Origin of the sequence: Variovorax sp. TBS-050B (genome assembly GCF_029893635.1) — a bacterium.
Taxonomy (GTDB): Bacteria; Pseudomonadota; Gammaproteobacteria; order Burkholderiales; family Burkholderiaceae_C; genus Variovorax.
The window spans coordinates 334,037-559,507 of sequence record NZ_JARXYR010000002.1 but is presented as its reverse complement, the minus strand read 5'-3'; the positions used below and the strand labels follow the sequence as shown (position 1 = coordinate 559,507).

Here is a 225,471-nt window from a genome sequence, read left to right as displayed (position 1 = left end):
CGCCGCGCGCGGTCATCTCGCCCATGAGGATCTCGTAGAACAGTTCGGCAGTCAGTGCGGACGGCTGCGCCACCGCGGGTTCCGCGGCCGCCTTGGCTGCGGTCGGCGACGGCGAGGGCCGGGTGCCGGGACGGGCCGGCGAGGTGCGCGAAGGCGCGGGTCGCTCGATGACGGGTGCCGGGCTCTGAGGTGCCGCGGGATCGGAGCTTTGCGCCTGCACGGCACAGGCCAGCAGGGCGAGAGACGCGGCCGCCGCGAGGCGGTGTCGGCGGAGCGATGGAATCATCGAACCATAATAATCCAAGCCTTTGAACGGGCCCCGTCGTGGGGCTTCGCGCCGCCGGAGTTTGTCCTTGCATGCCTGAGCTTCCCGAAGTCGAAGTCACCCGGCGCGGTTTTGCCGAGCGCATCGCGGGTGCGCGCGTCGATGCGGTGCGCGTCGGCAAACCCTTGCGTTGGGCCCTGATGATCGAGCCCGGGGCCCTGGTCGGGCGCCGCGTGCGCGAGGTGCGGCGGCGCGGCAAGTACCTGCTGATCGACCTGGACCGCGGCCTGCTGCTGCTGCACCTCGGCATGTCGGGCAGCCTGCGCTTCGACGCGGCGCTGCCTGCGCCGGGGGTGCACGATCACTTCGACCTGGTCACGGACCGCGGCACGCTGCGGCTCAACGATCCCCGCCGCTTCGGCGCGGTGGTCTACGTGGAGGACGAGGCCGCCCCATGGGCGGTCAAGCTGCTCGGCGGCCTCGGCATGGAGCCGCTGGGCGATGGCTTCGACCTCGATGCCTTCCATGCGGGGCTGCGCAAGCGTCGGACCGCGGTGAAGCAGGTGCTGCTCGCCGGCGACGTGGTGGTGGGCGTGGGCAACATCTATGCCTCCGAAGCGCTGTTCCAGGCCGGCATCCGCCCGACCTTGTCGGCGGCGCGCATCAGCCGGGCGAGGGCGGCCCGGCTTCATGCGGCGGTCCGCGAGATCCTCGCGCGCGCGGTCGACAAGGGCGGCAGCACGCTGCGCGACTTCTCCAACGTGGACGGGCAGAACGGCTACTTCCAGCTCGAAGCCACGGTCTACGGCCGGGCCGGCGAACCCTGTCGGGTTTGCGCAACGCCGATCAGGCAACTGCGCCAAGGGCAGCGTTCCACTTACTATTGTCCGAAGTGCCAGAAATAGGGTCCGGGCGGCGCCGCCGCAAGACCCTGCGGGCGGCGCTTCGGAACCCGCGATGCTATATTTGTAAATAAATTTTTACATTTTTCCCTTGAGCCGCTCTTTCAACCAACAACTCGACCAGCACGGCGCCTGGCGGAGCAATTTCGCGCATCGCCTTCAGTGGCTGTCCCGCTGGTTGAACGAGAACGAGCTGCTCGACCAGGCCGTGGCCGAGCGCCTGCGCGGGCTCGAACTGCAAATTCGCACCAGCAAGGTGATGGTGGCCTTCGTGGCGGAGTTCTCGCGCGGCAAGTCCGAGCTCATCAACGCGATCTTCTTCGCGGGCTACGGGCGGCGCATCATGCCGGCGAGCGCCGGGCGCACCACGATGTGCCCGACGGAGCTCGGCTACGACCCCGCGGTGTCGCCGAAGCTGCGGCTGCTGCCGATCGAGACCCGCCTGGAACCGCATTCGCTCACGCACTGGCGCGAGAAGCCGATCCGCTGGACCGAGATCGCGATCGACGTCGGCAACGCCGACCAGCTGGCCCAGGCCATGGGCAAGGTGGCCGAGGTGCGCTGGGTCACCAAGGACGAGGCGCGTGCGCTCGGCTTCTGGAACGACGAGACGCCCGACGACAACCCGGTGCAGGATGCCGAAGGCCACGTGGAGATTCCGCGCTGGCGCCACGCCATCCTGAACATGCCGCATCCCCTGCTCGAGCAGGGGCTGGTGATCCTCGACACGCCGGGCCTGAACGCGATCGGCGCCGAGCCCGAGCTCACCGTGAGCCTGATTCCGCAGGCGCATGCGGTGGTCTTCATCCTCGGCGCGGAGACCGGCGTGACCCGCTCCGATCTGACGATCTGGCGCGAGCACCTCGTCACCGAGAGCGAAGGCAGCGACACGCGCTTCGTGGTGCTCAACAAGATCGACACCATGTGGGACTCGCTGAGCACGCCCGCGCAGATCGAACTCCAGATCGAGCGTCAGCGCGAGGTGGCGGCCAGGTTCCTCGAGGTGCCGCTGGTACAGGTGCTGCCGGTCTCGGCACAGAAGGGCCTGCAGGCCAAGATCCAGCGCGACCCGCGCCTGCTCGAGGCGAGCCGCCTGCCGGCGCTCGAGACCTTGCTGGCCGAGGGTGTCCTGGCCAGGCGCGAGACGATGCTGCGGCTCGCCGTCGACGCGGGCATGGCGGCCCTGCGCATCGAAGCCGAGCGCATCCTGAAGGTGCGGCAGCGCGATCTTTCCGAGCAGGCGCTCGAACTGCAGGGCCTGCGCGGCAAGAACGTCTCGGTCATCCGCCACATGCGTGCGCGCATCGACCAGGAGCAGGCCGAGTTCGAGGGCAGCAACACGCGCATCCTCGCGTTGCGCTCGGTACAGGGCAAGCTGCTGCGCGAGGTGTACGCGGTGCTCGGCCGCACCGCGCTCAAGGCCGACATGGTGCGGCTCTCGGCCGCGCTCAGGCGCCCCGGCGTCAAGCTCAACGTGCGCAAGGTCTACGGCGAGACCTTCGATTCGCTGCGCAACAACCTGCGCGAGGTGCAGGCGACCACGGCCGAGATCCAGTCGATGCTGCACGCCACCTTCCGCCAGCTCAATGCGGAGCAGGGCTTCACGCTGCAGGCGCCCGCCGAGCCCGACCTGTCGGGTTTCGAGCAGGAGCTGAGCCAGATCGAGCGCAGCCACATCCACTACCTGGGCGTGGGCAACCTGCTGAAGCTCGCGCAGGCCGATTTCTGCGACAAGCTGGTGCGTGCGCTCGCGAGCCGGCTGCGGCTCGTCAATGAGGCGGCCATGACCGAGGTGGAGCGCTGGAGCAAGGGCGCGAGCGCGCAGATCGATGCGCAGCTCAAGGAGCGCCGCCGCAATTTCAGGAAGCGCATCGAGGCGATCGAGCGCATCCAGAGTGCGGCCGGCAACCTCGACGAGCGGCTGCTCGAACTTGCCGCGCAGGAAAGCAGCCTGGCCGAGCTGCAGCTGCGGCTGCACGAATTCACCTCGATGATCACCCAGCAGGGAAGGCCCGCCGCCGCGGCGGGCGCCCCGGTCGGCGAACTGCGTGCGGCCTGATCGCGCGGGGGTGGCCGGCGGTGCGGTGCCGGCGCAGCCGTTGCCGGCCGATTTCGCCGCGCGCATCGTGGACTGGCAGCGCAGCCACGGTCGCAGCGAGCTTCCCTGGCAGAACACGCGCGATCCCTACCGCGTCTGGCTGTCGGAGGTGATGCTCCAGCAGACGCAGGTGTCGACGGTGCTCGGCTATTTCGCGCGCTTTCTCGAACGCTTTCCGAGCGTGCGCCACCTGGCCGCGGGCACCGAGGACGAGGTCTTCGGCCTCTGGAGCGGCCTGGGCTACTACAGCCGTGCGCGCAACATGCACCGCTGCGCCCAGGAGGTGGTGGCGCGGTTCGGCGGCGAGTTTCCGCGCACCGCCGCCGAGCTGATGACGCTGCCCGGCATCGGCCGCTCCACCGCCGCGGCGATCGCCGCCTTCTGCTTCGGGGAGCGGGTCGCGATCCTGGACGGCAACGTCAAGCGGGTGCTGACCCGCGTGCTCGGCTTCGGCGGCGATCTTTCGTCGTCGGCGCAGGAGCGCGCGCTCTGGGACCTGGCCACGCAGCTGCTTCCGCCGGCGGCGCAGAAGGAGGCCATCGCGGGCTACACGCAGGGGCTGATGGATCTCGGCGCCACGGTCTGCCTGCCGCGCAAGCCGAGCTGCATGATCTGCCCGGTGAACGGCAGCTGCGTTGCGCTGCGCGAAGGCCAGCCCGAGCGCTACCCCGTCAAGACCCGCAAGCTCAAGCGCAGTGCGCAGGCGCTGTGGCTGCTGCTCGCGCGCGACGCACAGGGCCGCGTGTGGCTGGAGAAGCGGCCGCCGAAGGGCATCTGGGCCGGGCTCTATTGCCTTCCGGTCTTCGAAAGCCGCGAAGAACTGCTCGCCGCGCTGCCGCGCACCGCGGCCGCCGTTGCGCAGGACCTGCCGGCCTTCGTGCACGTGCTCACGCACAGGGACCTGCATCTCCACCCGGTGCTGCTGCAGGGTGTCCAGCCCGAGGGCGAGGCCGCGCGGTGGGTGGATGCCGGCGCATGGGCCGGGCTGGGGTTGCCGGCGCCGGTGCGCAAGCTGCTGCTGGAAGCGGCGCCCGCCTAGACCGCGTCGAGTTCGCGGTGGCGCTTGAGCGCGCCCCAGCGCGTGCCGAAGGCGCGCGCGAGCTGCTCGACCAGGAACACCGACCGGTGCTGCCCGCCCGTGCAGCCGATGGCCACGGTCACGTAGCTGCGATGGTCGCGGGCCATCGCGTCGAGCCAGCGCGAGAGGAACTGCTCGATGTCCTCGTACATGCGCGCCACGTCCTCGTGCTCGCGCAGCCATTCGATCACCGGCGTGTCGCGCCCCGTGAGCGGGCGCAGCGTGGGAACGTAGTGCGGATTGGGCAGCATGCGCACGTCGAACACGAAATCGGCGTCCAGCGGCACGCCGCGCTTGAAGGCGAAGGACTCGAACACCAGCGTCAGCGCGTTCTGCGGCGCCGAGATCAATGCCTTGATGTAGCTCTGCAGCTGGGCCGGCCGGATCAGGCTGGTGTCGATCACGTCGGCACCGTCGCGCAGGTCGGCCAGCAGCTCGCGTTCGAGTTCGATCGCCTGCATCAGCACGCGCTGCTGCTCGGGGGCGTCCGTGCGGCCTTCCTGGCGCGAGAGCGGATGGCGCCTTCGGGTTTCCGAATAGCGGCGCAGCAGCGCGTCGGTGGTCGCGTCGAGGAACAGCGAGCGCAGCGCGACGCCGTCCTGCCGCAGGGTCTCGAGCTGCTGCGGAACGGTCGGCAGCGACACGCCGCTGCGCACGTCCATCGCGATCGCCACGCGCGTGGCCTCCTGCTCGTGCTGCAGCGCGATGAACGGCATCAGCAGTTCGGGCGGCAGGTTGTCCACGCAGTAGTAGCCCGCGTCTTCGAGCGCATGCAGCGCGACCGACTTGCCCGACCCTGACATGCCGGTGATGAGCACCAGGTCGAGCTTCATTGCAGCGCGGCCGAGGTCTTGTGGCCCAGCATCTCGCGGGCATGCGCGAGCGAGGTCTGCGAGACCTTCTCCCCGCCGAGCATGCGGGCGATCTCGCGGGCGCGGCTGTCGTCGTCGAGCCGCGAGACGCCGCTTTCGGTGCGCGGGCCTTCCGCGCCGGCGCCCGCGGTCTGGCGCTTGGCCACCACCAGATGGTGGTCGGCGCAGGCGGCCACCTGCGGCAGGTGGGTCACGGCCAGCACCTGGCGGTCGCGCCCGAGCTGCTTCATGAGGCGGCCCACGGTTTCGGCCACCGCCCCGCCCACGCCGGCATCGACCTCGTCGAAGATCAGCGTCTGCGCGCCGCCGAGCTGGCTGGTCGTGACCGCGATGGCCAGCGCGATGCGCGAGAGCTCGCCGCCCGACGCCACCTTGCCGATCGGCCGCGGCGTGCTGCCCGGATGGCCGCTCACGAGAAAGGCCACGTCCTCGAGGCCCGAGCGTCCGGGCTGCGCCAGCGGCTGCAGTTCGACCTCGAAGCGGCCGCCCTGCATGCCCAGGCCCTGCATCGCCTGCGTGACGGCTTCCGACAGGCGGGGCGCCGCCTGCTTGCGCGCCTTGGCGAGCGCCTTGGCCTCCTTCAGATAGGCCTGCTGCGCGCTCTGCTCGGCGTGCTCCAGGCCCTCGAGGTCGCTTTGCGCATCGAGCGCCTGCAGTTCGGCCTGCCAGCCTGCGAGCAGCGCCGGCAGATCCTCGGGCGTGCGCTTGTAGCGGCGCGCGAGCGACATCCAGAGGCCCATGCGCTCGTCGAGTTCGGCCAGCCGCTGCGGATCGACCTCGGCGTTGCGCAGGTAGCCGTGCAGCGAGTGGGCGGCATCGGAGGCCTGCGCCACGCTCGAGGCCAGCACCTCGCCGAGCGCGCGGAACTCGGGCTCGATGTGCGCGCAGTTCTGCAGCAGCGTCACCGCGCGCGAGAGCGCGGCGAGGGCGCCGTTGTCGTCGTCCTCGAGCGCCTGGCTGGCGCCCTGCGCCGCATCGATGAGCGACTGCGCGTTGGAGATGCGCGCATGGCTGGCCGACAGCTCTTCCCACTCGTCCTCGGCCGGCGCCAGCTTCGCCAGTTCGGCGATCTGCCACTGCAGGCGTTCGCGTTCGCGCTGCAGCGAGTCCTGCGCCGAGCGGGCATGGTCGAGCGCCGACAGCGCCTGCCGCCAGGCCTGCCAGGCCGCGTCGAGCGTGTCGGTGCGCACGCCGGCGTAGGCGTCGAGCAGGCCGCGCACCGCGTCGGGCCGCGTCAGGCTCTGCCAGGCGTGCTGGCCGTGGATGTCGAGCAGCCGGTCGCCGAGTTCGCGCAGTTGCGTGGCGGTGGCCGGCGCGCCGTTGATCCAGCCGCGGCTGCGGCCCTGCAGGTCGACCGTGCGCCGCAGCAGCAGGGCGTCGCCGGATTCGAACCCGCCTTCGTCGAGCCAGGCGTCGAAGGCCGGGTCGGCGTCGAATTCCGCGCTCACGTCGAGCCGCTCGGCGCCTTCGCGCACCGCGCCCGCGTCGGCGCGGTTGCCGAGCGCGAGTTGAAGCGCGTCGATCAGGATCGACTTGCCGGCCCCGGTTTCACCCGTCAGGACCGTGAAGCCGCCCGACAGGTCGAGTTCGAGTGATCGCACGATCACGAAGTCGCGCAGTGCGATGCGTCGCAGCGCCATTCAGGAGCCCCCTTCGTTCCAGTGAAGTTTCTTGCGCAGCGTGTCGAAATAGCTCCAGCCGCGCGGGTGCAGGAAGCGCACCCGGTAATCGGAGCGGCGTACCACCACGCGGTCGCCGATGGCGAGCGAGGCCAGCGACTGCATGTCGAAATTCGCGCTCGCGTCGCGCCCGGCCACCAGTTCGATCACGATCTCGTCGGCGTCCGGCAGCAGCACCGGGCGGTTCGACAGCGTGTGCGGCGCGATCGGCACCAGCACCCAGCCCGGCACCGCTGGATGCAGCAGCGGACCGCCGGCCGAGAGCGCATAGGCGGTCGACCCGGTGGGCGAGGCGATGATCAGCCCGTCGGCGCGCTGGTTGGCCACGAAGTGGCGGCCCACAGACACGCGCAGTTCCACCATGCCCGAGGTGGCGCCGCGGTTGACCACCACGTCGTTCATCGCCAGCGCCTCGAACACCGAGGCGCCGTCGCGCATCACGTGCGCATGCATGAGGCTGCGGTGGTCTTCCTCGTACTCGCCGGCCAGCATCGGGATCAGCGTGGACTGGTAGTTGTCCAGCGGGATGTCGGTGATGAAGCCGAGCCGGCCGCGGTTGATGCCGATCAGCGGAATGCCGTAGCACGCGAGCTGCCGGCCGATGCCGAGCATGGTGCCGTCGCCGCCGACCACCAGGCCGAGGTCGCAGCGCTGGCCGATCTCCTCGACGCTCAGCGGCTCGTAGCGGCCGCCGACCGGTGCGTTCGACGGGGCTTCCTCGGCCGCCGACTTCTCGACGAACACCGTGCACCCTTGCGATTCGAGGAAAGCGCCGATATCTTCCATCACGCCATCGCGGGCGTCGGCCTGCGCCCTGGCGCCCGAAGCCTGGTACTTGCCGATCAAAGCGACGTGACGAAAGCGGGAAGTCATCTACAAATTACAACACTAAAATCTTGCAATGCTGGACGACCGTGCCAAGTTGCTCCTCAAGACGCTCGTAGAGCGCTACATCGCCGAAGGCCAACCCGTCGGCTCGCGGACTCTGTCGCGTGCGCCGGGGCTCGACCTCTCTCCGGCGACCATCCGGAACGTGATGTCCGACCTCGAGGCGCTGGGGCTGATCGCCAGCCCGCATACCTCGGCCGGGCGCGTGCCCACGGCGCGCGGCTACCGGCTTTTCGTCGACACCATGCTCACCGCCCAGCGCGAGCAGGTGAACGCACCGAGCCTCGCCCCCGACCAGCCGCAGAAGGTGATCGCCAACGCCGCGAGCCTGCTGTCGAACCTCTCGCAGTTCGTCGGCGTGGTCATGGCGCCGCGGCGCGCGTCGGTGTTCAAGCAGATCGAATTCCTGCGGCTTTCCGAGCGTCGGCTGCTGGTGATCATCGTGTCGCCCGACGGCGACGTGCAGAACCGCGTGATCGTGCCCGAGGCCGACTACTCGCAGTCGCAGCTCGTCGAAGCCTCGAACTACATCAACACCCACTACGCGGGCCTGACCATCGAGCAGGTCCGCGACCGCCTCCAGTCCGAGGTCGAGAAGCTGCGCGGCGAGATCGCGGCGCTGATGCAGGCGGCCGTCAAGGTCAGCTCCGAGGTGCTCACCGAAGCCCAGGAAGACGACGTCGTGATCTCGGGCGAGCGCAACCTGCTCTCGGTGTCCGACTTCTCGAGCGACATGGGCCAGCTGCGCCGAGCCTTCGAACTGTTCGAGCAGAAGGCGCAGCTGATGCGGCTGCTCGACGTGTCGAGCAAGGCCGAGGGCGTGCGCATCTTCATCGGCGGCGAAAGCCAGGTGGTGCCGATCGAGGAGCTCTCCATCGTCAGCGCCAATTACGAGGTGGACGGGCAGGTCGTGGGCACGCTGGGCGTCATCGGGCCGACGCGCATGCCCTACGAGCGCATGATCCAGATCGTGGACATCACCTCGCGGCTGGTCAGCAACGCGCTGAGCCACCGCAAATAGCAGCGCCACGCCGCGTGCCGGCGAGGCACCGGGCGCGAATAGAATCGTGGCCTCTCTCGTGGGCCGTTAGCTCAGTTGGTTAGAGCAGCGGACTCATAATCCGTTGGTCGCTGGTTCAAGCCCAGCACGGCCTACCAACCGCATCTTTTTGCGTCGCTCCGCGGGGAGCCCAAAAACGCATGCTATACTTGCAAGCTGTGCGGCTGTAGCTCAGTTGGATAGAGTACTTGGCTACGAACCAAGGGGTCGTGGGTTCGAATCCTGCCAGCCGCACCACTCTTCGTAAAAATCCAGGACGTGAAAACGTCCTGGATTTTTTTTGCCCGAACGGTTTCTGCGGGGGCGCGATGCGCCTCCTGAGGCAAGTCAGAAGAGGAACGACAGTTGCGGGTCCGCCCTCGGGGCCCCTTCATCGCTGGACGCCGAGCTGCCGATCGCGGTCGCAAACCAGCGGAAGGTGTTGGTCCGCTGGCGGCCGCGGCCCGTGGTGCGCACGAACAGGTAGCCCGAGGTCGCATTGCCCAGCGAATCCACTGGAATGCCGGCCGCCCTGAGCGCGGCGATCTCGGCGGCCGGGCTCGTGCTGTACGGCAACTGCAACGTGATCGTCGCGGTGTGGATGATGTGATTGAGCATTGCTTTCCGCAAAGAATCGATGAGGCCCGAAGCTTTACCGTTGTCCCACTCAGCAGTGGGGGTGCAAGGCACGCCAAGAATGTGAACTTTTTCACGAAGTCGTGAAAATGTTAATGATTTACGGCGCCAGTAACCATTAGTCCGGATGGCATAGGCGGCCGGCAACGGCAGCGCGTCGCGGCGCTACAGTGCATTCAGCTCTCTCCCGCAACCACAAGGCAACCATGGGCGTTCACGCGAAGCGGCTGGCATTTCTTCGACTCCTCCTCTGCGTGGCCGCGGGCCATGCCTCGGCGGGAACGATCACCTGTGTTCCGGCCGCGCCGGGAAGTGGTGCGGCGGCCGCGTTCAACCCGATCCGGAAGATCTCGATCGACGAGCACGCGCGCACCGTCAACATGGACATCGTCCGCGCCCGCACGAAGGACACGGAAACGATGGGCAAGATGCGCGGAGAACTGCTGAGCATGGACGAGAACCAGTCCGGCGAGCCGATCTACGTGTTCAACGCCATTCCGGCGGCCGGCACTGAGGTCATGAGCCTCTACCGGTTGTTCAAGGCAAGCGAGTGGCGACTGATCAGCGCAGGCGTGACATTCATCAGCAAGGTGCCCGCCTTGCGCAGCGTCGAACCGGCCACGGTGTTCGACTGCAAGCGCTCGGACATGGGTTGAGACAATCGAAGCACGGCCCGCGACGGCGTTGCGGACCGGTTTTTTGAATCCAGAGGTCATGCCTTGAGCAAAGCATTCACGAAGGAAACCGACACCGAGAGCGACGAGGACGGCGGCGACGGCGCCATGCCTGCGTTGCCGAGCGGCAGCAAGAACTACATCACGCCGGCGGGCTACGCCAGGCTGCGCGATGAACTGCTCCATCTCATGGACGAGGAACGCCCCAAGGTGGTGGAGGCGGTGCACTGGGCCGCGAAGAACGGCGACCGTTCCGAGAACGGCGACTACCTCTACGGCAAGAAGCGCCTGCGCGAGATCGACCGGCGCATCCGCTTTCTCTCGAAGCGGCTCGAGATCGCCGAAGTGACCGATCCCACGGTGCACCATGGCAGCGACCAGGTGTTCTTCGGCGCGACGGTGCGCTACGTGGACGAGACCGGCGACGAGCGCAGCGTGACGATCCTCGGCATCGACGAGGCGGACAGCGCGCAATCGCAGGTCAGCTGGATTTCGCCGATCGCCCGTGCCTTGCTCAAGGCGCGCGAGGGCGACGTGGTGAAGCTCGTCACGCCGGGCGGCGCACACGAGATCGAGCTGCTGTCGGTCAGCTACCCCGCGCCCGGCGCGGCGCCTTAGCGAGGGCAGTCGGTCAGGGCGAGGGCACGGTCCGCGCGGCCGTCAGCACCGAGGCGGTGCGCCGCGCCGCGCGCAGCACGGCGTCGAGGTGCGACCGGTCGCGCACGGCGATCACGAAGCGCAGATCGGTCGAATCCTGCGGCGTCTCGTCGGCCATTTCGACGTGCGTGATGTCGGCTTCGGCGTCCGCCAGCGTGGCCGCGACGCGCGCGAGCACGCCTTTGTCATTGCGCACGGTGATGACCACGGCGGTTTCGAAGGGGCGCGTCGGCTCGTCGGCCCATTCCACGGCGAAGAAGCGTTCGCTGTCCTTGTGCCGCAGCCGCTGCCCGACGCCGCAGGCCTCGGTGTGCACCACCAGGCCTTCGCCGTGACCCAGGTAGCCGACGATCTCGTCGCCCGGGATCGGCCGGCAGCACAGCGCGAAGCGCACCGACGAGTTCTCGCTGCCGTCGAGCGTCACCGCGCCCTGCGAAATGGTTTCGTGCGAGATGAAGCGCTCCCGGCTCAGCAGCAGCGCATCGGGCCGCTCGCCGAGTTCGGACAGCATGGCCACGAGCCGCTTGGCGACGATGCTCGCGATCCGCTTGCCCAGGCCGATGTCGGTCAGCAGTTCGGAGCGGGTGCGGTTGCCCGTGAAGCGCAGCAGCTTCTCCCACAGCGGCTGGTGCTCGGCGTCGTCGGCCGGCAGCTTGCTCAGGCCCTCGGCGCGCAGCGCCTGCGCCAGCAGCTTTTCGCCCAGGCCTTCGGATTCGGCATGCGCGAGCGTCTTCAGATAGTGGCGGATCTTCGAACGCGCGCGCCCGGTGCGCACGAAACCGAGCCAGGCGGGGTTGGGCGTCGACACCGGCGCGGTGATGACCTCGACCACGTCGCCGTTCTTGAGCTCGGTGCGAAGCGGCACCTGGTCGCCGTTGATGCGCGCCGCCGAGGTGTGGTCGCCGATGTTGCTGTGGATCGCGTAGGCGAAGTCGACCACCGTGGCGCCGCGCGGCAGCGCGAGGATCTGGCTCTTGGGCGTGAAGACGTAGACCGCGTCGGGGAACAGGTCGACCTTGACGTGGTCCCAGAACTCGGCGGCGTCGCGGGTCTCGTCCTGGATGTCGAGCAGCGACTGCAGCCACTTGGTGCCCAGCCGGTCGTTGCTGGCCGCGTTCGGCTCGGCGGCCTTGTAGAGCCAGTGCGCGGCGACGCCCGATTCGGCCACCACGTGCATGGCCTCGGTGCGCAGCTGGAATTCGACGTTCACGCCGGCCGGCCCGACCAGCGTGGTGTGCAGCGACTGGTAGCCGTTGAGCTTGGCGATCGCGATGTGGTCCTTGAACTTGCCCGGCAGCGGCTTGTACATCTGGTGCAGGATGCCCAGGCCGGTGTAGCAGGCGATCACGTTCGGCACGATCAGCCGGAAGCCGTAGATGTCGGTCACCTGCGCGAAGCTCAGGTGCTTTTCTTCCATCTTGCGGTAGATGGAGTAGAGCGTTTTCTCGCGTCCGGCGATGCGCACCGTCATGTTCGCGTTGGCGAAGGCGGTCTCGACCTCGCGCTGCACCTTCTGGATCAGGTCGCGCCGGCGTCCGCGCGCCTTGGCGACCGCCTTCGACAGGGTGGCATAGCGCCAGGGCTTCAGGTGGCGGAACGAGAGCTCCTGGAGCTCGCGGTAGGTCTGGTTCAGGCCGAGCCGGTGCGCGATCGGAGCATAGATCTCGAGCGTCTCGCGCGAGATCCGGGCCCATTTTTCGCGCGGCGCATCGGCCAGCGTCCGCATGTTGTGGGTGCGGTCGGCCAGCTTGACCAGGATCACCCGCACGTCGCGCGCCATGGCCAGCAGCATCTTGCGGAAGGATTCCGCCTGGTTTTCCTCACGGGTGTTGAACTGCAGCTTGTCCAGCTTGGTGAGCCCGTCGACCAGTTCGGCCACCGGCGCGCCGAAGCGCTCGATCAGCTCCGGCTTGGTGACGCCGCAGTCCTCGATGGCGTCGTGCAGCAGGGCGGCCATGAGCGCCTGGGCGTCAAGCTTCCATTCGGCGCACTGCGCCGCCACGGCGATGGGGTGGGTGATGTAGGGCTCGCCGCTGTTGCGCAGTTGGCCCAGGTGGGCCTCGTCGGCGAAGCGGTAGGCGCGGCGGACCAGTTCGGTGTCCTCGGCGCTCAGGTAGTCGAGCCGGGCGGTCAGCGCGGCAAAGCTCGCGGCAGCCGCGTTCAACGCCGCCGGACTCGGCTTCGGCGTGCCCGACGGGGCATGGGACTGGCTTTTGGCGACCGCGCTCATGCCTATCACTTTAGCGTGACCGCCGTAAGGGCGCGTCCAGGCGTAAAAAAAGCACCGCCAAGCGGTGCCTTTCGTTGCAGGGCTGCGTCAGATCAGCCCGGCACTTTCTTGAGCATCTCGAGGCCGATCTTGCCTTCGGCGATCTCGCGCAGGGCGGTCACGGCGGGCTTGTTCTTGCTCTCGATCTTGGGCGCGTGACCCTGGCTCAGCATGCGCGCACGGTAGGTGGCGGCCAGAACCAGCTGGAAACGGTTGGGGATCTGCGTCAGGCAGTCTTCGACGGTGATGCGGGCCATGGTGGGATCTTTCGGTCGGTGAGCAGACAGGAAATCAGGGGATGTTCAGTGCGGCGAATGTGTCGGCACGTGCGCGGCGCTGTGCAGAGTACCGAAGCCGCTGCGCGTGGACGATCGCCTTGAGATCGAAAAGCGCGCGCTCAAATAACTCGTTGATTATAACGAAGTCGAATTCTCCCGCCCGGGCCATCTCTTCGGCGGCATTGCGCAGGCGCAGCTCGATCACGGCGGCACTGTCCTCGCCGCGGCGTTCGAGCCGCGAGCGCAGTTCCTCCCAGCTCGGCGGGAGGATGAAGATCATCACCGCATTGGCAAAGGTCTGGCGGATCTGCAGTGCGCCCTGGAAATCGATCTCGAGGATCACGTCCGCGCCCTGCGCGATCCGTTCCTCGATCGCCTTCTTGGAGGTGCCGTAGCGGTGGCCGTGCACATGGGCCCACTCCACGAAGCCGTCGGCCGCGACCATGGCGTCGAACTCCACCGGGGAGACGAAGAAGTACTCGCGGCCGTGCTTTTCCTGGCCGCGCGGCGACCGGGTGGTGTGCGAGACCGAGGGCTGGACGGCCGAATCCAGCTCCATGAGCGCCTTGACCAGGCTCGATTTGCCGGCACCGCTCGGCGCCGCCACCACAAAGATGTTGCCTGGGTAGTCCATGGGCTCGTTCATTCGATGTTCTGTACCTGTTCGCGCATCTGCTCGATCAGCACCTTCATGTCCACGCCGATGCGGGTGAGTTCCAGCGCCGCCGACTTCGAGCCCAGTGTATTGGCCTCACGGTGCAGCTCCTGGATCAGGAAATCGAGCCGCTTGCCGATCTCGCCGCCTTTCTTGAGCAGCCGCTCGATCTCGTCGAGGTGCGACTTCAGCCGGGTGAGCTCTTCCGCCACGTCGATCCGGATCGCGAACGCGGTCGCCTCGGTCAGCGCCCGGTCCTGGGCGGCCTCCGGCAGCGTGCCGCCGGTCAGGCCCATGGCCTCCTGCCAGCGCTCCAGGAAGCGTGCGCGCTGCTGCTCGACCAGTTGCGGAACCAGCGGGCCGGCCTGCTCGACCAGCGTGCGCAGCTGCGCCACGTGCGCTTCAAGCATCTTGGCAAGGCGCGCGCCCTCGCGCTGGCGGGCGGACATCAGCGCCTCGAGCGCCTTGCCGGCCACATCGAGCAGGTCGCTGCCCCAGTCGCCGCGCGCGGCGCTTTCGCCGCCCCGCGAGCCGCAGCACGTCGGCCACGCTCAGTTCGCGTGCGCCCGGCAGCCAGGCCCGGATGCCGTCCTGCACCCCGTTCAGCCGCTGCAGCAGCTTGACCGAGGGTTCGACGATGCCCGACTGGGTACTGCTCTCGATGGCGGCGCGCACTTCGACCTTGCCGCGCTTGAGCTTGCCCGTGAGGAGCTCGCGCAGGGCGGTTTCGTGCTGGCGCAGTTCTTCGGGCAGCTTGAAGCTGAGGTCGAGGAAGCGGCTGTTGACCGAGCGGATTTCGACCCCGAGGCGGCCCGCGGCGGCAGGCCCCGCTTCGGCTCCGGAGTGGCTGCCGGCGGGGCCGTTCTGGCCGCTGGCATAGCCGGTCATGCTGTAAACTGGCATTGCGCCTCTCTGTGGTTTTTGCTTGCATGCACCGAGGCGTCGGCCCGGCGTTCGCTTGCCGCACCATCGCCTTCGGGCGAAACTCCCGGATTATGTCAAAGGTCAAGCCTTCGCCCCTGCCGCCCGATACGGTCATTGGCGGTTACCGCATCGTTCGCCGGCTTTCCGCGGGTGGGTTTGGCGTCGTCTACCTCGCCATCGACCCGAGCGGGCAGCAGGTCGCCATCAAGGAATACCTGCCTTCCTCGCTCGCCACGCGCGGCCCCGGCGAACTCACGCCCGAGGTGCCGCCGGAGAAGCTCTCGCTCTACCGGCTGGGCCTGAAGAGCTTCTTCGAGGAAGGGCGCTCGCTCGCGCAGATCTCACACGCGTCGGTGGTCAGCGTGCTCAATTTCTTCCGCGAGAACGAAACCGTCTACATGGTGATGAACTACCTGGAGGGCGCGACCCTGCAGGACTTCGTCGTCACCGCGCGCGACCTCAAGCGGCCCAAGGTGTTCCGCGAATCGACCATCCGCTCGCTGTTCGACGAGATCCTGCGCGGGCTGCGCATCGTGCACCAGTACAAGATGCTGCACCTCGACATCAAGCCGGCCAACATCTTCGTGACCGACGAGGACCGCGCGGTGCTGATCGACTTCGGCGCCGCGCGCGAGGTGCTGAGCAAGGAAGGCATCTTCATCCGCCCGATGTACACGCCCGGCTTCGCCGCGCCCGAGATGTACCGGCGCGACTCCTCCATGGGCCCGTGGACCGACATCTACGCCATCGGCGCCTGCATCTACGCGTGCATGCAGGGCTATCCGCCCAACGACGCGCCGCGGCGCATCGAAAAGGACCGGCTCAGCCTTTCGCTGTCGCGCCTGCGCGGCGTGTATTCGGACAACCTCATCGAGGTGGTCGAGTGGTGCATGTCGCTCGATCCGCTCTCGCGGCCGCAGTCGGTCTTCGCGCTCCAGAAGGAACTGAGCCGCGAAGGCGAGCGGCGCTACACCAAGCTCACCGTCGGCGAGAAGGTGCGGCTTTCGCTCGACAACATCCGCTCCTTCGACAAGAAAGCCCTGCCCAAGGCGGCGGCACCCACGACGCGTCCCGCATGAAATTCTCGGTATTCCAGGTCATGCCGGAAGGGCGGCCGCCTCAAGAACGAAGACCGCATGGGCTATTGCTACACGCGGGAGTCGGGCCTCTTCGTGCTCGCCGACGGCATGGGCGGCCACCCAGAAGGCGAGGTCGCGGCGCAGCTCGCGCTGCAGACCATCGCGGCGCTCTACCAGCGCGAGGCCCGGCCGATGGTCAAGGACCCGAAGGCCTTCCTCGCCGAATCGGCCATGACGGCGCACCAGCAGATCATGCGGTACGCCAGCCAGAAGGCCATGCTCGACACCCCGCGCACCACCGTGGTCGCGGCCCTGCTGCAGAACTCGTCGGCCATCTGGATGCACTGCGGCGACTCGCGCCTGTACGTGGTGCGCGACGGCCGCCTGCTCACGCGCACGCGCGACCATTCGCATGCGGAGCGCCCGCGCCCGAGCGGCTCCGACGCGCCCGTCAACCGCAACCTGCTGCTCACCTGCCTCGGCTCGCCGACCACGCCGCTGTTCGACATCTCGGCCCCGCTGCAACTGCAGCGCGGCGACCGCATCATGCTGTGCTCCGACGGCGTCTGGGGCGTGCTCGACGATGCCGTGATCGTGCACACCCTCTCGTCCGACAAGCCAGTGTCCGACGCCGCCCCCGACCTCGCCGAAATGGCGCTGCGCAAGGGCGGCGCCCACAGCGACAACGTCACGCTGATCGCGCTCGAGTGGGAGATGCCCGACAAGACCGCGGGCGAAGAGCGCGCGGTGTCCACCGACTCCATCAGCGACGGCGTCTTCGCCTCCACCATCCAGGCCGGCATGCCCGCGGACGGCGAACTCGACGACCTCGACGAAGACGCCATCGAGCGTTCGATCGCCGAGATCAACGAAGCCATCCGCCGCTCGGCCGCCAAGAAGATCTGATCGCGCGCCGTCCGCGCCATCCGGCGCGGCGGCCTGTTTCCCAACACTCACTCACCCCCATCCATGACTGCTTTCACACGAAGCGCCGGCCGCGCCGCCGACCAGCTGCGCCCGGTGCGCATCACCCGCGGCTTCACCATCCACGCCGAGGGCTCCGTGCTCATCGAATTCGGCCAGACGCGCGTGCTGTGCACCGCCTCCGTCGAAGAGCGCGTGCCGCCGCACAAGCGCGGCAGCGGCGAAGGCTGGGTCACGGCGGAATACGGCATGCTGCCGCGCGCCACCCACACCCGCAGCGACCGCGAGGCCGCCCGCGGCAAGCAGAGCGGCCGCACGCAGGAGATCCAGCGCCTCATCGGCCGTTCCATGCGCGCCGTGTTCGACCTGGCCGCCCTCGGCGAGCGCACCATCCATCTCGACTGCGACGTGCTCCAGGCCGACGGCGGCACCCGCACAGCGGCCATCACCGGCGCCTTCGTCGCGGCGCAGGACGCCGTCAACAAGCTGCTCGCGGCCGGCACCCTGGCCGCCTCGCCGATCCGCGGCCACGTGGCCGCGATCTCGGTCGGCATCGTCGCCGGCACGCCGCTGCTCGACCTCGAATACACCGAGGATTCCGCCTGCGACACCGACATGAACGTCGTCATGACCGGCGCCGGCCATTTCGTCGAAGTGCAGGGCACCGCCGAAGGTGCCGCCTTCTCGCGCGACGAAATGAACATCCTGCTCGGCCTGGCCGAGAAGGGCATCGGCGAACTGATCGAGATGCAGAAGCAGGCACTGCTTTCGAAGTGACCCCATGGCGATGAAACTGGTCCTGGCCTCGAACAACGCCGGCAAGCTTGCCGAGCTGCAGCAGCTCTTCGCCGAACTGGCCGTGACGCTGGTGCCCCAGTCGACGCTCGGCGTGGGCGAGGCCGAGGAGCCCTTCCGCACCTTCGTCGAGAACGCGCTCGCCAAGGCGCGCCATGCCAGCGCCGCCACCGGCCTGCCCGCCATCGCCGACGACGCCGGGCTCTGCGTCGATGCCTTCGGCGGCCTGCCGGGCGTCGACACCGCCTACTACGCCACCCAGTTCGGCTATGCCAAGGGCGACGCGAACAACGTCAAGGCGCTGCTCGAGCAGCTCGACGGCGTGGTCAACCGCCGCGCCGCGCTCGTGAGCACGCTGGTCGCGTTGCGCGGCCATGACGACCCCGAACCGCTGATCGCCGTCGGTCGCGTCGTCGGCGAGATCGCGCGCGCGCCCATCGGCGACAACGGCTTCGGCTTCGATCCGGTCATGTACCTGCCGGGCTTCGGCAAGACCTTCGCCCAGCTGCCGCCCGACGTGAAGAACGCGAACAGCCACCGCGGCCAGGCCGCCCGCGCCATGCTGGCGCTGATGCGCGAACGCTGGTTCTGATCGGTCGGTCGATCAACCAATCAATCGATGGCTTCCAACACCGTGCTTCCGATCCAGCCCGCGGCGCCCGCCGGCGCGCCGCAGGCCAACGACGTGCTGCACTGGATGCGGCCCGGCCCGCTGCAGCTCGCGGCGCTGCCGCCGCTTTCGCTCTACATCCACCTGCCGTGGTGCCTGCGCAAGTGCCCGTACTGCGACTTCAACTCGCACGAATGGCGAGCCGCGAGCGAGGCCGAAGTCGAGTGCATGCCCGAAGCCGCCTACATCGACGCGCTGGTGGCCGATCTGGACGCCGCGCTGCCGCTCATCTGGGGCCGCACCGTCCACACCATCTTCATCGGCGGCGGCACGCCGAGCCTGTTCTCGCCGCAGGCCATCGACCGTCTGCTCGGCGACGTGCGCGCGCGCCTCAAGCTCGCGCCCGACTGCGAGATCACGCTCGAGGCCAACCCCGGCACTTTCGAACGCAACCGCTTCCGCGCCTACCGCTCGGCCGGCGTCACGCGGCTGTCGGTGGGCGTGCAGAGCTTCGACGACGCGCACCTGAAGGCGCTCGGCCGCGTGCACGACCGCGCCCAGGCCATCGCCGCCGCCGAAGAGGCCGCGAGCGCCTTCGACACCTTCAACCTCGACCTGATGTACGCGCTGCCGGGCCAGACGCTCGAGGGCCTCGATGCCGACCTGTCGCAGGCCCTGGCGCTCGCGCCGCCGCATCTGTCGGTCTATCACCTCACGATCGAGCCCAACACCTGGTTCGCCAAGTTCCCGCCCGTGCTGCCCGAGGACGACATCGCCTACGCCATGCTCGACCGCATCACCGAGCGCACCGCCGCGACCGGCATGGCGCGCTACGAGGTCTCGGCCTATGCGCGCAGCGGCCACACCTGCACGCACAACCTCAACTATTGGCAGTTCGGCGACTACCTCGGCATCGGCGCCGGCGCGCACAGCAAGCTCAGCTTCGCCCACCGCATCGTGCGCCAGGTGCGCTTTCGCGAACCGCGCCTCTACATGGAGAACGCCCGCGCCGGCGCCGCCGTCTCGCAAAGCGACGAGGTCGCGCTCGCCGACCTGCCATTCGAGTTCATGCTCAATGCCTTGCGGCTCAAGGAAGGCTTCACGCTGATGCAGTTCAGCGAGCGCACGGGGCTGGCGATGACGAGCATCCAGAAGGGGCTCGAAGAAGCCGAGCGCAAGGGACTGGTTGCGCGGGGACCTGCATCGCGTGTGGCCGACGGAGCGGGGGCTCGATTTCTTGAGCGATCTGCAGTCGCTGTTTCTGCCCGACGGGGACTGATCGGCCGGTCGGGCGGCCGGCGTAAAATCGCGGGCTCCGGAGAGTTGGGTGAGTGGTTTAAACCAGCAGTCTTGAAAACTGCCGACGTGAAAGCGTCCGTGAGTTCGAATCTCACACTCTCCGCCAGCTATCGATGTCTCCGACTCGACTGGACGTCGACCAGACGTTCGCATCTTCGGCTTCAGGAACTAATAGTGCAGCGGTGATCCCGTTCCGGCGGATCCGTTCTAGGTACTGCGCCAGGCGTCAGAATCAGGGAATTGGACGAATGCCTCTCCAGCGAGTCGCTAGCACTTGAGGTCGAAGTAGCGCTTGCGCGCTTGGTACAGGTCTACATCCTTCCTCGCCTTTGACGCACCGGTCTCGCGTTGCGTCGCTGCCTCCAGTTCGGGCAAGCGGGCGTCCAGTTGTCGGCACTCCCCTTGATCGCGTGCTGGAAGCTGGACTCTCCGGCGCAGCACGTCCATCTCGTCGCGTGACTTTCCTGTAAGCGGCCGCAGCGCGTCGTCGAATGCGTGGTTGAGTTCCGTGCGTTGCACGTCACGGCCCTTCCGCGACTTACCCGACATCTGATCGATGCCCTGGTTCGGCGTAGCGTCGATCACCTTCGCGCCGACGCACGGCGAGTCCGAATAGCTGACCTTGCCTGCGGTCTCGCATCGATACACAGGCGGCGCTGCCGACCCGGAGAGAGCGGCCAGCAGCAGGGGAAGAGTGAGCAGAACGCGCATGGGGAAGGGGGCTTGTGCTTTGCCCGATTCTTACCTAGAGTGGCAAGCGCTCGGGCACCCTCGCCCGACCGCCCCAGCGCTACGCTGGGGCATCGCCGGAAGGTCGAGCCGCCGGCGCCCGCTCTGAGCCCAAGGCCATCGGGGACCCAACTTTCACTTTGGAGTCCCGTGTGCCCAGCACTCTCATATCTTCTCGTACTTCAGCCTTCATCCGTCAAGGAGGCCTCTGTTGCTACTGCAACGAGCCGATGTGGCTCGCCGAGCCTGCCGCCTTCGCTGCACGGTATGGCCTCACACGGCGGCAGACAGAGACCCACCGCTGTACCGCGGAACACTTGCACGCTCGCCGCGATGGTGGACGCGATAGCCGCGAGAACATCGCAGCCGCTTGTGCGCTATGCAATCACCGCCGACATGCGCAGCGCACCATCACGCCTGACTCTGCTGCATATCGGCGTCTCGTGCTGGCGAGGATGCGCTGCGGTAGGTGGCGTCCGTGGCGGGTTCGGACGGTGGACCATCCTGGCTCGTGATGTGGCGGTCGCGCGCCAAGCCAATCTCTGAACCTCAAACTCAGGACCGCGCCCGATCCTCCTTCGGAACAGTAGAGGCATTCGCCGCCTCCGCCCCCACCTGCCGCAACGGCAACGCCGGCGCATCGCCGTCCTTGCCCACACCCGCATAGATCGTCATGTGCGGGAACGGAATCTCCACGCCCTGCGCGTCGAACGCCGCCTTCACGCGCCGCAGGAACTCGCGCCGCACGGTCCATTGCTGCAGCGGCGCGACCTTGAAGCGGCAGCGCAGCACGACGGCGCTGTCGTCGAGCTTCTCGACGCCGGCGATCTCGAGATCGGCGAGGATCCTGGCCGCGTGCGCGGGATCGGCGCGCAGTTGTTCGCCGACCTGGGCCATGAGGCGCATGACCTCGTCGACGTTCTCGCGGTACGACACGCCGATGTCCATCACGGCATGCGCGAACGAGCGCGACATGTTCGTCACGGTGGTGATGAGGCCGTTGGGTATGAAGTGCACGTTGCCGTCATAGTCGCGCAGCCGCACGTGCCGCAGCGTGATGTCTTCGACCGAGCCGCCGATGTCGGCGATCTTGACGACGTCGCCGGTGCGGATCTGGTCTTCGAAGAGGATGAAGAAGCCGGTGAAGTAGTCCTTCACGAGGCTCTGCGCGCCGAAGCCGATGGCAAGGCCCACCACGCCGGCGGCGCCGAGCACCGGCGCGAGCGAGACACCGACCTCGCCCAGCACCAGCATGACGGCGACGGCGCCGATCACCAGTGCGATGAGATAGCGCACGACGCGCGCCAGGGTCTCGGCGCGGCGGGCGCCGTCGGCGTCGCCGATGCGGCTCTCGACGCGCAGCCGGATCGCACGCACGGCGCGCTGCAGCAGCGCGATCGACGCCCATGCGACGGCAAGGATGAAGACGATGCGAAGGCCTGCGAGTGCGGGGCCGCTCCAGCGCTCCCAATCGATGTTGCGGATGTAGTTCATTCCTGGTCCGGGTTTATTTGACAGTCGCCTCTCGAGGCGCGGATCGCGCGGCAGGGAGCGCGCGACGACGGCAAGGCCCGCCGCAGCTTCTCTTCTGTGGCGAACGCTTGAAGGTGGAGTCGCAGCAGTGGCGAGAGTTGCATGGCCGGCGTGGATCGCCTGCGACGTTCAACCTGACGACACGATCAGATTCGTTACTGAATTTCTCGCAGACGCTGCGATGACACGTCCATGGCGTCAGCGAACACGCCGCGTCGCAGGCACCCCGGAATACACCACGCCCCGCGGTTTTCCTCTACAGCCGCCACCTGCCGTGGGCCACGATGGATTGAGGCCCTTGGTGGTCAATTGCGCGTGCTCCGACGGCAATGTAGGACTTTCCCTCGATCGTTCCTGTTGTCCAGATGTGAATTGCGCACAGCTTGTTGCGAGCCGAAGCAGTCCGGATTCGGGTTTGGCCTTACCTTGATATTGCGCCGCAACATGCGGACGAAGGCCGCTCGTTCAAAGCGGCCGCTCAACTCTTCATTCATCGAAGTCGCGTCGCTTTTGGCGGCGTCGTTGTTTTCGTCGTTGCACGAGAGGTGGCTATGTTTGTCTCGAAACCGAAATCGGTTCCCTTCCTTCACCGCCAGCGGCACGCCGCAGGCGCCCTCGACCGTCGCTTGGCAGGCCGCACATCCGCCGCGGCCGCCACGGCCACAGGTCGTCGGCGCCGGCAGACCGGGGCCTTCGTGCCCAAGCTCGCGGCCTATGCGCTGCTGGCCTTCGTGCTGTGGCTGATGATCGCCACGCTCGTGCAGCCGCTGCTGTCGTCCAAGGCGACGCGGGCGGTGCTGCAGGCGCCGGTGACGCTGATCACCTCGCCGATCAACGGCGTGGTGGCGCAGATGGCGGTGCATCCGCGCGATGCGGTGACGCCGGGCACGCAGGTGGCCACGGTGCGCAACCCGACGGTGAGCCAGGAGATCCTCACGCAGCTGCGCTCGCAGCATCTCGCGCTGCAGGCGCAATTGGCGCAGCTCGCCAACCAGTACAAGGCCGACAACCAGGAGATGCGCTCGGTCGGCCAGCAGGCCAACGTCCACCGCGAGGCCTCGCTGGCGCAGGCCTGGGAGTCGTGGCAGATCGCGCAGCGTCAGCGCGACGTGGCGCACAGCGTGGTCGAGGAACAGGAGAACAAGGTCCGCACCAACCAGGCGCTGCTGGAGCAGGGCGCGATCAGCGAGCAGGTGATGAACGCCTCGATCGCACAGCTCAACACCGCGCGCGCCAACGCGGCGGTGGCGGAGCAGGCGTTCACCGGGCAGGTGCAGACGGTGGCGAGCGCCGGTCAGGGCGCCTTCGTGGGCACCAGCGGCAACAACCTGTTCCAGACGCTGTCGAGCCGCCGCGAGGCGCTGCGCAACAGCGTGGGGCGTGCGCAGCAGGACGGCGCCGCGATCTTCCAGCAGCTCAAGCAGGTGCGCCAGCTCGAGGAAGAGGAGCGCCAGCGCGTGGAGAAGCTGTCTTCCTACGAGATCAAGGCCACGCAGGCCGGGCAGGTGCACACGGTGCTCGCGCCCGAGGGCGCCTACGTCACGGCCGGCGCCTCGCTGGTGCGCGTGACCGACTGCAGCCGGCTTGGCGTGGTGGCGGTGTTTCCGGCGCGCGTCGCCAAGCGGCTCGGCATCGGCTCGCTGCTCGACGTGAAGCTCGACGACAAGAGCGACCGTGTGCTGCCCGCGCGCGTGGAGCAGCTGCTGCCCGAGGCCTCCGAGGCGCTGCAGAGCACCTACAGCGTGCCCTTCCCCTATGCCGAACAGGGCTCGGTCTACGCGGTGGCACGGCTCGAAGGCCAGCCGGCGCCGCAGGCCCCGGCCGACGGCGGTACCAACCTGTGCGCGCCCGGCAAGGTGGTCTCGGCCACGCTCAAGTCCTGATCGCGCGAGGAACCCGCGATGCCGAGCCCCGCCATTCCCCGCACGACGATGCGCCGTCGCGCGGCCGCCTCGGTGGCCGCGATGACCGCGATCGCCGCCGCGTCGGCCCTGGCGCAGCCGGTGGCGGCGGCGCCACCGCCGTCGGCCACGCAGCAGAAGCTCGCGCAGCAGAGCTGCGAGGGCCTGCGCCGCGCGGTCGCCGAAGAGCAGAAGGGTTCGGCCTCGGGCCCGCTGTTCCTCACGAGTTACCGGCTTGCCGACGCCAGGCAGGGCCCGCCGCTCGAGCCCGCGCTCTCGGGCGTGGCCTTCACCTACGACAACGCGCTCGCGGGCATCGCACTGCTGGCTTGCGGCGACAAGGCATCGGCGCGTCGGATCGGCGATGCGGTGGTGCGCGCGATGGAGCGCGACCCTGCGATGCCCGACGGCCGCATCCGCAACGCCTACCGCGCGGGCCCGATGAACGAGGACAAGGCCGCGCTGCCGGGTCGCTGGGACGCCGCCAAGAACCAGTGGATCGCCGACGCCTACCAGGTGAGCACCGCCACCGGCAACGTGGCCTGGGCGGCGCTGCTGCTGCTGAACCTGTACGAGGCCGACCGCTCGCCGGCCTACCTTGCGTCCGCACGCAGGCTGCTGGGCTGGATCGAGCAGCGCACGCGCGCGCGCAATGCGCCCGATGGCTACAACGGCGGCTGGTATGGATGGGACAACGCGCAGCGCGCGCAGACCTGGAAGTCGACCGAGCACAACATCGACATCGCCATGGCCGCCGCCTGGGCCGCGCGCGCGGCCGGTGCACAGGGCGAGGCCGAGCGCCAGCAGGCGCGCGTGGCGCTCGACTTCGTGAACCGCATGTGGAGCGCGCAGGAGCAGCGCTTCTTCATCGGCACCAAGGAAGACGGCGCGACCGTCTCCACCGACGGATCGGGCCTCGATGCGCAGCTCTGGCCGCTGCTCGCGGCACCCGAGGGCTCGTGCGCCTGGGCGCGCGGGCTGCAATGGGTCGACCGGCACCATCGCTCGGGCGAGGGCTACGGCTTCTCGCGCAATCCCGACGGCATCTGGACCGAGGGCAGCGCGCAGGCCGCCGCCACGCTGGTCGCGCGCAAGGGCGCCGCGCCCGAGGCGCTGTGGCAGCTGCTCGCGGCGCAGCGCGCCGACAACGGCCTGTACTACGCCACACCGAGCGCGCGCATCTCCACCGGCCTCGCCATCGGACCCGATTCGACCGGCGCCGATTTCTTCTACTACCGCTGGCCGCACCTGGGCGCGACCGCCTGGGTCGCACTGGCCGCCACGGGTTTCAACCCCTTCACCGGCAAGACCGCCGCAGCAGGAGCCAATTCATCATGTCCAGCCTGATCGCCACGCCGGAGTTCCAGCTCAACGCACTCGTTGCGGGGCTGTCGCTCCTTCTGATGACCTGGGGGCGGATCGATCGCATTTCCCACCGCGCCGTGTTCGGCGGACTGACCGCGCTGCTGCTCGCGCGCTATGCCGTCTGGCGCGTGGTCGCCACCATGCCGCCGTCGGACCTCGGCTTCGAGACGCTGTTCGCATGGGTCTTCCTCTTCTTCGAGATGACGGCCGTGGTCTACACGCTGATGTCCATCCACATGCTGCTGCGCTGCCGCGACAACCGGCCGCTGGCCGACCGCGGCGAAGCGATGCTGCGCGGCCGCGGGGACCACGTGCCCGCGGTGGACGTGTTCATCTGCACCTACAACGAAGAGCTCGCGGTGCTCGAGAAGACCATCATCGCCGCGCAGGCCATCGACTATCCGAGGCTCAAGGTGTGGGTGCTCGACGACACGCGGCGCGACTGGCTGCGCGACTACTGCGAGCGCAAGGGCGTGCACTATGCGCGGCGGCCCGACAACAGCCATGCCAAGGCGGGCAACCTCAACAACGGGCTCAAGCTCTCGGCGGAGGTGACGAACGCGCCGTACATCCTGGTGCTCGATGCCGACTTCGCGCCGCAGCGGCAGATCGTCTACCGCATGCTGGGCCTGTTTGCCGACCGCCGCGTCGGCCTGGTGCAGACGCCGCAGTTCTACTACAACGCCGATCCGATCCAGCACAACCTGCGCGCCACCGACAGCTGGGTCGACGAGCAGCGCGTGTTCTTCGACGTGCTGCAGCCCGCGAAGGACGCGGTGGATTCCGCCTTCTGCGTCGGCACCTCGTTCATCGTGCGGCGCGACCTGATCACGGCCGCCGGCGGCTTTCCGGTGGGCAGCGTCTGCGAGGACATCCACACCACCTACCTGCTGCTGCGCCACGGCCACATCACGCGCTGGCTCGGCGAGCGGCTCTCGAACGGGCTGTCGGCCGAAAGCATCATCGACTACATCAACCAGCGCAGCCGCTGGTGCCTGGGCACGGTGCAGCTCGCGCTGCTGCCCGACGGGCCGCTGCGCGGCCGCGGCTACAGCCTGTCGGCGCGGCTGCACTTCCTGCACGGCCTGCTGCACTGGCTCGGCAAGCCGTTCATGGCGCTGGTCATGCTCGCGCCCGCGCTCTACTGGTATGCGGGCGTGTCGGTGTTCCATGCGACGCCGCAGGCCTTCGCGGCCTACGGGCTGCCGCCGCTCGTCATGTTCTGGGCCTACAGCTACTGGATCAGCGGGCGGCGCTGCCTGCCGATCTTCAGCGAGGTGAGCCAGCTGGTGGCGGCCATGGCGGTGTCGAGCACGCTGGCCAGCGCGATGCTGCGGCCCTTCGGACGGCCGTTCAAGGTCACGGCCAAGGGGCTCGACCGGACCAAGACGGTGGTGCACTGGAAGCTGGTCGCGATGTTCGGCGGGCTGCTGGTGGCGCTGCAGCTCGGCGGTGCCTCGGTGGCGCTCAGCGGCGAGGCGCTCACGCCCGGCGACGAGCTCAACCTCGTGTGGACCGGCATCGCGCTCGTGCTCTGCCTGGCCGCGCTGATGGCCTGCGTCGACCTGCCGCGGCCCGAGCATGAAGAACGCTTTCCGTGGCGCGCGCGCACGCGGGTGCGCACCGCGGCGGGCGAGGGCGAATCGCGCTTCGTCAACATCGCGGCCGACGGCGCGCTGCTCGAAGCCCGCGCACCGCTGAAGCGGCTGCGCGTGGGGCAGCCGCTCGAGGTCTACATCGAGCCCGTGGGATGGCTGCAGGCCCGGCTCGCGGGCAGGAGCGCGGCCGGTGCCGACCTGCGCTTCGCCGCCACCGAGGCGCAGCGCGAGCAGCTGGTGAGCCATGTCTTCAACGTGCCGCCGAGCCATGTGGCGGTGCAGGTGCGGCCGTGGCGCGCCGCCTCGGCGCTGCTGGCGAGTGCCGGCTTCGGCGCGCCCGGGGCGGGCTTCGTGCGGCTGTCGCTGCGGCTGTGCCTGCTGGTGCTGGCGACCTGCGTGGTGCTGGCGGTGAGCGGCTGCAACATGACGCCGCCGCTCAAGCAGCCCGACCTCACCATGCCCGCGCAGTGGCCGGCCGGCACCACGGTGCCGAACGCCGAGCCGGTGGACTGGCGCAGCTTCGTGCAGGACGACGAGCTGCGCGGCCTGATCGAGACCGCGCTGGCGCAGAACCGCGACCTGCGCGTCTATGCCGCCAAGGCGCGCGAGGCGCGCGCGGTGTATGCGGGCACGCGCGCATCGCTGTTCCCGGCCTTCGGCCTGTCGAGCCATGCGCAGCGCGCGAAGACCACGCCGCAGGGTTCGCTCAGCCCGCTCGGCAACGTGCCGTCGGACGGCCGCGTCTCGAACAGCTTCGACATCCAGGCCGGGCGTGATGTCGTACGAACTCGACTTCTTCGGCCGCCAGGCGAGCACCGCGCAGCAGGGCGGCGCGCTGGCCGAGGCCGGCGACAAGGATTTCGCGGCCGCGCGCATGAACCTCGTGGGCGAGGTGTCGAATGCCTACCTCACGCTGCGTGCCGACCGTGCGCTGCTGGCGCTGGCCGATGCCAACGAATCGGGACTCGCGGCCAATGCCGACATGATCGGCCGCGCCAAGGCCGTGGGCGGCGCCGCGCAGCTCGACGTGTACCGCGCGCAGTCGCTGCTGCAGAACGCCCGCGTGCGGCAGGAGGAATACCGCATGCGCGTCGCGCAGGATCTGCAGTGGCTTCAGGTGCTGGTCGGCCAGCCGGTGTCGCCCGAGACCGGCAGCGCGCGGCGCTGGCCCGAGTGGTCGACCGCCAGGGTGGCGGCCGGACTGCCCGCGAGCCTGCTGCAGCGGCGCCCCGACCTGCTGGCCGCCTACGCGCGCGTCGAGGCGGCCAATTCGGGCGTGGGCGCGGCCAAGGCCGCGATGTTCCCGACCATCTCGCTGACGGCGCTCGCGGGCGGCGTGAGCGGCGAGCTGTCGTCGCTGCTCAGCAGCGGCAACAGGAGCTGGGCCGGCGTGCTGGGCGTGTCGCTGCCGATCTTCGACTGGGGGCGCCGCTCCGCCAACATCACGGCCAACGAGGAGCGCCTGGCAGCCGCGATGGCGTCGTACGAATCCGCGGCGCAGGTGGCGCTGCGCGAGACCGCCAACGCGCTGATTGCCGACGACCACCTGCGCCCGCAGCTTGCGGCGCAGCAGTCGCGCGTGGAGGCTCTGGAGAAGGTGGCCGGCATCGCCCGCACGCGGTTCCGCAGCGGGCTGGAGGACTACTTTGCCAGCCAGGACGCGCAGCGCGAGCTCTATGCCGAGCAGCAGCAGCTGATCGAGCTGCAGCTCAAGCAGGCGGTCAACATGGTCAACCTCTACAAGGCGCTGGGCGGTGGCTGGGGCAGCGCGGCATAGGGCGCCGCCCCGGAGGAAGACGAGGTCAGCCGGCGGTGTTGACGGCGTCCTTCAGCGCCTTGCCCGCGGTGAACTTGGGACTCTTGCTGGCCTTGATGGTGATCGGCTCGCCGGTCGAGGGATTGCGGCCGGTGCGCTCGGCGCGGCTCGCCACCGCGAAGGTGCCGAAGCCCACGATCTGCACGGTCTCGCCGCGCGCCAGGGCGCGCGAGAGGTGCTCGAGCGCCGATTCGAAGGCGCGGCCCGCGTCGGCCTTGCTGAGGTTGGTGTCTTGTGCGATGGCGGCGATGAGTTCGGTCTTGTTCAAGGCGGATGTCCTTTCAGTGGATGGATGGGAATGTCTGGCGTCGGTCGATCGCACCCTGGACGCCGCCGTGCGGCGGGCCGGGTTGGATGCAAATTCATGAACGAATCGGCAGCGTTGCATCTTAGTTTTCGCTGCATGCGCAAACCCGCTCCGGGCATGAAACATTTCAAAGAGAAATGTGATGAATCTGCTTGCTTTTGCGGGATTTCACCGGACGCCTCGTGCGTCCACAATATTCGCCATCGTTTCCACCAGAAGGAGTCCGCATGAAAAGAACAGCCGCCCTCATGATCTTCGCGTTCGCCGCATCGCTGCTCGCGAGCGCCTGCGTCTACAACGTCGACCCGGGGCCCGGCCGCGGCAACTTCTGCCCGCCGGGCCAGGCCAAGAAAGGCAACTGCTGACGGCGCGACGGCGCCGCGAAGGCCGCTTCAGAGAATGGAGCGGAAGGTGCCGCCCTCCACGCGCACTGCCGCACCGTTGGAGGCCGCGCCCAGCGGGCTGGCCAGAAGCGCGACCATGGCCGCGATCTCGTCGGCCTCGATCATGCGCGCGATCAGAGAACTGGGCCGGTAGGTCTGGAAGAAGTGCGCTTCGATGTCGGCGTCGCTCATGCCCGGGCGCGGCGCGGTCTGCCGCAGGTATTCGACGATGCCTTCGGAGCGCGTGGCCGAAGGCAGCACGCTGTTGACCGTGACCCCGGTGCCCTTGGTCAGCTCGGCCATGCCGCGCGAGACGGCGAGCTGCGCCGACTTGCTGACGCCGTAGTGCACCATGTCCGGCGGCGTGAAGGCGCCCACCTCGCTCGACATGAAGATCACGCGGCCCCAGTTCTTCTGCAGCATGCGCGGGAAGTAGTGCCGCGAGAGGCGCACGCCCGACATCACGTTGACCTCGAACATCCGGAACCATTCCTCGTCGCCGATTTCGGCGAAGGGCCGGGCCTGGTACATGCCGAGGTTGTTGACGAGGATGTCTGTGTCGGGCTGCGCGGCGATCAGCGCGGCCGCGCCGCTCGCGCTGGCCTGGTCGGCGAGCACCGTGCGCACCCGGCTGCCGTGTGCCGCGCCGGCGATCTCCGCGGCGGCGGCATCGAGTCTGTCCTGATGGCGGCCGCTGATCGTGACCGCCACGCCTTCGCGCGCGAGCGTTCGAGCGATGGCCAGGCCGATGCCGGCCGTGGCGCCGGTGACGATGGCCGTCTTGCCCTGGAGTTGCAGATCCATGATGTCGTCTATTCCTTGATCGTCGAGCGCCGAAGGTGTGCGGGAGCGGGCGGGATGGCGCCGTTCATTGCAGGAGGTCGCGCATCGCGGCGCCGACGCCTGCCGCCGACTGCGGGTTCTGGCCCGTGACGAGCCGACCGTCGACCACCACCTTCGGCGTCCAGTCGGGCGCGGGATGGTGGCGCGCGCCGCGCTGCACCAGCGTGCTTGCGAGCAGGAAGGGCACCACCTGCTCGAGCTTCACGGCGCGCTCCTCGTCGTCGGTGAACGCGCTGAGGTTCCTGCCGGCCACGAGGTATTCGCCGTTGCCGAGCTTCACGTTCACCAGCGCCGCAGGGCCGTGGCACACCGCGCCGACCACGCCGCCCGCTTCGTGGATCTCGCGCGTCACGCGTTGCACGTCGGGGCTGGTCGGAAAGTCCCACATCGCACCGTGGCCGCCGGCGAAGAAGATCGCCGCGTAGTTCGCGCTGTCGACCTCGCCGAGCGGCCGCGTGTGGCGCAGCGCCTCGCGGAAGGCGGGGTCGTTCCAGTAGCGGGCGTTGACCGGGTCATCGAGGTCGAGGCCGTCGACCGGCGGCTCGCCCCCGGTAATGGACGCCAGTTCCCAGGGAATGCCGCCCGCCTCGAGTTCGGCGAGCGGATGGGTCAGCTCGCCGAGATAGAAGCCGGTCGGCTCGCCGGTCGAGCCCTTGGTGCCGTGGCTGGTGAGCACCAGCAGAACAGGTTTGCGAGGAGAGGTGGATGTCATCGTTCGGTCCTTGTGGGAGAAGAAGCAGGAGGAAAAGAGAATTCGGAGAGTCCGATGGCCTCACTGTATTGATGGCTGCCGCAGCGATAAACTGCGCGCCCGGGAAAACATTTGTTCTTCAGAAGACAGGATGAGTCGCCGATTCGATCACCTCGGTGATGTGGAAACCTTCGTCACCGTGGTCGAGAAAGGCTCGCTGACCGCGGGCGCGGTGGCGCTGGGCACCACGCCGTCGGTGCTGAGCCGCGCGATCACGCGCCTGGAGGGCCGGCTCGGCGTGCAGCTGCTGCGGCGCACGACGCGGCGCCTGAGCCTCACCGAGCAGGGACGGCTGTACCTCGAGCAGTCGCGCGCCGCCTTCGCACTCATCGACGATGCCGAACGCGCCATGCAGGGCCAGGGCGACGAGCTCGCGGGCAGCGTGCGGCTGAGCGTGCCCACCACCTACGGCCACCACCGGTTGCCGGTGCTGCTGCGGCGCTTCACGGCGCGCCATCCACAGGTGCGCATCGAGCTCGGCATCAGCAACCGCAACGTGGATCTCGTGGCCGAGGGCTACGACCTCGCGATCCGGCTCGGCGCGCTGCCCGACAGCGGCCTGGTCGCGCGCAGGCTCGAGGACGCGCCGCTGTGCCTGATCGCAGCGCCGGACTACGTCTCGCGCGAAGGCGCGCCGGCCGCCGTCGACGAACTCGCGCGGCATCGCTGCCTGCCTTTCGTGATGCCGAGCACCGGACGGGTCTCGCCGTGGCTGCTGCGCAGTGCCGACGGGCGCGATCTCGACTGGCTGCCACAGGGCCATGTGCAGGTCTCCGACGACGTGCTCGGCGCGGTGTCGCTTGCGCTCGCCGGCCTGGGCATCTGTCAGACCTACGATTTCATCGCGCGCGATCTGGTGGCCGCCGGCAGAGCGGTCGAGTTGCTGCCGCAGGCGCGCGGGCGCACGCGGCCGTTTTCGCTGATCTATGCGCCGCACCGGCGGCTCTCGGCCGCGTCGCGCGGGTTGATCGATTCGCTCGTGGCCGACGCGGCGGCCGAGGCGGTTCAGGCGCTGCCTGGCGCGTTCCGGGCGGCACCCGGACCGTAGTCGGCGTCGGCGTCGGCGGCCGCAAGCGCTTGCGGCGCGCCGGGCGCTGCTGCCGTCATGCTGCGGCGAGCATGCCGCGTTTCTCGATGAACGCCACCACCTCGGCCACGCCCGCGTGGGTCTTGAGGTTGGTCATCACGTAGGGCCGGTCGCGGCGCATGCGCCGCGTGTCCTGCTCCATCACGTCGAGGTTCGCGCCGACGTGCGGCGCGAGGTCGGTCTTGTTGATCACGAAGAGGTCGCTCTTGGTGATGCCCGGGCCGCCCTTGCGCGGAATCTTCTCGCCGGCCGCGACGTCGATCACGTAGATCGTGAGGTCCGACAGTTCGGGACTGAAGGTGGCGGCGAGGTTGTCGCCGCCCGATTCGACGAACACCACGTCGGCATCGGGAAAGTCCTCGAGCATGCGGTCGATGGCTTCGAGGTTGATCGAGGCGTCCTCGCGGATCGCGGTGTGCGGGCAGCCGCCGGTCTCCACGCCCATGATGCGCTCGGCGGGCAGCGCGCCGGCCACGGTGAGCAGGCGCTGGTCTTCCTTGGTGTAGATGTCGTTGGTGATGGCGACGAGGTCGTACTTGTCGCGCATCGCCTTGCAGAGCATCTCGAGCAGCGTGGTCTTGCCGGAGCCGACGGGGCCGCCGATGCCCACGCGCAGCGGCGGCAGTTTCTTGGTGCGGCGGGGAATGTGGTGCAGGGCGGAGGTCATGGTTCGATGGGTCCGGTTCAGCTTCGAAAGAGGCGGGAATACTGTGTTTCGTGGCGCGCCGAGAGCACGGCGAGCAGCGGCGCGAAAGCCTGGCGCTCGTCGTCGGCCAGCGCCATGGCGCGCGCCACGGCCGCGGGCATCTCCTGCGCGAGCCGGCCGAGAATGCGCTGGCCCGCGCTCTGGCCGAGCGGCACGGCCTTGACGGCGGCAGCGACCATGTTCTCGGCCCAGCCGAAGGCGAAGGCGAGGCAGCCGTCGTGCACCGAGGCGGTGGTGCGGCTGACCGCGAAGGCGAAGGCCACGGGGTAGCTGGGGGGCAGGTCCGCGAACACTTCGGCGGTGTCGGCATGGTGCAGCTTGAGCCATTCGACGAAGGAGCGGCCCATCTGCTCGGTCTGCAGGAAGAACTCGGCCGATTCGCGCGTGTGCAGCACCCAGTCGTTGAGCGTGCGGATGCGCGGCGCATCGTTCGCACGCCAGGCGGCGATGGCCTGTGCGACGAGCGCAAGATCGCCGCGCGCGAAGCTCAGATGCAACTGGTCGGACAGCCACTCAGCAGCCTTCGGTTCGGTGTCGATGCCGGCCCATTCGACCGCAGCCTCGATGCCTTCGGAGTACGAGAAGCCGCCGACCGGCAGGGCGGGGGAGGCTAGCCAGATGAGCTGCAGGAGGCTCGAGGCTGGGGAGGCGGTTGGGGGGGCTTGCATATCGGGGTTCGATTTACGGTGCGCTGTTCTTCAGGGCGTGTGCACAGGCCACCGGGTACTCCCCTCCGCGAATGTCCCCCGCCTTCGGCTCCTCCTTTATTTCGCTGCGGGGAGCACCCGGTGCCCTGTGCACAGGGCACGCAGCTGGTTTGCGGCTGATCAACCAGTGCTCTGATCGGTCCCGCCGATGGTGGGCTTCCCGCAGCGAAATAAAGGAGGAGGCCGCAGGCCGGGGGACATTCGCGGAGCAGGGTACCCCATCGACGGGATCGCACCCCGAACCGCACATCACCAAAACACACCCATCCATCTCAATGCGAATGATCGTGATGCCCATGCGAGTGGTCGTGCGCATCGAGCAGTTCCGGCGCAAGCACCAGCGGCTTCGAACCGCTCCCATGGGAGTGGCCGTGGTCATGGTCATGCGCGTGGTCATGTCCATGGCCGTGGGAATGCGCATGCGATCCATACGCGCCGCCCTCGGGCTCGAAGGGCTCTTCCACCGCCGCCACGATCAGGTGCATCGAACGCAGCATGTCCGCAAGCACATGGTCGGGTTCGATCTTGAGGTGGTCGGGCTTGAGCTCGATCGGCACATGCCGATTGCCCAGGTGATAGGCCGCACGCGTCAGATCGAACGGCGTACCGTGCGCGCTGCAGTGCGTGATGCGCAGCACCGGCTGCGGCGCCGCGATCACGCGGACCAGCGAACCGTCCTCCGCCACCAGCACGTCCCCGCCACGCACGGCGGTGCCGCGCGGCAGGAACACGCCGATGCGGCGACCCTGCGAATCGGTGGCGTCGAAGCGGCTCTTCTGGCGGACGTCCCAGTCGAGTTCGATGGTGGCCGCGCGCTTGAGCAGCACGGGCGCGAGGCCGCGGCCCTGGGGCATGAGTTTGTTGGCGGTGAGCATGGGCTTGTGAACTTCGATGGTTTGGCTAATATAACGTCCGTTATAACTTGTGCAGAACTGAAGCATGTCCGCGCTCAAACTGACCCAAATCGGCAACTCGGTGGGCGTCATCCTGCCCAAGGAGATGCTGGCGAAGATGAACCTCGGCAAGGGCGACACCGTCTACCTGTCGGAGGCCGCTTCGGGCGGCTACTTGCTCTCGCCCTACGACGCGGATTTTGCGCGCCAGATGGAAGCAGCACGTCGTGTGATGAAGAAGCGGCGCAACGTGCTGCGAGAACTGGCGAAGTGACTGCTGCGAACGACAACTGGGTCTGGTTGAGCGTACGGCTCGTTCTGGCCACCCACGAAGAGCAGTTGGCGGAGCATGGCGGTCCCGCCGGGGTACGCGATCATGGGATGCTGGAATCGGCGCTGGCGCGGCCGCAGCATCGGGCGCTGTACGGTTCACCGGACGCTGCCGATCTCGCGGCCAGCTATGCCTTCGGGTTGGCGCGCAATCATCCGTTCGTGGACGGCAACAAGCGTGCCGCGTTTGTCGCACTGGAAGTCTTTCTCGATCTCAACGGCTGGACGCTCACGGCTACCGACGAGGACTGCGTGACCACCACGCTGGCGCTCGCCGCGGGTGAACTGGGCGAAGAGGAACTCGCCGATTGGATTCGCGCGCACCTGATGCGTTGCTGACAATCAGCCATCGTCAGAGCAGCCGCGTCATGAAGCAGCTGGTGGGATCGGGTCCATAGTCGCCAAACGGCCCGCAGGGTTCGAATCCGTGTTTTGCGTACAGCCCCCGTGCTGGCGCGAAGAAGAGCTGGTTGCCCGTTTCCAGGCTCAAGCGTTCGAACCCTTGAGCACGTGCCTCATCGAGCACGTGAGCGAGCATCCGTTGGGCAAAGCCCTGGCCCCGCACCGATTCAGCCGTCCGCATGGATTTCAGTTCGGCATGTGCAGCGTCGAGCCGCTTCAGCGCTGCCATCGCCACCAGCGCTTCGCCGCTGCCGCTTGTGATCCAGCCGGACCAGAATCGAACCCCGGGACGGCGCAGTTCCGACAGATCGAGTGCGAAAACGCTTTCAGGCGGCGAGACCCGATGCATGTCGGCCAAGTGCTGAGCGAGGAAAGCCGCGATGCGCGGATCCTCGAGCGCGTCCAGGCGGATCCGGAGTTCCACGGCGGGCTCAGAACAGAAAATACCGCTGCGCCATCGGCAGCAGCTTCGCCGGTTCGCAGGTCAGCAACTGCCCGTCGGCGCGCACCGCATAGGTCTGCGCGTCGATCTCCATCTTCGGCGTGTAGCCGTTGTGGATCAGGTCCTTCTTGCGCACGTTGCGGATGTTCTTCACCGCACTCAGTGGCTTGGCAAGGCCGTAGCGCTCGCCGATGCCCGCGGCCAGGCCGGCCTGCGAGACGAAGGTGAGCGAACTGCGGGCGAGCGAGCCGCCGTAGCTGCCGAACATGGGGCGGTAGTGCACCGGCTGCGGCGTGGGGATCGATGCGTTCGGGTCGCCCATCGCGGCCATCGCGATGGTGCCGCCCTTAACGACGGTGAAGGGCTTCACGCCGAAGAAGGCCGGTTTCCAGATCACGAGGTCGGCCCACTTGCCGACCTCGATCGAGCCCACCTCGTGCGCGATGCCATGCGCGATGGCGGGGTTGATCGTGTACTTGGCGACGTAGCGCTTGGCGCGGAAGTTGTCGTTGCGCGCGCTGTCCTCGGGCAGGGCGCCGCGCTGCAGCTTCATCTTGTGCGCGGTCTGCCAGGTGCGCAGCACCACCTCGCCGACGCGGCCCATGGCCTGGCTGTCGCTGCTCATCATGCTGATCGCGCCCAGGTCGTGCAGCACGTCTTCCGCGGCGATGGTCTCCTTGCGGATGCGCGATTCGGCGAAAGCCAGGTCCTCGGCGATGCCGGCGTCGAGGTGGTGGCAGACCATGAGCATGTCGACGTGCTCGTCGAGCGTGTTCACGGTGTAGGGCATCGTGGGGTTGGTGGAGGAGGGCAGGAAGTTCGCCTCGCCCACCACGCGCAGGATGTCGGGCGCATGGCCGCCGCCCGCGCCTTCGGTGTGGAAGGCGCAGATCGCGCGGCCGCCGACGGCCGCGATGGTGTTCTCGACGAAGCCCGATTCGTTGAGCGTGTCGCTGTGGATCGCCACCTGCGTGTCGGTTTCGTCGGCCACGCCGAGGCAGTTGCTGATCGCCGACGGCGTGGTGCCCCAGTCCTCGTGCAGCTTGAGGCCGATCACGCCGGCCTCGATCTGCTCGTGCAGCGCGCCGGGCAGGCTGGCGTTGCCCTTGCCGAGGAAGCCCAGGTTCATCGGGAAGGCGTCGGCCGCCTGCAGCATGCGCTCGATGTGCCAGGGCCCCGGCGTGGAGGTGGTAGCGAAGGTGCCGGTGGCCGGGCCGGTGCCGCCGCCGAGCATGGTGGTGATGCCGGAGGCGAGCGCTTCCTCGATCTGCTGCGGGCAGATGAAGTGGATGTGGCTGTCGATGCCGCCCGCGGTGACGATGTGGCCCTCGCAGCTGATGATCTCGGTGCCCGGGCCGATGACGATGTCCACGCCCGGCTGCACGTCGGGGTTGCCGGCCTTGCCGATGGCGGCGATGCGGCCGTCCTTGAGGCCGATGTCGGCCTTCACGATGCCCCAGTGGTCGAGGATCAGCGCGTTGGTCAGCACCGTGTCGACCGCGCCCTGCGCGCGCGTGCGCTGCGATTGCGCCATGCCGTCGCGGATGGTCTTGCCGCCGCCGAACTTCACCTCTTCGCCGTAGCCGCCGGCGCGCAGGGTGTAGTCGGCCTCGACCTCGATCAGAAGCTCGGTGTCCGCGAGGCGCACGCGGTCGCCCACCGTGGGACCGAAGATTTCCGCATACGCACGCCGTCCAATGGTCGCCATCTCAGCATCCCTCTTTGCGTGGGATGCCGCGGATCCGGCTTTGCCGGGTCGCTGGCGTCGCCCCCTGGAAGGGGGTTGGCGAAGCGACACGAAGTGCGCGAAGACTGGGGGTCATTCCAATTTCCCTTGAACGAGGCCGCGAAAGCCGTAGACGATGCGATCGCCCGAGAAGTCGACCAGCTCGACCGTGCGCTGCTGGCCGGGCTCGAAGCGCACCGCGGCGCCGGAGGCGATGTGGAGCCGCATGCCGCGCGCGGCCTCGCGGTCGAAGCCGAGCGCGCCGTTGGTCTCGGCGAAGTGGTAGTGCGAGCCGACCTGGATCGGCCGGTCGGCGGTGTTCTGCACCACGAGCGTGAGGGTGCGGCGGCCGGGGTTGAGCGTGTGCTCGCCTTCGTCGACCAGGAGTTCGCCGGGGATCATGATGGTCGCGGCCTCTTCAAGCGGCCTGCGCGAGCAGTGCGGCGCCGAGCGCCACCACCGCGCCGCCGGCCACGCGCGGCAGCCAGGCGTTGGCATGGCGCAGCGCCCAGCCGAGCGCGATGCCCGCGCCATGCAGCAGGAGCGTGGCCGTCACCATGCCCGCCAGCGTGAGCGCGGCGCCGTGTCCGCCCGCGAGTTCGTGGCCGTGCGCCAGGCCATGGAAGACCGCGAACACGCCGACCAGCGCCATCGCCGCGGCGGCCGGCAGCCGGATGCGCGCGGCGACCAGCAGGCCGAGCACGAGCAGCGAGGCGGCGATCATCGGCTCGACCGCCGGCAGCTGGACGCCCGTCAGCCCCATCAGGGCGCCCGCGAGCAGCATGCCCGCGAAGGCCAGCGGCGCCCACAGCAGGTCGGGCCAGGCGCGGCGCGCGGCCAGCGCGCTCCAGAGGCCGACCGCGACCATCGCGGCCAGGTGGTCGGTGCCCGTGAGCGGATGCATGAAGCCGGCGGCGAAGCCGTGGTGTGTGCCGCCGTCCGCACCCGTGTGGGCGGCGGCTGCGAGCGGCAGCAGCAGGGCAAGGAGGGCGGCGGCAGGCCTGAAAGCGGAATGGCGCATCGGAAATATCTTTCTTGCTGAATCAGGGGGTCAGACGATCGGCTGGTGGACGGTGACCAGCTTGGTGCCGTCCGGAAAGGTGGCCTCGACCTGGATGTCCGGGATCATCTCGGCGATGCCGTCCATCACGTCGGCCCGCGTGAGCACCGCGCGGCCCTCGCTCATGAGCTCGGCCACGCTCTTGCCGTCGCGCGCGCCTTCCATCACGGCGGCCGAGATCAGCGCGACCGCCTCGGGGTAGTTGAGCTTGAGCCCGCGGGCCTTGCGGCGTTCGGCCAGCAGCGCCGCGGTGAAGATCAGCAGCTTGTCTTTTTCGCGCGGGGTCAGTTCCATGGGATCGGCATCGATGTCGGGAAGGCGGCCATTATGGGCAGGCCGGCTTCTTTGCAACAGTCGTGCCGCCGCCGCCAAACGGCGTATGGATGGCATGAAAGATGCACCGAAAAGGTGTGAACCCTGCCGAGACCTCCGCCACCACCGCCGAAGCGCCGCAGCGCATCGTCAAGGTGCGGCGCGACTACAACAGCTGGGTCGCGAGCGAGACGCTCGAGGACTACGCGCTGCGCTACACGCCGCAGCGCTTTCGCAAATGGTCCGAATGGCGCGTGGGCAACACGGCCTTCGGCGCGGCCTCGTTCCTGATCCTCGAGGCCGTGGGCGCGACGCTGCTGGTGCAGTACGGCTTCGCCAATGCCTTCTGGGCCATCGTCGCCACCGGGCTGATCATCTTCCTCGCGGGCCTGCCGATCAGCGTGTACGCCGCGCGCTACGGCGTCGACATGGACCTGCTCACGCGCGGCGCGGGCTTCGGCTACATCGGCTCGACGCTGACCTCGCTGATCTACGCCTCCTTCACCTTCATCTTCTTCGCGCTCGAGGCCGCGGTGATGGCCTATGCGCTCGAGCTGGCGCTCGGCGTGCCGCCCGTGTGGGGCTACCTGGTCTGCGCGCTGGTGGTGATTCCGCTCGTCACGCACGGCGTCTCCGCGATCAGCCGGCTGCAGCTGTGGACGCAGCCGCTCTGGCTGGTGATGCTGGTGGTGCCCTTCGTCTTCGTGCTGGTGCGCGATCCTGGTGCGTTCGCGGGCATCGTGCACTACAACGGCGCGCGATCGGGCGGCAAGGGTTTCGATCTGCACCTGTTTGGCGCGGCGCTCACGGTCGGCATCGCGCTCATCACGCAGATGGGCGAGCAGGCCGACTACCTGCGCTTCATGCCCGCGCGCACGGCCGCGAACCGGCGCCGCTGGTGGGCCGGCGTGCTGGCGGGCGGGCCGGGCTGGGTGGTGCTGGGCGTGCTCAAGATGCTCGGCGGCGCGCTGCTGGCCTACCTCGCGATCACGCACATGGTGCCGGTGGAGCGCGCGGTCGATCCGAACCAGATGTACCTTGCCGCCTACGAGTACGTGTTCCCGCAGTACGGCTGGGCGGTGGCCGCGACCGCGCTGTTCGTGGTGATCTCGCAGCTCAAGATCAACGTGACCAACGCCTATGCGGGCTCGCTCGCGTGGAGCAACTTCTTCTCGCGCGTGGCGCACAGCCATCCGGGCCGGGTGGTGTGGGTGGTGTTCAACGCGCTGATCGCCTTCATGCTGATGGAGATGAACGTGTTCGAGGCGCTCGGCGACGTGCTCGGGTTGTTCGCCAACATCGCCATCGCCTGGATGATGGCGGTGGTGGCCGATCTGGTCATCAACAAGCCGCTGGGCCTTTCGCCGCCGGGCATCGAGTTCAAGCGCGCCCATCTCTGGGACATCAACCCGGTGGGCGTGGGCGCGATGGCGCTGGCCTCGCTGCTGTCGATCACCGCGCACCTCGGCGTGTTCGGGCCGCTCGCGCAGGCCTTCTCGGCGCTGATCGCGCTCGGCACGGCGCTGGTGGTGTCGCCGCTGCTGGCCTGGGCCACGGGCGGCAAGTACTACCTGGCGCGCGAGGCGGCCGGCGGCGGTGCGCGCGCGGTGCGCTGGGCGCGCGTCGTCGGGGCGGCGGACCAGGGCGGCTACCGGCGCCTTGCGGTGCAGCGCTGCGTGATCTGCGAGCGCGAGTACGAGGGCCCCGACATGGCCCACTGCCCGGCCTACCAGGGCACGATCTGCTCGCTGTGCTGCACGCTCGACGCGCGCTGCGGCGACCTCTGCAAGCCGCACGCTTCGCTGTCCGCGCAGTGGTCGTCGGCGCTGCGCTGGCTGCTGCCGCGCATCAGCTGGCGCTACCTCGACACGGGCCTCGGCCACTTCCTGCTGCTGATGCTGATCGTGGTGCCGGTGCTCGCGGCGGTGTTCGGCGTGCTCTACCAGCAGGAGCTGCGCGCGCTGGAGGACAGCGTGTCGCAGATGGCCTCGCTGCGTTCGGGCTTCCTCAAGGCCTACATGGCGCTGCTCGTGATCGCGGGCGTGGTGGCCTGGTGGCTGGTGCTCGCGCACCAGAGCCGCAAGGTGGCGCAGGAGGAATCGAACCGTCAGACCCACCTACTGATGCGCGAGATCGAACTGCACCGCGCCACCGACCAGGCGCTGCAGTCGGCCAAGCAGACGGCCGACGAGGCGCGCGAGGTCGCCGAGCAGGCCAAGCTCGCGGCCGACGAGGCCCGCCGCGCCGCCGACCAGGCCAACCAGGCCAAGAGCCGCTACATCAGCGCGATCAGCCACGAGCTGCGCACGCCGCTCAACAGCATCCTCGGCTATGCGCAGCTGATGGGCGAGGACGCCTCGGTGCCGCCGCACCGGCGCCAGGCGGTGGCGGTGATCAAACGCGGCGGCGAGCACCTGCTGTCGCTGATCGAGGGCACGCTGGCCATCGCCCACATCGAGGCCGGCAAGCTCACGCTCGATGCGCGGCCGATGCGCTTCGCCGACACCATGCGCGAGCTGGCCGACATGTTCGAACTGCAGGCGGCCGAGAAGGGGCTGCGCTTTCGCTTCGAGGCCGCGGGCGCGCTGCCCGAGGTGGTGCGCGCGGACGAGAAGCGGGTGTGCCAGATCCTGATCAACCTGCTGGGCAACGCGATCAAGTTCACGGCGGCGGGCGAGGTGACGCTGCGGCTCTCGTATGCGCGCGAGTTCGCCTCCGTCGAGATCGAGGACACGGGTCCCGGCATGACGGCTGAGGACATCGAGCGCATCTTCGAACCCTTCGCGCGCGGCGGCGCGGCCGCGGCTTCCACGCCCGGCGCGGGCCTGGGCCTCACGATCGCGAAGATGCTGACCGACCTGATGGGCGGCGAGATGAAGGTGCGCAGCACGCCGGGCGAGGGTTCGCTGTTCTGCGTGCGGCTGTTCCTGCCGCGCCTGCACGGCGCGGCCGGTACCGCCGCGGGCCGGCCGGCGCCGGCGCAGCGTGCGCGGCGCGGCTACGAGGGCCCGCGCCGGCGGCTGCTGGTGGTCGACAACGAGGAAGCCGACCGCGAACTGCTGGGCCATGTGCTCGCACCGCTCGGCTTCGAGCTGCGCAGCGCCGCCAGCGGGCACGATGCGCTCGACCTGATCGCGGCCGGCTACCGGCCCGACGCGATGCTGGTCGACCTGGCCATGCCGGGCATCGACGGCTGGGAGACGATCCGCCGCGCGCGCCGGCTGGGGCTGGTCGATGCGCCGGTGGCGATCGTCTCGGCCAATGCCTTCGACAAGGGGCTGGAGAACGACGTCGGCATCGCGGCCGAGGACTTCCTCGTCAAGCCGGTGCGCCACAGCGAGCTGCTCGACTGGCTCGAACGCCGCCTCCGCCTGCAATGGACCGAGGCCGCGGCGCAGCCGGCGCCGGCGGCTTCCAGCGCGCCTGCGCTGCGGCCGCCCTCGCCCGAGCGCCTGCGCGCGCTCGGCGAGGCCGTGAGCCTGGGATACTTCCGCGGCATCATGAACGCACTCGACGCCATCGACATCGAAGAGCCCGACTGCCGCGCATGGACCGAAGCGCAGCGCGTGCTCGCGCGGCAGTTCGCGTTCGAGAAGATCGATTGCGCACCGGGCGTGGCGCCATGAGCGAACTCGCGAGAAGCATCGCGGGCGGCACCGACCTGGTGCTGATCGTCGACGACGTGCCGGACAACCTCGCGGTGCTGCACGATGCGCTCGACGAATCGGGCTATACCGTGCTGGTGGCCACCAACGGCGAGCAGGCGCTGCAGCGCGCCGCGCAGGCGCGTCCCGACATCGTGCTGCTCGACGCGATGATGCCGGGCATCGACGGCTTCGAGGTCGCACGCCGGCTCAAGGCCGATGCCGCGACCGCGCACATCCCGATCGTGTTCATGACCGGCCTCACCGAGACCGAGCACCTGGTCGCGGCGCTCGAAGCGGGCGGCGTGGACTACGTCACCAAGCCGATCAAGCCGCAGGAAGTGCTGGCGCGCATGAACGTGCACCTGCAGGGCGCCCGGCGTGCACGGCAGGCCGCGCGGCAGGCCGGCCAGGCGCGCAATGCGCTCGATGCCTTCGGCTATGCGAGCTTCACGGTGCGGCTGCCGGAAGGCCGTCTGATCTGGCAGACCGCGCTGGCGCGCGAGCTGCTCGAGCGCCATTGCGACACCCGCGCGCCCGAGACGCCCGCGGTGGTGCTCGAATGGCTGCGGCGCCATGCGCCCGAGGCGCGGCAGCAGGGCACCGAGCCGCCGCCGCTCGTCATCACGCGCGGCGCGGGCAGCCTGAGCCTTCGGCTGCACCGGCAGACGGGCGAGGACGACGGCGGCGACGAATGGATGATCGTGATGCGCGAGACCTCCGACACCGCGGTGATCGAGGCGATGAGCCTGAGCCTCAAGCTCACGGCGCGCGAGGCCCAGGTGCTCTACTGGGTGGTGAAGGGCAAGACCAACAAGGACATCGGCGAGATCCTCGGCAGCAGCCCCGCCACCGCCAAGAAGCACCTGGAGCGGGTGTACGTGAAGCTCGGCGTCGAGACCCGCACGGCCGCCGCGGGCGTGGCGATCAAGCGCATCCGCGAGCTGCAGCCGCAGTTCGAAATCTGAAGGTCATGCGCGCTTCCTAGAATGCCCGACCTCCCGGGGCATGCAAGCCATGAACAACAGAAGAACGATCCTCAGCAGAACCGCAGGCCGCGCGCGCTGCCTGGCGGCGGCCTGCCTCCTCGCCCATGCCGGCGCCCAGGCCGCGGGCCATTTCGACGTCGACGATGCGGGCACGCTCGAGCCGGGCCAGTGCCAGTACGAGGCCTGGTGGGGCCGCACCGGCGCCGAGCCGGTGAACGTCGTGCACCTCGGGCCGGCCTGCCGCGTGGGGCCGTTCGAGCTGGGCCTGAACATCGACCGGCTCTCGGTACAGGGCGAGCGGACGGTCGCCGTGGGGCCGCAGCTCAAGTGGAATTTCTACGGGACCGCCTCCGATGCGCCGTTCGCCGCGGCGCTGTCGGTCGGCGCCGTCTTCGATGCCACGCGCGGCGGACGCGCCGGCGGGCAGCTCGTGCTGCCGCTGACCTGGCGTCCGTCGGACCGCCTGCAGCTGCATGCCAACCTCGGGGCCGACTGGGCCACCGGCAGCGGGGCGCGCACGCCGCGCGGCGGCGCGGCGGCCGAATGGGCGATCGACGAGAAGCTATCGCTGATCGCGGAGCGCAGCCGCGCCTCCGGCTTCTGGACCACGCGCATCGGCGGCCGCTTCAGCCTCACGCCCCTGATCAGCATCGACGTCGGCCTGTCGCGCACCGGGCCCGGACATGTGCGCGGCATCGTGGTCGGACTGAACCACGCCTTCGCACCGAAGTAGGTGCCTCGTCTCAGCGCAGGCAGCGCTGGATGCGCTTCTCGTCCTCCGCCAGCTGGCGTCGCATCAGCGAGAGGAAATCGCGCGCCGTGGCCGAAAGCACCTTGCCCGCCGGCATGGCGAGCACGCACGAGAAGAACACGTCGGCCGCGAGCCGGCGCACGACCAGGCCGCGATCGGCGTAGTCGAGCGCCGTGACCGGATTGACCAGCCCCACGCCCAGCCCGCGCAGTGCCATCTCGCACACGCTGGCCGCGTAGGGCGTCTGCACCGCGGCGCGCAGTACCACGCCACGTTCGGCCAGCGCGGCCTCGAGCCAGCGGTGCGAAGGATCTTCGGGATTCAGCGCGAGGAAGGGCACCTGCGCGAGCTGCTCGAGTTCGATGCGCTTGAAGCGCGCGAGCGCGTGGCCCTGCGGCATCACGACGACGCCCGGAAAGCGCGCGAAGGTCGAATGCGCGATGCCGTCGAGCGGCAGTTCGTCGGCCATCAGCCCGAAGTCGGACAGGCCCTTGGCCACGCGGTCGCGCACGTCCTTCGAGCTGAGCACCTGCAGCGAGACCTGCGGCCACGGATCGTCGCCGCGCTGGGTCTTGAGCCGTTCGAGCGCGCGCGGCATGAAGCCGAGCCCGAAGGCGGGATAGCAGCTGATCTCGAGCTGGTTGGTGCCGAAGTCGCGCAGGCTGCGCATCCGGTGCTCGATCGCGTCCATGCCGATGAAGACGCGCTCCACCTCGCTCCAGAGCGCATGCGCCTCGGGCGTGGGCACGAGGCGGGCGCCGGTGCGCTGGAACAGGCGCAGGCCGGCCTGCGTCTCGAGCCGCTTGAGCGACTGGCTGATCGCGGGCTGCGTCACATGCAGCAGCGCGGCGGCCTTGCGCGTGGAGCCGGCGCGCATCAGGGCGCGGAAGGTCTCGATCTCGGTGAAGCGCATCGATAAGTTTGGTTATCGCCTGAGTCATTTCAGCGGGTCCGATTTTATTCAGGCCTGCCTACGATGCGGCCACGCAACGACCGCTTTTCCACGCCGTGACGACCACATCGCCTCCGCCTCTCGATGGCCTCCCGCCCCAGGCCCCACCGGCCCGCGCGCCCCGCCCGGTGCGCAATCCGCGCCTGCAGGGGCTCCAGTGCCTGCGCTGCGACACGCACTACCCGCTCGCGCTCGCGAACGACGGCTGCCCGGCTTGCCGCGCGATCGGCGTGCACGTCGGCCTGCGTGCCAGCTACCTGCCCGAAGGCGGCGGCCCGCCGCTGCAGATGCCCTACGAACCGGGCTTCACGCTCGGCGAGGGCGGCACGCCGCTGCGCGACATGCCCGCGCTGGCGCGGCAGTTCGACGTGGCGGGACTCGCGCTCAAGGACGAATCGCAGAACCCCACGGGCTCCCACAAGGACCGCATGACCGCGGTGGGCGTGGCGCAGGCGCTGGATTTCGGCGCCCACACGCTGGTGCTGGCCTCGTCGGGCAATGCGGCGGTCTCGGCCGCGTACTACGCATGGGCCGCTGGCCTGGGCTGCGAAGTCGCGACCTATGGCGGCCTGCCTGCCGCCTACGCGCGGCAGCTCGATGCCCTCGGCGCCCGCCGCCGCGTGTTCAGCGACAACGCCGGCCGCTGGGCGTTCGTGCACGAGCGCTCGCAGCATGAAGGCTTTTTCGCTCTGACCAACTACCGCCTGCCCGCGCTGGGCAGCGCGCCGCTCGGCATCGAGGGCTACAAGCCGATCGCGCTCGAATGCGTCGCCGACGGCGGCGTGCCCGATCACGTGCTGGTGCCGACCGCGCGCGGCGACCTCGCCTGGGGCATCCATGCCGGTTTTCGCGAACTGCTGGCCGCGGGGCGCATCGCGCGCCTGCCGCGGCTCTGGCTGGTGGAGCCGTTCCCGCGCCTGTCGCGCGTGCTGGCCGGCGGCGCGCTCGATGGCGCCTATCCGGGCCACACGGCGCAGTTCTCGACCGCCGGCGCGACCGTGACCTACCTCCAGTGGCAGGCGGCGACCGCCTCGGGCGGCGGCGCGGTGGTGGTCGGCGACGACGAGGCGCGCGCGGCGCGCCGCATGCTCACCGCGGCCGGCATCAGCGCCGAGCTCTGCGCGGCCGCCGGTCTCGACGCGCTGCGCCAATTGCGCGCGCGCAACGCCATCGGGCGCGAGGCGAAGGTGGTGCTGATGCTCACCGCCGGCGCCGCGCGCGATCCGAGCTGGCCCGATCCGGCCTGACGGCCCCGTCATCGAAAAAAAGGACACGCCCCATGACCATCCTGCAACGCCGCGCCTTCCTTGCCGCCGGATCGGCCGCCCTGCTGGCCACGGCGCAGCCCGCCCGGGCCGCCTTCCCCGACCGGCCGATCAAGCTGATCGTGCCCTGGGCCGCGGGCGGCAGCACCGACGCCATCGCGCGCGCCATGGCGCAGCGCATGAGCCAGACCGTCGGCAGCCCGGTGATCGTGGACAACCGGCCCGGCGCCGCCGGCCAGATCGGCACCGAGGCGGCGGCCAAGGCCGCGCCCGACGGCTACACGCTCGCGATCGTCGAACTGCCGCATGCGATCGCGCCGGCGGTGACGTTGCGGCTGCCGTACGACCTGCTGCGCGATTTCACGCCGGTGACGATGATCGGCACCTCGCCGCTGGTCTTCTTCGCGGGCATGGACGACGCGAGCCGCGACTTTCGGACCTTCGTCAAGGCCGCGGCCGCGGCGCCGATGCCGCCGGCCATCGCGCACAGCGGCGCCGGCACGGTGAGCCACCTCGCGGCCGAACTGCTCGCGAGCCGCACCAAGATCCGCTTCAACATGGTGCCGTACCGCGGCTCCGCCCCGGCGCTCACCGACGTGGCGGCGGGCACGGTGGCCGGGCACTTCGCCACGCTGGCGAGCGGCGCCAGCCTGCTGGGCGCACGCAAGATCCGGCCGCTGCTCGTGACGAGCACGCAGCGCACGGGCCTGCCCGGCCTGCAGGAGGTGCCGGCCCTGGCTGAGAGCGGGCTCAAGGGCCTGGAGATCGACCAGTGGTGGGCCATGGTGGCGCCCGCCACCACGCCGCTCGAGGTCATCGAGCGGCTGCGGCGCGAGGCGATCGCGGCGCTGGACCATCCGTCGGTGCGGGAGCGCATGGCGGTGCTCGGCGTGCAGCTCAAGGGTTCCACCACGGCCGAGTTGCGGGCCTTCATGCGCGCGGAGACCGAGCGCTGGCGCAAGGTCGCGCAGGACATCGGCCTGCAGCCGCAGTAGCCCGGGCGTTCCTGCGGTTTCCGGGGCTCAGCGTCCGGTCTGGACCTTGATCCGGATCGTGTTCACGTCCCAGCCGCGGTTGCGCAGCCGCGTGACCAGCATCGGCGAGAGCTGGCGCAGCTTGGCGGCCGCCGCGCTGCCGTTGACCAGGATGCACCACACGTCGCCCTCGGCCGGGCCGGCCTGCAGCGCCGGGCGCATGGCCGGCGGGATCAGTCCCTCGACCGCGCGCAGCCGCTCGCTGGCGTCGCGCGCACGCGCCATCAGGCCCGCCAGCGTGGGCGAATCCTCGGCGGCCTGCTGCAGGGTGAACGGGGGGACGGAACGGCGATTCATGCGTAATACGGAGGTGCGGACAAGGCAGCTAAAATGCCCGGTTTGCCGACGCTTGCGCCGGCGGATCGGTAGTAGCTGCCTGCTTTCGAGGCTTGCATTCGAAGAAGGCGCGCCCAACTGCTTTCACCATATCTTAGGGAATCCGGTCGCAGTGCCTGTCGTGTCAGGTGCCGCCCATCTCCACGCCAATGGCAACCAACTTCCTGACCCAGATCTTCGGCAGTCGCAACGACCGGCTCCTCAAGCAGTATCGCAAGACGGTGGAGCGCATCAATGCGCTCGAACCCTCGTTCGAGAAACTCAGCGACGACGCGCTGCGCGCCAAGACGCAGGAATTCAAGGACCGCATCGCCAAGGGCGAGACCCTCGACGCCATCCTGCCCGAAGCCTTCGCCACCGTGCGCGAGGGCTCCAAGCGGGTCATGAAGATGCGCCACTTCGACGTGCAATTGCTCGGCGGCATGGCCCTGCACAACGGCAAGATCGCCGAAATGCGCACCGGCGAAGGCAAGACGCTGACCGCCACGCTGCCGGTGTACCTGAACGCGCTCTCGGGCAAGGGCGTGCACGTGGTCACGGTGAACGACTACCTCGCGAACCGCGACGCCACCTGGATGGGCCGGCTCTACAACTTCCTCGGCCTCACGGTGGGCATCAACCTGCCGCAGATGCCGCGCGAGCAGAAGCAGGAAGCCTACGGCGCCGACATCACCTACGGCACCAACAACGAGTACGGCTTCGACTACCTGCGCGACAACATGGTCTACGAGCCCGGCGACCGGGTTCAGCGCCACCTGAACTACGCGATCGTCGACGAGGTGGACTCGATCCTGATCGACGAGGCCCGCACGCCGCTGATCATCAGCGGCCAGGCCGAGGACCACACCGACCTCTACCTCGCGATCAACAAGGTCGTGCCGCTGCTCACCAAGCAGGAAGGCGAAGCCGATCCGCGCACCGGCGAGGGCGTGACGGTGCCGGGCGACTTCACGGTCGACGAGAAGACGCACCAGGTCTTCCTGACCGAGGACGGCCACGAGAAGGCCGAGCAGCTGCTCGGCGAGTTCGGCCTGCTGCCCGAGGGCGCCTCGCTCTACGACCCGGCCAACATCACGCTGATGCACCACCTGAATGCGGCGCTGCGCGCGCGGCATCTCTACCACCGCGACCAGCACTACGTGGTGCAGCAGGGCGAGGTGGTGATCGTCGACGAATTCACCGGTCGCCTGATGACCGGCCGGCGCTGGAGCGACGGCCTGCACCAGGCCGTGGAAGCCAAGGAAGGCGTGCAGATCCAGGCCGAGAACCAGACGCTCGCCTCGATCACCTTCCAGAACTACTTCCGCCTCTACGGCAAGCTCGCCGGCATGACCGGCACGGCCGACACCGAAGCCTACGAGTTCCAGGAGATCTACGGCCTCGAGACCGTCATCATCCCGCCCAACCGCATCAGCAAGCGCGAGGACCAGCTCGATCGCGTCTACAAGACCACGCGCGAGAAGTACGAGGCGGCGATCCAGGACATCCGCGAGTGCTACGAGCGCGGGCAGCCGGTGCTGGTGGGCACGTCGTCGATCGAGAACTCCGAGATCATCGCGGGCCTGCTCACCCAGGCGGGCCTGCCGCACCAGGTGCTCAACGCCAAGCAGCACGCACGCGAGGCCGACATCGTGGCGCAGGCGGGCCGCACGAAGATGATCACCATCGCGACCAACATGGCCGGCCGCGGAACCGACATCGTGCTCGGCGGCAACATCGACAAGCTGATCGAGGCGGTCGAGAACGACGAATCGCTCGACGAGGCCGCGAAGCAGGCCGAGGTGGCGCGCATCCGTGCCGAATGGACCAAGGACCACGAGTTCGTCAAGTCGCTCGGCGGCCTGCGCATCATCGCGACCGAGCGCCACGAGTCGCGCCGCATCGACAACCAGCTGCGAGGCCGTTCGGGCCGCCAGGGCGACCCGGGCTCCTCGCGCTTCTACCTGAGCCTGGACGATCCGCTGATGCGCATCTTCGCGGGCGACCGCGTGAAGGCGATCATGGACCGCCTCAAGATGCCCGACGGCGAGGCGATCGAGGCCGGCATCGTCACGCGCAGCATCGAGGGCGCGCAGCGCAAGGTCGAGGCGCGCAACTTCGACATCCGCAAGCAGCTGCTCGAATACGACGACGTGTCGAACGACCAGCGCAAGGTGATCTACCAGCAGCGCAACGACATCCTCGACGCGGCCGACCTCACGGCGCAGATCGCGGCGCTGCGCGAAGGCTGCTTCACCGACCTGGTGCGGCAGTACGTGCCGGCCGAGTCGGTCGAGGAGCAGTGGGACCTCGACGGCCTCGAGAAGAGCCTGGCCACCGAGTGGGGCATCGACATCCCGCTCAAGCAGGAGATCGAGGCCTCGGAGGCGGTGGCCGACGAGGACATCGTCGAGAAGGTGGTCAAGGCCGCCAACGACGCCTTCGACGCCAAGGTCGCGCTGATCGGCCAGGAGAACTTCACGCAATTCGAGCGCATGGTGCTCTTGCAGAGCATCGACACCCACTGGCGCGAGCACCTGGCGTCGCTCGACTACCTGCGCCAGGGCATCCACCTGCGCGGCTATGCGCAGAAGCAGCCCAAGCAGGAATACAAGCGCGAGGCCTTCGAGCTCTTCGGCCAGCTGCTCGACTCGGTCAAGAACGAGGTCACGCGCCAGCTCATGACCGTGCGCGTGCAGTCGAGCGAGCAGCTCGAGCAGGCCGCCGATGCGCTCGAGAGCCGCGGCGAGAACGTCTCGAACATCACCTACAGCGCGCCCACCGAAACCGGCGAGGTCGAGGTGCGCCGCGACGAGGAGAACGAGCGCCGCATCGCGGCCGCCGGGCTCGGTGCCGGCGCACTCAGTGCCGAGGCGGCCGCCTTCGCACGCGTGGGCCGCAACGATCCGTGCCCCTGCGGCAGCGGCAAGAAATTCAAGCACTGCCACGGCAAGCTCAGCTGACCGACCGCCAACCCGATAGACGACGAGAACCGCCATGCCCGTGAACCTGTCTGCTCCTGATCCCGCCGCGCTGTTCGCGGTGCCCGGCGTCCGCATCGGCGTGGCCGAGGCGGGCGTGCGCAAGGCCAACCGCAAGGACCTCACCGTGGTGCTGATCGACGACGGCGCCGCGGTCGGCGGCGTGTTCACGCAGAACCGCTTCTGCGCCGCGCCGGTGCAGGTCTGCCGCGAGCACCTGGCTGCCAACCACGGCATCCGCGCGATGGTGATCAACACCGGCAACGCCAACGCCGGCACCGGCGAGGACGGCCTGCTGCGCACGCGCACCACCTGCATCGCGCTCGCACGCCAGCTCGAGATCGCGCCCGAGCAGGTGCTGCCGTTCTCGACCGGCGTGATCATGGAGCCGCTGCCCGTGGACCGCATCGAGGCCGGCCTGCCCGCGGCGCTCGCCGATGCGGCCGAGGCCAACTGGGCGCGCGCCGCCGAGGGCATCATGACCACCGACACCATTCCGAAGGCTGCGAGCCGCCGGGTGCAGGTGGGCGGCGCCACCGTCAGGGTCACCGGCATCAGCAAGGGCGCGGGCATGATCCGCCCGAACATGGCGACCATGCTCGGCTTCATGGCGACCGACGCGAAGATCGATCCCGCGCTGATCCAGCCGCTCGCGAAGCAGCTCGCCGACGGCTCGTTCAACCGCGTGACCATCGACGGCGACACCTCGACCAACGACTCCTTCGTGGTCATCGCGACGCAGAAGGCCGCGCACGCGACCATCACCTCGCTCGATTCGGCCGAGGGCCGGGCGCTCGTCGCCGCCATGCAGGACGTGGCGCGCGAGCTGGCACAGGCCATCGTGCGCGACGGCGAGGGCGCGACCAAGTTCATCACGATCCAGGTCGAAGGCGGCCGCGATGCGGCCGAGTGCCGGCAGGTGGCCTATGCGGTGGCGCATTCGCCGCTGGTCAAGACCGCCTTCTACGCCAGCGACCCGAACCTGGGCCGCATCCTCGCGGCCGTGGGCTACGCGGGCATCGCCGACCTCGACCAGACGGGCATCGACCTGTTCCTCGACGACGTGCACGTGGCGGTCAAGGGCGGGCGCAATCCCTCGTACCGCGAGGAAGACGGACAGCGCGTGATGAAGCAGAGCGAGATCACCGTGCGCATCGGCCTGGGCCGCGGCAATGCGAGCGAGACTGTGTGGACCTGCGACTTCAGCCACGAGTACGTGACGATCAACGCCGACTACCGGTCATAAGTTCGATGAACGAGCAGTTCCAGAAACTGATCGAGCGCGCCGAGCAGCTCATCACCCGCATCGAATCGATTCTTCCCCAGCCGCTCGCGGCCCCAGCCGACTGGAACGCCTCGATCGCCTGGCGCTACCGCCGCCGCAGCTCGGGCCACGGCGTGCTCGAGCCCGTGAGGCACGTGGCGGCGATGTCGCTCGACAGCCTGAAGGAAATCGACGTCCAGAAGGAGAAGATCGAACGCAACACGCGCCAGTTCGTCGAAGGCAAGCCGGCCAACAACGTGCTGCTCACGGGCGCGCGCGGCACCGGCAAGTCGTCGCTGATCCGCGCCTGCCTGCATGCCTATGCGCCGCAGGGGCTGCGGCTGATCGAGGTCGACAAGGCCGAGCTCACCGACCTGCCCGACATCGTCGAGGTGGTCTCGCAGCGGCCCGAGAAGTTCATCGTCTTCAGCGACGACCTGAGCTTCGACGAGGGCGAGCCGGGCTACAAGGCGCTGAAATCCATTCTCGACGGCTCGGTCGCCGCGGCCACGCCCAACGTGCTGATCTACGCGACCAGCAACCGGCGCCACCTGCTGCCCGAGTACATGAAGGACAACCTCAGCTACACCCACACCGAGGACGGCGAAGTCCATCCGGGCGAGGTGATCGAGGAGAAGATCTCGCTGTCGGAGCGCTTCGGCCTCTGGGTGAGCTTCTATCCCTTCAGCCAGAACGAGTACCTCGCGATCGTCGCGCAGTGGCTGTCGTCGTTCGGCGCCGATGCGGCGGCCATCGAGGCGGCGCGGCCCGAGGCACTGGTCTGGGCGCTCGAGCGCGGCTCGCGCAGCGGCCGCGTAGCCTACCAGTTCGCGCGCGACTACGCCGGGCGGACCACCGCATGAGCGCACCGGCGGCGGACCGCAAGCACACCGAGGTCGCGGTCGGCGTGCTGATCCGCCCCGCGGACGGCGCGCTGCTCTTGTCGACGCGGCCCGAAGGCAAGCCCTATGCGGGCTTCTGGGAGTTCCCGGGCGGCAAGATCGAGGCCGGCGAGACGGTCGAGGAAGCCCTGCGCCGCGAGCTGCACGAAGAGCTCGGCATCAACATCGCGCGCGCCGAGGTCTGGAAGGTCACCGAGCACGACTATCCGCATGCGCTGGTGCGGCTGCACTGGTGCAAGGTCTCGGCCTGGAGCGGCGACTTCGAGATGCGCGAAGGCCAGCAGATGCGCTGGCAGCAACTGCCGCTCGAGGTGGCGCCGGTGCTGCCGGGTGCGCTGCCGGTGCTCGAGTGGATGGCCGAGGAGCGCGGCCTGCCTGCCGCTGCCGCGCTGGCGGTCACGACGCCGGCCTGACGCAGCCGCCGGGCGCACGGTCCCGGCGACGCCGCAGCCCCGAAGCCCATGAAGCATCCGAAGTACCGCGCCGACATCGACGGCCTGCGCGCCGTGGCGGTGGGTTCGGTGCTGGCCTTCCATGCCTTCCCAGATGCGCTGCCGGGCGGTTTCATCGGCGTCGACATCTTCTTCGTGATCTCGGGTTTCCTGATCACGACCATCATCCTGCAGAGCCATGCGGCCGGCGACTTCAGCTACCGCGACTTCTATGCGCGGCGCGTCCGGCGCATCTTTCCCGCGTTGGTGCTGGTGCTGCTCGCCACGCTGGCCTTCGGCTGGTATGCGCTGCTGCCGCGCGAGTTCAGCGCGCTCGGCAAACAGGCGGCGGGGGGCGCCGCCTTCGTCGCCAACTTCATCTTCTGGGGCGAAGCCGGCTACTTCGACACGGCGGCCGAGACCAAGCCGCTGCTGCACCTCTGGTCGCTCGGCATCGAGGAGCAGTTCTACATCTTCTGGCCCATGCTGCTGGCGCTCGCCTGGCGCCGGCGCTGGCCGATGCTGCGGCTGCTGTGGGCGCTGGCGGTGGTGTCGTTCCTGGTCAACGTGCTGACCATCCATCCGTTCCGCACGGCCGCGTTCTACTCGCCCGCCTCGCGCTTCTGGGAACTGATGGTGGGCGGCATCCTGGCCTGCATGCGCCTGCAGCCCGCGAAGACGCCGCCGCCGGTCTGGCGCAGCCATCTGCAGTCGTGCCTGGGCGTGGGCCTGATCGTGCTGGGGCTCGTGACGATCCGCAGCGACAAGGCCTTTCCGGGCTGGTGGGCGCTGCTGCCGACGCTGGGCGCGGCATGCTGCATCGCGGCCGGGCCCGCGGGCGTGCTCAACCGCTGGCTGCTCGCCTGCCGGCCGATGGTGTGGATCGGCCTCATCAGCTACCCGCTCTATCTGTGGCACTGGCCGCTGCTGGTCTACGCCCGCATCGTCGAAGAAGGCGAGCCCGCGCCTTCGGTGCGCGCGGCGATGGTGGTTGCGAGCGTGGCGCTGGCCTGGCTCACCTACCGCTTCGTGGAGCGCTTCACGCGCGCGCGGACCCGGCCCGGCATGCTGCGCGCGCTCGCGGGCGGCGCCATCGCGGTGGGGGTGGCCGGACTGCTCGCCTTCGGCGGCATGCCGCCGCGCAACGGCAGCGAACTGCTGCGGAAGGTGACCGACGCGACGGCGGACGACGACTACTACGCCGGCTTCCGCCAGCAGAAGCTCGGCGGCGCTGTGGTGAAGACGGTCGGCGCGGGCGCGCGCAAGGTGCTCCTGATCGGCGACAGTCATGTACAGCAGTACGCGCCGCGTGCGCTCGAACTGGCACGCAGCGCACCCGGGCGGATGGCGACGACCTATTTCGCCACCTACGGCGCCTGCCCGCCCGTGCCGGGCATGGTCGCCGAAGGCAATCCGGGCTGCGAGCAGGCGCGCAACGAAATGCTCGCGCTGGCGCTCGATCCGGGCATCGATGCGGTGGTGGTCGGGGCCTGCTGGAACTGCTATTTCACGGGCAACTTCCCGCTGCCGTTCTACTTCCACGAGGCGGGCTCGTCGTACCTCGTGAACAACGGGGGCGAGGGCCTCGGCCGTTCGGTCGACGCCTTGGGCAAGCTCCTCGCGACGCTCACGGCCAGCGGCAAGAAGGTGTACCTGCTGCTGGACAACGCGAGCGGCCCGGACTTCGAGCCGCGCCGGCTGATCGAGGGCAGCCGCATGGGCCGGATGGTGGCGCTCGCGAGCACGCCCGTGGCGCCGCTGCCGCCCGCGCAGGCGCAGCTCGACGAGACGCTGAAGACGCTGGCCCGCGCCAACGGTGCGGAGCCGGTCGACGTGATCGCGAAGCTCTGCGCCGACGGCCAGTGCCTGCGCGCCACGCCGGACGACGCGCCGGTCTACAAGGACCGGGAGCATCTGCGCCCCGCCTACGTCCGCAGGCACGCGGACTACATCGACCGCCTGCTGCTGTCGCCCTGAGCCGGGCGGCGGCTGCTACTGCACCTTCTTCGGATCGCCGAAAGGCTCGTCGTCGGCCGGCGCCTCGGCCGGCATGCGGAATTCCTCGCTGGCCCAGGCACCGAGGTCGATGCCCTTGCAGCGCGCGCTGCAGAAGGGGCGGTAGGGATTGCGCTCGGCGTAGACGCTGTCGCCGCCGCACGAGGGGCAGCGAACGATGCGTTCACCGATCTTCTGGCCGCCGTCGGTCATGCGCAGAGCGTGAGTTCGAACGCGGCGTCCTCGCTGCTCGGATGCAGCCGGTCGTCGGCCTCGTGCCGCATCATCCGCACCGACACCATGAGCCGGTTGCCGCTGATCTCGGGAATCAGGCCGAGCCGCGGATCGATGCGCAGCCGCAGCAGCTGGAAGCTGCGCCCCTGCGGCAGGTTCTGCTGGAACTGGCCGCCCGTGGCGATGACCTTGTAGGGCACGTCGGCCTCGCGCAGCAGCTTGAGCAGCAGGTAGATCGATTCGGCGAGCGGCGACAGCGTGGCCGACCAGCGTTCGAGGTCCGCGCGGCGGCTCGCCGCCGGCCGGTGCTGCCAGGCATAGTAGGCCGGCAGGTCGAATTCGCAGGTGCCGCCCGGGATGCCCGCGCGGCTGCGGATGCTCATGAGCCACTCGTTCTCGGTCAGCGACTGCCCGGCCTTGCCGGCCACGCTGTTGAGGGTGGCGAAGTTGCGTTCGAGCTGGCTCACGACCTGGTCGAGCACGGCTTCTGCAATGGCCGGATTGCCCCGGTAGCTGTTGAAGACGTTCTTGTGCTTGTCGAGGTCGCGCATCACGTCGGCCTTGAGGTCGGCGCGCGCGGCCACGTCCATGATCTCGAAGATCGTGACCAGCGCGTAGTGATGCGAGAGCGCGGATTCCGCAGGCACCAGTTCCCCGAGGCGGCGGAAGAGGTGCTCCAGCCGCAGATACGTGCGAATGCGCTCGTTGAAGGGGTACTCGTAGAGGATCACGCGGTTCTATAGCTTTCCTGTCGCGGGATCATAGCCTCAGGGCGTCTTTCCCGGGGGCGTCGGCAGCACCTGGCGCACGGCCGAGAGCATGCGCTCGCCGAGTTCGAACTGGCCGTACATCGACATGTGGGTGTCGTTCGGGAAGTAGAAGTCGCGCACCTGGGTGTGCTTCTCGCGCGTGAAGGCGTAGAGGTCCGGCCCGAGTCCGGACTCGCGGAAGCCCGCCTCGAAGTCCTTCGAGAAGTCCGGCTTCAGGTACACGGTGGTCTTGTTGGGAATCACCATCCACATGATAGGAAAGCGGCTGTGCGCCTTTGTGAAATTCTTCATCCACTCCAGGTGGGCCGGCGTGAGGGGGCCGTTGTCTTCATCTTCGGCGAAAAAGGGCATCTTGTCGCAGCTGCGGTGCGAGAAGAGCTTGCAACCGTCGGGCACGGGGCGCACCCAGGTGTTCCAGTCGAAGTGGATGTCTGTTGCAGACTTTTTCGCTTTCCAGGTGTTGTAGTAGGTCGTGACGCCGGTCATGAACTGCACGTTCCAGTTGGGCGCCGGGCTCGGCACCGTCTCGTCCGGCGTGATCAGCGGATGGTCCATGGCATCGAAGGGCCGGACCATCTTCTGGCACTTCATGCTGTCCCTGGTGCGGTCGCCGAGCAGGCGCTCCACGCTCTCGATGATGATCAGCTTGCCCTTGAAGCCGGCACGCTCGATCCACTGGTCGAAGTCGCTGCACAGCGCGTTCTCGTACTGGCCCCAGTAGGTGGTCGACACGCGGTAGCCGGCGCGGGTCAGGACCGACTGCCAGCGGAAGGTCATCGAGAAGCTGTCGCCGATCACCAGGATGTCGGCCTTGTCGACCGGGGTTCCTTTGAGGTAGGCGGGATCGGCCTTGGGCGGCGGGGCGGTCCATCCGAATTCACGCTCGGACAGGCGGCCGATCCGGGTCAGGTCGCCATAGGGAATGGGGCTGGTGAGCGAAACGATCCACAGCGCCATCAGGACGATGTAGCCGATCAGGAAGAAGCGCAGCCAGACTTTCGCGGGCGTCGTCATGTCGAATCAGAACTGGAAATAGAGGAACGGGCTGTAGTTGCCCAGCTTGGAGACGCACCACGCGAACAGCGCGAAGGTACCGATCGCCAGCACGGCCGTGGAGACCCAGGCCATGACGGGCCGGCCCGCCACCCCCTTCGGATGGGGGATCCAGCGCTCGAGCGTGATCGTCGGCGGCAGTGCGAGGCAGATGAAGAGCCCGACGAGCATGGTCTGGAAGAACTCGGGCTTGCGGAACGGCACCGGGCCGAGTTCGCTGAACGCCGAGGCCGGTGCGCCGTGCAGGCCCAGCATGCCCTTGTAGATCGCCATCACCGTGTGCATGCCGTCGGCGCGGAACACGACCCAGGCCAGCACCACGCACAGGAAGGTCAGCAGCCAGCCCAGCACGCCGGCGATGCGGCCCGGCGTGGCATTGCGGCGGACCTTGGCGTTCCAGAGGTGGTTGATCATCAGGAACACGCCGTGCATCGCACCCCAGATCACGAAGGTCCAGGCGGCGCCGTGCCAGAGGCCGCCCAGCAGCATGGTGAGGAACAGGTTCAGGTAGCGCCGCGCCGGACCCTTGCGGTTGCCGCCGAGCGGCACGTAGAGGTAGTCGCGCAGGAAGTTCGACAGCGAGATGTGCCAGCGCCGCCAGAAATCGATGATGTTGGTCGACTTGTAGGGCGAGCGGAAGTTGAGCGGCAACTGCACGCCGAGGCACATCGACAGGCCGACGGCCATGTCCGAATAGCCCGAGAAGTCGAAGTAGATCTGCAGCGTGTAGGCCAGCGCCCCGAACCATGCGGTGTAGAGCGTGGGCTCGATGCCCTTGTGGACGCCGTTGAACATCATGTCGGCGTACTGGCCCATCGGATCGGCGATCAGCAGCTTCTTCGCCAGGCCGAAGGTGAAGATCGCGATGCCGAGCGCGACCTTCTGGGGATCGAGCTTGTAGGTCGCGGGGTTCGCGAACTGCGGCATCATCTGCGCGTGGTGCAGCACCGGGCCCGCGATCAGATGCGGGAAGTAGGTGACGAACAGCACGTAGTGGATGAAGCTGCGCTCATGCACCTTGCCCTGCCAGCAGTCGACCAGGAAGGCGATCTGCGTGAAGGTGTAGAACGAGATGCCGATCGGCAGCACGATGTGCAGCATCGGGATCTGCGACAGCCCGGCCGCGGCGAGGCCTTCGTTGACGTTGGAGACGAAGAAGTTCGCGTACTTGAAGATCGCGAGCACGCCGAGGTTCACCACCAGGGCCGCGACCAGCAGCGACTTGCGCTTCCGGTCGTCGCGCCCCGGCGCGGGCGAGAGGTGCAGTCCGAACCAGTAGTTGACGCAGATCGAGGCCACCAGCAACGGCAGCGCCTTGATGCTCCACCAGCCGTAGAAGAACAGCGAGGCCAGCGCGAGGAAGCCCGCGGCCGACCGCGCGTTCCGCTTGCCGATCAGGAAGAAGCCGATCAGGACCAGCGGGAAGTAGACAAAAATGAAGGGATACGAATTGAAGAGCATCGCAGGAGGGCGGCACTCCGCGAAGCGCCTTTTGTCTTGATCGTTATGCGGCCGCTGCGGCGGCAAACCCTGGATTATCGCGTGGTGGGCGCTGCCCATCGCTTCCAGAGACTCTGGACCTGCGCAGCGAGTTCCTCCAGCGAGAGCGACTCGTTGAAGATCACGGCGTCCGCGGCCGCCCGGCGCAGCGGGCGCGGCGCCTGCTGGGCGATCACCGCACGCACCGCCTCGGGCGTCCAGCCGGAGCGCGCGACCACGCGCCGCAGCTGCGTTTCTTCGCTGGCATCGACCACGAGCACACGGTCGACGATGGCCCGCCAGCGGCGCGATTCGACCAGCAGCGGCACGTCGAAGATCACGGTGGCGCCCGGGCCCGCCGCAGCGGCCAGGCGTTCGGTCTCGGCGCCGATCAGCGGATGCAGGATCGATTCGAGGCGCTTCTTGGCATGGCCGTCCGCGAACACGAGCTGCCGCATCGCGGCCCGGTCCAGGCCGCCGTCGGACGCGATGACCCCGGGGCCGAACGCGGCTTCGATCGCCGGCATGGCGATGCCGCCGGGCTGCGCGATGTCGCGTGCGATCGCATCGGTGTCGACCAGCACGCCGCCCTGGGCGACCAGCATCGCGGCCACGGTGCTCTTGCCGCTGCCGATGCCGCCGGTCAGGCCGATGCGCCGCATCACGCGCCTTTCAGCGGACGAGGCCGCCGAGCGGGAAGGCGAACGGGATCCATTGCCTGACGAGCTCCGGACCGGCCGCGAGGCAGACGAGGCCCGCGCCCGCGAGGAAGGGGCCGAAGGGCATGGGAATGTCCTTGTGCGCGAGCTTGCCGACGAAGCGCAGCGTGAGTCCGATCACCGCGCCTACGAGCGACGAAACCAGGATGATCGCGATCAGGTAGTCGGCACCGAGCCAGGCGCCCAGTGCCGCCAGCAGCTTGAAGTCGCCGTAGCCCATGCCTTCCTTGCCCGTCGCGAGCCGGTAGCCGTGGTACACGAGCCACAGGCTCAGGTAGCCGAACACCGCGCCCCAGAGCGCCGAGTGCAGGGCCGCGCCGGTCCAGCCCATCGCGGCGCCGATCAGCCCCAGCCACAACAGCGGGTAGTTGAGCGCGTCGGGCAGGAACTGGGTGTCGAAATCGATCAGGAACTGGCAGATCAGCAGTGCCGCGAACGCGGCCCAGAGTGCCGCCGTCGGCGTGAAGCCGAAGCGATGGGCGCAGAGCGCGAAGAATGCGCCGGTGACCAGTTCGACGATCGGATAGCGTGGGCTGATCGCGGTCTTGCAGGCGCCGCAGCGGCCGCGCAACAGCAGGTAGCTCAGCACCGGGATGTTCTCGTACCAGCGGATCCGGTGGCCGCAGGCCCCGCAGCGCGATGCCGGCCGCGCAAGGTCGAAGGGCGGCAGGCCGTCGATGGCCACGGCCGCCTTGTCGGCCGCCGCTTCGAGACCGGCCGGCGGCGCTGCCTTGGGTCCGAACACCAGCGACCACAGCGATGGCACGTCCTTGGACGACATCAGGTTGCCCACCGCATCGGCCAGCCAGCCCCGGTACATCATGACCGGCGTGCGGTAGATCACCACATTGAGAAAACTGCCGACCAGCAGACCCAGGACGCCGGCCAGCGCGGCGTCGACCTCCTGAGAGACCAGCATCAAACCACTTGGCCCAGCTTGAAGATCGGCAGGTACATCGAGACCACGATGCCGCCGATGATGGTGCCGAGGAACACGATGATGATCGGCTCCATCAGGCTCGAGAGGCCGGCGACCATGTCGTCCACTTCCGATTCGTAGAAGTCGGCCGCCTTGCCGAGCATGTGGTCGATCGAGCCTGATTCCTCGCCGATGGCGGTCATCTGAATGACCATCGAGGGAAACAGGTTGACGTTGGTCATGGCCGTCGTGAGGCTGGTGCCGGTCGAGACCTCCTGCTGGATCTTGGCCGTGGCGTCGCCGTAGACGGTGTTGCCCGAGGCGCCGCCGACCGAGTCGAGCGCTTCCACGAGCGGCACGCCGGCCGCAAACATGGTCGCTAGCGTGCGGGTCCAGCGCGCGACGCAGGATTTCTCGATCAGCGTGCCGAACACCGGGATCCGCAGCAGCGCGCGGTCCATCACGCGCTGCACGCGCTCGTTGCGCTTCCAGGCCTGCAGGAAGAAGTAGATGCCGCCGCCGAGCACGCCGAAGATCAGCCACCAGTAGGAGACGAAGAACTCGCTCATGCCGATCACGAACAGCGTGGGTGCGGGCAGATCGGCGCCGAAGGAGGTGAAGACCTCCTTGAAGGCGGGGATCACGAAGATCATGATGATCGCGATCACCACGAACGCGACCACGATCACCGAGATCGGATACATCAGCGCCGACTTGATCTTCGACTTGATCGCCTCGGTCTTCTCCATGTACGTGGCGAGGCGGTCGAGCAGGTCTTCGAGGATACCGGCCGCTTCGCCGGCCTCGACCAGGTTGCAGTAGAGGCTGTCGAAGTACTTCGGGAACTTGCGGAAGGCCGAGGACAGCGAGGTGCCGGTCTCCACGTCGCTGCGGATGTCGTTCAGCAGCTTCGCGACGCTCGGGTTCGCGTTGCCGCGGCCGACGATGTCGAAGGATTGCAGGAGCGGAACGCCCGCCTTCATCATCGTGGCGAGCTGGCGCGTGAAGATCGCGATGTCCTTGGGCTTGATCGCCTTGCCCGAGCGCATGCGGCGCTTCTTGACCTTGGTCGCCAGCACGCCCTGGCGCCGCAGCGCGGCCTGCACCTGGTTCTCGCCGGCGGCCCGAAGCTCGCCGCGCACCAGCTTGCCGTTGCGGTCCTTGCCTTCCCACTCGAAGACAAATTCCTTGAGCGTGCTCTGGGTGCGGGTGGATGCCACTGTTGCCATTCGATCTCCGATTTGCAATGCGTTCGTTATTCGTTGGTGACCGCCACCACTTCCTCGAGGGAGGTGAGCCCTTGCATGACCTTGCGCAGGCCGGCCCGCCGCAGCGAGCGGACGCCTTCGGCCTCGGACTGGCGCGCGATGTCCTGCGCACTGCCGTCGCGCAGGATGATGGCCTGGATGGCTTCCGAGATCGGCATCACCTGGTAGATGCCCACGCGGCCCTTGTAGCCGCTGCTGCACGAAGGGCAGCCGACCGGGCGGTAGGGCTTCCAGGTGCCGTCGAGCTCCTCTTCCTTGAAGCCGGCGTCGAGCAGCGCCTGCCGCGGAACGTCCGCCGGCGCGCGGCAGGCCTGGCACAGGCGGCGCGCAAGCCGCTGCGCGGTGATGAGGATCACGCTCGAGGCGATGTTGAACGGCGCGATGCCCATGTTCCGCATGCGCGTGAGCGTGGTGGGCGCGTCGTTCGTGTGCAGCGTCGAGAGCACCAGGTGGCCGGTCTGCGCGGCCTTGATCGAGATGTCGGCGGTTTCGAGGTCGCGGATTTCGCCGACCATGATGATGTCCGGATCCTGGCGCAGGAACGCGCGCAGCGCGGCCGCGAAGGTGAGGCCGGCGCGCTCGTTGACGTTCACCTGGTTCACGCCGGGCAGGTTGATTTCGGACGGGTCTTCCGCCGTCGCGATGTTCACGCCCGGCTGGTTCAGCAGGTTCAGGCAGGTGTAGAGCGACACCGTCTTGCCCGAGCCCGTGGGCCCCGTGACCAGCACCATGCCGTAGGGCCGGCTGATCGCATGGAGCAGGCGTTCCTTTTCCTCCGGGTCGTAGCCCAGTGCGTCGATGCCCAGGCGCGCGCTGCTCGGATCGAGAATACGGATCACGATCTTCTCGCCGAACAGCGTGGGCAGCGTGCTGACGCGGAAATCGATCACCCGGTCGGGCCCGATCTTGAGCTTCATGCGGCCGTCCTGCGGCACGCGCTTCTCCGAAATGTCGAGCCGCGAAATGACCTTGATCCGCGAGGCGAGCTTGTCCTTGATCAGCGTCGGCGGGCTCGCGATCTCGCGCAGTTCGCCGTCGATGCGGAAACGCACGCGGTAGTTGTGCTCGTAGGGCTCGAAGTGGATGTCGGACGCCCGCATGCTCACGCCGTCGAGCAGCATCTTGTGCAGGAAGCGCACCACTGGCGCGTCTTCGACTTCGGCAATCGCCTGCTCGCTGACGTCGCTCGCCGCGTCCGTGCTGACGTCGTCGAACTCGAACTCGGCGCCGACGATGCTGTTGATGGTTTCCGCCGCCGTCACCGCGGCGGCTTCGATCATGCGCGAGAGCTTGTCGTACTCCGCGATGACCCAGTCCACGCCCATCTGCGAAGCGAACTTGATCTTCTCCACCGCCTGCTGGTCCGACGGGTCGGCCGTGGCAACGATCAGGCGGTTGTTGCGCTTGCTGAGCACCACGATCCGATAGGCGGTGCAGAGCTTGGGATCGAGCAGGTCCTTCGGCAGGCGCTGGTAGTCGATCGCGTCGAGGTCGAGCAGCGGGGCGCCGAAGGCGCTCGAAAGGGTGTGCGCGAGGTCGGCGGCCGAGACGGCGCCGCTGCCGGTCAATTCGGCGATGAAGCTGGTGCGGGCGCTCAGCGACTTCTGATAGATGTCCTCTGCCGTCTTCGCAGGCAGCTTGCCGGCGGACACGAGTGCGCGTGCCAGACCCGGAAGGGCGATCTGCGAGTTGTCTTTAACAGGAAGTTCGGCAGCAGCCATTCAGCGAATTGCAAGAGATGTGAAAAAGTGCTTCACGATCATCGCTGAACGCCTCGTCCCTGTAAATCGCTACACAGCAACAGGCACGGGCATTTGTTGTGCCAGCCAAAAGGCTGGTCGGGGTGAGAGGATTCGAACCTCCGGCCTCTACGTCCCGAACGTAGCGCTCTACCAGGCTAAGCTACACCCCGATTGGTTGCAAAAAAAGAGAAGTCGTCCTAGCCAACCTTGTGAGGTGTTCAGGCACGTCGCTCAAGCAACTGAGCCGCTAATTGTAGCAAACCCTCGGCGTGCTGATTCGACGGAAAGTCGCGCAGTGCGTGAATCGCACGTTTTGCCTCGTCCGCCGCGGCCGCGCGCGAGGCTTCCAGCGCGCCGGTGCTGTGGACAATCTCGACGATCTTGCCCAGCTGGGCGGTATCGCCGGCCTCGATGGCGGCCCGTACGAGCTCGGCCTGGGCCGCGTCGCCACGACGCATCGCGAAGATGAGCGGCAGCGTCGTCTTGCCTTCGCGCAGGTCGTCGCCGACGTTCTTTCCGGTCTCGTGGGCGTCGCCGGCATAGTCGAGCACATCGTCGATCACCTGAAATGCGGTGCCGAGCGCCTGGCCGTAGGTGGCGCAGGCTTCCTCGACTTCGGGCGCGGCCCCTGCCAGGACGGCGGCGAGCCGCGTGCTGGCCTCGAAGAGCTTGGCCGTCTTGGAGCGGATCACGCGCAGGTAGGCGGCTTCGTCGAGCGAGGCGTCGTGCATGTTCATGAGTTGCAGCACCTCGCCTTCGGCGATCACGTTGGTCGCCTCGGCCAGGATTTGCATCACGCGCATGTTGTTTGCATCCAACATCATCTGGAAGGCGCGCGAGTACAGGAAGTCGCCCACCAGCACGCTGGCCGGGTTGCCGAACGATTCGTTGGCCGTCGGGCGGCCGCGCCGCAGGGTCGATTCGTCGACCACGTCGTCATGCAGCAGGGTGGCGGTGTGGATGAATTCCACCACCGCCGCGAGATTGAAGCGCTGTTCGCCCGTGTAGCCGAGCGCGCCGGCCATGAGCAGCAAAAGCGCCGGGCGCAGGCGCTTGCCGCCGGCAGAAATGATGTATCTGGAAACCTGGCTGACCAGCGGCACGCCGGTGTCGAGGCGCTGCGCGATCACGCGGTCGACTTCGACCATGTCGCCGGCGATCAGGTCCAGCACGGTGGCGGTGGGGGAGATGTCGGCTTGGACTGGCAAGGCGGTGGCGCGCGTCGCGCTGATACGAGGAAGTGGCGGCGCGGGGCCGGACCGCACGGATTATAGGGACGAGTGCACGCGGCTCGGGCCGTCCGGGACCGCGAAAGCATGTTAGCGCGCGCAAACCGTGCTAGAATCTTGGGCTCTGCGGAATTCGCCGTAGAGCTCATTCCCTAAGAGGTTCACATGTACGCGGTCATAAAAACCGGTGGCAAGCAATATCGCGTTGCTTCCGGCGAGAAAATCAAAGTAGAACAGATTGCTGCGGATGTAGGCCAGGAAATCGTGATCGACCAGGTTCTCGCAGTCGGCAATGGCGGCGAAATCAAGGTGGGTACGCCCCTGGTGTCCGGCGCAACGGTGACGGCCACGGTGCTGTCGCATGGCAAGCACGACAAGGTTCGCATCTTCAAGATGCGCCGTCGCAAGCACTATCAGAAACGTCAAGGCCATCGCCAGCAGTTCACGGAACTGCAAATCGGCGCGATCGCCGGCTAAGGAGCAGATTCCATGGCACAGAAAAAAGGCGGCGGCTCCACGCGAAACGGGCGCGATTCCAAGCCCAAGATGCTCGGTGTGAAGGCCTTCGGCGGCGAACTGATCAGCGCAGGCTCGATCATCGTCCGTCAGCGCGGCACCCAGTTCCACCCCGGCGTGAACGTCGGCGTGGGCAAGGACCACACGCTGTTCGCACTGGTCGACGGCCATGTGTCGTTCGGTATCAAGGGCGCACTGAACAAGCACGTGGTCAACGTGACCCCGGCGGCCTGAGCCCGAGTCACTTCGATCCACTCGAAGCCCCGCTTTGCCGGGGCTTCTTCATTTGTACACTGGACATCCCATGAAGTTCGTCGACGAAGCCTTCATCGACATCGCCGCCGGCGATGGCGGCAACGGCTGCGTGTCGTTCCGTCATGAAAAGTACAAGGAATTCGGCGGCCCCAACGGCGGCGACGGCGGCCGGGGCGGCCACGTGTTCGCGGTGGCCGATCCGAACCTCAACACGCTGGTCGATTTCCGCTACTCGCGCCGGCACGAAGCCCGGCGCGGCGAGCACGGCATGGGCTCGGACATGTTCGGCGCCGCCGGCGACGACATCACGCTCAAGATGCCCGTGGGCACCATCATCTCCGACGCCGAGACCGGCGAGGTGCTCTACGAGCTGCTGAAGCCGGGCGAGGTCGTCACCATCGCCAAGGGCGGCGACGGCGGCTTCGGCAACATGCGCTTCAAGAGCGCGATCAACCGCGCCCCGCGCCAGAAGACGCCGGGCTGGCCCGGCGAAAAGAAGAGCCTCAAGCTCGAACTCAAGGTGCTCGCCGACGTCGGCCTGCTTGGCATGCCCAACGCGGGCAAGTCGACGCTGATCAGCGCGATCTCGAACGCGCGGCCGCGCATCGCCGACTATCCCTTCACCACGCTGCATCCGAACCTCGGCGTCGTGCGCGTCGGGCCGGAGCAGAGCTTCGTCGTCGCCGACCTGCCGGGCCTGATCGAGGGTGCTGCCGAAGGCGCGGGCCTCGGACATCTGTTCCTGCGGCATCTGCAGCGCACGCGGCTGCTGCTGCATGTGATCGACATGGCGCCGTTCGACGATTCGGTCGACCCAGTCGCACAGGCCAAGGCCATCGTCGGCGAGCTCAAGAAGTACGACGCCGCGCTGCATGAAAAGCCGCGCTGGCTGGTGCTCAACAAGCTCGACATGGTGCCGGCCGACGAGCGCGCGGCGCGCGTCAAGGACTTCGTCAAGCGGCTGCGCTTCAAGGGCCCGGTGTTCGAGATCTCCGCGCTCACGCGCGAGGGCTGCGAGCACCTGGTGCAGGCGGTGTACCAGCATGTCAAGGCCGAGCAGGTGGCGGAGCAGCAGTCGCCGGTGGAGGTCGATCCGCGCTTCGTCCAGCTGCCGCCCGACCCGAGCTGAGCGCGCGGCACGGCATCGTCCCGATGCCTGCCCGAAGCGCCGAGTCACGGCAGAATCCTCACGCCCCATCCACGACCGCTGCAGCCCTCATGACCTCGTCGAACTCCGGATCCACTGCCTTGCGGGATGCCCGCCGTATCGTCGTCAAGGTGGGCTCCAGCCTCGTGACGAACGAGGGGCGCGGCCTCGACGAGGCGGCCATCGGCGAATGGTGCCGCCAGCTGGCGGCGCTCGTGCGCGACGGGCGCGAGGTCGTGATGGTGTCGAGCGGCGCCATCGCCGAAGGCATGAAGCGGCTCGGCTGGCGCAACCGCCCGCACGAGGTGCACGAGCTGCAGGCGGCCGCGGCCGTCGGGCAGATGGGCTTGGCCCAGATGTACGAGACCAAGCTGCGCGAGAACCAGATCGGCAGCGCCCAGGTGCTGCTGACCCATGCCGACCTGGCCGACCGCGAGCGCTACCTCAACGCCCGTTCGACGCTCGTCACGCTGCTGCGCCTGGGTGTGGTGCCGGTCATCAACGAGAACGACACCGTCGTCAACGACGAGATCAAGTTCGGCGACAACGACACGCTCGGCGCGCTCGTCGCCAACCTCGTGGAAGCCGATGCGCTGGTCATCCTCACGGACCAGAAGGGCCTCTACACGGCCGACCCGCGCAGGGATCCCGAAGCGAAGTTCGTCCACGAGGCAGCCGCCGGCGATCCGGCGCTCGAGGCCATGGCCGGTGGCGCAGGCTCCAGCATCGGCAAGGGCGGGATGATCACCAAGATCCTGGCGGCCAAGCGCGCCGCGGGTTCGGGCGCCTCCACCGTCATCGCCTGGGGCCGCGAGGCGGATGCGCTGCTGCGGCTGTCGCGCGGCGAATCCATCGGCACCTTGCTCGTGGCGCAGACCGCCAAGCACCAGGCGCGCAAGCGCTGGATGGCCGACCATCTGCAGCTGCGGGGCTCGGTCACGGTCGACGCGGGGGCGGCGGCCAAGGTCCGCGCCGAAGGCAAGAGCCTGCTGCCGATCGGCATGACGGCCGTGTCGGGCGAGTTCTCTCGCGGCGACGTGATCGCGGTGCGCGATGCCGAGGGCGTCGAGCTCGCGCGCGGGCTGGCCAACTACTCGAGCGTGGAAGCGCGCCTGCTGTGCCGCAAGCCGTCAGCCGAGTTCGAGCGCCTGCTGGGCTACGTGGCGGAACCCGAGATGGTCCACCGCGACAACATGGTGCTGATGCCGGGCTGAAGCCCCAAAAGAAAACGGGGCCCGCGGGCCCCGTTGGTTGGTCCGGCTGCCGGTTACTGCAGCTTGCGCGAGGGATCGCGCATGTTCGCGATCATGTCCTTGACCGAGACGCGCGGGGCATTGCCGCGGCACAGGCCCTGCTCGGCTAGCTGCCTTGCATAGCTCGAGTTGAGGTCGCGGAAGCTCTTCCACTCGGGGCGCTCGATCAGGTGCCACTTGCCGTTGTTGAAGCGAGCATAGCTCTTCACTTCGGCCGTCGAGCAGCGCACGCCTTCGTAGAAGGCATTCGTTGCGCCGTCGCCGCCGGCCCTGGCGCTGCTCGCCACCACCACGTAGCGCACCACCCCGTCGCCGGTGATCACGATCGTCGACGGATCGACGCCGAACTTCAGCGACATGTAGGGCGGCATCGCGATCGGCTCGAGGCGCTGGGTGTCGAAGGCGGGCGGCGGCGGCGCCTCGGTCTCCTTCCACTCGGCGTCGGTCTCGTAGCGCTTGGGCGGTGGCGGCATGCCGGCCTGGGCCCAGTCGGGGTTGTCGGTGTCGTGCGGACCCGATGCGCAGCCCGCCAGCACGGCGAAGCAGGCGAGAAGCAGAACGCGCTCAGCGTTGCGGCGGAGGCAGGGGCGTTTTGCTGCTGGCATGAGAGGAAGAGGGTTCATCGATCGCGGAAGGAATGTCGGGATGCGGGTCGAAACTGCCGCCGGGCGGCAGATCCAGGCCCACGGGCGCGCCGCCGTCGGGCGTGTGGCGCTCGAACTCGCGGGCGCGCACGTTGCTGCGCAGGAAGCGGTTGCGGAAATCTTGCCGCGGCAGGTAGCGAGCAAGCTCGGTCAGTGCCATCTCGTAGACGCCGCGCTTGAATTCGACGACGACATCGAGCGGCACCCAGTAGTCGTGCCATCGCCAGGCGTCGAATTCAGGATGGTCGGTGGCACGCAGGTTCAGGTCCCAGTCGTGACCGATCAATTGCAGCAAATACCAGATCTGCTTCTGGCCCTTGTAGTGGCCCCGTGCGTCACGGCGAATGAACCGATCCGGCACCTCGTAGCGCAACCAGTCACGGGTACGGGCCACGATGCGCACGTGCTCCGGATGGAGCCCGATTTCCTCGTGCAGTTCCCGGAACATGGCCTGCTCGGGACTTTCGCCGCGATCGATGCCGCCTTGCGGAAACTGCCAGGAATGCGTGCGTATGCGTTTGCCCCAGAAAACCTGGTTTCTCTGGTTGAGCAGGATGATGCCGACGTTGGGCCTGAAGCCGTCCCGGTCGAGCATAATCAAACCCCAATTTTTGAACTGAGTCGATTATGCATGCCGGGTTGCGCTCGGCAAGCAACCGATGCCAGGCTCTCAGGGTCTCCCCGGGGCGTTGTCCCCCACATCCCATCACCGAATCCATCACGTGCGATCCCGATGAAAGCTTCCCGTTTTTTCGTCTCCACCCTCAAGGAAGCGCCCGCCGACGCCGAGGTCGCGAGCCATCGCCTCATGATGCGCGCCGGCATGATCAAGAAGCTCGGCACCGGCATCTACACCTACATGCCGATGGGGCTGCGCGTGATCCGCAAGGTCGAGGCGATCGTGCGCGAGGAAATGAACCGCGCCGGGGCGGTCGAGCTCACCATGCCGGTGGTGCAGCCGGCCGAGTTCTGGCAGGAGACCGGGCGCTTCGACAAGATGGGCCCCGAGCTGCTGCGCATCAAGGACCGGCATGACCGCGACTTCGTGATCCAGCCCACCAGCGAAGAGGTGGTGACCGACATCGCGCGCCAGGAGATCCGCAGCTACAAGCAGCTGCCGAAGAACTTCTACCAGATCCAGACCAAGTTCCGGGACGAGCGCCGCCCGCGCTTCGGCCTGATGCGCGGGCGCGAGTTCATCATGAAGGACGCCTACAGCTTCGACCGCGACCTCGATGCCGCCAAGGCGAGCTACCAGGCCATGGCGCAGGCCTACCGGAGCATCTTCGACCGCTTCGGCCTGCGCTACCGGGCCGTCGCCGCCGACAGCGGCGCCATCGGCGGCGACCTGAGCGAGGAGTTCCAGGTGATCGCCGCGACGGGCGAGGACGCGATCGTCTACTGCCCCGACAGCAACTACGCCGCCAACATGGAAAAGGCCGAGGCGCTCGCGCCCGCCGGCCCGCGCCCCGCGCCGGCCAAGGCGCTCGAGAAGACGCCGACGCCGGGCAAGAGCACCTGCGCCGACGTGGCCGAGCTGCTCGGCGTGCCGCTTTCCACCACCGTCAAGTCGCTGGTGCTCGCGACCGACATCCTCGATGAAGCCGGCGACCCGAAGGGCGCGCAGGTCTGGCTGCTGCTGCTGCGCGGCGACCACGACATGAACGAGATCAAGGTGGGCAAGCTGCCGGGCCTGGACAAGGGCTTCCGTTTCGCCACGCTGGCCGAGATCGAGGACCACTTCGGCTGCAAGCCCGGCTATCTCGGCCCGATGAACCTCAAGAAGCCCGTCAAGCTCGTGGCCGACCGCGAGGCGGCCGTGCTGGCCGACTGGATCACCGGCGCCAACGAGATCGACTTCCACATGACCGGCGTCAACTGGGGCCGCGACCTGCCCGAGCCCGACCTGGTGGCCGACATCCGCAACGTGGTCGCGGGCGACCCCTCGCCCGACGGCAAGGGCGTTCTCGCCATCGAGCGCGGCATCGAGGTGGGCCACGTGTTCGTGCTCGGCACCAAGTACAGCAAGGCGATGAACGCCACCTACCTCGACGAGGCCGGCAAGCCGCAGTTCCTCGAAATGGGCTGCTACGGCATCGGCATCACGCGGCTGCCGGCCGCGGCGATCGAGCAGAACCACGACGAGCGCGGCATCATCTGGCCCGACGCGATCGCGCCGTTCACCGTGGTGGTCTGCCCGATCGGCATGGACCGCAGCGCCGAGGTCAAGGCCGCCGCCGAGGCGCTCTACGAGGAACTGCTCGCCAAGGGCGTCGACGTGATGCTCGACGACCGCGGCGAACGCCCGGGCGCGATGTTCGCCGACTGGGAGCTGATCGGCGTGCCGCACCGCGTGGTGATCTCCGACCGCGGCCTCAAGGAAGGGCAGCTCGAATACCAGCACCGCCGCGATACCGCGGCCACCAAGGTGCCCGCGGCCGGCATCGCCGACTTCATCGCCGGCAAGCTGCAGGCATGAGCCTTCCGGCCGCCGGTCTCTCGCGACGCCGGTGCCTGGGGGGCGCCGCGGCGGCGGGCGCGCTGTCGCTGCTGGCGTTGCCGCAACGCGCCACGGCCGGCGCGCAGATCGAGGAGCCGCTGATCGATTCGGTGCGCACGGCGCTGAGTTCGGCCATCCACAACAAGGCGCCGCCGGTGCCGCAGTTCGCGAGCACCGAGGCGCGCCTGGCCTACCTGCGCTGGCTCGGCGAAATGAGCCAGCGCCTCAAGAAGAAGGTGGCCGATGCGTCCACCCGCATCGAATTCCTGCAGACCGTCTGGTACGAGTCCAAGCGCTCGGGGCTCGACGTGAGCCTGGTGCTCGGCCTGATCCAGGTCGAGAGCAACTTCCGCAAGTTCGCCGTCTCCAGCGCCGGCGCGCGCGGCTACATGCAGGTGATGCCGTTCTGGACCCGCGTGATCGGCGACGGCGACGCGGCCAAGCTGTTCCACATGCAGACCAACCTGCGCTTCGGCTGCGTGATCCTGCGCCACTACCTCGACCGCGAGCGCGGCGACCTCTACATGACGCTCGGCCGCTACAACGGCAGCCGCGGCAAGGCGCCGTACCCGAACGCGGTGTTCGCGAACCAGCGGCTCTGGATGTTCACGGACCGGTCCGACGCCTGACCTGAGATCCCGGTCTCAGGGCTAAGTCCGGGTGACCATCACCTGGTCGATGCGGTAGCGGTCGACGTCCATCACCTCGAAGGTGTAGCCGCCCCAGCTCACCGTGTCCGTGCGCTTGGGCACCCGGCGCAGCATCACCATGAGGAAGCCCGCGAGGGTCTCGTACTCGTCCGCATGCGGCAGCTCGTCGATGTGCAGCGCGCGCTGCACGTCCTGGATCGGCGTGACGCCGTCGATCAGCCAGGAATTCTCGTCGCGCTTGACGATCTGCTCCTCGTCGGGCGTGGACACCAGGTCGCCCATGACCGTGTTCATCACGTCGTTGAGCGTGATCACGCCGACCACCAGGCTGTACTCGTTCACGATGATCGCGAAGTCCTCGTGCGCCTGCTGGAACTGCTCGAGCACCTCGGTCAGCGACAGCCGGTCGGGAACGACCAGCGCCTTGCGCAGCGTCAGGCCCTGGTCGAAGGCCAGCGGCTGGCCGCTCAGCACGCGCTGGAACATCTCCTTGGCGTCGACGTAGCCGAGCACGTGGTCGATGTCGCCGTCGCACACCGGGTAGGCCGAGAACGGCTCGGCCAGGATGCGCGCGCGCAGCACCGGCTCGGGATCGTCGTGCTGGAACCAGGCGATGTTGTCGCGCACCGTCATCACGCTGCTGACCAGGCGCGTGTCGAGCTCGAACACGTTGGCGATCACCTGCTGCTCGCGCGCGGCGAGCACGCCGGCCTGCGCGCCCGCCTCGGTCATGGCGAGGATGTCGGCCGAGGTGATCTTGTCGTCGCGCACCAGCGGCATGCCGAGCAGCTTGAAGAGCATGTCGGTCGAGCGCGTGAACAGCCACACCAGCGGCTTGAAGGTGGCGATGAGCACCAGCATCGGCCCCACCATGCGCACCGCGATGCGTTCCGGGTCGCTCATGCCGAGCCGCTTCGGAAAGAGATCGGCGAACACCAGGAACACCGCGATCACGATCACGAAGGAGCACAGGAAGGCGAGGTTCGCCGAGGCCTCGGGGCTCATCCAGCCTTCGAAGAAGCGCGCGAAGTAGGGGCTGAGCGAGCCCTCGCCGACCACGCCGCCGAGGATCGCCACCGCGTTGAGCCCGATCTGCACCACGGTGAAGTAATGGCCCGGCTGCTCCTGCACGCGCAGCACGCGCTCGGCGCGCGCGTCGCCCTCGTCGGCCATCTGGCGAAGGCGCAGGCGGCGCGAGGCGGCAAGGGTGATCTCGGCCAGCGAGAAGAAGGCGCTCATCGCGATCAGCGCGACGATGATGAGCAGGCTTTGGGTCAGGGTCATGGTGGCGGTGCGGAGGCCGCCATGGTGCCATGACCGGACGCGGTTCCAGAAGAAGCGGCGCCGCGGCGGCCCGGCCGCAGCGGCATCGGCGGGGATGCAGCCGACTGCACCCCGGTCGGCATCAGGCGGCCTTGCCGCCCACCACCTGTTGCAGTTCGCCCGACTCGTACATCTCCATCATGATGTCCGAGCCGCCGATGAATTCGCCCTTCACGTAGAGCTGCGGGATCGTCGGCCAGTTGCTGTATTCCTTGATGCCCTGGCGGATGCCGTCGTCCTCGAGCACGTTGACGGTCTTGAGGTTCTTGGTGTCGACGCCGACCGCCTTCAGGATCTGGATCGCGCGGCCGGAGAAGCCGCACATCGGAAAGCTCGCGTTGCCCTTCATGAAGAGCACGAGGTCGTTGGTTTTGACGAGATCGTCGATGCGTTGCTGGACTTCGGACATGGGGACTCCTGGGAAGAAAAGTGGGCTGGAGGGATTATTTCACCGCGCGCCAGATCCCGCCGGAACAGCGCTCGATGCCGGCAAGGTCTTCGCGGCTTTGGACTTCGGCGTAGCCGCGCGCCGCGAGCAGGCGGCGCACCGCCTCGGCCTGGTCGTGACCGTGCTCCAGCAGCAGCCAGCCGCCGTCGGCGAGGTGCGGCGGCGCCTCGGCCACGATGCGGCGGATGTCGTCGAGCCCGTCGGCCCCCGCGACCAGGGCGCCGGGCGGCTCGTGGCGCAGCGCCGGCAGGTGCGGGTCGCCGGCCGCGATGTAGGGCGGGTTGCTGGCGATGAGCGCATAGCCGCCGTCGGCCCCATCGAGCCAGTCGCCCTGGCGGAAGCGCACCGCAAGCCCGAGCCGCCGGCCGTTGGCCTCGGCGACAGCCAGCGCGTCGGCACTGGCATCGACCGCGTCGACCCGGGCATCGGCGCGCGCATGCTGCAGCGCGAGCGCAATGGCGCCGCTGCCGGTGCCGAGGTCGAGCACGCGCGGGGTGGGCTGGTCGGCCAGGCACTGCAGCGCCCAGTCGACCAGCGTCTCGGTGTCGGGGCGCGGCACCAGCACCCGGGCGTCGACCTGCAGGCTCAGGCCGTGGAACTCCTTTTCGCCCAGCAGGTAGGCCACCGGCTCCCCGGCCAGGCGGCGCGACAGCCGCTCGGAAAGCGCCGGCCAGGCCGATGCGGGAAACGCATCGGTGTCGTGCGCGAGCAGCCATGCGCGCTCGTGCGGCGCACGGTCCACCGCATGGAGCACCAGCAGCTGCGCATCGAGCCGGTCGACCCCGAGCGCGGCGGCCGCGGCCAGCGCCTGCGCCACGGTGGACGGCGGGGCGGCGTGCGTCGTCATGCCGGCAGGTTCGATTCGAGCTCGGCCAGCTGCTCGGCCTCGCGCGCCACGCGCAGTGCGTCGAGCACGTCGCCGAGGTCGCCTTCCATGATCGCCAGCAGCTTGTAGAGCGTGAGGTTGATGCGATGGTCGGTGAGCCGGCCCTGCGGAAAGTTGTAGGTGCGGATGCGGTCCGAGCGGTCGCCGCTGCCGATCAGCCCCTTGCGCATCGCCGCGTCCTTGGCCGCGCGTTCGCTGCGCTCCTTCTCCTGGATGCGCGCCGACAGCACCTGCAGCGCCTTCGCCTTGTTGCGGTGCTGGCTGCGGTCGTCCTGGCATTCGGCCACGATGCCGGTCGGGATGTGCGTGATCCGCACCGCCGAGTCGGTCTTGTTGATGTGCTGGCCGCCGGCGCCGCTCGCGCGGTAGGTGTCGATGCGCAGGTCGGCCGGGTTGATCTGCACCGCCTGGGTCTCGTCGGGCTCCGCCAGCACCGCGACCGTGCAGGCGCTGGTGTGGATGCGGCCCTGCGTCTCGGTGGCCGGCACGCGCTGCACGCGGTGGCCGCCCGACTCGAAGCGCAGCCGCCCGAACACGCCGTCGCCCGCGATGCGCAGCACCACTTCCTTGTAGCCGCCGAGTTCGCTTTCGCTCTCGCTCACCACCTCGCAGCGCCAGCCCGCGCGCTCGCAGTAGCGCGTGTACATGCGCAGCAGGTCGCCCGCGAACAGGGCCGACTCGTCGCCGCCCGTGCCCGCGCGGATTTCGAGGAAGGCGTTGCGCGCGTCGTCGGGGTCCTTGGGCAGCAGCAGGCGCTGCAGTTCTTCCTCGAGCTGCAGCAGCTCGGCCTCGGCCGCCGCGATCTCTTCCTTCGCCATCTCGGCCATGTCCGGGTCGTCGAGCATTTCCTTCGCGCCGGCGATGTCGCTCTCGCGCTGGCGATAGCGCTCGTAGCGGCCCGCGATCTGCGTGACCTCGGCATGCTCGCGCGAGATGGTGCGGTACTGCGCCATGTCGCTCATGATGTCTTCGCGCGAGAGCAAGAAGTCGAGTTCGCCGAGGCGGGCGGCGTAGCGTTCGAGTTGGTGGCGGAGGAAGGGTTTCACGTGGGTGGAGTCGATTCGGGAGCGGGATCCGAACGCAGAGGTCGCGAAGGTTCCGCAGAAGTCGCAGAAGAGAATTCTTGAAGGTTCCTTTTGCGTTCTCTGCGAAACCTTCGCGCCTTCTGCGTTCGGATGTCCGCTTTCAGCGGCTCGAACGGAGTCAGCGTCGCTAACGCTCTTTGCGCAGGAAGAGCCGCGAGATGGTCTGGGCCGTCTGCTCGCGCGAGGCGGCGTCGCCCGCGTGCAGCTCGGCGAGCGCGCCGTGCATCATCTTCTGCGTGAGCCCGCGCGACATCGCTTCGAGCACCGCATCGATCGGCTCGCCCTTCGCGAGCAGCTTGCGCGCGCGCGCCATTTCGGCGGCGCGCCATTCGTCGGCCTGGGCGTTGAGCTGCTGGATCAGCGGCACCGTGCCGCGCTGGCCCAGCCAGTGCATGAAGCTCTGCACGCCGGCATCGATGATGGCCTCGGCCTGCGCCACCGCCGCCTGCCGGTTGGCCTGGCCCTGCTGCACCACCTGGGCGAGGTCGTCCACGGTGTAGAGATAGACGTCCTCGAGCGCCTTGACCTCGGGCTCCACGTCGCGCGGCACCGCCAGGTCGACCATGAACATCGGCCGGTGCTTGCGCGCCTTGAGCGCGCGCTCGACCGCGCCGAGGCCGATGATCGGCAGCGTGCTTGCGGTGCAGCTCACCACGATGTCGAATTCCGCCAGCCGGCCCGGCAGGTCGGCCAGCCGCATCGCCTCGCCGCCGAAGCGCGAGGCCAGCTTCTCGCCGCGTTCCAGCGTGCGGTTGGCGATCGCCAGGGCCTTGGGTTCCTTGGCCGCGAAGTGCGTGGCCGCGAGGTCGATCATCTCGCCCGCGCCGACGAAGAGCACGCGCGTCTGGCGCAGGTCTTCGAACAGCTGCCCGGCCAGCCGGACCGCCGCGGCCGCCATGCTGATGGAATGGGCGCCGATCTCGGTGGCCGTGCGCACTTCCTTCGCCACCGCGAAGGAGCGCTGGAACAGCTGGTTGAGCGTGCTGCCGAGCGCGCCGGCCGTCTCGGCGGCGCGCACCGCGTCCTTCATCTGGCCCAGGATCTGGGCTTCGCCGAGCACCATCGAATCGAGGCCGCTGGCCACCCGGAAGGCATGGCGCGCGGCCTCGCCGTCGTGCAGCGTGTAGGCATGCGAGCGCAGCAGCGCCGGTGCCACGCCGCCGCTCTGCGCCAGCCAGCCGAAGGTATGGTCGAGCGCAGCCTGTTCCGCGGCGCAGTAGATCTCGGTCCGGTTGCAGGTCGAGATGATGGCCGCCTCCACCTGGGGATGGCGGCCGGTGCCGAACGAACTGCGCAGGCTCTGCAGCGTGGGCGCGATCTGATCGAGGGCGAACGCAAAACGACCGCGCAGATCGAGCGGCGCGGTCGTGTGGTTCAAGCCAAGGGCCCAGACTGACATAGCCGCTGATTATAAAATCAGCAGGCATCGTGCGGCTGTGAAGGGGCTTGGCCGCGCATGCCGGAAACGACAAGGGCGCCGCAGGCGCCCTTCTTCGTTTCTGTCCTCCCCGGCCGCCCCCGCTCCTTCCCCATCGCCATGTCCCTGCTGGCTCTGCTCAACCACCTGCTGAACTTCGTCGCGCCCGCCCTGGCCGTGGGTTTCCTGTGCGCCCTGGCGGGCCGGCTGGGCGGGGCGAGGGCGGGCGCGCCGGCTTGGTGGGTGCAGGGCGCGATCAATTCGGCCGTCGGCGCCGCCGCGCTCCTGGCCGGATTGGTGTTCAGGGGACGTGACGGGACGATGACCGCCTACGCAGCGCTCGTCATCGCGAGCGGTACAAGCCAGTGGATGGTCTCCCGCGGCTGGCGAAAGTAGGGTCGGCCGCGGGGCCGTATCAGTTTCAACATGTTACTTGGGTTAACATATCTATTCGAGATATGGTAATTTTTCGCATTTTGCGGGAAGAGTGACAGGCAAAGTGCCTTGACCGGTCGGCGGCAGGGCGGCCCATGGGACGGTACCGATGTATTTGCATCCGCTAATTGCCAGTGTTCCCCCGGACGAGCGGGCCGCGTTTGTCCAGCGCATCGAACTTCGCTCCTGCCGGCGCAACGAAGTGGTGCTCGGTGCGGACGAGTGGACCGACCGCATCTACTGCGTCGCGACCGGCCTGCTGCGCGTGGTGGTTCAGGGCAGCGAGGACAGCGGCGACGTCACCACCGACTTCATCCGCCCCGACGATTTCTTCCTGAGCGCCACCCTCACCGAAGAGCGCTACCAGTCGGGCGCGACGCTGATCGCAGCCCTGCCGACTTCGCTCTATCTGATTCCGACGGTGGAGTTCCGGGCGCTGTGCAACCGCCATCCGGCGGTGACGATGGGGCTGCTCGGCATGGTGATGAAGCGCACCACGGCGCTGCGCCGGCAGATCCGTCAGATTTCGTCGGCCTCGTCGGAACGGCTCATCAGCCGCATCCTGCACGAACTGACCGAGCTGGCGCCGGGCAGCGGCGGCGGCTACGACAAGCGGATCACCCAGTCGGTGATCGCCTCCTATTCGGGGCTGTCGCGGATGCAGGTCAACAAGACCATGCGGGACCTCGAGCGCCGCGGCCTGGTGCGGCGCGACGAGCACGGTGTCTACGTGCCGCCGCATTTCGCGTCGTCGGATTTCCAGGAGCTGCCGTCGAGCGAGCCGCCCGCGCCGGCGCCGCAGGACGACGAGGTCGGCCCTTCCTTCTTCTCGGAACTGCTCGAAACGCCGAAGGACGGCTCGAGCAAGGGCTGACGCGGCGGCCGGCCGCCGCGCTCAGCCGACGGCGATCCGTGTGCCCGTGCCGCTGCCGGCGCGGCGGATGCCGTCCGGGCCGTAGAAGGGCTGGGCGCTGGTGGCCTGCAGGTAGTTCAGCGCGTTCTGGGTGAATTCGATCTGGCCGTAGACCATGGCGCCGTTCTGCCGGTTGCCGGCGCGGGCCTGCTGCGCGAGGTCGAGCAGCTCGTTCCAGGCCGCCAGCGAGGCGTCGCCGTCGGCGGCCGCCGCCGCATCGCCGCCCGCGCGGCCCGGTTCGAAACCACGTGCCACCTGGGCCGCTTCGCGCGCCTGGTCGAGCGCGGCCATGCGGTCGAGCAGGCCGGCCTTCTGCTCGGTGATCGAGGGCAGTTCCGCGAACAGCCCGTTCTTCATGGCATGCGCTTCCTGCGCGAGCACCGAGAGGAATTCCTCGACGCAGCGCTTTTCGGCCAACAGGTGAACCAGCATGGTGGACTACAGCTTTCCGTTGTCGTCGAGCAGCTCGCGCACGCTGGCCAGCAGGCCGCGGGCGATGCGCTCGGGGTGGACTTCGTAGCGGCCGGCGCGGATGTCCTCGCGGATCGCAGCCACCCGTGCGGCATCGAAATCGGCGTTGGGCGCGTCGGGCAGCGAATGAACCTGCCCCGAGCTGAGCTGCACGACGTCCTTGCCGCCGTGGACGGCATCGGCGCCGCCGGCTGGCGACGGGGACGCGCCCTTGCTCGTGCGGGGGAGCGGTATGGCCGAAGGGGTGGATGGATCGATTTTCAAGATGATTCCTCAAAGGGCTGCCTTGTGTATCGGCAGTCCGGCCCGAAACTTTAGCCCCGCGCCGCGAATACCGCTATTGCGGCAGCCGCAGCTGGCCCTCCTCGTCGGCCACGCCGCTCACGACGCGCCCGTCCAGCGTCTTGGCGCGGGCGGTGGCGCCCACGGCCGCGCTGGTCAGCGCCCGCGCCTCGGTGCTGACCGCAAAACCGGGGCCCTCGGCCACGACCTTGACCGTCTGGCCCTGCTGGATCACCGTCACGCCGCGCACCAGCTCGCGACGCAGCGGCACGCCGGCCGTGATGCGGTTGGCCGCCACCACGCCCTGGAGTTCGGCCGCATCGGTCAGCACCGAGCGCGGCAGGGCGGTGAGGTCGCCGCTGCGGACCGCGAAGTCGCCCGCCCCGAAGGCCTGCCCCGCATCGATGTTGCGCGTGGCCACGACATAGCTGCCCGTCACCGCCACGTGCGCGAGCACGAAGCGCGTCCACGGCCTGTCTTCGGAATGGCAGCGCAGGCCGACCGAGACGCGGCCCCAGGGCGCCGCGCCGCGCGGCAGGAACGGCTCGACCGCATCGCAGGGCGGCAGCGCGCCCGAGGCGGGTGCATCGACGCGGATCCGGACCGTGCCCGGCAGGCCCGCGGTCTGCGCCTGGAGGAACCGGTCGATCGCCACGCGCGCCTCGCCCGCGAGCGGTGCGGCCGCGATGGGCGACGCGGCCGCCGCGCACAGCGCCATGGCCAGCACGGGCAGCAGGCGCTTCGGGGAACGCAGTCTGGAGTGGTTCTTTTCCATCATCGGTGCCCGCAATTCTAGGAAGGCGCCCGCGATCCGAAGATTCGAAGTGCACGCCAAATGCCCCTTTGTTCGGCCCATTGCCGAAGCGGCTCGTGCATAGACTCGCTTTCCATCTGTCGCCACGCCCTCACGGGCCGCGATGCCTCCAACGGATGGAAACACATGATCGACAAGCTGGATGCGGCGCTTCGGTTCAACCGCGAAGCACTCAACCTCCGGACGCAGCGCCAGGAGGTGCTGGCCGCCAACATCGCCCACGCCGACACGCCCAACTACAAGGCGCGCGACTTCGATTTCGCCGGCCGACTGACCCAGGCGATGTCGCAGGGCCGCGCGGCGGCGGGATCGCTGCCCATGACCACCACCTCGGCCCGCCACATGCAGGCCACGAGCTCGTCGGCCATCCCGGACGGCGACCTGCTCTACCGCGTGCCCAGCCAGTCGAGCATCGACGGCAACACGGTCGAGATGGATGCCGAGCGCATCAACTTCGCCGACAACGCGCTGCGCTACGAAGCCAACCTCACGGTGGTCAGCGCCAAGATCAAGTCGCTGCTCGCAGCGGCGCAGTAACCGCCCCAGGAGCACGCATGCCCCAACCCACCGCATCCATGAACATCTTCAGCGTGGCGGGCTCCGCCATGGCCGCGCAGTCGCAGCGCATGAACGTGACCGCGAGCAACCTGGCCAACGCCGAGAGCGTGGCCGGACCCGACGGCAAGCCGTACCGCGCCAAGCAGGTCGTGTTCGAGGTGGCCGCTTCGGGCCAGCAGGACATCGGCGGCGTGAAGGTCGCCGGCGTGGTCGAGGACGGCTCGCCGCTCAAGATGGTCTACGACCCCAAGAACCCGCACGCCGACGCCAAGGGCTACGTGTCCATGCCCAACGTCAACGTGGTCGAGGAGATGACCAACATGATCTCCGCCTCGCGCAGCTACCAGGCCAACGTGGAGGTGCTCAACACCGCCAAGACGCTGATGGTCAAGACGCTGAGCATCGGCCAGTAATCCCAACGCACCCGCACGACCAGAACATGGCCATCTCCGACACCTCTTCCATCACGGGCCTCAACGCCGCCAGCGCCGCATCGAACGGCAAGGACGTCACCTCGGCCGACAGCGAGCAGCGCTTCCTGAAGCTGCTCGTGACCCAGCTCAACAACCAGGATCCGCTCAACCCGATGGAGAACGCCGAGCTCACCTCGCAGCTCGCGCAGATGAGCACCGTGAGCGGCATCGAGAAGCTCAACGCCACGCTCAGCGGACTGGTCAACCAGACCGGCACCAACCAGGTGCTGCAGGCGGCTTCGCTGATCGGCTACAACGTGCTGTCGCCCGGCAACACCATCGGCACCAGCACGCCGAAGGACGGCGAGGAGCCCGCACCCGTGCCCTTCGCGGTGCAGCTGCCCGACACCGCCGGCGACGTCGAGGTCAAGATCGTCGACAGCGCCGGCCGCACCGTGCGCACCATGTCGCTCGGTTCGATGACCGAGGGCGTCAATCCGGTCACCTGGGACGGCAAGGCCGACGACGGCAGCGTCGCCCCGGCCGGCAACTACACCTTCTCCGTCTCGGCCAGCAACAACGGCACCAAGGTGGAGGCCACCGCGCTGACCTTCTCGCAGGTGGCCGCCGTCAAGCAGGGCGCCAACGGCGTCACGCTCGAACTGGTGACGGGCCAGAGCATCACGCTCGCCGACGTGCGCATGTTCCTCTGAGCGCTTCCGCATCTTCCTCGCCGGCAGCGGCGGCCTTCGCGCCGCGGGCCGCTTCCCTTTCTTCCTCATCGCACTGAAACAAGGACTCGATCATGGGCTTTTCCCAAGGCATCAGCGGCCTGTCGGCGGCAGCCGCCAACCTGGACGTCATCGGCAACAACATCGCCAACTCCGGCACCGTCGGCTTCAAGTCCGGCGCGGTCACCTTCCAGGACGTCTACGCGGGTTCGCGCGTCGGCCTGGGCGTGGCGGTCTCGGGCATCACGCAGAACTTCACGCAGGGCTCGGTGCAGACCAGCAGCCGGCCGCTCGACATCGCGATCCTGAACGGCGACGGCTTCTTCCGCCTCAGCAGCCCGAGCGGCGAGGTGATGTATTCGCGCAATGGCCAGTTCACGCGCGACAAGGACGGCTACATCGTCAATGCCGGCGGCCTGCGCCTGACCGGCTATGGCGTGTCGGCCACCGGCGGCCTCGACGGCGGTACGCCGGCGCCGCTGCAGGTCCAGACCACCGCCATGAACCCCAAGGCCACCACCGCCATCGAGGCGCGCTTCAACCTGGACATGCGCGGCACGGTGCCCACGAAGACGCCGTTCTCTCCGACCGATTCGGACACCTTCAACTATTCGAACGCACTGGGGCCGATCTTCGATTCGCTCGGCAGCCCGCATGAGCTCGGCGTCTTCTTCGTGAAGACCGGCACCAATGCCTGGGACGTGTACGGCGCCGCCGACGGCACCGCGCTCAACGGCGGCGCGCCGATCTCCTCGATGACCTTCGACGGCAACGGCAACCTGCTCACCCCCGCGAGCGGCTCGATCACCTTGCCGACGATGAACTTCGGCAACGGCTCGGTGGCGCTCAATGCGACCGTGGACCTGTCGGGTACCACGCAGTTCGGCAACGCGAACGAGATCAACACGCTCAAGCAGGACGGCTACACCTCGGGTACGCTGACCTCGTTCTCGATCAATCCCGACGGCACCATCACCGGCAAGTTCTCCAACGAACAGACCACGCTGATGGGCCAGGTGGTGCTGACCTCGTTCGCCAACCCCAACGGCCTGGAGCCCAAGGGCGACAACGTCTGGGCCGAAACGCTGGCCTCGGGCCAGCCGCTCACCGGCACGCCGGGCGCCGGCACCAAGCTGGGTTCGCTCGCCTCGGGCGCGCTCGAGGCCTCGAACGTCGACCTGACCTCCGAACTCGTCAACCTCATCGTCGCGCAGCGCAGCTACCAGGCCAACGCGCAGACCGTGAAGACGCAGGATCAGGTCGTCCAGACGCTGATCAACATCCGCTGAGCCGCCCATGGACCGCATGCTCTACGTCGCCATGAGCGGCGCCAAGCAGGCCATGGAGCAGCAGGCCTCGGTCGCCAACAACATGGCGAACGCGTCCACGCCGGGCTTCCGGGCGCAGATCAACAGCTTCCGCGCGGTGCCCGTCACGGGCGCCGAGGCGCCCACGCGCGCCTACGTGGTGGCTGCCACGCCGGGCGCCGACTTCAGCCACGGTCCGCTCACCGAAACCGGCCGCGCGCTCGACGTCGCGGTGCACGGCGAGGGCTGGCTGGTGGTGCAGACGCCCGATGGCGGCGAGGCCTACACCCGCGTCGGCAACCTGCAGGTCAACGCCGAAGGCCAGCTCACCACGATGGGCTCGCTGCCGGTGGCCGGCGATGCGGGGCCGCTCGCGGTGCCGCCCGGCGCGGCCGTCACCATCGCTTCCAACGGCCTGGTCACCGCGCGCGGCGCGGGCGATCCGGCCATCGGCGTGGCCGAGGTCGGCCGCCTCAAGCTCGTCAATCCGCCCGTCACCGACCTGGTGCGCGGCGACGACGGCCTGTTCCGCATGCGGCCCGGCCTGCCGCCCGCCGAAACCGACGAAGCCGTGACCGTGACCACCGGTGCGGTCGAAGGCAGCAACGTCAACGGCGTCGAGGCCATGGTGGCCATGATCGCCAACGCGCGCAGCTTCGAGATGCAGATGAAGGCCATGCGCACCGCGGACGACAACGCGCAATCCGCCAACAAGCTGCTCGCCTACGGCTGAGCCGGCGCCCCTTAACGACTCCCCAAGGAAATCCCATCATGATGCGCTCGCTCTACATCGCGAAGACCGGTCTGGACGCACAGCAGACCCAACTCGACGTGGTGTCGAACAACCTCGCCAACGTCGGCACCACGGGCTTCAAGCGAAGCCGCGCCGTGTTCGAGGACCTGATGTACCAGAACCTGCGCCAGGTCGGCGGCCAGACCTCGGACCAGACCCGGCTGCCCTCGGGCCTGCAGGTCGGCACCGGCGTGCACGTGGTCGCGACCGAGCGCATCCATTCGCAGGGCAACCTGACGAAGACGGACAAGCCCACCGACGTCGCGATCAACGGCGGCGGCTTCTTCCAGGTGCTGATGCCCGACGGCAGCACCGCCTACACGCGCGACGGCTCTTTCCAGACCGACCGCGACGGCCAGCTCGTGACCGCGAGCGGCTTCCCGGTGCAACCCGCGATCACGCTGCCGGCCAACACCACCAGCCTGACCGTGGGCCGCGACGGCATCGTCTCGATCACCCAGGCCGGGCAGACCAACACCGTGCAGGTCGGCCAGCTGCAGCTCGCGACCTTCCTGAATCCGGCCGGCCTGCAGAGCAAGGGCGAGAACCTCTACGCCGAGACCGACGCTTCCGGTGCGCCGAACCAGGTGAACCCCGGCGTCGACGGCGCGGGCCTGCTGAGCCAGGGCTACGTCGAGGCCTCGAACGTCAACGTGGTCGAGGAGCTGGTCAACATGATCGCCACGCAGCGCGCCTACGAGATCAACAGCAAGGCGGTGCAGGCGTCCGACCAGATGCTTCAGCGGCTGGCGCAGTTATGAGATCGCTCCGGCTCTGGTTGCTGCTGGCGGCATCGGTTGCCACGGGCTGCGCGCAGATCCCGCGCGAGCCGCTGGTGCACCAGCCGATGACGGCGCGCGCCGACAGCATGATGGCCGCGGCGCCGCGGCCTGCGAACGGCGCGATCTTCCAGGCCGGGCCCGGCGGCGCGGCGCTGTTCGAGGACCGCCGGCCGCGCAACGTGGGCGACATCCTGACCATCGTCATCAGCGAGAAGGTCAACGCGAGCAAGAACTCGGGCGCATCGGCCAGCCGCACCGGCAGCCTGGTCGCCGACTTCGCCGGCGGCATCCCGAAGCTGATCGGCTCGCTGCTCGACGGGCAGGACGCCAAGCTCTCGGGCGGCAACACGCTCGCCGCCAAGGGCGGCGCGAACGCCAACAACACCTTCAACGGCGTGATCACGGTCACCGTCGTCGACGTGATGCGCAACGGCAACCTGCTCGTGAGCGGCGAGAAGCAGATGGGCATCAACCAGGGCACCGAGTACATCCGCTTCTCGGGCGTGGTCAACCCGCGCACCGTCTCGGGCAACAACACCGTGCCGTCGACGCTGGTCGCCGACGCACGCATCGAATACACGGCCAAGGGCTACATCGACGAGGCCCAGCACATGGGCTGGCTGCAGCGCTTCTTCCTCAACGTCATGCCCTTCTGACGGCGCAAAGCGCCGGCAGAAGCAGATACGACCATGCAAACCATCCGCAAACTGCGTTCCCTCATCGGCCTGGCGGCGCTCTGCGCGGCCGCCTGCAGCATGCCCGCCCATGCCGAACGGCTCAAGGAGCTCGCCAGCGTGCAGGGCGTGCGCGACAACCCGCTGATCGGCTACGGCCTGATGGTCGGCCTCGACGGCACCGGCGACCAGACCATGCAGACGCCGTTCACCACGCAGAGCCTGAACAACATGCTGCAGCAGCTCGGCATCACGATCCCGCAGGGCGTGAACATGCAGCTCAAGAACGTGGCGGCGGTGATGGTGACGGCCACGCTGCCTTCGTTCGCGCGGCCGGGCCAGAACATCGACGTGACCGTGTCCTCGATGGGCAATGCCAAGAGCCTGCGCGGCGGCACGCTGCTGATGACGCCGCTCAAGGGCGCCGACGGGCAGGTCTACGCGATCGCGCAGGGCAACATGGTGATCGGCGGCGCGGGCGCGTCGGCCAACGGCAGCAAGGTGCAGGTCAACCAGCTCAGCGCCGGCCGCATTCCCGGCGGCGCGCTCGTCGAGCGCGGCGTCGAGGCGCAGGTGGGCGGCGAGAACACCTTCACGCTCGAACTCAACCGCTCCGACTTCGGCACCGTGCAGCGCGCGGTCGAGGCGATCAACCGGCAGTTCGGCCCCGGCACCGCGCAGGCGCTCGATGCGCGCGTGATCCAGGTGCAGGCACCCGCGGCGCAGGAGCGCGTGGGCTTCCTCGCGCGGCTCGAAGGCCTCGAGGTCACGCCCACGCAGGCCGTGGCCCGCGTGGTCGTCAATGCGCGCACCGGCTCCGTGGTCATGAACCAGGCGGTGCGGGTGAACGACTGCGCGGTGGCGCACGGCAACCTGTCGGTGGTCATCAACACCGAGCCGGTGATCAGCCAGCCCAATGCGCTCGCCGGCGGCCAGACCGTGGTGGCGCAGACCTCGCAGATCTCGGTCAACCAGGGCGGCGGCGCGCTGCAGATGGTGCGCGGCGGCGCTTCGCTGGCCGACGTGATCAAGGGCCTGAACAGCCTCGGCGCCAATCCGCAGGACCTGGTCTCCATCCTCCAGGCCATGAAGTCCGCCGGCGCGCTGCGCGCGGAACTCGAGATCATCTGAGCGGCGGCGGCATGGCGATCACCGAAAGCAGGAGCCCCGCGCTCGACCAGCGCCTGGCGCTGGACGTGCAGGGCGTCGATGCGCTGCGCAACACCGTGCGCAATGCGCCCGAAGAGGGCCTGAAGCAGGTCTCGCGGCAGTTCGAGGCGCTGTTCATGAACATGGTGCTCAAGAGCATGCGCGAGGCCACGCCCTCGAGCGGCCTGCTCGAAAGCCGCGACGAGAAGATCTACCTCTCGATGTTCGACCAGCAGCTCGCGCAGAACCTCTCGGGCCGCGGCGTGGGCCTGGCCGAGGCGATGCTCGCGCAGCTGAGCCGCGGCGCGGGATCGGCCGAACCCGGCGCGGACACCGGCCTCGAAGGCCTGCCTTTCCCGTCGCGCGAGGGCGGCATGCCGTTCACGCCGCGCGGCGACATGGCGGCTGCGCGCCGCACCGAGATGCCCTTCGCGCCGCAGTCGGGCATTCCGCTCGGCTCGGCGCCGCCCTCGCGCACCGGCGCCGCCGGCCCGGTGGACCTGGCCATCTACCAGCGCAACAGCGAGCGTCCCTCGCCCGCGGCGATGGCCTCGCTGCAGGGCAACGTCGACGGCTTCGTGCAGCGCATGGGCAGCGCCGCGCAGGTGGCGAGCGCCGCGAGCGGCGTGCCCGCGCCGCTGATCCTGGCGCAGGCCGCGCTCGAATCGGGCTGGGGCAAGCGCGAGATCCGCGCCGACGACGGCACGCAGAGCTTCAACCTGTTCGGCATCAAGGCCGACCGCAGCTGGAAGGGCCCGGTGGTGGAGACCACCACCACCGAGTACGTCGACGGCGAGCCGCAGCGCGTGCGCGCGAAGTTCCGCGCCTATGCCTCGTACGACGAGGCCTTCACCGACTACGCGCGCTTCATCACGCGCAATCCGCGCTACGCCGGCGTGCTCGCCGCCGACACCCCGGCCGAGGCGGCGCACGGCCTGCAGAAGGCCGGCTACGCGACCGATCCGCAGTACGGGCAGAAGCTCGTTCGCATCATGCAGAAGTTCAGTTGAAGGAATAGCAGCCATGGCAGACACCCCCACCTCCACTCTCCACCGCGGCGCCACGGCGTCCAGCGCGCCCAGCCGCCTCGAGGTCGTGACCTTCACGCTCGGCCAGGAGGAATACGGCATCGACATCCAGAAGGTGCAGGAGCTGCGCGGCTACGACGCGGTGACGCGGATCGCGAACGCGCCGGACTACATCAAGGGGGTGGTGAACCTGCGCGGGATCATCGTTCCGATCATCGACATGCGCATCAAGTTCAAGCTGGGCACGCCGAGCTACGACCAGTTCACGGTGGTGATCGTGCTGAACATCGGCGGGCGTGTGGTGGGCATGGTGGTGGACAGCGTGTCGGACGTGATCACGCTGTCGGCGGAGCAGATCAAGCCCGCGCCGGAGATGGGCTCGGTGCTGGACACCGACTACCTGATCGGGCTGGGCACGCTGGACGAGCGGATGCTGATCCTGGTGGACATCGACCGCCTGATGTCGAGCGAAGAAATGGGCCTGGTCGAGAAGATCGCGGCCTGACCCCCTATCCCCCACGGAGACATCCAAATGAAGAACCTGAAAATCGGCACGCGTCTCGGCATCGGGTTCGCGCTGGTGCTTGCACTCATGGCGTGCATCGCCGGCATCGGTGTGTTCCGCCTGCAGGGCGTCGGCGACGCGGTGCAGGAAATGGTGCAGCGCTCGCTCGTGAAGGAGCGCCTGGCCGCCAACTGGCTGCTGAACACCAGCAACAACAGCGTGCGCACCTTCGCACTGGTCAAGAGCAACGATGCGGAAGTGCAGGAGTACCTGCAGAAGCACATGACGAAGACCAGCGCCGCCATCTCCGAGACGCAGACCCGGCTCGAGGCGCTGCTCGATTCGCCCGAGGAGCGGGCGATCAGCGAGGACATCAAGGGCAAGCGCACGCAGTACGTGGGCCTGCGCAACGCCATCCTCAAGCTCAAGGCCGACGGCAAGCAGGACGAGGCGGCGCGCCTCACCAACGAGAAGCTGGTGCCGATGCTCGACGTGTACGACGCCAGCATCCGTGCCATGCTCACCCACCAGGCCGAGCAGATCGACAAGGCGGCCGATGCCGTGCATGCACTCAACCGCGCGGGCCGCATGAACGTGATCGTGCTCGGCGTGGTCGCGCTCGCGCTCGGTGCGGTGCTCGCATGGCTGCTGACCCGCAGCATCACGCGGCCGCTGACCGAAGCCGTGCGCGTGGCCCGGACCGTGGCCGACGGCGACCTCACGAGCCGCATCGAAGCGTCGTCGCGCGACGAGACCGGGCAGCTGATGCAGGCGCTCAAGAACATGAACACCAGCCTTGCCACGGTGGTCAGCGGCGTGCGCCACGGCACCGACGCGATCGCCACCGCCTCGGGCCAGATCGCCGCAGGCAACCAGGACCTGTCTTCGCGCACCGAGGAACAGGCCAGCTCGCTCGAAGAGACGGCCGCCTCGATGGAGCAGCTCACGAGCACCGTCAAGCAGAACGCCGACAACGCACGCCAGGCCAACCAGCTCGCGCTCTCGGCCTCCGAAGTGGCGGTCAAGGGCGGCAACGTGGTCGGCCAGGTGGTGGACACCATGGCCTCGATCAATGCCTCGTCCAAGAAGATCGTCGACATCATCGGCGTGATCGACGGCATTGCGTTCCAGACCAACATCCTCGCGCTCAATGCGGCGGTAGAAGCCGCACGTGCGGGTGAACAGGGCCGCGGCTTCGCGGTCGTCGCCTCGGAAGTGCGCAGCCTCGCACAGCGTTCGGGCGCCGCGGCCAAGGAGATCAAGGGCCTGATCGACGACTCGGTCGGCAAGGTCGACATGGGCAGCACGCTGGTCGGCGAGGCCGGCAAGACGATGGAAGAGATCGTGGGCAGCGTGCGGCGGGTGACGGACATCATCGGCGAGATCACCGCGGCGAGCCAGGAGCAGAGCACGGGCATCGAGCAGGTGAACCAGGCGATCGCGCAGATGGACCAGGTGACGCAGCAGAACGCGGCGCTGGTCGAAGAGGCTGCCGCCGCCGCGCAGTCGATGCAGGAGCAGGCCGCGAGCCTGGTCGGCGCCGTGAGCGTTTTCAGGCTCGAACCCGAGGCCAAGGCCCACGCCCCCACGCCAGCCGCCGCAACCATCCCGGCGGCCACGGGGACGCCGCGGCGGCTTGCGGCCGTTCCCAGGGCGGCGCGGTCGCTGTCGGCCGGCAGCGGCGAGCCCGCCGCGACCCCGCGGCTGACCGCCGCCAGCGCCGCGAACGGCGATTGGACGGAATTTTGAGCTGAAGGTCTCAAGTCTTGCGCGGCGCTGCCGATAAACCCATCGACAGCACCGCAGAAAGACATCCACCCCCCGGACGAGACACCATGTTCAAACACCTGAATTTCCGCTCCCTGAGCGTCGGGAAGAAGCTCGGCCTGCTCACGGCCAGCGCCATCCTCGGCGTGGCCGCGCTGACCGCGCTTTTCCTGGTTTCCGAACGCAGGCTCATCCTGGAGGAGCGCCAGGCCGGCGTCCGCCAGGTGGTCGAAAGCGCGCACGGCCTGCTCGCGCACTACCACGCGCTGCAGACCAAGGGCACGCTCACCGAGCCGCAGGCCAAGGAACAGGCGATGCAGGCGATCCGGGCGCTGCGCTACAGCGGCAGCGAGTATTTCTGGATCAACGACATGCAGCCGCGCATGCTGATGCACCCGATCAGCCCGGCGCTCGAAGGCAAGGACCTCTCGTCCAACAAGGACGCCACCGGCAAGCCGCTGTTCGTCGCCTTCGTGGACATCGTCAAGGCGCAGGGCGCGGGCTACGTGGCCTACCTCTGGGCCAAGCCCGGCAGCGACAAGCCCGTGCCCAAGGTCTCGTACGTGAAGGGCTTCGCGCCCTGGGGCTGGATCGTCGGCTCGGGCGTCTACGTGGACACGGTGCAGACCACCATCATGGGCCGCGCCACCAGCCTGTCGATCAGCGCGCTGGTGCTCGCCGCGGTGCTCTTCGCCATCGGCTGGGCGATCTCGCGCGGCCTGCTCAAGCAGCTCGGCGGCGAACCCGCGGCCACGGCCTACATCGCGCGCCGCATCGCCGAGGGCGACCTCGCGATGCAGATCGACCTGAAGCGTGGCGACCAGGAAAGCCTTCTGCATGCGATCCGCAGCATGCGCGACAGCCTGGCCAAGGTGGTGGGCGAAGTGCGGCTGGGCACCAACGCCATCGCGACCGCCTCGGGCCAGATCGCCGCGGGCAACCAGGATCTGTCTTCGCGCACCGAGGAACAGGCGAGCTCGCTCGAACAGACCGCAGCCTCGATGGAAGAGCTCACCGGCACCGTCAAGCAGAACGCCGACAACGCCCGCCAGGCCAACCAGCTCGCGCTCTCGGCCTCCGAAGTGGCGGTGCGCGGCGGCGGCGTGGTCAACCAGGTGGTCGACACCATGGGCTCGATCAATGCGTCGTCCAAGAAGATCGTCGACATCATCGGCGTGATCGACGGCATCGCGTTCCAGACCAACATCCTGGCGCTCAATGCCGCAGTGGAAGCCGCACGTGCCGGTGAACAGGGCCGCGGCTTCGCGGTCGTCGCCTCGGAAGTCAGAAGCTTGGCTCAACGCTCCGGCGCCGCGGCCAAGGAGATCAAGGGCCTGATCGACGACTCGGTGGACAAGGTCGAGGCCGGCAGCCGCCAGGTGGCGGAGGCGGGCCGCACGATGGAAGAGATCGTGGACAGCGTCAAGCGCGTGACCGACATCATGGGCGAGATCACGGCGGCGAGCCAGGAGCAGAGCACGGGCATCGAGCAGGTGAACCAGGCGATCGCGCAGATGGACCAGGTGACGCAGCAGAACGCGGCGCTGGTGGAAGAAGCCGCGGCTGCCGCGCAGTCGATGCAGGAACAGGCCGCGAGCCTTCAGTCCTGCGTCGGCGTGTTCCGCATCGAAGCCGGCGCGGGCATGGCGAGCGCGCATGCGCGGCCCGCCGTCGCCGCGCCCCGCAAGAGCACGGCACACCAGGTCGCGGCCGGGCCGCATCGCCCCGCGGCGGCCCTCCCCAAGAAGCACAAGGAAGCCTCCGCAGCCCCGAAGCTGGCCATGGCCGGCACGGGCAGCGGCGACTGGACAGAGTTCTAACCCCCGAAATCACGGATTTTCCCGATGAGCGCAAACACATCCAAACCCGCCGCGGACAGCCGCGGCGCCCAGACCCGCTCCGGCCGGCCGCTGGAATTCCTTTCCTTCACGCTCGGCCAGGAGGAATACGGCATCGACATCCAGAAGGTGCAGGAGCTGCGCGGCTACGACGCGGTGACGCGGATCGCGAACGCGCCGGACTACATCAAGGGGGTGGTGAACCTGCGCGGGATCATCGTTCCGATCATCGACATGCGCATCAAGTTCAAGCTGGGCACGCCGAGCTACGACCAGTTCACGGTGGTGATCGTGCTGAACATCGGCGGGCGTGTGGTGGGCATGGTGGTGGACAGCGTGTCGGACGTGATCACGCTGTCGGCGGAGCAGATCAAGCCCGCGCCGGAGATGGGCTCGGTGCTGGACACCGACTACCTGATCGGGCTGGGCACGCTGGACGAGCGGATGCTGATCCTGGTGGACATCGACCGCCTGATGTCGAGCGAAGAAATGGGCCTGGTCGAGAAGGCCGCCGCCTGAGCGGCGCGCCGGACAGAGAGAGAAGAAAAGAAGCCCATGCAAGCGTTCTACAACCTGAGAATCGCGACCAAGCTGCTCGTGTCCTTCGTGGCCGTGCTGGCGCTCACGGCGGTGCTCGGTATCGTGTCGGTGGTGCAGCTCGCCAAGGTCAACCAGATGTCCACCGACATCGCGACCAACTGGATGCCCTCGGCCCGGTCGCTGCTCGAGATGCGCGGGCTGATCGCCCGCTACCGTTCCGAGGAGATGCAGCACCTGCTCTCGGCCACGCCCGAGGACATGGCGCGCTACGAGAAGTCGATGGCGGGCCTCTGGAGCGAGCTCGACAAGACCGACTCCCAGTACGAGAAGCTCATGTCCGAGCCGGAAGAGAAGAAGACCTTCCCGGAATACGTGAAGGCGCTCGGCCTCTACGCGCAGGAGCACGAGAAGGTGGTTGCGCTGTCGCGCGCCGGGCAGAAGGAAGGAGGCCGTCGCGCTGATCCGCGGCGATGCGTCGCGGCTGAACCGGGAGATCAACGAGAAGATCGATCGCCTGGTCGAACTCAACGTGCAGGGCGCCCAGCAGGCCAGTGACAACGGCGATGCGCTCTATGCGCGCGCCAGGCTCTGGATCGTGGGCCTGCTGCTCGGCAGCATCGGCCTGGGCTTCGTGCTTGCGCTGTGCATCGCGCGCATCGTGGCGCGGCCGCTGTCGCAGGCGGTGGAAGTGGCGCAATCGGTGGCCGCGGGCGACCTGACGCGCCGCATCGAAGTGCAGAGCCGCGACGAGACCGGCCAGCTCATGCAGGCGCTGCGCAGCATGAACGATGCGCTCGCCAACGTGGTGGGCGGCGTGCGCCACGGCACCGACGCGATCGCCACGGCCTCGGGCCAGATCGCCGCGGGCAACCAGGACCTCTCCTCGCGCACCGAGGAACAGGCCAGCTCGCTCGAAGAGACGGCCGCCTCGATGGAGCAGCTCACGAGCACCGTCAAGCAGAACGCCGACAACGCGCGCCAGGCTAACCAGCTCGCACTCTCGGCCTCCGAAGTGGCGGTCAAGGGCGGCAACGTGGTCGGCCAGGTGGTGGACACCATGGCCTCGATCAATGCCTCGTCCAAGAAGATCGTCGACATCATCGGCGTGATCGACGGCATCGCGTTCCAGACCAACATCCTGGCCTTGAATGCGGCCGTGGAAGCCGCACGCGCCGGTGAGCAGGGCCGCGGCTTCGCGGTCGTGGCTTCCGAAGTGCGCAGCCTCGCGCAGCGCTCGGGCGCAGCGGCCAAGGAGATCAAGGGCCTGATCGACGACTCCGTCGGCAAGGTCGACATGGGCAGCACGCTGGTCGGCGAGGCCGGCAAGACGATGGAAGAGATCGTGGGCAGCGTGCGGCGGGTGACGGACATCATCGGCGAGATCACCGCAGCCAGCCAGGAGCAGAGCAGCGGGATCGAGCAGGTGAACCAGGCGATCGCGCAGATGGACCAGGTGACGCAGCAGAACGCGGCGCTGGTCGAAGAGGCTGCCGCCGCCGCGCAGTCGATGCGCGAGCAGGCGTCCAGCCTGGTCGACGCGGTGAGCGTGTTCCGCCTCAAGGACGGCGCCGACCGGCTGGTGACGATTCCCGCACCGCCGCAGGCATTCAGCCCCGCGTTGCCGCGCAGGGCGCCGAAGGCCGTGCCCGCACTGACCACCGCCAACGGCGACGGGGAGGTGTTCTAGCCCCCGGTTCTTCCAACGCCATGCGCCGGTCGCTTCGATGCGTGCCGGCGCTGCCGAGTTTTCAGCAGCAGGTGCGCGCGGTGCGCGCCTGCCTTGTCCGATCTTCTGGAGTCATGAATGTTTCTGAGTCAAATATCCATCGGGAAGCGGTTGGCCGTCGTGATCGGCGCCATCCTCGCCCTGTCTCTGACGAGCAGCGTGCTCGCCGTGCTCAAGCTGCGACAGCTGGGCGACGAGATCAACGCGATGGTGGAGAAGAACATCAAGACCGAGCGTGCCGGTGCCGACTGGCTGCGCCACACCACCGCGGGCGTGCAGCGCGCAGCGGCCATCGCGAAGAGCAGCGATTCGAACCTGATCGCCTACTTCGCGCCGTACACGGCCGCCGCCATCAAGGAAACCAACGAGCTGCAGAAGTTCATCGAGGACCAGATGGACACGCCCGAGAAGAAGCAGGTCTTCGACAAGGTCGGTGAGCTGCGCAAGGCCTACCTCGCGGCGCGCGAGGAGGTCAGCAAGGCCAAGCTCGCGGGCGACATGGAGGGTGCCGAGAAGATCTTCAACGAGCGCTTCGAACCCACCTCGCGCAGCTACCTCGCGGGCGTGCAGCAGATGGTGGACGCCGAGCGCAAGCAGCTCGACGCCGCCGCCGAACGCGGCAAGGAGATGCGCGCCGCCACCAGCACGATGCTGATCGTCTGCAGCGTGCTCTCGCTCGGCCTGGGCCTGGCGCTCGCGTGGCTGCTGGTGCGCAGCATCACCCATCCGCTGCGGCGCGCCGTCGCGGTCGCCGAGGCGGTGGCCGCCGGCGACCTGACGAGCCGCATCGAGGTGACGACGCGCGACGAGACCGGCCAGCTCATGCATGCGCTCAAGGGCATGAACGACAGCCTGGCCAAGGTGGTGGGCGAAGTGCGCCATGGCACCGATGCGATCGCCACGGCCTCGGGCCAGATCGCCGCGGGCAACCAGGACCTGTCGTCGCGCACCGAGGAACAGGCGAGCTCGCTCGAACAGACGGCCGCCTCGATGGAAGAGCTCACCGGCACCGTCAAGCAGAACGCCGACAACGCCCGCCAGGCCAACCAGCTCGCGCTCTCGGCCTCCGAAGTGGCCGTGCGCGGCGGCGGCGTGGTCAACCAGGTGGTCGACACCATGGGCTCGATCAATGCCTCGTCCAAGAAGATCGTCGACATCATCGGCGTGATCGACGGCATTGCGTTCCAGACCAACATCCTGGCCTTGAATGCGGCGGTGGAAGCCGCTCGCGCGGGTGAACAGGGCCGCGGCTTCGCGGTCGTCGCCTCGGAAGTGCGCAGCCTGGCCCAGCGCTCGGGCGCCGCAGCCAAGGAAATCAAGGGCTTGATCGACGACTCGGTGGACAAGGTCGAGGCCGGCAGCCGCCAAGTGGCGGAGGCGGGCCGCACGATGGAAGAGATCGTGGACAGCGTCAAGCGCGTGACCGACATCATGGGCGAGATCACGGCGGCGAGCCAGGAGCAGAGCACGGGCATCGAGCAGGTGAACCAGGCGATCGCGCAGATGGACCAGGTGACGCAGCAGAACGCGGCGCTGGTGGAAGAAGCCGCCGCTGCCGCCCAGTCGATGCAGGAGCAGGCTGCGAGCCTGGTGCAGGCAGTCAGCGTGTTCAAGCTCGACGGCAGCGATGCACCGCGCACGCTGGTGCAGATGCAGGCCCCGGTGCCGCCGGCACTGCCGCCGCGCAAGGCCGCGCCCGCACTGAAGGCGCCCGCCCGTGCCGCCGCCGGCCGCCATGCACCGGCGCCCAGCGCCCCGCCGAGGCTGGCTGCCGCAACGGCCTCCGCTTCGGGCGACTGGACCGAGTTCTAACCCCGCACACCTTTCAACAGGGCCACAAAATGAAATGGTTTCAGGAGCTTCGCGTCGCCGTCAGGCTGATCCTCAGTTTTCTCGTGGTGGCTGCCGTGGGTGCGGCCGTCAGCGGCCTCGGCATCGTGCAGATGGGGCGCATCAACGCCTCGACGGAGGGTCTCTACAACACCGACCTGCGCGCCATCAAGGCCGTGCAGGCCGCGAACATCCAGCTGCTCGACGCCAGCCGTGCCCAGATGGGCCTGCTGTCGGCCGGCACCAAGGGCGAGCGCAACCAGGGCTTCAATGAACTGAAGAACGCGGTCAAGGGCCTGGAGGCCAGTGTGGCCGAGGTGCAGCCGCTGCTGCAGGAGACGCCCGAGGGCCGCGAGCTGGTCGAGACCTACCAGCGCCTGATGCCGCCGCTCAAGAAGCACCTGCTCGACTTCGTCGACCTGATCGGCAAGCAGTCGCTCGACAGCTCGCAGTTCGAAGGCAGCGTGCCGCAGGAGAGCGAGGCGCTCCTGAAGGAGTCGCGCGCGCTCGAGAAGGTGCTGCAGAGCATGGTCGCCTACAGCGACAAGCAGGCGCGCGCCAGCATGGAAGCGGCCGAAGGCACCTTCCAGACCTCGCGGCTGCTGATGGTGTTGCTCGCGGTGGCGGGCATTGTCATCAGCGTGGGCCTGGGCGTGGTCGTGGCGCGGCTGCTGGCGCGGCAGCTCGGCGGCGAACCCGCCTATGCCGCCGACGTGGTCGGCCGCATCGCGGCCGGCGACCTGACGCAGAGCGTGGAAGCACGCTCGGCCCGCAGCGGCAGCCTGCTGTTCTCGATCAAGCGCATGCAGGACCAGCTCACGCAGGTCGTGACCCGGATCAAGAGCTCGAGCGACGCGATCGCCACTGCCTCGGGCCAGATCGCGGCGGGCAACCAGGACCTCTCCTCGCGCACCGAGGAACAGGCCAGTTCGCTCGAAGAGACGGCCGCCTCGATGGAGCAGCTCACGAGCACCGTCAAGCAGAACGCCGACAACGCCCGCCAGGCCAACCAGCTCGCGCTCTCGGCCTCCGAAGTGGCGGTCAAGGGCGGCAACGTGGTCGGCCAGGTGGTGGACACCATGGCCTCGATCAATGCCTCGTCCAAGAAGATCGTCGACATCATCGGCGTGATCGACGGCATCGCGTTCCAGACCAACATCCTGGCGCTCAATGCGGCGGTCGAAGCCGCACGCGCCGGTGAGCAGGGCCGCGGCTTCGCGGTCGTCGCCTCCGAAGTGCGCAGCCTCGCGCAGCGCTCGGGCGCAGCGGCCAAGGAGATCAAGGGCCTGATCGACGACTCGGTCGGCAAGGTCGACATGGGCAGCACGCTGGTCGGCGAAGCCGGCAAGACGATGGAAGAGATCGTGGGCAGCGTGCGGCGGGTGACGGACATCATCGGCGAGATCACCGCGGCGAGCCAGGAGCAGAGCACGGGCATCGAGCAGGTGAACCAGGCGATCGCGCAGATGGACCAGGTGACGCAGCAGAACGCGGCGCTGGTCGAAGAGGCTGCCGCCGCCGCGCAGTCGATGCAGGAGCAGGCCGCGAGCCTGGTCGAGGCCGTGCGCATGTTCAGGCTCGAAGCCGGCGACCGCGCGGTCGACCTCGAGCCGGTGCAGCCGCCCGAAACGCCGGTCCGGCCGCTCGTGAAGCCGCGCAAGAAGGAAGCCATCGCCGCCGCCCCGCCGCTGGCCATCGCCCGGGGCGGCGCCGCCAGCGGCGACTGGACCGAGTTCTGAACCTTTGCAGGAGACCCTGATGGACACAGCCACCTCGCATCCGAACGCAACGCAGCGCCCCTTCGTTTCGCTGGCGCGCACGCTGACCCTCAGGGCCGTCCTGGCCATCCTCGTCGTCACGGCACTCCTTCTCGCCACGTTCTACGCGCTGGAGTCGGCGAAGCAGCAGCGCGACACGGCGCGCTATGCCAATGCCAAGGCCGAGGGCATCGCGCGCTCGCTGGACATCTTCGACCGCACGATGCAGCTCACGGCGGAGAACGCCTACGGCGTCTTCCGCAGGCAGTTCGCCGCCACCTTCGCGGTGGAAGACGCCGCGCAGGGCATCGTGAGCAGCTACGGCTCGCCGATCAACAGTGCGAGCACGGGCGAGGTGGATGCCTTCGCGCGCGACTTCCCCGGCGCCAACGCCACGGTGTTCGTGGCGCAGGGCGAGGACTTCCGCCGCATCACCACCTCGGTCAAGAAGGAGAACGGCGAACGCGCCGTCGGCACGCTGCTCGACCGCAAGAGCGCCGCCTATCCGGTGCTGCGCGCGGGCAAGAGGTTCGTCGGCCGGGTCACGCTCTTCGGCCGCCCCTACATCACGGTGTACGACCCGGTGCGCGATGCCGCGGGGCAGGTGGTCGCCGTGCTCTACATCGGGCTGGACATCTCGCAGCAGCAGGCCTCCTTCGGCGAAGCGGTGGGCCAGGCCAGGCTGCTCGAGACGGGCGGCCTCTACATCGTCAATCCCGGAGCCGAGGCAGCCGCCGCGGCGCTGGTGTTCCATCCGACGGCGGCCGGGAAGAAGCTGGCCGAGGCCATGCCCGGCGGCGATGCGGCCGGCTGGCTCGCCCGCCTCAAGGGCGAGGATGCGCTGTGGCTCGACGATGCACCCGCGGTGCTCGCGCCCGCGCAGCCCGGACGACGCTTCGCATCGGTGAGCCGCAGCGAGGCCACTGGCTGGCTGGTGGTGGCGGAGGTCCCGGCGGCGGAAGTGATGGCGGAGCTCTACCGCGAGATGGCCCTGCTCGCCGGCTTCATGGCGGTGGTGGCGCTGGTGCTCGGCGCGGCGCTGGTGGTGTCGATCCGGCGCACGGTGCGTCCGCTGAGCGTGCTGAGCGCGCACGTGCAGGCGATCGGCCAGGGCGACCTCTCGCGCGCGCTGGCCTCGGACCGCCTCGACGAGATGGGCGTCATCACGCGCGCCGTGGAATCGATGCGCGACGGGCTGGCCCACGTGGTCCGCGGCGTGCGGCAGGGCACCGACGCGATCGCCACGGCCTCGGGCCAGATCGCCGCAGGCAACCAGGATCTGTCTTCACGCACCGAGGAACAGGCCAGCTCGCTCGAAGAGACGGCCGCCTCGATGGAGCAGCTCACGAGCACCGTCAAGCAGAACGCCGACAACGCGCGCCAGGCCAACCAGCTCGCGCTCTCGGCCTCCGAAGTGGCGGTCAAGGGCGGCAACGTGGTGGGCCAGGTGGTGGACACCATGGCCTCGATCAATGCCTCGTCGAAGAAGATCGTCGACATCATCGGCGTGATCGACGGCATCGCGTTCCAGACCAACATCCTGGCGCTCAATGCGGCGGTCGAAGCCGCGCGTGCGGGTGAACAGGGCCGCGGCTTCGCGGTCGTCGCTTCCGAAGTCAGAAGCCTGGCGCAGCGCTCGGGCGCGGCAGCCAAGGAGATCAAGGGCCTGATCGACGACTCGGTCGGCAAGGTCGACATGGGCAGCACGCTGGTCGGCGAGGCCGGCAAGACGATGGAAGAGATCGTGGGCAGCGTGCGGCGGGTGACGGACATCATCGGCGAGATCACCGCGGCGAGCCAGGAGCAGAGCACGGGCATCGAGCAGGTGAACCAGGCGATTGCGCAGATGGACCAGGTGACGCAGCAGAACGCGGCGCTGGTCGAAGAGGCTGCCGCCGCCGCGCAGTCGATGCAGGAGCAGGCCGCGAGCCTGGTCGGCGCCGTGAGCGTGTTCAAGCTCGACGACGACCGCCCGTCCCATCACGCCGTCGCTGCGCAACCCCTCACCGCACGCGCGGTGCCCGCCGGGCCGCGCCTCGTCGCATCGCCGGCCTGAGCACGCGAGATTCCCGCCGCACACCGCCCCTTCCTCATTTCCTTCGAGTCAGTCCCATCATGAACTTCCTTTCCAACGCACGCATCGGAACGCGCCTGGCCATCGGCTTCGGCCTGGTGCTCGCTCTCACCCTGGTATCGGCCGCCTATGCACTGATGACGGCCCGGGCCAATGCCGAAGCCACGCGCCAGATGATGCGCAGCCCGCTCGCGAAGGAGCGGCTCATCTCCGACTGGTACGTGCTGACCTATTCGGCCATCGCCCGCACCGCGATGATCGCGCGCACCACCGACGAGACGCTGCCCGTCACCTTCGCCGACGTCATTTCCGACAGCGTGAAGAAGGGCGGCGAAACCATGGCCAAGGTCGAAGCCCTGCTGGTGACCGACCTCGAGAAGTCGACCTTCAAGAACATCGTCGAGCTGCGTGCCAAGTACCAGAGCGCCAAGGACGCGGTGCAGAAGGCCAAGGCCAGCGGCACGCCCGGGGAATCGGAAAAGGTCTTCAAGGAGGTGTTCCAGCCGGCCGCCAAGGCCTACGAGACCCGCGTGCTCGAACTGCTGGCGATGGAGCGCAAGGCGATCGACGACATGAGCCTCGCCATCGACGAGGCGAATGCGCGCAGCTTCAACCTGCGCATCGTGCTCACGGCGCTCACGCTGCTGATCGGCGCGCTCTGCGCCTGGCTGATCGCGCGCAGCGTGACGCGGCCGATCGCCCGCGCGGTCGAGGTCGCGCAGACGGTGGCGAGCGGCGACCTCGGCTCGCAGATCCAGGTCGTCTCGCGCGACGAGACCGGCCAGCTGATGCAGGCGCTGAAGAACATGAACGACAGCCTGGCCAAGGTGGTGGGCGAAGTGCGCCATGGCACCGATGCCATCGCGACCGCCTCGGGCCAGATCGCCGCGGGCAACCAGGACCTGTCGTCGCGCACCGAAGAGCAGGCGAGCTCGCTCGAACAGACGGCCGCCTCGATGGAAGAACTCACGAGCACCGTCAAGCAGAACGCCGACAACGCGCGCCAGGCGAACCAGCTCGCCCTCTCGGCCTCCGAAGTGGCGGTGCGTGGCGGCGGCGTGGTCAACCAGGTGGTCGACACCATGGGTTCGATCAATGCCTCATCCAAGAAGATCGTCGACATCATCGGCGTGATCGACGGCATCGCGTTCCAGACCAACATCCTCGCGCTCAATGCCGCAGTGGAAGCCGCACGCGCCGGCGAGCAGGGCCGCGGCTTCGCGGTCGTCGCCTCGGAAGTCAGAAGCCTGGCTCAACGCTCCGGCGCCGCGGCCAAGGAAATCAAGGGCCTGATCGACGACTCGGTGGACAAGGTCGAGGCCGGCAGCCGCCAGGTGGCGGAGGCGGGCCGCACGATGGAAGAGATCGTGGACAGCGTCAAGCGCGTGACCGACATCATGGGCGAGATCACGGCGGCGAGCCAGGAGCAGAGCACGGGCATCGAGCAGGTGAACCAGGCGATCGCGCAGATGGACCAGGTGACGCAGCAGAACGCGGCGCTGGTCGAAGAAGCCGCCGCCGCCGCGCAGTCGATGCAGGAGCAGGCCGCGAGCCTCGTCCAGTCGGTCAGCGTGTTCCGGCTCGAGGGCGCCGCGCGTGCCGCGCGCCCTGCGGCGCCTGCCGCGACCCACGCGCTGCAGGACGACGTCCGCGCCATCGGCTCGGGCCGGGAGGCCTTCGCCTGATCCGCGGACCCGAGGCAGACCACAAGCAGCAGAAAGCAGAAGCAGAAGAAAGATCATGAGGCTCAACCTACCCGTCACCAGCAACGAGTACCTCCTCGACGACGATGCCGCGCTCGTGTCGCGCACCGACCTCAAGGGCCGCATCACCTACGTCAACCCGGCCTTCGTGACGGCCAGCGGCTTTTCGGTCGCGCAGCTGATCGGCAAGGCGCACAACATGATCCGGCACCCGGACATGCCGCCCGAGGCCTTTGCCGACATGTGGGACACGCTGAAGAAGGGCCTGCCCTGGACCGGCCTGGTCAAGAACCGGCGCGAGAACGGCGACTTCTACTGGGTGCTCGCGAACGTGACGCCGGTGCGCCGCAAGGGCGAGATCGAAGGCTACATGTCGGTGCGCAGCAAGCCCTCGCGCGCCGAGGTCGAGCAGGCCGAGCAGATCTACCGCCGGTTCCGCGAGGGCCAGGCCAGGGGCCTCGCGATCGAGCAGGGCGAGGTGGTCAGGCGCGGCTGGACCAGCGTGCTGGCGCGACTGCGCCGGCTGCCGGTGCGGCTGCGGGTGTTCGGCTCGGCCGCGCTCGCGGCGATGCTGATGCTCGCGCTCGGCGCGGCCGGCTGGGCCGGTCTGGTCGGCCCGCAGGGCTGGGCGATCGGCGCCGTGCTGGGCGCGCTCGCCTGGGCGAGTTTCGGCTACTTCCTGGACCGCACCGTCTTTCGTCCGATGGACGAGGCCGTGCGCGTGGCGCAGACCATCGCCTCGGGCGGGATCGCCAAGTTCGCGATCCGCCCCGAGGACGAGATGCGCCACCTGCTGCGCGCGCTGAACCAGATGAGCGCGAACTTCTCGGCCATCGTGGTGGACGTGGACACCAACGTCTCGCATGTGATGACGGCCTCCACGCAGATCGCCGCCGGCAACCAGGATCTCTCGTCGCGCACCGAGGAGCAGGCGAGTTCGCTGCAGCAGACGGCCGCTTCCATCGAAGAGCTCACCGGCACCGTCAAGCAGAACGCCGACAACGCCCGCCAGGCCAACCAGCTCGCACTCTCGGCCTCCGAAGTCGCGGTCAAGGGCGGCAACGTGGTGGGCCAGGTGGTGGACACCATGGCCTCCATCAATGCCTCGTCGAAGAAGATCGTCGACATCATCGGCGTGATCGACGGCATCGCGTTCCAGACCAACATCCTGGCTTTGAACGCGGCGGTCGAAGCCGCACGCGCCGGTGAACAGGGCCGCGGCTTCGCGGTCGTCGCCTCCGAAGTGCGCAGCCTCGCACAACGTTCGGGCGCGGCAGCCAAGGAGATCAAGGGCCTGATCGACGACTCGGTCGGCAAGGTCGACATGGGCAGCACGCTGGTCGGAGAGGCCGGCAAGACGATGGAAGAGATCGTGGGCAGCGTGCGTCGCGTGACGGACATCATCGGCGAGATCACCGCAGCGAGCCAGGAGCAGAGCACGGGCATCGAGCAGGTGAACCAGGCGATCGCGCAGATGGACCAGGTGACGCAGCAGAACGCGGCGCTGGTCGAAGAGGCTGCCGCCGCCGCGCAGTCGATGCAGGAGCAGGCCGCGAGCCTGGTCCAGTCGGTCAGCGTGTTCCGGCGCGCGGCCTGAATTCGCCGCGTCCGGCCTTCAAGTTCCGCGGCAGCTGCCGATAAACAGCACATGGGCATCGAAGCGATGCCGCTGCTGCAAGACAGACAGACAAGAACACTTCACAGGTAAAGCCAGATGTCGATCTTCCAAACGGGCCTGTCGGGCCTGAACGTGGCCCGCGCGGCGCTCATGACCACGGCCCACAACACGGCCAACGTGTACACGGTGGGCTACAACCGGCAGACGGCGCTGGTGTCGTCCAACGTCGGCACCGCGAGCGGCGCGGGCTTCATCGGCAACGGTGCGCGCGTCACCACGGTGCAGCGCAGCTATGACCAGTACCTCACGGCGCAGCTCAACGGGGCCGAGGCCTCGAGCGCCGCCCTCTCGAGCTACGGGTCGCAGATCAACCGCATCGACTCGCTGCTGGCCGACAAGACGGCCGGCCTCACGCCGCTGATGCAGAAGTTCTTCGCGAGCGTGCAGGACGTGGCCAACACGCCCGCCGATCCGGCCGCGCGCCAGCAGCTCATCAGCGCCGCGCAGACGCTGGCCAACAAGTTCCGCGCCACCGACCAGTACCTGAGCGACCTCAACAGCTCGGTCAACACGCAGATCGAAGGCAGCGTCGGCGAGATCAACACCTACGCCACGCAGATCGCGAGCCTGAACCAGCAGATCAGCCAGCTCAGCGCCATGGCCGGGGGCCAGCCGCCCAACGATCTGATGGACCAGCGCGACCAGCTCGTGGCCGACCTCGGCAAGGTCGTCAACATCAAGGTGATCGAGCAGGACAGCGGCCAGTACAACGTGTTCTTCGGCAACGGGCAGTCGCTGGTGCTCGGCGACCGTGCCGGGAAGATGCAGGCCATGCCGTCGGCCGCCGATCCCACCCGCACGGCGGTGGCGCTGGTCGGCCTCACGGGCACGGTCTCGGAGCTCAGCGACAGCGTGATCACCGGCGGTTCGCTCGGCGGCCTCATGGCCTTCCGGGCCGAGACGCTCACGAGCTCGCAGAATGCCATCGGCCGCCTGGCGATGGCCCTGGGCGCCGAATTCAACAACCAGCACAAGCTCGGCATCGACCTCAACGGCGCGCTCGGCACCGACTTCTTCTCGATGGCCCAGCCCGGCGTGTTCTCGAACGCGCGCAACAACGGCAGCATGGTGCTCGGCGCCAGCATCAGCGACACCTCGCAGCTCTCGACCAGCGACTACTCGGTGCAGGTGAAGGACGTGGCGGGCACGCTCACCTACACCGTCACGCGCCTGTCGGACAAGCAGGTCATGGGCGATTACACCGCCTTCCCGGTCAGCTTCGACGGCGTGAGCCTGTCGATCGCCAGCGGCAGCGCGCAGGCGGGCGACTCCTTCCTGGTGCAGCCCACGCGCACCGGCGCACGCGACATGGACGTGCTGGTGCGCGAGACGGCCAAGGTGGCCGCAGGCTCGCCGCTGGTCACCGGCAACACCGTCGGCAACAAGGGCACGGGCGCGCTGAGCCCCGCGGTGGTCGATGCCGCCTACCTCGGCACGCCGCTGGCCGCGACGGTCACGCTGGCCTACGACGCCACGGCCAACACGCTGTCGGGCTTCCCGGCCACGTCGGCGGTCACGGTCACGCTGGCCGACGGCAGCTCCACCAACTACGCGGCCGGCACCGCCGTGCCGTACACCGCCGGCGCCACGATCCGCTTCGACGGCATCGAGGTCAAGCTCAGCGGCGCGCCTGCCAATGGCGACACCTTCACGATCGGCAAGAACGTGGGTGGCGTCTCCGACGGCAGCAACGCGCTGCGCCTCGGCGCACTGCAGCGCAAGACTTCGATGGACGGCGGCACCTCCACCTTCAACGGCGCCTATGCCAAGCTCGTGAGCGAGGTCGGCAACCGTGCCATGGAGCTGCGCGTGGCGGAGAAGACCCAGACCAGCGTGACCGAACAGATCCGCGCCAGCCGCGATTCGATCTCGGGCGTGAACCAGGACGAGGAAACCGCCAACCTGCTGATGTACCAGCAGATGTACCAGGCCAACGCCAAGGTGATCCAGACCGCATCGACGATGTTCGACGCGATCCTGGGTATCCGCGGCTGACCCCCTCTTCACCGTCGAAACAAAGAATTCCAGGAGCCGCGATGCGCATCAGCACCCAGTCCTTCTATGCCCAGAGCCAGAGCGCGATGGGTTCGCAGCAGCAGAAGCTGTTCCGCGTCCAGCAGCAGCTGGCTGCCGGCACCAAGTTCCTCACGCCGGCCGACGATCCCGTGGCGGCTGCGCGCGCGCTCGGCGTGAGCCAGTCGATGGCCGAGTCGGCGCAGTACACCAGCAGCCGCAGCCGCGCGATGCTGTCGCTGTCGCAGGAGGAGACCGCGCTCAAGTCGGCCACCTCGATCATGCAGAACATGAAGACGCTCGCAGTGCAGGCCGGCAACGGCACGCTGTCGGACGCCGACCGCGCCTCGCTCGCGACCACGCTGCAGAGCAACCTCGACCAGCTCGTGAACGTGGCCAACGCCGACGACGGCAACGGCCAGTTCCTGTTCGCCGGCTTCAAGAGCGCCAACCCGCCGTTCGTGAAGGACGCCGGCGGCATCCAGTACATGGGCGACCAGGGCCAGCGCCTGATGCAGATCGACGTCTCGCGCCAGATGTCGACCACCGACGACGGCCGCAGCGTCTTCCAGTCGGTGCAGGGCGGCGCGGGCTACGTGGCTTCGGCCGGCGCCGGCAACACCGGCTCGGGCGTCTTCGGCTCGGTTGGCCTCACCGACGCCACCGCTGCGAACTACGGCAAGGACTTCAGCATCAGCTTCAGCGGCGGCAACTACACCGTCTCGACCAAGGACACGCCGCCCGTGGTGGCCGCCACCGGCCCCTACGTGGCCGATGCGCCGATTTCCTTCGGCGGGCTGCAGATCAAGATGAGTGGAGCGCCCGCCGACGGCGACACCTTCGACGTCTCGACCGCCCGAAACGCCGGCACCGACGTCTTCGCCGCCATCGGCGAGATGATCGCCGTGCTCAAGAAGCCGCTCGCCGGCGGCGGCGACGCGGCCCATGCCGAGCTGCTCAACGCGCTCAGCACCTTCAACGTGAAGATCACCAACGCCCACGACAACGTGCTGACCGTGATCTCGTCGGTGGGTTCGCGCATGAACGAACTCGACGCCCTCGACACCGGCGCGAGCGCACGCTTCCTGGTCGACAAGGCCCACCTGTCGGAGATCGAGGACCTCGACCCGGCCGCCGCGATCTCGGAATACCTGCAGCGCGAGACCTCGCTCAAGGCCACGCAGCAGACCTTCGCGCGGCTGCACAGCATCGCGCTGTTCAACTACCTGTGAATCAGACCGGCGGCCATCGCGTGAAGGGCGGGCGCGAAGTGCCACTGCTCGGTTTCCGGATCGAAGTAGGACAGTTGGACCTCGTCGGTGGGGAGGTTCTCGGGCCGAATCATCGTTTTCAGTGAGAGCGCGGCCTGCCGAGCCATCGCGTACACACGTTCCGGCCCCCAGCGTGGGACCGCGTGACTCGTCTCGCGCCATGCAAAAAGACCTACGAGGTCGTGCGCGATGTCGAGTTCCGAGAGTGATTCTTCATCGACCTCGAAGCGCGCTGGTCCCGCCGGCGCCGGTTTCCTCCCCATCGAACGACGCAGTCCGCAGAGCCTGCCGCTCGGTCGCTGCAACAGCAGGCCGTTGTGCGCCACCCAGGCAAGGTGCAGCGCGACGGCCAGCCGCCCGTCGCGGGCGCAGAACGCCCGCTTGTCGATGTGCCGCGCCTCGCTCACGCCGAAGCGAATGCCGGGCTGGACCTGAAAAAGCGCCTCGATGTATGCGTCTATCGGCGACAAGAAGCCGAGTACTGCCGTGCCTTTCGGCTTGTCGAAGAAATCGTCGACGACGTATGACACAAACCCTGGTTCCGTCTGCATCCACACCACGTAGACGGGCGGGTCTACGAAGAACGGGATGCTGTCGTCGCGCGAGCCGGGCCCCCGCGCAGTAGCGGTCACGGTTGTTGTCCGCTCTGTACGTCCCACTGCATGGTGAAGGCGGTTCGCTGCCAATCGTCTTCGGGCTTCCAGCGCACGTTCGGTGCGTTCCATCCCGCTCCCGCACTGGCCCGGACCGGCGGCACTCCCGCGAGCGTTGAAGCGGCCGTAGCGGCCAGCGCCTGCAGGGCGCGCCGACGCGTCGGCGGTGCGAAGTGCTGTTGCAGTTCTGTCTTCATATGGATCTCCCTTCATTTATTTGATCGCAACCGCCTCGGGCGGCCTTGAGTGCTGGCGGCCTGGTTGCTTTCGACGCTGAAAACCACGTCGGGGAGGGCGGCGATGTGCAGACCGACTTGTGACAACGCGCTGGCGTAGGTCGCGTCGCGGGTGAATCCGTATTCGTGACAGAGGCCCGGGTCTTTGGGGACTTCATCGGGCTCGCGTAGGCGGAGATTCTTGGCGGTCTCGGCAGCATCGTTAAGCAAGGAGGTTGCTGTGATCCTCTGACTTTTCGCTGTCGCATCGCTGTCCAGGAAAATGTGCGGACCACTGAGTAGTAGAACCGAAAGGCCTCCAACTCCAATTCCTTTGCATACATGTCGCCATAGGACCGGATCAGCCACACGTTCGGTGCCGGGCCTTTGCCGAAATGGGTGATCTCGGCTGTCTTGTCTTCCGCCAGAATCTTCGCCCGCTCGGCCCCCATGATCTTGTCCAGATCCTTCGCCTGATTAGGCAGTGTCGGAAAGTCGCGCCCGAAAGAAAGGCGCGAGTCCACGGGCACTGTCAGCACATAGCGCCCGAAGCACAGCAGCTTGGTGTGCTCGAACAGTTTGTCGATACGGCTCGTCATCGCGGCTTCTTGCTACTTGATCGCAACCGCCTCGGGCGGCGCCCCCGGTACCGCCACGCGGAACTTGAAGCCTTCGAGCAGGCGTTCCCAGAGCTCGATGGCCTCTTCGTCGTTGAGCGAAGAGGCTTCTGCCGCGCCCACGCGATCGGCAGCCACCTTGGTGCGCATCGTCACGTCGATCAGGGCCGGCCGTGCCACGTTCCCGGTTTCGCCGATGAACATCCACTCGAAGTCGTGGTGACCGTCGGGGTAGCGCACGAGAGACTCTTCGCCGTCCCAGCCGTGAAGCTTCTTCTTTCCCTCGCGCAACGTGGTGAGCTGTGGGTAGCGGCTGCCGGCGCCGCGCTTGCGGTCGTTGATGAGCTTGAGCAGGCCGTCGCCGTTGCTGCCTTGAGTGCTGGCGGCCTGGTTGCTTTCGACGCTGAAGACTACGTCGGGGAGGGCGGCGATGTGCAGGCCGATTTGGGAAAGAGTGTTTCCCAAGGAGCCATCGAGTCGTCGAAAGCCGTACTCATGGCAGAGCCCTTGCTCGGTGGGAACTTCGTCTGGCTCGCGCAGGCGAAGATTTTTCGCGACCTCGGTGGTTTTCTTGAGGATGGAGTCGGGAGTGGTCTTGTAGCTTTTGGAGGTCGCGTCCCCGCCTTCAAAGATGTGCGGTCCAACGACGTAGTACACGCGAAAGCCTTCTAACTCCAATTCCTTTGCATACTTGTCCCCATAGGAACGAATCAACCACACGTTTGGTGCAGGACCTTTGCCGAAATAGGTGATCTCGGCCGTCTTGTCTTCCGCCAGAATCTTTGCCCGCTCGGCCCCCATGATCTTGTCCAGATCCTTCGCCTGATTGGGCAATGTCGGAAAGTCGCGCCCAAAAGAGAGGCGCGAATCCACGGGTACTGTCAGCACATAGCGCCCGAAGCACAGCAGCTTGGTGTGCTCGAACAGTTTGTCGATACGGCTCGTCATTGCGGCTTCTTGCTACTTGATCGCAACCGCCTCGGGCGGCGCCCCCGGCACCGCCACGCGGAACTTGAAGCCTTCGAGCAGCCGGTCCCAGAGCTCGATGGCCTCTTCATCGGTGAGTGAAGAGGCGGCCGCCGCGCCCACGCGATCGGCAGCCACCTTGGTGCGCATCGTCACGTCGATCAGGGCCGGTCGTGCCACGTTGCCGGTCTCGCCGATGAACATCCACTCGAAGTCGTGGTGACCGTCGGGGTAGCGCACAAGGGATTCTTCGCCGTCCCAGCCGTGAAGCTTCTTCTTTCCCTCGCGCAACGTGGTGAGCTGCGGGTAGCGGCTGCCTGCTTCTCGCTTGCGGTCGTTGATGAGCTTGAGCAGGCCGTCGCCATTGCTGCCTTGGGTGCTGGCGGCCTGGTTGCTTTCGACGCTGAAAACCACGTCGGGGAGGGCGGCGATGTGCAGACCGACTTGTGACAACGCGCTGGCGTAGGTCGCGTCGCGGGTGAATCCGTATTCGTGGCACAGGCCCGGGTCTTTGGGGACTTCATCGGGCTCGCGCAAGCGCAAGTTCTTCGCGGTTTCAAGGATGTCGAGAAGAATAGATCGTTCGGTCGCGCCGTTGCCTGTTCCTCTTCTGTCCACAAAAATATGGGGGCCTACAAGATGGAAAATACGAAAGCTTTCCAGTTTCACTTCTTTTGCCGAAACGCTTTTATATGAACGGATCAGCCAAATATTGGGAGCGGGTCCTTTGCCTGAGTAGGAAATTTCTGCTGTGTCGTTTGCTGCCAGAATCTTTGCCCGCTCAGCGGCCATGATCTTGGCCAACTCGTTCGCCTGATTGGGCAGTGTCGGGAAGTCGCGCCCGAAAGAGAGGCGCGAATCCACGGGTACTGTCAGCACGTAGCGCCCGAAGCACAGCAGCTTGGTGGGCTCGAATAGTTTGTCGATGCGTCGGCTCATTGGCGGTTTCCCTTCTTGTCATTGTTTCGGGGGATGGTCCCATTCCTTCTTGGCCCACCAAGCGGGGTCGTAGGCGGCGGCGATGCGCACGATGCCGTACAACGTAGCAGCGGTGGCGGCCGGGTGCTTGTAGCTGCCCTGATGGTCGTAGCCGGTCTGGGCAAATTTGATCTTGGCCTGGACCCGTTCGGCGCTGCGCTGGACGGGAACGGTGCCGTCCGCGGAACTGTTGGGGCGTTCGAGCCTGAGTTCGAGTTGCGTTCTATTTGCCCCCTGCACCCACAAGGTGCCCGTTCCGTCTTCGCTGATCAGCGTCCATGACAGCGGATTGCCCGCCTTGGCAGCGTCGCCATCGACAACGCGCCAAATCAGGTTGTTCCATGCTAGCTGGTGAGGATCGTTACCGTAGTGAGCGTAGGTTTGGTCATGGAATGTGTCTTGGATCTTGTCGGCGAATCTCATCGCTTCCCTGACGCGTTCCATTGTTGCTTCTGAGCCGATCTGATCCTCGGCCTTTCCACCATTCGTTGTTGGCATCCTCGCCTGCCCTGCCGGATCAATCCAAGCCGGATTGATCAACCGCCACCACTTCTGCGGCCCGAGCGTGTAGATCTCGTTCATCGCATCGGCCTGGGGCAGCCGTATCAGCGACCGGCCGCCGCGGTCTTGCACCTGCAGCCACTGTGTGCCATACGCCGTTGCGGGCAGCAGTTCCAGACCGCCCTGCGCGTTGGCGAGCACCGCGGTGACCTTTTCTCCCGTCTCTCCCAGCACGTGCTGCACGATGTTGGCTTGGAAGTCGAACAGCCCCCCGGCTTCGAAACCGGCGCGAAGCCGCTTGTAGGCCGCTGCCGCGCCGGTGGTGGGCATCACGCCGTGCACGATGCCGAGCACCTTGCTCTTGAGCTTGCCGTAGTCGGGATGGATGAGAGCGCGCGCGAGGATGCCGCCCATGCTGTGGGTGACGAGAATGACGCCCGGGCAATTGAAGCCGTTCTCGTTGTAGGTCTGAATGAGCTTGTCGATCTTGGGCGCGAGGGCCTTGGCCTCTTCGCCGTTGCTCTTGAGCCAGTTGTAGCCGACGGCATGCACGGGGTACCAGCAGTCGCCGATCTTCTGGAGATCGGCTTCGCTCAGCGGCTCGCCGCGCTCGGCGCCGAAGCTCGCGGGGTCGCGCCCGACGAGGGCCTCGGAATGGCCCGCCGCCGCCCAGGCCGGGGAAGGCTTCATCTGGTTCCCCTCGGCTTGCAGCATGTCGTTGAGCTGGCGTTCCATGCGCTGGAGGATGTCGCCGTAGGAGCCGAACATGACTTCGCTCCAGCCGCGGGCGCGAGCCTTCTGTGCGGCGGTGAAGCTCTGGCGGTTGCTGGCGAGGGGATGATTGGGGTCGGCGACGGGGTCGCTCATGAGCAGCTTGCTGACGTTGCCGAGGTTGTGCGGCACGTTGTCGTGCCGCTGGTCGGAGCTGAGGGTCTCGTCCCCGGTGGCGTCGAAGCGGCTGGCGCCGTGGTCGGTGACGTTGTAGCGGTCGACCTCGACTTCGTCCGGATCCAGCCGCAGCTGGCGCTGCGCGGCGCTGTCGTTGCGGCGGGCGAATGCGTCGCCGAGGTCGTCCGGCCGCCAGGAGCGGTTGTCGCTGCGCCGCAATTGGCGCTGTCTGTCGCGCGAGAGGCGCAGGTTGCTCCCCATGATGCCGGGCAGGAACACGATCGGAATGAGCTTGCCCGGCGGCACGCGAACGTGGATCTTTCGGGTGTCCGCCACCGGAGTGGTGACGGCGGCCACTTCTGCGAAACCACCGATGCCGAGGCTGAAGTCCAGCCATGCGTCTTCGTCTTCTCCCTGTACCGCCATCACACTTCTCCCTTGTTTTTTCCGGTCCAGCGAACCTTGTAGATCTCGGGGCCGTCGGAGCGCTGCAAGCGGGTGGTGCCGTCGGTGCCGGTCGCCGAGCCGGAGTTGCCCGTAGAGCCGGCGGCAAGAGGCGCCGGCGCATCGCCGCGCACGAGCTTGAACGACTGCCTGGCGGCGGGCGTGTTCTGCTCGTCGCGGTGGTGAAAGACCACCTCCTGATCAAACGGCGCCTTGATGTCCCGGTTCATGGTTTCGGCGTTCCGGCTGTCGGGTCCCGTCATGCTGTGCGTTGCCGCATGCTGGCGCCAGATGCCGCGGGTGCCGTGCACGATGCCCGAGGCGTTCCAGCGCGAGTAGCTCCCCGCGCCGTTGACCAGGATCTCCTCCTTGGCCGTGATGCTGATGCGTTCGGCCTCCAGCCTGATGTCGAGCCTGGCGAGCAGCCGGATGCCCTGCTGCAGCGCCACCACGTCGATGCCCGCCGTCGCCGCCGTCAGCCGGATCGCCTTGTACGCGAACAGGCGCACCGCCTCCTTCACGCTCGCCAGCAGGCTCCCGCCCGCACCGATGCTCGTGTGCCCCCCGCTCGTCCAGGCGTTGTGCTGCGTGCTCGCCACGTGCGTCGAGCCGCCCGTGCTCGCATGGATCCCGCACGGGCTCGCCAGCACCAGATGCGGTTCCTCGAACTCCGCGAATTCGCCCGCACCTCGTGCACCGCTTGCACCGCCTGCGCCGGACTTGCCCTCGATCGCCGCGTTCTGGCGCGCCACCACCTTCATCACCGCATCCTGGTCGCCCGCCTCGTGCGCCCCGGCCTGGAGCGCCAGGCCGCTGGTCGCCTCATGCAGCGCCTGCGCCTGGCCCAGCCGGAAGACCGTCTCGCCCATGTCCGTGATGTGCGCCCGGGCATCGGCCCGCGCCTCGGTGCTCACGAGCAGCCCGCGCGCCGCGCGCACCGCCCCGTGGCCGTCCGTGCGCAGCTCCGCGCCCTGGCCCCGGTCGTCCTTGCGCCCCGCCGTGTCCTCGATGCGCCCGATGTGCCCCAGGCTCAGGCTGCTGCTCAGGTGGTCGCTCTTGAGCTGCGCCTGGATCTTGCCCGGGTGGTCGTCCAGCGTCATGTGGTTGCCCCGGGCCCCCGCGCCGGTCCCCGCGTGCAGCTCGCTGCTGCGAAACCCCGACAGCCCCGCCTGCCCGGGCAGCTCCCGCGGCGGCATGTTCAGCCGGTTGTAGACCCGCCCCGTCACGATCGGGCGGTCCGGATCGCCGTTCTCGAAGTCGACGATCACCTCCTGGCCGATGCGCGGCACGTGCATGCCGCCGAACTGCGTGCCCGCCCACGTCGAAGCCACCCGGATCCAGCAGGAGGCGTTCTCGTCCCGGGTGCAGTAGCGGTTCCAGTGGAAGCTCAGCTTGACGCGCCCGTACTCGTCGGTCCAGAGGTCTTCGCCCGCCGGGCCGGTGACGATGGCGGTCTGGGGGCCCATGGTGCGCGGCTTGGGCTGCGTCTGCGGCGAGCGGAACACGGTCTCGGCGGGCTGGACCTCGAAGTCGCAGCGGCACAGGTAGGCATCCTCGCCGCCGCTCGCGTGCGCGTTCTCGTGGAGCCGCAGGCTGCTGGCGATGACGAGGTAGTCCCGGTTGGCGCTGTCCTGCGGGTGGCCGGCGAGCGCGAAGGTGCAGCCGGTGACCACCCCGCGCAGGCTGCCGCCGCCCTGGCCGCGGCTCGCGGGCGCGCCGGTGGCTTCCATGCGGGTGCGCGCCAGGTCGCGGCCTTCCTCGGGCTCGCTGTAGTCGCCCGGCCAGCGGTAGAGCTCCTGCGCGTTGTGGCCGGTGTCGCGCGGCATCCTGCAGACCTGCTCCAGCCGCGCGCGCGGGCGGGTGAAGTCGAAGTCGCTGGTCGTCCATTGGCCGGAGGCGAGGCTCTCGGTGCTGTGGAAGCTGTCGCAGTATTCCTCGTCGATCTTGTGGCCCGGCGGGTGGTGGCGGATGGTGTGGTAGGCCTCGCTCCGGAAGCGCCGGTGGGCGCCGGCGTCGTCCACGAGCACCAGGCGGTGGGTGCCGTCCCCGTGTTCGAAGAAGTAGTAGAGGCCGAACTCCTGCATCAGCCGCGTGATGAACTCGAAGTCGGTCTCGCCGTACTGGACCTGGAAGGTCCGCACGGGGTAGGTGCGGGTGGTTCTCTTCTCGGTGGGGAAGCTGTAGTCGGCCAGCACCTCCTCGACGATCTGCAGTGCGGTCTTGTTCTGGAAGATCCGGTGGTCGCTGGTGTGGCAGGCCAGCACGAGCCAGGGCCGCAGGGTGATCTCGTAGATGCTGCGGCGGTTCTCGTGCTGCACGAAGCGGGTGCGGGTGACGAGGCCGTTGATCTCGCGCGTGCCGGCGCCGGTGCGTGCGTGCAGGCCGGAGCCCGCGCCGTCCAGCGCGATGCGGATGCCGAACTCCTTGCCCAGCAGCTGCTTCACGGGCACGTTGCCGCTGAGGTATTCGGTGAGCAGGGGGTTGTCGGGCGTTTGCAGCCGCACGGTGTACTCGAAGAGCTCGCCGAGCGCCTCGGTGCCTTGGAGCGACTTGAATTCGAGCGCCGGTACGCCGAGCAGCGAGGGCATGGCGGCGCTGTCGACGCTGATGGTTCGCGAACCGGTTGAGAAAATGGAAGACACGCGCCAGACCTCGATGAGCGAATCGAGCCGCGAGTCTGGCTTGGGCCAGCGGGGCGCAGTTGCAAACTATTGTTGCCCAGCGGCCGGTGGACAGAAAAATCCGAGAAAAGCGAGAACTAGTTGCGGCGCTTACCCGCGCGAGCAGGCCCGCGCGGAACTGTCAGGGCCGCAGCGCTTCGGTCAGCCGCAGGATGTTCCCCAGCGCCTCGCCGAAGCGCGGTTCGAGAAAAGGCCCGAGCTGCGGCAGCAGCAGCTGCATCATGCCGATGCCCGCGAGCAGCGTGAGCGGAAAGCCGACCGCGAAGATGCTGAACTGCGGCGAGGCGCGGTTCAGGATGCCCATGGCGAGGTTCAGCGTGAGCAGCGCGGTCACGAGCGGCAGCGACAGCATCAGGCCGTTGGCAAAGATCTGCGCGCCGCCGTTGACCAGGAACATCCAGCCCTGCGCCGCGAGCGGTGCATCGGCGATGGGCAGGGTCTGGAAGCTCTCGGCCAGCGCGGCGACCATGAGCAGGTGGCCGTCCAGGGCGAGGAAGATCAGGATCGCGAGCATGTGCATGAAGCGCGCGATCACCATCGTGGCGCCGCCGGCCATCGGATCGAAGAAGGACGCGAACGACAGGCCCATCTGCAGGCCGATGTATTCGCCCGCGGCGAGCACGGCCGCGAACACCATGCGCATCGTGAAGCCGATGGCGGCGCCGATCAGCACCTGCTGGATCACGATCCACACGCCGCCGGCCGAGACGACCGGCACGTTCGGCATCGGCGCCAGCGTGGGCGCGATCGCGACCGCGAGCAGCAGCGCGATCCCGACCTTGAGGTTGCGCGAGACGCCGGGCTCGCCGAACACCGGCGCGGTGCTCACGAGCGCGAGCATGCGCACGAAGGGCCAGAGAAAGGCCGTCAGCCACGCGGACAGCTCCGCCGAAGTGACGGAGAGGATCGAAGGCATTCAGGCGACGAGCTGGGGGATGCTCGAGAACAGCACGCGGATGTAGTCGAGCATCTGCGAGAGCATCCACGGGCCCGCGATCACGAGCACGGCGAACACCGCCAGCAGCTTCGGAATGAAGGACAGCGTGGCTTCGTTGATCTGCGTGGCGGCCTGGAAGATGCTGATCACCAGGCCCACGACCAGGGCGACCAGCAGCATCGGCGCACCGAGCAGCAGCGAGACGTGGATCGCCTGGCTGCCGAGCGACATGACGGATTCGGGCGTCATTTTTTCCGGAATTCCTCTAGAGGTAGAAGCTCTGTGCGAGAGCGCCGATCAGCAGCTGCCAGCCGTCGGCCATGACGAACAGCATGAGCTTGAACGGCAAGGCGATGGAGGCAGGCGGCACCATCATCATGCCCATCGACATCAGCACGCTCGCGACCACCAGGTCGATGATCAGGAACGGAATGAAGATGGTGAAGCCGATCTGGAACGCGGTCTTCAGTTCGCTGATGACGAACGAAGGCAGGAGGATGCGCAGCGGCACGTCCTCGGGGCCCTGCATCTCGGGCGTCTTCGCGATCCGGGCGAAGAGGGCGAGGTCGTTCTCGCGCGTCTGCTTGAGCATGAAGGACTTGAAGGGCGCGATGCCTTTCTCGAGCGCCTTCTCGGCACTGATCTTGTTCTGCGAGAACGGCACGTAGGCTTCGTCGTAGGCCTTGTCGAACACCGGCGACATCACGAAGAAGGTCAGGAACAGCGACAGGCCCACGAGGATCTGGTTCGGCGGCGACGACTGCGTGCCGATGGCGGTGCGCAGCAGGCCGAGCACGATCAGGATGCGGGTGAAGCTCGTCATCGCGAGCAGCAGCGCCGGCAGGAAGGAGAGCGAGGTCAGCAGCACCAGCGTCTGCACGCTGAGCGACCAGGTCTGGCTGCCGCCGGGGCCGGGCGTGCTGGTGACGCCGGGCAGGCCCTGCGCGAGCGCGGCCGCGGGCAGCGCGAGCGCGAGCAGCATCAGCACGGCGCCGCGCAGGCGCCGGGAAGGAACGGCGCCCATCATCGACCCGGCTGCGCCCTGAGTCCGAGGGACTCGCGCAGCTTCTGCGCGAACAGGTTGGCCGCGCCCGCGATGCGCGGGTCGCGCGCCTCGGCGGTGCCGGCCGCGGCCGGTGCGACGGCAGCCTGCGCCGGCAGCGAATGCAGCGTGTTGACCTGGTTCGACGTGACGCCCAGCACCAGCCAGGTGGCGCCGACCTCGACCACCACCACGCGCTCGCGCTGGCCGACCATGGTGCTCGACACCACCTTCACCAGGTGGCCGCCGCCCAGGCGCTGCAGGCCGAAGCGGCGTGCCGCCCAGGCGCAGAGAAAGATCAGGCCGAGCACCGCGAACATGCCGAAGCCGGCCTGCAGCAGGCCGGAGGCGCCCACCGCGGGTGCGGCGGCCGTCTCCACCGGCGTCGGCACCGTGGGCAGGGCCGCGTGTGCGGCGGCGCCCCAGGCGGCGGCCGCGAGCAATGCGGCCGCGTGCCGCAGCCCGCGTCTGGCGGAAGGCTTCATGACCGACCGAGCTTCTGCATGCGCTCGGAGGGGGTGACGATGTCGGTCAGGCGGATGCCGTACTTCTCGTTCACCACCACCACCTCGCCCTGCGCGATCAGGTAGCCGTTGATCAGCACGTCGAGCGGCTGGCCGGCCAGGCCGTCGAGCTCGACCACCGAACCCTGCGACAGCTGCAGCAGGCTCTTGATGGTGATGCGCGTGCGGCCGAGTTCGGCCGTGAGCTGCACCGGCACGTCGAGGATGCGCTCCACGTCGACGGGCGAGCCCGCGCCGGGCGTGGCGGCCTGCAGCGGCTGGAAGACGCGGCTGCCGGCCGGTGCGGCCGCGGGTGCGGGTGCGCGTGCCGGCGCGGGGGCCGGAGCGGGCGCGGGTGCGGGTGCAGGTGCGGGCGAGGAGGCGGCGGTCTGTTCGGCCAGCGCGCTGGCCCAGTCGTCCGCGTCGCTGGTGGAAGAGGTGTTGTCAGTCATGGTCGTTCTTCGGATCGCTGTCTTGGTGGGAGATCATCTGCTGCACGCGCAGTGCGTAGCGCTCGTTCGAGACGCCGTAGCCGCATTCCATGACCGGAATGCCGTCGACGCGTGCAACGATCGACGTGGGAAGCTCGATGGGCAGGACATCGCCGGCCTGCAGCTTGAGCACCTCGCCGATGGTCGAGGGCAGCGTGATGAAGTCGGCGGTGAGCTCGACGTCGGCGCTCTGCATCTGCTGCGACATCTGGCGCACCCAGCGCTTGTCGACCTCGATCTCGTCCTGCACCGGGTTGGAGAGCAGGTCGCGGATCGGTTCGATCATCGAATACGGGATGCACACGTGCAGGAAGCCGCCCACGGGGCCGAACTCGATCTGCAGCGTGGTGTTGATCACCACCTCGTTGGGCGCGACGATGTTGGCGAGCTTGCCGTGCATCTCGGCGCGCACGTAGTCGAAGCTCAGCGGAAACACCGGCTGCCAGGCATCGGCGTAGCACTGCAGCGTGAGGTTCAGCAGGCGCTTGATGATGCGCTGCTCGGTGCGCGTGAAGTCGCGGCCTTCCACGCGCACGTGGTAGCGGCCGTCGCTGCCGAACAGGTTGTCGACCACCAGGAACACCAGCTTCGGATCGAACACGAAGAGCGCGGTGCCGCGCAGCGGCTTCATGTGCAGCATGTTGATGTTGGCCGGCACCGGCAGGTGCCGCACGAACTCGCCGTACTGCTGGATGTGGATCGGGCCGACCGAGATGTCGGCGCTGCGGCGCATGAAGTTCAGCAGCGAGCTGCGCAGGTGGCGTGCGAAGCGCTCGTTGATGACCTCCAGCGTATGCATGCGCCCGCGCACCACGCGGTCGGGTGCGCCGAGGTCGTAGACGGGCAGGCCGTCCGCGCTCTTCGCGGCGCCGTCGTTCTGCTCGTTCCCGCCGCCGGTGACGCCTTGCAGTAGCGCGTCGACCTCGTCCTGGGAGAGCACTTGTTCATAGGCCATGGATCGCCGGTTCTTGGAAAGAGGATTACTGCACCATGAAGGTGTTGAAGGACACGCTGGCGATCTCCTGCGGAGGAATGCCGGCGCCGAGCGGGCGGCTCAGTTCGAAGCGGATCTCCTCGGCGAGCCGGGCCTTGTCCTCGGTGGTCACCAGCGACTCGGGCGGCCGGTTCGACAGCAGCAGCAGCAGGCGGCTGCGCACCTCGGGCATGAATTCGGTGATGCGGGCCTTGGTCTGTTCGTCGCGCACCTTGAGCGCCATGCCCACGTGCAGGAAGCGCGGGCGGCCGTCGGAGCGCACGTTGACCGTGAGCGGCTCGAGCGTGACGAAGATCGGCTTCTCGGGCACCGCCGCGGCGGGTGCGGCGGGCGCGGCGGCTTCGCGCTGGTTCATCAGGTAGTAGCCGCCGCCGGCGGCGGCCACCACGGCGACCAGCGCCACGCTCAGGAGCACGATCACCAGCCTGGACGATCGGCCGGTGGCGGCGGGAGGAACGGTTGGAATTGCGACGGAAGGACTGGTAGCCATATGGGAGCTGCGAAGCGAGTCGGATTCGGACTATTTTTCGCCAGGTGACCGGCGGGCGAAGGGCTGATCAAGCGCGGGAAAAGGCCTCAGATCCCGCGTTCGCTTCAGGCGAAGGTGTCGACGGCACCGGCGGCGGACCGGCGCGGCGCCGCGGCGGGCGTGGACTGCACGGCATCGGCCGCGGCGACGGCCTGCGGCGAAGCGAACGGGCGCGGCGATCCGGGCTGCTGGCGCTGCTGCGGCTGCTGGTCGAAGCCGCCGCCCTGTCCGGGCGAGGGATGCGCCTCCGCGCCGACCGAGGCATTGCCCAGGCTGATGCCGCTGTCGGCCATGCTGGAGCGCAGTTGCGGCAGCGCGGCCTCGACCGCGCGGCGCACGCTTTCATGCGCCGAGACGAACATCGCCTGCGCCTGGTTGTCGGCCAGCGAGAGCGTCACCTTCAGCGGCCCGAGGCCGGCGGGGTTGAGGTTCAGTTCGGCCACCTGGTAGCCCGCGGCGCTCATGCGCAGCATCTGCTGGCCGATGGCCTTGCCCCAGGCCTCGCTGCCGACCGAGGGTTCCACCGAGAGCGTGGGCACGTGGACCGAGGCCGGCGGCACGTTGGCCCGGGCGGCGGCGGCCGGCATGAAGGGATGCGATGCGAGCACGGCGGTGGCGGCCGGCGTGGCCGGCGCGGCGCTCGATGAGGTCGACAGCTCGGCACCGCGCGCGGCGGTGTCGGCCGGCTCGGCATCGGCGGCGGCATCGTCGGCCGAGGAAAGAAGGGCGTCGCGCGGGTGGCCGGAAGCGGCGGCCGCGGGTGCGGCAGCTGCCGTGCCGGCGATGGCGACGGCGGCCTCGGGCGCGGCGCCGCCATCGACGGCGGGCGCTGCGGCGGTGGCCGTGGCATCGGGGCCCGCGCCGGCCGCGGGGGTGGCGGGCAGCGGCGCCTCGGCCACGCGCTGCACGGCGGCGGCGGTGCCGGCATCGGCCGCGGTCTCGGGCGCGGCGCCATTGGCGGCGGCCTGCGCGCTGCCGGCCTTCGCGGCGTCCTCGCCTTCGGGCGCGGTGGCGGCCTTGGTCTCGCTGGTGGCCGTTGCGGCCGCATCGGCGGCCAGCGTCTCGATGGGGGCACCGTTCGGCGGCAGGCCGGTCGCGGCGACCGGTGCATCGGCGGAGACCGCCGCGGGCAGCCTGGCGGGCGCGTTGGCGATCAGCGGCGCGAAGAAGGCCAGCGGCAGCGCCTCGGCCGGCAGTTCGTCGCGGCGGTCGCCGCCGCGCCCGGGCTTGCGGCGCGCGATGGTGTCGGTCGCGGACGCGTCCTCGGCCGGCGGTGCCTTGCCGTCCGCATGGCGCGAGCGGTTCAGCACCGCGTTGAAGCTGCGGCCGTCGGGCTCCTCGGCACCGCGGCCGCGCGGGCCGGCGCCGTTGCCGGCAGCGGCCGGGGAGGCCGCCGCGTTCGCGCTGAAGGAAGGGGCGATGAAAGTGGGCATGGCGAAGGGATTCGTCGTCAAGGTGTCGATGGGGAGGCGCGGTCGAAGAACTTGCGCGCCGCGCGCTCGTCGCTGTCGCGCTGCTCGCGCCGTGCGCCGGCCGCGAGCTCCTGGCGGCGCAGCCGCTCGGCCAGCGCGTCGAAGGAATTGAGCCGCCGCTTGTGGTGCTGCCATTCGCTGCGGCCCAGGTCGAGCCGGCTCGCGGCCTGCGCCACGATGGCCTGCTGCTGCTGGATCGCGCCGTCGAGCGTGGCGAGGAAGTTGCGGTAGTTGTGCCACTGCGCGGAGGGCAGGCCGTTCTGCATCAGGATCTGGAGCTGCTCGCTGTAGTCCTGGCGGTACTGCAGCAGCAGGTCGAGCTTTTCGCGCGCGCTGACCTGCGCGTTCTGCAGCACGCCGAGCTGGCGGGCGGCATCGTCGGTCTTGGCGCGCGCGAGGTCGGTCAGCGTGTCGAGGGGCAGTTTGTTCGGCATCAGGGGTCTCTCAGGTCGGGTCGAAGATGGCGCTCATGCGGGCGATCGATTCGCCGTAGGCGCAGCGCTCGTGCATCGGCTGCTGCAGGAAGGACTCGATGCGCGGGTAGAGCGCGATCGCCTGGTCCAGCTGCGGATCGTGGCCGGCCGCATAGGCGCCGACGCTGATGAGGTCGCGGTTGCGCTGGTAGCGCGAGAGCGTCTGCTTGAAGCGGCGCACGGTGTCGAACTGCGCGGGCTCGATCAGCGAGGTCATCGCGCGGCTGATCGAGGCCTCGATGTCGATGGCCGGGTAGTGGCCGGCCTCGGCCAGCGCGCGTGAGAGCACCACGTGGCCGTCGAGGATGGCGCGCGCCGAGTCGGCGATCGGGTCCTGCTGGTCGTCGCCCTCGGAGAGCACGGTGTAGAAGGCCGTGATCGAGCCGCCGCGCCCGCTGGCGTCGCGCGCGCCGTTGCCCGCGCGCTCCACGAGTGCCGGCAGCTTGGCGAAGACCGAGGGCGGATAGCCCTTGGTGGCGGGCGGCTCGCCCACGGCGAGCGCGATCTCGCGCTGCGCCATCGCATAGCGCGTGAGCGAATCCATGATCAGCAGCACGTCGCGGCCCTGGTCGCGGAAGTACTCGGCCAGGCAGGTCGCATAGGCCGCACCCTGCAGCCGCAGCAGCGGCGAGTTGTCGGCCGGCGCGGCCACGACCACCGAGCGGGCCAGGCCTTCCTCGCCGAGCGTGTGCTCGATGAATTCCTTCACTTCGCGGCCGCGCTCGCCGATCAGCCCGACCACGATGACTTCGGCGCTGGTGTAGCGCGCCATCATGCCGAGCAGCACGCTCTTGCCCACGCCGGAGCCGGCGAACAGGCCCATGCGCTGGCCGCGGCCGACGGTGAGCATCGCGTTGATCGCGCGCACGCCCACGTCGAGCACCGAATCGATCGGTGCGCGCGTCAGCGGATTGATCGGCGGCGACGACAGCGGCACCTTGCGCGCGACGTCGAGCGGCCCGAGCCCGTCGAGCGGACGTCCACCGGCATCGACCACGCGGCCGAGCATGCCTTCGCCCACCGGCAGCCGCTTGGCATGCGCCTCGCCGGGGTTCGCGCCGGCGGCGGGCTGCGCGGCGCCCGGGCGGGCGAACACGCGCGCGCCGGGCACGAGGCCGGCCACTTCGCTCTGCGGCATCAGGAACAGGCGGTCGCCCGCGAAGCCGACCACTTCGGCCTCGGCATGGCGTTGCGCATAGCCGGGCGGCAGCTCGATCAGGCAGTCGCTGCCCACGGGCAGCTGCAGGCCCACGGCTTCGAGCACCAGGCCGACGGCGCGGGTCAGGCGGCCCGAGGTCGCGACGCTGGCGCACTGGCCGACCTCGCTGCGCGCCTGCGCGAGCGTGGCGCGCCAGGCCTGGAGGTGCGGATTGGGCGGCGGCGATGCGGCGGTGCGTGCGGCGCTTGGCATGGCGTCAGGCACCTTCGGCATCGGCATAGGGGGAGAAGGCGCCGACCACGCGCTTCCAGCGGGTTTCGAGCGTGGCGTCGATCTCGCCGCTCGCGCAGCGCACGCGGCAGCTGCCGCGCGCCAGCGAGTCGTCGGCGCGCAGCTGCCAGCCGGCCGACTGCAGTTCGCTGCCGAGGCTGTTCTTCACGAGCTGCACGTCGTCGGGATGCAGCAGCAGGCGCGGTTCGCCCTGCAACGCGGGTTCGGTGTGCAGCAGGTCCTGCACCAGCGCGAGCACCCAGTCGTGATCGACGCGCAGCGTGCGGTGGATCACCTGGCGCGCCACGTCGAGCGCGAGCGCGAGGATCGCCTGCGAGAGCTCGCCCTCGGCGCTCTGCAGGGCGGCCGGCAGCGAGGCGGCCAGCGCGCGCAGTTGTTCGGCATGGGCGGCGGCGCCCGCGAGGCCGGCGGCCAGCCCCTCGGCGTGGCCTTCGGCATGGCCCTGGGCCCAGCCTTCGCGGCGGCCCTCGGCCTCGCCCGCGGCACGGGCTTCCTGCCGCAGGCGCTGCAGCTCGGCCTCGCGTGCGAGCAGGGCCGGGTCGCGGCGCGGCGGCGCCGGAGGCGGCGGTGCGCTCGCGCGGGCGGCGCGCGCGTCGGCCTCGAGTGCACCCATTTCCCAGCGCTGCCAGGCCGACAGGCGCGGGCGCGCGGCGGCGGAACCGAAGGTGGCGTCAGACGAAGTCATCGGTGCCAGGCGTGGAAACGACGATCTCGCCCGCATCCGCCAGGCGGCGAACCACCTGCAGGATGGCCTTCTGCTCGGTCTCGACCTGCGAGACGCGCACCGGGCCGCGCAGTTCGATGTCCTCGCGCAGCGTTTCGGCCGCGCGCTGCGACATGTTCCTGAGGAACTTCTCGCGCAGTTCCGGCGCCGAGCCCTTGAGCGCGACGATGAGCGAATCGGACTCGATGTCCTTGAGCAGACGCTGGATGAAGCGGTCTTCCAGGTCGAGCAGGTTCTCGAACACGAACATCTCCTCGACGATGCGCTGGGCCAGCGCCTCGTCGTGGGCGCGCACATGGGCGATGGCGTCCTCTTCCTGCGCGCTGTTCATCAGGTTCACGATCTCGGCGGCGGTGCGCGCGCCGCCCAGGCGGCTGCGCTTCAGGCCTTCGCCCGAGAGCATCTCGGTCAGCACGTCGGTCAGCTCGGCCAGCGCCGCGGGCTGTACGCCGCCGAAGGTGGCCACGCGCAGGATCACGTCGTGGCGCAGCCGCTCGGGCAGCTTCTCGAGCACTTCGGAAGCCTTCTTGCGGTCGAGGTGGACCAGCAGCGTCGCGAGGATCTGCGGATGCTCGTCGCGCACCAGCTCCACCACTTCGCTCGCTTCGAGGTCGTTCAGGCGTTCGATGCCGCCGTGCGGCTCGTCGGGCTGCAGGATGTCCTCGAGCAGGTTGCTCGCGCGGTCGTCGCCGAGCGCCTTGCGCAGCACGGCGCGGATGTAGCTGCCCGAGCCCAGGTGCAGCGCGGAGAGCTGCTCGGTCTCGAGCCGGAACTCGGCCAGCACGGCTGCCAGTTCGTCTTTCGAGACCTGGCTCAGCTTGGCCATCGCGGCGCCCAGCGCCTGCACTTCGGTGGCGGGCATGTGGTGCAGCGTGGCGGCGGCGCGGTCCTCGCCGAGGGACATCAGCAGAATCGCGGCCTTTCGGGTGCCTGCTTCGCTCATGAGTTCATCCAGTGCTTGAGGAGGGTGGCAACCAGGCGCGGGTCCTGGTCGGCGGTCTGGTGCACGTAGTCGAGGTCGGCCTTCTGGCGTTCGACCTCGCGCAGCCGCGCGTTCTCGCGCGCCGCGATGGCCTCGTCCTCGGCCGCATCGCCGGTCGAGACGGGTGCTGCCGCAGCGGCCGGCGCGGCCTCCGGCGGCGGTCCAAGGTGGCGGCGCAGCAGCGGCCGTAGCACCGAGAACCAGGCGAACAGCGCGAGCAGCGCGATCAGCAGGTACTGGCCGGCGGTCTTCGCGAGGCCGAGGTTGGCCGGGTCGCGCCAGAACGGCAGCTCGGGGCCCGAAGCCTCGCCGGCATCGCGGGCGAAGGCGGTGTTCACCACGTTGAGCGAGTCGCCGCGGTCCTGGCTGAAGCCCATGGCTTCCTTCACCAGGTTGCGGATCTCCTCGACCTCGGCCGGCGTGAGCGCGCGCGGGGCCAGCTTGCCGCTGGCATCGGGCGCGTCGCGGTGGTTCACCACCACCGCCACCGACAGCCGCTTCACGCCGCCCGCGGCCTGTTGCACGTGGCGGATCGAGCGGTCGAGCTCGTAGTTGGTCGTCACGTCCTTGCGCGAGCTGCCCGGTCCGGTGAGGGCCGTGGCGGCGGTGGCCGCGGCGGCGCCCGGCGCGGCGGCGGCATTGGGTGCGTTCGGCGCCGGCGGGGTGCCGGGCGCGGTGATGGGCGCGCTCGGCGTCTGCGGCGGCTGGTTCGACAGCGCGCCGGGCACGCCGCCCGGCGGCGTCGCGCCCTGCTGCAGCGATTCGCTCGAGGTCTGGCTGCGGATGGCCGGGGCGCGCGGCGCCTGGTTCGGGCTGTAGCTTTCCTCGGTGCGCTCGACCACCGAGAAGTCGATCTCCGCCGCGACCTGCGCGCGCACGTTGCTGGCGCCGAGGATGGGCTGCAGGATCGCCTCGATGCGGCGGATGTAGCCCTGCTCGATCTCCTGCGCGTACTTGAGCTGGCTCACGTCCAGCCCGCGCGCGCCGGCGTTGGCGGCCGACAGCAGGTTGCCGTTCTGGTCGACCACGGTCACGCTCTTGGCGTTGAGCTCGGGCACGCTGCTCGAGACCATGTGCACGATGGCGCTGACCTGGCCTTCGTCGATGCTGCGGCCGCGGTGCAGCGACAGCACCACCGAGGCCGAGGGCTTCTTCTGGTCGCGCACGAATAGCGAGGGCTTGGGCAGCGCGAGGTGCACGCGCGCGGTCTCGACCGAGCCGATCGATTCGATGGAGCGCGCGAGCTCGCCTTCGAGGCCGCGCTGGTAGTTGACCTGCTCGGCGAAATGGCTGGTGCCGAACTTCTGGTTGTCGAGCAGTTCGAAGCCGACGCCGCCGCCCTTGGGCAGGCCCTGCGCCGCGAGCTTCAACCGCAGCTCGGGCACCTTGTCGCTCGCCACCAGGATGGCGCTGCCGCCCTGGGTGAACTTGTAGGGCACGTTCATCTGCTGCAGCGACGCGATGATCGCGCCGCCGTCGCGGTCCGACACATTGGTATAGAGCACGCCGTAGTCCGGCCCCCGGCTCCAGAGCATGAACGCGGCGGCGGCCGCCACGATGGCGGCGCCGCCCACGATCAGGGGCAGCTTCGGCTGGGCGCGCAGGCGGTCCGCGAGCGCGGAGCCGGACGAGGAGGGCGAAGCAGCAGCGGAGGGCGCTGCGCCGGCGCCCGCGGGCGCCGCCGGACTCATTGGGCAACCTCCGCCGCTGCCGGCCACGCCGGACGGCGCGGGGTCTTGGAAGGGAACGGGAGGCTTGGATGTTCTGGGGTCATGCCGGGGGGCCGTGTGTGGTCAGCGGGCTTGGGGTTCGGCGTTGATTCTCAGCAGGCGCGCCATATTCGATTGGTCGAACAACCGGGGTTTTTGCCGTCAGTTGGGCCCATGTCCTGCGGGCTTCCCCTGATACGCTGAAAACACGCGGGAGCGCAGCAGCGCTTCCTTGTTCGTCCCATTCCCTCCCCGAGAGAAAGAGAGTCCCATGTCGATATCCGCCATCGAATCGGTGCTGCAGCAGATGCGGGCCACCGCGCTCCAGACCGGCATCGCCCAGCCCGCCGCCGCCGCCGAGCCGGCCCAGTCCGGCGGCTTCGCGGCCGAGCTGCGCCGCTCGCTCGAGAGCATCAGCACCGCCCAGACCAGGGCCTATGGCCAGGCCGAGGACTTCGAAATGGGCAAGCCCGGCGTCGCGCTGAACGACGTGATGGTCGACCTGCAGAAGGCCAACGTGGCGTTCCAGACCGGCCTGCAGGTGCGCAACCGCCTCGTGGCCGCCTACCAGGAAATCATGAGCCTGCCTGCCTGACCGTCCCTGGTCGAGCGGTTGTGGATCTTTTTTCGGCACCGCCCTAAATGTTCGCCGGAGCGTGCCGATAACTAACCCAACGATGGCTTGAGTCCCTCAAGTGGAGGCGGGTCCAGCGTTACGGCCGATGGCCGGAGTCCACAACCTTTTGTTTATCAGGAGTCGAACATGGCGCAAGTCATCAACACCAACAGCCTCTCGCTGGTTGCGCAGAACAACCTCAACAAGTCGCAAAGCTCGCTGAACTCGGCGATCGAGCGTCTGTCGTCCGGCATGCGCATCAACAGCGCGAAGGACGACGCAGCCGGCCAGGCCATTGCCAACCGCTTCACGGCGAACGTCAAGGGCCTGACCCAGGCAGCCCGCAACGCCAACGACGGCATCTCGCTCGCGCAGACCACGGAAGGCGCGCTGAACGAAATCAACAACAACCTGCAGCGCGTTCGCGAACTGTCGGTTCAGGCCGCCAACGGCACGAACTCGGGCAGCGACCTTTCGTCGATCCAGGCTGAAATCAAGCAGCGCCTCGACGAAATCGACCGCGTGTCGAACCAGACCAAGTTCAACGGCGTGAGCGTGCTCGCCAAGGACAGCAAGCTGAGCATCCAGGTCGGCGCCCATGACGGCGAGACGATCGACATCAACCTCAAGGAAATCACCTCCAAGACGCTCGGCCTGGGCAACATGGACATTTCCAAGAAGTCGCTCGACCTGTCGACCGTCGCCACCTCGGCCACGACCACCGTGAAGCCGGGTTCGACCGGTTCGACGACCTCGGTGAACCTGACGGCCGTCGACTCGGCATCCGCCAGCTCGTACACCGTGTACGTGGACGATGCCGACGCCGACACGCTGTATGTCTCCGACGACGGCGGCACGACCTTCTACGCTGCCACCTACGACAGCGCTTCGGGCACGCTCGAATTCGACGGCTCGACCCCGCTGGGCGTTGCCCCGACCGCCACGCTGGCTACCGCCGGCCAGGAAATCTCCACCGGCAACGGCGCGACGGTCAACGTCGACAACGTGACGGCCGTGAACACGGACGCTGCCGCTTCGATCGAGATGTACGTCGACCAGAACGGCGACTGGTTCGTGTCGAACGACAGCGGCGCGACCGTCATCAGCGCGACCTTCGACGCAGCGACCGGCCAGGTGAGCTACGACAGCGGCGACTTCGCGACCGCCGCTGCTCCGACCACCGGCATCTCCGACGCCATCACCAGCTACGAAGTCCCGCCGGTTGCGGTTCCCGCCGTCACGGCCAACCTGTCGGGCCTGTCGGCCGGTTCGGTCGGCTCGTCGCCCACGCTGCACGCCGTGACCAATGCCGACGGCAGCGCCGGCGGCTACGTGGTCAAGGGCCAGGCGAACGGCGCGGACGTGTACTTCAAGGCCAACGTGGCTGCCGACGGCACCGTCACGCTGGGCGAGCAGTACAACCCGGACCCGCTGGCCGCCATCGACAAGGCCCTCGCCGGCGTCGACGAACTGCGCAGTCAGCTCGGTGCGGTGCAGAACCGTTTCGAGTCGACCATCACGAACCTGAACAACACGACCAACAACCTGTCGGCCGCCCGTTCGCGTATCGAAGATGCCGACTATGCGGTGGAAGTGTCGAACATGACGCGCGCCCAGATCCTGCAGCAAGCCGGTACCTCGGTGCTGGCCCAGGCCAATCAGACCACGCAAGGCGTTCTCTCGCTCCTGCGCTGATCGTTCCAAGGCGTCCTGCGCGCCTGCCGCAAGGCAGGTGCGCGGCGCAGACGCGAGGCCCCCGGGCCGCGCGCCTGCGCTTTTCACTGCGGCCTCCGGGTGGAGACCGCAGCGAAAAGCGAAACAACCGGAGTCGGTGTCATGTCAGTACCAGTCAATCCCGCGGTGGACCGCGCCTGGGCCGCGCAAACGCTCGTCGGCCCGGCCAGCGATGCCGACGCCCTGGCCGTGGCCAGGACCGCGCTGGAGCCGGTGCCTGCCGCCGCGGACGTGCAGCCGTTTGCCGTGGAGAGCGCGGTGCGCGAGATCAACGCCTCGATGCAGAGCCGCTCGGTGGGCGTGCGCTTCGAGGTCGACGCGGACACCGACCGCCTGGTCGTGAAGGTGGTCGACCGCCTGAGCGGCGAACTGATCCGCCAGATTCCGTCCGAGGAAGTGCTGCGCATCGCGAAGCTGCTGGGCAAGGTCCAGGGCACGCTCGTGAGCGAATCGGCCTGAACAACCAAACAAAAGGAAGAACAAGAAATGCCCGTCAGCAGCATCGGTGTCGGCTCCGGCCTGGACCTTTCCACCCTGCTCACCCAGCTCGAGTCCGCGGAGAGCCAGCCGCTCGCCGCCATCCAGAAGCGCGCGACCAGCTACACCACCAAGCTGTCGGCCTACTCCCAGATCCAGAGCGCGCTCAACACGCTCAAGACCGCGAGCGACAAGCTCGCCGATCCGGCCTTCTTCAGGACCGTGAAGGCCTCGAACAGCGAGGGCTCGGTGCTCAGCGCGACCACCAGCGACACCTCGGTCGCAGGCAGCTATGCCATCGACGTGAGCCAGCTTGCGCAGTCGCAGTCGCTGGTGTCCGCCGGCCAGGCGAGCGCCAAGACCAAGATCGGCAACGGCACCATCACGATCAACTTCGGCAGCATCACGGGCGGCACGCTGGACCCGGTCACGGGGCAGTACACCGGCGCCGGCTTCACCACCGACGCCGACCGCGCCGCGGCGCAGATCACCATCGGCGACAGCACCAATACGCTCGAAGGCATCCGCGACGCGATCAACAAGGCCAACGCGGGCGTGACCGCCAGCGTGGTGAACGACGGCAGCGGCGCGCCCAACCGGCTGGTGCTGGTGTCGACCGAATCGGGCGAGGCCTCGACCATGAAGATCTCGGTGACCGGCGATGCGGCGCTGCAGAACCTGCTCGCCTTCGATCCCGCCGGCACGCAGACGATGAAGCAGACCTCGGTCGGCCAGGACGCAAAGCTCAAGATCAACGGCATCGACATCGTCAGCGCCTCCAACACGGTGCAGGAAGGCATCCAGGGCACCACGCTGACGCTGGCGAAGACCGGCGCCACCACCCTGAAATTGACGAGCGACACCTCCACGGTGTCGGCCGCGATCACTGCCTTCGTCACGGCCTACAACACGCTGCAGAGCACCGCGACCAAGCTCACGGCCTACGACGCCGACAGCAAGACCGGCGCCGCGCTGATGGGCGACCAGACCCTGCGCAACCTGATGACCGAGGTGCGGCAGACGCTCACCGCCGCGCAGGCAGGCGGGCCGAACGACATCAAGGTGCTGACCGAGATCGGCGTCGGCTTCCAGAAGGACGGCACGCTGGCAGTGGATGCGACCAAGCTCTCGAACGCGCTGAGCAAGAACCTCAGCGGCGTGGCCAACCTGTTCTCGAGCGCCACCGACAGCACCCGCGGGTACGGCAAGCAGATGAGCGCGCTGGCGGCGCGGCTGACCTCGTCGACCGGCGCGCTCACCACGGCCACCAACGGTGTGAACACCACGCTCGAGGACCTGAGCGACCAGTACAACGCGGTGCAGGCGCGCGTCGAGTCGACGGTGGAGCGCTACCGCGCGCAGTTCACCCAGCTCGACGTGCTGATCAACAGCCTCAACAACACCATGACCTACCTTACGCAGCAGTTCGACGCCATGAACGGCGTGAGCCGCAAGTAGCAAGCCCAGAAAGCCGTCGATGTACACCCCTCACACCTTCAGAACCGGCGCCAACGCATACACCCGCGTGGGCGTGGAGACGCGCGCGATGAGCGCGTCGCCGCACCAGCTCATCGTCATGCTGTTCGACGGCGTGGCCACGAGCATCGGCCTGGCGCGCCACCACATGGCGAGCGGCGACATGCTCGCGAAGGGCAAGGCGATCTCCAAGGCGATCAACATCGTGGACAACGGCCTGAAGGCCGGCCTCGACGCGCGTGCCGCGGGCCACTCGGGCGAGGAACTGGTGGGCAATCTTTCGGCGCTCTACGACTACGTGATTCGCCGGCTGCTGCATGCGAACCTGCACAACGAGCCCAAGGGGCTCGACGAAGCCGAGGCGCTGCTCGAGAACATCGCCTCCGCATGGCGCGAGATCGGCGGCGGCCATGCCGGCAACTGATCGTTCGCCGGAACCGCAAGCCATGCCGGTGCACCAGGAGCTCATCCGCTGCTATCGCGAGCTCGCCTCGACGATGTCGCTCATGGCCGCGCTGACGCGGGCCGGCGACTGGCAGCGGCTGCCCGAGCTCGAAGACCGCAGCTCGGTGCTGGTGGAACGCATCAAGGCCGTCGGCACGGTCTCGCTCGCCGCCGAGCAGCGCGCGCATGTGTGCGACCTGATCGAGCGCATCCAGGCCGATCAGGCCGAGGTCTCGAGCCTCGTGAAGCCGCAGATCGAACAGCTGCTGGCCAAGATGGCGCAGCTGCAGCGCCGCAGCGAGCTCGATCGCGCCTACGGCCTGCCGCACTGATCGCACGACGGCGCACCCCATGAGCATGAACCGTCCGGTTGGAACCCACGATGCCACGCTTTCAACAAAGCTCGTCGCGTCGCGCCCGGACCTCGCTGCGCTGCAGACCGAGGTCGGGACCAGCCAGCCCGCGGGTGCGGTCGCCGAAATCCAGAAGGTCAAGAACGATGTCCGGCTGCCGTCCCACGCGATGCTCGAGGCGCGGCTGCCCGCAGCGGCGGCAGGGCCTGCGCTGCCGCGTGCCGATGGGCCGCGTTCGATCGAGACGCAGTGGTCGGTCGCGGCGCGCGCCATCGGCGCCGTGCTCGCGGACCTGCATGCCGAGGCTGAACCGGTGCGGGGCACCGCGCCACTGTGGGCGTCGGCGCAGAAGGCTCCGTCCGCCCCCGTGCTTGCGGCCACGCTGGCCCAGACATTGAGCGGCAGCGGCATGTTCTACGAATCGCATCTGGTCGAGTTCGCGACGGGCCTGCGCACGCTGGAGCAGCTGGCCGAAGAGCCGCAGATGCGGCTGACCCGCGAGCAGCCGCAGCAGCAACAGCAGCAGCAGCCCGCGCTTGGCCGGGCAGCGCCCGAGGCACTGCCCTCGACGCTGCCGCAGCAGCCGCCGGCTCTGATGGCGGCTGCGCGAACGCCGCTGCCTCCGGCTTCTTCGGTTCCGATGCCGGCGCCGACCGCTGCCACGCCGCCCGACGTGCCCGCCACCACCACCGCGGCTGCCAGTCCCGAACTGGCGCTCTACAACGCCACCGCGCGCATCGACACGCCCGCCGCCGCGCTGCATCGTGCCGCGCTGTCGGGCGACGAAGCGGCGGCAGCCCCGGCCGACCGGGCCGCTGCGCGCGAACTCCGGGAGGCCGCGGGCACGCCGGCACGCGCGACGGCGCTCGAGGTGATCCATCCGCAGACCACTGCCCTCGTGCACCAGCAGCTCGACCTGCTCGCCACCGCGGTGTTCCGCTGGAGCGGCCAGGCCTGGCCCGAGGTGCCGATGCACTGGTCGATCCACGCCGAGGCCGAAGCGCCCGCCGACGAAGACGGCGAAGCCCGCGGCGCCCCGCGCGAAGACGACGGCGCCGCCGCGTCGCGCCGCTGGGTCACCACCGTCTCGCTCGCGCTGCCGAAGCTGGGTGCGGTGGACCTGCGGCTCAGCCTCATGGGCGAGCAGGTGCAGGCCCGGCTCGCCGCGAGCGAGGCGAGCACGTTGACGCGCCTGCAACGCGAGGGGCATGCGCTCGCGCCGCGCCTCGAGGCCGCGGGGCTGCGGCTGCAGGATCTGCAGATCAGCGCGATGGCCGCCGGCACCGCACACGCAGCCACGGAGCAGCACGCATGACCGCCGCACCCGACACCACGCGCCCGAGCGCGGTGGCCCTGTCCCATGCCGATCCGGCGAAGGCGCCGGTCGTGGTGGCCAAGGGCTATGGCGTGACGGCCGAATCGATCCTGCGGCAGGCGCGCGAGAACGGTGTCTACGTGCACGCCTCGCCCGACCTGATCCGCCTCCTGATGCAGGTGGACCTCGACCGGCAGATCCCGCCGCAGCTCTACCTGGCCGTGGCCGAGGTCATGGCCTGGATCCATGGCATCGAATATTCCGAGAGTGGCCGCAATGTTTAATTTTTATTCATTGAAACCTCTTGTTACTGAGAACCAATCGCAACGTCGCAAGCCGCGTCGCGTGGTTGCAACAAAAGTTTACATGCAGTTGTAGCCCTCTTTACAGTTTGCCTGGGATGGAAAGTTACAAACTTTAACTAGGTGGGAATAATTCACACCAGGACATGACTAACGGAGTGCATTTTGGAAACGGATAACGTGATGAATGTAGCCAACGGCGAGATCTCGAGGGAAATCGGCGACGTCAACCTCGCCTACATGCTGCTGGCTCAGAAGCTCGTCAAGCAGGACCGCGTGGCAGCGATGTTTCGCCTCGGAATCAGCAGCGAACTGGCGGACATGCTCGCCGGCATGTCGCTGGCGCAGATCCTGAAGCTGGCGGCGTCGAACTTCCTGCTGTGCAGCTTCCGGCTGAACGAGCACGCCTCGATGTCGGCCGTGGTGGGCGAGGGCAAGGACACGACGCTGCAGCAGGCGCACATGGCGATCCTGATGTCGGCGCGGACCCTGCAGATGCAGAAGAACACGGTGCCGGCATGACGCGCAAGACCGTCCTTGGCGAGGTTCGGGAAGTGCAGCTCGCGATCGAGCTGATCGGGCTCGGCGCCCGGCTGCAGTTCCTCGAGGCGGAGGTGGGTCTGAGCCGCGAACGGCTGATCCGGCTTTACAAGGAAATCAAGGGTGTTTCACCACCCAAGGGATTGCTGCCTTTTTCGACGGATTGGTATATGACATGGCTGGCGAATATTCATTCATCCATGTTCTATAACATTTATCAATTCATGAAAATCCATTCCGACGAAGAAAAGGTCTGGATTCTAATTAAAAGTTACAAACTGTATTTGCAGCAAATTGCGGCTCAGGACAGCGAGCCAATTCTGGATTTCACGCGCGCCTACACGATGGTGCGCTTTTTCGACAGCGACATGCTGCAGCTGAGCACCTGCAGTCGGTGCGCGGGGCAGTTCGTCGCGCATGCGCACGACCACAAGAGCGGCTACGTGTGCGTGCTGTGCCGTCCGCCCTCGCGTGCGGGCAAGGCGCGCGGCGCGAAGCGCGGCGCGGTGGCCGGGATCGCCGGCGATGGAATGGTTTTTGGCGTGGAGCCGGCGCTCGAGGGCGGGCTCCACTGAAGCGGACCCTGCTCCTCGCGGGCAGGGCTTTTGAATCGAAGCCTCAAGGGCAGTAGGGGAAGCGTGTGCTCCTTTTGGTTGGTTATCTGGTGGTGATCGGCGCCGTGTTCGGCGGCTATGCCCTGATGGGCGGGCATTTCGGCGTGCTGTTCCAGCCGGTCGAGCTGCTGATGATCGGCGGCTCGGCGCTGGGCGCGTTCATTGCCGGCAACAACGGCAAGACGATCAAGGCCACGCTGAAGGAACTGCCGCTGCTGCTGCGCTCGTCGAAGCACAACCGGCAGCTCTACCTAGACCTGCTCGCGCTGCTCTACGAGCTGCTCGCCAAGGCCCGCAAGGAAGGGATGATGAAGCTCGAGACCGACGTCGAGGACCCGCCGCAGAGCGAGATCTTCAGCCGCTATCCCGAGATCCTCGCCGATGCCGGCGTGATGGAATTCCTTTGCGATTACCTGCGCCTGGTGATCAGCGGCAATACCGACGCGTTCGAGATCGAGGCGCTGATGGACCACGAGATCGAGACCATCAAGCACGAGGCCGAGATCCCGATGCACAGCCTGTCGCGCGTGAGCGATGCACTGCCCGCGCTGGGCATCGTCGCGGCCGTGATGGGCGTGGTGCATGCGCTCGCCTCGGCCGACCTGCCGCCTTCGGAGATGGGTGCGCTGATCGCGCATGCGATGGTCGGCACCTTCCTCGGCGTGCTGATGGCCTACGGCTTCGTGGCGCCGCTCGCCTCGCTGATCGAGCAGAAGGTGGCCGAGGGCATGAAGATGTACCAGTGCGCGAAGGTGACGCTGCTCGCGAGCCTCAACGGCTACGCGCCGCAGCTCGCGGTGGAATTCGGCCGCAAGGTGCTGTTCTCGACCGAGCGGCCCTCGTTCACCGAACTCGACAGCCACGTCCGCGAGGTCAAGGCGCGCTGACGCGGCCGGGATGCACGCACCATGAGCGCGGAAAAGCACAGGATCGTCATCCGGCGCGTGGGCGGCCACGGCGGCGCGCACCACGGCGGCGGCTGGAAGATCGCCTATGCCGACTTCATGACCGCCATGATGGCGTTCTTCCTCGTGATGTGGCTGCTGTCCAATGCCACGCCCAGGCAGCGTGAAGGCATTGCCGAGCATTTCCGCATGCCGCTGAAGGTGGCGATCAACGGCGGCGAGAAGAGCAGCACCAGCGTGAGCGTGATTCCGGGCGGCGGCATGGATCCGAGCACGCGCGCCGACGGCGAGGTGCAGCGCGCCGACGCCGAGGAAGACGCCGACGCGGAGCGCCTCGCGAGCATGAAGGAGAAGCTCGACAAGCTCATCGAGTCGAGCCCGGTGTTCAAGCAGTTCCGCTCGCAGATCCTGATCGACATCACCACCGAGGGGCTGCGCCTTCAGATCGTCGACAGCGAGAACCGTCCGATGTTCGACCTGGCGAGTGCGCGCCTGGTGCCGCACATGCGCGCGATCCTGCGCGAGCTGGCCCCGGCGCTCGACGAGCTGCCGAACAAGATCACGCTCTCGGGCCATACCGACGCCATCGTCTACAGCAGGGGCGACAAGTCCTACGGCAACTGGGAGCTGTCGGCCGACCGCGCGAATGCATCGCGGCGCGAACTGGTCATCGGCGGCATGGCGGAGAACAAGGTGCTTCGCGTGGTGGGGCTGGCCGACAGCATGCACCTGGACCGCAGCGATCCGCGCAATCCGATCAACAGGCGAATCAGCATCATCCTGCTGAATCACCGCACGCAACAGCAGATCGAACACGAGAACAGCGGCGGCGGCAGCGTGGGCGCAAGCCTGGGCGCGAAGCCGAAGCCGCCGTCCTCGCCGCCGCTGCTGCCCGCCGACGGCGTCAAGCTGACTTCGCAAGAGTCGACGGCGTCGAAGCAACCCTAGACATTGGTTCGGAACAACGATGGATCTCAGTCAGTTCACCCAGGCATTTTTCGTCGAAGCCGTCGAGCTTCTGGCGCAGATGGAGCAACTGCTGCTCGAGCTGGACGCCGAGGCGCCCGACAGCGAGCAGCTCAACGCCATCTTCCGTGCCGCGCACTCGATCAAGGGCGGTGCGGCCACCTTCGGCTTCGTGGCGCTCACCGACACGACCCACCTTCTGGAAACCCTGCTGGACCGTGCGCGCCACGGCCAGCTGAACCTGAGCCGCTCGATGATCGATTCATTCCTCGAAACGAAGGACGCCCTGCAAGAACAGCTGCTCGCCTACCAGGCCGAGAACGAACCCGATCCCGAGCGGGTCGCCCACATCTGCGAGGTGCTGCGCCAGCTCGCGCTGGAAACCGAAGGCACCGCTGCGCCCGCACCGGCACCGGCGCCCGCGCCCGTGGTGGTGGCCGCGCCGGTCGCGCCCGTCGCAGCAGCAGCCGCCGCCGCGGGGGAGGGCGCGCTGCGCATCCGCTTCTCGCGCCTGTCCGACAGCGAATGCGAGCTGCTGGCCGAAGAACTCGGCAACCTCGGCAAGCTGCTGTCGCGCACGCGCACCGGCGACCAGCTGACGGTGGTGCTCGAAACCGCCTGCGCGCCCGACGACATCATTGCCGTGTGCTGCTTCGTCATCGACGAATCGCAGATCGAGATCACGTCCGAGGCCGCGAGCGCACCCGCGCCGGCCCCGGCCGCTGCAGCGCCCGTCGCGCAGCCGGTCCAGGCCGCTCCGGCAGCGCCCGCGCCGGCCGCCAAGCCCTCGTCCGGCAGTGCCGCGGTGCCCGCGGCGGCCGCGAAGGACTCGGGCTCGATCCGCGTCGACGTGGAAAAGGTCGACCAGCTCATCAACCTCGTGGGCGAACTGGTGATCACGCAGTCGATGCTCACGCAGGCCGCGACCATGCTCGACCCGGTGGAGTACGAGCGCTTCCTCAACGGCCTGGGCCATCTGGAGCGCAACGCCCGCGACCTGCAGGAATCGGTGATGTCGATCCGCATGATGCCGATGGACTACGTGTTCAGCCGCTTCCCGCGCGTGATCCGCGACGTCAGCGCCAAGCTCGGCAAGGAAGTGCGCCTCGACACCTTCGGCAAGGAGACCGAACTCGACAAGGGCCTGATCGAGCGCATCATCGATCCGCTCACGCACCTGGTGCGCAACAGCCTCGACCACGGCATCGAGACGCCGGCGCAGCGGCTTGCCAAGGGCAAGGAGGCCGAAGGGCAGCTGCTGCTCTCGGCGCAGCACCACGGCGGCAACATCGTGATCGAGGTGAGCGACGACGGCGCGGGCCTCAACCGCGAGAAGATCCTCGCCAAGGCCATGCAGCAGGGCCTGCCCGTGACCGAGACCATGCCCGACGACGAGGTGTGGCAGCTGATCTTCGCGCCCGGCTTCTCCACCGCCGAGCAGGTGACCGACATCTCCGGCCGCGGCGTCGGCATGGACGTGGTCAAGCGCAACATCCAGGAGATGGGCGGCCATGTCGAGATCAGCTCGCGCGAAGGCTGGGGCACCACCACGCGCATCGTGCTGCCGCTGACGCTCGCGATCCTGAACGGCATGTCGGTCAAGGTCGGCAGCGAGGCCTACATCCTGCCGCTGAGCTACGTGATCGAGTCGCTGCAGCCGCTGCCGGAGCACCTGCATTCCATCACCAGCGACGGGCACGTGATCAAGGTGCGCGGCGAATACCTGCCGCTCATCGAGCTGCACGGCGTGTTCGACGTGTCCGGCGCGCAGACCGATCCCACGCAGGGCATCCTGGTGATCGTGCAGGCCGACGAGACCCGCTTCGCGCTCCTGGTGGACGAACTGCTGGGCCAGCACCAGGTGGTGGTCAAGAACCTCGAGACCAACTACCGCAAGGTGCCCGGCATCTCGGCCGCGACGATCCTCGGCGACGGCAGCGTGGCCTTCATCATCGACGTGGGCGCCATGCCGCGCATCCAGCGTGCGCATGCGGTGCGCGCCTCGGCGCTCGCCCATGCGGCAAGGTCGGAACCGGTGGCTGTCTGAACCCGGACGGAGACGAGCGCCATGCGTTTTGATTTCTTCCGACGTTCCGGCGCCGAGAAGGCGGCCGGAGCCATGGGCTCCGACGGCCCGGCCTTCGCGCGCAACGCGGACGGCTATGTCGCCTACACGCTGCTGCTCGACCCGCAGAAGCGCGTCGTCGGCTACAAGCTCGCGTGGCGCCCGGCGGTGCCCGAGGCCCAGGCACCGGACGCGATCACGCGCTTCAAGGCGCTGCTGGCCTGCGTGACCGAGCATCTCAGTCCGCCGCACTCGCCCTGGAAGCTCGGGCGCAGCGAACTGTTCTTCGACGTGGATGCCGAGGCGCTGGCGCTGGGCGCGCTGCAGTCGCTGCCGCCCGAGTACACCGTGTTCTGCCTCGGCCTCGACGACCTCGCCAACGAGGAGCTGCGGCCGGTGCTGCTGTTCCTGCGCGAGCAGGGTTTCAGCTTCATGCTCTGCCGCGCGCAGGCCCTGCCCGAGGACCCGGAGCTGCGCGGACTGATCACGCATTTCGACGTCGGCGCGGGCGATCCCGCGCTGGTGGCGGCGATCCGCGGCTGCGAGCAGCCGTGCCACATGCCGATCCACCCGATCGCCACGCGCATGAACGCATGGGCCGACTTCGACGCCTGCGCCGCGCAACGCATCGATGTCTTCGCCGAGGCGCGCTGCGGCTTTCCGACCCCCGCGGTGCAGGCCGGCAACCATGCGCTGCAGCCCGAGTCGATGCTGATCGTGCGCCTGCTGCAGATGCTCCAGCGCAACGAGGACCTGCGCGAGGTCGAGGCCACCCTCAAGCGCGACGCCGCGCTGACCTACCGGCTGCTGCGCCACATGAACTCGCCCGCCGTGGGCGCGGGCGTGGAGATCCATTCGCTGCACCACGCGGTGACCATGCTCGGCTATTCGCCGCTGTTCCGCTGGCTCTCGATGCTGCTGGCCACGAGCAATGCCGCGGTCAGTCCGCCGTTCATGATGAAGAAGGCGATCATGCGCGGCCGCTTCGTCGAGCTGATGGGCGAGATCATGCTGCCGCCCGGCGAGGCGGACAACCTGTTCGTGGTGGGCATGTTCTCGCTGATCGACCAGCTGCTGGGCGTTCCCATGCGGGAAGTGCTCGCCAAGGTGCAGCTTCCCGCGTCGGTGCAGCAGGCGATCCTCGCGCGCGAAGGCGTCTACGGCCCCTTCCTTGCGCTGGCCGAGGCCTGCGAACTGGACACCGGCGACGCCGCGCGCCTGGCCGAATCGCTGCTGCTCGGTGCCGAGCAGGTGAACGCCGCCCATCTCTGCGCCGTGGCCTGGTCGCACGACGTGACCTTGACCGAAGCCGCCTGACGGACGCACCGCGCATGACCTCCTCCGAATTCCTCTTCACCGACAACGACTTCTCGCGCATCCGCACGCTCATCCACCGGCGCGCCGGCATCGCGCTGGGCGAGCACAAGCGGCAGATGGTCTACAGCCGCCTCTCGCGCCGCCTGCGCGAGCTGGGGGTGCCCGAGTTCGCGACCTACCTGGCCCAGCTGGAGGAAAGCCGCGACGACAGCGAGTGGCAGCTCTTCATCAACTCGCTCACGACCAACCTGACCTCGTTCTTCCGCGAGGCGCACCACTTCCCGGTGCTCGCCGACCTGGCGCGCAAGAGCACGCAGCCGGTCACCGTCTGGTGTGCCGCCGCGTCGACCGGCGAGGAACCCTATTCGATCGCGATCACGCTGATGGAGGCGCTCGGCGACCGCGCCAGCACGGCGCGCATCATCGCGACCGACATCGACACCTCCGTGCTGGCCAGGGCCTCGGCCGGCGTCTTCACGATGGAACAGGTCAACCGCATGTCGACCGAGCGGCTGCGCCGCTTCTTCAACAAGGGCACCGGCGCCAACGCGGGCAAGGTGAGGGTGCGTCCCGAGGTGGCCGCGATGATCAAGTTCTCGCGCCTCAACCTGCTCGATTCCTCGTGGCCGGTGAAGGAGCCGGTGGACGCCATCTTCTGCCGCAACGTGATGATCTATTTCGACAAGCCGACGCAGAAGAAGCTGCTGGACCGCTTCGTTCCGCTGCTCAAGCCGCACGGGCTGCTGTTCGCCGGCCACTCCGAGAACGCGTCGCTGGTCAACCAGACCTTCAAGACGGTCGGGCAGACCGTGTACGCGCTCGGCAAGGGACGCGCATGACCATCACCGGCCTGCTGCAGGAGAAGGGAAAGCCACCCGCGGCCGCGCCGGGCGCGGTGGCCACGCACCACTACTTCGACCGCGACTTCGACTGCACCGCGGTGAAGCTGCTGCCGGCCGAGTACTACGTGACCGATGCGGGCGTGCTGCTGACGACGGTGCTCGGCTCCTGCGTGGCGGCGTGCATCACCGACGTGGAGGCCGGCGTCGCGGGCATGAACCATTTCATGCTGCCCGACGACGCCGAGGCCGACCCGCGCGGGCAGGTCGAATCGATGCGCTACGGCGGCTATGCGATGGACGTGCTGATCGCCGAGATGCTGCGCGCCGGTGCGCGCCGCGACCGGCTCAAGGCCAAGGTGTTCGGCGGTGCCGCGGTGCTGGCGAACATGACCATGCTCAACATCGGCGGGCGCAACGCGGACTTCGTGCTGCGCTACCTCGAGCGACAGCGCATCGCCGTGGTCGCCCAGGACCTGCGCGGCCTGCACGCGCGCCGCGTGTGCCTGCTGCCCGCGTCGGGCAAGGCCGTGGTGCGCAAGCTGCGCTCGCAGGTCGACATTCAGGCGGTCCAGCGCGACGAAGGGGAACTCCTGCGCAGATGGTCCGCCGCCTACGGCAACGGAAAGCTAATTGCATGAGCATCAAGAAGATCAAGGTGGTTTGCGTCGACGACTCGGCGCTGATACGCAGCGTGATGACCGAGATCATCAACAGCCAGAGCGACATGACGGTGGTGGGCACCGCGGCCGATCCGCTGCAGGCGCGCGACCTCATCAAGGCGACGAACCCCGACGTGCTCACGCTCGACGTGGAAATGCCGCGCATGGACGGGCTCGAATTCCTCGAGAAGCTCATGCGCCTGCGGCCGATGCCGGTGGTGATGGTGTCCTCGCTGACCGAGCGCGGCTCGGAGATCGCGCTGCGCGCGCTCGAACTCGGCGCGATCGATTTCGTGACCAAGCCCAAGCTCGGCGTGCGCGACGGCCTGATGCAGTACACCGAACTCATCACCGGCAAGATCCGCACCGCCGCCGCGGCGCGGCTGCTGCCGAGCCGCCAGGGCGCCCAGGCGCGCGGCGCGGCGGACAGCCCGCAGGAGCCGCTGCTGCGCAGCCCGCTGCTGAGCACCGAGAAGCTGCTGATCATCGGCGCCTCCACCGGCGGGACCGAAGCCATCCGCGAGGTGCTGCTGCCGCTGCCGCCCGACGCGCCAGCGGTGCTGATCGCGCAGCACATGCCGCCCGGCTTCACGCGCTCTTTCGCGCAGCGGCTGAACGGCCTGTGCCGCATCACCGTCAAGGAGGCCGAGCACGGCGAGCGCGTGCTGCCGGGCTATGCCTACATCGCGCCCGGCGGCTTTCACCTCTCGCTCGCGCGCAGCGGCGCCAACTACGTCGCCCAGCTCGACCAGGAGCCGCCGGTCAACCGGCACCGGCCCTCGATCGACGTGCTGTTCGATTCGGCCGCGAGGCATGCGGGCAAGAACGCCATCGGGATGATCCTGACCGGCATGGGCAAGGACGGGGCCGAGGGCCTGCTGCGCATGAAGCAGGCCGGTGCCTACACCTTCGCGCAGAACGAGGCCAGCTGCGTCGTCTTCGGCATGCCGCGCGAAGCGATCGCGCTGGGCGCGGTGGACGACGTGGCGCCGCTGGACGAAATGGGACGCCGCGTGCTCGCGCATCTGCGCACCTTCGGCGAGCGCGCGAACCGGGTTTGAGAGAAGCAACGAACTGTTTGGAGTTGAAGCATCGTGATCGATAAGAGCATCAAGATTTTGGTCGTGGACGATTTCCCGACCATGCGGCGCATCGTGCGCAACCTGCTGAAGGAGCTCGAGTTCCTCAACGTCGACGAGGCCGAGGACGGCGTCGCCGGCATCGAGAAGCTGCGCGGCGGCAACTTCGGCTTCGTGGTCTCGGACTGGAACATGCCGAACATGGACGGCCTGACCATGCTGCAGACCATCCGCGCCGATCCCGAGCTCGGCAAGCTGCCCGTGCTGATGGTGACGGCCGAGGCCAAGAAGGAGAACATCATCGCCGCGGCGCAGGCCGGTGCCAACGGCTACGTGGTCAAGCCCTTCACCGCCGCCACGCTCGAGGAAAAGATCAACAAGATCTTCGAGAAGCTGCAGAAAGAGGCGGTGTGAGATGACTCAGCATGCGCTCGAACACACGGAGCACGGGAACACGGCCGAGGAGCTGCTCGGGCGCATCGGGCAGCTGACGCGGCAACTGCGCGAAGGGCTGCGTGAACTCGGCCTGGACAAGCAGGTCGCCAAGGCCGCGCAGGCCATTCCCGACGCACGCGACCGGCTGGGCTACATCGCCACCATGACCGAGCGCGCCGCGCACCGTGCGCTCAACGCCATCGACCTCGCGCAGCCGCTGCAGGAAGACCTCGCTACCAACGCCAAGGGCCTGAGCCAGCGCTGGGACGAGTGGTTCGCCAACCCGGTCGAGCTCGACCATGCGCGCCAGCTCGTGATGGACACGCGCGGCTACCTCAAGGACGTGCCCGGCAAGGCCGGCGCGATCAACACGCAGCTGATCGAGATCCTGATGGCCCAGGACTTCCAGGACCTGACCGGCCAGGTCATCAAGAAGATGATGGAAGTGGTCAACGATGTCGAGACGCAGCTGCTGCAGGTGCTGATCGACAACTCGCACGGCGACAAGCGCCACGAGCCGGAGCCCGAGCAGAACAGCCTGCAGAACGGCCCGCAGGTCCGCGCCGACAACCCCGACGCCGTGACCGGCCAGGCGCAGGTGGACGACCTGCTCGAGAGCCTGGGCTTCTGATCCCCGCCGTGCTCAGACCGTGAGCACGACCTTGCCGGCGTGCGCGCCGCGCTCCAGGTACGCGTGCGCTTCTGCCGCCTCGGCCAGCGCGAAGCGGCGGTCGATGCGCATTGCGAAGCGGCCGTCGGCCAGGCCCGCGTCGATGAACTGCAGTGCGCGCCGCAGCGCCTCTTCATCGCGCGGCAGCCCCATGCTCGCCGATCCCGTGAACTCGAGCACCTTGTAGACGTGGAAGCGCCAGCTCCGGCGGAACTGGGCCGTGGCGGGGTACGCGAGCTCCGCGCCGCCCGACAGCCCGTAGAGCAAATACCAGCCGCGCGGCGCCACGACGTCGCCCAGGCGCCCGAACAGCGGACCGCCGACGCCGTCGTACACCAGGTCGACGCCGCGCCCGCCGGTGTGGCCGAGCACCGCCTGCACCACGTCCTCGGCCTGCGTCACCACCACGTGCGTCGCGCCCGCGTCGAACATCGCCTGGCGCTTCGCGGCCGTGCGCGTGGTGGCGATCGCCACCAGGCCCTCGGCGCGCGCCATCTGCAGCGCCGCCAGCCCGGTGCCCGACGAAGCGCCGGTGACCAGCACCGTGCCGCCGCGGCGCAGGCGCGCGATCTCGAACAGCGCGAAGTAGCCCGTGAGAAAGGCCATGTACGCGGTGGCCGCCTGTTCGGCCGAAAGCCCGGTGGGGTGGCGCACCACGTGCGTGGCCGGGAACAGGATGCGCTCGCCATAGGTCGGATAGCGCCCCTGGTGCGCGCCCGGCAGCACCGCCACGCGGTCGCCGACCGCAAGGCCCTGCACGCCCGCGCCGACCGCGTCCACGATGCCCGCGGCCTCGTTGCCCAGGCCGCTCGGCAGTTGCGCGTCCTCGATGTAGAGCCTGCGGCGCCACAGCACGTCGGCCCAGTTCAGGCCGATCGCCTGCACCGCGATGCGGACCTCGCCGGCCGCGGGCTCGGGTGTCGGAAGCGTTTCGGTCTCGAGGACCTCGGGGCCGCCGAAGGCGTGAAAGCGAACCATCCTGGGCATGTGAATCTCCTTTGGGGGTTGAGTGCGTCTGCGACGAATGTAGGAAGCGCACCGCCCGATGGGAAATCGACAGATCACATAATCGCCATGCGAAACATCGATCGTGGATGCCGCCCTTGAATCTCGCCGAACTCAACCGCATCGACCTGAACCTGCTGACCGTGCTCGCGGCGCTGATGCGCGAGCGGCACGTGAGCCGCGCGGCCGAGCGGCTCCACATCGGCCAGCCCGCGCTGAGCCATGCGCTCGCGAAGCTGCGCAAGCTCACGGGCGATCCGCTCTTCGTGCGCCAGGGGCGCGAGATGGCGCCCACGCCGCGCGCGATCGCGTTGATGCAGAGCCTCGGTCCGGCGCTCGAGCAGATCGAATCGAGCTTCCGCGCCGAGTCGAGCTTCGACCCCGCGCAGGCGCAGCCGGTGTTTCGCATCGGCCTGACCGACGACCTGCAGATCGCGCTGCTGCCCAGGCTGCTGCACATCCTGCGCGCCGAGGTGCCGCATGCGAGGCTCGTCGCCTCGACCGTGAGCCACCGCGATGCGGCGCGGCATCTGCACGATGGGCGTGTGAGCACGGTGTTGGCTTACCTCGAAGCGCTGCCGGCCGGTGCCAAGGTGCGGCGCCTCGCGACGGCGCGCTATGCAGTGCTGCGCGCCGATGCCGCGAAGGCGCCGCTCACGCTCGACCAATTCTGCGCGCGGCCGCATGCGCTCGTGAGCTTCGCGGAGGATCTGCGCGGCTTCGTCGACGATGCGCTGTCGGCGCTCGGCCGCGCGCGGCGCGTGGCCGTCTCGATCCCGCAGTTCGGCAGTCTGCCCGCGGTGCTCGCGGGCACCGACCTGCTCGCGACCGTCCCGGCCTACCTGGCGGCCGAGCTGTGCTCGCAGAACGCCGGCCTGCGCAGCGAGCCGCTGCCTTTCGAAAGCCCGGCGTATGCGATCTCGATGTGCTGGCGCGCGGCGGCCGATAGGGATCCGGCCGAGCAATGGCTGCGCGGCGCGCTGGTGCGCGCCTTCGAACCGGGCTGAAGAACGCGGCTGACGCTCAGAGCACATCCTTCAGATGCGCCCGCAGCCGGCTGATCGCCTGGCTGTGCAGCTGGCACACGCGCGACTGGCTCACCTCGAGGATGGCGCCGATCTCGCGCAGGTTCAGTTCTTCCTCGTAGTACAGGTTCAGCAGCAGCTGGTCGCGTTCGGGCAGCGCGGCGATCGCGTCGACCAGCTGGTGGCGAAAGCCCGATTCGAGCAGCTGCGCGAGCGGGTCGTCGCTGCCGGTGCCGTTGTCGTTGCGTGCCTGCCGGTCGAGCCAGGGGTTGTCGGATTCGCCGTCCTGCGCGAAGTCCTCGACGTAGAGCAGCTGGCAGCCCTGGATGTCCTGCAGCAGCGACTGGTATTCGTCCAGCTCCATGTTCAGCGCCTTGGCGATCTCGCCTTCGGTGGCGGGACGGCCGAGCTGGTGCTCGAGCGACTGGATGGCCTGTTCCACCTTGCGCGACGACTGCCGCAGGCCGCGCGAACCCCAGTCGCTGGCGCGCAGCTCGTCGAGCATGGCGCCGCGGATGCGCTGGCTGGCGAAGGTCTCGAACTGCGCGCCGCGGTTGTCCTGGTAGCGCGTGGAGGCATCGAGCAGGCCGATCATGCCGGCCTGGATCAGGTCGTCGAGCTCCACGCTCGCGGGCAGCTTGGCCAGCATCTGCAGCGCCATGCGGCGCACCATCGGCTGGTGCTGCTTCAGCAGGTGCGATTTCTCAAAGGTTCCCTGTGCGGTATACACGGTCGTCCTCTTCCTCGTTGGCAGGTTCCGGCATCAGGGCCTCGGGCCGCCAGAGCGCGGCCCTGGCGTCCTGCGGCCGCGCGGCCGGGCGCCATGGCCACTGCGACACGGCGGCGGCGATGACGCGAAAATCCACGGCGGCCGGACTGGTCGGGAAGGCCTCCACGACGGTCTGGCCCAGCCGCCTGGCGTCGGGCATGTGCGGATCGGTGCGGACCCAGCCCGCGGGCTGCATCGAGACCGCGAGGTAGCGGCTGCCCGTGTCGACCAGGTTGGCCATGGTCTGGCGCGCGGCCTCGGGGTCGGCGACCCGGTTGATCAGCAGGCGCAGCTGCCGGAGCGCATGGGCGTAGTGCAGCCGCTTGATGCCCGAATAGGTGGCGGTGATCGAAGCCGGGTTCGGCTGCAGCACCACCACCAGCTCGTCGGCCATGCGCGCGAGCGGCGACAGGTTGCCGACGCCGTCGAGCGCCGCATCGACCAGGATCATGTCGCCGCTCCACAGCAGGCGCGGATCGGTGTGGTCGGGCTGGCCGCCGAGCGGCGCGGGCAGCACGCTGACGCCGCCGGGCGTGCGCGCGGCGGCGCCGTCGCAGGTGAGCCGCTTGTAGACCACGTCGGCGAGCGTGCCGAGCGGGTCGAGCGCCCATTCGGCCGAGACCGAGTTCATCTCGAGGCTGTGCTCGTCGAGCAGCAGCACGTCCTTGCCCATGTGGGCGAGCGCGGCGCCCAGGTTCATCGCGGTGGTCGTGGCGCCCGGCTGGTGCCCCATGCTCGCGATGGCGATGATGCGCGCGGACGACTGCGCCAGCAGCCGCCGCAGCCCGTCGGCCTGATCGGAAACCAGCTTGCTCACGTGTCCAGCGCCTCCAGCAGCAGGAACAGCTTGCCCACGCCCGCATACAGCACGTTGCCCGTGACCGGCCGGCCGGCGCGCACCTGGCGGCCGGTGAGCTGTGCCAGCAGGGTGCGCGCGCGCACGGCCCAGTCGGCGTCGGCCTGCAGCAGGCGCCACACGGTGGTCGTGATCTGGCCCGCGATCAGCAGGCGCTTCATCATGTGCGGATCGCCGGCCTCGCCGAGTCCGCCGAGCACCGCGAGGCCCTGGCGCAGCAGCCGGAAGCAGGGCTCCGCCTCGGCGGCCCAGGCCTGCCACTGCGCCAGGCGGTGCAGCGGAACGGCGTCGGTGCCGATGTTGGAGAGCGCATAGCCCTGCGCCAGCACCTTGCGGCTGCGCGGGTCGACCACGCGGGTGGCGATGCAGCGCAGGCCGGGAAGGCCGCCGTCGGTGCGCAGCGTCACGCTGGCCTGGGCTTCCATCTGCAGGGCGACGCGGCCCTTGAAGCGCAAGGCACGCGCTTCGCCATAGGCGAAGTCCAGGCCGTTGAGCGTCGCGTATTCGCCGGTGCGCGGATCGGTCACGGCGGTGGAGCCGGGCACGCGCGCGAGCCACTGCTGGTGCTGCACCTGCCACTGGAGCATGAGTTCGCCCGAGGGCAGCCGCGGCAGCATGTGCACCACGGGCCGGCCGAAGTCCTGCTGGCGCAGCCACTGCACCTGGCGCACGCCGGGCTTGCGCATCGGGTCGGCGGCATTGCGGGTGGCGGCGGTGGAGAGCCACTGGTTGGGTGCCGCGAGCGGCTGGCCGGTGCGGTCCGACAGCAGCAGGCTGCCCTGGCAGTGGTAGGCATCGCTGCCGTCTTCGGACTTGAGGCCGACCTGGCCGCCGAGCGCGAGCAGGTGCGTGTCGCAGCCCGTGGCGACTTCGTGGGCGGCATGCGTCATCAGGGTCTGCAGCACGGCCTTGTGGCCGATCTCGTCGTCGCCCGCCTGGCGCCAGAGCGCGCGCGCCTGCTCGAAGCCGAGCGGCGCGGCGGCCAGGGCGGAGGCGGTGGCGGCCACTTCCTGCGCATCGTGCGCCATGGCTTCGATCAGGCGCCGGTACTGCAGGCGCTGCCGCTCGGCCTCGGCCTGGGCCGACGTGGCCGCGGCGTTCGCGGCGGCGGCCGCGTCGTGCAGGTCGCCTTCGCCCGGCACGAACAGCGCGCTGCGGCTGTTGGCCTGGAAGGCGCTGTCCACCAGCTGCGCGCGGTCGGCGCGCATCAGGTTCTCGGGCACCTTCTGGCCGCTCGAGACGTAGTGCACCGGCAGGCGGTGGCGGATCACGGTGTCGATCAGCGCGCCCGGATGGGTGGCCTCGTCGACCTTGGTGAAGATGCAGCCCGCGAGTTCGCTGTCGCTGCCGTGCCGGTACGCATGCACCACTTCGTTGAGCGTGTCGCCGTGGCTGGTCGCATTGAGCAGCAGCAGCCGCTTCACCGGACGGTGGCTGCTGCAGAGCATCGCGATCTGGTCGGAGACGGCGCGGTCGCGCTGGCTCATGCCGACGGTGTCGATCAGCACCATGTGCTTCTCGCGCAGGTCCTGCAGCACCAGGTGCAGGTCGGCCGCGTCCTTCACGGCATAGACCGGCACGTTGAGGATCTGGCCGTAGATGCGCAGCTGCTCGTAGGCGCCGATCCGGTAGCTGTCGGTGGTGACCAGCGCGAGCTTGTCGGCGCCGAAGCGCATCACGCAGCGTGCCGCGAGCTTGGCGGTGGTGGTGGTCTTGCCGACGCCCGTGGGACCCATCAGCGCGTACACGCCGCCCTGCGCGAGCAGCGCGTCCTCGTCGTCATGCACGGGCAGCGTGCGGATCAGCTCCGAGCGCACGAAGGCCATGCCCTGGGCGTAGCTCTGGCCCGTGGGCAGGTGCTCCAGCATGGCCTTGGAGAGCCGTGCGCTGAAGCCGGCGCCGAGCAGCGTGCGCAGCAGGCGCCCGCGCATCGGATCGCGGCGCTGCTTGTCGTTCCAGGCCACGCCGGCGAGCTGCTCCTCGATCATGCAGCGCATCGAATGCAGTTCGCCGAGCACGCTGTCGGCCGCCAGCGTCGCGGGCGCCGGCGCCACCGGCGCGGGGGCGGGCGGCGGGGTGAGCGTGAGCACGGGCGCGGCCGGCGCCGGCGGCTGCACGGGCGGCGGCGGGGCGATGGGTGCCTTGGCGTGCACCTCTTCCACGTCCTGCTGCACCATGGCGACGATCTCGACGCCTTCGGCAATCACGCGGTTGGTGAGCACGATCGCTTCGTCGCCGAGCGCCTCGCGCGCCATGCGGAGGGCCTCCCGGCTCGTGGGCGCGACGAACTTGCGCGCGCTGGTCCGGACGTCTGTGTGCGTGTTCAAACTCTTCCTCCGATGGTGGCGGTGATCTTGATGTTGCGGGTGTCAGGAATCTCCGCGTGGGAGAGAACCTTGAGCTGGCGGAAGCTGCGGCGCAGGAAGCGCGCAAGCAGCACGCGCAGCGAATGCTGGACGACCAGCACCGGCGCCAGGCCCAGCTGCTCCTGCCGCACGATGGCGGCGCGGGTCTGCTGCATGAGGCTGTTGGCGAGGCCGGGCTCGATGCCGTTGTTGTTGGTGAGCGCCTGGTGCAGCACGCCGTCGAGCGCGCCGTCCAGGCCGATGACCTGCAGCTCCGAGTCGCCCGGGAACAGCTGCTGCGTGATCGCGCGGCCGAGCGCCAGGCGCGCCAGCGAGGTGAGCTCGGCCGCGTCCTTGACCGTGGGCGCATGCTCGGCCATCACGTCGAGGATGGTGCGCATGTCGCGGATCGGCACTTCCTCGTCGAGCAGGTTCTGCAGCACCTTGTGCAGCGTGCTCAGCGACATGACCTTGGGCACCAGGTCCTCGGTCAGCTTGGGCTCGGTCTTGCCGATCTGGTCGAGCAGCTGCTGCACTTCCTGGCGGCCGAGCAGCTCGGCGGCATGCAGCTGGATCAGGTGGTTCAGGTGCGTGGCCATGACGGTGCAGGCATCGACCACCGTGTAGCCCATCACCTGGGCCTCCTGGCGCAGGCCGGCGTCGATCCAGACCGCGGGCAGGTGGAAGGCCGGATCCTGCGTGGGCGTGCCCGGCAGCGTGCCGGTGACCTGGCCGGGGTTGATCGCCATCCACTGGTTGGGGAAGGCTTCGCCGCGGCCGATCTCCACGCCCTTGAGGCTGATCACGTAGCTGTTGGGCGCGATCTCGAGGTTGTCGCGGATGTGCACCACCGGCGCGAGGAAGCCCAGGTCCTGCGCGATCTTCTTGCGGATGCTCTTGATGCGGCCCAGCAGCTCGCCGTTCTGCGTCTGGTCCACGAGCGGGATCAGCCGGTAGCCGACTTCCATGCCGAGCGGATCGACCATCGCCACGTCGTCCCAGGTCGCTTCGGGCGTCTCGGGCGGCGGCGCCGCCTGCACCGCGGCGGCTGCGGCGGCGGCCTTCTCCGCGGCGACGCGGGGCGCGCGCTGCATGATGCGCCGGCCCAGCCATGCGAGGCCGCCGGCGATCAGCAGGAAGGCGAGGTTCGGCATGCCCGGGATCAGGCCCATCAGGCCGATCAGGCCCGCCGTCAGGAACAGCACCTGCGGATTGGAGAAGAGCTGGCCGGTGAGCTGGCGCCCCACGTCCTCGTCGGTGGTCACGCGCGAGACGATCACGCCCGCGGCGGTCGAGATCACGAGTGCGGGAATCTGCGCCACCAGGCCGTCGCCGATCGCGAGCAGCGTGTAGGTCTTGCCGGCGGTGGAAAAGTCGAGGCCGTGCTGGAGCATGCCCACCACCAGCCCGCCGACGATGTTGATCACGAGGATCAGCAGGCCGGCCACCGCGTCGCCGCGCACGAACTTGCTGGCACCGTCCATCGAGCCGTAGAAGTCGGCCTCCTGCGCCACCTCGGTGCGGCGCTTGCGCGCCACGTCCTCGCCGATCAGGCCGGCGTTGAGGTCGGCGTCGATCGCCATCTGCTTGCCGGGCATCGCGTCGAGCATGAAGCGCGCGCCGACCTCGGCGATGCGGCCCGCGCCCTTGGTGATCACCATGAAGTTGATGATCACCAGGATGATGAACACCATGACGCCGACCGCGAAGTTGCCGCCCACCAGGAAGTGGCCGAAGGCCTCGATCACCTTGCCCGCGGCATCCGGGCCGGTGTGGCCGTGCATCAGCACCACGCGGGTGGAGGCCACGTTGAGCGACAGCCGCAGCAGCGTGGAGAACAGCAGCACCGCGGGGAAGGCCGCGAAGTCCAGCGCCTTCATCGTGTACATGCTCACCAGCAGCACCATCACCGACATGGCGATGTTGAAGGTGAACAGCATGTCGAGCAGGAAGGGCGGCAGCGGCAGCACCATCATGCTCATGATGAGCACGATCAGGATCGGGCCGGCCAGGCCCTTCCACTGGGCGCCGGAGAAGAGTTGCGCCGGCAGGCGCGTCAGGTTTGCCATCGCGTTCATGCGGCGTCCAGCGTGTATTCGAGCGATTTCGGAATCGGGAGGTCGGAAGGGGTGCGCGGCGCTTCGCCACCCTCGGCCTGCCAGCGCTTGAGCTGGTAGACCCAGGCGAGCACTTCGGCCACGGCGGTGTAGAGGCCGGCGGGAATCTCGTCGCCGAGCTTGGTGTGCTTGAACAGCGCCCGCGTGAGCGGTGGCGCCTCGAGGATCGCGACCTTGTTCTCGCGCGCGATCTCGCGGATGCGCGCGGCCACCAGGTCGGAGCCCTTGGCCACCACGCGCGGTGCGCGCATCTCGTTGTCGACGTACTTCAGCGCCACCGCGAAGTGCGTCGGGTTGGTCACGACGATGTCGGCCTTCGGCACCTCGGCCATCATCCGGCGGCGCGCCATCTGCTGCTGCTGGCGGCGGATCTGCGCCTTGATGTGCGGGTCGCCCTCGCTTTCCTTGTGCTCCTGGCGCAGGTCCTCGCGCGACATGCGCAGCTTGCGGTAGTAGCTCCAGAGCTGGAACGGCACGTCGATCAGCGCCACCAGCAGCAGCGAGGCGGCGATCAGCACGCAGTTGTGCGCCACCAGGCCGATCATCTTCGGCAGCGCGGAGCGCTCCGACTGCGCCATCAGCGCCGAGACCTCGTCCATGTTGCCCATGATCACCAGCCAGGCCACGCCGCCGATGAGCAGCGACTTCGCCAGCGCCTTGATCAGCTCCGACAGCGACTGGAACGAGAACATGCGCCCGATGCCGGCGATCGGGTCGAGCTTGTCGAACTTCGGCGCGAGCGACTTGGTCGAGAGCAGCCAGCCGCCGAGCATCAGCGGCCCGGCCACCGCGGCGATCATCATCAGGCCGAACAGCGGCGCCAGCGCGAGCAGCGACTCGAAGGCCATGAGCCCGGCGCGCGCGAGCATGTGGGAGGGATCGAAGGCCGTGGCGCGGTCGAAATGCAGGCCCTGCGCCAGGGCGCCGCGCATCGTGGCGCCCAGCGAGCCCGAGGTCAGCCAGAGGCCGGCGCCGGCCGCGCCCAGCAGTACGAAGGTGGAGAGCTCGCGCGACCGGGGCACGTTGCCTTCCTCGCGCGCCTTTTCCAGGCGCTGCGGGGAGGCAGGTTCGGTTTTTTCGAGGTCGCTTTCTTCAGCCATGGGTGCTCCGGGCGAGCGTTGGCGACACGGCGCCTGCTCATGGCTGATTGTTCGTTCGGGGGCCTCCGGACAATCGGTCGATCAGCGCGGGCATTTGCCCGCTGCTTGGATGATCGGGTGCCTAGGCGGCGGCCGGGCCCGCGTCGGCGGGGGGCGCCGGGGCCGCCGCGGCGCCAGGAGCCGCCGGCATGGGCGCGGGCGCCGCCGCCGCCGCGTAGGGCGCCAGCGGCAGCTGCGCCGCATGCAGCCGCTCCAGGATCGTGAACAGCAGGTCGCTGCGCACGCCGCCCGCAAGGCGCGGGCTGGACACATAGGCGATCGCCTGGAACACGAGCAGGCCGTTCTCGATGCCCTCCAGCGTGAGCGAGGGGGCCGGCGTGTCCAGCACGCCCTCGTGCGCGCGGCAGGCCTCCAGCATCAGATCGCGCACGCGCGGGGCGTCGGTGGTCAGCGGCATCGGCAGGCGGATTAGAACGCGGCCTTCCGCGTTCGTCAGCGTCATGTTCCGCACCGTCTTCGTGATGAACTCCGAGTTCGGCACGATCACCGTCGAGCGGTCGCCGAGCTGGATCTCCGTCGCCCGCACGTTGATGCGCCGCACGTCGCCCTCGGTCGTGCCCAGCACCACCCAGTCGCCGACCTTCACCGGCTGCTCCGCGAGCAGGATCAAGCCCGAGATGAAGTTCTGCACGATGGCCTGCAGGCCGAAGCCGATGCCCACCGACAGCGCGCTCGCGATCCAGGCGATGCGCTCGATGCCGATGCCCAGCGCCGAAAGCGAGAACGCGACCACCAGCACGCCGCCCACGTAGCCCAGCAGCGTGGCGATGGAGCTCTGCATGCCGGGCTCGAAGCGGGTGCTGGGCAGGTAGCTGCGCGCCAGCCAGCGCTTGAACACGCGCAGCGCGATGAAGCCGACCAGCGCCACCGCCGCGGCGCTCAGGATCGCGCCCGGCACGAGCTGGAACTCGCCCACCTTCACGCCCGTGCCGAACTTGCCGCTGCGTTGGAACACCTCGTCGGGCCCGGTGCCCAGCGGAGCGGCGAGCGCGATCAGCATGTAGAAGAACAGGCCCACCCGGCTCAGGCCGGAGAGCACCGTGGCGACCTGGTCCAGCGTCTGCGGCGCGAGGCCGAAGCTCTTCTGCAGCCGCTGCCCGAAGGCGCCGCGCGAGGACACGGCGGCCATGAACAGGTCGTCCGCGAACTTGAACAGCACGTAGAACGAGGCGGCGACGATCCCGCTCCAGGTGAGCTGCGAGGCGAGAAAGCTCCCGAGCGCCACGTAGCCCGCGGCCACCAGCACCCAGATCGCGACGACCACCACGCCGATGCACGCCACCAGCAGGCCGACCCACATCGGCCGCTCGGGCAGGCCGGCCTCGGCGGCGTCCGCGCGCAGCGCCTTCAGCCGCAGCACCACGGTGCCCACCAGCGCCGTGAGCACCAGCGCGGTGAGCACGTGGGTGGCCACCACGGCCGCGAAGCTCGCGTCGACCAGCGCATTGATCCGGGCGGGCGCCCAGGCCAGCGCGGCCACCAGCGCGACCAGCCACGGCAGGGCGCCGAGGCGGCTCGCCATCGCATCGGGAATCGGCGGCAGCCGCCAGCTCGGGCGGCCGGTGGCCAGCAGCGCGCGGCCCAGGCCGATGACGAAGGCCATGAACATCAGCGCCTGCGCCGCCGAGCGCAGCGCCTTGCGGGCTTCGGGCGCCCAGGTGGCGTGGTCCTCCAGCACGCTGACGAAGCCGTGCGCGGCCAGCCCGACCAGCAGCACGTGGCTGGCCACGATCGCGATCACCAGCAGCGAGCGCCGCAGCCGCCCGGTGGGCAGCATGCGGGCCGCGAGCCGCGTCAGCAGGTGCTCGGCGCCCCAGGTGCCGAGCACCGCGAGCAGCAGCGCCAGCGCCAGCGCGCCCACCACGCCGGCGCGCCTGCCGTCGCCGGTCGCCTGTGCGAAGCCGTCCTGCAGGGCGCCACCCATGGCCTGCAGGCGCTCGATGTCGTCCGGCCAGGCCTCGCGCAGGTCGCGCCAGAACTCGCCGCCCAGCGGCGAGGGCGCGCGCTCGGTGATCTGCGCCTCGAACAGCGCCCGGCGCTGGCCCACCAGCTCGGTGCCGCGCTGCCGCACGTCGATGGACAGCAGGCGCGCCAGCCGGATGTCGGCGTCCAGCGCGTTGCGCTCCTTGGTCAGGCTGGCGCGCTGGCGCGTGATGTCCGGGTCTTCGGTGGCGCCGGCGGCGGGCGGATTGCCGAGTTCGCCGAGCCGGGCGTTCAGGTCGGCCAGCTCGCCGGTGCGCGCGGCGACGAACTTCTCGGCCTGCACGCCGATCTCGTTGATCTGCGCCAGCAGCTGGCGCACGTTCGCGTCGGGCTCGGGCGTGCCGGCGATCTTGTTGAACCGGGCGCGCAGTTCGGCCACCGTGGGCTGGGGCTCGGGCGCCATGGTGGCGGCGCCGCCGACCGCATCGGGCTGCGCCACCGCGGCGCCGCACCACAGCAGGGCGGCCAGGCACAGGGCCATCAGGCGGGGTATCAGGCTCATGGCCGCCATCATAGGAGGCGCCGTTCTCCGGCCCCGGCGCGCCGGCCTGGCGCGGCGCGCGCAGGCGGGCTCAGCCGGCCGGGCTGAACAGGTCGACGCGGTCGGTGATGATGCCGTCGGTGCCCAGGGCGATCAGCCGCTCGGCGGCCCACTCGTCGTTGACCGTGTAGCTCAGCGCGCGCATGCCGGCGCCCTGCACCCGGGCCACGGTGGCCGCGTCCCAGAGCGCATGGTTGCAGACCACGGCGGCGCAGCCGAGGCCGGTGGCGGTTTCGAACCAGCCGTCGCGCCAGGTGTCGAGCAGCAGCCCGCGCGGCAGCCCGGGCGCGACCGTGCGTGCGCCCTCGAGCGATTCGGGCTGGAAGGAGGTCAGGAGCGGCGGGATGGCGGCGTTCTGCCAGAGCCGTGCGGCCTGGCGGGCGACCGCTTCGCCGGTGGCGCGCTCGGTGCCCGGCGTGGGCTTGATCTCGATGTTGAGCAGATGGCCGTTGGCGAGGCAGAAGCGCGCGAGGTTCTCGAGCGTGGCGAGCGGCTCGCCCGCGAAGGCGCGCGAATGCCAGCCGCCGGCGTCGAGCTGCGACAGCGCGCTCCAGGGCTGCGCGCCGCCGATGCCGCGGCCGTTGGTGGTGCGCTCGAGCGTGGCGTCGTGCAGCAGGAAGGCCACGCCGTCGGCGCTGAGCTTGGCATCGCACTCGAACATGCGATAGCCGTGCGCCGCGCCGAAGCGGAAGGCGGCCAGCGTGTTCTCGGGCGCGAGCTTGCCGGCGCCGCGGTGGGCGATCCAGCGCGGGTAGGGCCAGGCGGGGCTCATTCGGCGCGCTTGCCGGAGCCGGCGTCGAACCAGTGCAGCTTGTCCTGGCGCGCCGCGATGCGCACCGTGTCGCCGGGCACCGGCGGATGGTCGGCCTCGTCGGTGCGCATGATGATCTGCTCGTCGCCGATGCGGCCGTACACCAGGCGCTCGGCGCCCAGCAGCTCGACCTGCTCGACCTGCACCGACCAGCCGCTCTCGTCGAGCGTCATGTGCTCGGGGCGGATGCCGAGGATCTGGCCCGGGCGCACGCCGGGCGCGTGCTTGAGCAGGTTCATCGGCGGCGAGCCGATGAAGCTCGCGACGAAGGTGGTGGCGGGGCGCGAATACACCTCTTCGGGCGTGGCGAACTGGTCCATCACGCCGCCGTTCATCACGATGATGCGCTGCGCGAGCGTCATCGCCTCGACCTGGTCGTGCGTGACGAACAGCGAGGTGATGCCGAGCTCGCGGTGCAGCTTCTGGATCTCGAGGCGGGTCTGGGCGCGCAGCTTGGCGTCGAGGTTCGACAGCGGCTCGTCGAACAGGAACACCTTGGGCTGGCGCACGATCGCGCGGCCCATGGCCACGCGCTGGCGCTGGCCGCCCGAGAGCTCGCGCGGCTTGCGTTCGAGCAGGTGGCCGAGTTCGAGGATCTTCGCGGCCTTGTCGACGCGCACCTTGATCTCGTCCTTCGGCACCTTGGCGATCTTCAGGCCATAGGCCATGTTGGCGAACACGCTCATGTGCGGATAGAGCGCGTAGTTCTGGAACACCATCGCGATGTCGCGCTCCGAGGGCTCGAGCTGGTTCACCACGCGGCCGCCGATGGCGATGTCGCCGGCGGAGATTTCCTCCAGCCCGGCCACCATGCGCAGCAGCGTGGACTTGCCGCAGCCCGAGGGCCCGACGATGACGACGAACTCGCCGTGGTTCACCTCGGCGGAGACCCCGTGGATCACCTGGTTGGCCTTGGGGCCCTTGCCGTAGCGTTTGATGACGTTGCGAAGAGAGATGGCTGACATGTTGTCTGTTCTTGGTCTTAGAGGATGGCCAGCGCACGGACACGCACAGGGCCGAAGCGGGAAACACCGCGGAACCGGCTTTGCCGGGCCGCTGGTGTTGCCCCCTTGAGGGGGGAGTCGAGCCACACGAAGTGGGCGAGGGACGGGGGTGGGCTCATTTCTCAGTGTCGACTAAGCCCTTGACGAACCAGCGTTGCATCAGGATCACCACGAAGGCCGGCGGCAGCAGCGCCAGGATGGCGGTCGCCATCACGAGGTTCCAGTCCACCGCGGCGTCCCCCGAGGCGATCATGCGCTTGATGCCGATCACCACCGGGTACATGTCCTCGCTGGTGGTGGCCAGCAGCGGCCACAGGTACTGGTTCCAGCCGTAGATGAACTGGATCACGAACAGCGCCGCGATCGAGGTCTGCGACAGCGGCACCAGGATGTCCTTGAAGAAGCGCATCGGCCCGGCGCCGTCGATTCGGGCGGCCTCCACGAGCTCGTCGGGCACCGAGAGGAAGAACTGCCGGAACAGGAAGGTCGCGGTGGCCGAGGCGATCAGCGGGACCGTCAGGCCCGCGTAGGTGTTGAGCATGTTGAGGTCGGCCAGCACCTTGTAGGTGGGCAGGATGCGCACCTCCACCGGCAGCATCAGCGTCACGAAGATCAGCCAGAACACCAGCTTCTTGAACGGGAAGCGGAAGTAGACGATGGCGAAGGCCGACAGCAGCGAGATCGCGATCTTGCCGATGCTGATGACCAGCGCCGTCACCAGGCTGATCCACATCATGCGGCCCACCACCACGCGCGCGCCCTGGGTCTCGGTGCCGAGCAGCGCGGCGGTGTAGTTCTCGACCATGTGCGCGCCCGGCACGATCGGCATCGGCACGCGCAGGATCTCGTCGCGCGTGTGGGTGGAGGCGACGAAGGCCAGGTAGATGGGAAAGGCCACGATGGCGATGCCGAGGATCAGCACCACATGCGACAGGACGGTGAGGCCGGGCCGGCGTTCAACCATGGCGGATGCTCCGGAAGAGGAAGGAGGAAACGGGAAGAGGGCGGCGCATCAGTACTGGACCTTCTTTTCGACGTAGCGGAACTGGATCACCGTGAGCGCGACCACGATCACCATCAGCACCACCGACTGCGCGGCCGAGCCGCCGAGGTCGAGCGCGCGGAAGCCGTCGTGCCAGACCTTGTAGACCAGGATCGCGGTGTCGCGGCCGGGGCCGCCCTCGGTGGTGGCGTGCACGATCGCGAAGGTGTCGAAGAAGGCGTACACCACGTTGATCACGAGCAGGAAGAAGGTGGTGGGCGACAGCAGCGGGAACTGGATCGTGAGGAAGCGCCGCAGCGGCCCGGCGCCGTCGATGGCCGCGGCCTCGATCAGCGCCTTCGGGATCGATTGCAGCCCGGCGAGGAAGAACAGGAAGTTGTAGGAGATCTGCTTCCACACGGCCGCCACCACGATCAGCGTGAGCGCCTGGTTCGAGTTGAGCAGGTGGTTCCAGTCGATGCCCATCTTGCGCAGACCGTAGCTCACCACGCCGATGCTGGGCGAGAACATGAACACCCACAGCACGCCCGCGATGGCCGGCGCGACCGCGTACGGAATGATCAGGAAGGTCTTGTAGACCAGCGAGCCGCGCAGGATGCGGTCGGCGAAGATCGCGAGCATCAGCGACAGCGCGATGCCGATGCCGGCCACCAAGACCGAGAACAGCGCGGTGACCTTGAAGGATTCGATGTAGGCCGGGTCGTCGAACAGCGTCTGGAAGTTCTCCAGGCCGACGAAGACGGTCGAGGTGCCGAAGGCGTCCTCGGTCTGCATCGACTGCCAGATCGCCTGGCTCGCGGGCCAGAAGAAGAACACCAGGATCACCGCCATCTGTGGCGCGATCAGCAACCATGGCAGCCATGCCGACCGGAATAGAACGCGTTTTTCCATAACCCCTCGAATCCCTCCAAAAACGAAACGCCCGCCCCCGTTGCTCGTGCGGGGCGGGCGTGCGAGTCTACTGCGGCCGGAACGGCTCGGCGGCCGTGCCCCGCGTCAGCCCTTGTTGGCTTTCTGGAAGCGCTCGAGTTGCTCGTCGCCGCGCTTCACGGCCGCGTCCAGCGCTTCCTTGGCGGTCTTCTTGCCGTTCCAGATCTGCTCGGTCTCCTCGTCGATGATGGTTCGGATCTGCACGAAGTTGCCCAGGCGCACGCCACGCGACTTGTCGGTGGTCTTGCGGATCATCTGCGTCACCGCCACGTCGGTGCCCGGCTTCTCCTTGTAGAAGCCCGAGGCATCGGTCAGCTTGTAGGCCGCGGTGGTGATCGGCAGGTAGCCGGTGCGCTTGTGGCTTTCGGACTGCACCTTGGTGTCGGACAGGAAGTTGAAGAAGCTCGCCACGCCCTTGTAGTGGTCGGCCGGCTTGCCCGACATGACCCAGAGGCTGGCGCCGCCGATCACGGTGTTCTGCGGCGCGCCCTTCACGTCGGGGTAGTAGGGCAGGGTCGAGATGCCGTACTTGAACTTGGCGTCCTTGGCCACGCGCGCGTACAGGCCCGAGGAGCCGGTCATCATCGCGCACTCGCCCGAGGGGAAGGCGGCGTCGGCGGTGTTGTTGCGGCCCTTGTAGACGAAGGTGCCGTCCTTCGACATCTTGGCCAGGTTCTCGAAGTGCTTGACCTGCAGCGGCGCGTTGAAGGCCAGGCGCGCCGAGGTGCCGCCGAAGCCGTTGTTCTGCGTCGCGTACAGCGTGTTGTGCCAGGCCGAGAAGCTCTCGAGCTGGGTCCAGCTCATCCAGCTGGTGGTGAAGGGGCACTTGTGGCCGCTGGCCTTGAGCTTGTCGGCCGCGGCGATGACTTCGGGCCAGGTGGTGGGCGCCTTCTCGGGGTCGAGGCCGGCCGCCTTGAAGGCGTCCTTGTTGTAATAGAAGATCGTGGTCGAGCTGTTGAACGGGAAGCTCAGCATCTGGCCGTTGGGGGCGGTGTAGTAGCCCGAGACGGCCGGCACGTACACGCTGGGGTCGAACTTGGCGCCGCCGGAGTTCATCACCTCGCCGACGGGCTTGATCGCGCCCTTGGAAGCCATCATGGTGGCGGTGCCCACCTCGAACACCTGCAGGATGTCGGGCGCGTTGCCGGCGCGGAAGGCGGCGATCGCGGCGGTCATCGATTCGTCGTACTGGCCCTTGTAGGTGGGCACGACCTTGAATTCCTTCTGGCTCTCGTTGTATTGCTTGGCCAGGTCGTTGACCCACTCGCCGAGCGGGCCGCTCATCGAATGCCACCACTGGATCTCGGTCTGGGCATGGGCCGGAACGGCCAGCGTGGCGGCAAGCGCCGCGGCCGCGGCGAGCGTGTTGAATCGCATCAAAGAAGACTCCTGTGGAAGAAAAGCGCGGATGCTAGGCCATCCGTGTGACATTTACGTCGCATTTGCGCACGGACCCGCGCCATCCTCCAACCGGGAAAACCCCTTCGGCGCAGGGCTTGCCGCGGTGCGCGCACCGTCGTGCTGCGCCGCACCATGCTAGCATCGTCCTCCCCTTTTTCGGCCTAGCCTGTTGCCGTGGCCGGGGCACCGCGAGTACGCCATGAGCAGCAAGACCTCCCTCGACAAAAGCCGGATCAAGTTCCTTCTGCTCGAAGGCATCCATCCATCGGCCGTGGAGGTGCTGCGCGGCGCGGGCTACACCAACATCGAGTCGCTGCCGGGCGCGCTGCCCGACGCGGAGCTCAAGGCCAAGATCGCCGACGTCCACTTCCTGGGCATCCGCTCGCGCACGCAGCTCACGGCCGAGGTCTTCGCCGCGGCCCACAAGCTGGTGGCCGCCGGCTGCTTCTGCATCGGCACCAACCAGGTCGACCTCGAGGCGGCGCGCGAACATGGCGTGGCGGTCTTCAACGCCCCGTACTCCAACACCCGTTCGGTGGCCGAACTGGTGCTGGCCGAAGCCATCCTGCTGCTGCGCGGCGTGCCCGAGAAGAGCGCGGTGGCGCACCGCGGCGGCTGGCTCAAGTCGGCCGAGAACGCCTTCGAGATCCGCGGCAAGACGTTGGGCATCGTGGGCTACGGCTCGATCGGCGCGCAGCTGTCGGTGCTGGCCGAGGCGCTGGGCATGCAGGTGGCCTTCTACGACGTGGTCACCAAGCTGCCGCTGGGCAATGCGCGCCAGGTGCGCGAACTGCATCAGCTGCTGGCCCAGAGCGACATCGTGACGCTGCACGTGCCCGAGACGGCTGCCACGCAGTGGATGATCGGCGCGGCCGAGATCGCGGCGATGAAGCCGGGCGCGATCCTGATCAACGCCTCGCGCGGCACCGTGGTCGAGATCGAGCCGCTGGCCGAGGCCCTGAAGCAGAAGAAGCTGCTCGGCGCCGCGATCGACGTGTTCCCGGTCGAGCCGCGCAGCAACAAGGACGAGTTCCAGTCGCCGTTGCGCGGCCTCGACAACGTGATCCTCACGCCCCACATCGGCGGCTCGACCATGGAGGCGCAGGCCAACATCGGCCTCGAAGTGGCCGAGAAGCTCGTCAAGTACAGCGACAACGGCACCTCGACCTCGTCGGTCAACTTCCCCGAGGTGGCGCTGCCGGCCCATGCCGGCAAGCACCGGCTGCTGCACATCCACCGCAACGTGCCGGGCGTGCTGTCGGAGATCAACAAGATCTTCTCGGACAACGGCATCAACATCTCCTCGCAGTTCCTCCAGACCAACGAGAAGATCGGCTACGTGGTGATGGACATCGACGCGGCGCACTCGGACCTCGCGCTGGAGAAGCTGGCGAAGGTGAACGGGACGATCCGCAGCCGCGTGTTGTTCTGACGCTGGCGCAAGACCGGTCGCGCGCAAGGGCCCGGGCACTGCCCTAAAATCCCACCCCCGGCTATGTGGGCGCGCAGCGCCTGGCCGAGGTGCCACCCCGATGAATGCTCCGACCGCGTTGACCACGCTGTTGTCGCAGGCCGCAGAGCCTGTACGACTGCGCGAGATCCCCTACAACTACACCAGCTTCTCCGATCGCGAGATCGTGATCCGCCTGCTGGGCGAACGGGGCTGGGAACTGCTGCAGACCCTGCGCGCCGAACGCCGCACCGGCCGGTCGGCGCGCATGCTGTACGAAGTGCTCGGCGACATCTGGGTGGTCCAGCGCAATCCCTACCTCGTCGACGACCTGCTCGACAACCCGCGCCGGCGCGGCCAGCTCGTCGACGCGCTCAGGCACCGGCTCGCCGAAGTCCAGAAGCGCCGCACCCCCGACGCCGATCTTCCGCGCGACCAGCTCGTCGGCGAACTCACCGCGCTGGTGGGCCAGGCCGTCGCCGCCTTCGACACCACCTTCCGCGAGGTCGCCGCCCTGCGCCGCCAGGCCAATCGCGTGCTCGGCCGGCTCACCGCGAAGGACAACATCAAGTTCGACGGCCTCTCGCGCGTCTCGCACGTCACGGATGCCACCGACTGGCGCGTCGAGTACCCCTTCGTCGTGCTCTGCCCCGACACCGAGGCCGAGATGGCGCTGCTGGTCAAGGGTTGCATCGAGCTCGGCCTCACCATCATTCCGCGCGGCGGCGGCACCGGCTACACCGGCGGGGCGATCCCGCTGACCTGGAAGAGCGTCGTCATCAACACCGAGAAGCTCGAGGCCATGACCGAGGTCGAGATGGTCGCGCTGCCGGGCCTCGATGCGCCCGTGCCCACGATCTGGACCGAGGCCGGCGTCGTCACGCAGCGCGTGGCCGATGCGGCCGAGCGCGCGGGCTACGTGTTCGCGGTCGATCCCACCTCGGCCGAGGCTTCCTGCGTGGGCGGTAACGTCGCCATGAACGCCGGCGGCAAGAAGGCCGTGCTCTGGGGCACCGCGCTCGACAACCTCGCCTCCTGGCGCATGGTCACGCCGCAGGCCGAATGGCTGGAGGTCACGCGCATCGGCCACAACCTCGGCAAGATCCACGACGCCGAGAGCGCCGTCTTCGAGCTGCAGTACTACGCCGCCGACGGCCGCACCCCGCTGCGCACCGAGCGCCTCGAGATCCCGGGCCGCACCTTCCGCAAGGAGGGCCTCGGCAAGGACGTGACCGACAAGTTCCTCTCGGGCCTGCCAGGCATCCAGAAGGAAGGCTGCGACGGCCTCATCACCAGCTGCCGCTGGGTGGTGCACCGCATGCCGGCGCACACGCGCACCGTCTGCCTCGAGTTCTTCGGCAATGCCAAGGACGCGGTGCCGAGCATCGTCGAGATCAAGGACTTCATGTTCGCGGAGCAGAAGCGCTCGGCCGTGCTGCTCGCGGGCCTCGAACACCTCGACGACCGCTACCTCAAGGCCGTGGGCTACGCCACCAAGTCGAAGAAGCACGGCGGCCTGCCGAAGATGGTGCTGTTCGGCGACATCGCAGGCGACGACGCCGACGCGGTGGCGCGCGTCACTTCCGAGGTGGTGCGCATCGCCAATTCGCGCAGCGGCGAGGGCTTCATCGCGATCAGCCCCGAGGCGCGCAAGAAGTTCTGGCTCGACCGCAAGCGCACGGCGGCCATCAGCCGCCACACCAACGCCTTCAAGATCAACGAGGACGTGGTGATCCCGCTGCCGCGCATGGCCGAGTACAGCGACGGCATCGAGCGCATCAACATCGAGCTCTCGCTGAAGAACAAGCTGCAGCTCACCGACGAGCTCGAGGCCTTCCTGCTGCGCGGCAACCTGCCGCTCGGCAAGAGCGACGACGCGCACGAGATCCCGGCGGCCGAACTGCTCGAGGACCGCGTGGCGCAGGCCGTGGCGCTGGTGCAGGAGGTGCGCGCGCTCTGGGCCGGCTGGCTGCGCGACGTGGACGCGCTGTTCCCGCAGCTGCAGGACCACAGCCTGCGCGCGAGCTGGAAGACCCAGCTGCGCCAGCCGCTGCAGGAGATCTTCGCGGGCGCCGAGTTCGCGCCGATCGTCGCCGAGTGCGTGGCCATCCACCAGCGCGTGCTCAAGGGCCGCGTGTGGGTTGCGCTGCACATGCATGCGGGCGACGGCAACGTGCACACCAACATCCCGGTCAACAGCGACAACTACGAGATGCTGCAGACCGCGCATGCGGCGGTGGTGCGCATCATGGCGCTGGCGCGCAGCCTCGACGGCGTGATCTCGGGCGAGCACGGCATCGGCATCACCAAGCTCGAGTTCCTCAGCGACGAGGAGCTGCGGCCGTTCATGGAGTACAAGCGCCGCGTCGATCCCGAGGGCCGCTTCAACAAGGGCAAGCTGCTGCGCGCGCCGGCGGGCCAGCCGGCCGAGGAACTGCATGCCGACCTGACCAACGCCTACACGCCGAGCTTCGGCCTCATGGGCCACGAGTCGCTGATCATGCAGCAGAGCGACATCGGCGCGATCGCCGACAGCGTCAAGGACTGCCTGCGCTGCGGCAAGTGCAAGCCCGTGTGCGCCACGCACGTGCCGCGCGCCAACCTGCTCTACAGCCCGCGCAACAAGATCCTCGCGACCTCGCTGCTGGTGGAAGCCTTCCTCTATGAAGAGCAGACGCGCCGCGGCATCAGCATCAAGCACTGGGAGGAGTTCGAGGACGTGGCCGACCACTGCACGGTCTGCCACAAGTGCCTCACGCCATGCCCGGTGAAGATCGACTTCGGCGACGTGTCGATGAACATGCGCAACCTGCTGCGCAAGATGGGGCAGAAGAGCTTCCGCCCGGGCAACGCGGCCGCGATGTTCTTCCTCAACGCGACCAACCCGCAGACCATCAAGACGGTGCGCGCGGGCATGGTGGGCATCGGCTTCAAGGCGCAGCGCCTCGCCAACGACCTGCTGCGCGGCCTGGCGCGCCGGCAGACCGCCGCGCCGCCCGCCACGGTCGGCCCGGCGCCGGTCAAGGAGCAGGTGATCCACTTCATCAACAAGAAGATGCCGGGCAACCTGCCGAAGCAGACGGCGCGCGCGCTGCTCGACATCGAGGATGCCGACTACGTGCCGATCATCCGCAACCCGAAGGCCACCACCTCCGAGACCGAGGCGGTGTTCTACTTCCCGGGCTGCGGCTCGGAGCGCCTGTTCTCGCAGGTCGGGCTCGCGACGCAGGCCATGCTCTGGCATGCCGGCGTGCAGACGGTGCTGCCGCCCGGCTACCTGTGCTGCGGCTATCCGCAGCGCGGCAGCGGCCAGTACGACAAGGCCGAGAAGATGATCACGGACAACCGCGTGCTCTTCCACCGCGTGGCCAACACGCTCAACTACCTCGACATCAAGACCGTGGTGGTGAGCTGCGGCACCTGCTACGACCAGCTGCAGGGCTACCAGTTCGACAAGATCTTCCCGGGCTGCCGCATCGTCGACATCCACGAGTACCTGCTCGAGAAGGGCATCACGCTCGCCGACGCGGCGGGCGGCGGCTACCTCTACCACGACCCCTGCCATTCGCCGATGAAGCTGCAGGACCCGATGAAGACCGTGAAGGCGCTGGTCGGCGACAACGTGCTCAAGAACGACCGCTGCTGCGGCGAGTCGGGCACGCTGGGCGTGTCGCGGCCCGACATTTCCACGCAGATCCGCTTCCGCAAGGAAGAGGAACTGAAGAAGGGCGAGGCCGCGCTGCGCGCGGGCGGGAAGGTCGGCGAGAAGGAGAACGTGAAGATCCTCACCAGCTGCCCGAGCTGCCTGCAGGGCCTCTCGCGCTACGGCAACGACCTGAACAACGGCCTGCTCGAAGCCGACTACATCGTGGTCGAGATGGCCAACCGGCTCCTCGGCAGCGACTGGATGCCGCAGTACGTGGCGGCCGCCAACCAGGGCGGCATCGAGCGGGTGCTGGTATGAAGGCGCCCGGCTGCCCGCTGTGCGAAGGCCCCGGCGGCCGCCTGGTCCACCAGGGCGAGAAGCTGCGCGTGATCCATGCCGGGGAGCCCGGCTTCCCGGCCTTCTACCGCGTGGTCTGGAACGACCATGCACGCGAGTTCACCGACCTCGACGCGGCCGACCGCGTGCTCTGCATGGAGGCGGTGGCGCTGGTCGAACAGTGCCTGCGCGAGCAGCTCGCGCCGACCAAGATCAACCTCGCGGCGCTCGGCAACATGGTCGCGCACCTGCACTGGCACGTGATCGCCCGCTTCGACGGCGACACGCATTTCCCCGGCTCGGTCTGGGCACCGGTGCAGCGCGAGGCCGACCCGGCGCGCGATGCGGCGGTGGCCGCGCGCCTGCCGGCCCTCGAGGCCGCGATGACCGCGCAACTGCGCACAAGGAGTTTCTGATGGCAGGTCTGCAGGCCGGCGCACCGACGCCGCAATCGATCACCGTGCACGGCCAGTCGCGCGTGCTGGAGGTCGGCTTTTCCGACGGCGCCACGTTCCGGATCCCGTTCGAGCTGATGCGCATCTATTCGCCCTCGGCCGAGGTGCAGGGCCACGGGCCGGGGCAGGAGGTGCTGCAGACCGGCAAGCGCGATGTCGAGCTGGTCGATCTGCAGCCCGTCGGCAACTATGCCGTGCAGCCGGTCTTCAGCGACGGCCACGACTCGGGCATCTTCTCGTGGGACCTGCTCTACGAACTCGGCGCCAACGAAGCGCGGCTCTGGGCCGAGTACGAAAGCCGCCTCGCGGCGGCCGGCGTCGACCGCGACACGCCCATGCCCGGCAAGGGCGGCGGCTCGGCCTGCGGCAGCCATTGAAGAGCGTCTGCGCCGCCGGTCGGGTGCAGAAAAAGCAACAAAACCCGCGGTTCCAAAGGGTCGGCGCCTTGCGGTGAGTGCTTACGCCCTAACATCAGGCGCATGAGTACCACCCATTTCGGCTTCGAGAACGTCGACGAAAGCGAGAAGGCACAACGCGTCCGCGGCGTCTTCGATTCCGTCGCCAAGCGCTACGACCTCATGAACGACCTGATGTCGGCCGGGCTGCATCGCGCCTGGAAGGCCTACACCGTCATGGTCGCCAACGTCGGCGAAGGCTCGCGCGTGCTCGACATCGCCGGCGGCACCGGCGACCTCGCGCTCGCGTTCTCGAAGAAGGTGGGCGCCAGCGGCCAGGTGGTGCACACCGACATCAACGAAGCCATGCTGCGCACCGGCCGCGACCGGCTGCTCGATGCCGGCGTGGTGCTGCCCACCCTGGTCTGCGACGCCGAGAAGCTGCCGTTTCCCTCCGACCACTTCGACGTGGTCACCGTGGCCTTCGGCCTGCGCAACATGACGCACAAGGACGTGGCTCTGAAGGAGATGAACCGCGTGCTCAAGCCCCGCGGCAAGCTGCTGGTGCTCGAGTTCTCGAAGGTCGCGAAGCCGCTTGCCAAGGCCTACGACTGGTATTCGTTCAACGTGCTGCCGCGCCTGGGCAAGATCGTCGCGGGCGACGACGCGAGCTACCGCTACCTGGCCGAGTCGATCCGGATGCATCCGGCCCAGGAGGAGCTCAAGACCCTCATGAAAGAGGGCGGTTTCGGGCATGTGGACTATCACAACATGACGGGTGGCGTGGTCGCCCTTCATGTTGGAATCAAATGTTGATACAGCGAATTCTTCGCTCGAAAGAGGAGACGAGATGATGACGAAAAGTTTGAGTTCATTGTTCCTGGCCTGCGTGCTGGCCCTGGTCAGCGTCCAGGCCGATGCGGCCCGCATCGGCGGCGGCAAGTCGGTGGGACGCCAGTCGTCGAACGTGACGCAGCGCGAATCGGCTTCGCCCACCGCGCCGACGCAGCAGAACGCAGCCACGGCGTCGCCGCGTCCGGCCACGCCGGCGCCCGCCGCCGCGGCGCCGAAGCGTCCCTGGGGCGCGATGCTCGGCGGTCTGGCCGCCGGCCTGGGCCTGGCCTGGCTCGCCAATTCGCTCGGCCTGGGCGCCGGCTTCGCCAACATCCTGCTGATCGCGCTGCTCGCGATGGCGGCACTGTTCGTCTGGCGCCTGTTCAAGGCGCGCTCGGCGGCGCCTGCCAACGGCGGCCGCCAGGGCGGCTTCGCCTTCGAAGGCGCGGGCAATCCCGCGAACGCGAGCGCGCCGGCGCAGTACAGCCCGGCCAACGTGGGCAACGACGCCTCGGCACGCCCCTGGGAGCGCAACACCGCCGCCTTCGATGCCACGCCTTCGCACGGCAGCAGCCTGTCCGCGGCAGGCGCTGCGGCCGGCGGCAGCATGATCGGCTCGGCGCTGTCGGGCTCGCAGAGCTGGGGCATCCCGGCCGGCTTCGACGTCGACGGCTTCCTCGCCGCCGCCAAGCGCAACTTCGTGACGCTGCAGGACGCCTGGGACCGCGCCGACGTCGGCATGCTGCGCTCGATGATGACCGACGAGATGGTGGCCGAGATCCGCACCCAGCTCGCCGACCGCGCGAGCCACACCGGCGGCGCCTCGAACAAGACCGAGGTCGTGATGCTCGACGCCAAGCTGCTCGGCATCGAGGAACTGGCCGACGTCTACATGGCGAGCGTGGAGTTCTCCGGCATGATCCGCGAAGACGCCTCGGCCGGCCCGGGCCCGTTCCGCGAAGTCTGGAACATGACCAAGCCGACCAGCGGCACCAGCGGCTGGCTCGTGGCAGGCGTCCAGGCGCTGCAGTAAAGCTCGCCCCCAGGCTTCGCGCACTTCGTGTCGCTTCTCCAACCCCCTACCGGGGGCAACACCAGCAGCCCGGCAAAGCCGGTTCTGCGGTGTTTCTGGAAAAGAGCATGCAGTCCATGAGTCGCAGGGCGCGACAGTGACGGGATAATGGGGACATGGCCACACCATCGTCCCCATTTTCTTTTCTCGACGATCTCTTCAACCGCATCGGCGAGCGCCTGCAGCCGCCCGGCTGGGCGGTGCACGAGATCCAGCACCGCGCGGTGCTGTTTCTCAACCACGTGCTGCAGCAGGAGCCCGAAGCCCAGCAGCGGCTGCTGCGCCAGCAGGGGCGGGTGGTGCGCTTCCAGTGGCGCTTCGTGACCATGGAACTGGTGGCCACGCCGGCCGGCCTGCTCGACCTGGCGCCCCCGGCCTCGGTGCCCGAGCTCACGCTCACCGTCACCGACGAATCCCCCTTCGACCTGGCCCGCGCCACGCTGCGCGGCGACAAGCCCGCGGTGCAGATCATCGGCGACGTGCAACTGGCGGCCGAGGTCAACTGGCTGGTCGACCATGTGCGCTGGGACGTCGAGGACGACCTCGCCCGCCTGATCGGCGACGTGCCCGCGCACACCATCGCCGAGGGCGCGCGCCGCGTCGTGGGCGCGCTGCGCCAGTTCGTCGGCCATCGCGGGGCCGGGACGGGCGGACCCACGGCGGGCTCGGCGGGCAAGGCCGAATGAGGCGCTTCTATCGCGGCCTCTTCATCGTCTGGGTCGCGCTGCGCTACGGCCTGGACGAGCTCGTGCTCACGAGCTTCCAGAAACCATGGCTGCGCGTGGTGGCGCGGGTGGTATCCGTCGGCCGCAACCTCGACGCGCCGCGCGGCCAGCGGCTGCGCGAGGCGCTGGAGCGGCTCGGCCCGATCTTCGTGAAGTTCGGCCAGGTGCTCTCGACCCGGCGCGACCTGCTGCCGCAGGACATCGCCGACGAGCTCGCCTTCCTGCAGGACCGCGTGCCGCCGTTCCCCTCGGCGGTGGCGATCGCGACCATCGAGCGTGCGTTCCGCCGGCCGGTCGGTGACGTGTTCGTGCAGTTCGACGAAACGCCCATCGCCAGCGCGTCGATCGCGCAGGTGCATTTCGCGACCATCCGCACCGACGACGGCAAAGTGCGCGACGTGGCCGTGAAGGTGCTGCGACCCAACATGCAGGGCGTGATCGAGAAGGACCTCGCGCTCATGGCCATGATGGCCGGCTGGGTCGAGAGCCTCTCGGCCGACGGCAAGCGCCTGAAGCCGCGCGAGGTGGTGGCCGAGTTCGACAAGTACCTGCACGACGAACTCGACCTGGTGCGCGAGGCGGCCAATGCCGCGCAGTTGCGGCGCAACATGGCTTCGCTCGAGCTGGTGCTGATTCCCGAGATGTTCTGGGACTTCTGCCATCCCGAGGTGATCGTGATGGAGCGCATGAACGGCGTGCCGATCGCCCAGCTCGACCGACTGCGCGCCGCCGGCGTGGACATTCCCAAGCTCGCGCGCGACGGCGTCACGATCTTCTTCACCCAGGTGTTCCGCGACGGCTTCTTCCATGCCGACATGCACCCGGGCAACATCCAGGTGAGCCTGGAGCCCGAGACCTTCGGGCGCTACGTCTCGCTCGACTTCGGGATCATCGGCACGCTCACCGAGTCCGACAAGGAATACCTGGCGCAGAACTTCGTCGCCTTCTTCCGGCGCGACTACAAGCGCGTGGCCGAGCTGCACCTCGAAAGCGGCTGGGTGCCCGAAGGCACGCGCATCGACGAGCTCGAAGCGGCGATCCGCACCGTCTGCGAACCCTACTTCGACCGGCCGCTCAAGGAGATCTCGCTCGGCATGGTGCTGATGCGCCTGTTCCAGACCTCGCGCCGCTTCCACGTCGAGATCCAGCCGCAGCTGGTGCTGCTGCAGAAGACCCTGCTCAACATCGAGGGGCTGGGCCGCCAGCTCGACCCGGAGCTGGACCTCTGGCACACCGCCAAGCCCTTCCTCGAGAAGTGGATGGTCGACCAGATCGGGCCCAAGAAGCTGTTCGAGCAGCTGCGGGCCGAGGCGCCGCGCTACGCCAAGCTGCTGCCGCAGCTGCCGCGCCTGCTGCACGACTACCTCGAGAATCGGCCGCCCGACCACCGCCGCGAACTGCTGGAGCTGCTGGCCGCGCAGAAGCGCACCAACCGGCTGCTGCAGATCATCATCTACGGTGGCATGGGATTTGTATTGGGGTTGCTCGCCATGCAGTTGCTGGTGCGCGTGAAGTTGTTCTAGAGGAGAGAGTCCCGTGCTGCTGACGCTGGTTGTCGTCTATCTGCTGGTCACCATTGCGATCGGCCTGTATGCCGCGAAGCGGGTGAAGAACACCACCGACTTCGCGATCGCGGGGCGGCACCTGCCGCTGTTCATGATCGTGACGACCACCTTCGCGACCTGGTTCGGTTCGGAAACGGTGCTCGGCATACCGGCCAAGTTCATCGAAGGCGGCCTGAACGGCGTGATCGAGGACCCGTTCGGCGCCGGCACCTGCCTGATCCTCGTGGGCCTGTTCTTCGCGGGCAAGCTCTACCGCATGACGCTGCTGACCATCAGCGACTACTACCGCGAACGCTACGGCCGCGGCGTCGAGGTGGCCTGCTCGCTGATCATCATGCTGAGCTACCTGGGCTGGGTCTCGGCCCAGGTCACGGCGCTCGGGCTGGTGTTCAACGTGCTCTCGGGCGGCGCGATCGGCATTCCCACGGGCATGGTGATCGGCGTCGTCTCGATCCTGGCCTACACGCTGTTCGGCGGCATGTGGTCGGTGGCCGTGACCGACTTCGTCCAGATGATCATCCTGGTCGTCGGCCTCGCGGTCATCGCGATGTTCGCGGGCAACATGGCCGGCGGCGCCGACAAGGTGGTGGCTTTCGCGGTCAGCAAGGACCTCTTCAAGTTCTGGCCCGAGCCCAACTGGCACGACATGGTGTTCTTCTTCGCGGCCGCCATCACGATGATGCTCGGCTCCATTCCGCAGCAGGACGTGTTCCAGCGCGTGATGTCGGCCAACAGCGTCAAGGCGGCCACGCGCGGGCCGGTGATCGGCGGCGTGGCCTACATCCTGTTCGCCGCGGTGCCGATGTTCCTGGTCGCCAGCGCGCTCCTGATCATGCCCGAGCAGACCGCGGCGCTGCTCAAGGACGATCCGCAGAAGGTGCTGCCCACGCTGGTGCTCGAGAAGATGCCCTTCGTGATGCAGGTGCTGTTCTTCGGCGCGCTGCTGTCGGCCATCAAGTCGACCGCCTCGGCCACGCTGCTGGCGCCCAGCGTCACCTTCACCGAGAACATCTGGCGCCAGTTCCGCCCCTCCGGCACCGACCGCCAGAACCTGCTGACCATGCGCATCACGGTGCTGGTCTTCAGCGCGGCGGTGCTGGCCTACGCCATCCGCATGCAGGGCACGCCCATCTACGAACTGGTCTCGGGCGCCTACCAGGTGCCGCTGGTCGGCGCCTTCGTGCCGCTGGTGTGCGGGCTCTACTGGCGGCGCGCCACCACGCAGGGCGCGATCGCGTCGATCGGCTTCGGCATCGGCACCTGGCTGCTGTTCCTCTACATGCCCTGGGGCAGCGCATTCCCGGCCCAGCTGGCGGGCGTGCTCGCGTCGCTGGCCGGCATGGTGGCGGGTTCGCTGGCGCCCCAGTGGGTGACCGACACCCGCACGCCGCACCGGATGCTGGCCACGGAACCGGCCTGAAGCCCGCCCCCGGCGCGGGGGCGGCCCTTATAATCGAGGGCTTTGCGAGCGGCTTCCGCCCTGTTGTCGGGCCGCGTTTTTCCCCACTCCATCCCATGCCCATCTACGCCTACAAGTGCAGTGCCTGCGGCTTTGCCAAGGACGCATTGCAGAAAATGTCCGACGCGCCGCTGACGGTGTGCCCGGCGTGCGGCGCGAGTGCATTCGAGAAGCAAGTCACCGCCGCCGGCTTCCAGCTCAAGGGCTCCGGCTGGTACGTGACCGATTTCCGCGACGGGGGCGGCAAGAAGTCCGAATCCGCCACGGCCAAGAACGGCGACGCCGCCGCGCCCGCACCGGCGGCCGGCAGCGCGGAAGCTTCCGCCAGCCCCGCGCCCGCACCGGCACCTGCCCCCGCGCCGGCACCCGCCGCGGCCGCCAAGAGCGACTGAGAAGAAGACACGCACCATGCTCGCCCTGCGCAAATGGCTGTTCTCCGGCCTGCTGGTGATCGTTCCGCTGTTCATCACCCTCGCGGTGCTGAAGTGGATCATCGACACGCTGGACCAGACGCTCTGGGTGCTGCCGGCCAGCTGGCAGAGCTGGCTGCACGACAACAACGTGCGCGGCCTCGGCGTGCTGCTCACGCTGGCGATCCTGCTGGTGGTCGGCGCCGTGGCGAGCAATTTCGTCGGCAAGCGCCTGCTCGGCTGGGGCGATGCCGTGGTGCGGCGCATTCCGGTGGTGCGGTCGATCTACTCCAGCGTCAAGCAGGTCTCCGACACGCTGTTCTCCGAGAACGGCAACGCCTTCCGCACCGCGGTGCTGGTGCAGTGGCCGCGCGAAGGCGTCTGGACCATTGCCTTCGTGACCGGCACGCCCGGCAGCGAAGTGGTGGAGCACCTGGGCGGCGGCGACTACCTCGGCGTCTACGTGCCGACCACGCCCAACCCCACGGGCGGCTATTTCGTGATGCTCAAGCGCAGCGACTGCATCGAACTCAGGATGAGCGTGGACGAAGCGCTCAAGTACATCGTCTCGATGGGGGTGGTCGTCCCAGGCGGCCCGGCGTCCATCGCGACCCGCTAATACAAACGCGCCTCCGTGGCGCTGGAATCGAACTATGGCCATGCGTACTCACTATTGCGGTCTTGTGACCGAAGCCCTGCTGGGCCAAACCGTCACCCTGTGCGGCTGGGTCAACCGCCGGCGCGACCACGGCGGCGTGATCTTCATCGACGTGCGCGACCGCGAGGGCTACGTCCAGGTGGTGTGCGACCCCGACCGCGCGTCCACCTTCGCCGTCGCGGAAAACCTGCGCAACGAGTTCTGCGTGCAGATCACCGGCCTCGTGCGTGCGCGCCCCGAAGGCACGACCAACGACCAGCTCAAGAGCGGCAAGATCGAAGTCCTTTGCCATGAGCTCAAGGTGCTGAACCCCTCGGTCACGCCGCCGTTCCTGCTCGACGACGACAACCTGTCGGAAACCACCCGCCTCACGCACCGCGTGCTCGACCTGCGCCGCCCCGCGATGCAGCGCAACCTGATGCTGCGCTACAAGGTGACGATGGAAACGCGCAAGTTCCTCGACGCCAACGGCTTCATCGACATCGAGACGCCGATGCTCGGCAAGTCCACGCCCGAAGGCGCGCGCGACTACCTCGTGCCCAGCCGCGTGCACGACGGCAGCTTCTTCGCGCTGCCGCAGTCGCCGCAGCTGTTCAAGCAGCTGCTGATGGTGGCGGGCTACGACCGCTACTACCAGATCGTGAAGTGCTTCCGCGACGAGGACCTGCGCGCCGACCGCCAGCCCGAATTCACGCAGATCGACATCGAGACCTCGTTCCTCGCCGAGGAGGAGATCCGCGAGATGTTCGAGGGCATGATCCGCAACGTGTTCCGCAATGCCGCGGGCATCGAGCTGCCGGTGTTCCCGACCATGAGCTACGCCGACGCGATGTTCAAGTACGGCTCCGACAAGCCCGACCTGCGCGTGAAGCTCGAGTTCACCGAGCTGACCGAGCTCATGAAGCGCGTCGAGTTCAAGGTGTTCTCGAACGCGGCCACGATGAAGGGCGGCCGCGTGGTCGCGCTGCGCGTGCCGGGCGGCGGCGCCGAAGGCGGCCTCTCGCGCGGCGAGATCGACGCCTACCAGGAGTTCGTCAAGATCTACGGCGCCAAGGGCCTGGCCTACATCAAGGTCAACGACGCGGCGGCCGGCCGCGACGGCCTGCAGAGCCCGATCGTCAAGAACCTCGACGATGCCGCGCTGGCCGAGATCATCGCCCGCACGGGCGCGTGCAACGGCGACATCCTGTTCTTCGGCGCCGACAAGGAAAAGATCGTCAACGACGCGATGGGTGCGCTGCGCGTCAAGATCGGCCACAGCGCCTTCGGCAGGAAGGCCGGCCTGTTCGACGAGCGCTGGGCGCCGCTCTGGGTGGTCGACTTCCCGATGTTCGAGTTCGACGAGGAAGGCCAGCGCTGGAGCGCCGTGCACCATCCGTTCACCGCACCCAAGGACGGCCATGAAGACCTCATGGACACCGCGCCCGAGAAGTGCATCGCCAAGGCCTACGACATGGTGCTCAACGGCATCGAGATGGGCGGCGGCTCGGTGCGTATCCACCGCGAGGAAGTGCAGAGCAAGGTGTTCCGCGCCCTCAAGATCAACGCCGAGGACGCGCAAGCCAAGTTCGGCTTCCTGCTCGATGCGCTGCAGTACGGCGCGCCGCCGCACGGCGGCATCGCGATCGGCCTCGACCGCCTCGTCATGCTCATGACCGGCGCCGAGTCGATCCGCGACGTGATCGCCTTCCCCAAGACCCAGCGCGCGCAGGACCTGCTGACGCAGGCGCCGAGCCCGGTCGACGAGAAGCAGCTGCGCGAGCTGCACATCCGGCTGCGCAATCCCCAGCCGGCGGCCTGATGCGACCATGACGACCGCTGACCGACCCTGGAAGATTCCGGAGTCGGTGCTGGTCGTCATCCACACGCCCGCGCTCGACGTCCTGCTGATCCGCAGGGCCGATGCCGAGGATTTCTGGCAGTCGGTCACCGGCAGCAAGGACGCGGCCGACGAGCCGCTCATGCTCACCGCGGCGCGCGAGGTGGCCGAGGAAACCGGCATCCAGTGCGGCGCGGGCAGCCCGCTCGCCGCCGGACTGGTCGACTGGCAGCTGCGCAACGTCTACGAGATCTATCCGCGCTGGCGCGCCCGCTATGCGCCGGGCGTCACGCACAACACCGAGCATCTGTTCGGCCTGTGCGTGCCCGAGCGCCTGGTGCCGGTGCTCGCGCCGCGCGAGCACACCGAATGGAAATGGCTGCCCTACCGCGAGGCGGCCGATGCCTGCTTTTCCCCGTCGAACGCCGAAGCCATTCTGTTGCTGCCAGAATTTGCACGATGAACCTGCCGGCACCGACCCTCCGGGTGGCCACCTACAACATCCACAAGGGTGTGCAGGGCATCGGCCCTGCGCGGCGCCTGGAGATCCACAACCTGGGCCATGCGATCGAGCAGCTCGATGCCGACATCGTCTGCCTGCAGGAGGTGCGCAAGATGAACCGGCAGGCCGCCGCCCGCTTCGCGCGCTGGCCCGAGCTGCCGCAGGCCGACTTCCTCGCGCCCGAGGGCTACACCGCGGTCTACGAGACCAACGCCATCACGCGCCACGGCGAACACGGCAATGCGCTGCTCACGCGCTGGCCCGTGATCCGCACCGGCCACCGCGATATTTCCGACCATCGCTTCGAGCAGCGCGGGCTGCTGCACGTGGTCATCGAATTCGAGGGCCGGCCGGTGCATGCGATCGTGGTGCACCTGGGGCTCATCAAGGGCAGCCGCGTGCGCCAGGTCGCCAGGCTGCGCGAATTCATCGAGAGCGAGGTGCCGGCCGGGGAGGCGGTGGTCGTCGCGGGCGACTTCAACGACTGGGGTGCACGCATGCGCTACGCCATGAACGCGATGGGCCTGCGCGACACCAGCGACCTGCGCGGCGCGCGAACGCTCACCTATCCCTCGCGGCTGCCGGTCGCGCAGCTCGATTTCATCTACGGGCGCCAGCTCGAACCCGCGGCCTGCTCCGTGCCGCGCGGGCCGATCTGGGCGCGCATGTCTGACCACCTGCCGCTGGTGGCCGATTTTTCGCTTCAGAATTGATAGCAATTTCCTCAGAAGCCACGGGCGGTGCAGGGCTGAAGAGCCCGAAGCCATTCGCTGGTACGATGCCCGGATGCTGAGGAAAACCGACGTGGAACCGCGCCCCGATGGACACAACGACGACGAGGGCACGCCCGTCTCGGTCAAGATCCGTGAACGCCTGACGGCCGCGCGCAGGCGCTTCAACGCCAACGACAACATCGCCGAATTCATCGAACCCGGCGAGCTCGAGGCGCTGCTCGACGAGGTCGAGCTCAAGATGAAGGACGTGCTCGAAAGCCTGGTGATCGACCTCGAGAACGACCACAACACCGGCAACACCGCGCGCCGCGTCGCCAAGATGTACCTGAACGAAGTGTTCAAGGGCCGCTACGTGCCGCCGCCTTCGCTCACCGAGTTTCCCAATGCCGAGCACCTGAACGAGCTGATGATCGTCGGCCCGATCACGGTGCGCAGCGCCTGCTCGCACCACTTCTGCCCGATCATCGGCAAGCTGTGGATCGGCGTGATGCCGAACGAGCACACCAACGTGATCGGCCTGTCGAAGTACGCGCGCCTGGCCGAATGGGTGATGGGCCGGCCGCAGATCCAGGAAGAGGCGGTGGTGCAGCTGGCCGACCTGATCCAGGAGAAGACGCAGCCCGACGGCCTGGCGCTGGTCATGGAGGCCGAGCATTTCTGCATGGCCTGGCGCGGCGTGAAGGAGATGGACAGCAAGATGATCAACTCCGTCATGCGCGGCGTGTTCCTCAAGGATCCGAGCCTGCGCCGCGAATTCCTTTCCCTCCTGCCCCGAAAGAACTGAGCATGCTGGTCCGACTTCTCTACGCGAGCCGCGCCGTCGACACCAGCCCCGAGGCGGTCGAGGCGATCCTCGCGCAGTCCCGCGCGCACAACACGGCCTGCGGCATCACCGGCATCCTCTGCTACGGCGCCGGCACCTTCCTGCAGGCCATCGAGGGCGGGCGCATGGCGATCAGTGAGCTCTACGGCCACATCCAGCGCGATCCGCGCCACAAGGACGTGGTGCTGCTGCACTACGAGGAAATCTCCGAGCGCCGCTTCGGCGGCTGGACCATGGGGCAGGTCAACCTCTCCAAGCTCAACGCCTCGACGCTGCTCAAGTACTCGGAAAAGCCGGAGCTCAACCCGTACGCGGTCTCCGGCAAGGTCTCCTTGGCGCTGCTCGAGGAACTGATGGCCACGGCCGCCATCGTCGGGCGCCACTGATCTCCCGGGGGTGCCCCTCTCCGCCTTCGCGCTGATCCTGCTCGCCGGGGTCATCCACGCCAGCTGGAACATCGCCGCCAAGAAGGCGAACGGCGACGCGCGCTTCGCGCTCCAGAGCGGCGTGTTCATGGCGGTGCTCTGGGCGCCCGTGGGCATTGCGCTGGGCTGGCACGTGGTGCCGGCATGGGGCGCCACCGAATGGGGCTTCGTCGCGCTCAGCGGCGTGCTGCACGTCTTCTACTACGTCGTGCTGCTGCGCGGCTACCGCAAGTCCGACCTCACCGTGGTCTATCTGCTCGCGCGCGGCTCCGGGCCGCTGCTGTCCTCGCTGGTCGCGATCCTGTTCCTGGGCGAGCGCATCAGCCTCGTCGGCGTCGCGGGCATCGGCGGCGTGGTGCTCGGCGTGTTCCTGGTGGCGGGCGGGCCGCGGCTGTGGCGCCGGCAGCACGATCCGGTGCAGCGCGAACGGGTGCGGAAGGGACTTCGCTACGGCGTGCTGACCGGCGCCTTCATCGCGGCCTACACCGTGGCCGACAGCTATGCGGTGAAATTCCTCGCGATGTCGCCGATCCTGCTCGACTACTTCAGCAACTTCGTGCGCGTGCTGCTGCTGGCGCCCGTGGCGCTGCGCGACCGCGCCACCACCGCGGCCATGTGGCGGGCGCAGTGGAAGTACGCGCTTCTCGTCGCGGCGATCAGCCCGGTCTCCTACGTGCTCGTGCTCTATGCGGTGCAGCAGGCGCCGATCTCGCACGTCGCGCCGGCGCGCGAGGTCTCGATGCTCTTCGCCGCGCTGATCGGCGGCCATCTGCTGCGCGAGGGCGACCGCCTGCTGCGCCTGCTCGGCGCCCTCTTCATCGCGGCCGGCGTGGTGGCGCTGGCGCTCGGCTGAAGGCGGCGCGGCGATGCTGCTCTTCGGCTGCGACTTCTCCTGCGCACCCACGGCGCGCAAGCCGATCGTCGTGGCCGCGGGCGAGGCGGGCGCGGACGGCCGGCTGGTGCTCGGCGGCTTGCGGCGCTTCGTCACGCTCGGCGCCTGGGCCGACTGGCTCTGCAGCGAGCCGGCCTGGATCGGCGGTTTCGACTTCCCGTTCGGGCTGCCGCGCGAACTGGTGGAGCAGCTGCGCTGGCCGCTCGAATGGGAGGCGCTCATGCGCCACTACGCCGGCCTGAGCCGCGCCGAGATCCGCGCCACCTTCGCCGCCTTCTGCGCGGCCCGGCCGGTGGGCGGCAAGTTCGCGCACCGCGCCACCGATGCGCCCGCGGGTTCGAGCACCTCGATGAAATGGGTGAACCCGCCCGTCGCGTTCATGCTCCACGCGGGCGTGCCGCCGCTGCTCGAAGCGGGCGCGCGGATGCCGGGGCTGCATGCCGGCCGCAACCCGGACCGCGTCGCGCTCGAAGCCTATCCGGGGCTGCTCGCGCGCGAGCTGATCGGCCGGCGCAGCTACAAGAGCGACGAGGCCGCCAAGCAGACGCCGGAGCGGCTCGCGGCGCGGACCGACCTGCTGGCGGCACTCGAGGCCGGCAGCTCACGCCTCGGGCTGAAGCTCGCGCTCGACGCCACCCAGCGCGCCGAGCTGCTCGGCGACGCCCGCGGCGACCACCTCGATGCGGTGCTGTGCCTGGTGCAGGCCGCATGGAGCGCCGCGCGCGCCTCGACGCCCGGGCCGGGCTACGGGCTGCCGACGCACTTCGATCCGGTCGAGGGCTGGATCGTCACGGCCTGAGCCCCGTCCTACAGCGGTTCGCGCCCTCCGGCCAGCCGTTCCGCGTGCCCGGAAAGCTAGATTGGGGTGCGGCCCGTCCGGGCCGTTTGCCGATTTCCGCATCCTGCGGAGTGACTGGAGGATTCCCCATGAACAAGACGCATCGTTCCACCCTTGCCGCCGTGCTGCTGTCGGGCGCGGCACTGAGCCTCGTCGCATGCGACAACTCGGACAACCGCACCGCGGGCCAGAAGCTCGACAGCGCCCTCGCCAAGACCGAGCAGGCCGCCGAGACCGCCGCCGCCAAGACCGCGGACGCCCTCAAGGACGCGAAGGCGAAGGTCGATGCCTCGGGCACCACCGCCGAAGTGAAGGATGCCGCCAAGGACACCGGCGCCGCCGTGAGCGCCACGGTGAGCGACGCCACGATCACCGCCTCGGTGTCCGCGGGGCTCGCGAAGGATCCGGACCTGAGCGCGATCAAGATCGACGTCGACACGAAGGGCGGCGTGGTGAGCCTGAAGGGCCCGGCGCCCACGGCCGCGGCCAAGGCGCGCGCCGAGGAGATCGCCAAGGGCGTGCAGGGCGTGAGCTCGGTGAACAACCTGCTCGAAGTCCGCGGCTGAGCGGCCGCTTCGCGCTGCTTGCGCTCGCCATGCAAAAAGCCCGGGGTCACCGGGCTTTTTCACGTCGGCGCCAGACCGGGGCCGCCGGTTCAGTGGCCGAGCCAGTCCTTGAGCTCGTCGGCGTGTTCTTCCTCGTCAGATAGGATGTCCTCGAGCATGCGCCGCGTGGTCGGGTCCTTGTCGCCGATCAGGTTGATCATCTGGCGATAGGTTTCGACCGCGATGCGCTCGGCGACCAGGTTCGCGCGCACCATGGCCTGCAGGTCGGTCGACTCGTCGTAGCCGGCATGGCTGCGCGCAAGCAAGCCGTTCGGCGCGAAGTCGGGCTCGCCGCCGAGCTGCACGATGCGCTCGGCGATCCGGTCGGCATGGGCCGATTCCTCGTTCGCATGGACGAGGAACTCCTCGGCGATCGCGGGCGAGGCCACGCCGTTGGCCGTGAAGTAGTGGCGCTTGTAGCGCAGCACGCACACCAGTTCGGTGGCGAGGGCGTCGTTCAACAGCTTGACGACGTCGTCGCGCCACGGTCCGTAGCTTGGCGTGACGGCACCGTCGTCGAGGCTCTTGGCCGCGGCGCCGATGGCCTGTTCGTCGAGCACCAGGCGCTGGTGCTCGCCCGAACCGGCGGGGGAAGCATTGGCATTCATCGAGAGTCCTTTCGTGGGCTTGTGTTTTTCTGCTGCTGCATCAACGTGTTGACGACGTCAGCCACGTCGGAGGTCTTGAGCACCGCCGCGAGCACCGCGGTGAACGAAAGCAGGCGCCAGGGCCTGACGAGCACGATCACCGCGCCGGTGGCGGCGGCGATCGCCATGAGCTTCGCGGGCTCCTTGCGCGCATAGTGTTCGAGCACGGGACGCGCAAGCTGGCCGAGCGCATGGGCGGGATGACGGCGCCACCAGCGCGCGGTCATGCTGCGCGCCATCGCGATCCAGGGCAGCGCGCCGCCCCGGCCCGGAGGGGGGCGGTCCACCGTGTCGTCGAAGGCGCCCGCCGCTCCCGGCGGCGGCTCGTGCGAGCCGAAGGGCCAGCCGGCGCCGCGGGGCTCGTCGTCCGGCGGCGCGTCCTCGCCGCCGTTGAGTTGCCGCACGAGCGCGCGCCGCGAGATGGCGAGCCGCTCCTGCGGCGTGAGGAGGCTGCGTTCAGTGCCGTTCATCGCGGGCTCCTGCTTCGTGCAACGCCCGCAGGTCGGCTTCGACCTGGGCGCGCAGATCGTCGAATCCATGGCCGGGGAACGGCCGCGTCGCCACCCAGGTGCAGATGCCGGCCACGACCAGCGCCACGCCGGGCACCGCGACCAGCACCCAGTGAAAGCTGCCGTGCAGCACGCCCAGGAGCACGGCCATGCCGATGAGGCCCAGCGCCAGCATCGCGCTCGCGGCGGCAAAGGCGCCCGCGAGCACGCGGGCCATGAGGCTGCGGCCTGCTTCCGAGGCTTCCTGCCGCACCAGCGCCGCATAGTTCGCGGCGTGATCGGCGATGAGTTCCGGATGCCCGAGCACCGTGGAAAAGATCGGATGGAGCATGGTGCGCGGGGTCCCTGCAGGCCTCGGTCGTCGTCGGCGGATCAGTAGTCGTCGCGGCGGCTGCGGCTGGCCAGCACGATCAGCGCCGTGATCGCGGCACCGGCCGCGGCCGCCAGCAGCACCGAGCGCACGGGCTGGTCGGAGATGTAGCGGCCGGTCACGTCGGCCGCCTGTTCGAGGCGGCGCTGTGCGCGGGCGCTCGTGGTCGAGGCCGCGTCGAGGCCGCGCTGGACGGCCTGCTGCACGCGTGCCGCGAGCTGCTCGACCCCGGGCTCGACGTCGCGGCGCAGTTCGCGAACCTTTTCGCCGGCGGCATTCACCGCGTTCTGTGCGTAGGCCTTGGTCGTTTCCACCGCCTCGTTGGCGGTCTGGCGCGCGTCGTCGGCAAGTTGCGAAGGGGTCTTGGTCGTGTTCATGGGGATTTCCTTTCAGGGAGATGAATGGCGGGAGCCTGTGGATCGTACCTACGCTACTTGCGTCGTAGCAAGCCGGCGAGGAAGCTCGCAATGGCGAGCACCGCGAAGATCACGAAGAGGATCTTGGCGATGCCCACCGCGCTGGCTGCAATGCCGCCGAAGCCGAGCACGGCGGCGATCAGCGCGATGACCAGAAACACCACTGCGTAATACAACATGTGGACTCCTTCGAGACTTCGCTCGTTGTTTGCAAGCGCCGTGCGTTCCCCTCGGTGCGGGGACGCGACGGCATGGTGCAACCATAAGTGGGGCGCCCACGGGGAACTGTCAGCGTCCGGGCGCGGGGAGCGTAGGAGACGGCCGAGTTCCCCGGCAGCAGGGATGGCGCCCGCAATCAGCGCACGTTGACCACCGGCAGCATGGCGCTCACGCGCGTGCCGCGTCCGGGCGCCGCAGAGATCGTGAGCTTGCCGCGCGCGGCCTCCACACGGTGGCGCATGCCCGCGAGCCCGTGCGTCGACGGCCGGATGCGCAGGGGGTCGAAGCCCTTGCCGTTGTCGGCCACTTCCACGATCACGTGGTTCTCGTAGTTCTTCAGCACGATGGTCGCTTCGGTGGCCTCGGCGTACTTGCCGATGTTGGTGAGGCTCTCCTGCACCATGCGGTAGATCGTGAGCTGGCGCGATTCGTCCATGGTCACCGGCTCGAGCGCCATCTGCACCGGGATGCCCGAGCGCTCGGCGAACTCGCGGCCGAGGATCTCGAGCGACGCGACCAGCCCGAGGTTCGACAGGGACGACGGCCGCAGGTCCTCGATGATGCGGCGCTTGAGCGCGATGCCGCTGTTGAGCAGCTCGGTCAGGTGCTGCAGCCGCTGGGTGGCGTCGGGCGTGTCGAGCAGCCGCGACTTGAGGCGGGCCACGTCGAGCTTGGCCGCGGTCAGCAGGGAGCCGAGCTCGTCGTGCAGTTCGCGCGCCAGGTAGCCGCGTTCGGTCTCGCGCACGTCCTGCAGGTGGGTCGCCAGCTCCGCCAGCGAGGCGGTGCGCTCGCGCACCTCGTCCTCCAGCGCATTGCGCTCGCGCTGCAGCGCCTCCTGCTGGCGCTCGCCGACCGAGCGCAGCGCATGGGTCTGGCGCAGGTACAGGAAGAAGGCCAGCAGCGCGGCGAGCGCCACGATCGCGGTGCCGATGCGCGCGAGCCGCAGCGAGTTCATGACCTGGACCTGCCCGTCGTGCAGGGTCTTGTTGCTGATCTCCATCAGCTCGCCGGCGGTCTTGCGAATGGCTTCCATTTCCTCGCGCCCGACGTCGGTCGTCATGACGAACTTCCAGGCGTCCTCCTTGCCGTCCTGCCGCAGCCGCACGCTCATGTCCATCTCGGCGACCTTGCGCAGCACGTGCTTGGACAGCTCGGCGAGCCGGGCGCGCTCGGCCTTCCGTTCGGCGTAAAGTTGGCGCAGCGCCGCGAGGTTGCCGTCGACCTGCCGGACCGCCGTGTCGTAGGGTTGGCGATAGCTCGCCTCGCCGGTCAGCAGGTAGCCTCGCTGGCCGGTTTCGGCATCGAGCATGTTCTGCAGGAGCTGGTTGAGCGTGCTGCGCACCTTCTGTGCCTCGCCGATGTCGGCCAGGGCACGACTCGACTGGCGATAGCCCGCCTCGTTGATGCCGACGAGGGCCAGCGCGGCCAATGCCGCGAGCAGCAGGCTCAGGGCCATTTTTGGAGGAGCTAACCAGTGCATGAAACTTTAACCGGTGCGTTCAACACAAGTTCGTGAATAATTGACAACAACCAGGGACCGGCATGTTGCGGCTTCCACGGGCGCGACACAACGAAGAAAGTAACAGATGATCAAAATTGGAATTGTGGACGACCATGCCATCGTGCGGTCGGGCCTGCGGCAGTTCTTCTCCGAGCACGTGGATCTGCGCGTGGCCGGCGAGGCCGCGAGCGGTCGCGAGGCCATCGAGCTCGTGCGCACCACCGAACTCGACGTGCTGGTAATGGACCTCTCCATGCCGGGACAGAGCGGCATCGACGCGCTCGCGATGATCCGCGCCAAGGCGCCGGACGTCGGCATCCTGATCCTGAGCGGCTACCCCGAAGAGCACTACGCGATGAACCTCATCCGTCAGGGCGCGAGCGGCTACCTCAACAAGGAATGCGATCCGATGGAGATCGTCAACGCCATCCGCACGATCTCGCTCGGCCGCCGCTACATCACGCCGGCGGTGGCCGAACTGCTCGCGCGCCAGCTCGACCGCAAGGACGACGCCGCGCCGCACGAGCAGCTCTCGGAGCGCGAGTTCCAGGTGTTCCTGAAGCTCGCCAAGGGCGAGACCGCCGGCGACATCGCCAAGACGCTGTCGCTCTCGGTCAAGACCGTCAGCACCTACCGCACCCGGCTGATGGAGAAGATGAACCTCTCCTCCAACAGCGACCTGACGTACTACGCGCTGAAGAACAAGCTGATCGATTGAGCCGGTCCGGGGAAGCAGGCCGCGCGGCGCGGCCGCGCCTTCCTCAGTCGGTGCCGGTGGCGGGGCGGTGCGCCGCCGCTTCGAGAATGCAGAAGTCCACCAGTGCATCGATCTCGTTCGATTTGTCGAACACCGCATCGACCCCGAACTCCGCGCAGCGGCGCCGGATGTCGGGCGTCGCATAGTTGCTGAGCACGACCACCTTCTGGTTGGACCGGCGCGACGCGCAGGCCTGCAGCACGCCCAGCCCGCTGCCCTGCTTGAGAAAGAGATCGACCACCGCGAGATCCCACTCGTCGCTGTGCTCCTGAAGCCATTGCTTCGCATGGACTTCGGTTTCCGCGAAGCCGACCACGGTCGTGCAGGTGAGCTCTTCCAGGGTGCCAATGAGGTTTTCACGGATCGTGAGGTTGTCTTCGACGATGTATGTCTGCAATCTTGTATCCATGCCGAACCGCGCTTCCTCTGACGTTGGCAGGCGTTCGCCCCGGAACGCCTGCTGGCGAGTACCTGGGCATCGAAGGGTGAGGCGTCGCCGACGAGCATCATGCAGGGTTCGGGGGAACGGTGTTGTAGGCGGGTTCTGACGACGCCGGGCCGGGGCATCTTTCCGTAGGCTTTCACTCACGGTCTCTGCGGTCTGCGACCGACCCGAGGCCGCGTGCGCGCGGTGTATCCCCGCACCATGGCAACGACTGTCCTGCGCACCCGGCCGCTCTGGCTCAAGCTGCTGGCCGCCTTCGTGCTGCTTTTCGCGGCGCTGGCACTGTTGCTGGCGTTCTTTCCGTGGGACAGGCTGCGCGAGCCGGTGAACCGCTACGTCAGCGAGAAGACCGGGCGCAAGTTCGAGATCACGCGCCGGCTCGACGTCGGCATCGGCCTGCGCGGCGCGACCGTCAAGGCCGACGGCATCGAGTTCGCCAACCCGCCGTGGGCGCGCGACCCCTACCTGCTCAAGGCCGAGCATGCCGAGTTCGACATCCGGCTCTGGCCGCTGCTCGGGAAGAGGGTGGTGATCCCGAGGCTCGCGCTGTCGTCGCCCACGCTCGGGCTGCAGATGGAGGCCGACGGCCGCCGCACCTGGGCGCTCGGCAAGGACACCGCCGATCCCGGCACGGTGCCGGTGATCGGCCTCATGCAGATCGACGGCGGCGCCGTCGACTTCCTCGCCCAGCACCTGGGCGTGGACGTGCATGCGGACGTGAGCTACGACACCAGCCGCGGCGAACTGCCGCTGGCCTACAGCATCAAGGGCCGCTACAAGGGCCAGCCGCTGACCGCCGACGGCCGCACCGGCAACGTGCTGCAGCTCAACGCCGCCGGGCAGCCGCCGTTCCCGATGGAGATCCAGGCCGCGGCGGGGCAGACGAAGCTCAAGGCGGCCGGCACCGTGACCCAGTTCGCCGATCTCGACGGCATCGAGGCGAAATTCGAGCTCAAGGGCCAGACCCTCGGGGCGCTGTTCCCGCTGCTCGGCGTGGCGCTGCCCGACACCTCCCCCTATGCGCTGAGCGGCGACCTGCGCAAGCGCGGCACGCAGTGGGAGGTGGCCGGCCTCAAGGGGCGGCTCGGCCTGTCCGACATCGCGGGCGACATGCGCTTCGACCAGGGCGGCCAGCGTCCGCACCTCGCGGGCGATCTGCGCTCGAAGGTGATGGACATGGACGACCTCGGACCGCTGATCGGCTTGAAGCCCACCGAGCGCTCCGCCAAGGCGGTGGAGGGCGTGGCCCCGCCGCCGACCATCGAGACCAAGCGCGCGCCGGGCGCCAAGGTGCTGCCCACGGCCACCCTCGACTTCGACCGCCTGCGCGCGATGAACGCCGAGGTCAAGTACACCGCCGACCGCATCCGCAACGTGCGCGACGTGCCGCTCGACCGCGGCAGCGTGCAGGTCCGGCTCAAGGACGGCGTGCTGGCGCTCGATCCGCTCGACCTCGGCGTGGGCGGGGGCAAGTTCGTGGGTGCGATCCGCATCGATGCCACCCAGAACCCGGCGGACATCCGCGCCTCGCTCGACCTGCGCAACGTGCAGCTCAACCGGCTGATCCCGAAGATCGAGACCATGCGCAGCAGCTTCAGCCGGCTCGACGGGCGGCTTCAGCTTTCGGGCCGGGGCAATTCGGTGTCGAGCTGGCTCGGCGGCGCTTCGGGCGACGTGGCGGCGATGACCGGACGCGGCCGCTTCAGCAACCTGCTGCTCGAGTTCATGGGGCTCGACGGCGGCGAGATCATCAAGTTCCTGCTGCGCGGTGACCGCAACGTCGAGCTGCGCTGCGCCGCGGTGGCCTTCAACGTGGAGAAGGGCGTCATGCGCAGCCGCAGCATGGTGCTCGACACGGCCGACACGGTCTTCTATGCCTCGGGGGAGGCCAACCTCGCGACCGAGAAGCTCGACTTCGTGGTCCGCCCCGAGCCCAAGGACGCGAGCATCCTGTCGCTGCGCACGCCGCTGGTCGTCGGCGGCACCTTCGGCTCGCCCTCGGGCGGGGTGCAGGCGGTGCCGCTGGCCGAACGCGGCCTCGCGGCGCTGGTGCTCGGCGCGCTCAATCCGCTGCTGGCGCTGGCCGCGACCATCGAGACCGGCCCGGGCGAAGATGCGGACTGCAAGGGCGTGCTCGCCGAGGCCAACAAGCCCACTGCCGGGACAGCGGCCGCCGGCGCGGCCAAGGCAAAGGGCGCGAAGCAGCGCCCCTGAGCGAATCGAAGGCCGGTCAGCGACCCGGCCGTTCGGCGCACACGCTGCAATGCGGGTCGCGCGCGATCTGCAGCGTGTCGAAGGCCGTGCGGCGTCCGTCGAACATCAGCAGCTTGCCCGCGAGCGACGGCCCGATCCCCGCGAGCAGCTTGAGCGCCTCGCTGGCCTGGAGCGTGCCGATGGTGCCGACCACGGGCCCGAACACGCCGAGCACCGCGCAGAGCGTTTCCTCGAAGGCCGCGTCGGGCGGGAAGATGCAGGCGTAGCAGGGGGAGGCTGCATCGCGCGTGTCGTAGACGCTCAGCTGGCCGTCGAAGCGGATCGCCGCGCCCGCGACCAGCGGCTTGCCATGCGCCACGCAGGCGCGGTTGACGGCGTGGCGGGTGGCGAAGTTGTCGCAGCAGTCGATCACCACGTCCGCTTCCGCGACCAGGCGCGCGAGCAGCGCCTCGTCCGCGCGCAGCGCATGCGTCTCGATGGTGATCGCGGGATTGATGTCGCGCATCGCCTGCGCGGCCGACTCGACCTTAAGGCTGCCCACGCGCGCGTTGGTGTGGGCGACCTGGCGCTGGAGGTTGGTGAGGTCGACCTCGTCGTCGTCGACCAGCGCCACGTGGCCGACGCCCGCGGCCGCGAGGTACAGCGCCACGGGCGACCCCAGGCCGCCCGCGCCGATGACCAATGCCCGGCCGGCACTGACGCGCGCCTGGCCGTCGATGCCGAATTCCTCGAGCAGGATGTGGCGCGAATAGCGCAGGAGCTCGCTGTCTTCCATGCGCCCGGACTGCCTCAGTTTTCCTTCTTCTCTTCCTTGTTCTCGACGATGATCTGCGTCTTGCTGACCAGCACCGGCTGACCCTTCAGGCGGTTGAGCGCCTGGACCAGCGGAAAGTCCTTGTCGCTGCCGAATTCGGGCACCTTGCGGTCCTGCGGCGGCTTCTTGGCCTCTTCCTCGAGGCGCTTGCGGGCTTCGTCGCGCGCCTTTTCGCGTTCCGGGTCCTTGACCTCGGGGCCCTGGCCGCTCGCCAGATGCTTCTCCAGGTCGGCCTCGCGCATGCGCAGCGCGGCGAAGGGGCTGCCCTCGGCGCTTTCGTCGACCAGCACGTTGGGCACGATGCCCTTGGCCTGGATCGAGGTGCCGCTCGGCGTGTAGTAGCGCGCGGTCGTGATCTTGAGTCCGGTGTCGGGGCCGAGCGGACGCACGGTCTGCACCGAGCCCTTGCCGAAGGTCTGGCTGCCCATGATGGTGGCGCGCTTGTGGTCCTGCAGCGCGCCGGCCACGATCTCGCTGGCCGAGGCCGAGCCTTCGTTCACCAGCACCACCAGCGGCACCGTCTTGAGGGCGGCCGGCAGGTTGCGCAGCGGATCGCTTCCGGAGCGGCGCTGGTAGAACTCCGGCGCCGCCTTGTAGACCGACTTGCTCTCGGCCAGCTGGCCGTCGGTGGTGACCACCGTGACGTTCTCGGGCAGGAAGGCGGCCGAAATCGCCACCGCCGCGTCGAGCAGGCCGCCCGGGTCGTTGCGCAGGTCGAGCACCAGGCCCTTGAGGTTCGGCTCCTGCTTGTAGATCTCGTCGACCTTCTTGACGAAGTCGTCGACCGTGCGCTCCTGGAACTGCGACAGGCGGATCCAGCCGTAGCCCGGCTCGATGACCTTGCCGCGGACCGACTGGGTGCGGATTTCCTCGCGCGTGATCGTGACCGGGAAGGTGCGGCTCTCGTCCTTGCGGAAGATCGTCAGCAGCACCTTGGTGTTGGCCTCGCCGCGCATGCGCTTGACGGCTTCGTTGAGCGACAGCCCGCGCACCGCGGTGTCGTCGATCTTGGTGATCAGGTCGTTGGGCTTGAGGCCGGCGCGGAAGGCCGGCGAACCCTCGATCGGCGACACCACCTTGATGAGCCCGTCCTCCTGCGAGATCTCGATGCCCACGCCGACGAAGCGGCCGGTCGTGCCCTCGCGGAATTCCTTGAAGGACTTCTTGTCGAAGTACTGGGAATGCGGATCGAGCCCTGCAACCATGCCCGAGATGGCGTCGGAGATGAGCTTCTTCTCGTCCACCGGCTCGACATAGTCGCTCTTGACCATGCCGAAGACGGCCGCGAGCTGCTGCAGTTCTTCGAGCGGGAGTGGCGCGAGCGAGCCGCGTGCGACCGTCTGCAGCGAGACGGTGGTCAGGACGCCGGCCACGGCGCCAGCGGCGACCCAGCCGGTAATCTTCAATTTCTGGCCCATCATGAGTGAATGTCCTTGTCGGCTGTCGAACCAATATACACAGCTTGGAAGCAAATTGCCTGCCGGGGTTCCACGGGGGGCTGCCGTCCGGGGGCTTTCTTTTTCAGCCCTTGCCCTGGGAGGCCACCGCCGCGGCGGCCTTTTCGGCGGCTGCCGCGTCGCCCAGGTAGTAGTGGCGCAGCGGCTTGAGGTCGTCGTCCAGCTCGTACACCAGCGGAATGCCGTTCGGGATGTTCAGTCCGACGATCGCATCGTCAGAGATGCCGTCGAGGTACTTGACCAGCGCGCGGATCGAGTTGCCGTGCGCCGCCACCACCAGCCGGCGGCCGGTGCGGATGGCCGGCGCCATCGATTCGTTCCAGAACGGCAGCACGCGCGCCACCGTGTCCTTCAGGCATTCGGTCAGCGGAATCTGCTCCGGCGAGAGCTTGGCGTAGCGGATGTCGCCGCGCTCGCTGCGCGGGTCGTCGGCTTCGAGCGGGGGCGGCGGCACGTTGTAGCTGCGGCGCCAGATCAGCACCTGCTCGTCGCCGTACTTCTTGGCCGTTTCGGCCTTGTTGAGCCCCTGCAGGCCGCCGTAGTGGCGCTCGTTCAGGCGCCACGAATGCACCACGGGCAGCCAGGTGCGGTCGAGTTCGTCGAGCGTGTGCCAGAGGGTGCGCGTCGCGCGCTTGAGCACGCTGGTGTAGGCCACGTCGAAGTCGTAGCCCTCGGCCTTGAGCAGCCGGCCGGCCTGCTTGGCCTGCTCGACGCCGGTCTCGGTGAGGTCGACGTCGGTCCATCCGGTGAAGCGGTTTTCGAGGTTCCAGGTCGATTCGCCGTGGCGGATCAGTACCAGTTTGTGCATGTGGGAGGCCTTTGGCAGCGCTTGGGAAAACCAGCATTCTAAAATCCCGGGTTTGCCATCCAAGGAACCCCCGTGAAATTGATCGAATTCGTCACCGCGAACTGGATGCTGCTGCTCATCGCGCTCAGCTCGGGTGGCCTGCTCGCGTGGCCGCTCGTCCGCGGCACCGGCGGCGGCTCCCTCACGGCCCAGGGGGCGGTGCAGCTCATCAACCGCGAGCGCGCGGTGCTGGTCGACGTGCGGGAACCCGAGGAGTTCGCCACCGGCCACATGATCGGCGCCCGGAACGTCCCGCTGAACCAGCTCGAGGAAAAACTGACCGGCACGGTCAAGAACAAGAACGTGCCGCTGCTGCTGGTCTGCGCCACCGGCGCCCGCGCCCAGCGCGCCGTGGCCATGGCGAAGAAACTGGGCTACGAGCAGGCCCAAGCCGTCTCCGGCGGGCTCAAGGCGTGGAAAGAGGCTAACCTGCCTGTCGAGAAGGCCTGATCGCCTCCGGGATTTCCCCCGGTGCCGGCCTGGTTGAAAAAAGGAAGGACCTCCCAAGGTACAGCCCATGCAAGCCGTCAAGATGTACACCCACCGCGTTCTGCCCGTACTGCGTGCGGGCCAAGCAGATCCTCAAGTCCAAGGGCGTCGATCAGATCGAGGAGATCCGCATCGACAGCGATCCCGCGGCCCGCAACACCATGATGGAGATCACCCAGCGGCGCACCGTGCCGCAGATCTTCATCGGCGACACCCACGTGGGCGGCTGCGACGACCTGATGGCGCTCGACAGCCGCGGCGGACTGGTGCCGCTGCTGCAAGGCGCCTGAGCCGGTTTTCCCGCCGATCCGTGCACTTCGCCCGACCGCCCCGGGCCGCGTGCCGGCCGTTTCACGGGGCCGTCGCCGCGACGGGCCATAATCTTCGGTTCTCGCATCTGCAGCCCGCTGCGGGTTATCCACCCCGGCGGGCATTGTTTTGATCCTCGAAAGTCCAGCCATGGCCGACCAGCAAGAAAACCCCGTGTTCCAGATTCAGCGCGTCTACCTCAAGGACCTGTCGCTCGAACAACCCAATTCCCCGGCCATCCTGCTCGAACAGGAACAGCCCACGGTCGACATCCAGCTCGGCGTGGACGCCCAGCCCGTGGCCGACGGCATCTTCGAAGTCACCGTCTCCGCCACCGTGCAGACCAAGATCGGCGACAAGACCGTGTTCCTGGTCGAAGCCAAGCAGGCCGGCATCTTCGAGATCCGCAACCTGCCCGAAGACCAGATGGGTCCGATCCTCGGCATCGCCTGCCCGCAGATCGTCTATCCGTACCTGCGCGGCAACGTCGCCGACGTGATCCAGCGCGGCGGCTTCCCGCCCGTGCACCTCGCGGAAATCAACTTCCAGGCCATGTACGAGCAGCAGCAGGCCCAGGCCGCCGGCCAGCCTGCGCCCACCCTCGCGCAGTAAACCGGCGGCACGCCGCCAGCGCCGATGAAGATCTGCGTTCATGGCGCCGGTGCCTGGGGCACGGCGCTGGCCGTCAATGCGGCGGGCCGCCATGAGGTCACGCTCTGGGCGCGCGATGCCGCCCAGGCCGAAGCGATCTCGCAGGCGCGCGAAAACCGCCGCTACCTGCCGGGCCTGAGCCTGCCGCCCGAGCTGGCGGTCCGTTCAGGCGACCTGCGCACCGCGCAGGCCGGCGCCGAACTCGTCATCGTCGCGACGCCCATGGCGGCCCTGCGCGAACAGCTCACCGCGCTGCGCGGCAGCCGCGCACCGGTGGCGTGGCTCTGCAAGGGCGTGGAGCCGGCGCTCGCGGGCGACCCGGACGCCTTCGGCCTGCTGGCCCATGAGATCTGGGCCCAGGTGGCGCCCGAACTGCGTGCCGGCGTGCTCAGCGGCCCGAGCTTCGCGCAGGAGGTCGCCGAAGGCCGCCCCACCGCGCTGGTCGCCGCCAGCCCCCATGCCGAGGTGCGCGATGCCCTGGTCGATGCCTTCCACGGCCCGGCGCTGCGCGTCTATGCCAACGACGACATCGTGGGCGTGGAGGTCGGCGGCGCAGTCAAGAACGTGCTGGCGATCGCCACCGGGCTGTGCGACGGCCTGGCGCTCGGCCTCAATGCGCGCGCGGCGCTCGTCACGCGCGGCCTGGCCGAGATGACGCGCTTCGGGCTCGCATTGGGCGCGCGCGCGGAAACCTTCATGGGCCTCTCCGGGCTCGGCGACCTGGTGCTCACGGCCACCGGCGATCTCTCCCGCAACCGCAAGGTGGGGCTGCTGCTCGCGCAGGGCCAGACCCTCGCGCAGGCCGTGGCCTCGCTGGGCCATGTGGCCGAAGGCGTCTATTGCGCCCGCACCGTGGTGCAGCGCGCGCGGCGCCTGGGCATCGAGATGCCGATCGCCGAGAGCGTGGTCGCGCTGCTCGACGGCCACCTCGGCCCGGGGGAGGCCGTCGCCTCGCTGACCGGGCGCGATCCCGTGCCCGAGTCGGTCCGGCCGGATGCCTGACGACCTTCATTCCAAAAAAAACGAAGAGACAGGAAAGCCATGAGCCTTCGCTTTGATTTCTCGGCGCCGGCGGTGGCCGCGCTGGCCCAGGCGGACGCGGTGCGTGCGCTGCAGGAAGACGTGGCGGACGGCGACCTGACCGCTTCGCTGGTCGACCCCGCCCGCCGCGCCCGCGCGCGCGTGCTGGCGCGCGAGGCGGCCGTCGTCTGCGGCGCGCCCTGGGTCGAGGCCACGGTACGGCAGCTCGATCCGCAGGCCCGCCTGCGGTGGCTCTGCGCCGAGGGCGAGCGCTGCGCAGCCGACCAGACCGTGCTCGAGATCGAAGGCAGTGCGCGCGCGCTGCTGACCGCCGAGCGCACCGCGCTCAACTTCCTCCAGTTGCTGAGCGCGGTCGCCACCAGGACGGCGCACTACGCCGACGCGGTGCGCGGCACGCGCGCCCGCATCGTCGACACCCGCAAGACCCTGCCCGGGCTGCGCCTGGCGCAGAAGTACGCGGTGCGCACCGGCGGCGGCCTGAACCACCGCATCGGCCTGTACGACGCGGTGCTGATCAAGGAAAACCACATCGCCGCGGCCGGCGGCGTGGCCGCGGCGCTGCGCGCGGCCGAGTCCGTCGCGGCGCGTGCCGACTTCGTCGAGATCGAGGTCGAGACGCTCGCGCAATTGCGCGAGGCGCTCGCCTGCGGCGTGCGCATGGTGCTGCTCGACAACATGGACCTGCCGACGCTGCACGAGGCCGTGCGCATCAACGAAGAGGCCGGCGAGGGGCGCCGCGCCGTGCTCGAGATCTCGGGCGGCGTCACGCTCGACGGCCTGCGCGCCCTGGCGGAGACCGGCGTGGACCGCATCTCGGTCGGCGCCTTGACCAAGGACGTGAAGGCCGTCGACTACTCGATGCGCTTCCAGGAAGGCTGAGCCGGCCATGCGATCCCCGGTCATCGACGTCGACTACGAGCAGCCCGTGCGCGCGGGCGCCGTCTGTGACACGCGCCACGCCTGGGCGCGCGTCCCGCCCGAGCCCTCGGCCGCGGAGCGCGAGGCGCTCAAGCAGCGCATCCGCCGCCTGCTGGTCGAGCGCAATGCCGTCATGGTGTCGCACTTCTACGTGCATCCCGACCTGCAGGACCTGGCCGAGGAAACCGGCGGCATCGTGAGCGATTCGCTCGAGATGGCGCGCTTCGGCCGCGACCATGCCGCGACCACGCTGGTGGTCTCGGGCGTGCGCTTCATGGGCGAGACCTCGAAGATCCTCTCGCCCGAGAAGCGCGTGCTGATGCCCGACCTGGACGCCAACTGCTCGCTCGACCTCGGCTGCCCGGTGGAGGACTTCAGCGCCTTCTGCGACCAGCACCCGGACCGCACGGTGGTGGTCTACGCCAACACCAGCGCGGCCGTGAAGGCGCGCGCGGACTGGCTCGTGACCTCGAGCTGCGCACTCGACGTGGTGCGCGCGCTGCATGCGGCGGGACAGAAGATCCTCTGGGGGCCGGACCGCCACCTGGGCGACTACATCCGGGGCCAGACCGGCGCCGACATGGTGAGCTGGAACGGCGCCTGCATCGTGCACGACGAGTTCAAGGCGCTGGAGCTCGAACTGCTCATGAAGGACCATCCGAACGCCAAGGTGCTGGTCCATCCCGAATCGCCGTCGGAGGTCATCGCGCTGGCCGATGCGGTGGGTTCCACCTCGGTCATCCTCGGCGCCGCGCAGCGCATGGACGCGACCGAATTCATCGTCGCCACCGACACCGGCATGCTGCACAAGCTGCGCACGCTGAATCCCGGCAAGACCTTCATCGCGGCGCCCACCGCCGGCAACAGCGGCACCTGCAAGAGCTGCGCGCACTGCCCGTGGATGGCGATGAACGGCCTGGCCGAACTGGCGAACGCGCTGGAGACCGGCGCGGGCCAGGTCCACGTCGATCCGGCACTCGGCCTGCGCGCGCGGCTGCCGATCGACCGGATGCTCGCGTTCACCGCGGGCCTGAAGAACGGCCAGGCGCCCGGCAGCCTGGTCGCGGGCATCGGCGCGGCCTGAATCACTCCTTCCCCCTCTGGGCGAAGGCCGGGATGGGGGCGCCCGGCGGTCGAACGCTCAGGGGCGTTGGGCAGGCCCCGTGCCCCCACCCCAGCCCTCCCCCAGCGGGGGAGGGGGCAAATCCAGGGTGCAGCCGTCCCCGAGCGCCTCGCGCCAGACCCGGACGCGCACCAGCGATTCCCGCAGCGCCGGCAGCGCATCGGCGATGAACAGGCACAGGTTCTCGAGCGTCGGCGGATGCAGCCCGGGCACGTCGTCGAGCAGGTGGTGGTCCAGCTGCTCGCGCACCGCATCGAGATGCCGCCGCAGCAGGCCGAGGTCGACCACCATGCCGGTCTGGGGATCGCGCGGTCCCGAGAGCCACACTTCCGCGTGGTAGGTGTGGCCGTGGATGCGGCGGCTGCCCTCGGCCTCGATCTCGCGCTTGAGCGTGTGCGCGGCGTCGAAGAAGAAGCGTTGGCTGATGGTGAAGCGCATGAAGAAAGTCCTAGCGGATGCCGGTGATCTTGTGGGTCTGGACGCTGAGGCGCCAGGCCGGCTGGCGCATGCAGGCGTCGATGCACAGCTGCGTGTTGGCGAGCCGGTCGGGCCCGTCCATCGGCTGCAGGAAGCGGTGCGCGAACTGGCCGGTGCGGGCCATGGCGTCGAGGTCGAAGCCCGGCTGCGGCCACACCAGCTTCAGTTCCTGGCCCTGCCGCTGCACCCACGGCGCGCCGGCCTTGGGGCTGATGCAGAGCCAGTCGATGCCCGCGGGCGCCTCGACGGTGCCGTTGCTCTCCACCGCGATGCGGAAGCGCCGCGCATGCAGCGCCTCGACCAGCGCGGCATCGACCTGCAGCAGCGGCTCGCCGCCGGTCAGCACCACCAGCCGGTGGTCGGCCTCGCCGGCGGGCCACTGGGCCGCGATGGTGTCGGCGAGCTGCGCGGCGGTCCTGAACTTGCCGCCCAGGGTGCCGTCGGTTCCGACGAAATCGGTGTCGCAGAAACGGCAGACGGCCGAGGCCCGGTCTTCCTCGCGGCCGGACCAGAGGTTGCAGCCCGCGAAGCGGCAGAACACGGCCGGCATGCCGGCCTGTCCGCCTTCGCCCTGCAGCGTGTAGAAGATTTCCTTGACGCTGTAGGTCATGACGCGGCCGGTGCCTCGATCTCGAGGTTGTCGATCAGCCGGGTGCTGCCCAGGCGCGCCGCCGCCAGCGCCACGAGCGCATCGCCGGCCGCGGGCTCGCGCAGGTCTGCACGGCGCCGCAGCACCAGGTAGTCCGGCTGCCAGCCGCGCTGCGCGAGCGTCTGCATGGCCCGCGCCTCGATCGCGGCCAGGTCGCGCCCGCCCGCGCGCACCGCCTCGGCCATCGCCTGCAGGGCCTTCGAGAGCTGCACCGCCTCCGCGCGCTCGGTTTCGCTCAGATAGCCGTTGCGCGACGACAGTGCGAGCCCGTCGGGCGCGCGGAAGGTCTCGCTGCCCACGATCTCGATCGGCATCGCGAACTGGCGCACCATGTGGCGGATCATCATCAGCTGCTGGTAGTCCTTCTTGCCGAACACCGCCACCCGCGGCTGCACGCACTGGAACAGCTTCATCACCACGGTGCACACGCCGACGAAGAAGCCGGGCCGGAAATGCCCTTCGAGGATGTCGGCGAGCGCCGGGTCGGGATGCACCTTGCAGGTCTGCGGTTCGGGGTAGAGCGCGCGCTCGTCGGGCGCGAACAGCAGGTTGCAGCCGGCCCCGCGCAGCTTCTCGCAGTCGCTCTCCCAGGTGCGCGGGTAGGTGTCGAAGTCCTCGTGCGGCAGGAACTGCAGCCGGTTCACGAAGATGCTGGCCACGGTCACGTCGCCGAGCGGTATCGCCTGCTTCACGAGCGCGAGATGGCCGTCGTGCAGGTTGCCCATGGTCGGGACGAAGGCGGGGCGCTCGAAGCCGGCGAGGTGCTCGCGCAGTTCGGCAATGGTGCGTGCGATCTTCATCGGAGGGTCCTCTTCTTTCTCACCAGGCGTGGCGTTGGTCGTCGGGAAAGCTGCCGTCCTTGACGGCGCGCACGTAGGCCTCGATCGCCTCGGCGATGCCGGGCGCTTCGGCCATGAAGTTGCGCACGAACTTCGGCATCTTGCCGAGGTTCATGCCGAGCATGTCGTGCAACACCAGCACCTGTCCCGCGGTGGACCGGCCGGCGCCGATGCCGATGGTGGCGCAGTGCGTCAGTTCGTCGGTGAGCTCGGCCGAGAGCGCGGCCGGCACCATCTCGAGCACCAGCATCGCGGCGCCCGCATCCTGCAGCGCATGGGCCTGCTGCTTCAGCAGCGCGGCGGCCGCATCGCCCTTGCCCTGCACGCGGTAGCCGCCGAGCGCATGCACGGTCTGCGGCGTGAGGCCCAGGTGCGCGCACACCGGGATGCCGCGCTCGACCAGGAAGCGCACCGTCTCGGTGGTCCAGCCGCCGCCCTCGAGCTTGACCATGTGGGCGCCGGCCTGCATCAGCACCGTGGCGCTCGCGAGCGCCTGTTCGCGCGACTGCTGGTAGCTGCCGAAGGGCAGGTCGGCGATCAGCCAGGCCGTGCCCTGCACGCGGCGCAGGCCGCGCGAGACGCTGTCGGTGTGGTAGCGCATGGCCTCCAGGCTGACGCCGACCGTGCTGGCGAGGCCCTGGCAGACCATGCCGAGCGAATCGCCGACCAGCAGGCAGTCGACGCCGGCGCGGTCGGCCATGGCCGCGAAGGTGGCGTCATAGGCCGTGAGCATCGCGATCTTCTCGCCGCGCGCATGCATGTCGGCCAGGCGCGGCAGGCTCACGGGCTTGCGCGTGGCGGGCGTGGAGGCGGGCGGCAGCGTGCCGTAGGGCGAGGCGGGCGGGGGCGTGTCTGCGGGCATGGTGGTCGACATGGTTGGGTTTCTCCCTGCGGGCGTCGGTGGCCGGGCATCCTGGGTTGAAAAAACGGGGACGGTTGGGTCGATCAGTCGGCCGGCGGCACCAGCACCGTGGGTGCGGCGGGCTCGGCGAGCGAAGGATAGTCGCGGCTGAAATGCAGGCCGCGGCTTTCGCGGCGGGCCTGCGCGGAGCGCACGATCAGCTCGGCCACCTGCACCAGGTTGCGCAGTTCGAGCAGGTCGCGCGTGACGTGGAAGTTCGCGTAGAACTCGTCGATCTCGGCCTGCAGCAGCGCGATGCGTCGGCTCGCGCGCTCCAGCCGCCTGTTGGTGCGCACGATGCCGACGTAGTCCCACATGAAGCGGCGCAGCTCGTCCCAGTTGTGCGAGATGACCACGGACTCGTCGGCGTCGGTCACGCGGCTCGCATCCCAGGGCGGCAGCGCGGCGCGTTCCGCCGCCGGCGCAGCGGCGATCGCCTCGGCCGCGGCGCGCGCGAACACCATGCATTCGACGAGCGAATTGCTCGCCAGCCGGTTGGCGCCGTGCAGGCCGGTGCAGGCCGTCTCGCCGATGGCGTAGAGGCCTTCGACGTCGGTGCGCCCGCCCAGGTCGCTGAGCACGCCGCCGCAGGTGTAGTGCGCCGCCGGCACCACCGGGATCGGTTCGCGCGTGATGTCGATGCCCAGCGCGGCGCAGCGCGCGAGGATGTTGGGAAAGTGCGCCTGCAGGAAGGCGGGGCTCTGGTGCGAGATGTCCAAGTAGACGCAGTCGAGCCCGTGCTTCTTCATCTCGAAGTCGATCGCGCGGGCGACCACGTCGCGCGGCGCGAGTTCGGCGCGCGTGTCATGGTCGGGCATGAAGCGCGTGCCGCCCGCCGATGCGGGCAGCTTCAGCAGCCCGCCCTCGCCGCGCACCGCCTCGCTGATCAGGAAGGACTTGGCATGCGGGTGGTGCAGGCAGGTCGGGTGGAACTGGATGAACTCCATGTTCGACACCCGGCAGCCCGCGCGCCAGGCCGCGGCGATGCCGTCGCCGGTGGCGGTGTCGGGGTTGGTGGTGTAGAGGTACACCTTGCCCGCGCCGCCGGTCGCGAGGATGGTGTGCGGCGCGCGGAAGGTCCGCACCTCGCCGCTCGCGTCGTCGAGCGCGTAGAGGCCGAGGCAGGCCGGCCTGCCGCGGCCGGGCGCCGGCCCGGTGATCAGGTCGACCAGCGTGTGGTGCTCGAACAGCGTGATCCCGGGCGTGGCGCGCACCCGCTCGATCAGCGTCTGCTGCACGGCCGCGCCGGTGGCATCGGTCACGTGGACGATGCGGCGCTGGCTGTGGCCGCCTTCGCGCGTGAGATGCAGGTCGCCGTCCTCCTCCGAGAAGGGCACGCCGAGTTCGCGCAGCCAGTGGATGGCCGCGGGCGCATGCTCGACCACCCGGCGCGTGGCCGCGGGATCGCACAGCCCCGCGCCGGCGACCAGCGTGTCTTCCACATGCGCATCGAAGCTGTCGCCCGCGGCGAGCACCGCCGCGATCCCGCCCTGCGCCCAGGCGCTGGAGCCGTCGTTGAGTGCACGCTTGGTCAGCACCGCCACGCGCCGCGCGGGCGCGAGCAGCAGCGCCGCGCTGAGCCCGGCGAGGCCGCTGCCGACGATGAGGACGTCGAAGTCGCGCACGGCAGGCGTTCTTCGTGCGGCGGTTTCAGGCCGGCGAGTAGGCCAGCCGGACATAGATCGGCGCGAAGGCTTCGGCCTGCGTGATGTCGATCAGCGTTTCCTTCGCCAGTTCGAGCATCGCGATGAAGGTGACGATCAGCACCGGCGCGCCGCGGGAGACGTCGAACAGCTTCTCGAACTCCACGAAGCGCTGCCCCTGCAGGTGGCGCAGCACGATGCTCATGTGCTCGCGCACGTTGAGTTCCTCGCGCGAGATCTTGTGGTGCTGCACGAGCTTGGCGCGCTTCATGATGTCGGCCCAGGCATCGCGGAGCTCGACCACGTTGACGTCCGGGAAGCGCGGCTTGAGCGACTGCTCGATGTAGACCTGGCCCTTCCAGAAGTCGCGCCCGTACTGCGGCAGCGCGCTGATCGCGGCGGCCTGCAGCTTGGTCTGCTCGTATTCGAGCAGGCGGCGCACGAGCTCGGCGCGCGGATCTTCCGCCTCCTCGCCGTCGGCCACCTTCTTGGGCGGCAGCAGCATGCGCGACTTGATCTCGATCAGCATCGCGGCCATCAGCAGGTACTCGGCCGCGAGTTCGAGGTTGGTCTGGCGGATCTCGTCGACGTAGCTCAGGTACTGCCGCGTGAGCCCCGCCATCGGGATGTCGAGGATGTTGAAGTTCTGCTTGCGGATCAGGTAGAGCAGCAGGTCCAGCGGGCCCTCGAAGGCCTCGAGGAAGACCTGCAGCGCCTCCGGCGGGATGTACAGGTCCTTCGGCATCGCGAACAGGGGCTCGCCGTAGAGGCGGGCGATCGCGACCTGGTCGACCACGTCGGGCATGCCGGCCACCAGCGTGCCGTTGTCGTCCTCGTTGTCCTTCATCGGGGCATGCGCTATCAATTAGGTAGCGTCAGACGCGCACCGGCAAAGGCGATGCCGGAGCCGCGCCATCACTTGCCGCGCGTCTGGTAGACGTAGGGCTGCTGCGGGATGCGTGCTTCCTGGTATTCCTCGAGCAGGCTGCGGTCGAGGTGCTTGTCCCAGAGCAGCGCGCGTCCGGCGCGCTGTTCGGCCTCGAGCGTCGGCTTCTTGGCCTTCATCTCCTCGATGAAGTTGGTGATCTCGGAGGTGTAGTGGGGGCGGCGGAAGATGGACATAGACTGCTGGACCTTTGGAGCGCGAATTTTACCGGGGATGGCATGAAGCAAGGACAAGGGCGCCGGACCGGCGCGGCGGCGGCACTTCGGGCGACCCTCCTGGCGGCGGCGCTCGCCGGGCTGGCGGGCTGCGATCCGCAGCGCATCGGCGAACTGGAGGAGGGCGTTTCGACCGAGGCCGACGTGCGCGCGCGCTTCGGCGAGCCCGAGAACATCTGGGATGCGCCCGGCAACGGCCGCGTGTTCGAGTACAACCGCCAGCCGCAGGGCCAGAAGAACTACATGATCACCATCGGGCCCGACGGGAAGATGAGCGCCCTGCGCCAGGTGCTCACGCCCGAGAACTTCGCGAAAGTCCAGCCCGGCATGGCGATGGAAGACATGCGCAAGCTGCTCGGCAAGCCCGCGAAGGTCACGCCCTATGCGCTCCGGCGCGAGTACGAGTGGGAATGGCGCTGGGTGCAGCCGCCGAATTCGCCGATGGTCTTCACCGCGGTGCTCAACGACGACCAGCGCGTGGTGCGCAGCGGCTCCTCGCCCGACCGGCGCACCGAGGCGCCCTGAGCGCTCAGGGCTCCGCCTCGCGCGGCTGCCCGCTGGTCAGCTCCTCCGCAAAGCCCGAGCGCACGATCACCTCCAGCGGCTGCGGTTGCAGCGATTCGAGCCGCAGCAGCCCGTCGCGCGCGAGCACCGCGCGGTGCAGCTGGCGCAGCGCGTCCACCCCCGTCGCGTCGAGGTAGATCAGGTGCGTGGCGTCGAGCACCAGCGTCATGCCGCGCGGTGCGTTCTCCGCCGCATGGATCGCCTCGTCGAGCCGGGCCGCCGCACCGAAGAACAGCGCGCCGTAGAGCCGGTAGGTCAGCACCGGCGGCTGCAGCGTGACCAGCTCGACGCTGAACAGCCCGCTCATGCGCCGGATGAACAGCGCGCAGGCCAGCACGATGCCGGCCTGCACCGCCACCGTGAGGTCGAACACCACCGTCAGGAAGAAGGTGCCGAGCATCAGCAGCCGGTAATGGCGGCTGAAGTGGCGCAATTGCCCCGGCGTGAACTCCCGCCACTCACCCATGTTGAGGCCCACGAAGACCAGGATGCCCGCCAGCACCGCGAGCGGCACGTGCCGCGCGAGCGGCGCCGCGAGCAGCACCACCACCGCCAGCGTGAGCGCATGCACCATGCCCGCCACCGGCGAGGTGGCGCCGGAACGGATGTTGGTCACGGTGCGCGCGATGGTGCCGGTCGCCGGCATGCCGCCGAAGAAGGGCGTCACCATGTTCGCGATGCCCTGCGCCATCAGTTCCTGGTTCGGGTCGTGGCGCGGCGGGTCGATCAGCTGGTCGGCCACGCGGGCGCACAGCAGCGATTCGATCGCGCCGAGCAGCGCGATGGTCAGCGTGGGCGTGACGAGCTGCTTCACCGTCTTCCACGAGAAGTCGGGCAGCGCGAACGCCGGCACGCCCTCGGGAATGCCGCCGAAGCGCGTGCCGATGGTCTCCACCGGCAGCGCGAAGCCCCAGGACACCAGCGTGAGCGTGACCAGCGCGACGATCGGCCCCGGCAGCCGTCCGCCCGCCTGCACCAGGCGCGCGCGCGCCACGCGGCCCGCCACGCGCAGCACCGCGCGGCCCACGCCCGAGCCGTCCTTCAGCAGCAGCGGCCAGACCATCAGCCCGGCCACGCAGGCCACGCCGAGCGCGAAGGCATACGGATTGAAGGTGCCGATCTGCAGCGCCATCGCATGCAGTTGCGAGAACACGTCGGCCGGCATCTTCTCGACCGTGAGCCCGAGCAGGTCCTTGAGCTGCGACAGCAGGATCAGCACCGCGATGCCGTTGGTGAAGCCCACCACGATCGACAGCGGCACGAAGCGCACCAGCCGGCCCAGCCCCGACAGCCCGGCGAGGAACAGCAGCACGCCGGCGCAGGCGGTGGCGATCAGCAGGTTCGCGACGCCGTAGCGCTCGACGATGCCGTAGACGATCACGATGAAGGCGCCGGCCGGGCCGCCGATCTGCACCGCCGAGCCGCCGAGCAGCGAGATCAGGAAGCCCGCGATGATCGCGGTCCAGATGCCGGCCTCGGGCTTGAGCCCCGAGGCGATGGCGAAGGCCATGGCCAGCGGCAGCGCCACGATGCCGACGGTGGCGCCCGCGCCGACGTCCTTGAAGAAGCGCTGCCGGTCGTAGCCCGCCATGGCGTCCAGCAGGCGCGGGCGGAAACGGGTGAGGTTCATGGGCGAGTGCATGGCGTGCCGCCCCATTGTGTCGCACCGCGCGCGGCGCGGGCTTGGGCGCTACTCGTCGCTGTCGGGTATCACCGCGTCGGCCGCCGCGCCCACCGCCTTGCCGGTGATGCGCGCGGTGCCGATCGCCGCATCGGCGGCCAGGCCGACCGCGCCGGCGCCCACGCTCACGGCCGTGCTCGCGACCGTGACCACGGCGCAGCCGCCGACGAGGGCAGTGGTCGACAACAACAGCAACAACGAGAGGGCGCGGCGGGGCATGGTGCGTTCCTTTTTCCGATCAGCGAACCCGCATGCCGGGCGTGGCGCCGGGCCAGGGTTCGAGCACGTGGATGCCGGGGTTCGCCTTCTCGTCGGCATGGCTCGCGGCCAGCACCATGCCTTCGCTGAGGCCGAACTTCATCTTGCGCGGCGCGAGGTTGGCGACCAGCACCGTAAGCTTGCCCACGAGCTGCTCGGGCTGGTAGGCCGAGGCGATGCCGCTGAACACGTTGCGGGTCTTTGCCTCGCCGGCATCGAGCGTGAGCCGCAGCAGCTTGGTCGAGCCCTCGACCTTCTCGCAGGCCACGATCTTCGCGATGCGCAGGTCGATCTTCGCGAAGTCGTCGATGGTGATCGTGGGCGCGAGCGCCTCGCCGCCGGGCAGCGCCTGGGCGCTTCCGGCAGCCGGCGCGGCGGCCGCGGCCGGCTCGGGCGCATCGAACAGCTGGTCGACCATCTTGGCGTCGGCACGCTGCATCAGGTGCTTGTACTCGCCGATCGCATGGCCCGCGGGCAGGGCGCCGGCCGCATCGGCCCAGGCCAGCGGCGCGATGCCGAGGAAGGCCTCGACCTTGGTCGCGAGCGCCGGCAGCACCGGCTTGAGGTACAGCGTGAGCAGGCGGAAGGCCTCGATGCAGACCGTGCACACGTCGTGCAGCCGCGCCTCCTGACCTTCCTTCTTGGCCAGCTCCCAGGGCTTGTTCTGGTCGACGTACTCGTTCACCTTGTCGGCCAGCGCCATCACCTCGCGCAGCGCGCGCGCGTAGTCGCGGCCGTCGTAGAGCGAATGCAGCTGCGAAGCCGCGTCGCGCAGCGCGAACAGCAGCGCGTCGCCGTCGGCCGAGATCTCGCCGAGCCGGCCGCCGAAGCGCTTGCCGATGAAGCCGGCCGCGCGGCTCGCGATGTTGATGTACTTGCCCACCAGGTCGCTGTTGACGCGCGCGACGAAGTCCTCGGGGTTGAAGTCGATGTCCTCGTTGCGGCCGTTGAGCTTGGCCGCGATGTAGTAGCGCAGCCATTCGGGATCGAGCCCGAGCGAGAGGTACTTGAGCGGGTCGATGCCGGTGCCGCGGCTCTTGCTCATCTTCTCGCCGCTGACCGTCAGGTGGCCGTGCACGTACACCGCGTCGGGCGCCTTGCGGCCGCTGAAGTGCAGCATCGCGGGCCAGAAGAGGGTATGGAAGGTGATGATGTCCTTGCCGATGAAGTGCACCTGCTCCAGGTCGGGGTCGGCCATGTACTCGGTGTAGGAGATGCCGTCGCCGCCGAGCTCGATGCAGCGCTTGTCGAGCAGGTTCTTGAGCGAGGCCAGGTAGCCCACGGGCGCGTCGAGCCAGACGTAGAAGTACTTGCCCGGCGCGTCGGGGATCTCGATGCCGAAGTAGGGCGCGTCGCGGCTGATGTCCCAGTCGCCGAGGCCGCCCTTGCCCTCGTCGTCCTTGTAGAGCCACTCGCGGATCTTGTTCTGCACCTCGCTCTGCACGTGGCCCGGCGCGGCGGTCCATTCCTTCAGGAAGGCCTCGCAGCGCGGGTCGGAGAGCTTGAAGAAGAAGTGCTCGGAACTGCGCAGCTCGGGCTTGGCGCCCGAGAGCGCCGAGTAGGGGTTGATCAGCTCGGTGGGCGCGTAGACCGCGCCGCAGACCTCGCAGTTGTCGCCGTACTGGTCCTTCGAATGACAGTTCGGGCATTCGCCCTTGATGAAGCGGTCGGCCAGGAACATGCCCTTCTCGGGGTCGTAGAACTGCTCCACGCTCTTGGTGCTGATCAGGCCGTTCTTGCGCAGGTCGCGGTAGATGTCCTGCGCGAGCTGGTGGTTCTCGGGCGCGTCGGTCGAATGCCAGTTGTCGAAGGAGATGTGGTAGCCGTCGAGGTAGGGCTTGCGGCCGGCCGCGATCTCGGCCACGAAGGCCTGCGGCGTCACGCCGGCCTTGTCGGCCGCGATGGTGATGGCCGCGCCGTGCGCGTCGTCGGCGCAGACGAAGTTGACCTCGGCGCCGTTCATCCGCTGGTTCCGCACCCAGATGTCGGCCTGGATGTACTCCATCATGTGGCCGATATGGAACTTGCCGTTGGCATATGGCAGGGCGGTGGTGACGAAGAGCTTGCGCGGGGCGGACATCGGGGAGGGCGCTTTCGGGTGTGACGGACGGGGAGAACCGGCCATTTTAGGTGGCTGCCTCCGGTTCTGCCGCCGCGGGCCGATCGGGCCGGGTGCGGAGTGACCCGAAAAGCGCCGGGGTGTCTCCGGCGCGACGTATGCTCGACCCCCGCGCGTTTCGCCAACGCCGCAGGCCCGTTACCGACCCGGCGAAGAGATCCACCGAAAGAAAGCGAGTTTTTCCGATGACCACCCCCATTCCCGCAACCCTGATCCCCGGCGATGGCATCGGCCCCGAAATCGTCGACGCCACGCTGGCCGCCTTCGACGCGCTGGCCGCGCCCTTCGAATGGGACCGCCAGATCGCCGGCCTCGGCGGCGTCAAGGCCTCGGGCGATCCGCTGCCGCAGGCCACGCTCGACAGCATCCGCCGCACCCGGCTCGCGCTCAAGGGGCCGCTCGAGACGCCCTCGGGCGGCGGGTACCGCTCGTCGAACGTGCGGCTGCGCGAGGAATTCCAGCTCTACGCCAACCTGCGGCCGGCGCGCACCATCATCCCGGGCGGGCGCTTCGACAAGGTCGACCTGATGGTCGTGCGCGAGAACCTCGAGGGCCTCTACATCGGCCACGAGCACTACGTGCGCATCGACGGCGACCCGCACGCGGTGGGCATGGCCACCGGCATCAACACGCGCCAGGGCTGCCTGCGGCTGCTCGAATACGCCTTCGAGACCGCGATCGCCACCGGCCGCAAGAAGGTCACGCTGGTGCACAAGGCCAACATCATGAAGGTGCTGACCGGCCTGTTCCTCGAAACCGGCCTCGACCTGTACGAGAAGAAGTACAAGGGCAAATTCGAACTCGACACCATCATCGTCGACGCCTGCGCGATGAAGCTGGTGCTCAACCCCTGGCAGTTCGACATGCTGGTGACCACCAACCTGTTCGGCGACATCCTGTCGGACCTGGTGGCCGGCCTGGTGGGCGGCCTGGGCATGGCGCCGGGCGCCAACATCGGTGCCGACGCGGCGATCTTCGAGGCGGTGCACGGCTCGGCGCCCGACATCGCGGGCAAGGGCATCGCCAACCCGATCGCGCTGCTGCTCGCGGGCGCGCTGATGCTCGACCACGTGCGGCGGCCCGAACTCGCCACGCGCCTGCGCCAGGCGATCGACGACACGCTCAACATCGACAAGGTGCGCACCGGCGACCTGGGCGGCAGCGCCAACACCGAGGCCTTCACCAAGGCGCTGGTGAGCCGCATCCGCAACGGCTGAAGCGCTGCTGCGCGGCGGGGCCACGATGAAGAAGCTGCTGCGCCTGCTCGCCCTCTCGTGCGCGGTCGGGCTCGCGGTCGCCGCAGCCGGCGTCGCGACGGCGGCCGATCCGCGCTACACGGTGGTCGAGATCGACCCGCGGACCGATCGGCTCGAACTCTTCCTGCGCGACCGGACGGGCGCCCCGTTCCATCGCTTCGACCGCCTCGAGGCCTGGCTCGCGGGGCAGGGCCGGCAGCTCGTCTTCGCGGTGAACGCCGGCATGTACCACGCGGATTTCTCGCCCGTGGGCCTGCTGGTGCAGGAAGGGCGCGAGCTCGCGCCGCTCAACCTGGACGCCGGCGCGGGCAATTTCTTCCTCCAGCCCAACGGCGTGTTCGCGGTGACGGAGGCCGGCGCGCGCGTCGTCGAATCCTCGGAGTACCCGGCGCTCGCGCAGCGCGAGCGGGTGCGGCTCGCCACCCAGTCGGGGCCGCTGCTGCTGCGCCGCGGGGTGGTGCATCCGCGCTTCATCCCCGGCTCGGACTCGCGCAAGATCCGCAACGGCGTGGGCATCGCGGGCGACAAGGCGCTGTTCGTGATCAGCGAGGAGCCGGTGAGCTTCCACGAATTCGCGCTCCATTTCCGCGACGTGCTGCATTGCCGCGACGCGCTCTATCTCGACGGCACCGTCTCGGCGCTGCATTCGCGCGCGCTCGGGCGCAGCGACTTCCGGCGCGAACTCGGGCCGATACTCGGCGTGGCGCTGCCCTGAGCGGCGACCGAACGACCCCTCTCATCGAACCATGACTCCTTCGCTTCCGATCCTCTCGCTCATCGAAACCCGCGTGCTCGGCGTGCTGGCCGAAAAGCAGAAGACCGTGCCCGACAGCTACCCGTTGACGCTCAATTCGCTGCTCTCGGGCTGCAACCAGAAGACCAGCCGCAACCCGGTGCTCGAGCTCACCGAGGCGCAGGTGCAGGCCGCGCTCGAGAGCCTCAAGGGCTACAGCCTGGTGGCCGAGACCAGCGGCGGCCGGGCCTTCCGCTACGAGCACAACATCGACCGCGTGCTGCGCGTGCCCTCGCAGTCGGTGGCCCTGCTCACCGTGCTGATGCTGCGCGGCCCGCAGACCCCGGGCGAACTGCGCATCGCCTGCGACCGCATGCACAACTTCGCCGACATCTCCTCGGTGGAGGGCTTTCTCGACGAACTCGCCGAACGTCCCGCCGGGCCGCTGGTCGTCAAGCTCGCGCGGCTGCCGGGTGCGCGCGAGAGCCGCTGGGCGCATCTGCTGAGCGGTGCGCCGGCCGAGGAGGCCGCCGGTCCTTCCGATGCGCCGCGCGCCGACCACGCCGATCCACTGGGCGAAGTGGCGGCGCTCAAGGCGAACGTGGCACGGCTCGAAGCGGAGGTGGCCGCCCTCAAGGCACTGCTCGGGCGCGTCTGCACCGAGCTCGGCATTTCCTAGGCCGCCGCCTCCCACCCGAAAAAGCGCAGCACCTCCTCGCGCTGCCGCAGCGTGTCGGCGCGGCCCAGGGCCATCAGCTCGCGCGTGTAGTCGGCCTCGAACAGCAGGTAGCTCGCGAGCGCGGCGCCCTTGACCTCGGTTTCGGCCGCGGCCTTGGCGCTGCCGCCGAGCAGGTGGCGCACGGCGCCCGGCAGCGCGCCCGCGTGGCGCGCGGCGATCGCGTCGAGCCGTTGGGAGGGCGAGATCACCAGCAGCTCGATCGGCCGCAGCGTGCTCGCGCCGCGGCTGTGCTCGGGAATCAGGCCGAGCGTGTGGTTGATGCGGCGCAGCCGCTCGATGTCGACCGCGAGCGCGTCGAGGAAAATGCTCGACAGCGCATGCCCCGCGATCTGCGCCGTCGTGGGATAGCCGCTGTAGGTGTTGGGCGCGTCGGCCTCGCGCGGCTCGTGCATGCGGCCGGCGCCGATCACCAGGATGCGCGTGGCGCCCAGGTGGATGGCCGCGGCGATCGGCGCCGATTGGCGCATCGAGCCGTCGCCGAAGTATTCGGTGTGCCCCTGCATCGGCAGCGCCGTGGCCGGGAACACGAAGGGAATGGCCGACGAGGCCAGCAGGTGCGCATGGCTGATCGGGCCCGCCACCGCGAGGCGCTGCGAGCGCACCCAGGGCTCCATCGGCACGGCGGCGTCGAAGAAGGTCACGTGCTGGCCCGAGCTGTAGCTCGAGGCCGTGACCGCGAGCGCCTGCAGGTGGCCCTGCCGCATCAGCCCCGGCAGGCGCTCGAGCGGCACCAGGCGCGCCAGCAGCTCGGCCAGCGGCGCGTTGTCGAGCAGCGAGCGCGGCCTCAGCCGCGCCCAGTTGGCGGCGAAGCGGCCGAGCCCGAGCCACATGCGCCAGCGCGCGCCGCTGCCGAGCACCGAGAGCGCATCGGCCCGGTAGACCTGTTCCGCGCGGAAGTCGCGCCAGACCTCGGCGATGCGCGCGACGATGCCGTCGAAATCGTCGGCGCCGCAGGCCAGCGCGGCGGCGTTGATCGCGCCGGCCGAGGTGCCGGTGATCACGGGAAAGGGATTGGCCCGGCCCGCGAAGCCCGCGGCGCGCCGGAGCCCGGCGATGGCTTCGAGCACGCCGACCTGGTAGGCGGCCCGGGCGCCGCCGCCGGTCAGCAGCAGGCCGGTGGCGGCAGGAGGGTGGGACATGGGTCGTCGTTGTGGTTGTTCGGGGGGCCACGCATGGGCCCCGGGGCGAGCCACTAGACTACCCGCCATTCAGGAGCTAGATCAATGGCACTCACCCAGGACGGGATCATGGACGCGCTCAAGGCCGTCGCCGATCCCAACACAGGCAAGAACTTCACCGCGACCCGTTCGGTCCGCAACCTTCAGATCTCCGAGGGCGACGTCTCGTTCGACCTCGAACTCGGCTATCCGGCGAAGAGCCAGCATGCGGCGATCCGCAAGGCGCTGGTCGCGGCCGCCAAGACCGTGCCGGGCGTGGAGAACGTGTCGGTCAACATCCACACCAAGGTCATCAGCCATGCGGTGCAGCGCGGCGTGCAGCTGATGCCCAACGTGCGCAACATCATCGCGGTGGCCTCGGGCAAGGGCGGCGTCGGCAAGAGCACCACGGCCGCCAACCTGGCGCTCGCGCTCGCGGCCGAGGGCGCGGCGGTCGGCCTGCTCGACGCCGACATCTACGGCCCGAGCCAGCCGATGATGCTCGGCATCGAGGGCCGTCCCGAGAGCGAGGACGGCAAGACCATGGAGCCGCTCGAGAACCACGGCGTGCAGGTGATGTCGATCGGCTTCCTGGTCGATGCCGACGAGGCGATGATCTGGCGCGGTCCGATGGCCACGCAGGCGCTCGAGCAGCTGCTGCGCCAGACGAACTGGAAGGACCTGGACTACCTGATCGTCGACATGCCGCCCGGCACCGGCGACATCCAGCTCACGCTCTCGCAGCGGGTGCCGATGACCGGCGCGGTGATCGTGACCACGCCGCAGGACATCGCGCTGCTCGATGCGAAGAAGGGCATCAAGATGTTCGAGAAGGTCGGCGTGCCGATCCTCGGCATCGTCGAGAACATGGCGGTGCACGTCTGCTCGAACTGCGGCCATGCCGAGCACATCTTCGGCGCCGAGGGCGGGAAGAAGATGGCCGAGCAGTACCAGATGCCGTACCTGGGCGCGCTGCCGCTCGACATGCAGATCCGGCTGCAGGCCGACAGCGGCAAGCCGACGGTGGTGGCCGATCCCGACGGCACCGTGGCCGGCATCTACAAGGACATCGCGCGCCGGGTGGCGGTGGGCATCGCCGAGAAGGCCAAGGACTTCTCGGCGAAGTTCCCCACCATCTCGATCAGCAAGAACACCTGAGCCCCGCACGCCCGTGAACCTCCTCGCGTCGATGCGCTACCTGGTCGCGCTCAGCGAGCACAAGCATTTCGGCCGCGCGGCGCAGGCCTGCCACATCACGCAGCCGGCGCTGTCGAACGCGCTGCGCTCGCTCGAGGCCGAGTTCGGCGTGGTGATCGTCAAGCGTGCCCGCGTGTACGTGGGCCTGACGCACGAGGGCGAACGCGTGCTCGCGACCGCGCAGCGCATGCTGCGCGACAACGAGGTGCTGCAGCAGGAGCTGCGCAGCGAGGAGGGCCATCCGCGCGGCCGGCTGCGCATGGCGGCCGTGCCCACGGCCATCCCGATGCTCTCGCGCTTCGCGGCCATGCTGCACGAGCTGCATCCGGGCATCGTGCCGGCGGTGCTGTCGATGAGCTCGCAGGAACTCGAGACGGGGCTCGAAAGCCTCTCGATCGACCTCGCGCTCGGCTACATCGAGCGCATGCACCTGCCGGGCATCAAGCTCACCGCCTGGCCGCAGAGCGTGGAGCACTACTACCTGCTGCGGCGCGCGGCGCGGCCGTCGGACGACCAGCTGCGCATCGGCAAGCCGCTGAGCTGGGCCGAGGCCGGCCGGCTGCCGCTGTGCCTGCTCACGCCCGACATGCACAACCGCTCGATCATCGACCAGGCGCTGCGCGAGGCCGGCGTGGCGCTGGCGCCGGCGATCGAGACCAATTCGGTGCTGACGCTGGCCCTGGCGGTGCTCGCGGGCACCGTCAGCAGCGTGCTGCCGGGCTCGATGGTGGCGGCGGTGCGCAGCTACCGCGAACTCGAGGCGCTGCCGCTCGTCGGTCCCGAGGTGAAGACGCCGCTGGGCTTCATGACCCAGACCGGCGTGCGGCCCTCGCGCGCCCTCGATGCCGCGCTGGTGTTCCTGCAGACGCCAGCCTGGCGCGAGCAGGTACGGCTGCACAGCGGCGCGCTCGGCGAGTAGTCCTCCGGCCGCGGCCGCCGCCGGCCGGCCGGCGATCCATTCCCATTTAGTTATTGAATCGATCGATGTTCCGATCGAATTTGACGCGCCCCGGGGCGGCCCACACACTCGGCCGACCCCTATGAAAGCATTTGCCGAAGGGGGCTTTCGCCAGACTTCGAGAAAAAAGGCCCAGGCAGTGAACAACCACCCAGCCACGACCCGCGAGACAAACACGGCCGGCAGCACGCACACCATCGTGCCGCTCGCGACCGCCGACGAGATGCGCGAGCGCATCCGCCGCAAGAGCAAGCTCAAGGGCCGCCAGCCCGAGGAGACGGCGCTGCTCGAGGTGCGCGCGCTGATCGGCGCCCGCCCGGCCGAGGGGCACCGGCGCGACCTGCTCATCGAGCACCTGCACAAGCTCAACGACGCCTACCGCTGCCTGCACGACCGCCACCTGGTGGCGCTGGCGCGCGAGATGAACATTCCGATGGCCGAGGTCTACGAGGTCGCGACCTTCTACCACCACTTCGAGGTGGTGCGCGGCGACGACGCGGCGCCCGGCCTCACCGTGCGCGTCTGCGACGGCCTGGCCTGCGAACTCGCTGGCGCGAAGGACCTGCTGGCGCGCCTGCCGGCGCTGCTCGGCGCCGAAAGCGGCGAGGTGCGCGTGATCGCCGCGCCCTGCGTCGGCCGCTGCGAACAGGCGCCGGCGGTGGTGATCGACCAACTGCCCGTGCCGCTCGCGACCGCCGACAAGGTGCTCCAGGCCTTCAAGGCCACGCCCGGCGGCGAACCGCTGGTGGCCTACTTCGACGCGGCGTCGTTCGCCGAAAAGAGCATCTCGCCGCCGCCCGATGCGGTCGAGCGCATGCCGGCCTTCACCGACTACGCCACCTACCGCGCGCACGGCGGCTACGCGCTCGCCGCGGCGCTCGCGAACGGCGCGCAGGACGCCGAGGCCGTGGTCAAGGCGATGGAAGACTCGGGCCTGCGCGGCCTCGGCGGCGCGGGCTTTCCGGCCGGCCGCAAGTGGCGCATCGTGCGCGACCAGCCGGCGCCGCGCGTGATGGCGGTCAACATCGACGAGGGCGAGCCCGGCACCTTCAAGGACCGCACCTACCTCGAGCGCGATCCGCACCGCTTCCTCGAGGGCCTGCTGGTCGCCGCGCAGGTGGTCGGCATCGCGCAGTGCTACATCTACCTGCGCGACGAATACCACGACTGCCGCGCGCTGCTTGCGGCCGAACTGGCCCGGCTGCAGGCCGATCCGCCCTGCGCGCTGCCGCACATCGAGCTGCGCCGCGGCGCGGGCGCCTACATCTGCGGCGAAGAGTCGGCCATGATCGAGAGCATCGAGGGCAAGCGCGGCGAACCGCGCATGCGCCCGCCCTACATCGCGCAGGTGGGCCTGTTCGGGCGGCCCACGCTGGAGCACAACTTCGAGACCCTCTACTGGGTGCGCGACATCGTCCAGAAGGGCGCGGCCTGGTTCAGCGGCTTCGGCCGCCATGGCCGCAAGGGCCTGCGCAGCTTCAGCGTGAGCGGCCGTGTGAAGCACCCGGGCGTCAAGCTCGCGCCCGCGGGCATCACGGTGCAGGAGCTGATCGACGAGTACTGCGGCGGCATGCTGGAGGGCCACACGCTCTACGCCTACCTGCCCGGCGGCGCCTCGGGCGGCATCCTGCCCGCGCGCATGAACGACATTCCGCTCGATTTCGACACGCTGCAGCCCCCATGGCTGCTTCATCGGCTCGGCCGCGGTGATGGTGCTGAGCCAGCACGATCGCGCACGCGACGCGGCGCTCAACGTGATGCGCTTCTTCGAGCACGAGAGCTGCGGCCAGTGCACGCCCTGCCGCGTCGGCACCGGCAAGGCCGCGGCGCTGATGCAGGCGCCGGTGTGGGACAGCGCGACGCTCGAGGACCTGGCCCAGGTGATGGGCGATGCGTCGATCTGCGGCCTGGGTCAGGCCGCCCCGAATCCCATCCGCTGCATCCAGCAATATTTCCCGGAGGAGGTGGCATGAACGCCCCGTCGAAGCTCGCGGAGCTGATGCCGCAGACCATCGAATTCACGCTCGACGGCAAGGCCATCCAGGCCTTCGATGGCGAGACCATCTACAAGGCGGCCGAGCGCCACGGTGTCGAGATTCCGCACCTTTGCTACCAGGACGGTTACCGCGCCGACGGCAACTGCCGCGCCTGCGTGGTCGAGATCAAGGGCGAGCGCGTGCTCGCGCCCAGCTGCTGCCGCAACGTGACGGCCGGCATGGAAGTGCAGGCCACCAGCGAACGCGCACTCAAGAGCCAGAAGATGGTGGTCGAGATGCTGCTGTCGGACATGCCCGACCAGGGCTACAAGTGGATCGGCGACGACGCCACCCGGCAGCACGGCGAGCTCAGCGAATGGGCCCACAGGCTCGACATCGCGGTGCGGCCCGAACTCAAGTCGCTGCGCCGCGAGCAGCCGAAGGCCGACGTCTCGCATCCCGCAATGGCGGTCAACCTCGACGCCTGCATCCAGTGCAACCGCTGCGTGCGCGCCTGCCGCGAGGAACAGGTCAACGACGTCATCGGCTATGCGCTGCGCGGCGGCGACAGCAAGATCGTGTTCGACCTCGACGACCCGATGGGCGACAGCACCTGCGTGGCCTGCGGCGAATGCGTGCAGGCCTGCCCTACGGGCGCGCTGATGCCCAAGAGCCACATCGGCCCGCAGCAGGTCGACCGCAAGGTCGATTCGGTCTGCCCGTTCTGCGGCGTGGGCTGCCTGATCACCTACAACGTCAAGGACGAGAAGATCGTCAGCGTCGACGGCCGCGACGGCCCGGCCAACCACGACCGGCTCTGCGTCAAGGGCCGCTTCGGCTTCGACTACGCGCACCATCCGCAGCGCCTGACCAAGCCGCTGATCCGCAAGCCCGGCATGCCCAAGGACTTCGGCGACGCGCCGCGCCCCGACGACTGGAGCGAGGTGTTCCGCGAAGCCACCTGGGAAGAGGCGCTCGCGCTCACCACGGGCACGCTCTCGGCCCTGCGCGACACCCATGGCCCGAAGTCGCTCGCGGGCTTCGGCTCGGCCAAGGGCAGCAACGAGGAGGCCTACCTGTTCCAGAAGCTGGTGCGCACCGGCTTCGGCAGCAACAACATCGACCACTGCACGCGCCTGTGCCATGCCTCCAGCGTGGCGGCGCTGCTCGAAGGCGTGGGCTCGGGCGCGGTGAGCAACCAGGTCAACGACGTGGAACATGCCGAGCTGATCTTCGTGATCGGCTCCAACCCCACGGCCAACCACCCGGTGGCCGCGACCTGGATGAAGAACGCCGCCAAGCGCGGCGCGAAGATCGTGCTGGCCGACCCGCGGCGCACCGACATCAGCCGCCATGCCTGGCGCACGCTGCAGTTCAAGGCCGACACCGACGTGGCCATGCTCAACGCGCTGATCCACGCGGTGATCGACGAGGGGCTGGTCGACCAGGACTTCGTACGCACCCGCGCCAGCAACTTCGAGGCGCTGCGCGAGAACGTGAAGGGCTACAGCCCCGAGGCGATGGCGCCGATCTGCGGCGTGCCGGCCGCGACGCTGCGCGAGGTGGCGCGCGCCTTCGCCACCGCGCGCGGCGCGATGATCCTCTGGGGCATGGGCGTGAGCCAGCACGTGCACGGCACCGACAACGCGCGCTGCCTGATCGCGCTCGCCACCGTGACCGGCCAGATCGGCAAGCCGGGCTCGGGCCTGCATCCGCTGCGCGGCCAGAACAACGTGCAGGGCGCGAGCGACGCGGGGCTGATCCCGATGATGTTCCCCAACTACCAGCGCGTGGACAACCCGGCGGCGCATGCCTGGTTCGAGAAGTTCTGGGACACGCCGCTCGATGCGACGCCGGGCTACACCGTGGTCGAGATCATGCACAAGGCGCTCGCGCCCGACAGCGATCCGCACAAGGTGCGCGGCATGTACATCATGGGCGAGAACCCGGCCATGAGCGACCCCGACCTGAACCATGCGCGCCATGCGCTCGCGAGCCTGGAACACCTAGTGGTGCAGGACATCTTCATGACCGAGACCGCCTGGCTCGCCGACGTGGTGCTGCCCGCCAGCGCCTGGCCCGAGAAGACCGGCACCGTGAGCAACACCGACCGCATGGTGCAGCTCGGCCAGCGCGCGCTCAACCCGCCCGGCGATGCGCGGCCCGACCTCTGGATCATCCAGCAGATCGCCCGCGGCATGGGCCTGCAGTGGAACTACGAGGGCGAGGAAGCCGGCGTGGCCGCGGTCTACGAGGAAATGCGCCAGGCGATGCATGCGGTCATCAGCGGAATCAGCTGGGAGCGGCTGCAGCGCGATTCGAGCGTGACCTACCCCTGCCTGAGCGAGGAAGACCCGGGCCAGCCGATCGTGTTCGTCGACGACTTCCCGACCGCCGACGGCCGCGTGAAGCTGGTGCCCGCCGACATCATTCCGGCCGACGAGCGGCCCGATGCCGACTATCCCTTCGTGCTCATCACCGGCCGCCAGCTCGAGCACTGGCACACCGGCAGCATGACGCGGCGCGCCAGCGTGCTCGATGCGCTGGAGCCGATGGCCACCGCCTCGATGAACCAGGGCGACCTGCAGAAGCTCGGCCTCGAGGCCGGCGACGTGATCACCGTCCAGTCGCGCCGCGGCGAAGTGGCGATCCACGTGCGGCGCGACGACGGCACGCCGAGCGGCGCGGTGTTCGTGCCCTTCGCCTACTACGAGGCGGCGGCCAACCTGATGACCAACGCGGCGCTCGATCCGCTCGGCAAGATCCCCGAGTTCAAGTACTGCGCGGTGCGCATCACGCGCGGCGGCCGGCCCATGGCGGCGGCCGGGTACGGCACCGGCGCGGCCGTGCCGGCGGCGGTGGGCTGACGCCGGTCGGCGGGGAGGCCGGGCGCATGGTTTAACCTTTGCGCCCGTCTTCCTTCTCCTGCACCGCTCACCCCACGGCATGAAAACCAGAGTCCAGTTCCGCCTGCGCATCTACCGGGACGACAGCATCGCCATCGGCCCCGGCAAGATCGCCGTGCTGGAGGCGGTGGCGGAAACCGGCTCGATCTCGGCGGCCGCGCGCCAGCTCGGCATGTCGTACCGGCGCGCCTGGCTCCTGATCGACGAGATGAACAAGGCGCTCGCCTCGCCCGCGGTGAACACCGCGGCCGGCGGCACGCGCGGCGGCGGCACCGCGCTGACGCCGGTCGGCGAGGAAATCGTCAAGCACTACCGCGCGATCGAGAACGCCGCACGCCTCGCGACGGCGGCCGACGTGCGCGCGCTCACGCGGCTTCTGGCGCCCTGATCCCGCGCGCATCCTGAACCTGCCCCGCGCTGTATTCCGCGGGATATCGGCGTTGCCCAGCCATACCGAAGCCCGCCTGCCGCGGAAGGCAGCAGGTCGTTGTGCAACAATGCCGCTGTATCGCCATGAATACGACGACATCGCTCATCGCCGCGACCGACTGGTTCCCCCTGGTGCTGTCGCTCAAGGTGGCCACGGCCGCGACGCTGCTCGCGCTCGTGGCCGGCGTGGCGCTGGGCTGGGTGTTCGCGCGCAAGCGCTTTCCGGGACGGACGGTGCTCGAGGCGGTGTTCATGCTGCCGCTGGTGCTGCCGCCGACCGTGATCGGCTATGCGATCCTGGTCGCCGCCGGGCGCCGCAGCCCGCTCGGCCACTGGCTGCGCACGCACTTCGACTACACGCTCATCTTCAGCTGGCACGGCGCGGTGGTGGCCTCGGCCGTGGTGGCGCTGCCGCTGGTGCTCAAGTCGGCCAGCGCCGCCTTCGCGAGCGTGGACCGCGCGCTGGAGGACGCCGCCAGCACGCTGCGCCAGTCGCCGTTCTCGGTGTTCCTGCGCGTCACCCTGCCGCTGGCCTGGCCCGGCATCCTGGCCGGCACGCTGCTCGCGTTCGCGCGCGCCATGGGCGAGTTCGGCGCCTCGCTGATGGTGGCGGGCTCCATCCCGGGCCAGACGCAGACGCTCTCGATGGCGATCTACGACGCGGTGCAGGCCGGGCATGACGACCTGGCGCTGCTGCTGGTGGCCGTGACCTCGCTGCTGTCGATCACGGTGCTGGTGCTGTCGAACCGCTTCTTCTCGCTGCGCTGAGCCCGATTCATCACGACTGGAAACCTGCATGCGCCCGCTGCTTGTCTCGCTTCTTGCCCTGGCGTTCGCGCTGCCCCTGGGCGCTTCCGCGCAGCAGATCACGGTCTCCGCCGCTGCCAGCCTGACGGATGCCTTCAAGGAACTCGGGCCGCGGTTCGAGGCCGCGCGCCCGGGCGCCACGGTGCGCTTCAACTTCGCGGCCTCGGGCGTGCTGCTGCAGCAGATCGCGCAGGGCGCGCCGGTGGACGTGTTCGCGAGTGCCGACCAGGAGACGATGAACCGCGGCGCCGAGCAGAAGCTGGTCGACGTCGCCACGCGCCGCGACTTCGCCGCCAACAGCCTCGTGCTGGTCGAGCCGGCGCAGGAGGCGCTGGGCCTGAAGAGCCTGCAGGACCTGGCCGGCGCCCGCGTCCGGCGGATCGCGATCGGCAAGGTCGCGACCGTGCCGGTGGGCCGCTACACGCGCCAGGTGCTCGACAACGCCGGCCTCTGGACCGCGCTCGAACCCAGGTTCGTGCAGGCCGACAGCGTGCGGCAGGTGCTCGACTACGTGAGCCGCGGCGAGGTCGAGGCCGGTTTCGTCTACCGCACCGACGCGGCCGCGGCCGGCGACAAGGTGAGGGTCGCCTTCACGCCCACGGGGCATGCGCCGGTGACCTACCCCGTCGCGGTGGTGGCCGACAGCCGGCAGAAGGCGCTGGCCGCCGAGTTCGTGCAGTTCCTCTTCACGCCACCCGCGCAGGCAGTGCTCGCGCGCCACGGCTTCGCACGGCCATGATCGACGTCGACCTGCAGCTCACGGTCACCGACGGCGCGCGCCGGTTCGACCTGGCGGCGCGCTTCGCGACCGACGTGCCCTTCGCCGCACTCTACGGACCATCGGGCGCGGGCAAGACGCTCACGCTGCAGGCCATCGCGGGGCTCTTGCGCCCCTCGTCCGGGCATGTGCGCATCGACGGCCGCACGCTCTACGATGCGGCGCGCGGCATCGACGTGCCGGCCCCGGCGCGGCGCGTCGGCTACCTGTTCCAGGACTACGCGCTGTTTCCGCATCTGTCGGTGCGCGAGAACGTCGCCTTCGGCCTGACCGCCTGGCACCGGCGCCGCCTGCCGGCCCGGGACGCCGAGCGGGTGCAGGCGCTGCTCGACGGCTTCGGCCTCGCGGCGCTCGCCGACAGCCGGCCGGCCAAGCTCTCGGGCGGCCAGCGGCAGCGCGTCGCGCTCGCGCGCGCGCTGGCCTGCGAGCCGCAGCTGCTGCTGCTCGACGAGCCCTTTGCGGCGCTCAATCCGATGCTGCGCAGCGAGCTGCGCTACGAACTCGCGCAAGTGCGCAGGCAGTGGGGCATTCCGGTGCTGATGATCACGCACGACATCGACGACGTGCTGGCCCTGGCCGACGTCGCCTTCGTCTACGACCAGGGGCAGGTCGTGCGCGAAATCGACCTGCACAGCGCCGAAAGCCGCGACCTGGCGCTGCGCGAAGCCGGCCGCGTCCCGGCCACCGAGGCCACGCCGCTGCAGCGCAGGCTGCGCGACCTGTTGATGCGGCAACCGGTGGGCGCTTGACCCGCAGGTCCACTTTTCTTGCCTTCTTTCGCGTCCTTCGCGCAACCTTCGCGCCCTCTGCGTTCGGCCCCCGCCTTCTCCCCATGACCCTCGAAGCGAAATCGGAATGCCGCGGCGCTACGATCGGCGGATGAATCCTTCCATCGACGTTGCCGTCGTGATGCGCCGCGAGCGCGTGAACAGCCGCTGGCAGTCCTGGCGCTGGATTCTCGAGAGCGTCGGCCCCGACCAGCCCGGCCTGGGGAATGCGCCGCGCCTGCTCGAAGCGACCGAGGACGTGCAGCGCTGGCTGCATCCGGGCTTCAAGACCGAACTGTTCCGCGACGATGCCGAGGGCTACCACCTCAACGCCACCACGCCCGCGCCGTGCTGGTTCGTGCTCTGGCGCATGGAGGAGGAGCCCACGGTGGCCGAGGAGCCCATCGCGCGGCCCGTGGTCGTGAGCCTGAGCTACAACGAGGCCGGCCGCTGGCTCGACGCGCAGGAAACGGTGGAGCAGGTGCCCGCGCCCGACGAGGTGATCGAATGGATGCGCGGCTTCGTGCAGGCGCACTACGTGATCGAGCCCAAGCGCCGCAAGCGGCCCGAGAGCTTTCGGCCGCTGGTCGACCGCTTCGGCAATGCCGCGAGCGTGAGCACCGAGAAGAAGCGCGGGCGCGGAGCCGGCGATGTCTGAGAGCTTCTTCGGCCGCTGGTCGCGGCGCAAGCAGGAGGCGCGGCAAGAAGAACAACAAGCCGCGCCGCCCGCAGATGCGCTGCCGGCGCCGCAGGACACCGAAGCGCCCGCCGCCGCTGCGGCGCTGCCGCCCGCGGACGCCGTGGCCGCATCGGCGTTGCCGGCCGACGGCGCGCCCGCCGATCCGCCGCCGCCCACGCTGGCCGATGCCGAGGCCCTCACGCCCGAATCCGACTTCCGCCCCTTCGTCGCGCGCAACGTCGCGCCCGAGGTCAAGAACACCGCCTTCAAGAAGCTCTTTGCCGATCCGCAGTTCAACGTGATGGACGGCATGGACATCTACATCGACGACTATTCCCGGTCGACGCCCATTCCGGACGGCGTGCTGCGCCAGATGGCGAGCGCCAAGTTCCTCAAGCTCTTCGCGGACGAGGAAGAAGAAAAAGAGGGCGCGCCGGACCGCCGGGACCATCCCTCGGAAGCCCCCGCGGAAACCCCGCAGGGCGCGGTACCGCCGGACGTGGCACAGTCCGAGCCTGCTCCCTCGCCGGAGACTTTCCCCAGCCAGCAGGCTGCCGACGCGCAGCCTGCAAGCCAGACGACCGATGACCACCACGCTGATCTGCGACTGCAACCAGACGATGCCGCTCGAGCCGAAGACGCTCGGCGCCGCGCTGGCTGAGCCGCTGCCCCTCCACTCCACCCTGTGCCGCCGCGAGGCGCCCGCCTTCCAGCGCGCGATCCGCTCGGGCGACGACGTCGTGGTCGCCTGCACCCAGGAGCGCCGGCTCTTCACCGAACTGGCCGCACAGACCGAGGGCGCGGTCTCGCCGATCCGCTTCGTCAACATCCGCGAGACCGGCGGCTGGAGCCGCGATGCGAAGAACGCGAGTCCCAAGATCGCCGCGCTGCTCGCGGCGGCCCATCTGCCCGAGCCCGACCCCGTGCCCACGGTGAGCTATGCGAGCCAGGGGCGCCTGCTGATCGTCGGCCCGCTCGACGAGGCCGAGAAGGCCGCGGCGCTCGTGGCCGACACGCTGCAGGTGTCGATCTTCTCCACCGGTCCCGGCGCGCGCGGCGGCAGCCAGGAACGGCGCTGGCCGGTGATGGCGGGGCGCATCGACGGCTTGCGCGGCTGGCTCGGCGCCTTCTCGCTGCGCTGGACGCGCGACAACCCGATCGACCTCGACCTGTGCACGCGCTGCAACGCCTGCCTGAGCGCCTGCCCCGAGCAGGCGATCGGCCTCGACTACCAGATCGACCTCGCGAAGTGCGGCACGCACCGCGACTGCGAACAGGCCTGCAGCGTGGCGGGCGCGATCCGCTTCGACCGCGCGAGCGAGGCGCTCGATGCCGAGTTCGACCTCGTGCTCGACCTGGGCGCCGGCGCGCTGATCGACTGGCACGCGCCGCCGCAGGGCTACTTCCACCTGCCGGGCGGACTCGCGCAGGCCGAGGGCCTGGCCACGCTGCTGCGCCTGCGCGAGCTCGTGGGCGAGTTCGAGAAGCCCAAGTTCTTCGACTACAAGCAGAAGCTCTGCGCCCACAGCCGCAACGAGGTGGTCGGCTGCAACGCCTGCGTCGAGGTCTGCTCGGCGCACGCCATCTCGAGCGACAAGGAGCGCCAGCGCATCGTCGTCGATCCGCAGCTCTGCGTGGGTTGCGGCGCCTGCACCACCGTGTGCCCGACGGGCGCGCTGGGCTACACCTACCCGCGCACCACCGACCAGGGCCGCAGGCTGCGCACCCTGGTCTCGACCTACCTCGCGGCCGGCGGCCGCGACGCCGCGCTGCTGCTGCACGGCGAGGAGGGCGGCCAGGCGCTGATCGAGGCGCTGGGGCGCGGGGCCCGGCTCGAAAGCGGCAGGCGCGACGGCCTGAACGGCGTGCCGGCCCATGTGCTGCCGGTCGCGCTCAGGCATGCCGCGAGCACCGGCATCGACCTCTGGCTCGGCGCGATCGCCTTCGGCGCCGCGCAGGTCGCGGTGCTCGTCACCGGCGAGGAGGCGCCGCCGTACGTCGATGCGCTCCGGCAGCAGATGGCGGTCGCGCAGGCGCTGCTCCACGGGCTGGGCTACACCGGCACGCATTTCCACCTGATCGAGGCGGCCACGCCCGCCGCGCTCGATGCGGCGCTGGCCGGCCTGCGCGCCACGCGCCAGCGCGTGCCCGCCACCGCCGCGCGTTTCGCCGTGGCCGCGGAGAAGCGCGGCACGCTCGAAATGACGCTCGACCACTTGATGGCGCAGGCGCCGGCCGCAACCGCCGCCGAGCCGCTCGCCGTGCCGCTGCCGGCCGGCTCGCCCTTCGGCGCGATCGCGGTCAACCGAGACAGCTGCACGCTGTGCCTCGCCTGCGTGAGCGCCTGCCCCGCGGGCGCGCTGCAGGACAACCCGAACGCGCCGCAGCTGCGCTTCATCGAGAAGAACTGCGTGCAGTGCGGTCTCTGCCAGACCACCTGCCCCGAGGATGCGATCGCGCTCGTGCCGCGGCTCCTGGTCGCGCCCGAGCGCAAGCAGCCCGTGGTGCTCAACGAGGCCAAGCCCTGGGCCTGCATCCGCTGCAGCAAGCCCTTCGGCACGCAGAAGGCCATCGAGGCGATGCTCGGCAAGCTCGCGGGCCATGCCATGTTCCAGGGCGAGGCGCTCGAGCGGCTCAAGATGTGCAGCGACTGCCGGGTGATCGACCTGTACAGCGCGCAGAACGAAATGAAGATCACGCAGCTATGAGCGAGTCCCCCTTCGCGACCTCCGCACTCGACGAGGAAATCGCGCGCGCCGAGGTCTACGGCCTGCTGGCGCGCCTCTGGTACGCCGCGCCCGACGCCGAACTGCTCGGCGCCTTCGACGTGGCCCCGACCGAGGCGCCCGCGGCCGGCGCCTTCCTCGAGGAACCCTGGCGCCAGCTGGTCGGCGCCGCGCGCGCCACCGACGCGGCCGCCGTGCACGCCGAGTACGACGCGCTCTTCGGCGGCATCGGCAAGCCCGAGGTCTATCTGTTCGGCTCGCACTACCTGAGCGGCTTCCTCCACGACAAGCCGCTCGCCCAGCTGCGCACGGATCTCGCGCGGCTCGGCCTGGCGCGCGAGGAGGCGGTCTCGGAGAGCGAGGACCACGTCGCCTGCCTGTTCGAGGTGATGCGCTATCTGATCGGCGGCGAGGATGCGGCGGTCGCCAACCTCGCGCAGCAGCAGAGCTTCTTCGCGGCGCACCTGCAGCCCTGGCTGCCGGCGATGTGCGACGCGGTCGCGCAGCATCCCAAGGCGCGTTTCTACGCGGCACTGGCCGGTTTCACGCGCGCCTTCGCCGAGGTCGAGACCCAGGGTTTCGACATGCTCGGCTAAGGTGAGCTCGATGGTCGGGAATAAGGGTCTCGACTAGTATCCATATGTATGCAAATCGGTTCATATCTGGTTTGCCCCCAGCCACTCCTGGAGATCACATGCAGGACAGCCAAGCGGTCGGCACCAAGCCGGCATCGCGTCGAGGTTTCTTTCTTGGTGCCGCCAGTGCGGGCGCCGCGGTCGCCGCGGTTTCCGTGCTGCCCAAGGTCGCACCGGCCCCCGCGGCGGTCGAAGCCGCCGCACCCGCGCTGAAGCCCGCGCCCGAGAACGGCGGCGGCTACTCGCTGAGCGAACACGTCAAGCACTACTACAGGACCGCTTCGGCCTGAAGCGGACACCACGATGCTGCTGACCAAGAAAACAACTACCGCGGGCACCGTCTCGCGGACGGGGGAACGCGAGTCTTCGGCGTTCGTTCACAGCCTGCGCCGCGGCCTCTCGGGCGCGCTGCCCACGATGGACCGGCGCGCCTTCCTGCGCCGCTCGGGGCTCGGCGTGGGCGTCGGACTGGCCGCGGGCCAGCTCACGCTGATGCGCAAGGCCGAGGCGGCCGGCGAGGCGCGGCCCACGGCCGTCGGCGCCGGCAAGGTCGAGATCCGGCGCACCGTGTGCTCGCACTGCTCGGTGGGCTGCGCCTCCGACGCCGTGGTCGAGAACGGCGTCTGGGTGCGCCAGGAGCCGGTGTTCGATTCGCCGATCAACCTCGGCGCCCACTGCGCCAAGGGCGCCGCGCTGCGCGAACACGGCCATGGCGAGTACCGCCTGCGCTATCCGATGAAGCTGGTCAACGGCAAGTACGAGCGCATCAGCTGGGACACGGCGCTCGACGAGATCACGGCCAAGCTCAAGGAGCTGCGCCAGGCCAGCGGGCCCGATTCGGTCTACTGGATCGGCTCGTCCAAGCACAGCAACGAGCAGGCGTACCTGCTGCGCAAGTTCGTGAGCTTCTGGGGCAGCAACAACTGCGACCACCAGGCCCGCATCTGCCACTCGACCACGGTGGCCGGCGTCGCGAACACATGGGGCTACGGCGCCATGACCAATTCGTACAACGACATGCGCAACGCCAAGGTCGCGCTCTACATCGGCTCCAACGCCGCCGAGGCGCACCCGGTCAGCATGCTGCACATGCTTCATGCCAAGGAGCACGGCTGCAAGATGATCGTGGTCGATCCGCGCTTCACGCGCACCGCGGCCAAGGCCGACGAGTACGTGCGCATCCGCTCGGGCTCCGACATCGCCTTCCTGTTCGGCCTGCTGCACCACATCTTCAAGAACGGCTGGGAAGACAAGGCCTACATCAACGACCGCGTCTTCGGCATGGACAAGGTGCGCGAGGAAGTGCTCGCCAAGTGGACGCCCGACAAGGTCGAGGAGGTCTGCGGCGTGAAGGAAGCGCAGATGGTCAAGGTCGCGACCTGGCTGCACGAGAACCGCCCCGGCACCATCGTCTGGTGCATGGGCCAGACGCAGCACACCATCGGCAACGCGATGGTGCGCGCCTCGTGCATCCTGCAGCTCGCGCTCGGCAACGTGGGCAAGTCGGGCGGCGGCACCAACATCTTCCGCGGCCACGACAACGTGCAGGGCGCCACCGACGTGGGGCCGAACCCCGACTCGCTGCCCGGCTACTACGGCATCGTCGAAGGCTCGTGGAAGCACTTCGCCGCCACCTGGGGCGTGGACTTCGAGTGGATCAAGGGCCGCTTCGCATCGCCCGCGATGATGAGCAAGCCCGGCATCACGGTCTCGCGCTGGATCGACGGCGTGCTCGAGAAGAACGAGCTGATCGACCAGGACTCGAACCTGCGCGGCGTGTTCTATTGGGGCCATGCGCCCAACTCGCAGACGCGCGGCCTCGAGATGAAGCGTGCGATGGACAAGCTCGACCTGCTCGTGGTGGTCGATCCCTATCCGTCCGCGACCGCGGCCATGGCCGCCATGCCCGGTAATGCCGACGACCTCAACAAGAACCGCGCGGTCTACCTGCTGCCGGCCTGCACGCAGTTCGAGACCAGCGGCTCGGTCACGGCGTCGAACCGCTCCATCCAGTGGCGCGAGAAGGTCATCGAGCCGCTGTGGGAAAGCCGCAGCGACCACATGATCATGCAGCAGTTCGCCGACCGCCTCGGCTTCGGCAAGGAACTGAGCAAGAACTTCAAGATGCAGAAGGTCAAGGGCATGGACGAGCCCGTGCCCGACGACATCCTGCGCGAGATCAACAAGACCTGCTGGGCCGTGGGCTACACCGGCCAGAGCCCCGAACGGCTGCAGGCGCACATGCGCAACATGGGCGCCTTCGATGTGCGCACGCTCAAGGTCAAGGCCGGCGTGAAGGACAAGGTCAACGGCTACGACCTCACGGGCGACTACTTCGGCCTGCCGTGGCCCTGCTACGGCACGCCCGAACTCAAGCACCCGGGCTCGCCGAACCTCTACGACACCTCCAAGCACGTGATGGACGGCGGCGGCAACTTCCGCGCCAACTTCGGCGTGGAACGCGACGGCCAGAACCTGCTCGCGGAAGACGGCTCGCATTCGCTCGGCGCCGACATCACGACCGGCTACCCCGAGCTCGACCACGTGCTGCTCAAGAAGCTCGGCTGGTGGGACGAACTCACCGAGGCCGAGAAGCCCAAGGCCGAGGGCAAGAACTGGAAGACCGACAGCTCGGGCGGCATGATCCGCGTGTTCATGAAGAACCACGGCTGCCATCCCTTCGGCAATGCCAAGGCGCGCGCGGTGGTCTGGAACTTCCCCGATGCGATTCCGCAGCACCGCGAGCCGCTTTACGGCACGCGGCCCGACCTCATGGCCAAGTACCCGTCGCACGACGACAAGATGGCCTTCTGGCGCCTGCCGACGCTCTACAAGAGCGTGCAGCAGAAGAACATCGCGGACAAGGTGGCCGAGAAGTTCCCGTACATCATGACCTCGGGCCGGCTGGTCGAGTACGAGGGCGGCGGCGAGGAAACACGCTCCAACCCCTGGCTCGCCGAGCTGCAGCAGGAGATGTTCATCGAGATCAATCCGAAGGTCGCGGCCGAGAAGGGCATCCGCAACGGCGAGCGCGCCTGGGTGCACACGCCCACGGGCGCCAAGCTCAACGTGCAGGCGCTCGTGACCGAGCGCGTCGGGCCCGACACGGTGTTCATGCCGTTCCACTTCTCGGGCCGCTGGCAGGGCGTCGACATGCTTCCCTACTACCCGGCCGGTGCGGCACCGGTGGTGCGCGGCGAGGCGATCAACACCGCCACGACCTACGGTTACGACAGCGTGACCATGATGCAAGAGACGAAGACCACGATCTGCAACGTGGAAAAGGCATAAGGAAGCACCATGGCACGAATGAAGTTTGTCTGCGACGCCGAGCGTTGCATCGAATGCAACGGCTGCGTCACCGCCTGCAAGAACGAGAACGAGGTGCCCTGGGGCGTGAACCGCCGCCGCGTGGTCACGCTCAACGACGGCGTCCCGGGCGAGAAGTCGATCTCGGTCGCCTGCATGCACTGCTCCGACGCGCCCTGCATGGCCGTGTGCCCGGTGCAGTGCTTCTACCGCACCGAAGAAGGCGTGGTGCTGCACGACAAGGACGTCTGCATCGGCTGCGGCTACTGCTCCTACGCCTGCCCCTTCGGCGCACCGCAGTTCCCCTCGCAGGGCACGTTCGGCGTGCGCGGCAAGATGGACAAGTGCACCTTCTGCGCCGGCGGCCCCGAAGCCAACGGCTCCGAGGCCGAGTTCGAGAAGTACGGCCGCAACCGGCTGGCCGAGGGCAAGCTCCCGGCCTGCGCCGAGATGTGCTCGACCAAGGCACTGCTGGCCGGCGACGGCGACGTGGTGGCCGACATCTTCCGCACCCGCGTCGTGCAGCGCGGCAAGGGCGCCGAAGTCTGGGGCTGGGGCACGGCCTACGGTTCGCAGCAGGCCGGCAAGCCGGCCAACGGAGCGCAGAAATGAAGCGGCCGCACGGATCGACCCTCGCCGTCGTGGCGCTGGCCGCGGTCTTTCTGGCGGGCTGCGGCGAGAAGCCGCAGACCAACGCGCAGGGCGTGAAGCACGATGCCGTGCCCTGGAGCGGCACCGGGACCAAGGAGAACACCGGCACCGTGTTCACCGCGCCGGGCTGGACCGTGGGCGACAAGACCGCGTGGCAGCAGCAGCTCAAGACCCGCGCCCAGAACGGCCAGAACGAATACAACAAAGAGAACTGATCGGAGAGCCCATGAAGCAAGCGCTGACCGCTCTCGTTCTCCTGGCCGCGCTCGGCACGGCCTTCGCGCAGGCGCAGCCGCCGGCGGCGCCGGGCACCACCTCCGCGCCGGCCGAACCCGGCGCGGGCGGTATCCGCGGCCAGAACATCTTCGAGGTGAAGCCCGAGGCCAGCGCCGACCCCAACTACCCGAACCAGACCAACGGCGAGCGCATGAAGGTGCAGCCGGGCAACAACGCGCCGATGTGGCGCCAGGTCGG

At 68.7% G+C, this 225,471-nt stretch carries 214 protein-coding genes, 4 tRNA genes and 7 pseudogenes (2 of these 225 only partly in view); 128 read left to right on the top strand and 97 right to left on the bottom strand.

The genetic code is table 11. The features are described 5' to 3' along the window. Window positions 1–286 carry the beginning of a tetratricopeptide repeat protein gene (locus M2165_RS05580; RefSeq protein ID WP_280813680.1) on the bottom strand. The gene continues 1,574 nt to the left of window position 1, outside the view, so the window shows 286 of its 1,860 coding nt (coding positions 1–286); it begins with the start codon at window positions 284–286; its stop codon lies off the left edge, out of view. A 71-nt stretch (window positions 287–357) separates the two neighbouring features. On the opposite strand from M2165_RS05580, the gene mutM reads away from it, so the two are divergent. From mutM to mutY, 3 genes are all read left to right on the top strand, one after another. Next, window positions 358–1,170 carry a bifunctional DNA-formamidopyrimidine glycosylase/DNA-(apurinic or apyrimidinic site) lyase gene (gene mutM / locus M2165_RS05575; protein WP_280813679.1) on the top strand — a complete coding sequence of 271 codons (813 nt, stop codon included), beginning with the start codon at window positions 358–360 and terminating at the stop codon, window positions 1,168–1,170. Between the two features lie 88 nt (window positions 1,171–1,258). Continuing rightward, window positions 1,259–3,226: a dynamin family protein gene (locus tag M2165_RS05570; protein ID WP_280813678.1), complete on the top strand. Its 1,968-nt coding sequence runs from the start codon at window positions 1,259–1,261 to the stop codon at window positions 3,224–3,226. 25 nt (window positions 3,227–3,251) lie between these two features. Beyond that, a complete protein-coding gene (gene mutY / locus M2165_RS05565) occupies window positions 3,252–4,304 on the top strand; it encodes an A/G-specific adenine glycosylase (RefSeq protein WP_280817478.1) in 1,053 nt (350 codons plus the stop codon). Here mutY and rapZ read toward each other — a convergent pair. The 3 genes from rapZ to M2165_RS05550 are packed head-to-tail and all read right to left on the bottom strand — an operon-like array spanning window position 4,301 to window position 7,767. Beyond that, the gene (gene rapZ, locus M2165_RS05560; protein ID WP_280813677.1) at window positions 4,301–5,176 is read right to left on the bottom strand and encodes an RNase adapter RapZ; all 876 of its coding nucleotides are present in this window, start codon (window positions 5,174–5,176) and stop codon (window positions 4,301–4,303) included. The two genes, mutY and rapZ, sit on opposite strands and share 4 nt — an antisense overlap. Then, a complete protein-coding gene (gene recN, locus M2165_RS05555; RefSeq protein ID WP_280813676.1) occupies window positions 5,173–6,855 on the bottom strand; it encodes a DNA repair protein RecN in 1,683 nt (560 codons plus the stop codon). Before recN ends, rapZ begins: the two co-directional genes overlap by 4 nt. Then, on the bottom strand, window positions 6,856–7,767 hold the full coding sequence (locus M2165_RS05550; protein ID WP_280813675.1) for an NAD kinase: 912 nt from the start codon (window positions 7,765–7,767) through the stop codon (window positions 6,856–6,858). A gap of 28 nt (window positions 7,768–7,795) precedes the next feature. Here M2165_RS05550 and hrcA point away from each other — a divergent pair, with 28 nt between their 5' ends. The 3 genes from hrcA (at window position 7,796) to M2165_RS05535 (ending at window position 9,079) form a co-directional block, all read left to right on the top strand. Continuing rightward, complete coding sequence (hrcA, locus tag M2165_RS05545; protein ID WP_280813674.1) at window positions 7,796–8,803, top strand: heat-inducible transcriptional repressor HrcA; 1,008 nt, start codon at window positions 7,796–7,798, stop codon at window positions 8,801–8,803. Window positions 8,804–8,863: 60 nt separating this feature from the next. Next, window positions 8,864–8,940 (top strand) — tRNA-Ile (locus tag M2165_RS05540). A 62-nt stretch (window positions 8,941–9,002) separates the two neighbouring features. Next, window positions 9,003–9,079 (top strand) — tRNA-Arg (locus M2165_RS05535). Window positions 9,080–9,169: 90 nt separating this feature from the next. On the opposite strand, the gene M2165_RS05530 is transcribed toward M2165_RS05535, so the two are convergent. Beyond that, window positions 9,170–9,439, bottom strand: a complete 270-nt coding sequence (locus tag M2165_RS05530) for a hypothetical protein (protein WP_280813673.1) — start codon at window positions 9,437–9,439, stop codon at window positions 9,170–9,172. 224 nt (window positions 9,440–9,663) lie between these two features. Between M2165_RS05530 and M2165_RS05525 the strand changes: the two genes are divergently transcribed. Both M2165_RS05525 and greB read left to right on the top strand, forming a co-directional pair. Beyond that, window positions 9,664–10,113, top strand: a complete 450-nt coding sequence (locus M2165_RS05525; protein WP_280813672.1) for a hypothetical protein — start codon at window positions 9,664–9,666, stop codon at window positions 10,111–10,113. Window positions 10,114–10,176: 63 nt separating this feature from the next. Next, window positions 10,177–10,749, top strand: a complete 573-nt coding sequence (gene greB / locus M2165_RS05520; protein WP_280813671.1) for a transcription elongation factor GreB — start codon at window positions 10,177–10,179, stop codon at window positions 10,747–10,749. Between the two features lie 13 nt (window positions 10,750–10,762). Here the strand turns inward: greB and M2165_RS05515 are convergent, their stop codons facing one another. The 4 genes and pseudogenes from M2165_RS05515 to M2165_RS05500 all read right to left on the bottom strand — a co-directional run bounded on the left by M2165_RS05515 (window position 10,763) and on the right by M2165_RS05500 (window position 14,893). Continuing rightward, window positions 10,763–13,018 (bottom strand): bifunctional (p)ppGpp synthetase/guanosine-3',5'-bis(diphosphate) 3'-pyrophosphohydrolase, encoded by a 2,256-nt coding sequence (locus tag M2165_RS05515; RefSeq protein ID WP_280813670.1) that lies wholly within the window; start codon window positions 13,016–13,018, stop codon window positions 10,763–10,765. Between the two features lie 92 nt (window positions 13,019–13,110). Beyond that, entirely contained in the window at window positions 13,111–13,314 is a 204-nt protein-coding gene (rpoZ, locus tag M2165_RS05510; protein WP_280813669.1) for a DNA-directed RNA polymerase subunit omega, read from the bottom strand. 34 nt (window positions 13,315–13,348) lie between these two features. Then, window positions 13,349–13,969 carry a guanylate kinase gene (gene gmk, locus M2165_RS05505; protein ID WP_280817477.1) on the bottom strand — a complete coding sequence of 207 codons (621 nt, stop codon included), beginning with the start codon at window positions 13,967–13,969 and terminating at the stop codon, window positions 13,349–13,351. An 8-nt stretch (window positions 13,970–13,977) separates the two neighbouring features. Continuing rightward, window positions 13,978–14,893 (bottom strand): annotated as a pseudogene (locus tag M2165_RS05500) (YicC/YloC family endoribonuclease). Window positions 14,894–14,985: 92 nt separating this feature from the next. On the opposite strand from M2165_RS05500, the gene M2165_RS05495 reads away from it, so the two are divergent. The 6 genes and pseudogenes from M2165_RS05495 to M2165_RS05470 all read left to right on the top strand — a co-directional run bounded on the left by M2165_RS05495 (window position 14,986) and on the right by M2165_RS05470 (window position 19,727). Beyond that, window positions 14,986–15,993 carry a serine/threonine-protein kinase gene (locus tag M2165_RS05495; protein ID WP_280813668.1) on the top strand — a complete coding sequence of 336 codons (1,008 nt, stop codon included), beginning with the start codon at window positions 14,986–14,988 and terminating at the stop codon, window positions 15,991–15,993. Next, window positions 15,990–16,899, top strand: a pseudogene (locus M2165_RS05490) (PP2C family serine/threonine-protein phosphatase). The gene M2165_RS05495 and the pseudogene M2165_RS05490 overlap by 4 nt, the downstream one beginning before the upstream one ends. A 63-nt stretch (window positions 16,900–16,962) precedes the next feature. Further along, window positions 16,963–17,694 carry a ribonuclease PH gene (rph, locus tag M2165_RS05485; protein ID WP_280813667.1) on the top strand — a complete coding sequence of 244 codons (732 nt, stop codon included), beginning with the start codon at window positions 16,963–16,965 and terminating at the stop codon, window positions 17,692–17,694. Between the two features lie 10 nt (window positions 17,695–17,704). Continuing rightward, window positions 17,705–18,304, top strand: coding sequence for a non-canonical purine NTP pyrophosphatase (locus tag M2165_RS05480; RefSeq protein ID WP_280817476.1), 600 nt, complete (start codon window positions 17,705–17,707; stop codon window positions 18,302–18,304). Between the two features lie 27 nt (window positions 18,305–18,331). Further along, window positions 18,332–19,601: pseudogene (gene hemW, locus M2165_RS05475) on the top strand (radical SAM family heme chaperone HemW). Window positions 19,602–19,639: 38 nt separating this feature from the next. Next, a tRNA-Ser gene (locus tag M2165_RS05470) sits at window positions 19,640–19,727 on the top strand. 161 nt (window positions 19,728–19,888) lie between these two features. Here M2165_RS05470 and M2165_RS05465 read toward each other — a convergent pair. After that, complete coding sequence (locus tag M2165_RS05465) at window positions 19,889–20,332, bottom strand: DUF4124 domain-containing protein (RefSeq protein ID WP_280813666.1); 444 nt, start codon at window positions 20,330–20,332, stop codon at window positions 19,889–19,891. Between the two features lie 573 nt (window positions 20,333–20,905). After that, complete coding sequence (locus M2165_RS05460) at window positions 20,906–21,844, bottom strand: mechanosensitive ion channel family protein (RefSeq protein WP_280813665.1); 939 nt, start codon at window positions 21,842–21,844, stop codon at window positions 20,906–20,908. Window positions 21,845–22,509: 665 nt separating this feature from the next. Here M2165_RS05460 and M2165_RS05455 point away from each other — a divergent pair. The 3 genes and pseudogenes from M2165_RS05455 to M2165_RS26100 all read left to right on the top strand — a co-directional run bounded on the left by M2165_RS05455 (window position 22,510) and on the right by M2165_RS26100 (window position 28,524). Beyond that, on the top strand, window positions 22,510–23,766 hold the full coding sequence (locus tag M2165_RS05455; RefSeq protein ID WP_280813664.1) for an HlyD family secretion protein: 1,257 nt from the start codon (window positions 22,510–22,512) through the stop codon (window positions 23,764–23,766). 18 nt (window positions 23,767–23,784) lie between these two features. After that, a complete protein-coding gene (locus M2165_RS05450) occupies window positions 23,785–25,131 on the top strand; it encodes a hypothetical protein (RefSeq protein ID WP_280813663.1) in 1,347 nt (448 codons plus the stop codon). Beyond that, window positions 25,119–28,524 (top strand): annotated as a pseudogene (locus M2165_RS26100) (efflux transporter outer membrane subunit). Before M2165_RS05450 ends, M2165_RS26100 begins: the two are co-directional and overlap by 13 nt. Before the next feature lie 25 nt (window positions 28,525–28,549). Here M2165_RS26100 and M2165_RS05420 read toward each other — a convergent pair. Next, complete coding sequence (locus tag M2165_RS05420; protein ID WP_280813658.1) at window positions 28,550–28,831, bottom strand: HU family DNA-binding protein; 282 nt, start codon at window positions 28,829–28,831, stop codon at window positions 28,550–28,552. A 266-nt stretch (window positions 28,832–29,097) separates the two neighbouring features. On the opposite strand from M2165_RS05420, the gene M2165_RS05415 reads away from it, so the two are divergent. After that, window positions 29,098–29,235, top strand: a complete 138-nt coding sequence (locus M2165_RS05415; protein ID WP_280813657.1) for a hypothetical protein — start codon at window positions 29,098–29,100, stop codon at window positions 29,233–29,235. A 27-nt stretch (window positions 29,236–29,262) separates the two neighbouring features. Here M2165_RS05415 and M2165_RS05410 read toward each other — a convergent pair whose 3' ends face one another. Then, window positions 29,263–30,057 (bottom strand): SDR family oxidoreductase, encoded by a 795-nt coding sequence (locus tag M2165_RS05410; RefSeq protein ID WP_280813656.1) that lies wholly within the window; start codon window positions 30,055–30,057, stop codon window positions 29,263–29,265. Between the two features lie 64 nt (window positions 30,058–30,121). Then, entirely contained in the window at window positions 30,122–30,808 is a 687-nt protein-coding gene (locus tag M2165_RS05405) for a type 1 glutamine amidotransferase domain-containing protein (RefSeq protein WP_280813654.1), read from the bottom strand. A gap of 130 nt (window positions 30,809–30,938) precedes the next feature. Here M2165_RS05405 and M2165_RS05400 point away from each other — a divergent pair, with 130 nt between their 5' ends. After that, the gene (locus M2165_RS05400; protein WP_280813653.1) at window positions 30,939–31,895 is read left to right on the top strand and encodes a LysR family transcriptional regulator; all 957 of its coding nucleotides are present in this window, start codon (window positions 30,939–30,941) and stop codon (window positions 31,893–31,895) included. A 55-nt stretch (window positions 31,896–31,950) separates the two neighbouring features. On the opposite strand, the gene ureG is transcribed toward M2165_RS05400, so the two are convergent. The 3 genes from ureG to ureE all read right to left on the bottom strand — a co-directional run bounded on the left by ureG (window position 31,951) and on the right by ureE (window position 34,222). Then, window positions 31,951–32,601 (bottom strand): urease accessory protein UreG, encoded by a 651-nt coding sequence (gene ureG, locus M2165_RS05395; protein WP_280813652.1) that lies wholly within the window; start codon window positions 32,599–32,601, stop codon window positions 31,951–31,953. 17 nt (window positions 32,602–32,618) lie between these two features. After that, window positions 32,619–33,308 (bottom strand): urease accessory UreF family protein, encoded by a 690-nt coding sequence (locus tag M2165_RS05390; RefSeq protein WP_280813651.1) that lies wholly within the window; start codon window positions 33,306–33,308, stop codon window positions 32,619–32,621. 311 nt (window positions 33,309–33,619) lie between these two features. Further along, entirely contained in the window at window positions 33,620–34,222 is a 603-nt protein-coding gene (ureE, locus tag M2165_RS05385; protein WP_280813650.1) for an urease accessory protein UreE, read from the bottom strand. A 64-nt stretch (window positions 34,223–34,286) separates the two neighbouring features. Between ureE and M2165_RS05380 the strand changes: the two genes are divergently transcribed. Further along, window positions 34,287–34,514 (top strand): AbrB/MazE/SpoVT family DNA-binding domain-containing protein, encoded by a 228-nt coding sequence (locus M2165_RS05380; RefSeq protein ID WP_280813649.1) that lies wholly within the window; start codon window positions 34,287–34,289, stop codon window positions 34,512–34,514. Then, complete coding sequence (locus M2165_RS05375; protein WP_280813648.1) at window positions 34,511–34,909, top strand: type II toxin-antitoxin system death-on-curing family toxin; 399 nt, start codon at window positions 34,511–34,513, stop codon at window positions 34,907–34,909. Before M2165_RS05380 ends, M2165_RS05375 begins: the two co-directional genes overlap by 4 nt. Before the next feature lie 13 nt (window positions 34,910–34,922). On the opposite strand, the gene M2165_RS05370 is transcribed toward M2165_RS05375, so the two are convergent. The 5 genes from M2165_RS05370 to M2165_RS05350 form a co-directional block, all read right to left on the bottom strand. After that, window positions 34,923–35,396: a GNAT family N-acetyltransferase gene (locus M2165_RS05370; RefSeq protein ID WP_280813647.1), complete on the bottom strand. Its 474-nt coding sequence runs from the start codon at window positions 35,394–35,396 to the stop codon at window positions 34,923–34,925. 7 nt (window positions 35,397–35,403) lie between these two features. Beyond that, window positions 35,404–37,122, bottom strand: a complete 1,719-nt coding sequence (ureC, locus tag M2165_RS05365; RefSeq protein WP_280813646.1) for an urease subunit alpha — start codon at window positions 37,120–37,122, stop codon at window positions 35,404–35,406. A gap of 111 nt (window positions 37,123–37,233) precedes the next feature. After that, the gene (locus tag M2165_RS05360; RefSeq protein WP_280813645.1) at window positions 37,234–37,542 is read right to left on the bottom strand and encodes an urease subunit beta; all 309 of its coding nucleotides are present in this window, start codon (window positions 37,540–37,542) and stop codon (window positions 37,234–37,236) included. Window positions 37,543–37,558: 16 nt separating this feature from the next. Then, on the bottom strand, window positions 37,559–38,161 hold the full coding sequence (locus tag M2165_RS05355; RefSeq protein WP_280813644.1) for a HupE/UreJ family protein: 603 nt from the start codon (window positions 38,159–38,161) through the stop codon (window positions 37,559–37,561). Window positions 38,162–38,191: 30 nt separating this feature from the next. Next, window positions 38,192–38,494 (bottom strand): urease subunit gamma, encoded by a 303-nt coding sequence (locus M2165_RS05350; protein ID WP_280813642.1) that lies wholly within the window; start codon window positions 38,492–38,494, stop codon window positions 38,192–38,194. Between the two features lie 101 nt (window positions 38,495–38,595). Here M2165_RS05350 and M2165_RS05345 point away from each other — a divergent pair, with 101 nt between their 5' ends. From M2165_RS05345 to M2165_RS05335, 3 genes are read left to right on the top strand one after another with little or no spacing between them, the layout of a single operon-like run. Then, complete coding sequence (locus tag M2165_RS05345) at window positions 38,596–42,138, top strand: ATP-binding protein (RefSeq protein ID WP_280813641.1); 3,543 nt, start codon at window positions 38,596–38,598, stop codon at window positions 42,136–42,138. Continuing rightward, entirely contained in the window at window positions 42,135–43,124 is a 990-nt protein-coding gene (locus M2165_RS05340) for a response regulator transcription factor (RefSeq protein ID WP_280813640.1), read from the top strand. The genes M2165_RS05345 and M2165_RS05340 overlap by 4 nt, the downstream gene beginning before the upstream one ends. Before the next feature lie 49 nt (window positions 43,125–43,173). Then, window positions 43,174–43,878, top strand: coding sequence for a hypothetical protein (locus tag M2165_RS05335; RefSeq protein WP_280813639.1), 705 nt, complete (start codon window positions 43,174–43,176; stop codon window positions 43,876–43,878). A 10-nt stretch (window positions 43,879–43,888) separates the two neighbouring features. Here M2165_RS05335 and M2165_RS05330 read toward each other — a convergent pair whose 3' ends face one another. Beyond that, window positions 43,889–44,809, bottom strand: a complete 921-nt coding sequence (locus M2165_RS05330; protein WP_280813638.1) for a LysR substrate-binding domain-containing protein — start codon at window positions 44,807–44,809, stop codon at window positions 43,889–43,891. Between the two features lie 167 nt (window positions 44,810–44,976). On the opposite strand from M2165_RS05330, the gene M2165_RS05325 reads away from it, so the two are divergent. Beyond that, a complete protein-coding gene (locus tag M2165_RS05325) occupies window positions 44,977–46,095 on the top strand; it encodes a pyridoxal-phosphate dependent enzyme (RefSeq protein ID WP_348541043.1) in 1,119 nt (372 codons plus the stop codon). A gap of 32 nt (window positions 46,096–46,127) precedes the next feature. Continuing rightward, window positions 46,128–47,108: a tripartite tricarboxylate transporter substrate-binding protein gene (locus M2165_RS05320; protein WP_280813636.1), complete on the top strand. Its 981-nt coding sequence runs from the start codon at window positions 46,128–46,130 to the stop codon at window positions 47,106–47,108. 27 nt (window positions 47,109–47,135) lie between these two features. Here the strand turns inward: M2165_RS05320 and M2165_RS05315 are convergent, their stop codons facing one another. Then, on the bottom strand, window positions 47,136–47,444 hold the full coding sequence (locus M2165_RS05315) for a hypothetical protein (RefSeq protein WP_280813635.1): 309 nt from the start codon (window positions 47,442–47,444) through the stop codon (window positions 47,136–47,138). Window positions 47,445–47,632: 188 nt separating this feature from the next. On the opposite strand from M2165_RS05315, the gene secA reads away from it, so the two are divergent. From secA to M2165_RS05290, 5 genes are read left to right on the top strand one after another with little or no spacing between them, the layout of a single operon-like run. Beyond that, complete coding sequence (gene secA, locus M2165_RS05310; RefSeq protein WP_280813634.1) at window positions 47,633–50,425, top strand: preprotein translocase subunit SecA; 2,793 nt, start codon at window positions 47,633–47,635, stop codon at window positions 50,423–50,425. A 34-nt stretch (window positions 50,426–50,459) separates the two neighbouring features. After that, on the top strand, window positions 50,460–51,689 hold the full coding sequence (gene argJ / locus M2165_RS05305; protein WP_280813633.1) for a bifunctional glutamate N-acetyltransferase/amino-acid acetyltransferase ArgJ: 1,230 nt from the start codon (window positions 50,460–50,462) through the stop codon (window positions 51,687–51,689). A 5-nt stretch (window positions 51,690–51,694) separates the two neighbouring features. After that, window positions 51,695–52,570, top strand: a complete 876-nt coding sequence (locus M2165_RS05300) for an ATP-binding protein (RefSeq protein WP_280813632.1) — start codon at window positions 51,695–51,697, stop codon at window positions 52,568–52,570. Continuing rightward, window positions 52,567–53,022, top strand: a complete 456-nt coding sequence (locus M2165_RS05295; protein ID WP_280813631.1) for an NUDIX domain-containing protein — start codon at window positions 52,567–52,569, stop codon at window positions 53,020–53,022. The genes M2165_RS05300 and M2165_RS05295 overlap by 4 nt, the downstream gene beginning before the upstream one ends. A 48-nt stretch (window positions 53,023–53,070) precedes the next feature. Continuing rightward, a complete protein-coding gene (locus tag M2165_RS05290; RefSeq protein ID WP_280813630.1) occupies window positions 53,071–55,017 on the top strand; it encodes an acyltransferase family protein in 1,947 nt (648 codons plus the stop codon). A gap of 15 nt (window positions 55,018–55,032) precedes the next feature. Here M2165_RS05290 and M2165_RS05285 read toward each other — a convergent pair whose 3' ends face one another. From M2165_RS05285 to M2165_RS05240, 10 genes are all read right to left on the bottom strand, one after another. Continuing rightward, window positions 55,033–55,248 carry a DNA gyrase inhibitor YacG gene (locus M2165_RS05285; RefSeq protein WP_280813629.1) on the bottom strand — a complete coding sequence of 72 codons (216 nt, stop codon included), beginning with the start codon at window positions 55,246–55,248 and terminating at the stop codon, window positions 55,033–55,035. Continuing rightward, window positions 55,245–56,000 (bottom strand): cell division protein ZapD, encoded by a 756-nt coding sequence (gene zapD, locus M2165_RS05280; protein WP_280813628.1) that lies wholly within the window; start codon window positions 55,998–56,000, stop codon window positions 55,245–55,247. The genes M2165_RS05285 and zapD overlap by 4 nt, the downstream gene beginning before the upstream one ends. 36 nt (window positions 56,001–56,036) lie before the next feature. Continuing rightward, window positions 56,037–57,053: a hypothetical protein gene (locus M2165_RS05275; protein ID WP_280813627.1), complete on the bottom strand. Its 1,017-nt coding sequence runs from the start codon at window positions 57,051–57,053 to the stop codon at window positions 56,037–56,039. Window positions 57,054–57,059: 6 nt separating this feature from the next. Continuing rightward, window positions 57,060–58,553 (bottom strand): MBOAT family protein, encoded by a 1,494-nt coding sequence (locus M2165_RS05270; protein WP_280813626.1) that lies wholly within the window; start codon window positions 58,551–58,553, stop codon window positions 57,060–57,062. A 74-nt stretch (window positions 58,554–58,627) separates the two neighbouring features. Continuing rightward, window positions 58,628–59,233, bottom strand: a complete 606-nt coding sequence (coaE, locus tag M2165_RS05265; RefSeq protein WP_280813625.1) for a dephospho-CoA kinase — start codon at window positions 59,231–59,233, stop codon at window positions 58,628–58,630. A gap of 10 nt (window positions 59,234–59,243) precedes the next feature. Then, a complete protein-coding gene (locus tag M2165_RS05260) occupies window positions 59,244–60,209 on the bottom strand; it encodes an A24 family peptidase (protein ID WP_280813624.1) in 966 nt (321 codons plus the stop codon). Continuing rightward, on the bottom strand, window positions 60,209–61,438 hold the full coding sequence (locus tag M2165_RS05255; RefSeq protein ID WP_280813623.1) for a type II secretion system F family protein: 1,230 nt from the start codon (window positions 61,436–61,438) through the stop codon (window positions 60,209–60,211). The genes M2165_RS05260 and M2165_RS05255 overlap by 1 nt, the downstream gene beginning before the upstream one ends. Window positions 61,439–61,464: 26 nt before the next feature. Further along, a complete protein-coding gene (gene pilB, locus M2165_RS05250) occupies window positions 61,465–63,198 on the bottom strand; it encodes a type IV-A pilus assembly ATPase PilB (RefSeq protein WP_280813622.1) in 1,734 nt (577 codons plus the stop codon). Window positions 63,199–63,312: 114 nt separating this feature from the next. Further along, window positions 63,313–63,389, bottom strand: a tRNA-Pro gene (locus tag M2165_RS05245). Between the two features lie 48 nt (window positions 63,390–63,437). Next, window positions 63,438–64,427: a polyprenyl synthetase family protein gene (locus M2165_RS05240; RefSeq protein ID WP_280813621.1), complete on the bottom strand. Its 990-nt coding sequence runs from the start codon at window positions 64,425–64,427 to the stop codon at window positions 63,438–63,440. Between the two features lie 186 nt (window positions 64,428–64,613). On the opposite strand from M2165_RS05240, the gene rplU reads away from it, so the two are divergent. From rplU to proB, 4 genes are all read left to right on the top strand, one after another. Then, window positions 64,614–64,925: a 50S ribosomal protein L21 gene (gene rplU / locus M2165_RS05235; protein ID WP_280813620.1), complete on the top strand. Its 312-nt coding sequence runs from the start codon at window positions 64,614–64,616 to the stop codon at window positions 64,923–64,925. Between the two features lie 12 nt (window positions 64,926–64,937). Then, window positions 64,938–65,198 (top strand): 50S ribosomal protein L27, encoded by a 261-nt coding sequence (gene rpmA, locus M2165_RS05230; protein WP_280813619.1) that lies wholly within the window; start codon window positions 64,938–64,940, stop codon window positions 65,196–65,198. Window positions 65,199–65,268: 70 nt separating this feature from the next. Next, window positions 65,269–66,348 (top strand): Obg family GTPase CgtA, encoded by a 1,080-nt coding sequence (gene cgtA, locus M2165_RS05225; RefSeq protein WP_280813618.1) that lies wholly within the window; start codon window positions 65,269–65,271, stop codon window positions 66,346–66,348. 89 nt (window positions 66,349–66,437) lie between these two features. After that, window positions 66,438–67,580 (top strand): glutamate 5-kinase, encoded by a 1,143-nt coding sequence (gene proB, locus M2165_RS05220; RefSeq protein ID WP_280813617.1) that lies wholly within the window; start codon window positions 66,438–66,440, stop codon window positions 67,578–67,580. Between the two features lie 53 nt (window positions 67,581–67,633). Here proB and M2165_RS05215 read toward each other — a convergent pair whose 3' ends face one another. Both M2165_RS05215 and M2165_RS05210 read right to left on the bottom strand, forming a co-directional pair. Then, window positions 67,634–68,155, bottom strand: a complete 522-nt coding sequence (locus M2165_RS05215) for a CNP1-like family protein (protein WP_280813616.1) — start codon at window positions 68,153–68,155, stop codon at window positions 67,634–67,636. A gap of 28 nt (window positions 68,156–68,183) precedes the next feature. After that, complete coding sequence (locus M2165_RS05210) at window positions 68,184–68,858, bottom strand: RNA pyrophosphohydrolase (RefSeq protein ID WP_280817475.1); 675 nt, start codon at window positions 68,856–68,858, stop codon at window positions 68,184–68,186. Between the two features lie 138 nt (window positions 68,859–68,996). Between M2165_RS05210 and M2165_RS05205 the strand changes: the two genes are divergently transcribed. Together M2165_RS05205 and M2165_RS05200 are read left to right on the top strand one after the other, a co-directional pair. Further along, window positions 68,997–70,742 carry a proline--tRNA ligase gene (locus tag M2165_RS05205; protein ID WP_280813615.1) on the top strand — a complete coding sequence of 582 codons (1,746 nt, stop codon included), beginning with the start codon at window positions 68,997–68,999 and terminating at the stop codon, window positions 70,740–70,742. After that, the gene (locus M2165_RS05200; RefSeq protein ID WP_280813614.1) at window positions 70,739–71,392 is read left to right on the top strand and encodes a lytic transglycosylase domain-containing protein; all 654 of its coding nucleotides are present in this window, start codon (window positions 70,739–70,741) and stop codon (window positions 71,390–71,392) included. The genes M2165_RS05205 and M2165_RS05200 overlap by 4 nt, the downstream gene beginning before the upstream one ends. A 21-nt stretch (window positions 71,393–71,413) precedes the next feature. On the opposite strand, the gene M2165_RS05195 is transcribed toward M2165_RS05200, so the two are convergent. The 5 genes from M2165_RS05195 to hemA form a co-directional block, all read right to left on the bottom strand. Continuing rightward, on the bottom strand, window positions 71,414–72,697 hold the full coding sequence (locus tag M2165_RS05195) for a hemolysin family protein (RefSeq protein WP_280813613.1): 1,284 nt from the start codon (window positions 72,695–72,697) through the stop codon (window positions 71,414–71,416). Between the two features lie 121 nt (window positions 72,698–72,818). Next, window positions 72,819–73,145 (bottom strand): Grx4 family monothiol glutaredoxin, encoded by a 327-nt coding sequence (gene grxD / locus M2165_RS05190; protein ID WP_280813612.1) that lies wholly within the window; start codon window positions 73,143–73,145, stop codon window positions 72,819–72,821. Window positions 73,146–73,179: 34 nt separating this feature from the next. Next, window positions 73,180–74,031 (bottom strand): peptide chain release factor N(5)-glutamine methyltransferase, encoded by an 852-nt coding sequence (gene prmC / locus M2165_RS05185; RefSeq protein WP_280813611.1) that lies wholly within the window; start codon window positions 74,029–74,031, stop codon window positions 73,180–73,182. After that, window positions 74,028–75,116, bottom strand: coding sequence for a peptide chain release factor 1 (gene prfA, locus M2165_RS05180; RefSeq protein WP_280813610.1), 1,089 nt, complete (start codon window positions 75,114–75,116; stop codon window positions 74,028–74,030). The genes prmC and prfA overlap by 4 nt, the downstream gene beginning before the upstream one ends. 166 nt (window positions 75,117–75,282) lie before the next feature. Beyond that, the gene (gene hemA / locus M2165_RS05175; protein WP_280813609.1) at window positions 75,283–76,554 is read right to left on the bottom strand and encodes a glutamyl-tRNA reductase; all 1,272 of its coding nucleotides are present in this window, start codon (window positions 76,552–76,554) and stop codon (window positions 75,283–75,285) included. A 138-nt stretch (window positions 76,555–76,692) separates the two neighbouring features. On the opposite strand from hemA, the gene M2165_RS05170 reads away from it, so the two are divergent. Together M2165_RS05170 and M2165_RS05165 are read left to right on the top strand one after the other, a co-directional pair. Beyond that, the gene (locus M2165_RS05170; protein ID WP_280813608.1) at window positions 76,693–76,968 is read left to right on the top strand and encodes a hypothetical protein; all 276 of its coding nucleotides are present in this window, start codon (window positions 76,693–76,695) and stop codon (window positions 76,966–76,968) included. 148 nt (window positions 76,969–77,116) lie between these two features. Then, entirely contained in the window at window positions 77,117–77,881 is a 765-nt protein-coding gene (locus tag M2165_RS05165) for a Crp/Fnr family transcriptional regulator (RefSeq protein ID WP_280813607.1), read from the top strand. A 21-nt stretch (window positions 77,882–77,902) separates the two neighbouring features. Here the strand turns inward: M2165_RS05165 and M2165_RS05160 are convergent, their stop codons facing one another. From M2165_RS05160 to flgA, 3 genes are all read right to left on the bottom strand, one after another. Next, the gene (locus tag M2165_RS05160; protein ID WP_280813606.1) at window positions 77,903–78,352 is read right to left on the bottom strand and encodes a flagellar protein FlgN; all 450 of its coding nucleotides are present in this window, start codon (window positions 78,350–78,352) and stop codon (window positions 77,903–77,905) included. Between the two features lie 6 nt (window positions 78,353–78,358). Next, complete coding sequence (gene flgM, locus M2165_RS05155) at window positions 78,359–78,655, bottom strand: flagellar biosynthesis anti-sigma factor FlgM (RefSeq protein ID WP_280813605.1); 297 nt, start codon at window positions 78,653–78,655, stop codon at window positions 78,359–78,361. A gap of 73 nt (window positions 78,656–78,728) precedes the next feature. After that, complete coding sequence (flgA, locus tag M2165_RS05150) at window positions 78,729–79,448, bottom strand: flagellar basal body P-ring formation chaperone FlgA (protein ID WP_280813604.1); 720 nt, start codon at window positions 79,446–79,448, stop codon at window positions 78,729–78,731. Window positions 79,449–79,613: 165 nt separating this feature from the next. On the opposite strand from flgA, the gene flgB reads away from it, so the two are divergent. From flgB to flgL, 21 genes and pseudogenes are all read left to right on the top strand, one after another. Then, complete coding sequence (gene flgB / locus M2165_RS05145) at window positions 79,614–80,024, top strand: flagellar basal body rod protein FlgB (RefSeq protein ID WP_280813603.1); 411 nt, start codon at window positions 79,614–79,616, stop codon at window positions 80,022–80,024. Window positions 80,025–80,041: 17 nt separating this feature from the next. Next, window positions 80,042–80,458, top strand: coding sequence for a flagellar basal body rod protein FlgC (gene flgC, locus M2165_RS05140; RefSeq protein ID WP_280813602.1), 417 nt, complete (start codon window positions 80,042–80,044; stop codon window positions 80,456–80,458). A 26-nt stretch (window positions 80,459–80,484) separates the two neighbouring features. Continuing rightward, the gene (locus M2165_RS05135) at window positions 80,485–81,171 is read left to right on the top strand and encodes a flagellar hook assembly protein FlgD (protein ID WP_280813601.1); all 687 of its coding nucleotides are present in this window, start codon (window positions 80,485–80,487) and stop codon (window positions 81,169–81,171) included. Window positions 81,172–81,263: 92 nt separating this feature from the next. Beyond that, the gene (flgE, locus tag M2165_RS05130) at window positions 81,264–82,478 is read left to right on the top strand and encodes a flagellar hook protein FlgE (protein WP_280813600.1); all 1,215 of its coding nucleotides are present in this window, start codon (window positions 81,264–81,266) and stop codon (window positions 82,476–82,478) included. A gap of 7 nt (window positions 82,479–82,485) precedes the next feature. Beyond that, window positions 82,486–83,229: a flagellar basal body rod protein FlgF gene (locus tag M2165_RS05125; RefSeq protein WP_280813599.1), complete on the top strand. Its 744-nt coding sequence runs from the start codon at window positions 82,486–82,488 to the stop codon at window positions 83,227–83,229. Between the two features lie 38 nt (window positions 83,230–83,267). Further along, the gene (flgG, locus tag M2165_RS05120) at window positions 83,268–84,050 is read left to right on the top strand and encodes a flagellar basal-body rod protein FlgG (protein WP_280813598.1); all 783 of its coding nucleotides are present in this window, start codon (window positions 83,268–83,270) and stop codon (window positions 84,048–84,050) included. Next, window positions 84,047–84,727, top strand: a complete 681-nt coding sequence (locus M2165_RS05115; protein WP_280813597.1) for a flagellar basal body L-ring protein FlgH — start codon at window positions 84,047–84,049, stop codon at window positions 84,725–84,727. Before flgG ends, M2165_RS05115 begins: the two co-directional genes overlap by 4 nt. Window positions 84,728–84,826: 99 nt before the next feature. After that, the gene (locus M2165_RS05110) at window positions 84,827–85,876 is read left to right on the top strand and encodes a flagellar basal body P-ring protein FlgI (protein WP_280817474.1); all 1,050 of its coding nucleotides are present in this window, start codon (window positions 84,827–84,829) and stop codon (window positions 85,874–85,876) included. 11 nt (window positions 85,877–85,887) lie between these two features. After that, on the top strand, window positions 85,888–86,904 hold the full coding sequence (gene flgJ, locus M2165_RS05105; protein WP_280813596.1) for a flagellar assembly peptidoglycan hydrolase FlgJ: 1,017 nt from the start codon (window positions 85,888–85,890) through the stop codon (window positions 86,902–86,904). Between the two features lie 13 nt (window positions 86,905–86,917). Then, on the top strand, window positions 86,918–87,427 hold the full coding sequence (locus M2165_RS05100) for a chemotaxis protein CheW (RefSeq protein WP_280813595.1): 510 nt from the start codon (window positions 86,918–86,920) through the stop codon (window positions 87,425–87,427). Between the two features lie 27 nt (window positions 87,428–87,454). Then, window positions 87,455–89,176, top strand: a complete 1,722-nt coding sequence (locus M2165_RS05095) for a methyl-accepting chemotaxis protein (protein WP_280813594.1) — start codon at window positions 87,455–87,457, stop codon at window positions 89,174–89,176. Window positions 89,177–89,262: 86 nt separating this feature from the next. Then, window positions 89,263–91,014 carry a methyl-accepting chemotaxis protein gene (locus M2165_RS05090; protein ID WP_280813593.1) on the top strand — a complete coding sequence of 584 codons (1,752 nt, stop codon included), beginning with the start codon at window positions 89,263–89,265 and terminating at the stop codon, window positions 91,012–91,014. 24 nt (window positions 91,015–91,038) lie between these two features. After that, window positions 91,039–91,551 carry a chemotaxis protein CheW gene (locus M2165_RS05085; RefSeq protein ID WP_280813592.1) on the top strand — a complete coding sequence of 171 codons (513 nt, stop codon included), beginning with the start codon at window positions 91,039–91,041 and terminating at the stop codon, window positions 91,549–91,551. Window positions 91,552–91,587: 36 nt separating this feature from the next. Next, window positions 91,588–93,259 (top strand): annotated as a pseudogene (locus M2165_RS05080) (methyl-accepting chemotaxis protein). A 117-nt stretch (window positions 93,260–93,376) separates the two neighbouring features. Next, window positions 93,377–95,110 (top strand): methyl-accepting chemotaxis protein, encoded by a 1,734-nt coding sequence (locus tag M2165_RS05075; protein ID WP_280813591.1) that lies wholly within the window; start codon window positions 93,377–93,379, stop codon window positions 95,108–95,110. A 29-nt stretch (window positions 95,111–95,139) separates the two neighbouring features. Beyond that, window positions 95,140–96,867: a methyl-accepting chemotaxis protein gene (locus tag M2165_RS05070; RefSeq protein WP_280813590.1), complete on the top strand. Its 1,728-nt coding sequence runs from the start codon at window positions 95,140–95,142 to the stop codon at window positions 96,865–96,867. Between the two features lie 19 nt (window positions 96,868–96,886). Next, window positions 96,887–98,941, top strand: coding sequence for a methyl-accepting chemotaxis protein (locus M2165_RS05065; protein WP_280813589.1), 2,055 nt, complete (start codon window positions 96,887–96,889; stop codon window positions 98,939–98,941). 59 nt (window positions 98,942–99,000) lie between these two features. Beyond that, a complete protein-coding gene (locus tag M2165_RS05060) occupies window positions 99,001–100,644 on the top strand; it encodes a methyl-accepting chemotaxis protein (protein WP_280813588.1) in 1,644 nt (547 codons plus the stop codon). 55 nt (window positions 100,645–100,699) lie between these two features. Continuing rightward, window positions 100,700–102,259 (top strand): PAS domain-containing methyl-accepting chemotaxis protein, encoded by a 1,560-nt coding sequence (locus M2165_RS05055; RefSeq protein ID WP_280813587.1) that lies wholly within the window; start codon window positions 100,700–100,702, stop codon window positions 102,257–102,259. Window positions 102,260–102,376: 117 nt separating this feature from the next. After that, the gene (gene flgK / locus M2165_RS05050) at window positions 102,377–104,335 is read left to right on the top strand and encodes a flagellar hook-associated protein FlgK (RefSeq protein WP_280813586.1); all 1,959 of its coding nucleotides are present in this window, start codon (window positions 102,377–102,379) and stop codon (window positions 104,333–104,335) included. A gap of 41 nt (window positions 104,336–104,376) precedes the next feature. Further along, entirely contained in the window at window positions 104,377–105,585 is a 1,209-nt protein-coding gene (gene flgL, locus M2165_RS05045; protein ID WP_280813585.1) for a flagellar hook-associated protein FlgL, read from the top strand. Here flgL and M2165_RS05040 read toward each other — a convergent pair. From M2165_RS05040 to fliF, 20 genes are all read right to left on the bottom strand, one after another. Beyond that, window positions 105,576–106,256 (bottom strand): hypothetical protein, encoded by a 681-nt coding sequence (locus M2165_RS05040; protein WP_280813584.1) that lies wholly within the window; start codon window positions 106,254–106,256, stop codon window positions 105,576–105,578. The two genes, flgL and M2165_RS05040, sit on opposite strands and share 10 nt — an antisense overlap. After that, complete coding sequence (locus M2165_RS05035; RefSeq protein ID WP_280813583.1) at window positions 106,253–106,474, bottom strand: hypothetical protein; 222 nt, start codon at window positions 106,472–106,474, stop codon at window positions 106,253–106,255. Before M2165_RS05035 ends, M2165_RS05040 begins: the two co-directional genes overlap by 4 nt. Next, the gene (locus tag M2165_RS05030) at window positions 106,471–107,091 is read right to left on the bottom strand and encodes a hypothetical protein (protein WP_280813582.1); all 621 of its coding nucleotides are present in this window, start codon (window positions 107,089–107,091) and stop codon (window positions 106,471–106,473) included. Before M2165_RS05030 ends, M2165_RS05035 begins: the two co-directional genes overlap by 4 nt. Window positions 107,092–107,103: 12 nt before the next feature. Further along, entirely contained in the window at window positions 107,104–108,057 is a 954-nt protein-coding gene (locus M2165_RS05025) for a T6SS immunity protein Tli4 family protein (RefSeq protein ID WP_280813581.1), read from the bottom strand. A 12-nt stretch (window positions 108,058–108,069) separates the two neighbouring features. Next, window positions 108,070–109,014 (bottom strand): T6SS immunity protein Tli4 family protein, encoded by a 945-nt coding sequence (locus tag M2165_RS05020; protein ID WP_280813580.1) that lies wholly within the window; start codon window positions 109,012–109,014, stop codon window positions 108,070–108,072. Between the two features lie 18 nt (window positions 109,015–109,032). Then, a complete protein-coding gene (locus tag M2165_RS05015) occupies window positions 109,033–110,868 on the bottom strand; it encodes a hypothetical protein (RefSeq protein WP_280813579.1) in 1,836 nt (611 codons plus the stop codon). Next, window positions 110,868–113,528: a type VI secretion system tip protein TssI/VgrG gene (gene tssI / locus M2165_RS05010; protein WP_280813578.1), complete on the bottom strand. Its 2,661-nt coding sequence runs from the start codon at window positions 113,526–113,528 to the stop codon at window positions 110,868–110,870. Before tssI ends, M2165_RS05015 begins: the two co-directional genes overlap by 1 nt. Window positions 113,529–113,688: 160 nt before the next feature. Then, window positions 113,689–114,483, bottom strand: a complete 795-nt coding sequence (fliR, locus tag M2165_RS05005) for a flagellar biosynthetic protein FliR (protein ID WP_280813577.1) — start codon at window positions 114,481–114,483, stop codon at window positions 113,689–113,691. Further along, window positions 114,484–114,753, bottom strand: coding sequence for a flagellar biosynthesis protein FliQ (fliQ, locus tag M2165_RS05000; protein WP_280813576.1), 270 nt, complete (start codon window positions 114,751–114,753; stop codon window positions 114,484–114,486). Window positions 114,754–114,769: 16 nt separating this feature from the next. Continuing rightward, window positions 114,770–115,486, bottom strand: coding sequence for a flagellar type III secretion system pore protein FliP (gene fliP / locus M2165_RS04995; RefSeq protein ID WP_280817473.1), 717 nt, complete (start codon window positions 115,484–115,486; stop codon window positions 114,770–114,772). A gap of 41 nt (window positions 115,487–115,527) precedes the next feature. Then, a complete protein-coding gene (fliO, locus tag M2165_RS04990) occupies window positions 115,528–116,031 on the bottom strand; it encodes a flagellar biosynthetic protein FliO (protein WP_280813575.1) in 504 nt (167 codons plus the stop codon). Continuing rightward, on the bottom strand, window positions 116,028–116,501 hold the full coding sequence (gene fliN / locus M2165_RS04985) for a flagellar motor switch protein FliN (RefSeq protein WP_280813574.1): 474 nt from the start codon (window positions 116,499–116,501) through the stop codon (window positions 116,028–116,030). The genes fliO and fliN overlap by 4 nt, the downstream gene beginning before the upstream one ends. Further along, the gene (gene fliM / locus M2165_RS04980) at window positions 116,494–117,495 is read right to left on the bottom strand and encodes a flagellar motor switch protein FliM (RefSeq protein ID WP_280813573.1); all 1,002 of its coding nucleotides are present in this window, start codon (window positions 117,493–117,495) and stop codon (window positions 116,494–116,496) included. The genes fliN and fliM overlap by 8 nt, the downstream gene beginning before the upstream one ends. Window positions 117,496–117,520: 25 nt before the next feature. After that, entirely contained in the window at window positions 117,521–118,024 is a 504-nt protein-coding gene (fliL, locus tag M2165_RS04975) for a flagellar basal body-associated protein FliL (protein ID WP_280813572.1), read from the bottom strand. A gap of 104 nt (window positions 118,025–118,128) precedes the next feature. Next, window positions 118,129–119,496, bottom strand: coding sequence for a flagellar hook-length control protein FliK (locus M2165_RS04970; RefSeq protein ID WP_280813571.1), 1,368 nt, complete (start codon window positions 119,494–119,496; stop codon window positions 118,129–118,131). Window positions 119,497–119,513: 17 nt separating this feature from the next. Next, window positions 119,514–119,969, bottom strand: coding sequence for a flagellar export protein FliJ (gene fliJ, locus M2165_RS04965; protein WP_280813570.1), 456 nt, complete (start codon window positions 119,967–119,969; stop codon window positions 119,514–119,516). A gap of 10 nt (window positions 119,970–119,979) precedes the next feature. After that, entirely contained in the window at window positions 119,980–121,419 is a 1,440-nt protein-coding gene (fliI, locus tag M2165_RS04960) for a flagellar protein export ATPase FliI (protein ID WP_280813569.1), read from the bottom strand. A gap of 4 nt (window positions 121,420–121,423) precedes the next feature. After that, a complete protein-coding gene (gene fliH, locus M2165_RS04955; RefSeq protein ID WP_280813568.1) occupies window positions 121,424–122,143 on the bottom strand; it encodes a flagellar assembly protein FliH in 720 nt (239 codons plus the stop codon). Continuing rightward, complete coding sequence (gene fliG / locus M2165_RS04950) at window positions 122,130–123,125, bottom strand: flagellar motor switch protein FliG (RefSeq protein ID WP_280813567.1); 996 nt, start codon at window positions 123,123–123,125, stop codon at window positions 122,130–122,132. The genes fliH and fliG overlap by 14 nt, the downstream gene beginning before the upstream one ends. Beyond that, window positions 123,122–124,855: a flagellar basal-body MS-ring/collar protein FliF gene (fliF, locus tag M2165_RS04945; RefSeq protein WP_280813566.1), complete on the bottom strand. Its 1,734-nt coding sequence runs from the start codon at window positions 124,853–124,855 to the stop codon at window positions 123,122–123,124. The genes fliG and fliF overlap by 4 nt, the downstream gene beginning before the upstream one ends. Window positions 124,856–125,144: 289 nt before the next feature. Between fliF and fliE the strand changes: the two genes are divergently transcribed. The 19 genes from fliE to cheZ all read left to right on the top strand — a co-directional run bounded on the left by fliE (window position 125,145) and on the right by cheZ (window position 141,643). After that, window positions 125,145–125,468: a flagellar hook-basal body complex protein FliE gene (gene fliE, locus M2165_RS04940; protein WP_280813565.1), complete on the top strand. Its 324-nt coding sequence runs from the start codon at window positions 125,145–125,147 to the stop codon at window positions 125,466–125,468. A 168-nt stretch (window positions 125,469–125,636) separates the two neighbouring features. Further along, entirely contained in the window at window positions 125,637–127,184 is a 1,548-nt protein-coding gene (locus M2165_RS04935; protein WP_280813564.1) for a flagellin, read from the top strand. A 141-nt stretch (window positions 127,185–127,325) separates the two neighbouring features. Beyond that, window positions 127,326–127,682: a flagellar protein FlaG gene (locus M2165_RS04930; protein WP_280813563.1), complete on the top strand. Its 357-nt coding sequence runs from the start codon at window positions 127,326–127,328 to the stop codon at window positions 127,680–127,682. 27 nt (window positions 127,683–127,709) lie between these two features. Then, window positions 127,710–129,158 carry a flagellar filament capping protein FliD gene (gene fliD, locus M2165_RS04925; protein ID WP_280813562.1) on the top strand — a complete coding sequence of 483 codons (1,449 nt, stop codon included), beginning with the start codon at window positions 127,710–127,712 and terminating at the stop codon, window positions 129,156–129,158. A gap of 19 nt (window positions 129,159–129,177) precedes the next feature. Next, window positions 129,178–129,600: a flagellar export chaperone FliS gene (gene fliS / locus M2165_RS04920; RefSeq protein WP_280813561.1), complete on the top strand. Its 423-nt coding sequence runs from the start codon at window positions 129,178–129,180 to the stop codon at window positions 129,598–129,600. A 22-nt stretch (window positions 129,601–129,622) separates the two neighbouring features. After that, window positions 129,623–129,952 carry a flagellar protein FliT gene (locus M2165_RS04915; RefSeq protein WP_280813560.1) on the top strand — a complete coding sequence of 110 codons (330 nt, stop codon included), beginning with the start codon at window positions 129,623–129,625 and terminating at the stop codon, window positions 129,950–129,952. Window positions 129,953–129,971: 19 nt separating this feature from the next. After that, a complete protein-coding gene (locus tag M2165_RS04910; RefSeq protein ID WP_280813559.1) occupies window positions 129,972–131,288 on the top strand; it encodes a flagellar hook-length control protein FliK in 1,317 nt (438 codons plus the stop codon). Continuing rightward, window positions 131,285–131,572, top strand: a complete 288-nt coding sequence (locus tag M2165_RS04905; RefSeq protein ID WP_280813558.1) for an EscU/YscU/HrcU family type III secretion system export apparatus switch protein — start codon at window positions 131,285–131,287, stop codon at window positions 131,570–131,572. The genes M2165_RS04910 and M2165_RS04905 overlap by 4 nt, the downstream gene beginning before the upstream one ends. A 201-nt stretch (window positions 131,573–131,773) precedes the next feature. After that, entirely contained in the window at window positions 131,774–132,112 is a 339-nt protein-coding gene (gene flhD / locus M2165_RS04900) for a flagellar transcriptional regulator FlhD (protein WP_280813557.1), read from the top strand. Then, entirely contained in the window at window positions 132,109–132,705 is a 597-nt protein-coding gene (gene flhC / locus M2165_RS04895) for a flagellar transcriptional regulator FlhC (RefSeq protein ID WP_280813556.1), read from the top strand. Before flhD ends, flhC begins: the two co-directional genes overlap by 4 nt. Before the next feature lie 65 nt (window positions 132,706–132,770). Then, entirely contained in the window at window positions 132,771–133,631 is an 861-nt protein-coding gene (gene motA, locus M2165_RS04890) for a flagellar motor stator protein MotA (RefSeq protein WP_280813555.1), read from the top strand. Window positions 133,632–133,652: 21 nt separating this feature from the next. Further along, a complete protein-coding gene (gene motB / locus M2165_RS04885) occupies window positions 133,653–134,597 on the top strand; it encodes a flagellar motor protein MotB (protein ID WP_280813554.1) in 945 nt (314 codons plus the stop codon). Window positions 134,598–134,616: 19 nt separating this feature from the next. Further along, window positions 134,617–136,662: a chemotaxis protein CheA gene (gene cheA / locus M2165_RS04880; protein ID WP_280813553.1), complete on the top strand. Its 2,046-nt coding sequence runs from the start codon at window positions 134,617–134,619 to the stop codon at window positions 136,660–136,662. Window positions 136,663–136,683: 21 nt separating this feature from the next. Beyond that, window positions 136,684–137,997 carry an HDOD domain-containing protein gene (locus M2165_RS04875; RefSeq protein WP_280813552.1) on the top strand — a complete coding sequence of 438 codons (1,314 nt, stop codon included), beginning with the start codon at window positions 136,684–136,686 and terminating at the stop codon, window positions 137,995–137,997. Between the two features lie 14 nt (window positions 137,998–138,011). Next, complete coding sequence (locus M2165_RS04870) at window positions 138,012–138,836, top strand: CheR family methyltransferase (RefSeq protein ID WP_280813551.1); 825 nt, start codon at window positions 138,012–138,014, stop codon at window positions 138,834–138,836. Next, the gene (gene cheD / locus M2165_RS04865) at window positions 138,833–139,477 is read left to right on the top strand and encodes a chemoreceptor glutamine deamidase CheD (RefSeq protein ID WP_280813550.1); all 645 of its coding nucleotides are present in this window, start codon (window positions 138,833–138,835) and stop codon (window positions 139,475–139,477) included. Before M2165_RS04870 ends, cheD begins: the two co-directional genes overlap by 4 nt. Next, on the top strand, window positions 139,474–140,559 hold the full coding sequence (locus M2165_RS04860; protein WP_280813549.1) for a chemotaxis response regulator protein-glutamate methylesterase: 1,086 nt from the start codon (window positions 139,474–139,476) through the stop codon (window positions 140,557–140,559). The genes cheD and M2165_RS04860 overlap by 4 nt, the downstream gene beginning before the upstream one ends. Before the next feature lie 36 nt (window positions 140,560–140,595). Beyond that, complete coding sequence (gene cheY / locus M2165_RS04855; RefSeq protein ID WP_280817472.1) at window positions 140,596–140,991, top strand: chemotaxis response regulator CheY; 396 nt, start codon at window positions 140,596–140,598, stop codon at window positions 140,989–140,991. 1 nt (window position 140,992) lies between these two features. Continuing rightward, window positions 140,993–141,643: a protein phosphatase CheZ gene (gene cheZ / locus M2165_RS04850; protein ID WP_280813548.1), complete on the top strand. Its 651-nt coding sequence runs from the start codon at window positions 140,993–140,995 to the stop codon at window positions 141,641–141,643. 12 nt (window positions 141,644–141,655) lie between these two features. On the opposite strand, the gene M2165_RS04845 is transcribed toward cheZ, so the two are convergent. Beyond that, a complete protein-coding gene (locus tag M2165_RS04845; RefSeq protein WP_280813547.1) occupies window positions 141,656–142,669 on the bottom strand; it encodes a zinc-dependent alcohol dehydrogenase family protein in 1,014 nt (337 codons plus the stop codon). A 107-nt stretch (window positions 142,670–142,776) separates the two neighbouring features. On the opposite strand from M2165_RS04845, the gene M2165_RS04840 reads away from it, so the two are divergent. Beyond that, window positions 142,777–143,694, top strand: a complete 918-nt coding sequence (locus M2165_RS04840) for a LysR family transcriptional regulator (RefSeq protein WP_280813546.1) — start codon at window positions 142,777–142,779, stop codon at window positions 143,692–143,694. 16 nt (window positions 143,695–143,710) lie between these two features. On the opposite strand, the gene M2165_RS04835 is transcribed toward M2165_RS04840, so the two are convergent. The 11 genes from M2165_RS04835 to ugpB form a co-directional block, all read right to left on the bottom strand. Beyond that, on the bottom strand, window positions 143,711–144,442 hold the full coding sequence (locus tag M2165_RS04835) for an RNA polymerase sigma factor FliA (RefSeq protein ID WP_280813545.1): 732 nt from the start codon (window positions 144,440–144,442) through the stop codon (window positions 143,711–143,713). Next, on the bottom strand, window positions 144,417–145,298 hold the full coding sequence (locus M2165_RS04830; protein WP_280813544.1) for a flagellar biosynthesis protein FlhG: 882 nt from the start codon (window positions 145,296–145,298) through the stop codon (window positions 144,417–144,419). Before M2165_RS04830 ends, M2165_RS04835 begins: the two co-directional genes overlap by 26 nt. Continuing rightward, window positions 145,295–147,664 carry a flagellar biosynthesis protein FlhF gene (gene flhF / locus M2165_RS04825; protein WP_280813543.1) on the bottom strand — a complete coding sequence of 790 codons (2,370 nt, stop codon included), beginning with the start codon at window positions 147,662–147,664 and terminating at the stop codon, window positions 145,295–145,297. The genes M2165_RS04830 and flhF overlap by 4 nt, the downstream gene beginning before the upstream one ends. Then, entirely contained in the window at window positions 147,661–149,760 is a 2,100-nt protein-coding gene (gene flhA, locus M2165_RS04820; protein WP_280813542.1) for a flagellar biosynthesis protein FlhA, read from the bottom strand. Before flhA ends, flhF begins: the two co-directional genes overlap by 4 nt. Then, window positions 149,757–150,899: a flagellar biosynthesis protein FlhB gene (flhB, locus tag M2165_RS04815; RefSeq protein ID WP_280813541.1), complete on the bottom strand. Its 1,143-nt coding sequence runs from the start codon at window positions 150,897–150,899 to the stop codon at window positions 149,757–149,759. Before flhB ends, flhA begins: the two co-directional genes overlap by 4 nt. 121 nt (window positions 150,900–151,020) lie before the next feature. Then, window positions 151,021–153,456 carry a DUF3772 domain-containing protein gene (locus tag M2165_RS04810; protein ID WP_348541042.1) on the bottom strand — a complete coding sequence of 812 codons (2,436 nt, stop codon included), beginning with the start codon at window positions 153,454–153,456 and terminating at the stop codon, window positions 151,021–151,023. 58 nt (window positions 153,457–153,514) lie between these two features. Next, the gene (ugpQ, locus tag M2165_RS04805; RefSeq protein ID WP_280813539.1) at window positions 153,515–154,255 is read right to left on the bottom strand and encodes a glycerophosphodiester phosphodiesterase; all 741 of its coding nucleotides are present in this window, start codon (window positions 154,253–154,255) and stop codon (window positions 153,515–153,517) included. Continuing rightward, window positions 154,252–155,259: a sn-glycerol-3-phosphate ABC transporter ATP-binding protein UgpC gene (gene ugpC / locus M2165_RS04800; RefSeq protein WP_280813538.1), complete on the bottom strand. Its 1,008-nt coding sequence runs from the start codon at window positions 155,257–155,259 to the stop codon at window positions 154,252–154,254. Before ugpC ends, ugpQ begins: the two co-directional genes overlap by 4 nt. 154 nt (window positions 155,260–155,413) lie before the next feature. After that, on the bottom strand, window positions 155,414–156,262 hold the full coding sequence (gene ugpE, locus M2165_RS04795) for a sn-glycerol-3-phosphate ABC transporter permease UgpE (RefSeq protein ID WP_280813537.1): 849 nt from the start codon (window positions 156,260–156,262) through the stop codon (window positions 155,414–155,416). A 48-nt stretch (window positions 156,263–156,310) separates the two neighbouring features. Then, window positions 156,311–157,192: a sn-glycerol-3-phosphate ABC transporter permease UgpA gene (gene ugpA, locus M2165_RS04790; RefSeq protein WP_280813536.1), complete on the bottom strand. Its 882-nt coding sequence runs from the start codon at window positions 157,190–157,192 to the stop codon at window positions 156,311–156,313. A gap of 105 nt (window positions 157,193–157,297) precedes the next feature. After that, complete coding sequence (ugpB, locus tag M2165_RS04785; protein WP_280813535.1) at window positions 157,298–158,608, bottom strand: sn-glycerol-3-phosphate ABC transporter substrate-binding protein UgpB; 1,311 nt, start codon at window positions 158,606–158,608, stop codon at window positions 157,298–157,300. A gap of 223 nt (window positions 158,609–158,831) precedes the next feature. Between ugpB and serA the strand changes: the two genes are divergently transcribed. The 19 genes from serA (at window position 158,832) to M2165_RS04690 (ending at window position 178,236) form a co-directional block, all read left to right on the top strand. Next, a complete protein-coding gene (serA, locus tag M2165_RS04780) occupies window positions 158,832–160,064 on the top strand; it encodes a phosphoglycerate dehydrogenase (RefSeq protein WP_280813534.1) in 1,233 nt (410 codons plus the stop codon). Window positions 160,065–160,164: 100 nt separating this feature from the next. Further along, entirely contained in the window at window positions 160,165–164,046 is a 3,882-nt protein-coding gene (locus tag M2165_RS04775) for an FAD/FMN-binding oxidoreductase (protein ID WP_280813533.1), read from the top strand. After that, window positions 164,043–164,480: an HIT family protein gene (locus tag M2165_RS04770; RefSeq protein WP_280813532.1), complete on the top strand. Its 438-nt coding sequence runs from the start codon at window positions 164,043–164,045 to the stop codon at window positions 164,478–164,480. Before M2165_RS04775 ends, M2165_RS04770 begins: the two co-directional genes overlap by 4 nt. Continuing rightward, window positions 164,480–164,896 carry a DUF971 domain-containing protein gene (locus M2165_RS04765; RefSeq protein WP_280813531.1) on the top strand — a complete coding sequence of 139 codons (417 nt, stop codon included), beginning with the start codon at window positions 164,480–164,482 and terminating at the stop codon, window positions 164,894–164,896. Before M2165_RS04770 ends, M2165_RS04765 begins: the two co-directional genes overlap by 1 nt. Before the next feature lie 102 nt (window positions 164,897–164,998). Then, a complete protein-coding gene (gene ubiE, locus M2165_RS04760; protein ID WP_280813530.1) occupies window positions 164,999–165,730 on the top strand; it encodes a bifunctional demethylmenaquinone methyltransferase/2-methoxy-6-polyprenyl-1,4-benzoquinol methylase UbiE in 732 nt (243 codons plus the stop codon). Window positions 165,731–165,767: 37 nt separating this feature from the next. Then, complete coding sequence (locus M2165_RS04755; RefSeq protein WP_280817471.1) at window positions 165,768–166,781, top strand: TIM44-like domain-containing protein; 1,014 nt, start codon at window positions 165,768–165,770, stop codon at window positions 166,779–166,781. A gap of 155 nt (window positions 166,782–166,936) precedes the next feature. After that, the gene (locus tag M2165_RS04750) at window positions 166,937–167,506 is read left to right on the top strand and encodes a hypothetical protein (RefSeq protein WP_280813529.1); all 570 of its coding nucleotides are present in this window, start codon (window positions 166,937–166,939) and stop codon (window positions 167,504–167,506) included. Further along, window positions 167,503–169,068 (top strand): ubiquinone biosynthesis regulatory protein kinase UbiB, encoded by a 1,566-nt coding sequence (gene ubiB / locus M2165_RS04745; protein ID WP_280813528.1) that lies wholly within the window; start codon window positions 167,503–167,505, stop codon window positions 169,066–169,068. Before M2165_RS04750 ends, ubiB begins: the two co-directional genes overlap by 4 nt. 13 nt (window positions 169,069–169,081) lie before the next feature. Continuing rightward, window positions 169,082–170,530: a sodium:solute symporter family protein gene (locus M2165_RS04740; RefSeq protein WP_280813527.1), complete on the top strand. Its 1,449-nt coding sequence runs from the start codon at window positions 169,082–169,084 to the stop codon at window positions 170,528–170,530. Between the two features lie 95 nt (window positions 170,531–170,625). Continuing rightward, a complete protein-coding gene (locus tag M2165_RS04735) occupies window positions 170,626–170,961 on the top strand; it encodes an FmdB family zinc ribbon protein (RefSeq protein ID WP_280813526.1) in 336 nt (111 codons plus the stop codon). Between the two features lie 16 nt (window positions 170,962–170,977). Next, window positions 170,978–171,598, top strand: a complete 621-nt coding sequence (locus tag M2165_RS04730; RefSeq protein ID WP_280813525.1) for a DUF502 domain-containing protein — start codon at window positions 170,978–170,980, stop codon at window positions 171,596–171,598. Between the two features lie 34 nt (window positions 171,599–171,632). After that, on the top strand, window positions 171,633–173,438 hold the full coding sequence (gene aspS, locus M2165_RS04725) for an aspartate--tRNA ligase (RefSeq protein ID WP_280813524.1): 1,806 nt from the start codon (window positions 171,633–171,635) through the stop codon (window positions 173,436–173,438). 7 nt (window positions 173,439–173,445) lie between these two features. Then, the gene (gene nudB, locus M2165_RS04720) at window positions 173,446–173,919 is read left to right on the top strand and encodes a dihydroneopterin triphosphate diphosphatase (RefSeq protein ID WP_280813523.1); all 474 of its coding nucleotides are present in this window, start codon (window positions 173,446–173,448) and stop codon (window positions 173,917–173,919) included. Next, entirely contained in the window at window positions 173,916–174,671 is a 756-nt protein-coding gene (locus tag M2165_RS04715) for an endonuclease/exonuclease/phosphatase family protein (RefSeq protein WP_280813522.1), read from the top strand. Before nudB ends, M2165_RS04715 begins: the two co-directional genes overlap by 4 nt. Before the next feature lie 73 nt (window positions 174,672–174,744). Beyond that, window positions 174,745–175,476, top strand: a complete 732-nt coding sequence (folE, locus tag M2165_RS04710; RefSeq protein WP_280813521.1) for a GTP cyclohydrolase I — start codon at window positions 174,745–174,747, stop codon at window positions 175,474–175,476. A 2-nt stretch (window positions 175,477–175,478) separates the two neighbouring features. Continuing rightward, window positions 175,479–175,901, top strand: coding sequence for a BLUF domain-containing protein (locus M2165_RS04705; RefSeq protein ID WP_280813520.1), 423 nt, complete (start codon window positions 175,479–175,481; stop codon window positions 175,899–175,901). Window positions 175,902–175,911: 10 nt separating this feature from the next. Beyond that, complete coding sequence (locus M2165_RS04700; RefSeq protein WP_280813519.1) at window positions 175,912–176,793, top strand: DMT family transporter; 882 nt, start codon at window positions 175,912–175,914, stop codon at window positions 176,791–176,793. 13 nt (window positions 176,794–176,806) lie between these two features. Beyond that, the gene (locus tag M2165_RS04695) at window positions 176,807–177,631 is read left to right on the top strand and encodes a DUF429 domain-containing protein (RefSeq protein ID WP_280813518.1); all 825 of its coding nucleotides are present in this window, start codon (window positions 176,807–176,809) and stop codon (window positions 177,629–177,631) included. A gap of 128 nt (window positions 177,632–177,759) precedes the next feature. Next, window positions 177,760–178,236, top strand: a complete 477-nt coding sequence (locus M2165_RS04690) for a BON domain-containing protein (RefSeq protein ID WP_280813517.1) — start codon at window positions 177,760–177,762, stop codon at window positions 178,234–178,236. 89 nt (window positions 178,237–178,325) lie between these two features. Here M2165_RS04690 and M2165_RS04685 read toward each other — a convergent pair whose 3' ends face one another. The 6 genes from M2165_RS04685 to M2165_RS04660 form a co-directional block, all read right to left on the bottom strand. Continuing rightward, on the bottom strand, window positions 178,326–178,883 hold the full coding sequence (locus M2165_RS04685; protein WP_280813516.1) for a ferritin-like domain-containing protein: 558 nt from the start codon (window positions 178,881–178,883) through the stop codon (window positions 178,326–178,328). After that, entirely contained in the window at window positions 178,880–179,392 is a 513-nt protein-coding gene (locus M2165_RS04680) for a hypothetical protein (protein ID WP_280813515.1), read from the bottom strand. Before M2165_RS04680 ends, M2165_RS04685 begins: the two co-directional genes overlap by 4 nt. Next, window positions 179,379–179,762, bottom strand: a complete 384-nt coding sequence (locus tag M2165_RS04675; RefSeq protein WP_280813514.1) for a hypothetical protein — start codon at window positions 179,760–179,762, stop codon at window positions 179,379–179,381. The genes M2165_RS04680 and M2165_RS04675 overlap by 14 nt, the downstream gene beginning before the upstream one ends. A 41-nt stretch (window positions 179,763–179,803) precedes the next feature. Next, a complete protein-coding gene (locus M2165_RS04670) occupies window positions 179,804–180,178 on the bottom strand; it encodes a hypothetical protein (protein WP_280813513.1) in 375 nt (124 codons plus the stop codon). A gap of 53 nt (window positions 180,179–180,231) precedes the next feature. Then, window positions 180,232–180,396 (bottom strand): DUF1328 domain-containing protein, encoded by a 165-nt coding sequence (locus M2165_RS04665; RefSeq protein WP_280813512.1) that lies wholly within the window; start codon window positions 180,394–180,396, stop codon window positions 180,232–180,234. Between the two features lie 176 nt (window positions 180,397–180,572). Further along, window positions 180,573–181,892: a CHASE3 domain-containing protein gene (locus M2165_RS04660; RefSeq protein WP_280813511.1), complete on the bottom strand. Its 1,320-nt coding sequence runs from the start codon at window positions 181,890–181,892 to the stop codon at window positions 180,573–180,575. 130 nt (window positions 181,893–182,022) lie between these two features. Here M2165_RS04660 and M2165_RS04655 point away from each other — a divergent pair, with 130 nt between their 5' ends. Continuing rightward, complete coding sequence (locus M2165_RS04655; protein ID WP_015866882.1) at window positions 182,023–182,655, top strand: response regulator transcription factor; 633 nt, start codon at window positions 182,023–182,025, stop codon at window positions 182,653–182,655. A gap of 43 nt (window positions 182,656–182,698) precedes the next feature. On the opposite strand, the gene M2165_RS04650 is transcribed toward M2165_RS04655, so the two are convergent. After that, window positions 182,699–183,103, bottom strand: a complete 405-nt coding sequence (locus M2165_RS04650; RefSeq protein ID WP_280813510.1) for a response regulator — start codon at window positions 183,101–183,103, stop codon at window positions 182,699–182,701. A gap of 237 nt (window positions 183,104–183,340) precedes the next feature. On the opposite strand from M2165_RS04650, the gene M2165_RS04645 reads away from it, so the two are divergent. Continuing rightward, on the top strand, window positions 183,341–185,353 hold the full coding sequence (locus tag M2165_RS04645) for an AsmA family protein (protein WP_280813509.1): 2,013 nt from the start codon (window positions 183,341–183,343) through the stop codon (window positions 185,351–185,353). 16 nt (window positions 185,354–185,369) lie between these two features. Here the strand turns inward: M2165_RS04645 and moeB are convergent, their stop codons facing one another. From moeB to gpmA, 3 genes are all read right to left on the bottom strand, one after another. After that, the gene (moeB, locus tag M2165_RS04640; RefSeq protein WP_280813508.1) at window positions 185,370–186,128 is read right to left on the bottom strand and encodes a molybdopterin-synthase adenylyltransferase MoeB; all 759 of its coding nucleotides are present in this window, start codon (window positions 186,126–186,128) and stop codon (window positions 185,370–185,372) included. A gap of 14 nt (window positions 186,129–186,142) precedes the next feature. Continuing rightward, on the bottom strand, window positions 186,143–187,585 hold the full coding sequence (locus tag M2165_RS04635; protein ID WP_280817470.1) for a S41 family peptidase: 1,443 nt from the start codon (window positions 187,583–187,585) through the stop codon (window positions 186,143–186,145). Window positions 187,586–187,688: 103 nt separating this feature from the next. Next, window positions 187,689–188,432 (bottom strand): 2,3-diphosphoglycerate-dependent phosphoglycerate mutase, encoded by a 744-nt coding sequence (gene gpmA, locus M2165_RS04630; protein WP_280813507.1) that lies wholly within the window; start codon window positions 188,430–188,432, stop codon window positions 187,689–187,691. A gap of 81 nt (window positions 188,433–188,513) precedes the next feature. Here gpmA and M2165_RS04625 point away from each other — a divergent pair, with 81 nt between their 5' ends. From M2165_RS04625 to nadA, 6 genes and pseudogenes are all read left to right on the top strand, one after another. Next, window positions 188,514–188,921 carry a rhodanese-like domain-containing protein gene (locus M2165_RS04625; RefSeq protein WP_280817469.1) on the top strand — a complete coding sequence of 136 codons (408 nt, stop codon included), beginning with the start codon at window positions 188,514–188,516 and terminating at the stop codon, window positions 188,919–188,921. 67 nt (window positions 188,922–188,988) lie between these two features. Next, window positions 188,989–189,250 (top strand): annotated as a pseudogene (gene grxC, locus M2165_RS04620) (glutaredoxin 3). 169 nt (window positions 189,251–189,419) lie between these two features. After that, window positions 189,420–189,881 carry a protein-export chaperone SecB gene (gene secB, locus M2165_RS04615; protein ID WP_280813506.1) on the top strand — a complete coding sequence of 154 codons (462 nt, stop codon included), beginning with the start codon at window positions 189,420–189,422 and terminating at the stop codon, window positions 189,879–189,881. Between the two features lie 24 nt (window positions 189,882–189,905). Next, window positions 189,906–190,922: an NAD(P)H-dependent glycerol-3-phosphate dehydrogenase gene (locus M2165_RS04610; RefSeq protein ID WP_280813505.1), complete on the top strand. Its 1,017-nt coding sequence runs from the start codon at window positions 189,906–189,908 to the stop codon at window positions 190,920–190,922. A 39-nt stretch (window positions 190,923–190,961) separates the two neighbouring features. Then, complete coding sequence (gene nadC / locus M2165_RS04605; protein WP_280813504.1) at window positions 190,962–191,840, top strand: carboxylating nicotinate-nucleotide diphosphorylase; 879 nt, start codon at window positions 190,962–190,964, stop codon at window positions 191,838–191,840. A 7-nt stretch (window positions 191,841–191,847) separates the two neighbouring features. After that, the gene (gene nadA / locus M2165_RS04600) at window positions 191,848–192,963 is read left to right on the top strand and encodes a quinolinate synthase NadA (protein ID WP_280813503.1); all 1,116 of its coding nucleotides are present in this window, start codon (window positions 191,848–191,850) and stop codon (window positions 192,961–192,963) included. 57 nt (window positions 192,964–193,020) lie between these two features. Here the strand turns inward: nadA and M2165_RS04595 are convergent, their stop codons facing one another. From M2165_RS04595 to M2165_RS04565, 7 genes are all read right to left on the bottom strand, one after another. After that, window positions 193,021–193,440, bottom strand: coding sequence for a 6-carboxytetrahydropterin synthase (locus M2165_RS04595; RefSeq protein WP_280813502.1), 420 nt, complete (start codon window positions 193,438–193,440; stop codon window positions 193,021–193,023). Window positions 193,441–193,450: 10 nt separating this feature from the next. Continuing rightward, window positions 193,451–194,089 (bottom strand): 7-carboxy-7-deazaguanine synthase, encoded by a 639-nt coding sequence (gene queE / locus M2165_RS04590; RefSeq protein WP_280813501.1) that lies wholly within the window; start codon window positions 194,087–194,089, stop codon window positions 193,451–193,453. Continuing rightward, window positions 194,086–194,928 (bottom strand): pantoate--beta-alanine ligase, encoded by an 843-nt coding sequence (panC, locus tag M2165_RS04585; protein ID WP_280813500.1) that lies wholly within the window; start codon window positions 194,926–194,928, stop codon window positions 194,086–194,088. Before panC ends, queE begins: the two co-directional genes overlap by 4 nt. Window positions 194,929–194,947: 19 nt before the next feature. Next, complete coding sequence (gene panB, locus M2165_RS04580; RefSeq protein WP_280813499.1) at window positions 194,948–195,841, bottom strand: 3-methyl-2-oxobutanoate hydroxymethyltransferase; 894 nt, start codon at window positions 195,839–195,841, stop codon at window positions 194,948–194,950. Window positions 195,842–195,912: 71 nt separating this feature from the next. Continuing rightward, the gene (gene nadB, locus M2165_RS04575) at window positions 195,913–197,547 is read right to left on the bottom strand and encodes an L-aspartate oxidase (RefSeq protein WP_280813498.1); all 1,635 of its coding nucleotides are present in this window, start codon (window positions 197,545–197,547) and stop codon (window positions 195,913–195,915) included. After that, entirely contained in the window at window positions 197,519–198,358 is an 840-nt protein-coding gene (locus tag M2165_RS04570) for a ScpA family protein (protein WP_280813497.1), read from the bottom strand. The genes nadB and M2165_RS04570 overlap by 29 nt, the downstream gene beginning before the upstream one ends. 68 nt (window positions 198,359–198,426) lie before the next feature. Then, a complete protein-coding gene (locus tag M2165_RS04565) occupies window positions 198,427–198,633 on the bottom strand; it encodes a DUF3460 family protein (RefSeq protein ID WP_280813496.1) in 207 nt (68 codons plus the stop codon). Between the two features lie 42 nt (window positions 198,634–198,675). Between M2165_RS04565 and M2165_RS04560 the strand changes: the two genes are divergently transcribed. Next, window positions 198,676–199,197 (top strand): outer membrane protein assembly factor BamE, encoded by a 522-nt coding sequence (locus M2165_RS04560; RefSeq protein ID WP_280813495.1) that lies wholly within the window; start codon window positions 198,676–198,678, stop codon window positions 199,195–199,197. A gap of 4 nt (window positions 199,198–199,201) precedes the next feature. Here the strand turns inward: M2165_RS04560 and M2165_RS04555 are convergent, their stop codons facing one another. From M2165_RS04555 to metG, 3 genes are read right to left on the bottom strand one after another with little or no spacing between them, the layout of a single operon-like run. Then, a complete protein-coding gene (locus M2165_RS04555; RefSeq protein WP_280813494.1) occupies window positions 199,202–200,878 on the bottom strand; it encodes a SulP family inorganic anion transporter in 1,677 nt (558 codons plus the stop codon). A gap of 48 nt (window positions 200,879–200,926) precedes the next feature. Further along, window positions 200,927–201,136, bottom strand: coding sequence for a hypothetical protein (locus M2165_RS04550; RefSeq protein WP_280813493.1), 210 nt, complete (start codon window positions 201,134–201,136; stop codon window positions 200,927–200,929). Between the two features lie 19 nt (window positions 201,137–201,155). Next, entirely contained in the window at window positions 201,156–203,255 is a 2,100-nt protein-coding gene (gene metG, locus M2165_RS04545; protein WP_280813492.1) for a methionine--tRNA ligase, read from the bottom strand. Between the two features lie 224 nt (window positions 203,256–203,479). Here metG and M2165_RS04540 point away from each other — a divergent pair, with 224 nt between their 5' ends. Genes M2165_RS04540 through M2165_RS04530 form a run of 3 tightly spaced genes read left to right on the top strand, consistent with a single transcriptional unit; the run spans window position 203,480 to window position 205,962 of the window. Then, complete coding sequence (locus tag M2165_RS04540; RefSeq protein WP_280813491.1) at window positions 203,480–204,511, top strand: isocitrate/isopropylmalate family dehydrogenase; 1,032 nt, start codon at window positions 203,480–203,482, stop codon at window positions 204,509–204,511. Between the two features lie 25 nt (window positions 204,512–204,536). Then, entirely contained in the window at window positions 204,537–205,265 is a 729-nt protein-coding gene (locus tag M2165_RS04535; RefSeq protein ID WP_280813490.1) for a phosphodiester glycosidase family protein, read from the top strand. 31 nt (window positions 205,266–205,296) lie between these two features. Further along, the gene (locus tag M2165_RS04530; protein ID WP_280813489.1) at window positions 205,297–205,962 is read left to right on the top strand and encodes a YceH family protein; all 666 of its coding nucleotides are present in this window, start codon (window positions 205,297–205,299) and stop codon (window positions 205,960–205,962) included. Here M2165_RS04530 and M2165_RS04525 read toward each other — a convergent pair. After that, window positions 205,959–207,161, bottom strand: a complete 1,203-nt coding sequence (locus M2165_RS04525) for a patatin-like phospholipase family protein (RefSeq protein ID WP_280813488.1) — start codon at window positions 207,159–207,161, stop codon at window positions 205,959–205,961. The genes M2165_RS04530 and M2165_RS04525 overlap by 4 nt on opposite strands. Before the next feature lie 84 nt (window positions 207,162–207,245). On the opposite strand from M2165_RS04525, the gene apbC reads away from it, so the two are divergent. The 17 genes and pseudogenes from apbC to M2165_RS04440 all read left to right on the top strand — a co-directional run. Continuing rightward, entirely contained in the window at window positions 207,246–208,337 is a 1,092-nt protein-coding gene (gene apbC, locus M2165_RS04520; protein WP_280813487.1) for an iron-sulfur cluster carrier protein ApbC, read from the top strand. Window positions 208,338–208,350: 13 nt separating this feature from the next. After that, window positions 208,351–209,295 carry a LysR substrate-binding domain-containing protein gene (locus tag M2165_RS04515; protein WP_280813486.1) on the top strand — a complete coding sequence of 315 codons (945 nt, stop codon included), beginning with the start codon at window positions 208,351–208,353 and terminating at the stop codon, window positions 209,293–209,295. 262 nt (window positions 209,296–209,557) lie between these two features. Further along, window positions 209,558–211,307: pseudogene (locus M2165_RS04510) on the top strand (NAD(P)H-dependent oxidoreductase subunit E). After that, window positions 211,304–214,177 (top strand): formate dehydrogenase subunit alpha, encoded by a 2,874-nt coding sequence (gene fdhF, locus M2165_RS04505; protein WP_280813485.1) that lies wholly within the window; start codon window positions 211,304–211,306, stop codon window positions 214,175–214,177. Before M2165_RS04510 ends, fdhF begins: the two are co-directional and overlap by 4 nt. Before the next feature lie 79 nt (window positions 214,178–214,256). After that, window positions 214,257–214,604, top strand: coding sequence for a LysR family transcriptional regulator (locus tag M2165_RS04500; protein WP_280813484.1), 348 nt, complete (start codon window positions 214,257–214,259; stop codon window positions 214,602–214,604). A 125-nt stretch (window positions 214,605–214,729) separates the two neighbouring features. Then, the gene (gene modB, locus M2165_RS04495; protein ID WP_280813482.1) at window positions 214,730–215,413 is read left to right on the top strand and encodes a molybdate ABC transporter permease subunit; all 684 of its coding nucleotides are present in this window, start codon (window positions 214,730–214,732) and stop codon (window positions 215,411–215,413) included. 28 nt (window positions 215,414–215,441) lie between these two features. Continuing rightward, a complete protein-coding gene (gene modA / locus M2165_RS04490) occupies window positions 215,442–216,191 on the top strand; it encodes a molybdate ABC transporter substrate-binding protein (protein ID WP_280813481.1) in 750 nt (249 codons plus the stop codon). After that, entirely contained in the window at window positions 216,188–216,979 is a 792-nt protein-coding gene (locus tag M2165_RS04485; RefSeq protein ID WP_280813480.1) for an ATP-binding cassette domain-containing protein, read from the top strand. The genes modA and M2165_RS04485 overlap by 4 nt, the downstream gene beginning before the upstream one ends. A gap of 106 nt (window positions 216,980–217,085) precedes the next feature. Beyond that, window positions 217,086–217,655: a DUF3305 domain-containing protein gene (locus M2165_RS04480; protein WP_280813479.1), complete on the top strand. Its 570-nt coding sequence runs from the start codon at window positions 217,086–217,088 to the stop codon at window positions 217,653–217,655. Then, window positions 217,648–218,337 (top strand): DUF3306 domain-containing protein, encoded by a 690-nt coding sequence (locus M2165_RS04475; protein ID WP_280813478.1) that lies wholly within the window; start codon window positions 217,648–217,650, stop codon window positions 218,335–218,337. Before M2165_RS04480 ends, M2165_RS04475 begins: the two co-directional genes overlap by 8 nt. Further along, on the top strand, window positions 218,261–220,384 hold the full coding sequence (locus tag M2165_RS04470; RefSeq protein ID WP_280813477.1) for a 4Fe-4S binding protein: 2,124 nt from the start codon (window positions 218,261–218,263) through the stop codon (window positions 220,382–220,384). The genes M2165_RS04475 and M2165_RS04470 overlap by 77 nt, the downstream gene beginning before the upstream one ends. Beyond that, complete coding sequence (locus tag M2165_RS04465; protein ID WP_280813476.1) at window positions 220,381–220,998, top strand: molecular chaperone TorD family protein; 618 nt, start codon at window positions 220,381–220,383, stop codon at window positions 220,996–220,998. Before M2165_RS04470 ends, M2165_RS04465 begins: the two co-directional genes overlap by 4 nt. 98 nt (window positions 220,999–221,096) lie before the next feature. After that, window positions 221,097–221,327 carry a formate dehydrogenase gene (locus tag M2165_RS04460; protein WP_280813475.1) on the top strand — a complete coding sequence of 77 codons (231 nt, stop codon included), beginning with the start codon at window positions 221,097–221,099 and terminating at the stop codon, window positions 221,325–221,327. A gap of 13 nt (window positions 221,328–221,340) precedes the next feature. Next, the gene (locus tag M2165_RS04455; protein WP_280813474.1) at window positions 221,341–224,328 is read left to right on the top strand and encodes a formate dehydrogenase subunit alpha; all 2,988 of its coding nucleotides are present in this window, start codon (window positions 221,341–221,343) and stop codon (window positions 224,326–224,328) included. Between the two features lie 9 nt (window positions 224,329–224,337). Continuing rightward, the gene (gene fdh3B / locus M2165_RS04450) at window positions 224,338–224,958 is read left to right on the top strand and encodes a formate dehydrogenase FDH3 subunit beta (protein ID WP_280813473.1); all 621 of its coding nucleotides are present in this window, start codon (window positions 224,338–224,340) and stop codon (window positions 224,956–224,958) included. After that, the gene (locus tag M2165_RS04445) at window positions 224,955–225,212 is read left to right on the top strand and encodes a hypothetical protein (protein WP_280813472.1); all 258 of its coding nucleotides are present in this window, start codon (window positions 224,955–224,957) and stop codon (window positions 225,210–225,212) included. Before fdh3B ends, M2165_RS04445 begins: the two co-directional genes overlap by 4 nt. Window positions 225,213–225,223: 11 nt before the next feature. After that, a protein-coding gene (locus tag M2165_RS04440) for a formate dehydrogenase subunit gamma (RefSeq protein ID WP_280813470.1) crosses the window boundary here: on the top strand, window positions 225,224–225,471 show its start. The gene runs 943 nt beyond the window's last position; 248 of the gene's 1,191 nt are visible here — the first part of the coding sequence; its start codon is at window positions 225,224–225,226; the stop codon falls past the right edge of the window.

Coding starts and splice junctions, on each gene's coding strand:
- mutM (WP_280813679.1), top strand. CDS start 358: ATGCCTGAGCTTCCCGAAGTCGAAGTCACCCGGCGCGGTTTTGCCGAG.
- rapZ (WP_280813677.1), bottom strand. CDS start 5,176: ATGAAGCTCGACCTGGTGCTCATCACCGGCATGTCAGGGTCGGGCAAG.
- recN (WP_280813676.1), bottom strand. CDS start 6,855: ATGGCGCTGCGACGCATCGCACTGCGCGACTTCGTGATCGTGCGATCA.
- M2165_RS05550 (WP_280813675.1), bottom strand. CDS start 7,767: ATGACTTCCCGCTTTCGTCACGTCGCTTTGATCGGCAAGTACCAGGCT.
- hrcA (WP_280813674.1), top strand. CDS start 7,796: ATGCTGGACGACCGTGCCAAGTTGCTCCTCAAGACGCTCGTAGAGCGC.
- M2165_RS05530 (WP_280813673.1), bottom strand. CDS start 9,439: ATGCTCAATCACATCATCCACACCGCGACGATCACGTTGCAGTTGCCG.
- M2165_RS05525 (WP_280813672.1), top strand. CDS start 9,664: ATGGGCGTTCACGCGAAGCGGCTGGCATTTCTTCGACTCCTCCTCTGC.
- M2165_RS05515 (WP_280813670.1), bottom strand. CDS start 13,018: ATGAGCGCGGTCGCCAAAAGCCAGTCCCATGCCCCGTCGGGCACGCCG.
- rpoZ (WP_280813669.1), bottom strand. CDS start 13,314: ATGGCCCGCATCACCGTCGAAGACTGCCTGACGCAGATCCCCAACCGT.
- gmk (WP_280817477.1), bottom strand. CDS start 13,969: ATGGACTACCCAGGCAACATCTTTGTGGTGGCGGCGCCGAGCGGTGCC.
- M2165_RS05495 (WP_280813668.1), top strand. CDS start 14,986: ATGTCAAAGGTCAAGCCTTCGCCCCTGCCGCCCGATACGGTCATTGGC.
- rph (WP_280813667.1), top strand. CDS start 16,963: ATGACTGCTTTCACACGAAGCGCCGGCCGCGCCGCCGACCAGCTGCGC.
- M2165_RS05480 (WP_280817476.1), top strand. CDS start 17,705: ATGAAACTGGTCCTGGCCTCGAACAACGCCGGCAAGCTTGCCGAGCTG.
- M2165_RS05465 (WP_280813666.1), bottom strand. CDS start 20,332: ATGCGCGTTCTGCTCACTCTTCCCCTGCTGCTGGCCGCTCTCTCCGGG.
- M2165_RS05460 (WP_280813665.1), bottom strand. CDS start 21,844: ATGAACTACATCCGCAACATCGATTGGGAGCGCTGGAGCGGCCCCGCA.
- M2165_RS05450 (WP_280813663.1), top strand. CDS start 23,785: ATGCCGAGCCCCGCCATTCCCCGCACGACGATGCGCCGTCGCGCGGCC.
- M2165_RS05415 (WP_280813657.1), top strand. CDS start 29,098: ATGAAAAGAACAGCCGCCCTCATGATCTTCGCGTTCGCCGCATCGCTG.
- M2165_RS05410 (WP_280813656.1), bottom strand. CDS start 30,057: ATGGATCTGCAACTCCAGGGCAAGACGGCCATCGTCACCGGCGCCACG.
- M2165_RS05405 (WP_280813654.1), bottom strand. CDS start 30,808: ATGACATCCACCTCTCCTCGCAAACCTGTTCTGCTGGTGCTCACCAGC.
- M2165_RS05400 (WP_280813653.1), top strand. CDS start 30,939: ATGAGTCGCCGATTCGATCACCTCGGTGATGTGGAAACCTTCGTCACC.
- ureG (WP_280813652.1), bottom strand. CDS start 32,601: ATGACCTCCGCCCTGCACCACATTCCCCGCCGCACCAAGAAACTGCCG.
- M2165_RS05390 (WP_280813651.1), bottom strand. CDS start 33,308: ATGCAAGCCCCCCCAACCGCCTCCCCAGCCTCGAGCCTCCTGCAGCTC.
- ureE (WP_280813650.1), bottom strand. CDS start 34,222: ATGCTCACCGCCAACAAACTCATGCCCCAGGGCCGCGGCCTCGCGCCC.
- M2165_RS05380 (WP_280813649.1), top strand. CDS start 34,287: ATGTCCGCGCTCAAACTGACCCAAATCGGCAACTCGGTGGGCGTCATC.
- ureC (WP_280813646.1), bottom strand. CDS start 37,122: ATGGCGACCATTGGACGGCGTGCGTATGCGGAAATCTTCGGTCCCACG.
- M2165_RS05360 (WP_280813645.1), bottom strand. CDS start 37,542: ATGATCCCCGGCGAACTCCTGGTCGACGAAGGCGAGCACACGCTCAAC.
- M2165_RS05355 (WP_280813644.1), bottom strand. CDS start 38,161: ATGCGCCATTCCGCTTTCAGGCCTGCCGCCGCCCTCCTTGCCCTGCTG.
- M2165_RS05350 (WP_280813642.1), bottom strand. CDS start 38,494: ATGGAACTGACCCCGCGCGAAAAAGACAAGCTGCTGATCTTCACCGCG.
- M2165_RS05345 (WP_280813641.1), top strand. CDS start 38,596: ATGCACCGAAAAGGTGTGAACCCTGCCGAGACCTCCGCCACCACCGCC.
- M2165_RS05340 (WP_280813640.1), top strand. CDS start 42,135: ATGAGCGAACTCGCGAGAAGCATCGCGGGCGGCACCGACCTGGTGCTG.
- M2165_RS05335 (WP_280813639.1), top strand. CDS start 43,174: ATGAACAACAGAAGAACGATCCTCAGCAGAACCGCAGGCCGCGCGCGC.
- M2165_RS05330 (WP_280813638.1), bottom strand. CDS start 44,809: ATGCGCTTCACCGAGATCGAGACCTTCCGCGCCCTGATGCGCGCCGGC.
- M2165_RS05320 (WP_280813636.1), top strand. CDS start 46,128: ATGACCATCCTGCAACGCCGCGCCTTCCTTGCCGCCGGATCGGCCGCC.
- M2165_RS05315 (WP_280813635.1), bottom strand. CDS start 47,444: ATGAATCGCCGTTCCGTCCCCCCGTTCACCCTGCAGCAGGCCGCCGAG.
- secA (WP_280813634.1), top strand. CDS start 47,633: ATGGCAACCAACTTCCTGACCCAGATCTTCGGCAGTCGCAACGACCGG.
- argJ (WP_280813633.1), top strand. CDS start 50,460: ATGCCCGTGAACCTGTCTGCTCCTGATCCCGCCGCGCTGTTCGCGGTG.
- M2165_RS05300 (WP_280813632.1), top strand. CDS start 51,695: ATGAACGAGCAGTTCCAGAAACTGATCGAGCGCGCCGAGCAGCTCATC.
- M2165_RS05295 (WP_280813631.1), top strand. CDS start 52,567: ATGAGCGCACCGGCGGCGGACCGCAAGCACACCGAGGTCGCGGTCGGC.
- M2165_RS05290 (WP_280813630.1), top strand. CDS start 53,071: ATGAAGCATCCGAAGTACCGCGCCGACATCGACGGCCTGCGCGCCGTG.
- M2165_RS05285 (WP_280813629.1), bottom strand. CDS start 55,248: ATGACCGACGGCGGCCAGAAGATCGGTGAACGCATCGTTCGCTGCCCC.
- M2165_RS05275 (WP_280813627.1), bottom strand. CDS start 57,053: ATGACGACGCCCGCGAAAGTCTGGCTGCGCTTCTTCCTGATCGGCTAC.
- M2165_RS05270 (WP_280813626.1), bottom strand. CDS start 58,553: ATGCTCTTCAATTCGTATCCCTTCATTTTTGTCTACTTCCCGCTGGTC.
- coaE (WP_280813625.1), bottom strand. CDS start 59,233: ATGCGGCGCATCGGCCTGACCGGCGGCATCGGCAGCGGCAAGAGCACC.
- M2165_RS05260 (WP_280813624.1), bottom strand. CDS start 60,209: ATGCTGGTCTCTCAGGAGGTCGACGCCGCGCTGGCCGGCGTCCTGGGT.
- M2165_RS05255 (WP_280813623.1), bottom strand. CDS start 61,438: ATGGCAACAGTGGCATCCACCCGCACCCAGAGCACGCTCAAGGAATTT.
- pilB (WP_280813622.1), bottom strand. CDS start 63,198: ATGGCTGCTGCCGAACTTCCTGTTAAAGACAACTCGCAGATCGCCCTT.
- rplU (WP_280813620.1), top strand. CDS start 64,614: ATGTACGCGGTCATAAAAACCGGTGGCAAGCAATATCGCGTTGCTTCC.
- rpmA (WP_280813619.1), top strand. CDS start 64,938: ATGGCACAGAAAAAAGGCGGCGGCTCCACGCGAAACGGGCGCGATTCC.
- cgtA (WP_280813618.1), top strand. CDS start 65,269: ATGAAGTTCGTCGACGAAGCCTTCATCGACATCGCCGCCGGCGATGGC.
- proB (WP_280813617.1), top strand. CDS start 66,438: ATGACCTCGTCGAACTCCGGATCCACTGCCTTGCGGGATGCCCGCCGT.
- M2165_RS05210 (WP_280817475.1), bottom strand. CDS start 68,858: ATGCTCGACCGGGACGGCTTCAGGCCCAACGTCGGCATCATCCTGCTC.
- M2165_RS05205 (WP_280813615.1), top strand. CDS start 68,997: ATGAAAGCTTCCCGTTTTTTCGTCTCCACCCTCAAGGAAGCGCCCGCC.
- M2165_RS05200 (WP_280813614.1), top strand. CDS start 70,739: ATGAGCCTTCCGGCCGCCGGTCTCTCGCGACGCCGGTGCCTGGGGGGC.
- M2165_RS05195 (WP_280813613.1), bottom strand. CDS start 72,697: ATGACCCTGACCCAAAGCCTGCTCATCATCGTCGCGCTGATCGCGATG.
- grxD (WP_280813612.1), bottom strand. CDS start 73,145: ATGTCCGAAGTCCAGCAACGCATCGACGATCTCGTCAAAACCAACGAC.
- prmC (WP_280813611.1), bottom strand. CDS start 74,031: ATGACGACGCACGCCGCCCCGCCGTCCACCGTGGCGCAGGCGCTGGCC.
- hemA (WP_280813609.1), bottom strand. CDS start 76,554: ATGTCAGTCTGGGCCCTTGGCTTGAACCACACGACCGCGCCGCTCGAT.
- M2165_RS05170 (WP_280813608.1), top strand. CDS start 76,693: ATGTCCCTGCTGGCTCTGCTCAACCACCTGCTGAACTTCGTCGCGCCC.
- M2165_RS05165 (WP_280813607.1), top strand. CDS start 77,117: ATGTATTTGCATCCGCTAATTGCCAGTGTTCCCCCGGACGAGCGGGCC.
- M2165_RS05160 (WP_280813606.1), bottom strand. CDS start 78,352: ATGCTGGTTCACCTGTTGGCCGAAAAGCGCTGCGTCGAGGAATTCCTC.
- flgA (WP_280813604.1), bottom strand. CDS start 79,448: ATGGAAAAGAACCACTCCAGACTGCGTTCCCCGAAGCGCCTGCTGCCC.
- flgB (WP_280813603.1), top strand. CDS start 79,614: ATGATCGACAAGCTGGATGCGGCGCTTCGGTTCAACCGCGAAGCACTC.
- flgC (WP_280813602.1), top strand. CDS start 80,042: ATGCCCCAACCCACCGCATCCATGAACATCTTCAGCGTGGCGGGCTCC.
- M2165_RS05135 (WP_280813601.1), top strand. CDS start 80,485: ATGGCCATCTCCGACACCTCTTCCATCACGGGCCTCAACGCCGCCAGC.
- flgE (WP_280813600.1), top strand. CDS start 81,264: ATGGGCTTTTCCCAAGGCATCAGCGGCCTGTCGGCGGCAGCCGCCAAC.
- M2165_RS05125 (WP_280813599.1), top strand. CDS start 82,486: ATGGACCGCATGCTCTACGTCGCCATGAGCGGCGCCAAGCAGGCCATG.
- flgG (WP_280813598.1), top strand. CDS start 83,268: ATGATGCGCTCGCTCTACATCGCGAAGACCGGTCTGGACGCACAGCAG.
- M2165_RS05115 (WP_280813597.1), top strand. CDS start 84,047: ATGAGATCGCTCCGGCTCTGGTTGCTGCTGGCGGCATCGGTTGCCACG.
- M2165_RS05110 (WP_280817474.1), top strand. CDS start 84,827: ATGCCCGCCCATGCCGAACGGCTCAAGGAGCTCGCCAGCGTGCAGGGC.
- flgJ (WP_280813596.1), top strand. CDS start 85,888: ATGGCGATCACCGAAAGCAGGAGCCCCGCGCTCGACCAGCGCCTGGCG.
- M2165_RS05100 (WP_280813595.1), top strand. CDS start 86,918: ATGGCAGACACCCCCACCTCCACTCTCCACCGCGGCGCCACGGCGTCC.
- M2165_RS05095 (WP_280813594.1), top strand. CDS start 87,455: ATGAAGAACCTGAAAATCGGCACGCGTCTCGGCATCGGGTTCGCGCTG.
- M2165_RS05090 (WP_280813593.1), top strand. CDS start 89,263: ATGTTCAAACACCTGAATTTCCGCTCCCTGAGCGTCGGGAAGAAGCTC.
- M2165_RS05085 (WP_280813592.1), top strand. CDS start 91,039: ATGAGCGCAAACACATCCAAACCCGCCGCGGACAGCCGCGGCGCCCAG.
- M2165_RS05075 (WP_280813591.1), top strand. CDS start 93,377: ATGTTTCTGAGTCAAATATCCATCGGGAAGCGGTTGGCCGTCGTGATC.
- M2165_RS05070 (WP_280813590.1), top strand. CDS start 95,140: ATGAAATGGTTTCAGGAGCTTCGCGTCGCCGTCAGGCTGATCCTCAGT.
- M2165_RS05065 (WP_280813589.1), top strand. CDS start 96,887: ATGGACACAGCCACCTCGCATCCGAACGCAACGCAGCGCCCCTTCGTT.
- M2165_RS05060 (WP_280813588.1), top strand. CDS start 99,001: ATGAACTTCCTTTCCAACGCACGCATCGGAACGCGCCTGGCCATCGGC.
- M2165_RS05055 (WP_280813587.1), top strand. CDS start 100,700: ATGAGGCTCAACCTACCCGTCACCAGCAACGAGTACCTCCTCGACGAC.
- flgK (WP_280813586.1), top strand. CDS start 102,377: ATGTCGATCTTCCAAACGGGCCTGTCGGGCCTGAACGTGGCCCGCGCG.
- flgL (WP_280813585.1), top strand. CDS start 104,377: ATGCGCATCAGCACCCAGTCCTTCTATGCCCAGAGCCAGAGCGCGATG.
- M2165_RS05035 (WP_280813583.1), bottom strand. CDS start 106,474: ATGAAGACAGAACTGCAACAGCACTTCGCACCGCCGACGCGTCGGCGC.
- M2165_RS05030 (WP_280813582.1), bottom strand. CDS start 107,091: ATGACGAGCCGTATCGACAAACTGTTCGAGCACACCAAGCTGCTGTGC.
- M2165_RS05025 (WP_280813581.1), bottom strand. CDS start 108,057: ATGACGAGCCGTATCGACAAACTGTTCGAGCACACCAAGCTGCTGTGC.
- M2165_RS05020 (WP_280813580.1), bottom strand. CDS start 109,014: ATGAGCCGACGCATCGACAAACTATTCGAGCCCACCAAGCTGCTGTGC.
- M2165_RS05015 (WP_280813579.1), bottom strand. CDS start 110,868: ATGGCGGTACAGGGAGAAGACGAAGACGCATGGCTGGACTTCAGCCTC.
- fliR (WP_280813577.1), bottom strand. CDS start 114,483: ATGCCTTCGATCCTCTCCGTCACTTCGGCGGAGCTGTCCGCGTGGCTG.
- fliQ (WP_280813576.1), bottom strand. CDS start 114,753: ATGACGCCCGAATCCGTCATGTCGCTCGGCAGCCAGGCGATCCACGTC.
- fliP (WP_280817473.1), bottom strand. CDS start 115,486: ATGCTGCTCGCGCTCGCGCTGCCCGCGGCCGCGCTCGCGCAGGGCCTG.
- fliO (WP_280813575.1), bottom strand. CDS start 116,031: ATGAAGCCTTCCGCCAGACGCGGGCTGCGGCACGCGGCCGCATTGCTC.
- fliN (WP_280813574.1), bottom strand. CDS start 116,501: ATGACTGACAACACCTCTTCCACCAGCGACGCGGACGACTGGGCCAGC.
- fliM (WP_280813573.1), bottom strand. CDS start 117,495: ATGGCCTATGAACAAGTGCTCTCCCAGGACGAGGTCGACGCGCTACTG.
- fliL (WP_280813572.1), bottom strand. CDS start 118,024: ATGGCTACCAGTCCTTCCGTCGCAATTCCAACCGTTCCTCCCGCCGCC.
- M2165_RS04970 (WP_280813571.1), bottom strand. CDS start 119,496: ATGCCCACTTTCATCGCCCCTTCCTTCAGCGCGAACGCGGCGGCCTCC.
- fliJ (WP_280813570.1), bottom strand. CDS start 119,969: ATGCCGAACAAACTGCCCCTCGACACGCTGACCGACCTCGCGCGCGCC.
- fliI (WP_280813569.1), bottom strand. CDS start 121,419: ATGCCAAGCGCCGCACGCACCGCCGCATCGCCGCCGCCCAATCCGCAC.
- fliH (WP_280813568.1), bottom strand. CDS start 122,143: ATGACTTCGTCTGACGCCACCTTCGGTTCCGCCGCCGCGCGCCCGCGC.
- fliG (WP_280813567.1), bottom strand. CDS start 123,125: ATGAGCGAAGCAGGCACCCGAAAGGCCGCGATTCTGCTGATGTCCCTC.
- fliF (WP_280813566.1), bottom strand. CDS start 124,855: ATGAGTCCGGCGGCGCCCGCGGGCGCCGGCGCAGCGCCCTCCGCTGCT.
- fliE (WP_280813565.1), top strand. CDS start 125,145: ATGTCGATATCCGCCATCGAATCGGTGCTGCAGCAGATGCGGGCCACC.
- M2165_RS04935 (WP_280813564.1), top strand. CDS start 125,637: ATGGCGCAAGTCATCAACACCAACAGCCTCTCGCTGGTTGCGCAGAAC.
- M2165_RS04930 (WP_280813563.1), top strand. CDS start 127,326: ATGTCAGTACCAGTCAATCCCGCGGTGGACCGCGCCTGGGCCGCGCAA.
- fliD (WP_280813562.1), top strand. CDS start 127,710: ATGCCCGTCAGCAGCATCGGTGTCGGCTCCGGCCTGGACCTTTCCACC.
- fliS (WP_280813561.1), top strand. CDS start 129,178: ATGTACACCCCTCACACCTTCAGAACCGGCGCCAACGCATACACCCGC.
- M2165_RS04915 (WP_280813560.1), top strand. CDS start 129,623: ATGCCGGTGCACCAGGAGCTCATCCGCTGCTATCGCGAGCTCGCCTCG.
- M2165_RS04910 (WP_280813559.1), top strand. CDS start 129,972: ATGAGCATGAACCGTCCGGTTGGAACCCACGATGCCACGCTTTCAACA.
- M2165_RS04905 (WP_280813558.1), top strand. CDS start 131,285: ATGACCGCCGCACCCGACACCACGCGCCCGAGCGCGGTGGCCCTGTCC.
- flhD (WP_280813557.1), top strand. CDS start 131,774: ATGAATGTAGCCAACGGCGAGATCTCGAGGGAAATCGGCGACGTCAAC.
- flhC (WP_280813556.1), top strand. CDS start 132,109: ATGACGCGCAAGACCGTCCTTGGCGAGGTTCGGGAAGTGCAGCTCGCG.
- motB (WP_280813554.1), top strand. CDS start 133,653: ATGAGCGCGGAAAAGCACAGGATCGTCATCCGGCGCGTGGGCGGCCAC.
- cheA (WP_280813553.1), top strand. CDS start 134,617: ATGGATCTCAGTCAGTTCACCCAGGCATTTTTCGTCGAAGCCGTCGAG.
- M2165_RS04875 (WP_280813552.1), top strand. CDS start 136,684: ATGCGTTTTGATTTCTTCCGACGTTCCGGCGCCGAGAAGGCGGCCGGA.
- M2165_RS04870 (WP_280813551.1), top strand. CDS start 138,012: ATGACCTCCTCCGAATTCCTCTTCACCGACAACGACTTCTCGCGCATC.
- cheD (WP_280813550.1), top strand. CDS start 138,833: ATGACCATCACCGGCCTGCTGCAGGAGAAGGGAAAGCCACCCGCGGCC.
- M2165_RS04860 (WP_280813549.1), top strand. CDS start 139,474: ATGAGCATCAAGAAGATCAAGGTGGTTTGCGTCGACGACTCGGCGCTG.
- cheZ (WP_280813548.1), top strand. CDS start 140,993: ATGACTCAGCATGCGCTCGAACACACGGAGCACGGGAACACGGCCGAG.
- M2165_RS04845 (WP_280813547.1), bottom strand. CDS start 142,669: ATGCCCAGGATGGTTCGCTTTCACGCCTTCGGCGGCCCCGAGGTCCTC.
- M2165_RS04840 (WP_280813546.1), top strand. CDS start 142,777: ATGCCGCCCTTGAATCTCGCCGAACTCAACCGCATCGACCTGAACCTG.
- flhA (WP_280813542.1), bottom strand. CDS start 149,760: ATGAACGCGATGGCAAACCTGACGCGCCTGCCGGCGCAACTCTTCTCC.
- flhB (WP_280813541.1), bottom strand. CDS start 150,899: ATGGCTGAAGAAAGCGACCTCGAAAAAACCGAACCTGCCTCCCCGCAG.
- M2165_RS04810 (WP_348541042.1), bottom strand. CDS start 153,456: ATGATGGCGGCCATGAGCCTGATACCCCGCCTGATGGCCCTGTGCCTG.
- ugpQ (WP_280813539.1), bottom strand. CDS start 154,255: ATGAGCCCCGCCTGGCCCTACCCGCGCTGGATCGCCCACCGCGGCGCC.
- ugpC (WP_280813538.1), bottom strand. CDS start 155,259: ATGTCAGCCATCTCTCTTCGCAACGTCATCAAACGCTACGGCAAGGGC.
- ugpE (WP_280813537.1), bottom strand. CDS start 156,262: ATGGTTGAACGCCGGCCCGGCCTCACCGTCCTGTCGCATGTGGTGCTG.
- ugpA (WP_280813536.1), bottom strand. CDS start 157,192: ATGGAAAAACGCGTTCTATTCCGGTCGGCATGGCTGCCATGGTTGCTG.
- ugpB (WP_280813535.1), bottom strand. CDS start 158,608: ATGCGATTCAACACGCTCGCCGCGGCCGCGGCGCTTGCCGCCACGCTG.
- serA (WP_280813534.1), top strand. CDS start 158,832: ATGAGCAGCAAGACCTCCCTCGACAAAAGCCGGATCAAGTTCCTTCTG.
- M2165_RS04775 (WP_280813533.1), top strand. CDS start 160,165: ATGAATGCTCCGACCGCGTTGACCACGCTGTTGTCGCAGGCCGCAGAG.
- M2165_RS04770 (WP_280813532.1), top strand. CDS start 164,043: ATGAAGGCGCCCGGCTGCCCGCTGTGCGAAGGCCCCGGCGGCCGCCTG.
- M2165_RS04765 (WP_280813531.1), top strand. CDS start 164,480: ATGGCAGGTCTGCAGGCCGGCGCACCGACGCCGCAATCGATCACCGTG.
- ubiE (WP_280813530.1), top strand. CDS start 164,999: ATGAGTACCACCCATTTCGGCTTCGAGAACGTCGACGAAAGCGAGAAG.
- M2165_RS04755 (WP_280817471.1), top strand. CDS start 165,768: ATGACGAAAAGTTTGAGTTCATTGTTCCTGGCCTGCGTGCTGGCCCTG.
- M2165_RS04750 (WP_280813529.1), top strand. CDS start 166,937: ATGGCCACACCATCGTCCCCATTTTCTTTTCTCGACGATCTCTTCAAC.
- ubiB (WP_280813528.1), top strand. CDS start 167,503: ATGAGGCGCTTCTATCGCGGCCTCTTCATCGTCTGGGTCGCGCTGCGC.
- M2165_RS04735 (WP_280813526.1), top strand. CDS start 170,626: ATGCCCATCTACGCCTACAAGTGCAGTGCCTGCGGCTTTGCCAAGGAC.
- M2165_RS04730 (WP_280813525.1), top strand. CDS start 170,978: ATGCTCGCCCTGCGCAAATGGCTGTTCTCCGGCCTGCTGGTGATCGTT.
- aspS (WP_280813524.1), top strand. CDS start 171,633: ATGGCCATGCGTACTCACTATTGCGGTCTTGTGACCGAAGCCCTGCTG.
- nudB (WP_280813523.1), top strand. CDS start 173,446: ATGACGACCGCTGACCGACCCTGGAAGATTCCGGAGTCGGTGCTGGTC.
- M2165_RS04715 (WP_280813522.1), top strand. CDS start 173,916: ATGAACCTGCCGGCACCGACCCTCCGGGTGGCCACCTACAACATCCAC.
- folE (WP_280813521.1), top strand. CDS start 174,745: ATGCTGAGGAAAACCGACGTGGAACCGCGCCCCGATGGACACAACGAC.
- M2165_RS04705 (WP_280813520.1), top strand. CDS start 175,479: ATGCTGGTCCGACTTCTCTACGCGAGCCGCGCCGTCGACACCAGCCCC.
- M2165_RS04695 (WP_280813518.1), top strand. CDS start 176,807: ATGCTGCTCTTCGGCTGCGACTTCTCCTGCGCACCCACGGCGCGCAAG.
- M2165_RS04690 (WP_280813517.1), top strand. CDS start 177,760: ATGAACAAGACGCATCGTTCCACCCTTGCCGCCGTGCTGCTGTCGGGC.
- M2165_RS04685 (WP_280813516.1), bottom strand. CDS start 178,883: ATGAATGCCAATGCTTCCCCCGCCGGTTCGGGCGAGCACCAGCGCCTG.
- M2165_RS04680 (WP_280813515.1), bottom strand. CDS start 179,392: ATGAACGGCACTGAACGCAGCCTCCTCACGCCGCAGGAGCGGCTCGCC.
- M2165_RS04675 (WP_280813514.1), bottom strand. CDS start 179,762: ATGCTCCATCCGATCTTTTCCACGGTGCTCGGGCATCCGGAACTCATC.
- M2165_RS04670 (WP_280813513.1), bottom strand. CDS start 180,178: ATGAACACGACCAAGACCCCTTCGCAACTTGCCGACGACGCGCGCCAG.
- M2165_RS04665 (WP_280813512.1), bottom strand. CDS start 180,396: ATGTTGTATTACGCAGTGGTGTTTCTGGTCATCGCGCTGATCGCCGCC.
- M2165_RS04660 (WP_280813511.1), bottom strand. CDS start 181,892: ATGGCCCTGAGCCTGCTGCTCGCGGCATTGGCCGCGCTGGCCCTCGTC.
- M2165_RS04655 (WP_015866882.1), top strand. CDS start 182,023: ATGATCAAAATTGGAATTGTGGACGACCATGCCATCGTGCGGTCGGGC.
- M2165_RS04650 (WP_280813510.1), bottom strand. CDS start 183,103: ATGGATACAAGATTGCAGACATACATCGTCGAAGACAACCTCACGATC.
- M2165_RS04645 (WP_280813509.1), top strand. CDS start 183,341: ATGGCAACGACTGTCCTGCGCACCCGGCCGCTCTGGCTCAAGCTGCTG.
- moeB (WP_280813508.1), bottom strand. CDS start 186,128: ATGGAAGACAGCGAGCTCCTGCGCTATTCGCGCCACATCCTGCTCGAG.
- M2165_RS04635 (WP_280817470.1), bottom strand. CDS start 187,585: ATGGGCCAGAAATTGAAGATTACCGGCTGGGTCGCCGCTGGCGCCGTG.
- gpmA (WP_280813507.1), bottom strand. CDS start 188,432: ATGCACAAACTGGTACTGATCCGCCACGGCGAATCGACCTGGAACCTC.
- secB (WP_280813506.1), top strand. CDS start 189,420: ATGGCCGACCAGCAAGAAAACCCCGTGTTCCAGATTCAGCGCGTCTAC.
- M2165_RS04610 (WP_280813505.1), top strand. CDS start 189,906: ATGAAGATCTGCGTTCATGGCGCCGGTGCCTGGGGCACGGCGCTGGCC.
- nadC (WP_280813504.1), top strand. CDS start 190,962: ATGAGCCTTCGCTTTGATTTCTCGGCGCCGGCGGTGGCCGCGCTGGCC.
- nadA (WP_280813503.1), top strand. CDS start 191,848: ATGCGATCCCCGGTCATCGACGTCGACTACGAGCAGCCCGTGCGCGCG.
- M2165_RS04595 (WP_280813502.1), bottom strand. CDS start 193,440: ATGCGCTTCACCATCAGCCAACGCTTCTTCTTCGACGCCGCGCACACG.
- queE (WP_280813501.1), bottom strand. CDS start 194,089: ATGACCTACAGCGTCAAGGAAATCTTCTACACGCTGCAGGGCGAAGGC.
- panC (WP_280813500.1), bottom strand. CDS start 194,928: ATGAAGATCGCACGCACCATTGCCGAACTGCGCGAGCACCTCGCCGGC.
- panB (WP_280813499.1), bottom strand. CDS start 195,841: ATGTCGACCACCATGCCCGCAGACACGCCCCCGCCCGCCTCGCCCTAC.
- nadB (WP_280813498.1), bottom strand. CDS start 197,547: ATGTCCGGCTGGCCTACTCGCCGGCCTGAAACCGCCGCACGAAGAACG.
- M2165_RS04570 (WP_280813497.1), bottom strand. CDS start 198,358: ATGAAGGACAACGAGGACGACAACGGCACGCTGGTGGCCGGCATGCCC.
- M2165_RS04565 (WP_280813496.1), bottom strand. CDS start 198,633: ATGTCCATCTTCCGCCGCCCCCACTACACCTCCGAGATCACCAACTTC.
- M2165_RS04560 (WP_280813495.1), top strand. CDS start 198,676: ATGAAGCAAGGACAAGGGCGCCGGACCGGCGCGGCGGCGGCACTTCGG.
- M2165_RS04555 (WP_280813494.1), bottom strand. CDS start 200,878: ATGCACTCGCCCATGAACCTCACCCGTTTCCGCCCGCGCCTGCTGGAC.
- M2165_RS04550 (WP_280813493.1), bottom strand. CDS start 201,136: ATGCCCCGCCGCGCCCTCTCGTTGTTGCTGTTGTTGTCGACCACTGCC.
- metG (WP_280813492.1), bottom strand. CDS start 203,255: ATGTCCGCCCCGCGCAAGCTCTTCGTCACCACCGCCCTGCCATATGCC.
- M2165_RS04540 (WP_280813491.1), top strand. CDS start 203,480: ATGACCACCCCCATTCCCGCAACCCTGATCCCCGGCGATGGCATCGGC.
- M2165_RS04535 (WP_280813490.1), top strand. CDS start 204,537: ATGAAGAAGCTGCTGCGCCTGCTCGCCCTCTCGTGCGCGGTCGGGCTC.
- M2165_RS04530 (WP_280813489.1), top strand. CDS start 205,297: ATGACTCCTTCGCTTCCGATCCTCTCGCTCATCGAAACCCGCGTGCTC.
- M2165_RS04525 (WP_280813488.1), bottom strand. CDS start 207,161: ATGTCCCACCCTCCTGCCGCCACCGGCCTGCTGCTGACCGGCGGCGGC.
- apbC (WP_280813487.1), top strand. CDS start 207,246: ATGGCACTCACCCAGGACGGGATCATGGACGCGCTCAAGGCCGTCGCC.
- fdhF (WP_280813485.1), top strand. CDS start 211,304: ATGAACGCCCCGTCGAAGCTCGCGGAGCTGATGCCGCAGACCATCGAA.
- M2165_RS04500 (WP_280813484.1), top strand. CDS start 214,257: ATGAAAACCAGAGTCCAGTTCCGCCTGCGCATCTACCGGGACGACAGC.
- modB (WP_280813482.1), top strand. CDS start 214,730: ATGAATACGACGACATCGCTCATCGCCGCGACCGACTGGTTCCCCCTG.
- modA (WP_280813481.1), top strand. CDS start 215,442: ATGCGCCCGCTGCTTGTCTCGCTTCTTGCCCTGGCGTTCGCGCTGCCC.
- M2165_RS04485 (WP_280813480.1), top strand. CDS start 216,188: ATGATCGACGTCGACCTGCAGCTCACGGTCACCGACGGCGCGCGCCGG.
- M2165_RS04480 (WP_280813479.1), top strand. CDS start 217,086: ATGCCGCGGCGCTACGATCGGCGGATGAATCCTTCCATCGACGTTGCC.
- M2165_RS04475 (WP_280813478.1), top strand. CDS start 217,648: ATGTCTGAGAGCTTCTTCGGCCGCTGGTCGCGGCGCAAGCAGGAGGCG.
- M2165_RS04470 (WP_280813477.1), top strand. CDS start 218,261: ATGACCACCACGCTGATCTGCGACTGCAACCAGACGATGCCGCTCGAG.
- M2165_RS04465 (WP_280813476.1), top strand. CDS start 220,381: ATGAGCGAGTCCCCCTTCGCGACCTCCGCACTCGACGAGGAAATCGCG.
- M2165_RS04460 (WP_280813475.1), top strand. CDS start 221,097: ATGCAGGACAGCCAAGCGGTCGGCACCAAGCCGGCATCGCGTCGAGGT.
- M2165_RS04455 (WP_280813474.1), top strand. CDS start 221,341: ATGCTGCTGACCAAGAAAACAACTACCGCGGGCACCGTCTCGCGGACG.
- fdh3B (WP_280813473.1), top strand. CDS start 224,338: ATGGCACGAATGAAGTTTGTCTGCGACGCCGAGCGTTGCATCGAATGC.
- M2165_RS04445 (WP_280813472.1), top strand. CDS start 224,955: ATGAAGCGGCCGCACGGATCGACCCTCGCCGTCGTGGCGCTGGCCGCG.